Origin of the sequence: Bradyrhizobium sp. SZCCHNS1050, from assembly GCF_032484785.1 — a bacterium.
Lineage (GTDB): Bacteria > Pseudomonadota > Alphaproteobacteria > Rhizobiales > Xanthobacteraceae > Bradyrhizobium.
Window position 1 is genome coordinate 678,430 of the sequence record NZ_JAUETR010000001.1, and the last position, 228,560, is coordinate 906,989.

Genomic DNA, 228,560 nt, shown 5'->3' on the forward strand with positions numbered 1-228,560 from the left:
AGGCCGGCTCGTTCTTCTTGGCCGAGATGAAGCGGATGGTGTCTTCCGACAGCCCCTTCGGAGCCTTCTCGGATTCGATGACGGTCTCGAACCCGTAGCGATATTGATCGACGTCGATGCCCTTGACCCGATCAATGGTCTCCTGAACCGCTGCCATCTCTCACTCCGCTTGCAATGTTTCCGCCGCGGCCCGCGTCAAGCGGGGACGCAGGTGTCCGGCACCGGACAGACGGCGGCGCATTGCGGCGCATCGAAGTGGCCCTCGCACTCCGTGCACTTCTTCGGATCGATGATGTACATGTCGTTCTTGAGCCGAATGGCCGCATTCGGGCACTCGAACTCGCAGGCCCCGCAGACCGTGCATTGTGAGGCGATGATCTTGTAGGCCATGTGCAGCTCCCCGCGATCCGTGCGACATCGAGCGATGTCATTCGCGCGATATCTTTCAAGCGCCGTGCCAGAGAGCATTTGGTTGATTTCTAAGGAGGATTCTAAACGTCGCAGGTCGCGGCGAGCTGTCGCTCTCCCGACAGCATGTCGCAAGTGCGACAGGGCGGGAGCAGCGTGTCGTCGGAGTCGAGGTCTCACTGCGCAATTGTCCGATGTCACCTCGCGCGCGAACGCCGGTCGTGACCCAGGTCGCTCCTCCGTCATTCCGGGGCGTGCGCAGCACGAGCCCGGAATCCACCGTGCGGCAGATCGCGCGGCGAAATGGATTCCGGCTCGTCGCGCTTCGCGCGTGCGTCGCCCCGGAATGACGGAGGAGATTGGGGCAACGCCGGAGCGTCAAAGTCCAAACGAAGAAGGGCGCGCTACTGCGCGCCCTTCGATCCCATCAAGCCGCGCCGCTCAGAACCGCTTGACCTCGATGTTGTGCTTCTTCAGCGCGTAGCCGATCTGACGCGGCGTGAGGCCGAGCAGGCGGGCGGCCTTGGCCTGGACCCAGCCGGACCGCTCCATCGCCTGCACGATTCGGTCGCGCTCCGGCACGGCGCCGCCCTCCGAACTATCGGAATACTCGCCGTCATCGGCATCGATCGCCGGCAACTCGACGGGAGCCTCGACCGGCGCCGAGGTCCGCGGCAGGATCGGCAGCGGCACGATCGGCTGGCCGCGCGGCGGCGGCGGGGTCACCGTGTTGCCCTTCCACAGGATCGCCGACATGCACTCGTTGCGGCTGCAGGCGAAGTCGTCCATACCGATCGCCGAGCCCGTCGCCATGGTCGCGGTCCGTTGCACGCAGTTCTCCAGCTCGCGCACGTTGCCGGGGAAGCCGCAATGCATCAGCACCTCGATCGCGCTGACGTCGAACGTCAGATCGCGCTCGTTCTCGCAATTGAAGCGGCGCAGGAACTCGCGCGCCAGCTGCGGAATGTCGCTGCGACGCTCGCGCAGCGGCGGCAGTTTGATGGGCACCACGCTGATCCGGTAGTAGAGGTCGGCGCGGAACTCGTTGCGCGACACCGCCTCCTCGAGGTTGCGGTTGGTGGCGGTGACGATGCGGACATCGACCTTGATGGTCTGGTTGCCGCCGACGCGCTCGAACTCCTGCTCCTGCAACACCCGCAAGAGCTTGGCCTGGAACGCCGGCGAGATCTCGCCGATCTCGTCGAGGAACAAGGTGCCCTTGTCGGCCAGCTCGAAGCGGCCTTTGCGCGCGTTGATCGCACCGGTGAAGGCGCCCTTCTCGTGGCCGAACAGCTCCGACTCCAGCACCGTCTCCGGCAATGCGGCGCAGTTGATCTTGATGAACGGCCGCTTCGCGCGATTGGACAGTTCATGGATCGCCTTCGCCACCAGCTCCTTGCCGGTGCCGGATTCGCCCCGCAACAGCACCGGCGCATTCGACTTGGCGACGACGTTGATCTTTTCCAACAACGCGCGCAGCGCCGGGCTGTCGCCGACGATGCCGTCGACCAGCACCTTCTTGCGATCCTTCGGCGCCGGCTTCAGCTCCGACAGCTCCTTCTGCAGCCGGTGGCTTTCCGCCATCAGCCGCTCGCGGTCCCGCGCGACGACCCGATGAAGCTTGATGGTCTGGCCGATCAGGTTGGCGACCATGGTCAGGAAGCGGACGTCGGAATCGAGCCGGAACACGGCGCGGCCGTCCCAGACACGGTCGATCGTCAGCGTGCCGACGACGCGCTGGTCGATGCGGATGGGAACGCCGAGGAAGGAGACGCGGGTGTCGGCGCAGGCGCCGAGCGTGACCGCGTCGGCGGCGCTGAAGGCGGGATGATCGGCGACGTTCTCCGCGATCAGCGGCACGGCGGTGGCGACGATCTGGTCGATCGCCTTCTGCGGCAGACGTTCGCGATAGCGCTGATCGCTGCCTTCGCTCCACCCGGCCCCGACTGCGAGATCGGGAATGCCGTCATCGGCGAGCAGCGACACCACGCCGTGGCGCATCTGCATGAAGGACTGCAGCAGGTTGACGACGTTGGCGAGGGTGATCTCCAGCCGCGTCGGCGCGGCGAGGATTTTCGAGATTTCGAAAATTCCGGTCAGCGCGATCTCGCTGAGCGGGATCGGCGCGGCGTTGGACCTGACGTCCTGAGCTTCGACCTGACGTGCTTCCGTTTGGACCATGGTCGCTTCTCTGATCGTCACGAACGCCTTGGTGAAGCCGCCCGTGATTGTAGGTGTTCTAACATCCTCCCTTAACTGCAGATGATTGTCGTGCCTAACTTTGCTGCATTGCCGCAGAAGTAGTGTGCAACGGACAGGCTAGAAAAGCTGCAGGCTTTCATGATGTTAACAAATTAGTTTACACCCGTCGCGATGCGTGCATTGCACGTCCGCACGGGCGGCAAAACGGTGCGCCTGACGATTTCGCGTTGTCTACTCGACACCTGATAGCTGCGCATCCGCCGGCCTGTTTGCGACCGGATCGCAACGGACGACACCTGAACACCAACTTTCCACTTGCGGCCCGCCGCTCGTCTCCTTGCGGCCAGCCACGGCATGACGCGTTCACATCCGCGTGTCGGCCGCGCGCGGCGGTGATCAACCTAGAGGTGCTGCCCCCCATTGATCTGAATCTCCTCGCCGGTCACGTAGCTCGCCGCATCCGAGCACAGGAAGAACAGCACCTTGGCGACCTCTTCCGGCGCGCCGATCCGGCGCATCGGAATCAGCGGCGAGAACCGCGCCTCGGTCTCCGGCGACACCATCTCGGTCTTGATCTCGCCTGGGGCGATGGCGTTGACGCGGATGCCATGCGGCGCGAAATCGTGCGCCATCTCGCGGGTCAGGCAGGCGAGCGCCGCCTTCGAGGTCGCATAGGCAGTGCCCGCAAACGGATGGACGCGGGTGCCGACGATCGACGTCACGTTGACGACCGCGCCCTGCCCGCGCTTCAGCTCCTCGAACAGCCCGCGCGCGAGCAGGATCGGTCCGAGAAAGTTGACGTGAAAGACGGTCATCCAGGTCTCGACCGAGGTCGCGAGCGAATCCAGCCGGCCACCGTCCTCGGCCTTCGGCGAGATCGCCGCATTGTTGATCAAGGCATGCAGCGGCGCGCCGTCGAGCCGCTGCTTGATGTCGACAATCGCACGCGGGATCGCCTTGCGATCGCTGAGATCGACCTGGACGTGGTTGTCGGGACCGGCGTCCCACGGACAGCGGCCGCCGTCGAACGGCTGGCGCGAGCAGGTGATGATGCGCCAGCCGGCGTCGGAGAAAAGCTTTGCGGTCGCATGACCGATGCCGCGCGAGCCGCCGGTCAGCACGAGCGTTTTCTGCTCGGCGCGCGCGGGCCGCTCGGCGGCCGCCACGTCTCGATGGAACGGGCACGCCGCGATGGTCTGAGCCGCCTCCATGACGGGTTCGCGGACGTCCTGGTCGAGATCGAGGCTCACCTCATCCGTCCTGATCCTGCGCCGCAACGCCACCAGGACGCCGGCTGCCAAGCTTCGGCTGCTGCCTTTACCTCAGACGTGATCTGGGCGCAGGCTCCGTAACGATCGGAAATACCAGGGGTATCGCCATGCGCCGGTTGTGCAGATTCCGGGCCAGCGAAAACGGCGGGCAAAGCAGCTTTTCCTGTCGGGTTCGCGACAGATTGGCGGGTTCTGGACACATCCAGCGTCGGCTTTTGTGCCGCGTCCTTTGCAGGACCTTCACAGAGCGATCGTTTTCAGAACGATGCCTGATGGTCCAACTCTTGCTCGACGGATCTGATCATTCGAACTGGAAGACCGCTTGTCAGTCGCACGACCGACAGCCACGAGACGCCAACACCGTATGGACCAGGACATGGGGACGAATGCAGTGCGCTTCGCCGTGGTCCTCGGGACCAACGATGTCGCGTCGGCGATCGGCGTGCATCTGCATCGTGCGGGCTTCTGCGTGGTGCTGTCGCATGATCCCAATCCGCCGGTCATGCGCCGTAAGATGGCGTTTCACGACGCCCTGTTCGGCGACACGGTCCGCATCGAGAACGTGACGGGCGAGCGCATCGAGAGCACGATGGAGGTGTTCAAGGCGCTCGGCAATCCCCGGCACGTCCTTGTCACTCCACTCGGGTTGCTCGATCTCCTGCCGGTCCGTACCATCGACGTCCTGATCGACGCGCGGATGCAGCGGCGCGCGGTGACCCCGAATTTGCGCGGCATGACGCGGCTCTCGATCGGCATCGGTCCGGGCTTCTCGCCATCAGCCAATTGCGATATCGCAATCGAGACTCGGCCGGGCCGGCTCGGCCAGATCGTGCGCGAGGGCTGGACGCTGGCAACGGATGACGTCGGCGCGCTCGTCGGTGTCGAGCGCCTGGTGCATTCGCCGCATGAGGGCCGATGGCATACCCCGATCGAGATCGGCACGCGCATCTACAAGGGCTTCGTGATCGGCCATCTCTCCGGCGCACCGGTCACGGCCCCCTATGACGGCATCCTGCGCGGCATCGTCCGCGACGGCAGCGACGTGCCGGCCGGCGTCGCGCTCGCCGAGATCGATTCCCGCGGCCGTCATGCGCAGTGGACCGGGATCGATGCGCAGGGACAGGCGCTCGCCCAGGCGACGTTGGCCGCAATACGGCTGCGCGCCGCGAACCGCATCGGGACGACCGCAAGCGTGCCCGCGCATCAGGTCGCTTCGAACGATTCTGACTAGCCCGCGCCGTGCGCGCCGACCTTGGCATCCCGGTTGCTTATCGTTTGCAGGAGCGAGCAACAGCCATGATCATCTGTTCCTGCAACGTCATCAGCGACACGGCCATTCGCGACATCGTCACGGCGGCCGACATCGTCTTCGGCTCGCCGGCGCAAGTGTATGATTGTCTCGGCTGCACGGTCCAATGCGGCCTCTGCTCGCGCTCGGTGAAGCGGATTCTCGACGAGCGGCAGGGTGATACGGCCGCTGCGGCGGTGTGGGGTGCAGGCCGAGCCCGCGCCGTGCGCGATGATGTCCGCCGCGTAGCACCGGCATGCGTATGACGTGCCGACGCACGGACTTGTCGGATATCGGACAAATGCGACAGCAGACGATGTGCACTGGTCCTCAGATGAACGGCTTGCCGCCGGTGACGGCGACCGTCGTCCGCCGGGGCGGCGTTCCTGCCGCCGCGGCGCGCGGATCGCGCGGAACGTGAGCACACCGCGCGCATTGCCCTGATGCGAACAGCGAGAGGATCAGGCGATGGCAAAAGACCTCCCCATCAACGGACGCGAGCCCGACCGCTCGGAGGACGACATCCAGCGCGATCAGCTCGGCCCGCGCGGCGTGCCGGGCGCGAAGGATCCGGCGAAGATGACACCGCAGCGCGACAAGAAGACGCCGGATGATGTCGATCCGGGTCACACCGCGTGACGGCACGGGTCCCCGTCAACGGAGAGACGCCTTCATCTCCTCCTTGTTCATCTCATCCTTGCTGAGGCAATACGGGCCATGGTCCCGGCTGCGGCCGCCCCTCCCTCCTTCCCTTGAAGGGGGGGAGAGGGAGCGCTGCGGCCCGCAACGACGGCCGGGTTGAACGAGGCCTTCCTCAACCCTGCCGGAGTTCATCGATCGCGCGAGAGCGGCCCACCTCCGCCCACCTCAATGCGTTTTGCTCTCGCCCCACTTCTCGAGGTCCTTCGCCGCTTCCGAGCGCTGCTCCTTCTCGGGCTTCTCGGCCCAGGGCTTGTCGGTCTGCTTCATCGAGCCCCAGTCGCTTTCCTGGCGCGGATCGTCCTTCGGCGTTTCCTTGCTCATCAGTTCGTCCTTTTTTCTGCTCGCACTCACCCCGGCAGGATTGTCGGCGGCGGCGCCGTCGCCTCGTCGTGAAGCTCGCTCATCTCGCCGATCTCACGCTCGGCCTGATACCAGAACTCATCCTCGCGGCCGTCGGGCCGGCCGGCCTGCTCCCAGAGCTGGTGAGCGCGCCTGCGAATCCTCTCCTGAAGTTCAGTGTCGCTGGTCCGGTCCATGGTTCTCCCTCGCATGAGGCTGCCTCGGTGGCATGACCTTGCGTGGCAATCATCCGAACGAGACGAAGTTCCAAGGCACGGCGCGCACGGGCGATCCGCCGCAGCGGCGCGCGAGAGAAAGCGGCGCACCGCCTCTTCAGCTCAGATTGCCCGGCATGAAGCAGCGGATGGAAGTGCCGAGCGATCCCTTGATCGGCCACACCATGGTGCGCCCGGCACGGTTGGGCTCCGTGATGACGGCATCGTCCGGCACGACGATCCATTGACCGTCGAGCCGCACCCGGTAATGCGTGCCTTCGAGGTCCCAATCTGGATCGGACACCGCGAAGCCGTCGGCGTCCGAACAGCACGGGCCGCGACCGCTTCTGAGGCTGTCGAACCAGCCCTTGAGCGGCGAGTTGGCGTAGCGGCCGTCGTCACGCGCGACGGCATTGTGGAACGACAGCGCGGCCAGCAAGGCTGCGCCGCTCAGCACAGGCAAGGTTCTGGACATCTGATCACCGCGAGCTGCCGGCGCGTGCTCCGGATTGCGGCTCACGCCCATCGCAAGTAGCTCGTTGAATGCGCCGTCCGATCGTTGGTTCCTAGCCCACGGCTCACGCTGCGTCCGCCGGCACCATGGCCTCGATCGTGACGCCCGTGCCGGTAGAAGCCACCGTCAGCGTGCCGCCGAGCGCCAGCAGCCGCTCGCGCATGCCGGTGAGGCCGAATCCGAGCTTGTGCTCCGGGCTGAACCCGCGGCCGTCGTCGCGGACGCGCACCCGCGTGTAGCTGCGGCGATGACCGGCCGTGGTCTGCTGCAGCGGCTCGATGGTGACGTCGACCGTGGTGGCCTCGGCGTGGCGGAACACGTTGGTCAGCGCTTCCTGCACCACCCGGTAGATCGTCAGCTCCGCCGTCTCATTGCTGCGCGCGACCGTTTCGGTGAACTTGGTCTCGATCGCGACCTCGGGCCGCGACTCCCGCCACAGCCGCACCAATGCGCCGAGCGCTTCGCGCAGGCCCAGCTCGGCGAGACCGACGGGCCGCAGCCGCTCGAGGATGCGGCGGTTGAACTGCTGCACGGCGTTGACCTGGTCGAGGATCGCCTGGCCGTGCCGGCGCATCGCCGCGACGTCGAGCGTCGCAGCGTCCGGCAAGCGCATCAGCGCGCTGGCATGGGCGCGCAGCGCGAACAGATGCGGCCCGAACTCGTCGTGCAGCTCGCGCGCGATCTCCTTGCGCTCGTGGTCCTGCAGCGACACCGTGCGCTCGGCCAGGCGGCGCTTCTCCTCCACCGCCTCACCGAGCGCGCCGGCGAGATGGTTGAGCTTGGCGCAGAGCGCCGCGAGCTCGGGCGCGCCGCCCGGCTTGACGCGGGTATCGTAGGCGCCGGCCTCGATCTGGCTCATCGCGTCCGACAGATCCGAAAGCGGCGCCAGCGCGCGACCCACCACGAGCATGGTGATCGCAAACAACGCCAGCCCGACCAGCGAGCCGACGACGAGCTGGGTGACGATGCCGTCCCAGATCTCCGCGATCTCGTCGTCGGGGTGCGACGTGATCACCAGCGTTTCGCTCCGCCCCGCGACGATGACCGGCATGCTGACCGAGGTCTTGTCGGGATGCACCAGTGCGATGAACCATGCCGGCGCCGCGCGGCCGACGCCCGGAGAGGGCGGGGTCTGCGCCGGCATGCCCTGCCGTCTCACGCTGACGTGACGAAGCTGTCGGAGATCGCCGACGATCCGATCGAGGCGCGCGCTCGGATCCGGCGCGTCGTTGACCTCGTCCATGATGGTCTCGACGAAGGCCCGCGTCAGGCGGATGACGCTCTGGTCCTCCGCCAGCACGCGCGGCGCCGCCTCCAGCACGAGACGGCCGATGTTGATGGCGAGGCCCAGCGTCAGCAGCAGCGCCAGCAGCACGTTGATGCGGGTCCGCAACGACCAATTCTGCCACATTCTCTCCGCCCCACGGCCACCGTGTTTCATACGCACTCACATTGACAGACAAATCCGCCGGCGATCTAATTGCAACATCATGCAATATCGCGCAGCATGCATCCATGATGCATCGCAACAATGACGCGAGTTGGAAGTCCGGGACCCCAAGGCCATGCGCGTACTGATCGTCGATGACCATCCCATTGTGGCATCAGGCTGCCGGGCCCTGCTCTCGACCGATCCGGACCTCGAGCTGCTCGAAGCCGCCGATGCCGAGAGCGGCGAAGCCAGTTTCATCGCGCGCCGGCCGGACGTCTGCGTCGTCGACATCAACCTGCCGACCGTCTCCGGCTTCGAGCTCGCGCGGCGCATCCTCGCCCACGATGCCAATGCCCGGCTGATCATGTTCAGCATGAACGACGATCCGGTGTTCGCCGCGCGCGCCATCGACATCGGCGCCAAGGGCTACGTCTCGAAGAGCGGCGATCCGAACGATCTCGCCGAGGCGATCCGCGAGGTCGCCCGCGGCGGCAGCTATCTGCCGCCTGCGATCGCGCGCAGCATCGCCTTCGCGGGCGCCGCGGTCGCGCAGAGCCCGCTGGCGAAACTGACCTCGCGGGAGCTCGAGATCCTTCGCCTGCTCAGCGCCGGCAAGAGCCTGTCGGAGATTGCCTGGCTGATCCACTCATCCTACAAGACCGTCGCCAACACCTCCTCGATCATCCGCCAGAAGCTCGGCGTGCGAACATCCGGCGAGTTGGTGCGTTTGGCGATCGAGAACGGCGTCGCTTGACTCGTCCCGATTGAACGACGCAGCCTGACACGCGTTGGCGGCACGCGCGCCAGCGGCCCGACATCATTGCCGAACAGGTGATCCCATGACCCTCACGACCGTCTCCCAGAACAAGTCCCATGGCGGCGTCCAGGGCGTCTACCGCCACGCCAGCCAGGAGACCAAGACCGAGATGACGTTCTCGGTGTTCGTGCCGCCGCATGCCGACGGCGCGAAGCTGCCGGTCGTCTGGTATCTCTCCGGCCTGACCTGCACCCACGCCAACGTCACCGAGAAGGGCGAGTTTCGTGCCGCCTGCGCCGAGCTCGGCCTGGTCTTCGTGGCGCCCGACACCTCGCCGCGCGGCGACGGCGTGCCGGGCGATCCCAACAATGCCTATGATTTCGGCCTCGGCGCCGGCTTCTATGTCGACGCGACCGAGGCGCCGTTCGCGAAGAACTACCGGATGTGGAGCTACGTCACCGAGGAGCTGCCGAGCGTGGTCGCGGCGAACTTCCCGGTCGATCCGCGCCGCCAGTCGGTGATGGGCCACTCGATGGGCGGCCATGGCGCGCTCACGGTGGCGCTGCGCAACCCGGACCGCTACCGCGCGGCCAGCGCGTTCTCGCCGATCGTCGCGCCCTCGCAGGTGCCGTGGGGCGAGAAGGCCTTGGGCGGCTATCTCGGCGCCGACAAGGCGGCGTGGCGCAAGCACGACGCGGTGGCGCTGATCGAGGACGGCGCGCGCGTCTCCGACCTGCTGGTCGATGTCGGCACCGCCGATCAGTTCCTGACGCAGCAGTTGCGCCCGGAGCTGCTCAAGGCGGCCTGCGACAAGGCCCACATCCCGCTGCTGCTGCGCAAGCAGGAGGGCTACGACCACAGCTACTACTTCATCTCGACCTATATGGCCGATCATCTGCGCTGGCACGCGGCGCGGCTCGCACGCTGATATCAGCCGCGGACGTGATTTGCCCGACGGGTGCGATGACGCGCCCGTCGAGGCGATCTTGTCGTGCCCGGTGCCCGGATTCCACGTGCGCGACGACGGGGATTTCGCTCGGCGCCACAAGGCGATCCCAGTGTCCAGCCCGGCGGCAACAAAAATTTCACTTTCGTTTTTCCGGAAATAGTGATTGTCTAGCGCCATCCCGCCTCGTCGAGAGGGCGTATCGCGGTCGTCACGAACGTGGAGGTGGGATGCGGTGGACGCCGGCGGCGCGCAGCATGCTCAGGGCATCACATGCCCCGTGAGAGCGTGCGGACGAACGCGTCACGGCGTACGGCCAAGTCGCGTGGTCCTGGCATCCCGATGCCGATGCCTCCGCGGCGGCGCGCTCACAGCGCGTCGTCGCGCACGGTGACCAGAAAGCCCGGCGCACCGGGGAGAACGCGAAGCAACCGTTAAGACCATCCGCGCAGGGAGGGCCGGGATGTCCCAGCCGAACCTGTGGTACCTGCCGCCTGCATTTCTTGTCGCAGGCGGGCCATGGGGGCGGCAGGCTCCCGGCCTTCCCTGCGCCTCTTGTTTTCCAAGGGGCGACCGGCACGCAAAGCTCGGGCGTCATTCGCCGCGAGAATGCACCGTCATATCTCGTCAGCTACTGCGCCTGCGGCGCGCCGTAGTTCGGCGCCAGCAGGCGGTTGCGGACCAGCCAAGCCATGGTGCGCGTCCAGGATTCGTCGGTGTTGCCGCGCATATCCGCAGTCATCGCCGCGACCGGCTTGCCGGTGTGAACGTCGCGCAGATAGATGTTCATGTTGAGGATGAGATTGGAGACCTTCTGCACCGTCCCGGTGATGGCGAGATCGGCGCCGATGTCGCCCGCGAGCTTGACGTCGCAGCCGCCGCAAGCCTGCAGATTGCTGTGGTGCGCCGCATCGTTGACGGGAGCGATGTCGAGCACGCGAAAACGTCCGGAGTCCTGCAGCGCCGCGCGCAGTTGCTCGGCCGCATGCGCCAGCCTGTTCTGCTCGTCCTGGCGCGGGCCCTGCACCTCGCCCTGCAGGCTGGTGTCGATCAGCTCGAAGTCGAACACCGCCACCTTGGTCGGCTCGGCATGCACTGATGTCGCAGACATCAGGATCAGGAACGCGGGGAGAACGGCAGGTTTCAAGGTCGTGATCCGAAATGACGCGACAGCGGCCAAAAGTGGGGTTGAAAGCTAGGCCAATTCGTTCATCTTGCAAGACGAAACCTCGCCGGACAAGGACGAGGGAACAATGGGAGGACGTGTGGTCCTGGGAGTTCTGGCCCGATCTCTGATGGGCGCGATCGGCCTCATCGCCGCCGCAACCGCCGCCAGCGCGGCGGATCCGGTCGACATCGCGATCGGCTATCTCGGCCGCGCGAGCGTGCCGCAGACCTTGTCGCCGCTCGACCAGCCTGCGGCCGATGATGGCGTGGCCGGCGCGAGGCTCGCGATCGAGGACAACAACACCACCGGCAAGTTCCTCAACCAGCGCTTCACTTTGATCGACCGCCGCGTCAAGGATGACGAGGACGCCGCGCAGGCCGCCAATGAGCTCGCCGGCAAGACGGGATTCGTCCTCGTGGACCTGCCGGCGGATGCGGTGCTGAAGGTCGCAGATGCGTTGCGGGGCCGCGGCGTCACCCTGCTCAATGTCGGCGCCACCGACGACCGCCTGCGTGAGCAGGACTGCCGCGCCAACGTCATCCATGTCGCACCGACGCGCTCGATGCTCGCCGACGGCCTGGCGCAATATCTGGTCTGGAAGCAGTGGAAGCGCTGGCTGCTCGTCACCGGCTCGCACGACAACGACAGACTGTTCGCCGACGCGCTGCGCCGCGCCGCCACCCGCTTCGGCGCCAAGATCGTCGAGGAGCGGACCTTCGAGGACACCGGCGGCGCGCGCCGCACCGACAGCGGCGTGACCTTGATCCAGCGCCAGATGCCGGTGTTCACGCAGAAGGCGCCGGCCTATGACGTGCTGGTCACCGCCGACGAGAGCGAGGTGTTCGCCAACTATCTGCCCTACCGCACCTGGGATCCGCGCCCGGTCGCGGGCTCCGCCGGCCTGCGGCCGACGAGCTGGGATCCGGCGCAGGACCAGTGGGGGGCGACGCAGTTGCAGAACCGCTTCATGAAGCTCGCCTCGCGCCGCATGCACGCCTTGGACATGCAGGCCTGGATGGCCGTGCGCATGGTCGGCGAGGCCGCCTCGCGCACCAACTCCGGCGACGCCAAGACGATGGCCGACTACCTCAAGGGCCCGAACTTCACCATCGCCGCCTTCAAGGGCACCCGCCTCTCCCTGCGCGACTGGAACCTGCAATTGCGCCAGCCGATCCTTCTGGCCGACGGCCGCATGATCGTCTCGGTCTCGCCGCAGGAGGGCTTTCTGCACCAGGTCTCCGAACTCGACACGCTCGGCGTCGACCGCCCCGAAACCAAGTGCAAGCTGCAATGATGTCGGATCGAACCATGCTGATGAGAATGCCTAGTCCGACATGCCGGGCCGACATGCGTGCTGGTGTGGAGCCTTCCGCACACGCGCGTCCCGAAGGGCGATCGCAGCTTTGCAAGCGCTCCGGCACAGCAGTCAGCCTGCTCATCGCCGCACTCGTCATGGCCCATGCAGCCCCCGCCTCCGCCTACGTCGCCTTCGTCTCCAACGAGAAGGGCAACACCGTCTCCGTCATCGACACCGACACCTGGACGGTCACCAAGACCATCAAGGTCGGCCAGCGGCCGCGCGGGATCGCGTTCACGCGCGACGGCAAGTTCGTGATGGTGGCGGTCGGTGACGACGACACCATCCAGGTGATCGATGCCAAGAAGATGGAGGTGGTGGATACCCTGCCCTCCGGCCCCGATCCCGAATTGTTCGCGCAGGACGCCGCCGGCAAGACGCTCTATGTCGCCAACGAGAACGACAACACGGTCACGGTGCTCGACCTCGAGAAGCGCGTCCGCATCGGCGACGTCCAGGTCGGCGTCGAGCCGGAGGGCATGATGCTCAGTCCGGACGGCAAGATCCTGATCTGCACCTCCGAAACCACCAACATGGCGCATTTCATCGACACGGCGACCCGCAAGATCGTCGCCAACGTGCTGGTCGATGCGCGGCCGCGCTATGCCGAGTTCAAGAGCGACGGCTCGGAGCTGTGGGTGTCCGCCGAAATCGGCGGCACCGTCTCGATCATCGATCCGGCCAAGCGTGAGGTCACCGGCAAGATCAAGTTCGCCGTGCCCGGCCTGCGCAGCGAGGCGATCCAGCCGGTCGGCATCGGGCTCACCAAGGACGGCAAGACCGGCTTCGTTGCGCTCGGCCCGGCCAACCGTGTCGCCGTGGTCGACGGCGCCACCCACGAGGTGAAGAAATATCTCCTGGTCGGCCAGCGCGTCTGGCACATGGAGTTCACACCGGACGAGAAATATCTGCTCGTCACCAACGGCGTCTCCAACGACGTCTCGGTGATCGACGTCGCCGCGCAGAAGGTGATCAAGACCATCCAGGTCGGCGAGCTGCCCTGGGGCATCACGATTGCACAGCCATGACGACGCAAAACGCACCCGCTCTCGACTCGACAGGCTCTGCATCGCAGCCGGCGCCCGAGCAGGTCCCCGCGCTGTCGGTCGCCGGCGTCAGCCATTCCTACGGCGCACGCAAGGCGCTCAACGACGTCAGCTTCGCCGTCCAGCCTGCGAGCTTCACCGCCCTGCTCGGCCTCAACGGCGCCGGCAAGAGCACGCTGTTCTCGCTCATCACGCGGCTGTTCGCGGTGCAGACCGGCCAGATCGGCATTTTCGGCCATGACATCGGCCGGACGCCGGGCGAGGCGCTGCGGCTACTCGGCGTCGTGTTCCAGCCGCGCACGCTCGATCTCGATCTGTCGCTGACCCAGAACCTGCTCTACCACGCAGCGCTGCACGGCATCGCCCGCCGCGAGGCCCGCGCGCGCAGCGAGGAGCTGCTGGCGCGGATCGGCCTCGCCGACCGCGCCGGCAACAAGGTGCGCGACCTCTCCGGCGGCCAGATGCGCCGGCTGGAGATTGCTCGCGCCCTGCTGCACCGGCCGCGCCTCTTGCTGCTCGACGAGGCCACCGTCGGCCTTGACGTCAAGGCCCGCGCCGACATCGTCGGTCACGTCCGTCAGCTCGTTGCCGAGCAGGGCATCGGCGTGCTCTGGGCGACGCATCTGTTCGATGAGATCGCCGCGACCGACGATCTCGTCGTGCTGCATCAAGGCCGCGTGCTGGCGCGCGGGCCCGTCCCGCAGGTCATCGCCGAGGCCGGTGCGACCGACGTCAACGCGGCGTTCGCGCGGTTGACGACCCAGGCCAGTCCGGCGCGGAGCTCCGAGCCATGACCGTCACCTCCGTGCACGCCCCCCCACCCACACGCAGCGGCTTCTCGGCCGGCGAATACATCACTTGCCTCACCGGCATCGTCTGGCGCGAGGGCCTGCGCTTTCTGCATCAGCGCGAGCGCTTCGTCTCGGCGCTGGTACGGCCGCTGGTCTGGCTGTTCATCTTCGCCGCCGGCTTCCGCCAGGTGCTGGGCATCTCGATCATCCCGCCCTACGAGACCTACATCCTCTACGAGGTCTATATCGCGCCCGGCCTGATGGCGATGATTCAGTTGTTCAACGGCATGCAGTCGTCGCTGTCGATGGTCTATGACCGCGAGATGGGCAACATGCGCACCTTGCTGGTGAGCCCGCTGCCGCGCGGCTATCTCCTGTTCTGCAAGCTGCTCGCCGGCACCGCCGTCTCGGTGCTGCAGGTCTATGCGTTTCTCGCCATCGCCTGGTTCTGGGACATCACCCCGCCGCCGATGGGCTATCTGACGGTGCTGCCGGCGCTGATCCTATCCGGCCTGATGCTCGGCGCGCTGGGCATGCTGATTTCCTCCGGCATCAAGCAGCTCGAGAATTTCGCCGGTGTCATGAACTTCGTGATCTTCCCGATGTTCTTCGCCTCATCGGCGCTCTACCCGCTCTGGCGCGTCGAGGAAGGCAGTCCCTGGCTGGCTTATCTCTGCGAAGCCAACCCCTTCACCCACGCGGTCGAGCTCATCCGCTTTGCGCTGTACGGCAAGCTGAACTGGGTTTCGCTCGCGGTGGTCGGCGGCTGCACCGCCGTATTCATGATCGGCGCGATCCTGGCCTACGATCCGTCGCGGGGGTTTGTCAGGCGCGGTCCCGGAGGCGAGGCATGAGGTTCAGAACGACACTGGCGGCCGTCGCCATCGCTGCGTCGGCCAGTGCTGCGCAAGCCGCCGATCCGCGCTATCCGGATTGGCCCTGCCCGCAGGCCAAGGTGCCGGAAATCTCCATCGCGGCGGTGTGGTCCGGCCCGCCGATCGACGATGTCGGCGCGAGCTGGAAGGACGATGTGAAGGTGGCCGAGCTCGTCGTCAAGCTTGCCGCGCGCCGTATCCCGCTGGAGCAGGCCCAGAAGGACGTCGCCGATTTCCTGACCGGAACGTCCGAGGAGAAGACACGCAAGGGCAAGCTGCTGTTCGTCGGGCTGTTCGACACGCTGAACGCGCAGCGGACATCGGTCATGAACGGCCTCGAGCGCGTCATGCGCAAGCAGCGCGAGGCCGTCGACAAAGTGCGCGGCGACACGATCAAGCTGCAGGAGATGCAGAGCAGCGCCGCGCCGGATCAGGCCAAGGTCGAGGAAATGACCAACCAGTTGAACTGGGAGACGCGCATCTTCGAGGATCGGCGTCGCGTGATGAAGTTCGTCTGCGAGGTGCCGACCGCAATCGACCAGCGCCTGTTCGCGCTGGCCCGGGAGATCCAGCAGGACATGGAGTAGCTGTTTTGATGCGCTCTCGCCGCCCTCCCCGCTCACTCCTCAGGCCGCGGCTCAGGCTGCGTCTGCTGCAGCGGCAGGTCGGCGCGGCTCCAGCCGTCGGTCCCGTCGGGATACCAGGCGACGTTGCGATAGCCAAAGGTCAGCGCGCGCTTGGCGGCATTCCACGACATCCAGCAGTCTTCGAGGCAGTAGAACACGAGCAGACGACCGAGGTCGCCGCCCGACGCGTGCGCCAGCCCGCGCTTAAGATAGTCCTCAGTCTGGGGCGCCAGCACACCATAACCGGTGTCGGGCAGCCACATGCTGCCGGGAATGTCCAGGCGCGGCTGCTCGCGCCACACCGTCCCTGCCGGCAGATTCTTCGGCTTGGGCGGGCGCGGCAGCACGTCGACGAAGGCGGCCGATTTTGCGCGCCAGATCGCCTCGGTCTCCCGCGTCGACAGCACGCGCGCACCGGCCAGGGTCGTCGGCACCGGCGCGCGGTAGTTCTCGGTCCGGTAGCTGTCCGGCTCCGGCACGAGATCATCGGCTCGCACCGCCGCGGCGATCAGCAGCACGCCTGCCAACGCCGCCGCGGCGAGCCGAACGATCATGGCGATGTCTTCGCCGCAGCCTCGGCGGTGATCAGATGATTGCTCTCGTCCAGCAGCGGCACCCCGAAGTCCAGCAGGATCTTGTTGATCTCACCCTGGTTCTCCTGGATCAGCTTGTTGAGCTGACGGCGCCAGTTCTGGTCCGCGCCACGGACGCCCATGGCAATGCGATAGATCAGCTTCGGCCCGCTGGTCTCTTTCACCAGCGGCGTCACGTGCAGCTGCGGGCTCGCCTGCTTGGCGTAGTACCCGGCCATCGGGCCCCACAGCACGCCGGCATCGATATCGCCGGACTTCAGATCGTTGATCATCGCCTCTGCCGAGGAATCGACGCGGGTGTCGATCATCAGCGGATAGGGCTTTGCGGTCGGCATCAGCCCGGCCAGCGCCATGTTGGTCGCCGGCGGCGTGCCCGCCACGATGCCGATGTGCTTGCCCTTGAGCTTGGCATCCTCCAGCGTCGTCACATCGGCGAGATCGGAGCCCGGCTTGGTCACGATCGCGTAGGCCGTCCGGTAGTAGGGACTGGTGCTCTGCACCAGGTCGTCCCCTTGGGGAAAGCCCATGATCACGTCGCAACGGTGCGAGCCGAGCGTCATGCGCACGAATCCGGTGGCCTGCGGAAAGAATGTATAGTCGACCTTCTTCTGCAGCTTGGCGGCAAAGAGCTCGGCCAGCTTGTTCTCGAAGCCGTCGCCCTTCTCGTTCGAGAACGGCAGGTTGCGCGGATCGGCGCAGACCCTGAGCACCTTGGGGTCGACCAGTTCGATCGACAGGTCGAGGCCGTCATTGCTCTGTGCGAAAGCGGCGGCCGGTCCGAGCAAAGTAAGCCCCGCGGCAACCGCCAGCGAGCAGGCAAGTTCGTGACGCTTCGTCATCCGTATTTCCATCCCTATCGAACACATCGAGGTATTTTTGAAAATGCTAGGCCGCCGGCCGCGCCGGTGCAACAGCCGCCGTCATCGCGAAGAATTGACCCATTGCTGCACCGCAACGTCCATCGCCTGACGCACACCTCTCACGCGAGCAAGGCAAGCCGATGGTGAGACAACTGATCATCGCGATCACCGCCTGGGGGGCGCTGGCGCTCGGCAGCACCGCTCTTGCCATGCCGCTGGAACTCGAGGTCAGCGAGATCGCGCCCGGCGTGTTCGTTCACATCGGCCAGACCGCGCTGATGAACGCGGCGAACGAGGGCGCCATCGCCAATGTCGGTTTCATCGTCGGCAACGACGCGGTCGCCGTGATCGACACCGGCGGCAGCGTCCGCGAAGGCCGCGCGCTGCTGGCTGCGATCCGCGCCCGTACCGCCAAGCCCGTGCGCTACGTCATCAACACCCACGCCCATCCGGATCACGCATTCGGCAACGCGGCATTCGAGGGCGACGGCACGCGCTTCGTCGGCGCCAAGAACCTGCCGCGCGCGCTTGCATTGCGCGGACCGCACTACATCGAGGCGTTCCGGCGCCTGATGGGCGCCGAGCTGATCGACGAGGTCCGTCTCGTCGCCCCGTCGATCCTCGTGGACGACGAGATGATGCTCGACCTCGGCGGCCGTACCCTCACGCTCAAGGCCTGGAGCACCGCGCATAGCGACTGCGACCTGTCCGTCTATGATGACCGGAGCAGGATCTTGTTCGCCGGCGATCTCGTATTCCTGCGTCACATCCCGGTGATGGATGGCAGCCTGCGCGGCTGGATTTCCGACATGGCCGCGCTCGCGACCATCCCGGCCGAGCGCGTCGTCCCGGGCCATGGCCCTGTCAGCCCGTGGCCACTGGCGCTCAGTGACGAGCGTCGCTACCTCGATACATTGGCCCACGACGTTCGCGGGCTGATCAAGGCAGGCAGGCCGATCGCGGACGCCGCTGGGGCCGCGGGATCGGAGCGCGGCAAATGGGAGCTGTTCGACGACTACAATGCCCGCAACGCAACGGCGGCATTCTCGGAAATGGAATGGGAATGAGGGCGGCAACGCGCTATGATTGTTAATTCACCCGACTGCCCGAGGAGGATTGCGCCATGATCCGGCTCCACCTGCCGTCCACCCTGCTTCTCGGGGCCTGCCTCGCGTTTGCGTTCGCACCTGCGAAGGCCGCTGATGGTTACGATCCCTGGCCGGGACTGGTCCAGGACATCTTCAACAACAAGGCGATGCAGGACGGCAGCAATGTGCTGTCGATCGAGATGCCGATGCGCGCCGAGGATGCCTCGGTCGTTCCGGTCACCCTGCGCAGCAAGCTGTCGCCCGCCGACGAGCGCCGTATCAAGACCATCACGCTGGTGATCGACCAGAATCCCGCGCCGATGGCGGCCAAGTTCACGCTTGGCGCGGACGCCAATGTGACCGCGATCTCGACGCGGGTCCGCGTCAACAACTACACGGATGTGCATGCCGTGGCCGAGCTGACGGATGGTCAGCTCTATGTGGTCAAGACCTTCGTCAAGGCGTCCGGAGGCTGCTCGGCGCCGGCGGCGAAGAATCCGGACGAGGCCAAGGCGCGCATCGGCCAGATGCGCTACCGGCAGTTCACGCAAAGCAGCGACGGCGCCACGAGCGGCATCCGCGAAGCGCAGGTCATGGTCGGGCATCCCAACAATTCCGGGCTCCAGATGGATCAGGTGACGCAGCTCTACATTCCGGCCTTCTTCATCGACCGGCTGACACTGTCGCAGGACGGCAGTCTGGTGCTGTCGGTCGAAGGCGGCATCTCGATCTCTGAGGATCCCAACATCCGCTTCACCTACGTGTCGAACGGTGCCAAGCAATTCCATGCGGAGGCGAAGGATACGCAGGGCCACGTGTTCGAGCACGATTGGCCGGCCGACGGTTCAGGAACTTGATGCGGCAGAGCGGCAGCGCTTCAGAAGCATCTCACTTCGGCTTCGGCCTGCGCCCGGCGGAGATCGTTCAGCGCGTTGGCGGCCTGCTCGGACGTGCGGAACTGGGTGCCGAGATTGCTGTGCACCTGGGACATGCTGAGGACGGTCTCGGCCGTGACGTAGCGCTCATAGGGAATGATCGAAGCGATCACGTCGATCGAGCAGGAGCACTGCGCGATCGCCTCCCTGGTCTCGCCATTTGCCTTCATGCAGCCGAACACATATTCGGCCCGCGCCGAGGTCGGATAGTCGTTGAGCTCCTCGGCACGAGCCGGCCCGCACAGCGCAATCGTGGCAATGAGAGTGGCGACAATCGGTCCTACCGGAACAGCACTACGCATCACAGTCCTCCGCGGCATCGCAGCCGAAGCTATGCTAAGGGAATGAGGCTGAAAAGAACACCTCTCGAGGAAACGCAGACAGGCTCATGACGCAGATCGGTCGTTTGTTGATGGCGATTGTCGCCTGCGCCCTGCTGCCGGTCACGGCATGCTGCGCCGCCGAGACCGTCAAGGTTGCGGTGCAAAAGACCGGCACCTTCGCCTGGGAGCTGGCCGTGATCCGCGCCCGCCAGCTCGACAAGCAGGCGGATATCGCGATCGATGCGGTCGAGCTCGCGAGCCCGGAGGCCGGCAAGATCGCGCTGCGGGCCGGCAACGCCGACATCATGGTGTCGGACTGGCTGTGGGTGTCGCGCGAGCGTGCGCTCGGCGCCAAGCTCACCTTCTATCCCTATTCGAGCGCGCTCGGCGCCGTGATGGTGCCGGCGACCTCACCGATCAAGACGCTTGCCGATCTGAAGGGACGCAAGCTCGCGGTGGCCGGCGGCCCGCTCGACAAGAGCTGGCTGCTGCTGCAGGCCACGCTCAAGCGCGACGGCGTCGATCTGAAATCGCAGGCAACCATCACCTATGGGGCACCGCCGCTGCTGGCCGCCAAGCTGGCCGACGGCGAGATGGATGCGGGCTTGAACTTCTGGAATTTCTGCGCGGCCCTGGAGGCCAAGGGCTTCCGCCGGCTTGCCGGCATCGAGGACCTGCTGCCGCCATTCGGCGCCAAGGGCCGCACCGCGATGATCGGCTATGTCTTCGACGAGGACTGGGCCGCCAAGCACCGCGATCTCGTCGCCCGCTTCCTAACCGTCACGGCCAAGGCCAAGGAGATCCTGGCGACTTCCGACGCCGACTGGCAAACGATCGCCCCGCTGACCGGCGCACAGGACGACGCCACCTTGCGCGCCTATCGCGACCGCTATCGCGAAGGTATTCCACGCCGGCCGGTGGCCGAGGAAGAGGCCGACGCCCGCGTTCTCTACGGCGTTCTCGCCTCGATCGGCGGTCGCGATCTGGTCGGCCCCGCGGCTGAGCTCAGTCCCGGCACCTACTACAGGGCGGATGCGAGGGATTAGTGCTGCGGCTGTTGTCCTTTGCGCTTCTGCTCGCCACCTGGTGGATTGCCGCGGCTGTCGCCGGCAGCGCCAAGCTGCCATTGCCATCGGCCGTGCTTGCGGTTGCGGTGGCGGAGGCGCGGTCCGGCGCGCTATTTCTACATCTCGGCGCAACGCTCGCCCGCGTCGCCCTCGCCTTCACTCTGTCGATGACACTCGGCTCGGCAATCGGCTTTTTGATGGGGCGCAGCCAGCTCGCCAACCGCCTCGGCGATCCCTGGCTGATCCTGCTGCTCAATCTGCCGGCGCTGGTGGTGATCGTGCTCGCCTATATCTGGGCCGGTCTCACCGAGGTCGCTGCGATCGCGGCGATCGCGATCAACAAGCTGCCGACCGCCGTCGTCACCCTGCGCGAAGGCGCCCGCGCGCTCGATCCATCGCTCGACGAGATGGCCAAGGTGTTTGCCTTTTCGCGCGGACGCATCCTCCGCCATGTCCTGCTGCCGCAGCTTGCGCCCTATATTGCGGCGGCCGCGCGCTCCGGCCTGTCATTGGTGTGGAAGATCGTGCTGGTCGCCGAGTTGCTCGGGAGGCCCAACGGCATCGGCTTCGAGATCGGCGTCGCCTTCCAGCTGTTCGACATTCCGTTGCTGCTCGCCTACTCGCTCAGCTTTGCTGCCGTGGTGCTGGTGATCGAGGCCGTTATCGTCCAGCCGTTCGAGCAGCGTGCATCGAGGTGGCGGCTCCGTGCGGCTTGAGGTCGATATCAGGTCCAAGAGCTACACCAGCGCCGCCAATGGCAAGCGCCAGGAGGTGATTGCTGGCATTGCCTTTTCGCTGGAGCGGGGCGAGGTCGGCGTCGTCGTCGGCCCCTCCGGCTGCGGCAAGAGCACGATGCTGCGGATCCTCGCCGGTCTGGACAACGACTATCAGGGCCATGTATCGCGGCCCGAGGGAGCCCGGCTGGCAATGGTGTTCCAGGAGCCGCGGCTGCTGCCGTGGCGATCCGTCGAGGCCAACGTCCGGCTGGCAGCGCCCGGTGTCGCGGAGGACAGGCTGGCCGCCATCTTCGGCGTGCTCGAGCTCGAGGGACATCGCAGCCATTTTCCAGGCGAGTTGTCGCTCGGCCTCGCCCGCCGTGTCGCGCTGGCGCGCGCCTTTGCGGTCGAGCCGGATTTCCTGATTCTCGACGAGCCGCTGGCTTCGCTCGACGACGCGCTCGCCGCGCGGCTGCGCGAGGAGATCGCGACGCTCGTGGCCTCGCGCCCCATGATCACGCTGCTGGTCACCCACAGCATGGACGACGCGGCACGGCTCGGCGACCGGATCTTCCTGCTGTCCTCACGCCCTGCCCGTCTGCTTCATTCAGTCCCGATCGACCTGCCGCGCGCGCAGCGCAACAACGACGTGGTCGCGGTAATCAAGGCCGATGTGGCGCGACTGGATTTTTCCGTGTCATAGTCATGGCAAAGGACATCGGACCCCAGGGAAAACGCCATGAGACGCGCATTCGCCGTGACGGCGATCATTCTGTTCGGCATCCCGCTCGCGGCCGCCGCGCAAAGCAAGGGCATCCGGCTCTGGAATCTGACCACCGCCACGATGACCGGCTTTCAGCTCTCGCCGGCCGGCCAAAACAATTGGGGACCGAATCAGACGCTGAACGACAAGGACAAGGAGCTCGATCACGACGAACGGCTGAAGCTCACCGGAGTCGAGCCTGGGCGCTACGACGCCAAGGTGAGCTATGCCGGAGAGCGGCAGTGCATTGTTCGCGGCCTCGAGATCAAGGCCGACGCCGTGGTTTCGGTCGCCGACAAGGACCTCAAGGAGTGCACGAAGTAAGCAGCCAGCGTGCCGACGGCCAAGCCGGCCTCAGGCCTTGTCGTTGCTGTGGGGATATTCGCAGCGCCATCGCACTGCAGTCCATTTCGGGTGCTCGCCGATCCACTGGGCGATGTAGGGCGGCGCCTTCATCGCGCATTGCTGCAGCGAGGCACCGCCATCCGCGAAAACGAGATGCTGCTCCTCGCAGGTGGCCGGAGACAGGACTGCGCAGACGGTGATGACGAGATCGATGGAGCTCATGGCTCGTTGTCCTTCGATAAGCCTGAAACAGCTTAACTGAAACTACGACATCCGGCTGCATCAGTTTCTCCTCGCGCAACAAATTATGCAGCGGAACCAAGGCTGGAACGACTATCCCTGGGCGAATCCGCCCCTGACGCTTGATCCGAACCGGCAGATCGGCTGCAATGGAAGCGGTCGATCGACCTCAAAAGAGCGAATGCGGAGGAAGCAGATGCCCAAGGTTCTCGTACTCTACAAGACCCCCAAGAGCGCCGAGGCGTTCGACAAACACTATATGAACGTCCATGTGCCGCTGGCGAAGAAGATTCCCGGTCTGAAGAGCTACGATATCAGCCGGGGCCCGGTGAATGGGCCGGCGGGAGCCACCAACATCCACCTCGTTGCCACCCTGATATTCGATTCGATGCAGGCGCTGCAGGCGGGAATGGGCTCTGCCGAAGGCAAGGCGGCGGCGGGCGATCTGCCCAACTTCGCCGATGGCGGCGTCGACCTGTATATCTTCGACACGCAGGACGTTTGATCGTCACCAACGTTCGGCGGTGTGCCCGTCATACCCGATCGGCCGAGAGGCCGGTCGCCGGGACGATCTCGCGGACCGTCCATCGAATGGATCCGCCAAGCCAGTCAGAAGCGAATTGCGCTCCTCGTGGCTTGGCAGATCGCTACGCGTTACTTGCGCGCAGCACAGGCGTACATGTTGATTTCCATGCCAACCGGCACTTCGACGATCTTCGGTGTCTTCCAGGCCATTTCAAGCTCCCAAGTTCGACTATCATTGACTGACGCATTTCTCGCGCCAACATCGAAGCTAGGACCGCATCGGGGGGAACGCAAGGCTCCACAACCGTGGAGCATTTCCCCAGCGGTTGTCGATCGATTGAATGAAACAAAATCCAGCCGCCTGGCTGGACGCCGTTCCGCCTCAATCCTCGTAGGACGTTGCCCCTGAGCGGGACGGCATCTTCCCTCACGCACCGCCCGGCTGCACGTAGCAGAACACATACCGATTGCGGCTCAGGAAGATGATGCCGTGCCCCGTCGGATTTCCCCTGTCCCACTTCAGCTTGTGATCGGGGACCTCGATCTCGGTACCGACATCGATATGCGGGCGGCCACGCGGCTCATCGGGACGGTCATCGGTAATGATGACATAGGTCTTGCCGTCGCGGACATGGATCTCATCGGCAAAGTAGGCGTCGGCCTCACCGCAGCACGATGCCGTCGGCACGTCGGGCTGCATCAGCGCCTCGTACCATTGACGCAATGCAGGATCGACCGCTCCCCACTGACCGAGATCACGCGCACTCGCACTCACCCAAAGGCAACAAAGCATGCCGAGCCAAAGGATGGTTCGTCTCATCCGCCCACTCCTCTGTTATCCCGGCATGATGCGGCGAAGCAATGTTTGTGCCGCAACGCAACATCGGAGCGGTGCGATCATGCCGACCCAGATCCGCGAGCAGAGACAACGGGGATCGGCTGCTCTGTCCCGATCGAACGAGGACGGCTTCCCGATGCGCAGAGGGCGGTTGCCACCTTTTCGTATTGACGGTTCCCGATTTCGAGCGGAGTGTTGTGCCCGCAGCGTCAGGATAGGCGCGCATAAAAATCTCGGAGGAAATGAATGAAGCGGATCGCGCTGGCCGCAGGCCTCGCTATTTTTGCATCACATGGTGCAAGCGCGCAGAGCGCCGATCAGTTGGTCAAGGGTGCAACTGATACGGCGAACGTTCTCAACTACGGCATGGGCTACAATCTGCAGCGGTTCAGCCCGCTCACCCAGATCAACAAGGACAACGCCAAGAACCTGGTGCCGGTCTGGAACTACAGTTTCGCCGATGACCGCAGTGAGGAGTCGCAGCCGCTGGTGTACCAGGGCGTGCTCTACGTCACGACCCACAATGCGACGATGGCCGTCGACGCCAAGACCGGCAAGCAGATCTGGAAAAGCAAGATCGACTATCCCGCCGAGACGCCGCGCGTGGTCTGTTGCGGCATCATCAATCGCGGCGCCGCGCTGTACGACGGCAAGGTGTTCCGGACCACGCTCGATGCCAACGTGATTGCGCTCGATGCCAAGACCGGCAAGGAACTGTGGCGTCAGAAGGCCGCTGACATCAAGGAAGGCTACTCGATGACCGTCGCGCCGCTGGTCGCCGACGGCGTCGTGTTGACTGGCATCTCCGGCGCCGAGTTCGGCACCCGCGGCTTCATCGATGGTTGGGATCCGGCGACGGGCAAGCATTTGTGGCGCACACACACGGTCCCAAGCCCGGATGAACCCGGCGGCGACACCTGGAAGGGCGACACCTGGAAGCTGGGCGGCGGCTCGACCTGGATCACCGGCTCCTACGATCCCGAGCAGAACACCGTGTTCTGGGGCGTCGGTAATCCCGGACCGTTCAACGCGGCGGTGCGCCCGGGCGACAACCTCTACACCTGCTCGGTGCTCGCGCTCGATCCGAAGACCGGCAAGATGAAGTGGCACTTCCAGTTCTCGCCGAACAATCCATTCGACTACGACGCGGTCGCGGAGATGGTGCTCGCCGACATGAACGTCGAGGGTAAGCAGACCAAGGTGCTGATGAACGCCAACCGCAATGGCTTCTTCTATGTGCTCGATCGCACCAATGGGAAGCTGCTCGCGGCCAACCCCTATGTGAAGGTGAACTGGGCCTCCAGCATCGACCTGAAGACGGGCAAGCCCGTCGAGACCGATGTGACGCGCGATGCCCGCGAGGGCAAGAAGGTCACGGTCTATCCGTCGATTCTCGGCGGCAAGAACTGGGAGCCGATGTCGTTCAATCCGCAAACCGGGTTGGCCTACGCCAACACGCTCGTGTTCGGCGGCCACTACAAGACCGAGCCTGCGACCTACAAGGCCGGCGAGTGGTACCTGGGCATGGACCTGACGGATCTGTGGGATTGGCCGGAAGGGCCACGCGGTCAGCTCAAGGCCATCGATCCGATGACCGGCAAGACCAAGTGGGAGCAGCCGAGCGACATCCCGCGCTTCTCCGGCGTGCTGTCCACGGCAGGCGGCGTGGTATTCTCGGGCAAGCTGACCGGCGAGTTCGAGGCTTTCGACGCCGACAGCGGCAAGAAGCTGTGGCAGTTCCAGACCGGCTCCGGCATCGAAGGCCAGCCCGTCACCTGGCAGCAGGATGGCGTGCAGTATGTCGCCGTCACCTCAGGCTACGGCGGCGTCTACTCACTGTTCTCCGGTGACGAGCGCCTCGCCAACGTTCCGGCAGGCGGCTCGCTGTGGGTCTTCGCGGTCAAGAACTGAGTGCGGATTGCCCGTGAGACAGAACATGTTCATGAAAGCGGCGGCGGCCTTCGCCGCCGTCGTGGCGATGTCGGCCGTCCTGTCGACGACTGCCCTCGCCCAACAACAAGATGGCAGCGCCGCACATAGCCAGGTGGACATCGGCAAGACGACGTTCGCTCAGAAGTGCTCGCACTGCCACGGCCCCAACATGGTGAACTCCGGCACGGTGACGCCCGACCTGCGTCGGTTTCCCGATGACCAGCCTCGTTTCGTCACCACGGTGAAGCAGGGCAAGAACGGTCGCATGCCGCCCTGGGGCGACATTCTCAGCGATGACGAGATCACCGCGCTGTGGGCCTATGTCTCGAGCCGGAGAGCGCAGTGATGCGCCATCTCTGCCGTTGGCTGACTGCCTTGATGATCTCGACAGTGTCGTCAGCCGCCTTAGCCGCTGACGACGTGCTGCGCATCTGCCTTGACGAAAATCTTCCGCCGCTCTCGGTCCATCATCGTGGCAAGCCCGGCAACGGTTTCGACGTCCTGCTCGGTCAGGCAATCGCCGACCGCCTTGGCAGAAAGCTCGAGATCCAGTGGTACGAAAGCAAATTGGACGAAGATTCCAGTCCAGCGCTGGAGGCGAACGCACTGCTCTCGGACGGACGCTGCTCGCTGCTCGGCAGCTATGCGTTCACCCAGGACGGATTGGTCGCGCCCGGCGTCAAGACAGCCAAGCTGCCGGACTTCGATGGCGCCACCCGCGACGACCGCCGCCGCCGCGTTCCGCTCGGCACGCTGATGCCGAGCAAGCCATACATGTTCTCAACACTGACCGTCGTTCTCGGACCTTCCGCGAAACAGCGCCCGATTACCGACATCGGCGACCTGGCAGGGCTGCGGCTGGCAATCGAGAGCGGCACGTTGGCGGATGCAATCCTGATGACGTTCGACAAGGGACGGCTGATCGACGACATCACGCATTTGATTCCCGCGCGGGATGATCTGCTCGGGGCGCTCGAACAGGGCAAGTTCGATGCGACCCTGCTCGATGGCAGACGTTTCGATGCGTATCGGGCGGCTCATCCCGACACCAGGCTCGGCGGGTCGGGCTACAGCTATCCGATCGGCGTGAACCGCGGTTATGTCGGGCTGACCAGTTCGGCCGAACTCATCGCATCGGTCGACAAGGCCTTGACGGAACTCGACGCTTCCGGGGCCCTGGCGAATCTCGGTCGGTCCGCCGGACTGACCTACCTTCCACCGCGCGAGCCGGTGATTCTCGGTGATGCATTCCAGAGGATCATCCGGAGCGGCGCACGCTAGCGCGGCTACCTCACGACCGCTCAGCGGGCCGCAGTCTTATGAACCGACGACGGCACGACGCCGAAATATTTGCGGAAGACACGGCTGAAGTGCGACGAACTCGAAAAACCCCACGAGAACGCGACATCAGTGATGGTCTTGCCGCTCTGCGTCTCCAGTTCCTGCCGGCAATGCTGAAGCCGGGCCCGCCAGATGTAGTCGCTGACCGTCATGCCACGGTCGCTGAACACCATGTGAAGGTAGCGCTTGGTGCACCCCAGAGCCGCCGAAATCTGATCGATGCACAGATCGGGATCGCGCAGATGCTCGCGGATGAAGGCTTGAGCGCGGATATAGACCGCCTCAGGTCCCGCCCGATCCAGCATTCGATCGGCTTCACGCAGCGGCAAGAGCAACAGATCGATGAGCGATTCGGCGACGCTGACGGCCGAGTTGGGCGAAAGCCGGGTCGCCTCATCGAACGCGGCATGGGTGACATCATGCGCAATCCGACCGGTCCCGCTCCGCGCAGACAGCTTGTATGCAGGCATCTTTTCCGACCGGAAGCCGCGCTCCTGCAATAGCTCCTTCGGCACGATCACGACGTCATGGCGGGTCAGCGCGGGGCTGATGATGGTGTGCGGTAACGAGACGTCATAGGCGAGACAATCGCCCGGGCCGATCTCGATCTGGCGGCCATCCTGCTCGAAATAGGACGTTCCATAGGTCTGGAACAAGATCTTGATGTAGGGATGTGCGGCCTTTTGCGCACGCGCATAGGTATGCGCAATACGGTGCTGGCTGGCCTCGATCTGGCAGAGCTTCAGGCGCGACACCGTCGTGAAATTGATGCGCCCCTCGAACGAGGCCCCCTCCAGCGGATCGACATCGAAACGTCCGCACAGGTCGGTCAGTGCATCTGACCAACGCTGGATCTGGCTCTTCGGTGAGAATCCCGAAGTATTAAGCGAGCGGATCGTGTCGGACATGTTTCATCCACCGATTCATGATCGAAACGCAACGGGTCCGCCGCCGGACGGCGAACGAGACTGTAGCAAGATTGCTCCCATTTTAAGGCCGCGACTTTCGCGGCGCACTTCGTTCCATAACTTCCCTCGCATGATCCTCCGCCTTCGTCTCTGTAAGGTCAAGGGAAACGTCAACCTTCGGTGGAACCGCGGTGCTGTAAATTGATGCTCCGCAGCAAGAATGGCGCTCATGTTGCGGACCAGCAAAGCAAAATCTCCTTCAAAAACTTCTATTCGCTTCACTCTTGAGCAAGCTCTTTTCTCTTTTGGGCAAGTTTCCCGGTCAGGAAGTGGATAATCAATGATGCCGAAAACGAATACTGGGCCGCGTGCTGCGGAACCTCAGTTGAACCCGGGAGGAAAGACGATGCGAAGAGTGCTACTCGCAACATGTCTGACGTCAGTCGCGGCGCTTGCCGCGGGTGGCGCGTGGGCCAGTGAAGAGCTGGTCAAGATGTCGGCCAACCCGAAGGACTGGGTGATGCCGGCGGGAGACTACGCCAATACGCGTTACTCCAAGCTCAATCAGATCAACGCTCAGAACGTCGGCAAGCTGCAGGTCGCGTGGACCTTCTCCACCGGCGTGCTGCGCGGCCACGAAGGCGGACCGCTCATCATCGGCAACTTGATGTATGTGCATACGCCGTTCCCGAACAAGGTGTATGCGCTCGATCTCGCGCAGGACAACAAGATCGTCTGGAAGTACGAGCCCAAGCAGGATCCGAACGTCATTCCGGTGATGTGCTGCGACACCGTCAACCGCGGCGTCGCCTATGGGGACGGCAAGATCTTCCTGCATCAGGCCGACGACAAGCTGGTGGCGATCGACGCCAAGACCGGCCAGCACGTCTGGACCGCCGTCAATGGCGATCCGAGCAAGGGACAGACCGGAACCTCGGCTCCGCTCGTGGTGAAGGACAAGGTGTTGGTCGGCACGTCCGGCGGCGAGTTCGGCGTCCAGTGCAGCATGACCGCTTACGATATCAAGAGCGGCAAGCAGGTCTGGAAGGCGTACTCCGAAGGTCCGGATGACCAGATCCTGTTCGACGCCAACACCACGGCGCTCGGCAAGCCGGTCGGCAAGGACTCGAGCCTGAAGACCTGGCAAGGCGATCAGTGGAAGACCGGCGGCGGCTGCACCTGGGGCTGGATCTCCTACGATCCGCAGCTCGACATGGTCTATTACGGGTCGGGCAATCCCTCGACTTGGAATCCGAAGCAGCGTCCCGGCGACAACAAGTGGTCGATGACGATCTTCGCCCGCCATGCCGACACCGGCGTCGCGAAGTGGGTCTATCAGATGACGCCCCACGACGAGTGGGACTATGACGGCGTCAACGAGATGATCCTGTCCGACCAGTCCATCAACGGCCAGCCGCGCAAGCTGCTCACGCACTTCGATCGTAACGGCCTCGGCTATACGCTCGACCGTGCCACGGGCGAGCTGCTCGTTGCCGAGAAGTTCGACCCGAAGGTGAACTGGACCACCGGCGTCGACATGGACAAGAACTCTGCAACCTACGGCCGTCCCAAGGTCGTCGATCAGTACTCGACCGACAAGCAGGGTGAGGACGTCAACACCAAGGGCATCTGCCCGGCGGCGCTGGGCACCAAGGACGAGCAGCCGGCGGCCTACTCGCCGGATACGCAACTGTTCTACGTGCCCACCAACCATGTCTGCATGGACTACGAGCCCTTCAAGGTGAGCTACACCGCAGGTCAGCCCTATGTCGGCGCAACCCTGTCGATGTATCCGCCGGCGGGTGAGACCCATATGGGCAACTTCATCGCCTGGGACGGCAAGACCGGCAAGATCGCCTGGTCGAACAAGGAGCCGTTCTCGGTGTGGTCTGGTGCGCTCGCGACGGCTGGCGGCGTGGTGTTCTACGGAACGCTCGAAGGCTACCTCAAGGCGGTCGATGCCAAGACGGGCAAGGAGCTCTACAAGTTCAAGACCCCGTCCGGCATCATCGGCAACGTCACGACCTACGAGGCAGGCGGCAAGCAGTATGTCGCCGTGCTCTCGGGTGTCGGTGGCTGGGCCGGCATCGGTCTCGCGGCGGGCCTGACGGATCCGACCGCCGGTCTCGGTGCGGTCGGCGGCTACGCAGCGCTGAGCAACTACACCGCCCTGGGCGGCGCGCTCACCGTGTTCTCGCTCCCGCAGCAGTGAGCTAGGCACCTGCTTCCGGCGCATGGATCTCGTCCATGCGCCGGTTCGCCTGCCCCAGAAAATTAAGGGAAGACGCCCTTGCGTAGAATCTGTTTTGCGGTCGCCACGGCTCTGTTCCTGGCAACCGGCGGGATGACTGTCGCCGAAAATGCCTGGGCGGAAAGTCCGGGAGATCCTGCGGCCGTCAAGTCCGAGGACGGGAAGTACTTCGATAAGGATGGCAATCCGACCTACAAGGTGGGCGCCGACGGATCGGTCGACTGGTACACCTACTCGGGATACCGCCGCTATCATTCCGAATGCCACGTCTGCCACGGGCCCGACGGCATGGGATCGACTTATGCGCCTGCGCTGAAGGACTCGGTCAAGACCATGAGCTACGGCGATTTCATCGGTGTCATCGCCAGCGGCCGCAAGAATGTCAGCACGTCCCAGGAGAACGTCATGCCGGCCTTCGGCGACAATCCGAACGTGGCCTGCTACATGGACGACCTCTACATCTACCTGCGCGCCCGCGGCAATGACGCGGTAGGACGCGTTCGCCCCGCCAAGCATGAGGACAAGCCGCCAGCCTATACGGAAGCGGAGAACTCCTGCATGGGCAAGAAATGACTGACGACGAGGACCGCGCCTGGCCAGTTTTCCTGGACAGGGTCGCGGGCCTGACAGACTGAAACAGGAGTTTGAGACATGAAGACGCGCGCCGCGGTCGCTTTCGAAGCCAAGAAGCCGCTGGAGATCGTCGAGGTTGACCTCGAAGGGCCGAAGGCCGGCGAGGTGCTGGTCGAGATCAAGGCTACCGGCATCTGCCACACCGATGCCTACACGCTCGACGGTTTCGACAGCGAGGGCATCTTCCCCTCGATCCTCGGCCATGAGGGCGCCGGCATCGTGCGCGAAGTCGGCCCGGGCGTGACCTCGGTCAAGCCCGGCGACCACGTCATTCCGCTCTACACACCGGAATGCCGCCAGTGCAAGAGCTGCCTCAGCCGCAAGACCAATCTCTGCACCGCGATCCGCGCCACGCAGGGCAAGGGCCTGATGCCGGACGGTACGTCGCGCTTCAGCTACAAGGGCCAGGCCATCTACCACTACATGGGCTGCTCGACCTTCTCCAACTTCACCGTGTTGCCGGAGATCGCAGTCGCGAAGATTCGCGAGGACGCGCCCTTTGACAAGAGCTGCTATATCGGCTGCGGCGTCACCACCGGCGTCGGCGCGGTCGTCAACACGGCGAAGGTCACGCCCGGCGCGAACGTCGTGGTGTTCGGCCTCGGCGGCATCGGGCTCAATGTCATTCAGGGCGCCAGGATGGCGGGGGCCGACAAGATCATCGGCGTTGACCTCAATGACAGCAAGGAGGAATGGGGCCGCCGCTTCGGCATGACCCATTTCGTCAACCCGAAGAAGGTGACCGGCGACATCGTCCAGCACCTGGTCGCGCTGACCGACGGCGGTGCCGACTACACCTTCGACTGCACCGGCAATACCACGGTGATGCGCCAGGCGCTGGAAGCCTGCCATCGCGGCTGGGGCGAATCGATCATCATCGGTGTCGCCGAGGCCGGCAAGGAGATCGCGACCCGCCCATTCCAGCTCGTCACCGGACGCGTCTGGAAGGGCACGGCGTTCGGCGGCGCGCGCGGGCGCACCGACGTTCCCAAGATCGTCGACTGGTACATGAACGGGAAGATCGAAATCGACCCGATGATCACCCACACGCTCAAGCTCGAAGACATCAACAAGGGCTTCGACCTGATGCATGAGGGCAAATCGATCCGTTCCGTCGTCGTGTTCTGACCCCAAGCACGCAAAACTGAGGAGGATTGCGCCATGACTGTCCACATCCATCCGTCCGTCGATAACGGCGTCAAACAGGGAAGCGGCCATTTCGCCGGCGGCACGCTGGTCTGCAAATGCCACGACCGGCCGGTCAAGGTCGGCATCAAGGGCGATGTCGCGCATAACCACGCGTGCGGCTGCACCAAATGCTGGAAGCCCTCCGGCGCGACCTTCTCGGTCGTTGCCGTGGTGCCGCGGCAGAACGTCACGGTGCTGGAGAACGGCGACAAGCTCAAGATCGTCGATCCCTCCGCCGTCATCCAGCGCTATGCCTGCACCGGCTGCGGCACGCATATGTATGGCCGCATCGAGAACACGGGCCACCCGTTCTACGGCCTCGACTTCATTCACCCCGAGCTGTTCCAGGAGCAGGGTTCGGCCGCGCCGGGCTTTGCGGCCTTCGTCTCCTCGGTGATCGAGTCGGGCGTGAAGCCGGAACAGATGGGCGAGATTCGGGCGCGATTGAAGGAGCTGGGGCTCGAGCCCTATGACTGCCTGTCGCCGGCCCTGATGGATGCGATTGCCACCCACGTGGCGAAAGCAAAGGCGGCCTGACGGCCGCCACGGACCAAGCGTACAACTGAAGCGTTCCTTCCTGAAGACTTGGTGCCTCGCCTGCCCCACGCCGGCGAGGCATTCTTTTTTTGTCGCGGCTTTGGTCAGGCGGCCGCCATTGTCGTCGGCGCATCGCCCATTGTTCCGTATTTGCATTGCAGCGGGCTGCACGCGCAGCGCTCGTCTGCTCTGACACCACACGCGCCTGTGTAGACCGATGCCTGTCCCGGTCTGCTATCATCAGTAGTCTTCCGACAACTCTCAATTGATCCGGCGCGTGCACGTAAGGACATGTGGTCCCGCGCGCGTCCACCAACGATCAGAACCAGCGACCATTGGTCCGACAGAGCGAGGGCGAACATGATCAAGGTGAAAATCAACGGACAGGAGCAGAGCTGGGATGGCGATCCGAGCCTGCCGCTGCTGTGGTATCTGCGCGACGAGCTGGGTTTGACCGGAACGAAATACGGGTGCGGCGCAGCGCTGTGCGGCGCCTGCACCGTGATGGTCGACAAGGAAGCGGCGCGCGCCTGCATCACCGCAGTATCGGATGTCGCGGGACGGGAGGTCACCACCATCGAAGGTCTGCATCCGACCGGAGATCATCCGGTGCAGAAGGCATGGCGGCAGGTCAACGTGCCGCAATGCGGCTTCTGCCAGGCCGGGCAGATCATGCAAGCGGCCGCACTCTTGAACGAGAATCCCAAACCGTCGCATGACCAGATCAGGGATGCGATGGCCGGCAACATCTGCCGCTGCGGCTGCTATCAGCGCATCGAGAATGCGATCCATCTGGCCTCGACGGGGGTGTGATCATGAACATCATCGCAAATCCCGACATCGCAAAGTCCGCTTCTCGCCGCGGCTTCGAGCGGCATCTCAAGGTCGAGAACGTCTCGCGCCGTACCATCCTGCAGACGCTGGGCCTCGCCGGCGGGTTCGTGCTCGCGGCTCCCTTGCTGTCGCGCCCGGCGTTTGCCGCCTATGAAACCGGCGCCGGCAAGATGCCGCACGGCACCGTGGTCGATCCCAAGGTTTTCGTTTCGATCGCCCCCGACGGCATCGTGTCGATCCTCGCCCACCGCTCCGAGATGGGCACGGGCGTGCGTACCAGCCTGCCGCTGATCGTGGCGGAGGAGATGGAAGCCGACTGGTCGCGCGTGCGCGTCGTGCAGGCCCCCGGCGACGAGGTGAAGTTCGGCAACCAGGATACCGACGGTTCGCGCAGCACGCGGCACTATCTGCTGCCGATGCGACAGATCGGCGCCATGGCGCGGGCGATGCTCGAAGCCGCGGCGGCCAAGCGCCTCGGCGTGCCGCCGAGCGAGGTGAAAGCCGTCAATCATGAGGTCGTGCACAGCGCCAGCGGCCGCCGCCTCGGCTTCGGCGAGCTCGCGGCCGATGCCGCCAGTCTGCCGGTGCCTGCGGTTGACACCGTGCAACTGAAATCGCCGAAGGACTTCCGCTATCTCGGCAAGGGTCAGGTCAGCATCGTCGATCTGCACGACATCACCGTCGGCAAGGCGCGCTACGGCGCCGATGTCCGCCTGCCCGGCATGAAATACGCGGTCATCGCCCGGCCGCCGGTGACCGGCGGCAAGGTCAAGTCGTTCGATCCGGCCGAGGCACTGAAGGTGCCCGGCGTCGAGCAGGTGATCGAGGTCAAGGGCTGGCCCTGGCCATCGAAGTTCCAGCCGCTTGGCGGCGTCGCGGTGATCGCGCGCAACACCGGCGCCGCGATCAAGGGCCGCGACGTGCTCAAGGTCGAGTGGGACGACGGCGCCAATGCGAGCTACGACTCTGTCGCCTATCGGGCCGAGCTCGAGGCCGCCGCGCGCCAGCCGGGCCTCGTCGTACGCGAGGAAGGCGACGTCGAGGCCGCGCTGAAGTCGGCCGACAAGGTGATCACCGGCGAGTACTACCTGCCGCATTTCGCCCATGCCAGCATGGAGCCGCCGGTCGCGGTCGCCGACGTCAAGGGCGACAAGGCCGAGATCTGGGCGCCTGTGCAGAGCCCCGGCGGCACGCACGAGGATGTCGCCAAGACGCTGCAGATCCCGCCGGAGAACGTCACCGTCAACGTCACCCTGCTCGGCGGCGGGTTCGGGCGGAAGTCAAAATGCGACTTCGCGCTCGAGGCTGCCCTGCTGTCGAAGACGCTGGGCGCACCGGTCAAGGTGCAGTGGACACGCGATGACGACCTCCATCACGATTTCCTGCACACCGTGTCGGTGGAGCGCATCGAAGCCGGGCTCGACAAGAGCGGCAAGGTGGTGGCCTGGCGCCACCGCAGCGTCGCGCCGACCATCCTGTCGACCTTCGCGGCGGGCGCCGATCATGCCGCGCCGTTCGAGCTCGGCATGGGCCTCGTCGACATGCCGTTCGAGATCGCCAACATCCAATGTGAGAATCCCGCCGCCAAGGCGATGACCCGCATCGGCTGGTTCCGCTCGGTCTCCAACATCCCGCGCGCCTTCGCCGTGCAATCGATGGTCGGCGAGATTGCCCATGCCACCGGCCGCGACCAGAAGGACACGCTGCTCGATCTGATCGGCACTCCGCGCGTCCTGAAGCTCGCCTCGGTGAAGGATCTCTGGAACTACGGCGAGCCCTACGAGAGCTATCCGATCGACACCGGCCGGCTGCGCCGCGTCGTCGAGTTCGTGGCCGAGAAGGGCAATTGGGGCCGCTCGGTGCCCAAGGGCCACGGCCTCGGCATCGCCGCGCATCGCAGCTTCGTCAGCTACATCGCCACCATCGTGGAGGTGTCGGTCGACGACAAGGGCAAGCTCGTGGTGCATCAGGTCGACACCGCGATCGACTGCGGCACCTTCGTCAACCCCGAGCGCATCGCCTCGCAGCTCGAAGGCGCCGCGATCATGGGGCTGAGCCTCGCCAAATATGGCGAGATCAGCTTCAAGAATGGCCGGGTGCAGCAGCGCAACTTCGACGACCATCCGGTGGTCCGAATCGACGAGGCGCCGCTGGTCACCAACGTGCACATCGTGCCCGTTGATGCCGACACGCCGCCGAGCGGCGTCGGAGAGCCGGGCGTGCCGCCATTCGCGCCGGCGCTCGCCAACGCGATCTTTGCCGCAACGGGCAAGCGCCTGCGCGCATTGCCGATCGGCAATCAGCTCGCGACCTGAGCTTGCAGCAATCAGCAGATCATCGGCCGGAGCGATCCGGCCGATGATCACGCCAGAAGAAGCAGGATCAGTCAGCGCCCGTAGCGCACCGAGGCATAGCGGCCGATCACGGCGGACGGCGAGGTTTGCATCACCGCGCTCGAGACCGGCGTCACCGGCACCTTCCGCCTCACCGTGCGCAAGGACATGGACATCACCTGGCCGTTCGCCGAGAACGCCACCCACCTGATGTCGATCGGCCTCGGCGAGGATCTCGATGACGCCGCCAAGCAGGCGGTGCGCGAGATGGTCAAGCACGTCTGCGCCCGCACCAACCTGTCGCGCAACCAGGCCTACATGCTGTGCTCGCTGGCCGGCAATCTGCGCGTCACCCAGCTGGTCGACGGCAACAAGGGCATCCACATGCTGCTGCCGAAATCCTATCTGTAGGCCCTCCTCTACCGGTTCACGAAGCGGTCGCGCGCGGTCAGCACGACCTGGCCGTTGGCATCGACCGCCTGGAAGGTGACATCGGCATCCACAGACTCGGGCATGGTCAGCGTCACCCGCAGCGCCTCCGAGCCGTCCGGCTCGACCTCGATCGCATCCGCCGCCGCATGGCCGACGATGGCGAGCGCCGCATCGATGCCGCTGATGCCGAGCCTGAAGCTCTGCACGGCGGACGACTTGTTGAGCAGCTTCACCGTGTAGCCGTTGCGCACCGAGCCATCCGACAGCCGCACCGACATCGGATCGCGATCATGCTGCACCGACAGCACGGCGGTCGTCTTCGTGACGAACGACACAGCGATCACGCCGGCCACAGCGACGCAGGCGAGCGCGAGCCCGATCGTCTTCGGCCGCACCAGCCGTGAGACACGTGGCTCGCCGACACGCCCACGCTCGATGTTGCGCCAGCTCTCGTAGTCGATCAGGCCGCGCGGACGGTCGAGCTTGGCCATCACGCCGTCGCAGGCATCGACGCAGAGGCCGCAATTGATGCAGGCGAAGCTCGGCCCCTGGCGGATGTCGATGCCGATCGGGCAGACGGCGACGCAGGCGCCGCAATCGACGCAATCGCCGGCCGGCAGCCCCTGCGACCGCGCCTCGGCGGCCTTCTTCGCCGACATCCGGGTCTCGCCGCGATAATCGCGATAGTTCACCGTGAAGGCTTCCGGATCCCAGATCGCGCCTTGAAGACGCGGCCACGGGCACATGAAGGTGCAGACCTGCTCGCGCGCGAAACCGGCGAGGCCATAGGTCGTGCCGGCGAACACCAAGGTCCAGGTCAGCGCTGTCGCCGACATCTCGCCATGCAGGACATCGCGCACCAGCTCCGGCGCATCGGTGAAGTAGAAGATCAAGGTGCCGCCGGTGCCGAGCGCGATCGCCATCCACAGCGCGTGCTTGGTGGCGATCTGTGCGATCCGCCGCGCCGTCAGCGGCGCGCCGACGTTCTTCAGCCGCTGCCGGCGGTCGCCCTCGACGAGGCGCTCGACCAGCAGGAAAAGGTCGGTCCACACCGTCTGCGGACAGGCGAAGCCGCACCACAGGCGGCCGGCCAGCGCGTTGACCAGGACGAGGATGAACGTCGCCAGCAGCATCGCCGCGGTGATGAGATAGAGATCCTGCGGCCAGATCTCGGCGGGGCCAAGATAGAGCTTTCCGTGGGCGAAATCGAGCAGCACGGCCTGGCCTGGCGCATTCGGCCCGCGGTTCCAGCGCACGAACGGCGTGATGTAGTAGACGGCGAGCGTCAGAACGAGAATCAGCCATTTCAGCCGCCGGATTGGCCCCTTGACGCCCTGCGGAACCACCGGGCCGCCAGCGCTGCGCAACGACCGTGCCGGGCCGCGGGCCTGACCCTGGCCCCTGCTTGGGCCCTGGCCCTGCGCCATGCGCCGCGTCTTGGCGTGATCGATCTCGATGGTGATGGCCACGGCTGCCCTCGTTCGCTCGGCTGATGCAGGGCAACGATAGGCGGCGGTGCCCGGCGGCTCTTTGTCGGGCCACAAACTTGCGAACGGCTGGCAGCGCCTGTTTGCGCGGGAACAACGATAGTTCCCGTCCGACAGGCGATGAGAGGCGCGGCGCCGCGAGCGCCACGGCGTCAGTCGCAGCATCCGGAGGGATGGCTGCGGCTGCCGCGCTTGTTGGATAGCGCGCGTAGCGACGCTCGCTGCTCGTCTCTCCCCGCGCGCGGGGAGAAGGCGCGTACCGGCATTGCGGCGGCGACGTCCGTTCCGATCGGCAGCGTCAACGTGCTGCACACGACGTGTGGTCCAGCCCCTCTCTCAAACGATCTTGATCGACATGTCCGGCAGGCCCTCGAGCTTGCACAAGAGCACGTCGCCCTTGACGACCGGGCCGACATTCTCCGGCGTGCCGGAATAGATGATGTCGCCGGCCTTCAGCTCGAACGCCTCGGACAGTTTCGCGATCTGCTCGGCGACGCTCCAGATCATCTTGGTGAGGTCGGAGTTCTGCCGGACCGTGCCGTTGACCGCGAGCGAGATCGCGCCCTTGGTGAAGTGGCCGACCTTCGCCACCGGATGGATCGGGCCGAGCACGGCGGCATGATCGAAACTCTTGCCGATCTCCCATGGCTTCTTCTCGGCGGCCATGCCGTTCTGCAGGTCACGGCGGGTCATGTCGAGGCCGAGCGCGTAGCCATAGACATGATCGAGCGCGGACTCGGCGGGAATGTTGGTGCCGCCGGATTTCAGCGCCGCGACCAGTTCGACCTCGTGATGATAGTTCTTGGTCAGCGACGGATAAGGATGATCGGCGACCTCGCCGATCGCGACGTTCTGGATCGCGTCGGTCGGCTTCTGGAAGAAGAACGGCGGCTCGCGGTTCGGATCGGAGCCGCGCTCGATGGCATGCGCCGCGTAGTTGCGCCCGATGCAGTAGATGCGGCGGACGGGGAACACGCCCTGCTCGCCGGCGATCGGAATGGTGGTCGCCGGCACGGCGAAGATCGGCTTCGGCCCGGCCTGTGCAGCGGCAGGGTAGGTGTCCGTCATGATCGCAGCCGCTGCCGCGGCGCTGCCGGCGACGAGGAGATCGCGGCGTGAGGTGTCTGCCATGGGGTTCCTCCTGGATCAGCCGTTGCGGCCGGCTGATTTGTTGGTGGTGGCGCGCCAGCATCGGCGCCCCGCTCAACTGATAAGCATATCCAGTATGCCAGCGCCACCATGCGCGCACGCGCCGTCGCCCTCGCAGCGCAACACGCGCCCGAAGCGATGCTCGAGACCCTCGCCGGAAACGCGAGGGCGCAGGGAAGGCCGGACCTCGACTGAGGCCCGTGGCCCGCCTGCGGAAAAATGCAGGCGGCAGGAACCACAGGTTCAGCCGGACAGACCCGGCCTTCCCTGCGCGATGGGTGAACGTCTGCTCCGAGCTCTCCCCGGGGACCGGCTTGTTTGCCCCCGTCACCTGCGCAACCCGTCAGGTCGGCATCAGGCTTGGCGCCAGCATCGGGGCGCCAGGACCACACGGCTTGAACGTCCGCGAGCTGACAGTCGTCTTGCGCAAAAGCGCCTGACAGACCCGCGGCCACCGCTCCCCGCCTCAACGTATCGTGACGACGCGTACGCCCCTCTGCATGAGGCGGGATGGAGGGAGGAGAGCACATCTTCCGATAAAACGAAAGTTGGAAATTTTTACGCCGAGATCTGGACAGAGGCGATCGCGCTGAGCGCGCTGCGGAATTTTCGTTTTCGGCGCAGGCACGATCTGGATCATGAGAGGGGTTGCGGGGCGGCGCATCTTGTCGCGCCCGAGCCCGAGTCGCCCGACGGGCATGCACCGCCATCGGCACGCGCGTAGCCCGGATGAGCGCAGCGACATCCGCGGGTCCCCTACGCCTCGTGCGATCCCGGATATCGCTGCGCTCATCCGGGCGACGCTACAGTCGGGCGTCGAAGGACGACCGCAGGCGGGCAGCCGGCACGTGATCTGCCGGACCTTCGCTCGCGTTTCCTCGTTATTCAAACCTGACGGCGCAACCGCGATGACCGAGCCGACACCACCGAGGAGACGCCGCATGCTGATCTGGCTCGCAGGCGCCACCGTGCTTGTCCTCGCCGGCGCCGCCATTGCCGCAGGGCCGCTCATGAGCCGGGTCGAACATCCCAGATACGACGTCGTTTCGCGCGATGGCGACTTCGAAATCCGCGCCTATGCACCGATGATCATCGCGCAGGCCGAGGTGCAGGGCGCGCGCAAGCCGGCGATCGAGGAAGGCTTTCGCATCATCGCCGGCTACATTTTCGGCGCCAACCGTGCGAAAGCCAAGATCGCGATGACGGCACCGGTGCAGCAGCAGGCCAGCGCCACCATCGCGCCCGCCGATGGCGTCGCCAGCGACCGCTGGAGCATCAGCTTCGTGATGCCCTCGAACTGGTCGCTCGACACTCTGCCGCCGCCGGCCGATGCCCGGATCAAGCTGACGGCCCAGTCTGCGCAGCGCATGGTCGCGATCACCTTTTCGGGCTCCACCTCCGACGGCATCATCGCTGACAAGACTCGCCAACTGCGCGACTACGCGCAGCGCAAGGGGCTGACCGTCACCGGATCGCCGCTGCTCGCGTTCTACAATCCGCCCTGGACCCTGCCGATGCTGCGGCGGAACGAGGTCATGCTGGCGTGTAGTTGCTAAAGCGAGATGAGAGAGAGCGGCCTGATTTTGTAGTTAAGGTCGGCTCGCAACTGTCACCACGACGCGCAACGAGCTCCCTCTCTGGCTTTGCCGAGCCCTCTCCTCGGTCATTCCGGGGCGCGCGCAGCGCGAACCCGGAATCCATCCTTCAGCACGTCGCGCGGCTCGATGGATTCCGGGCTCGTCGCGCTGGCGCGCGCCGCCCCGGAATGACGCGAAGATCAAACGCGCCAGAACCCATGTCGTGACTTCAATCGGAGATTAGCCGCCTCACCCCTCGATGATCGCCACCGCCCGCGTCCATCCGGCCGAGGCGCGCTCGATCTTGACCGGGAAACACGACACCATGAACCCCGTCGACGGCAGTTGCTCCAGATTGTGCAGCTTCTCAAGATGGCAATAGCCGATGTGGCGTCCGGCCTTGTGGCCTTCCCAGATCAGCGCGGCATCGTGGGTCTCGGCGTATCTCTGCGCGGTGAACACGAACGGCGCGTCCCAGCTCCAGCCGTCGGTGCCGGTCAGGCGCACGCCGCGCTCGAGCAGATACATCGTCGCCTCATAGCCCATGCCGCAGCCCGAATTGACGTAGTTGGCCTGGCCGAAGCGCGCGCCGGCCGAGGTATTGACCACGACGATCTCGAGCGGCGACAGCGTGTGGCCGATGCGCTTGAGCTCATCCTCGACATCCCTCGCGGTCACCACATAGCCGTCCGGGAAACGACGGAAGTCGAGCTTCACGCCCGGCTGCAAACACCACTCCAGCGGCACCTCGTCGATGGTCCAGGCGCGCTCGCCGCGATTCATCGTCGGATGAAAATGCCAGGGCGCATCGAGATGCGTGCCGTTGTGGGTCGAAAGATTCACCTGCTCGACCGCCCAGCCCTGCCCGTCCGGCAGATCCTCGGCTTTCAGCCCGTCGAAGAACTGCAGCATGCGCGGCAGGCCCTGCTGATGGTCGATATAGGTGATGGTCGGATGATTGCCGGGCGGATCGGCGGGCACGTCGTTCTGCAAGGGCACGGAGATGTCGATCAGTCTGCGGGCCATGGGCGGTCCTCTCGCTTTGTCGTTATTGGTTGTTGTCGTCGGCAGCAGGATCAGACGTCCTGCCGCTCGACCTTGTTCTTCAGGATGCCGATCTTCTCGACCTCGAGCTCGATCACGTCGCCATGTTCGAGATACCAGCCGAGCTCGAGACCGCAGCCGTTGCCGACGGTGCCCGAGCCGATGAACTCGCCGGGCATCAGGGTCTCGTCCTTGCTGATATAGGCGATCAGCTCCTCGAACGAAAATAGCATGCCCTCGCTGACGCCACGCGAGCGGACCTCGCCGTTGACCCGCGCCTCCATCTTCAGGCGATAGGGATCGCCGATCTCGTCGGGGGTCACGATCCACGGCCCCATCACGTTGCCGCCGTCAAAGCTCTTGCCTTTGGAGGGGCCGAGCCGGCCGTCCATCTCGATGCGCTGCGTGTCGCGCGCGGAGAAGTCGTTGAAGATCGTGAAGCCGAAGATGTGATCGCGCGCCTTCGCGGCCGGAATATCCTTGCCTTTGCCCCTGGTGATGATGCCGAACTCCAGCTCATAGTCCATCACCTTGCTGTAGCGCGGCCATTTCACCGTCGTGTTCGGGCCACGCACGCTGAAGCGGTTGGTGATGTAGAAGATCGGGACCTTGCGATAGACCTCGGGCAATTCGCCGAGCGGCTCGGCATCGATGCGCGCGAGCTCCTGCGCGTCGCCGCGCTGCCGCGCCGCGAGCTTTCGCTGGCCGCGCGGCGCCTGCAGGATGTGCAGCGGAAACGACATGCCGTCGCGCATCTGCCGCGGCTCCGGCACCGGGGCCAGCAGCTCGGTGCCGCCGACGTCGCGCGAGAGGCTTTCGTCGCTGCCATGGCGCTCGACCAGCGCGCGTGCTGCGTCGAGCGCGGCTTCGCCGGCATCGATCAACGACAGCATCGAGCCGAACGCCGGATTGCTCTTGCCAGCACGATCGGCGGCCGCGGTGAGGTCGAAAAGCTTGGAATCGCCGCCATGGACGACGCCGATCCGCTCCCCGCCTTCCGCCCGAAATGTCGCAAGTTTCACGCTGGCCTCCCCTTGTGTTCTGTCTAAAAATATACAAACATATAAAATATCGATAAACAAGAGGCGTCCGAGAGACGGGCGCCCGGGGAGGAGTCAAGGATGCGTCATCGGATCATCAGTGCTGCGCTCGGATCGGTGCTGGCCACGCTTGTGCTCACATCTGCGACACGCGCGGAGAAGATCCAGATCGGCTGCACCGCCACCTCGGACTGCGCCTCGGCGATGGTCGCGGTCGATGAGGGTCTCTTCAAGAAGCACGGGCTCGACGCAGAGATGGTGCTGATCGGGATCAACTCGAACATCCCCGCCGCCATCCTCTCCAACTCGATCCAGATCGGCGGGCCGACATCGACCGTGTTCCTCCAGGCCGCCGACGGTGGGCTCGACCTCGTCGCGGTCTCCGGCGCCTCGATCATGAACAAGACCTCGAACGATGCGGTCGCCGCCTTCGTGCGCAACGGCATCACCATCACTGGGCCGCAGGACTTCAAGGGCAAGAAGGTCGGCGCCCCCGGCATCGGCGCCTTCCTGCACGTGCTGTTCGTGAAATGGCTGGTCGAGAAGGGCGTCGATCCACGAAGCGTCAACTTCGTCGAGGTGACGTTTCCGACTATGGCCGACACCATCAAGTCGGGCGGCGTCGATGCGGTGCTGACGGCCGAACCGTTCGTGACGCGCATGACCAATGCCAGCCTCGGCACGGTCGGCGCGCGCTACGCCGCCGAACTCGCCCGCACCGAGCCGATCATCTTCTATGCGGCCTCGCGCGAATGGGCCGAGAAGAACCCGGAGACGGTGAAGAAATTCCGCGCCGCCATCGCGGAGGCCGCCCCAATCGTGAACAATGATCGTGAGAAGGCCTCGGCCGCCATCGCCAAATTCACCAAGCAGCCGCTGGAGTTGGTCAAGCTGACGGCGCCGAACTACGCCGAGCCGGTGCTGAAGCCCGAGCAGCTGGCGTGGTGGATCGACGTGATGTCGGCGCAGAAGATGTTGCAGAGCAAGCTCGATCTCAAGACATTGATCCTCAACTGATGACGGCAACGAACCCGATCCTGCAGACTGAGCCGACGAGCGGCGACACGCTCAGCGAGCGCGCCGCCGCCCTGATCGAGCGCGACATCGTCGCCGGCATTCTGGCCCCCGGCTCGCGTCTGGGGATCGTCGAGCTTGCCAAGCGCTACGAGATCGGGCCGACGCCGCTGCGCGAGGGGCTGTCGCGGCTGGTGTCGCGCGGCCTGATCGTCGGCATCGGCCAGCGCGGTTTTCGCGTCGCCGAGGTCAGCCGCGACGATCTCGTCGACATCACGCGCATGCGCACTGTCGTAGAGAAAGAGGCGCTGCGGCTGGCGATGCAGAGCGGCGACGACCAATGGGAGGCCGGCATCATCGCCGCGCTCCATCAGATGCGCCGCTACATCCAGCGCATGCAGAGCGAGTTCCGCGAAGGCGCGCCGGAGTTCGATCGCTTGCACAAGGCGTTTCACACCGCGCTGCTGGCGGCCTGCGGATCACGGCGCCTGCTTGCCGCTCATTCGGATCTCTACGACCAGGCCTATCGCTACCGCCGCGTGATGATGCGCAGCTTCGAGGATGGCAGCGGATTCATCAAGGAGCACGAGACGCTCGCCGACCTCGTGCTCGCGCGCAATGCCGCCGCGGCCCAAGCGCGGCTTGAGGCACATCTGTGCTCGACCGTCGATATCGTCTATCCGCATCCGAAGGGAGCCTGAGATGGCAGAGCCTGCCCTCGCATTGGTGCAATCATCTCCCTCGCCTGCGCGCGCGCAGATCGCCTTCGACGATGTCGCGCTGGTGCTCGGCGGCAAGACGATCATCGACACGATCAGCCTGGAGGTCGCATCTGGCGAGATCCTGTGCGTGGTCGGCGCCTCCGGCTGCGGCAAGACCACGGCGCTGCGGCTGGCGGCCGGGCTGTACCAGCCGACCGGCGGCAGCGTGCGCTTCGAGGGCGAGGCGATGCGCGCGCCGCGGCGCGAGATCGCCGTCGTGTTCCAGGACTATGGCAAGGCGCTGCTGCCGTGGCGCACCGCCGCCGGCAACATCTCGCTGGCCTTGGAGACGATCGGAATGCCCTCCGCACAGCGCGAGGCGCGCATCGCCGAGTTGCTCGCCAAGGTCGGGCTCGCCGGCCATGCGGCCAAATATCCGACCGAGATGTCGGGCGGCATGCAGCAGCGGCTGCAGATCGCGCGCTGCCTCGCGCAGGATCCGAAGGTGCTGCTGATGGATGAGCCGTTCGGCGCGCTGGACGCGATGACGCGCCAGGGACTGCAGGACGAGATGCTGGCGCTGGTGGCGGCGACCGGCGCCACCGTCGTGTTCGTCACGCATGATCTCGAGGAGGCGATCTATCTCGGCGACCGCGTGGTCGGCCTGCTGCCGCATCCCGGCCGCGTCGGCCTGGAATTGAAGATCGGCCTGCCGCGGCCGCGCGACCAGTTGGCGACGCGCGAGCATCCGGAGTTCCTGCGGCTGCGGCGCGAGTTGTTCGACTTCATCAAGGCGAGCGAATGACGATGCCGGATCGCATCAAGCCCGCGCTGCTGCCGTTCGCGGCACTGCTCGTGTTCGAAGCCTGGATGCGGCTCGCCGGCGTGCAGAGCGACTCGCTGGCGCCGCCGAGCGCGATCGCGCTCGCCTTGCTGGGCGCGCTGACCGACGGCTCGCTGCTGGCGGCGACGCGCGACACGCTCGCCTCGGTGTTCGCCGGCCTCGCGCTCGGCGGCACCATCGGCCTCGTGCTGGGCATCGCGCTCGGCCTGTCGCCTATCTTCAACCGGCTGATGGAGGTCACGATCGAGGCGATCAGGCCCATTCCTTCAGTGGCGCTGCTGCCGATCGCGCTGATCGCGCTCGGCTTCGGCTATCGCATGGAGATCGCGATCGTCGCCTTTGCCTGCGTCTGGCCGGTGCTGATCGTGACGCGTGCCGCGGTGGGCGGCATCGAGCCGCGGCTGATCGAGGTGGCGCGCGTGCTGCGGCTGACGCAGCGCGATCGCATCAGGAAGATCGTCATCCCCGCCGCCCTGCCCCGCATCTTTCTGGCGTTCCGGCTCGCCGCCGGCATCGCGCTGATCGTCGCGGTCACGGTGGAGATCGCGATCAACCCGCTCGGCCTCGGCGCCGCCATCATGACCGCGCAGCAGGCGTTGCGGCCCGATCTGATGCTGGCCTATCTGGTATGGATCGGCGTGACCGGGTTTGCGCTCAATACCGCGCTGATGGCTGCACAACAAAGCTTGTTCGAGCGCGCGGCCGCGATGGGAGACCCCGCATGAAGTGGTCGGTCGCCGCCTGGCGCCTCGCCAGCTTCGCCGTCGCCGCCGGCATCATCGTGCTGTGGCAGTGCGCCGCCGATCAGCGGCTGATATCACCGGTGTTTCTTCCCAGCCCCGACCGCGCCTGGGCGGCGCTGCTGCGCGGCTTCACGAGCGGCGATCTCCTGACCAAGCTCACGGGCACCCTCACGCATATGGCCTATGGCTGGCTGCTCGCCTCCGCCGCCGGCATCGCGCTCGGCGCCATGATCGGCTCCTCGAAGGCGATGCGCATCTACGTCGCACCGACCCTGGAGCTGCTGCGGCCGCTGCCGGTCTCAGCGATCATTCCTGTCGCCATCGCCGTTCTTGGACTGAGCCAGGGCATGGCGCTGTTCGTGATCGCGTTCGGCTCGCTGTGGCCGCTGCTGCTCGGGACGATCCACGGCTTCGCCGCGGTCGAACCACGACTCTACGAAGTCGCGCGGGTGCTGCACATGTCGCGGCTCGCCGTGATCTTCAAGATCGCGCTGCCATCGGCGGCACCCGACATCCTCGCCGGCATGCGGCTGAGCCTCACGGTCGCGCTGATCCTCGCCGTCGTCTGCGAGATGCTCGCCGGTCTCGACGGCCTCGGCCAATGGGTGCTGCTGTCGGCGCGCTCGTTCCGCTCGGCGGATCTGTTTGCCGGCGTGATGCTGCTCGGAATCATCGGCTACACGACCGCGCTCGCGATGGGCGCGGCCGAGAGCCGGCTGCTGCGCTGGCAGCACGCGCGGCGCTGAGGCTCCGGTCGCACGCGCCCGGTCGGCGACGCGGCGTGGGGCGATCTCGATCTCACACTGTCGCGGAGATATCACCGGCTTGGAGGAGCGCGACTGGACCGAACGCCCATGGGGCCGATTGCGGGGGCCAGAGCACCACCCCACCCCCCTGAAAGAAAGAGGCCGCCGACACACGAAGTGCAGGCGGCCCAAGTCCAGGGAGGAAACGCCCCAAGAAGGGCTAGTTTTTACTTACTAGATCAGGAGAGTCGTGGGTATCCGGATGATACCGGAGGTTGTCATCGCGCTGACGGGTTCCATATCCCGACCGAGATACCGCCAGGTTACGCCGCCTGACGCTCCTCATACCCAACAAATTCCGTGACCTTCTCGGCATTGGAGTCGACCCACCCTGCCATCGGTCCTCCTCCTGCAACGACTGCTCGCGGGGCGCGCGAACCCTCCTCGACACCGGCGGCACGGCACAATGCGAGCCGCGACTTGTAGGTGGCGATCTCAAAAGTCTCGAATGTTGTTGGCGAAGGTGTTCTTCAGGAACTCGTCGCCGAACATCGCATGTTCGATCGCCGCCAAGAGCGGGACCTTCTCAGCGCCACATGGTTGGTGTGACAAGATGCGCGTCATCGGTTCGTTTCCGACCGAGAGCGCCAGGGCTTTGTGCAGCCTCATCGACATTGGGCGCAGGCTCGATTGCTGGCGCGTGGTCGAGCTGGATCACAGGAACCGCGGCGGGGTGTTCCGGAGCGCTGCGCTGATCGCGCGCGCAAGGGAAAGCGGAACTTGCCGAATCACTCGGCTGGTCAACGGGGTCGTGCATGTGGCAGCTCCGAGCCCTGAAGCGGCGATTACTAATCCCTTCCGAGACTAGGCGATATCAACTGCGTTAATCCATGCGCGATCTCGCCGCGTGCGGCCGATTCACCCGCAAGGCGGCGGACGACCGTGTGCTTGCCATCCGTTCGTGGCTGCTCGATGACGCCTCCCGCACTGCACGCGGAATCGTGATGGCCGTTCCGCCGGCATCAGCGCACGCGCGCGCCGACGCGGTCGAGCAGTGCCGCACCGGTGCGGATGCCATTGTAGAAGCAGTCGATCGTCATGTTCTCGTTGGGCGCGTGATTGGCCTCGTCGGCATTCGCATAGGGAACGACGAAGGCGGGAATGCCGAGGAGCTTGGTGAAGACGTAGTCCGGCAGACTGCCGCCGGTGCACGGGAATTCGAGCGGCGTGAGGCCCTGCGCGAGCGCGATGGCATCGCGCACGATCGCGCCAAAGGGCGAATCGAGCGGCACGCGCGACGGCAGCATGCCGCCGCGCCGGATGAACTCCACCTCCGGCGCATGGCGCTTCACATGCGCCTCCACCTTCGCCAACACGTCGTCCGGCGTCATCGCCTCGACCAGGCGGATGTCGCATTTGGCGAAGGCCTCGCAGGGCAGCACGGTCTTGCTGCCCGGTCCGCCATAACCGCCGTGCAAGCCGTTGATGGTCAGCGTCGGATGGAACATCAGACGTTCGTAGTAGCCGCGATCGGGCGGCGCATCGAGATGGCTGAGACCGAGGCTCGCCTTGGCGGCATCGAGGTCCAGCGGCAGGCGCTTCACGGCAGCAATGTCCAGCTCGCTCGGCGGCACGACTGCGTCATGCAGACCGTCGATAGTGATCTCGCCCGCGGCATTCTTCATCGTCCCGAGCAGGTGGACCAACGTCCAGATCGGATTCGGCACGATGCCGCCGAGGTTGCCAGAATGCACGTCGCGGCTGGCGTGCTTCGCGCGCAGCTCGAACGAGCACATGCCGCGCACGCCATAGGTCATGGTCGGCCGCCCCGAGGGGTGCATCGGCCCGTCCGCGGTGACGACGAAATCGGCCTTCAGCCCGTCGCGATGCTCAGCGACGAAATCGGCGATGCGCGGGCTGCCGATCTCCTCCTCGCCTTCGAGCAGAAAGATCACATTGCAGGGCAGCTCGCCATGCACTCGGAGATGGGATTCGATCGCCATGAGCTGCGCGAAATGCTGCCCCTTGTTGTCGCCAATGCCGCGGGCATAGATGCGCCCATCGCGGATGGTCGGCTCGAACGGCGGGCTCAGCCACAGCTCCAACGGATCCGGCGGCTGCACGTCGTAGTGCCCGTAGAGCAGCACGGTAGGTGCGCCCGGCTTCTTCTGCCAGCGTCCGAGCACCATCGGATGCCCGGCGGTCGCGATCGTCTCGGCGTCGAGGCCGATCTCCCGCAGCATGGCGACCAGCAGTGCGGCGACCTCGGTGATGCCGATGTTGTGAGCGCTGATCGAGGGATGCCGGACATAGTCCATCACGCGGGCCAGGAAATCCTGCTTTTGATTCTCGATGTGAGCGAACACTGCCTTCAGGCCAGCAGATGGACGCGGCAGGCTACGCTCTTCATTCATGATGTCGGCTTTCGGCGCGTGCGGTGGACGGACAGGCTCATGTTCGATCGAATTGGACCGAAAAGCAAATCACGCGCGGAGCGAGCCCCGCGCGTGATCGATTGACCGCTCGATGCGGCGCGATGCTCAACCCTTGACGGCCGTGACCACGATCTCGATCAGCGCGCCGCCGCCGAGATCGGAGACGCCGACCGTGGCGCGAACCGGCAGGTCGTCGCCGAAGAACGCAGTCCAAGCCGCATCCATCTCCTTCTTCTTCGACAGGTCGGTGACGAAGATCTGGCCGGAGACGACGCGCGACCTGTCGGTGCCAGCTTGCTTCAGGAAGCCGTCGATCTTGCCGAGGATGTTGCGGGTCTGCTCGCCCATCGACACCGAGGTATCGTCGGCGATGGTGCCGCCGATGAAGACGAAGCCGTTGGCCTCGACGATGCGGTGGTGGATGGCGGAGCGGATCTTGCGGGTGATGGTCATCATGTCCTCATGTGGATGGTGAAGGGATGGAGTTCTGAAAGCGCGCGATGCTGAGATCGCCGATGCGCGTCTGGGTGCCGCCGTGCGCGATGAGCTCGGCCATCACCGCGCCGGCGCCGGGGCCGAGCTGGAAGCCGTGCGCCGAGAAGCCGAACTGGTGATACAGCCCGTCGTGAACGGCGCTCGGCCCGAACACCGGAATGTCGTCGCGCATGCGCGCCTCGATGCCGGCCCAGGCGCGCACGATGGTCGCGCGGCGCATCACCGCGAACAGCTCCGCGACGGTGCGCGCGCTCTCCGACAGCTTGCGCCAGTCGAGCACGGTCTCGTTGCGGTCCTGGTCGGGCGTTGCAAGATGGCCCCCGCCGATCAGCACCGTGCCGTTGGGGAACTGCTTGAACGACAGCTTGCGGCCGCGCAGGATGACGACGGGATCGATGAAGTGCGCGACGGGCGACGTGATCATCAGCATCGGCGCGATGGTCTCGACCGGCACCGGCTCGCCGCACTGTTCCGCAATGCGGCCGGCCCAGGCGCCGGCGGCATTGACCAGCACCGGAGCGGCAAAGCTCTCGGAGCCGACGTCGACATGCCAAAGCTTGCCGTCCTTGCGGATGTTCGTCGCCGCCACGCCCTCGCGAATGAGCGCGCCGAGCTGCTCCGCCTTGCGGCGGAACGCCGTCGTGGTGCGCGCGGGCTGCGCCGCGCCGTCGCGCCGCGACACCACGCCGCCCGGACAGCTCTCCGCTACCGCCGGCACGAGGCGACGCAATTCCGTGCCGTCGATCAGCTCCTCGTGGCTGAAGCCGCGCGCGTTGAGATCGGCGACGCGGGCGCGACAGGCGTCGAGCTCCGCGTCGTTCTCGGCGACCAGCACCTGGCCGAAGCTTTCGAAGCCGCAATCATCATCGACCAGGTCGCTGATGTTCTCCCAGATGCCCATCGAGCGGATCGACAGCGGAATCTCCGCGACGTCGCGCATGAGTTGGCGCACGCCGCCGGCATTGACACCGGAGGCGTGACGGCCGGCATAGTCCTTCTCGATCAGCACCGGCTTCAACCCGGCCAGGCATAGATGCAGCGCGGTCGAGCAGCCGTGGATGCCGCCACCCACGATGATGGCATCCGTCTTCACCGTCATCCGCGCACCACGGCCTTGGTGGCCTCTTCAGTCTTCGGCAGGCCTGCGAGCTCCGACAGCATGATCGGCTTCACCGGCGCGCGCAGCCGGTAGTAGCCGATCTCCTGCGGGGTCTTGCCGCGCGCCTCGGCCATCAGCTCGGTGACGGTGAGGCCACACAGCCGCCCCTGGCACGGCCCCATGCCGGTGCGGCGATAGGCCTTGAGCTGGTTCGGCCCGGTGGCGCCGATCGCGACGGAGTCGAGCACGTCCTTGGCGGTGATCTCCTCGCAGCGGCATACGATGGTGTCGCCTTGCGGGATACGGAACTGCTTTGCCGGCTGGAACAGAACGTCGAGGAAGGTCCTGCCGCGCTCGGCGCGGGCCAGCTCCGCAGACCTATCGATGACCTTTGCGTGCGGGCGAAGCGCCTTGATCGCATCCCCGGCCGCCCGCCGGCCGCGCACCACGGCCGCCTGCGCGCCGCCAATGCCGGCGCCATCGCCGGCAATGGCGATGCCGGGAATGGAGCTGTTACCAAGGGCATCCAGCACCGGAGTCCAGCACAGCTGCAGCTCGTTCCAGCGATGCTCGACGCCGGCGGCCATCGCGAGATTCACATTGGGGACCACGCCCTGATGCAGCAGCAGCAACTCGGCCGCCAGCGTCTCGCGCTTGCCGCCCGCGGTGGCGTAGCTGACCGCCGAGAGCTTGCCCTCGCCCTCTGCCACGAGTTCGGTCACGCCGCTGGTGACGCGCACCTTCGCGCGCACCTCGCGCATCATCGCGAGCCCCTTGCCGAAATAGGGCGAGGTCAGGAACGCGAGGGCATGAGGCAGCGCCGCGATGTAGTTGGCGCGCGGGGTGGTGTCGAGAATGCGATCGATGCGGCCGCCGAGGCGCAGGATCTGCGCCGCGAGCAGCCACAGCAGCGGCCCCTGCCCGGCCAAAATCGTCGGGCAGTCAGGCACGAGGCCGGAGGATTTCAACATCGTCTGCGCCGCGCCCGCGGTCATCACGCCGGGCAGGGTCCAGCCAGGAATCGGGAACGGACGCTCCTGCGCTCCGGTCGCGATGATAACCCGCTTGGCCTTGATGAAGGCCGAGCCGCCGGCCACCGAGACGCCGATCTCGAGATTGCGGTCGAGGCTCCACACCGTGGCGCGATGAATGATCTCCGCACCGCTGTCGCGCGCGGCTTTCACGAGCTGCTTGCCGGACCAATAGTCCGCGCCGAGCAGCGCTTCGCTCTTCAGAGGCGTCGCATCGATCGCACGCCAGACCTGGCCGCCGGGGCCGGCGTTCTCGTCGAGCAGCAGCGTCGACAGAGCGGCGCCAGCCGTCATCTCTGCAGCAGCGAGGCCCGCAGGACCGGCGCCGATCACCACGACGTCATATTCATCATGCTTCGGCGCGGCGCTCATTTGCCGATCTCCCGCTTGCCCTTCTGGACTTCGATCTGCATGCCCTCGGCGACAGGCACGAGACAGCCTTGCCGGTTACCGACTCCATCGATGGTGACGAGGCAGTCGAAGCACACGCCCATCATGCAATAAGGCAGGCGCCTTGCGCCGCTGACCGCGGTGGCGCGCCGGACGTCGAGGCCGGAGGCGAGCAGCGCCGCCGACACGGAGTCACCCTCGCGCGCGGCAACCGGCTGCCCCCCGACATGGATCGTCACCGATCCCCTCGCATCACCCTCAGTTCGTTTGAACATCATCGTCTCCATGGCGCCTTGCGCCGTCATCCCTCAGTAGTAGCCACTGCCGCCCGCCCTCGCTTCGCTGTCGAAGCGGCTGGCTGTGAATGCACCGACCAGCTCCGGCTCGAGCGCGCCGTCCTTGACCATGCGCGCGATGTCGAAAGCGTGGTTCGCCGCGAGCGTCACGCCGGAATGGCAGCAGGCGACGAAGGCGCCCGGGTGGCTCTCCGACTGCTCGTAGATCGGAAAGCCGTCCTTCGGCATCACGCGGATGCCGGTCCAGCTTCTGACGACGTTGAGCCGCGCCAGATGCGGGAAGGTGCGCTGGGCGCGATCGGCCATGACCGCGTTGACGGAAAAGTTCTGCACGCGGTCGTCGAGCTCGTCCTCCTTGCTGTCGCCGATCATCACCGTACCCTCGTCTGTCTGGCGGATCGTGGTCAACGGATGCGGCAGGAACGGCATCGTGCGCTCGGTCACGACGATCTGGCCGCGCGTCGGCCCCATCGGCGCGGACAGCCCGACCATCGGCGCCAGGGTCTGGTTGGCATTTCCCGCCGCGAGCACGACCTTGGCCGCACGGATCTCGCCTTGCCCCGTCGTCAGCCTGAACTCATTGCCGTCCAGCGCGATCGCACCGACCGCGCGCTCCGGCAGATAGTCGACGCCGAACTGCTTCATGCCGGCGTGCAGGGCGCGGAAGGTGCGCAGCGAATTCACGTGACCATCATAGGGGCAGAAGCTGCCGCCCGAGACCTCCGGGCCGATCAGCGGCAGCATCTTCTTCACCTCGGACGCCGGCAGCATCTCCATCTGATAGTCGGCGGCGCCGACCTGGTTGTGCATGCGCGCGACGAGCTGGGTGCGCTGCTCGTACTCGGCCTCGCCGAGGGTGAGATGAAAGCCGCCGTTCTGCTGCAGCACCACGTCGAGACCGGTCTGCGCCTTCAGCTCCTCGGCGAGCTTCGGCCACGCCTTGGAGCCGCGCACCGTCCAGCCGGTGTAGGCCGGCATGCCCAGGCCCTTGCTCTGCACCCACACCAGCGCGAAGTTGGCGCGCGAGGCACGCTTGGCGATGTCGCCCTCGTCGAGCACGGCGACGCGCTGGCCGAGCCGGCCGAGCCCCCAGGCAATCGCAGAGCCGAGCAGGCCGCCGCCGACGACGGCGACGTCATAGTCTCTCATCGTAGTATCTCCTATCGTCCTGCGTCGCCGCCTTTGGCAGTGAGCACGCGGTCGAGGCCATAGACGCGATCGAGCACGATCAGGACGGTCATGGTGATGGCGATGACGCTGGCCGACACCGACGTCACCAGCGGATCGATGTTGTCCTGGATGTAGAGGAACATGCGCACCGGCAAGGTCTCGGTGCCGGGCGTCGCCAGGAACACGGTCATGGTCAGATCGTCGAACGACTGGATGAAGGCGAGCATCCAGCCGCTCACGATGCCAGGCAGGATCGCGGGCAAGGTGACGCGGCGAAACATGGTCCAGCCGTCGGCACCGAGCGAGACCGCGGCCATCTCGATCGACCGGTCCATGCCGGTCGCGGCCGCAAGCGTCAGCCGCAGCGCGAACGGAAACACCACGACGACATGGGCGATCACCAGCGCCGCGAACGTGCCGCCGATGCCGACCGACGTGAAGAAGCGCAGGAAGGCGATGCCGAGCACGACGTGCGGGATCATCAAGGGCGACAGGAACAGCGCCGACAGCGCGTCACGGCCGCGGAAGCGATAGCGGCTGATCGCCAGCGCCGCCGGCACCGCGAACAAGAGCGCCACGCACGAGGACAGCGCGCCGAGCCACAGGCTCACGCCGAAGGCGTGGACGAATTCCGGATAGGCGGCGAGCGCCCTGAACCAGCGCAGCGAGAAGCTGGTGATCGGGATCGACAGAAAGCCTTCGGGCGTGAACGCGACCCAGCACACAACGACGATCGGCGCCACCATGAAGACGACGAACACGGCATGGAAAATCAGCGCCAGAGGGCCGTTCCTGCTCATCGGAACACCTCCTGATAGCGGCGCTCGATCAGCGCGTTGGAGCCGACGACGATCAGGACGAGCGCGATCAGCAGCAGCACGGCGACCGCGGCGCCGAGCGGCCAGTTCAACGTATTGAGGAATTCGTCATAGGCGAGCGTCGCCGCGACCTTGAGCCTGCGGCCGCCGATGATCGCCGGCGTCGCGAACGCGCTGGCGGACAGCGAGAATACGATGATGGCGCCCGACAGCACGCCCGGCATGATCTGCGGCAGCACGATGCGGCGGACCACCGTCAGCGAGCTTGCCCCCAGCGACAGCGCCGCATTCTCGACCTGCGGATCGAGCCGCTGCAGCGCGGTCCACACCGCGAGCACCATGAACGGCATCATCGCATGCGCCAGCGCGATCACCATGCCGGTCTCGGTGAACATGAACCTGATTGGTGACTCGATCAGGCCTGATGTCATCAGGAGCTTGTTGGCGAGCCCGTTGTTACCGCCGAACAGGAGCGCCCAGCCGAGGGTGCGCGCAACGACCGAGATCAGCAGTGGGCCGATGATCACCAGCAGGAAGAGACCCTTCCACGGCCCCTGCATGCGGTTGAGGATATAGGCCTCCGGTACGCCGAACACCGCCGTGATCAAGGTCGCCAGCACCGCGACGCGGAAGGTGCGCCAGAACATCTCCGCGTAGTAGGGATCGTCCACGATCTCGCGCCAGTTCTTCAGGATGAAGACCGGCTCGATGCCCTTGTACTGGCCCCAATCGTGGAACGACAGCATCACGGTCATCGCCAACGGGATCACGACGACGCCCAGGAACAGCATCAAGGCCGGCAGCGCCAGCGAAAGGCCGGCGCGCGTCTCCGACGAGTTGGACGCGATGGTCGCGCTCATGCTGCAGCCTTCGCAGCGCGCAGGCTCATGTCCGAGACCTGCCAGACGAGATGCACCGCTGCGCCCTGCTCCGGCTGCGGCTGGCCGTCATTCTGCCGGATTACGATGGCGGGCCCGCATTCGGTGTCGCATTGGAACAGCCAGTGATTGCCCTGGAAGATGCGGCTCGTGATGCGCCCTGCAAGCCCGGCGTCGCCGAAGTTGATGCGCTCGGGCCGGACGCTGACGGCGACGGAGCCGGCCACGCCGGCCGGTGCCGGTGCACTCCACGATCCCGCGACCAGTCTGGCCTGCCCGGAGGCGCAATCGACCGTCGCGGCAAACTCGTTGGTCTTGCCGAGAAACTGCGCGACGAAGGCGGAAGCCGGCTGCTCGTAGACCTGCTGCGGCGTGCCGATCTGCTCGATCCTGCCCTTGCTCATCACGACGATGCGGTCGGACAGCGACATCGCCTCGATCTGGTCATGGGTGACGAGGATGGTCGTGGTGCCGAGATCGCGCTGGATCTGGCGCAGCTCGATCTGCATGTCCTCGCGCAGGCGCGCATCGAGGTTGGACAGGGGCTCATCGAGCAGCAGCAGGCTCGGCCGGATCACCAGCGCGCGCGCGAGCGCCACGCGCTGCTGCTGGCCGCCGGACATGCGGCGGGGATGACGGTCCTCATAGCCGGCAAGGCCGACCAGCGCGAGCGCCGATCGCACGCGCTCCTCGCGTTCCTTGCGCGCGACTTTGCGCATCTCCAGGCCGAACGCGACGTTCTCGGCGGCGGTCATGTGAGGAAACAGCGCGTAGCTCTGGAACACGATGCCGAGGCCGCGCTTCGCCGGTGGCACTGCGACGAGATCCCTGCCCTCGAGGCGGATCGCGCCGTGTGAGGGATCGAGGAAGCCCGCGATCATCTGCAACGTGGTGGTCTTGCCGCAGCCCGAGGGGCCGAGGAACGAGATGAACTCGCCCTTGGCGACGCCGAGGCTGAACTCTTCGACGGCCGCGTTGGGGCCGAAGGATTTGCCGACGCGATCGATCTCGAGGAAGGACATGCTTTGGATCCAGATGGGCGAGGAATACTGGCGCCCCGCGCACGGTGCACTTCCCTTCCCCCTTGCGGGGAAGGGAGAACACCGTCGTCAACGAGAGGCTCGCAACAAACAACCAGTCAGCGTTCGACTTCGCGATTCCAGCGCTTGGTCCATTCCTCGCGCTTTTCGTTGACCACGGTCCAATCGGGCGCATAGACCTTGGCGGTGCGTTCGCCGATCGGCGCCATCGCGCCCACGCCCTCGGGGACCACGACGGACTTCACGACCGGGCCGTAGCCATATTCCTTCAGCATCGTGAGCTGGATCTTCGGATCGAGCAGCAGCTTGATGAAGCTCGAGGCCAGCGGCGAGACCGACGGCTTGGCGATCGGACACGCCGTCGTCAGCAGGCTCACGGCCCCTTCTTTCGGATAGACGAAATCGACCGGGAAGCCGGTGTTGGCAAAGCTCTGCACGCGACCGCTGCCCCACACCGCGATGACCGCCTGCCCCGATTGGAACAGCTCGGTCATCTTGCCGGGCGACGGCTCGTAGGCCAGCACGTTGGGATTGATGTCATTCTTGAAGATCTTGAAACCGGCATCGACATTGCTCTCGCTGCCGCCGTTCATCTTCGCCAGCATCAGGAGCACGTTGAGGCCGTAGGTGTTGTTGATCGGCGGAATGACGAGCAGCTGCTTGTATTTCGGATCCTTGAGATCGTTCCACGAGGTCGGCGCGGCCCAGCCTTTCTCGGCAAACACCTTCTTGTTGTACATCAGTCCGGTGGCGACGAGGCCGATGGCGACCGCCTTGTCGTCCTTGAAGCGCGCGACATCGAGGAGATCGCCAGGCAGTCCGGTGACCTTGTCGCAGAAGCCGAGCTGGATCGCCTGGTACATCGGACCGTCATCGACGATCGCGACGTCGATCTGCTGATTGCCCTTCTGCGCCTGCAGCTTGGCGAGGGTGTCGGTGGAGTTGCCAGCGACGTATTCGACCTTGACGCCGTTGGCCTGCTCGAACGGCGGGATCACCTCCTCGCGGATCGTCTTCTCGAACGAGCCGCCATAGCCGGCGACATAGAGCGTCTTCTGCTGAGCCCAGACCTGCGAGGCAGAGGCCAGGACGGCGACACTGATCGCCATCAGGAGTTTAGGGTGCTTCATCGGACCGATCTCCATCATCTTGGATGCGAGACGGTATTAAATAACCGTCCCAGGGAGATCGGCTTGCCCGATGGCATCGGCACTCCAGAAACCCGGAGCTGAAGAGCCTAAAAAACGAGCCTTCCCTCACCCTGCCAAAAAAGATCGCAGCACGGGCTTTGATCGTCCAATGAATAATGGCACCCTATTCATACGAAAATGTTATGGATGTGAGGACGTATGGCGCGGATCAACTCGCGGCAGGTCGAAGCCTTCCGGGCGATGATGCTGAGCGGCAGTGTGACGGAAGCCGCCAAGCTGATGGCGGTGACCCAGCCGGCGGTCAGCCGGCTGCTGCGCGACCTGCAGGCGCTGCTCAAGATGGAGCTGTTCGAGCGCCGCGGCACCGGCCTGGTGCCGACCGCGGCAGCGACGGCGCTCTACATGGAGGTCGAGCGCTCCTTCGTCGGGCTCGATCGCATCACCGCGGCCGCTGAGGAGATCCGTGGCCGGCGCACCGGGACGCTGCGCATTGCCGCGCTCCCCGCGCTCGCCAATGGCTATCTGCCGCGGCTCGCAGGCCACTTCCTGCAGGAACGGCCGAACCTCAACCTCGCCTTCTTCGGCGTGATCTCGCCGATCGTGATCGACTGGGTGCTGAACGCGCAATGCGACGTCGGCTTTGCCGAGGTGCCGATCGCCCATGCCGGGCTGCCGAGCATCAAGCTGCCGGCGCTGCCGCGCGTCGCCGTTCTCCCGGCAGGCCATCGGCATTGCGCGAAGACGATCTTGGTGCCGCGCGACTTCGAGGGGGAGACCTTCATCTCGCTCTCGTCAGGCTCCACCAGCCGGCATCTGATCGATCAGATCTTCCATCGCGAGGATGTCAGGCGCGTGCTGCGGGTCGAGACGACGCTGTCGGAAATCATGTGCGGGATGGTGTCGTCGGGATTGGGCGTCTCGATTTGCGATCCGTTCACCGCGCGCGAATTCGACGGCCGGGGCGTGGTGATGCGGCCATTCACGCCGCGCATCGATTTCGAATTCGCCGCGGTGTTCCCGCCGCAGCGCAGCCCCTCGCCGGTAGCGCTGGACCTCGTCGAGTCGGTGCGACAGGCCCTGGAAGAGCTCGGCCGAGCATCGATCCCTGGAGAAACCGATGAAGGTTAGCTGGGCGAACCTAGAACCCGCTGATTGAGCGGCGTGTGATCTGGTCCTTGCTGAGAGCCACCAAGGCCGACGCCATCGCCACGGACCAGAACGCGGGAATGCTTGTGATTGAGAGTCTGCCGGTTACGGGCTCATTTCCTGCCGCGCGCCCCGAGGCTCATAGAACAAGGGACCGACAGGAATCTCCAAGAACGTCTCGTTCTGCCGCTGGATGAGCAGTGCATCCAGTCCTTGCTTCTGCGCCAGCGCCTTGCCTTGCTCCGGACCGAGAACCATGAGCGCAGTGGCCCAGGCATCGGCGTCCATGCAGCTAGCGGCAACGACTGAAACTGACGCAATTCCATTTTCTACCGGACCGCCGCGCGATCGATCCATCGTGTGAGAGAGGCGCCTTCGCCCGACATCGACCCAGCGCCGATAGTCGCCCGACGTCGCGACCGCCGCATCACGCAATTCGATCACGCCGAGCGGACCGCGCCGTTCATAGTCAGGCGCTTCCACCGCTACGCGCCACGGGGCTCCGTCTGCCTTGGCGCCTCGCGCTTTCAACTCTCCATCGAGCCCGACCAGCGCATTGGAGACGCCGAAGATCTCAACCACGCGCATCATCTCGTCCACGGCAAAACCCTTGGCGATGCCCGAAAGATCGAGGGCGAAGTGGCTGTGTTTGCGCGCCCTTCGTCCCGGCACATCCAGTTCGAGAACAGTGTGGGTTGGTGGCAACCGCTCGCGAAGAGCCGCGCGAAGCGCTTGCGCGTCTGGCGCCGAACAGGGAGGTCCGAAACCCCAGGCATTGACGAGACTTCCGAGCCCGACGTCAAAGGCGCCGCCCGAGGCGCGTCCGATTGCAACTCCCCGCTCCAAAACCCGCATGAGTTCAATCGGCAAGGATTCCCAGGTGCCCGGCGACGCTGCATTGAGACGCATCAGGTCGCTGTCCGGCTTCCATGTGGACATCTGATGGTCGACGCAATCGACGGCGTGAGCCAATGCGGCTTCCAGCGCGGCAAGATCGGTCGACGGCGGTGCATAGAGCAGCGCCGACCAGCGCGTTCCCATGGTGGCGCCGCTCAATACATGACGGAGCAGGTCAGTAGACATCTTCAACATACCTCCCTTGGGCTTTGAGTGCGACAGGATCCAGACCGAGGGGCGCCAATACGTCCGCCACCGCCTGCATGACGTCCGCTGCCATGTCGCGCCCGCCACAGACCATGACCTGCGCTCCGTTGGCGACGAGTGCGCGCAGGCGATCGGCGTCATCGCGCAGGCGATCCTGCACATAGCCGCCGCCTTTCACGCGCGAGAAGGCAGTGGTGAGGCTCGTCAGTCGTTTCTCACCCAGCCAGCCATCGATTTCGTGCTCATAAAGAAAGTCCGAGGCTGGATCGCGCCCGCCGAAATAGAGATGCATCGGCCGGCGCCCGCCGTTGGCACGAACTAATCCTGCCAGCGGACCTATGCCGGTGCCGGCGCCGATCAGGATCACCGGTTTTCGTCCATGTGAAGGACGGAAAGCGGGGTTTGCCTTCAAGAAGGCCTCGACCCTGTCGCCCGGCTGAAGGCCGTGAAGCAGACCGGAGCAAAGTCCGCCCGGACGCTTGCGGACGCAGATTTCGACGAAGCCATCACGGGTCGAACTTGCCAACGAATAGTAGCGCGGCAAGTTGCAGTCCGGCGGCAGAACCGCGATCAAGTCGCCTGCGGCGAAGCGCGGCCAGGCATGCCCTGTGAGGCGCGCGAACATGCCGCTTCTTGGCAGCGCGAAGCGCAGCACGCAGGTTGGCGCCTGCACCTCCGCGCCGTAATCGACGCGTTCGATGAGCGTCAGCGTATGAGTACGCGGCCGCTCCGGCACATGTATCAGCACAATGTCTTCACCCATGACGTCCGACAGGGCCTCGCCCCACCGCGCAAACTCTTGCCCGGACTGGCGGTCGATCGTGTCCAGCGGCATCAACGATCTCGAACCTTTACGCGCCAGGGCCGCTTCGACGTCGCGGGCGAATTGACAGAATTGCGGGAATTGCCGATCACCGAAGCCGAGGACCGCGACCGGAAAAGGCAGTGGCGCGGTGATCGCGTCGAGACGTTTGAGGAACGCGCCGGCTGTCGCCGGCGCTGCGCCGTCGCCATAGGTTGCCGTCAGCAGGAACATGCGCTGCGTCAACGGATAGGATCGTAACAAGCTGTCCATCGGAGCGACGTGAACCCTGTGCCCGTTGGCCGTCAGCGCGGCATGCAGCGTGCGGGCGAAGCCCCATGTGCTGCCGCCCTCGCTGCCGACCAGGATCACGGTGTCGGCATCTTGGGCGGGAACGTTGTCGGTGATGGGAGCGTGAGCGTGCTTCCTGCTCGACCACACCACGGCTCCGCTTAACCCGAGCAGCGGCACGCCGAGGGCGCTGACGCCGAGCAGCAATCCAAGCCACCAGAGCCCTTGCCCGGTGTGCAGCATGTAGATGAATTCGTAGATCTGCCGGGTGACCGAATTGTCCTGCCAACCCAGCAGCTCTCCACTGACCGGGTCGACGTAGCCCTCGCCTGCAGCGGTGGCTAGCTGGAAGTGATCGTTCGGATTCGCGGGGTTGGGAAACGTCAATTCACGCAGTTGGGAAAGATCGATGCCACGCAAAGCCTGGATTTGCTCGACCGGAAGAGCAGGGCCGCGGCTTGTCACGCTCGGAAATGTGGACACCTGTGCCGTGCCGTCCGGGATCAGTCCGAACGTCGTGAGCGACAGATACAGCGCCGTCATCGCCGACAGCACGAGCCCGAAGGCCACCAGTCGACCGAGATCGGTATGCAGGCGTTGCATGCCGCCGCCACGGGAGCAGCCGAGAATGTGCCGCCACCCTCCCATGCGCCGGGCCGTCATCTGCAGACCGGACAGCGTCAGGACGAGCATCGCGAATGCGCTCGCGCCTGTGGCCACGCGTCCGCCATCGCTCAGAAGGAACGAGCGGTGCAGGTTTGTCATCCAGCGCTCGAACGGGGAGCGCACGTAGTCCGAAACGGGCTTGCCGCTGGAAGGGTCCACCACGCTCGCGGCCGGGCCCGCTGCTCTGGAGTAGAAGGCGATGACCTTGCCGGAGGTCAGTCGCTTGATCTGCTCGACGCCAGGATATCTGTTTGCGATCCGGCCGGCGAGGTCGGCGACGCTAATGCTGTCTGGCGATATCGCCCCAGCTCTTTCCCAAGCCGGGATCACCGACAGCACCGCTCCGCTCAGGACAAGCACCATCAGCGGCAGGACGACGGCAAAGGCCAGGCCCCTATGAATCCAGCGCAGCATCACACCCATCCTAAGGCTACATGTCGTAAGCGAACGAGCGGATGTAGGTGCGCCCTGCCAGCGGCCGGCCCGCGCCCGCGGATGTCAGCGGAACGACCACCTCGGACGGGCTGTCGCGCATGTCCTCGGCGGCGGCGTCGATATGCAGCTTGTAGCCCGCATCGAAGAGCGCATCCGCAAGATCGAGCGTGATTTTCAGCGTACGGCCGGCTCCGACGCTTGCGCCGGTGATGCCGTTGATATCGGCAAGGTTTCCACGAGAACTGCGCTCCCAGCCGCTGAGATGGCTGTAATATTTGGACTTGGAGCCCGCCATCCACAGCGTGCCTTTGTAAGCTCCGGTCGCGTCGGTCACGTAGAGCGCCAAATACGCGCCGTTCCCGCCGTAGTTGTTGAGCGTCGTGGTCAACGTGACGGGCCGCGCCATGGCCAGCCCGGGGGCGGTCAGCGCGGTGGTCAGGGCAAGGGCGGCAATCATCGATCTCATTTCTGTCTCCGACAGTGGCGTTTCTATCGCGCCATAACTGAATGGCGCGGCTGACGTGCTCCTGAAGGCCGATCCGATTCTGCTTCAGGTCGCCGTCAGGTTGGCGCTCTCTGCAAAAGCAAACGCCCCGCACGACGCGGGGCGCGCTAGAACGCGATGTCGCGTTCGCTCGATTCAGGCGATGTCCGTCGGTCGGGCCAGCCTTTTGCGTCCCACGATGCTCGTCGCTTCCGGACCGCTATTGAACTTGGACCTTGGGGGCCGCGCCGCCCTGAATAAGTCCGTTGGGGGGCGGCGCCGTAGGCGCGGCTGCTCGTCCTGGTCCCGACTGATCGCCTCGCCGGTCTCGGTCACCTTCATCATGATCCTTGTCGTGCTCTCCGCGTTTTTGCTTCACGCGGATCACAGCCAGAGATGCAGGATCAACCTTTGCCTCTATGGCGCGACCGCCTTCGTCCTGTCCCCTGATCTCATAGCATCCATCGTCGATCTTGATTCTGCGCACGGTCCAGCCGCGCGCTTTCGCCATTTGTTCGACCGCTTCGCGCGGCTGCCATTGCGCCATGGGCGCGCTGCAATCGTCATCATCGGCCAGCGCCATGCCGGGGGTCAGCGCCCCCAGCAGAATGGCGGCAATCAACACTGTCCTGCTCACGTTCTCTTGCTCCCGCTTCAAGGCTCCTACCTGCCTTGTGGTCTTGAGCCGGTTTCCTGACGTTGACCTGAAGACGCCGCGACTTTTGCTTCAGGTCAACGTCAGAATCTCCCCTATGATTATCTCTAACCTTACAGGTCGACGGGGTGGGCGGAATGACCCGATGCGGATATTGCTGATCGAAGACGACACGATTCTGGGGGCGGCAGTACGCGACCAGATTGTGTCGGATGGCCATTCCGTGGACTGGGTGACCCGCTTGGATGCGGCACGGGAATATCTTGGCACCGCGGCCTATGACCTCTTGCTCCTGGATCTCATGCTGCCGGACGGCCGCGGTATCGGACTGCTGCGCGATCGACGCGCCAAGGGAGACGTGACGCCGGTCATCATCCTAACGGCGCTTGATCAATTGTCCGACCGGATCGAAGGGCTCAACGCCGGCGCAGACGATTACATGATCAAGCCATTCGATCTCTCGGAGCTTACGGCGCGGCTGAATGCCGTCGCTCGCCGCTATGCCGGCAATCCGAACCCGCTCATCCGAATTGGCGATCTTCAGATCGACCTGGCCGCTCGGTCGATGACGCGTGCAGGAAAGAGCATCGCCCTGACAGCGCGGGAATGGGTGCTGCTCGAGGCTTTCTTGCAGCGTCCACGGCAGGTCTTGTCCAAATCGCTGCTCGAGGAACGGCTCTATTCCTTCGGCGAAGAGATCGAGAGCAACACCATCGAAGTCCATGTCAGCCGGCTTCGCAAGAAGCTCGGACACGCCGTCATTGAGACCGTGCGAGGTCTCGGCTATCGGCTGGGAACCGCCTCATGAAGGGCCCGCGTAGTCTGCAGTGGCAGATCTCGCTGTGGCTCGGGCTCGGCGTCGCACTCCTCTGGATTGTTGCAGCCGTCGTGACCGGCCAAAGGCTGCGTCACGAAATGAACGAAGTATTCGATAGCGCGCTCGAGGAAACGGCTCAGCGGATTCTTCCACTTGCGGTGCTTGAGATCCTTGGCCGTGAGGCAGACGGCACGTCTCAGCGTATCGCTACGCTGAGGCAGCACGACGAGTACTTCACTTATGTGGTCCGTGACGAGCGCGGCACCGTCCTGCTGCGCTCGCACGGCGCCGACGACGCGATCTTTCCTCCTTTCTCCAGAATGGGGTTTGTCGACACCCCAACCCATCGAATCTACTTCGACACTGCAGTGCGAGGCACGATGACGATCGCGGTGGCGGAGCTGCTGACACATCGCCGCGAGGTCGCGAACCAGGCGCTCCTCGGGCTTGCCTGGCCGTTGGGATTGCTCATTCCCCTCAGTCTTCTCGCCGTATGGGGCGTCGTGCGCGTTTCGATGACCCCGGTCAGGCGCCTACGAAGCGACATTGAAGCGCGCGGCACCGGCGATCTGTCCTCGGTTCCAGCCGCGGGACTGCCCTCCGAGATCGGACCGATCGCCGACGCCGTGAACGGCCTCCTGGAGAAGCTTCGACGCGCCCTGGAAGCTGAGCGAAGTTTCACGGCCAATTCCGCGCACGAACTCCGGACACCGGTGGCTGCCGCGCTCGCGCAGACGCAACGGCTCATCGCCGAGACCAGGGACACCGCGGCCCGAACCCGGGCCCAGCAGATTGAGGTGGCGCTGCGGCGGCTTTCGCAATTGTCTGAAAAGTTGATGCAACTCGCGAAGGCGGAAGGCGGACGGCTTCAGGGCAAGGAGACGACTGACATCGCATCGGTTCTGAAACTGGTCGTCGGGGAGATGATGCGCGATCCGGCTGCGGCCGGTCGGCTCGCCGTCAACATTCCTGCTACGCCGGTTCTTTTCGATATCGATACAGATGCCTTTGCCATTCTAGCGCGCAATCTCATTGAGAACGGCCTCAAGCACGGAGCGCCCCACGCGCCAGTCGTTGTAGCTCTTTCCAACACTGGCGTGCTGACCGTTACAAATGAGGGAACAGCCGTTCCGCCGGAGTTGCTGGAACGCTTGTCTCGCCCGTTCGAGCGTGGCAGCACCGATGCTGACGGCTCGGGGCTGGGCCTCGCCATTGCAAAAGCCATCGCCTCCGGAGTTGGGGCCGAGCTTGTCCTGACATCCCCTTTGCCTGGAGCGGAGGGCGGCTTCCAAGCGAGGTTTTCCGCGCCGTGAGTTCGTGGGCGGCTCGTCCATGATTTTTCGAGGAATTGGGAGCAGATTGGGATGTGGCAATTGGGGCCAATCAGCAGGCCGGCGGCGAATCACGCGCGCGTGGCGGCCAGCTCTTCGAGAAGCGCTACGGTAGCTGTCAGGCTTCGGCTCGGCGGCGTCATCTGATTGGCCACCTCGCGCGCGAGTGGCGCATTCTGGCTCCACGACGGTCCACAGGTCATGGCGAAGGGTCGCTTGTGTCGTTGCGGAAGAACGACGCGAGGTGCCGACACCCAGGCGTCTGATCCGTGTCGCCCATACCGGCTGGTCGGCGCCGATCCAGAGGACAAGAGTTGGGACGCCGGAGCGAACGCTCGCTGCCGTGGTGCCGGAGGTGCACCCCGACAGCACCAATCAACGTTCAAAGACATTGGGGCTGGACGCCACCGAAGATCGCGGCTGGCTAGCCGTACGTCCCCTGGTTCGCCTTTCAAACTATTGAGAGCAGACTGTCGAAAAACACCGTCTGAAAAACCGTTAGTTTTTCAACCTCAGACGGTGTTTCTGCATAAGTCTTTGAAAGGCTTGGTGGGCGCACTAGGGCTCGAACCTAGGACCCGCTGATTAAGAGTCAGCTGCTCTACCAACTGAGCTATGCGCCCGGATCTTGCATCCGGAGAAAGCCTTCCGCGAGAGCCGGTCGTTTAGCAAAGCGATTCCAGGATGTCCAGCGATCCCTGAGCATTTTTCGGCACTTTCGATGCAGAAAAACCGCCGGCGGGCGGCGGTTTTCCCCAAATGAAATCAGAAGGATCGTCAAACGGCTGTCAAAGCCGCCCGGACTCGCGTTCCTCCTCGGACCAGCCCATGTGGCCCATCGGTCCCGGGCCGAAGCGATGCTCGCCGAAGCGCGGACCGTCCTCCATGCCGCCCTCGCCGCGCTCCATCCAGCGGTGATGGCGCAGACCGTCCGGTCCCATCATGCGCCCCATCGGCCGGGTCAGCATCGACAGCCGGCGCTTCTGGCCATCGTCGAGCGTCTTGTAGAGCGGGTCGGCGGCGTCGGCGACCTTCTTCATCGCATCCGCCGTGACCGCCATGGTGTCGGCACGCTCGCGCAGCCGCGCCACCGGATCGACATCCTTGTCCTGCGCCTCGTCGGCTGCCTTCATCCGCGCGTTGGCACGATCGAACCGCAGCTTGACGAGATCGCGCACCGCGCTCTCGACCGGCGGCCACAATTTCTCCTGCTCCGCCGTCAGCTTCAGGCCGGCATGGACGGAAGCGATGCGCGCATCGAGCATGGCGGCGCGATCTTCCGGATTCATGCGCGCATGATGCATGTGATCATGAAACCAGCCGCGCTGGGCGTAGACCGCGGTCGAGCCGGCGATGGCGAGCACGGCGACTGCGGCGATGGTGAACCTTCTCATGCCAACCTCCTTGGAAACTCGGATCAGCATGAGCCTGCCGTTCCGCGCCTTCAACTTACAGTTTGGACAGAGTGTACGACCTTACGAAGATGTAATTGCTTCAAATACCTTTCTGTTTTTGCAAATCAGTTTCAGTTTGTTGCCGCGCCTCAAAGCATCCCCAGCATGCGCGGCAACCACAGCGAGATTTCCGGCACGTAGGTGACGAGCGCGAGGAAACCGAGCATCGTCAGCAGCCAGGGCATGACGGCGATGGTCAGTTCGGTGATGCCCATCTTGGCGATGCCGGAGGCCACGTAGAGGTTGAGCCCGACGGGCGGGTGGCACATGCCGACCTCCATGTTGACCACCATCAGGATGCCCAGATGCACCGGATGGATGCCGAGCTTGACCGCGACCGGGAACAGGATCGGCGCCATGATCAAGACGATCGAGGTCGCCTCCATCACGTTGCCGGCGAGCAGCAGGAGGATGTTGACGACCAAGAGGAACACGATCCAGTTGACGCCAGCCGCCGCCATCCAGTTGGCGATCTGCTGCGGGATGTTCTCATTGGCCATCAGGAACGAGAACAGCACGGCATTGGTGATGATGTAGAGGATCATCGCGCTCATGTTGGCCGAGCCGAGCAGCACCTTCGGCACGTCCTTCAGCGACATGTCGCGATAGACGAACACCGCGATGACGAAGGCATAGACGGCGCTGACGGCCGCGGCCTCGGTCGGCGTGAACTTGCCGGTGTAGATGCCGCCGAGCACGATCACGATCAGCAGCAGGCCCCAGACGCATTTGCGGAAGGCCGTGAAGCGCTCGGCCCAGCTCGCCCGCGGCATCCGTGGATAGTCGTTCTTCCAGGCCCGGTAGAACGTCGTGAAGCCGAGCAGGCTCGCCAGCATCAGCCCGGGGATAACCCCGGCGATGAACAGCTGACCGACGGAGGCCGAGGAGACGCGATGACCGGCCGGATCGAGCGCGATGCTGCCGCCGGTCGCGACCGCATAGACCACCATCACGATCGAGGGCGGGATCAGGATGCCGAGCGCGCCTGACGTCGTGATGACGCCGGCGCCAAAGCGCTTGGGAAAGCCCTGTTTCACCATTGCAGGCAGCATGATCGAGCCGATCGCGATCACCGTGGCCGGCGACGAGCCGGAGACGGCCGCGAACAGCGCGCAGGCCATGACGCCGGCGAGGCCCAGGCCGCCATACCAGTGTCCGACCATCGAGGTCGCGAAGTTGATCATCCTTCGGGCGACGCCGCCATGCGTCAGGAAGTTGCCGGCCAGGATGAAGAACGGGATCGCCATGATCTCGAAATTGTCGATGCCCGTGAACAATTTCAGCGCGACCGATTCGGTCGGCACGTTCGTCATGAAGAACACGAACGACAGCACGGTGAGGCCGAGCGCGATCGAGATCGGCATGCCCGTCAGCATCAGGAAGATGAGCAGGCTGAAGATGAGGAGGCTGCTCATCGCGCGGCCTCCACGCCCGTCGTCTCGATGCCCTCGACGGCCGCATGATCATGGTGCGGCAGCTCGTCGTGGCGGAGATAGTGCCAGGCGACCTGCAGGAAGCGGAAGCACATCAGATAGGAGCCGAGCGGGATGCAGAGATAGACCAGCCAGCTCGGCAGCTCCATGTCGGGCGTCACCTGGTCGGTCTGCGACAGGCCGTAGACGAACTTGGCGCCCATCGTGCCGATGATGGAGGTGAACAGCGCTCCGCACAGCAGGCCGAACAGGATGGTCACCTTGCGCAGCGATGGCCGCATCATGTTGACGACGACGTCGACGCCGACATGGATGCCCGTGCGCACGCCGTAGGCGGCGCCGAACTTGGCCATCCACACGAACATGTAGATGCAGAGCTCCTGTGCCCAGGACAGGTCGATCGGAAACAGGATGGGATAGAGGAAGGGCACGCCGACCAGATAGCGGTGCAGCACGGCCACGAAGATGATCGAGGTCGCCGCCGCGATCAGGAATGCGATCAGGATCTCCTCGAGCCGATCGAGGATGCGCAACAGAAAGCCCAAGTCCCCTCCCCCACAATCAAAACGTCCGCGGCGCTTGGCTGCGCCGTCTGCCTTCTTGCGCGCCGAGTGCTTCGCCCCCTCGGTGCGCGGGCCATTGTCCGCGCACCGCTCGTCTCACGCCATCAGTTGGTCGAGCCGCGCGTCTCCTTCAGGAACTCGTCGATCAGCGGCTGGCCGACGCGCCCCGCGACGTCCTTGTACACCGGCATCATCGCCTTGCGCATCGCCTCGTCCTGGGCCGGCGTCAGCTTGACCAGCTCGGTCTTGCCGGACTTGCGGATCTCCTCGAGCGCGTCGTCGTTCTCCTTCGCCGACTGGTTGTTGCCGTAGGCGGTCGCTTCCTTCATCGCCTTCTCGCAGGCGGCGCGGATATCCGGCGGCAGGCCGTCCCAGAACTTCTTGTTCACGACCACGACGTAGCCGATGTAGCCGTGATTGGTCAGCGTGATGTACTTCTGCACCTCGTGCATCTTCTGGGTATAGATGTTCGAGGGCGTGTTCTCCTGGCCGTCGACGACGCCGGTCTGCAGCGCCTGGTAGACTTCGGAGAAGGCCATCACCTGCGGGATGGCGCCGAGGGTGCGGAATTGCGCGTCCAGCACCTTCGAGGACTGGATGCGGAACTTCAGACCCTTGTAGTCGGCGGGATCGACGAGCTTCTTGTTGGCGCTCATCTGCTTGAAGCCGTTGTCCCAGTAGGCGAGCCCGATCATTCCCTTGGGCTCGAGCAGCTTCAGCAGCCTGGTGCCGAGCGGGCCGTCGGTCACCTTCCGCAGGGTGGCGAGGTCGGGCAGGATGTAGGGCAGATCGAACACCTCGAATTCCTTGATGCCGATCGGGCCGAACTTGGAGTTCGAAGGCGCCAGCATCTGCACCGCGCCGAGCTGCAGCGCCTCGAGCTCTTCCTTGTCCTTGTAGAGCTGCGAGTTCGGATAGACTTCGACCTTGACCTTGCCGTCGGTGTATTTCTCGGCCAGCTCCTTGAACTTGTCGGCGGCGAGGCCCTTCGGGGTGTTCGAGGCCACCACGTGGCTGAACTTGATCACGATCGGATTGTCGGCGGCGAGGGCCGGACCGGCCAGAGCGAGCACCGCGAGCGAGGCGGCGGTGGCGATCACATGGCGAAACTTGAAGTGCAAGGTGTCCTCCCGACGTTTCGGGGGACATTGCAATGACGCCCCCGCTTTGTATGCCAAGGACATTGTTAGCGGGTCGACGGCCGGAATGCCATTGACCGTTAGCCGCAGAGGCGGGGATTCCCATGCCGCAGCGCAAAAATGGTGGTGACTGTCATTCCGGGGCAGCCGCGCAAGCGGCTGAGCCCGAAATCCGAAGGTTATTGGCGCGGGCGCAAGCCAAGCTCGGGATTCCGGGTTCGACGCTGCGCGTCGCCCCGGAATGACGAAGCAAGGTTCGGCCCCAACCGACGATCGTGAACTCAGCTCGCAGCCGCAGCCGAGGCGCCCGCGCCCTGCGCCACGTCGCGCTGGCGCTTCATGACCAGCTTGTTGAGCGCCCCCAGATAGGCCTTGGCCGAGGCCACCAGCGTATCCGGATCCGCCGCGCGCGCGGTCATCGAGCGGCCGTCCTGCGACAGCCGCACCGAGACCTCGGCCTGCGCATCGGTGCCCTCGGTCACGGCATGGACCTGGTACAATTCCAGCTTGGCCTCGTGCGGCACCAGCGACTTGATGCAGTTGAAGACGGCATCGACCGGCCCGTTGCCCTCGCTCTCCTCGATCTTGGTCACGCCGTCGACGTCGAGCTTCATGGTGGCGCGCTGCGGGCCGCGGGTGCCGGCAATCACCGACAGCGACAGCAGCTTGATGCGGTCATGGGCGCTCACCATGCCCTCGTCGATCAGCGCCTCGATGTCCTCGTCATAGATGTGCTTCTTGCGGTCGGCCAAAGCCTTGAAGCGGACGAAGGCGTCCTCGACCTGGTTGCCCGCCAGCTTGTGGCCCATCTCCTCCAGCTTGTGGATGAAGGCATGGCGGCCGGAATGCTTGCCCATCACCAGCGAGGTCTGCTTCACGCCGACCGTCTCCGGCAGCATGATCTCGTAGGTCTGCGCGTTCTTCAGCATGCCGTCCTGATGGATGCCGCTCTCATGCGCGAACGCATTGCGGCCGACGATGGCCTTGTTGTACTGCACCGGGAACGAGGTCGCGGCCGAGACCACCTTGGAGGCGTGGGTGAGCTGCGTGGTGTCGATCTTGTTCCAGTACGGCAGCTTGTCGTTGCGCACGCGCATCGCCATCACGACCTCTTCCAGGGCCGCATTGCCGGCGCGCTCGCCGATGCCGTTGATGGTGCATTCGATCTGGCGGGCGCCGGCGCGCACGCCGGCCATCGAGTTGGCGACCGCCATGCCCAGGTCGTTGTGGCAATGGACCGAGAATACCGCCTTGTCGGAGTTCGGCACGCTCTCGCGCACGCGCTTGAACAGGTCGTAATACTCCTCCGGCACGGCATAGCCGACGGTATCCGGAATGTTGATGGTGGTCGCGCCGGCCCTGATCGCGGCCTCGACGCAGCGGCACAGGAAGTCGAACTCGGTACGGGTGCCGTCCTCGGACGACCATTCGACGTCGTCGGTGTGGTTGCGCGCGCGGGTCACCGAGGAGATCACCAGTTCGTAGACCTGCTGCGGGTCCATCTGCAGCTTGTACTTCATGTGCACCGGCGAGGTGGACAGGAAGGTGTGGATGCGGCCGCGCCTGGCCGGGCGGATCGCCTCGGCGCAACGGTCGATGTCCTTGGCGCCGGCGCGCGACAGGCCGCAGACCACGGCGTTCTGGGTGCGCTTGGCGATCTCGTTGACGGCCTCGAAGTCACCGTCGGAGGCGATCGGGAAGCCGGCCTCGATGATGTCGACGCCCATGCCGTCCAGCATGGCGGCGATGTTGAGCTTCTCCTCGAACGTCATGGTGGCGCCGGGGCACTGCTCGCCATCGCGCAAAGTGGTGTCGAAAATGACGACGCGGTCCTTGTCGGACTGAACGGGATTGGACATCTGCTTTCCTCGAACTTTTCGGGTGGTGCGCGTGGCTTCCAGAGGCGCTGAAGGGTGTTTCGGTGTCGAAGCAGCCCCCTGAGTGCCCAGGCGCATCCCGCCCAGCCGGCCCTCAGGGGCAGCTAAGAAGCAGAAGCTCGATCGCGCCGATCAGGTCGGCGGGCTGCAGCGCGGCGAGCGCGATCGTCCGGGCGTCTGCCCCGGCGATGGCCTCGATCTCTGCGCTGCGAATCAGCATTGCCAAACCCTTTGCGAGAACACGAAAACTGTGCGGCAAAACCGTTGACGGTTTGTTGCCGAGGTGCCCTCGACAGCGCTTTTACTGGGAATGGGAGGGTCTCGCAACGCCGAATAATGGTCAGGAGGGGTGACGTATTCGGGCAGTCCCGCGCCGCTCTCCCTATAAATCTCTCCCTATGAACAGTGTCATCCCGGGCAAGGCCGCCAACGCGCCAGCGTTGGTGAACGCCGACCCGGGATCCGTACGCCGCGGCGGATTTGGCTGGGCGAGCTGGAGCGGCCATCCTGCCTCGCAGATCTCCCTGGGGTTATGGATCCCGGATCGGCGCACGCGTGACCGCGCGCTTGTCCGGGATGACGGTGAGGGTGTGGTTGTCGGCATCTGCACCAGCACGCATTTCACGCTCCCGCGACACATCCGTGCCCGAGTTGTTCACCCGCATCGTACCCTCTTCCATCAGAGGGTGCAGGGAAGACCGGGCGTCTGCCGACACCCGCGGCCCCCGTGCGATAGAAAATGCACGGGGCAGGAACCACAGGATCGGCCAGGACATCCCGGCCTTCCCTGCGCAACGGCTTTACGGCTTACTTCGCGCTCTCCCTGGGGACCGGGCTTTCTTGCCCCCATCATCCGCACCGCTGCTTCGCGCAACGGCACGAACTTGACCTCAGCATCGGGAGGCCAGGACCACACGACTTCGCCGTCCGCAAAACGCCGGTCGTCCACCGGCGCCTCACGGCCATCGCTCCCCGCACTCCACGTATCGTGACGACGCGTACGCCCCTCTTCGATGAGGCGGGATGACGTAGAGAAGCACGTTTTCTGAAAAAAGGAAAGAGGAAATTTCGTCGAATACGAAGATCGAGCGTGTGGTACCATGACCTCATGACAAACCGCATCTTCGTCCACGGCGTGCCGGACACGCCCGCAATCTGGGGCCCGCTGATCGCGGCGCTCGGCGAGACCGTGGCAGTGCCTGCCCTGCCCGGCTTCGACGGCGATGCACCTCCGGGCTTCGCCTGCACCAAGGACGCCTACGCCGACTGGCTGGTCGCGCTGCTGGAAGCGCAGCATGCGGCGGTCGGGCCGCTCGACCTGGTCGGGCATGATTGGGGCGCGCTGCTGGTGCTGCGCGCGGCATCGCTGCGGCCGGGGCTGGTGCGCTCCTGGGCGGTCGCTGGCGGCGCACTCGATCCGGACTATCGGGGACATCGCATCGCGCGGATCTGGAATACGCCCGTGCTCGGCGAGATCTTCATGGCGGTGTCGTCGCAAGCTGCCATGGCACGGATGTTCCGGCAGAGCGGATTGCCATCGGAGCTGGCGGCGCGCGAAGCCACGGCATGGCAGGCTCCGATGCGCCGGGCGATCCTCGCGCTGTATCGCTCCGCCGACGGGCTGTGCTTCAAGGGCGACTGGATCGCGCGGCTCGAACAGCTGCCGCGGCGTGGACTGGTGATCTCGGGCACACAGGATCCGTTCGTGCCGCTCGACACGCTCAGCCGGTTCGCGCAAGCGCACGGCGCGCGGCTTCATGTCGAGCCGGACGCCGGCCACTGGAGCATCGTCGAGCGGCCGCAGAGCATCGCGGCCGCGCTGCGGGCGTATTGGGCGGAATGAGCACCAGTCCTATTGCGACAGGGCTGAGACCAGCGCATCGCCGATTACATTGGCAATCTCCTGCTCGTGGCCGGGGTATGCGCGAAACACGTATTGTTGCCCGAGGAGTTGAGTTTGCTTCTCGACGTCCCAAATCCGAAGCGAGACTTTGTGACGGCCATCGCTGAGGAGCGCGGCATTGCCGACCAGCACGAGATCAAAGTGCAGATCTCGCGATTTCTCGAATTGCGGCAGCAGAATATCCGGATGACCTGGGCTTGCCATCGGGACAGGCTCTTCGACGACCCGGAGCGACGGCATTGCGTGGAATCGCGCGCGTAGCGCGCTCGTCAGAAGGGCGGCATCATCTCCCGCCTCAGGCGTCATCGCATGCAGCTCGGGCACCGCGATCACGCGTTCGCCTTCGGCCGAAGCAGGTCGCGCCAGGACCGTGAGCAGAGCCGCGACGGCAAATGCAACACCAAGAAAAACGTCATGAAAACGTCGAAGTATGCCGGCCTGCATGGTCACTTCAATCCTCATCTCAATCTACGCCCGAGCAATGGGCCGGCTCTTCGACGTGCGCGCCGGCTATCACACAATCTTTGATGGATTGCGGTCCTCTGATACCATAACCTGAAAGTCGCTCATCGGAGACATTCGACATGGCGCGTCTCAAGACCGGACTTTGGTTGTTCTCAGCGCTGCTGGTGGCCCGGCTCTTCTCCAGCGCAGCCTTCGCCGAGGACTTGAGCCTCGCCCGCTTTCCTCAATCCGACTGGGCGACCGCCACGCCTGAGGACGAAGGGATGGATTCGGCGGCCCTCGCAAAACTCGTCGCTTCCGGTAAGGCGATGAGGTTCGACAGCCTGCTGATCGCGCGCCACGGCCGGGTCGTGCTCGATGCGTCCTATGCACCGTACAACGCCGACGAGCCGCACATCATCAATTCCGCGACCAAAGCCGTGGTCTCGACGCTGATTGCGATGCTGCTCAAGGACGGCGTGCTCGACAGTCTCGATCATCCGGTGCTCGACTTCTTCAAGGATCGCAAGATCGACAATGTCGACGCGCGCAAGCAGGCGCTCACGGTGCAGCACCTGCTCAACATGACCTCCGGGTTCGACTGGGACGAGGGTTATAGCGGCGGCGCCGAGACATCCCTCTACGAGATGGGCCGGAGCCCGGATTGGGTGCAGTACATCCTTGACCGGCCGATGGCGCAAGCGCCCGGCGAGACGTTCTACTACAACAGCGGCAACTCCCATCTGCTCTCCGCGATCGTCACGAAGCTCACCGGCAAGAGCGCGGAGGATTTCGCCCAGGAGAGGCTGTTTGGGCCGCTCGGCATCACCGAGCACCCCTGGTTCAAGGATTCCATGGGAATTTCCGCCGGCGGTTTCGGGCTGGCGCTGAAGCCGCGCGACATGGCGAAGATCGGCTACCTCTATCTGCGGCGCGGCCGCTGGGGCGAGCAGCAATTGCTGCCGCCGGACTGGATCGAAGCCGTCAACCACGCCACCGTCAGCATGAATGCGAAGTTCGATCCGGGGCTCTCCTACGCCGATCAGTTCTGGGCCCTGCCGGACAAACACGTATTCATGGCGGTCGGCTACCACTGCCAGGTCATCATGGTACTGCCCGACCGCGACATCGTGGCGGTGATGACCGCGCGCGAGTTCTGTCCATTCCGCAAGCTCGCCAACACCATTTCGGCGACTGTGACATCTGACAGCCCCCTGCCTGCGGCGCCGGAAGCGGCAGCCGCGCTCGCCGCTGATGTCCGCGAGGTCGCGACGGAAACCCGAGGCCCGGTCGGAGCCGTGCCGGAGATGGCGGCTTCCATCTCGGGCAAGACCTACAGCTTCCCGCCCGGCCCGCTCGGCATCAACACGATCAAGCTGGACCTCACGGGACCGGAACCGCAGGTCACCTGGGACATCCCCTCGCGGGACCGCGCCGGAGGCACGGTGCATCTGCAGAGCCCGATCGGCCTCGATGGCCTCTATCGCAAGACCGCGCCGCCCCATCCCTGGCAGCCCTTCACCTACCGGGCCATGAAGGGCAGCTGGATCGACGCCACGACCTTCGTGATCGACGCCCAGTTCATTGGCCAGGGCGAGGAGCGCAATTGGCGGCTCAGCTTCGACGGCGACAAGGTGACGTTCCGAACGAAGGGCCGCTACGGCAAGGACGTCGTGGTCGAGGGTCATGCGGCGCCATGAGTCCTCGGCGGCTCTGCGCAGCCTGACGAAAGTCGAGCGCAAATGCTGCAGCACTGATCGGCTCCGTTCGGCTGGGCGGAGACATGCCGCACGGCGAGAATTGGAACAGTTCTCATAGCGCTCTGCGTGCCGCGGGCGGCGGATGCGATCTCCCGTCGTTTTCTCAAACAGATCATCTCGTGTATGTCTGCCCTCCCGCCGAGGCTCTCACTCCGCGGCGGGGGATCGTTTTTCGATTGCGGTGGCATAATGTTGGGATTGCTGGAGCGTCTGGGTCTCCGTTTCGAGGATACCGTCGAGGAGCGGCGTTTCGTCGACCATTACGTCCGCGGCAGCACCGGCTGGACGCAGATCGCGATGCTGCTCGGCGCCCTCACCTTTGCCGGCTACACGCTGTGGGACTGGGTGCTCTATCCCGAGATCGTGCCGACCACGTTCGCGATCCGCGGCGGGACCGCCGCGCTGGTGCTGCTGCCGCTGACGGCTTTGCTGTCGACGCCGGCGCGCCGATGGGCCGAGCCGATTCACCTGGTCTATTGCGTGATCCCCGGTTGCGTGCTGCCGACGATCTACTGGGTGCTGCCGTCGGGCTTCACTTACTCCGCGGCCGGCATGATCATCGTCATCCTGTTCGTCTCCACCATGCTGCCGTTGCGCACCGGCTCCTACGCGATCTTCTGTGCAACGAGCTGGAGCGCGCTGGCGGTGGCCGAGAGTCTTGCGACCGAGCCGCTGCCGCCCGGCCTGCGCTTCATCGATCATTCGCTGGTCGGCAATGCCTGCCTGCTCTCGCTCTATGCCGTCGGCGCGCGCGAGTACCAGGCGCGCAAGCAGTTCCGCACCGCGGAGGCGCTGCAGCGGGAGAAGGAGCGCTCCGAGGCCTCGCTGCGCGATCTGCATGCCACGCAGGCCCATCTGGTGCAGGCGGAGAAGCTGGCCTCGCTCGGCCAGCTCGTCGCCGGTGTCGGCCACGAGGTCAGCACGCCGCTCGGGCTGGCGCTGACCACGTCGACGGCGATGGAAGACGACGTCGAGGCGATCGCGCGCATGCTTGGCGGCGGCCCGGTGCGGCGCTCGGATCTGGCGAGGGGCGTCGCTCGGCTGCAGCAGGGCCTGCATTTGACGACGCAGAGCCTGCACCGCGCCTCCGAGATGGTACACAGCTTCAAGCAGGTCGCCGTCGACCAGGCCAACGAGGCGCTGCAGACCTTCGAGCTGCAGAGCTGGATGACCGATCACGTCACCAAGCTCCGCCCGCTGTTGATGCGCCAGGGCCTGACGGTCGTGCTCTCTTGCCCGGAGGGCATCGTGCTCACCAGCTATCCCGGTGCACTCGGACAGGTCATCAGCATCCTCGCCTTCAATGCGGCGACGCATGCCTATCCCGGCGACATCAGCGGCGTCTTCACCGTGGAGGTCGCACAGCCCGGCGACGATTCGGTGCGCATCGTCTGCGCCGATCAGGGCGTCGGCATGCGCGACCAGGTTCGCGGGCGGGTGTTCGACCCGTTCTTCACCACGCGCCGCGAGAAGGGCAATGCCGGCCTCGGCCTGCACATCGCCTTCAACCTCGTGGCATCCACACTCGGCGGCCGCATCGAGCTCGACAGCCAGCCGCAGCAGGGCACGCGCATCACGCTGGACATTCCGCTGATCGGACCAGGCAAGCCGGCCGAGCTGGAACTCGCCGCCGCACAATAAGCTCGGGGGCGCGCCCGCATCAACGACCGGTCCCAAGCGTTGAGAGTCCTCGGCACGCAGTCCCGGAAAACGAGACCAGCAGCGCTCCGTCCGCAGCTTGGGTGCAGCGCTTATCGCGCATCATATCGTGCACGATCATGGATCACTCCGCGTCGATCGTGATCATCAAATGCGCAATGCCGCAAAGACGCCGCGACCTGCGCATCTCCGAACCAATTAGAACAATTCAACACCGCATGGCTTAGAGCAATTCAATCCGGCGTGTTGTGTCTTTCGCTGCACTGCGTTGCTAGACGTCGCATCGAGCTGACCGTTCCCTCGAACGGTGCGACGTGGAAGTGCAGTAGACGATGACGAAGTGTGAAGGCCGGTGCGATGCGCGCGCTCGTACCGGCATGCGTGGCGCGATTGCGCTCGTGAGTGCCCTGACCGCAGACCTCCTCTGGTCCCCCTCTCCCGTGTTTGCGCAGGCGACGCTGCCGCCGGTGACGGTCGACGTGCCGGCGCCGAAGCGCAAGCCTGCGAGCGCCGCCAGCGCGCCGCAGCGCCAGGCGCGCGCGCTACCGTCACGACGCGCGATGCCGCCGCCGCCGATGCCGACACGCGCGGAACGCGCCGCGGCAGAGACCGTAGTCCTCAACGCCGCCAAGCTCAACTACCGCGCCATGCCGAGCGCGACCACGCTGCGCAGCGGCGCCTCGCCGCTCGACACCGCGCAATCCGTCAACGTCGTGCCCGAACAGGTGATCAGGGACCAGTTGCCGCGCAACATCGACGACGCGCTCGCCAATATCAGCGGCGTCACCCAGGCCAACACGCTCGCCGGCACGCAGGACGCGGTGATGCGTCGCGGCTTCGGCGACAACCGCGACGGCTCGATCATGCGCAACGGCCTGCCGCTGGTGCAAAGCCGCAGCCTCAATGCGGCCGTGGAGAGCGTCGAGGTGCTGAAGGGCCCGGCCTCGCTGCTCTACGGCATCATGGATCCCGGCGGCATCGTCAACACCATCAGCAAGCGCCCCGAGCTTTATCAGCACGGCTCGGTGACGCTGCTCGGCTCGGCCTATGCCAACAACAGAACCGGCGCCGACGGCACGATCGACGTCACCGGCCCGATCGGCGACGGCGGCCTCGCCTATCGCTTCATCGGCTACGGCGTCAGCGAGGATTACTGGCGCAATTTCGGCCGCCATCGCGAGATGCTGGTGGCGCCGTCGCTCGCCTGGTACGGCGACACGACCACGGTCCAGCTCAACTACGAGCATCGCGAGTTCATCGCCCCGTTCGATCGCGGCACCGCCTTCATAAATGGCGCACCGCTCGCGATCCCCGCGACGCGGCGGCTCGACGAGCCCTTCAACAACACATGGGGGCAGTCCGACCTGGTCCAGGCCTCGGTCGAGCAGAAGCTCAACGACGATTGGAAGCTCACCGCGGCCTACAGCTACAACACCGAGAGCTCCAGCGCCAACCAGCTGCGCATCACCACGATCGATGCGAAGGGCAAGGAGACCCGCAGCAACGACGGCACCTGGGGCTCGCTCAGCCGGGTCAGCTACGGCACGTCCTACATCCAGGGCGCCTTCTGGCTCGGCGGCCTGCGCAACGAGGTGCTGTTCGGCGGCGACGCGCAATATCGCACGATCTATCGCCAGGACCTGATCCGCGACAAGGTCACGAGCGTGTTCAATGTCTACAACCCGGTCTACGGGCTGATCCAACCCGGCACGCTGGTCTCGGCCAGCGACAGCGACCAGACCGACAAGCTCGGCCAGTATTCGCTGTTCGTGCAGGACACGCTGCATCTCACCGACAAGCTCTCCTTCGTCGGCGGCGTGCGCTACATGGACTACGAGCAGATCGCCGGCCGCGGCCGGCCGTTCAAGGCCAATACCAACGTCGCCGCCGACACCGTGCTGCCGCTCGGCGGCGCCATCCTCAAGCTCAACGAGCAGGTGTCGCTCTACGCCAGCTACACCAAGAGCCTGAAACCGAACTCGACCATCGCCCCGCTCACGGGCGGCGTGGTGCTCGGCTCCAACATCGCACCCGAGCAAGGCACGGCGTGGGAGACCGGTTTCAAGTTCGATCTCGACAAGAGGCTGTCCGGCACCGTCGCGGTCTACGACATCGACAAGCAGAACGTGCTGGTGTCGCAGACCAATGCCAGCAACGTCGTCGAATACACCACCGCCGGCAAGGTGCGCTCGCGCGGCGCCGAGGTCGACGTCACCGGCAAGATCGCCGAGCACTGGACCATGATCGGAAGCTACGGCTACACCGATGCCAGGGTCACGGACGACCCGGTCTATCGCGGCAACCGCCTGCAGAACGTCGCGCTCAACACCGCCTCGCTCTACCTCGTCTACGATTTCGGCACGGCGCTGCCCGGCCAGCTCAGGCTCGGCGGCGGCGCGCGCTATGTCGGCGACCGGGCCGGCGATGCCGCCAACAGCTTCGTGCTGCCGCCCTACGTCGTCGCCGACGTGTTCGCGAGCTACGAGACCAAGCACCATAACCTGCCGGTGATCTACCAGCTCAACGTCAAGAACCTGTTCGACAACGTCTACTACCCCTCGGCCAACAGCGCGCTGACCGTCGCGGTCGGCGATGCGAGGCGGGTGTCGCTGTCGGCGACGGTGAAGTTCTGAGCCAAGGAGAAGCGTGCGTGACGTCCTTCCGCATCAAACCGGCGCTGCTGCAGATCCACTCTGTCCTGGGTCTTGCGGCCGCGCTGATCCTCTCCCTCTTAGGCATCACCGGCGCGATCATGGGTTTCGAGGACGAGATCCAGGCCGGTCTCAACGCCAAAATGTCCCACGTCGCGCCGCGTACGGAAGCGCCGCTTTCGCCCGCCGAGCTGGTGGCGCGGCTGCAGGCTGATCCGGCACTCGGCAAGGTCTCGGCGATCACGCTGTCGCGCGATCCCCTGGCGGCCGTGCGCGTCCGCTTCGCGCGCAATGAGGATGGCGGCCGGCCCCTCTCGCTGCTGGTCGATCCCTATGACGGCCGCGTGCTCGGTGAGCCCCGCGGCGAGGCGTTCTTCGCCACCGTGCGGAGGCTGCATCGCTGGCTGCTGCTGCCGGGCGACGGCAACGGCGCCGGCCGCCAGATCACCGGCGCCGCAGTGCTCGGACTCGTCGTGCTGCTGATCACGGGCGTCGTGCTGCGCTGGCCGCGCCGGGCGAGCAGCGCAGCACTCTGGCTGAAGCCGCAGCTCGGACTGAGCGGACGCGGCCTGCATCGCTCGCTGCACAGCGTGATCGGCACATGGGTGCTGTCGGTGTATCTGGTGATCGCGCTGACCGGGCTGTCCTATTCCTACGCCTGGTACAAGGACGGCCTGACCTGGCTGCTCGCGCCGGCGACATCAGGAGCGCCGATGCCGGGCAAGACTCCGCGCGAGGGTCGCTCCGGGTCTGCGGAAGCAAAGCCTGTCGCGCTCGATCTGGTCTGGGCCACGTTGCGTGAGCAGATCGGGGATCGCTTCGCGGTGATGCAGCTCACCTTGCCGGCGGGCGCCGGCGCGGCGGTGCGCGTGCGCGCCTGGCCGAGCGAGGCGCATGACGGCCGGCGCGACGAATTCCGTATCGACGGCGCGACGGGCCGGCTGCTCGCGGCCGAGCGTTACGCGGACAAGACCGCCGGCGAGCGCGTGCTCGCCCGCATCCTGGATATCCACCGCGGCAGCATTCTCGGCTGGCCCGGCCAGCTCGCCTTCATGCTCGCCGCCGCGTTGATGCCGCTGTTCGCCGTCACGGGCACGCTGCTCTATCTGTCGCGGCGGCGCTTGCGGCGGCCGCCGCAGCCGGCACGCGCTGTCCAGCTCGTTCCCGGCGAATGAGGCCGCGCGCTCAGGCCGCGGCGCGGACGTGCGACGCGCGCCGGATGGCGTTGGCCGCGATGATGACGTGCAGCAGCAGCGACAGGCCGAAGCCGAGGGCATGCTGGGCAGCCGTCGCCGGGATGGTGAGGACCGTCACGAGGCCGAGCGGAATGAACAGCACGATGCCGGTGACGAGGCCGGGATTGTAGCCACGGAAGCGCAGCGCCGGACCGATATGGCCGAGCGAGTTGACGAGCATCAGATAGGGCGCGACCAGCGCCCAGGCCGGGCCGGCGATCCAGGCGACGTAGAGCGCAATCAGGTCGATGCCCCAGACCGCGCCGCAATTGACCCAGAGCACGTCGATCGTGGTCAGCGCCTCGCGGCCGCCGAACATCACGTTGTTGACGAAGCTGCGGAAGCGGTCGCCGGTGTGCTCCTCGACCTGGTGGATCATGTAGCCCGGCGAATGCAGGAAGATCAGCAGCAGCGCGAGCGGCCAGTCGGCCGCCAGCAGCGGTACCAGCGCCAGCAGCGCTGCGGCCATGAACACGGCACCGGCCACCCAGTGACGGGAGAGAAGGTCCAGCATCAGCGAGTGATGCGCGAGTCGGCTGAACTTGCCAAGCCGGGTTGCTCCGGACACCGCCGCGCCGGGAGGCTGCGGCGTGATGTCCTGTCGCAGCCTCCAAACCTTTCGGGGCGCGGCGCGACCTACTTGAGCAGCACCAGGCATTCGCCGGCCGGCGTGGCGTTGGCGCGGGCGGTGTCGCGATCGAACTTGCCGGCCATCACCAGCGGCCTGACACGCTCCACGATCACATCCTTGACGACGCTGTCCGGGCCGATGGCAGGAGCTGCGACGTCGTAGATCTGCTTCGCCACGGGCGACAGCTTGGCGGCACAGCTGTCGGCGGCGGCGCGGTTGCCGGCCAGCGCGGCCTGCGACAGAAGACATTGGGAGACGGCGATGAATGTGACAAACGGGAATGCGACGCGCAGCATGGCAATCAGTCCTTCGTTCAAATGAGGTTCAGCCCGGCGCAAGCAGGCTCGGTCCGGAGCACATCCACTCAGTGTCCGGCCGCCCGCATGCGGGCTCTGATCTAACCCGAGCCGGCAGCAACGCCTACTCGATTTCGCCCGTCCGCCAGCCGAGGTCCAGACCGTGCAGCAAGCTCCTGAAATGCTTCGAAAAACCCCGGTGCAGAAGCGCACGCGGCAGACCCTCGACGTGATCTTCGAGGCAACCGCTCAACTTCTGCAGAGCGGCGGCGGCAAGGGCCTGAGCACGAACGCCATCGCCGAGCGCGCGGGCTTCTCGATCGGCACGCTCTATAGCTATTTCAGGGACAAGACCTCACTGTTGCGTGCGCTGGTGCTGCGCGAGTTCGCTCGACAGGAGGCCGAGTTCGGGGAGGCGCTGGAGGCGCATCGCGGGCTTGGACGCGAGGCGATCGTGCGCGCGGCGGTGCGCCAGGGCTTCGCCCCGTTCGCCGGCCGTCACCGTGTGCGGCGCTATCTTATCGGTCTGTTGGGCAACGACGCGGAGCTGCAGAAGGCGCTGCACGAGATGGTGGACCGCATGACCGAACGGCTGATCGCGACGGTGGGATTGCGGAGCGAAGCGATGCCGGCCGCGCGCCGCTTCATCCTGGTCCGCGCTGCGCTGGGCCCGATCCGGGCTGCCGTCATGCGCGAACATCGCCTCGTCGGCACACGCGAGCTCGAGGACGAACTGGTGCGGCTGATGCTGTTCCTGCTGGAGCCGGATCCCGCCAAATCGTCATGAGGGCCGTCACGAGGGGCCGTCGGGCTTGGCGGCCTCCAGCCGCTCAGCGAGCTTCTTCAAGGCCTCCTCCGACGCCGGCCGGCTCTGGAACTCGCGGATGGCGCGCGACAGCTCCTGATCCGACATCGGATGAGCCGGCTGCTTGATGCGGCCGTCGGCAAGGGCGGCTGCGATGGTCTCGATATGCGGCCCCGCGCCACCGAACAATCGGCGGAGCCGGTTGAGGAACGCGATGTGGGGCACAGCTGTTCTCCCGATGCGGCGACCGGCAACCTTCGACCGCATCTGCTGACGGCGACCTTAGTCGGTAACGCCGGCTCCGTCGTCTCATTTGATACGCAACACCGCCCGGACGGTAGGATTTTCATGGATGCGGACCGGATCGTCACCAACAAGCTCAGGGAGCATTCGAAACTGTCCGGCGAGGACATCGCCGAGATCCGGAATTTCAGCTCCGCTTTGCGCGAGCTCGCCGATCAGGAGGACCTCATCCGCCAGGGCGACGAGCCGGACCGTTCCGTCGTCGTGATCTCCGGATGGGTGGCGCGCTATCACCTGCTGTCCGGCGGGCAGCGGCAGTATCTCTCCTTTCACATGCCCGGTGACTGGCCCGACGCCCAGTCGATCTTCCTCGACTGCATGGATCACGCCGTCTGCGCGATCGGGCCGGCGGTGGTGGCGAGCGTTGCGCACAAGGAGCTGACCCGCGCGATCAGCCGGCGGCCGACGCTCGGCTTTGCGATCTGGCGCGAGACGCTGATCGATGCGTCGATCTTCCGCGAGGCCATCACCAACAACAGCGCGCGGAGCAAGCCGGCGCGCATGGCGCACATGTTCTGCGAGCTGTTCTATCGCGCCCGCGCGCTCGGCCATGTCCGGCACGATCAGTTGCGGTTGCCGGTCAGCCTGGTGCAGCTCGGCGAGGCACTGGGCATCGCGATCGCGACGGTCAACCGCACGCTGGTCGAGCTCCGCGCCAGCCGCGCTGTCGATTTCCGCAGCGGCCTGCTGACGGTGCACGACTGGACGCGGCTATGCGCGATCGGCGAGTTCGATCCCAGCTATCTGCACCTGAAGAAGCAGCCGCGCTGAGGCACAGGTCTCAGCGCGGCCACTCACGTGGGCTCGCGACTCCCACCTTTAACGGTTGTGCGCGTCAGCTCAGGCGACCTTGGTGATGAGCTTGACCACGTAGGCGTAGGGCCCGTTCGGGCTCTTCTCGGCGATCCAGGCGCAGTGCCAGTCGGAGCCGTAGCGCAAGCCCGTGTCCCATCCCGAGCCGCCGCCGTGCTCGTTGTCCCACGACCAGGCCTTGCGGTCCTTCTGAGGATCGGAGGGGAAGCTGCTGCCGCTGTAGACGGAGATCTGCCCCTGCTGCGCGCGGAACGGCGAGTTCGTGCTCCACTTGAGCCACAGATTGCCCTGCTCCTCGTAGGACGTGAGCGACCATTGGTAGGACGCCGAGACGGTCTGCGGATTGGTGCTGGTGGCCGAGGTCTGCTCAATGACTGCCATGATTGTCTCCTTACAAAATGAGATGAAAAATCTTCACAATAGTGGCTGCCCAAAAAGACAACCATTGATTGTATATCTGATAAAGCTCACCCCGACAACGTGCGCTGTTCGCACAACGCCGTGATCGCGCGGCAGGCGTGGCGTCCAGCCGAGGCCCACCGATCCCTGCACTCAGATGCAGAGACCGATCACCTTGATGCTGAGGTGGCAGTCCTTGGAGGCGGACGCCGGCGGCTTGGCGCCCCAGCGCGTCGCCGGCTTGGCGTCGCCTTTCGCGGATCGGGTCGCGGCCTGCGCGACGACGGCCTTGGCCTTGCTCTTCGGAGCGCCCTTCGGCCTGTCGGTCTCGTAGTCGCCCGCGATCACCATCGCCCAATAGGTGCGCTTGCCGCTGGCGTTCTTTGCGCTGGCGATGCCGACCTTGGTCGCCTTGGGAAGCAGCAGGTTCTTGCGGTGCCCCGCCGAGTTGATCCACTGCCCCAGCGTCTTGTCGAAATTGTCGTAGCCATAGGCGATGTTCTCGGCCGCGCGGCCGGCCTTCGACGGAGCCACACGGCGGGTGAAGGGACCGAGCACCTCGTGGCTGAGATCGTCCTTGTCGGCCATCGCGCGCGCTTGCTCCATCGCGATGCGGTCGAGCGTCGCGTCGCGCGTCACGCGGCCTTCGCCATGCGCGAGCCGAAACGCCGAGATCTGATCGGCCGGTGCGGAGTCGCCGGCAAATGCCGCATGGGCCGACAGCGCCAGCAGCGCTGCAACCAAAACCGCGCGAAAGCCGCGCAACGTGAAACGAAGCTCCCGCATGCTAGGACACGTGCTCATCAATCCGGAGTAGGTAACGGTCGCTCGATCCCGCTTTGATCCGAAGCGACGGACGTGCTGGACCGCCGCGGAACCACCCGATATGACAATGCCGGAATTCAGTCCAATGCGGGCGGTCGATACTTCTCTATTCTATTTCGACACTTTGTGCCAAGTCGGCGCAATCGTGCTGGCGGGCGCGGCCTCCGAGATCGAGAACGTCAGCCACGTGTTCCAGCCCGACGGCCGGTTGGCGGCGTCGAACTCGCCATATCCCTTCAGCCCCAGGAACGCCTGATTGCTGCCGATCTGGAAAATATATCCGATCTGCGGGCCAACGCCGAGGACGCGCGAGCGGAAGCCGCCGAGAGCGGCGGGCTGACCGACGTCGTCGGTAATCTGCTGATAGGCGTAGCCAACGAAACCGACGAAGACCTGCTTCGACAGGAACTGCGACACGCCCCAGTCGAGATGGAAATCGATGCCGCTCTGGTACCGGGTATCGGGATTCTTGAAATTGTAGGTCAAGCCCCCGACGGCCGAAAATTCCGTGCCGGTCACCGGGTTCAAATAAGTGTAGCCGCCGCCAAAGTCGATGGCGCCGTGACCGATGCCGATGTTGGCCAGCCGGTTCCGACTGTAGTCGCCGACGGGAATATCGCCGGCGCCGTAGACCATGGTGTTGTGGACGCCGTTATTCCACTTCAGCTTCACGGTCGGATAGAGATCTCCGTAAGAGACGAGTGCGTCTTCGAGGAATCCGGTGCGCGTGCTGACGATCGGACCGGCAACCGTCGTCAACGTACCAGCGATGCTCGCGGAATTTCTGCCGTAGACGCTGGCCAGCGTCGCCGACAACTGGCCGCCGAGTACCGGCGTCGCAAACGTGTAGGTCGGCGCGATGAACATCAGATCGGCCTGGCCGCGCAAAGCCAGATTGAGATCGATGTTGACGGTTGGAGAAAATCGTCCGACCTGGAACTCGCGCGACGCCGCGGCCGCGCCTGAGGCACCCACGCTCGTATGGTAGTAGATGGCAGCCACCGACCAGCCCGGCGTGGCAGGCGTTGCGGCGAGGCTGCCGTACAATCCCGGCAGCCAGAACGAGATGCCGCTCTCATCGGCATGGGCGACCAGAGGCGAAAAAGAAGCCACCGCGGCGGACGCGAAAACGCCGCTCAGCCACAATCGCAGGAAGCCGGACCTGCGTCCCGATCTATCGCGCTGCAATCGTAGTCCCCCCACGCTCCCATTTCAGGCGGCATGCCTGAGTTGTCGTCGACGACTACGGCTTGTAGTCGCTCATCCCCCGTCCGGTCTTGTCGTAGACGTTGAAAAACTCGTCCGACATGATCGTAGCGATGCCACTTCTGGGTACCCTCGGTCAGATCTTTCTCAAGCGTCTTGATCCGGAACTTCCACCCGAGAACCTCGGCTCCACGGTGCTTGCATTTTGCCCGACGCCCCCCTCAGCTTGAAGCCAGAAGGATCGTCGCCAGATTGGCTACTTGCACTGCACGCTCCTTCTCAAGGGACCGACCACTGACCTGGCGAGCACGAAGAGCGCATCAATCGGACAGTCCTTTCTTCAAAGCCGCTGCCTTGCGGGCCTGGACGGCTTCTTCATTGTCGGCCTTCTTCATACCCACTAGATCGATCGTCACCTTGCCGATCTTCCCTGTGAACTTGAACGGCACCTTGTAGGCCTCGGTAACAGGTGTGCCTTCATCGGCACCGACGTCTGCGCCTTCGTCCGCGGAGTAGAAGCAGCATTGGGTTCGTTCGATCCGGCCGGTCGCGACGGTCTTTCCGTTCACGAGGATCGTACCCACGCCACCCTTGCCCAGGCCGCCACCGTCATAAGCGAACTCAAAGCGCAGTGCGGCTTTGCCTGCCGGAAGAGCCTGCTTGGCGGTTACGGTGTATCGCTGCAGACCGAGAAAATTATACGTGTAGGTCGGCTTTCCGTCCTTCAGGTAGAAGGTCCAGCCACCGAACCGTCCGGCCTGAGCGATGATGACGCCATTGCCTCCGCCCTTCGGGATGTCCAGATCGGCGGTAATGGCGTGCGATTGGTTCTTCAGGTTGATGAAGACATTCTCCGTCATCCCGATCATGCCTTCGTAGACCGTCAGGCTGGTGCGGCCCGCCATCAGGTCGGGACGTCCGACCAGCGCCGCGTTGGTGCGCTCCAGGGTGCGGTCGTCGAGCGGCAGCACGTTGTATTTCACTGCTTCCTTCAGGAACAGCTCCTGCATCTCCTTCAGCTTGTCCGGATTTTTGGCAGCCAGATCGTTGCTCAGGCTGAAGTCCGATCGCGCATCGTAAAGCTCCCAGATATCCTGCTGGAGCGGCCGCCGCGGCTTGGTTTCCCAGGCCGCCCGGTGCACCGTGCCGGCAAGCCAGCCGTCGCTGTAGATCGCGCGGTTGCCGAAGATTTCGAAATACTGCGTCACATGCCTGCTCGGCGCCTTGGCGTCGGCAAAGCTGTAGGCCATGCTTACCCCTTCAATGGGAGTCTGGACCGTTCCATTTACGCTCTTGGGCTCAGGCAGTTTCGCTGCTTCGAGAATGGTCGGCACGATGTCGATGACGTGATGCCACTGCGGACGAAGCTCACCTTTCGCCGCGATCCCCTTCGGCCAATGGACGACCATGCCGTTGCGGGTGCCGCCATAGCTCGAGGCCACTTGCTTGGTCCAGGTAAACGGAGTGTCGCCAGCGACCGCCCAGCCGGCCGCGTAATGGCCGTAGGTGTTGGGACCGCCGAGTTCGTCATAGTGCTTCAAGACGTCCTGGACGGTTTCCTGCACTCCATTGAAATAGGTCATCTCGTTGTACAGGCCGTTCGCGCCGCCTTCGGCACTCGCGCCGTTGTCGCCGACGATGTAGAAGATCAACGTATTGTCGAGTTGGCCCGTTGTCTTGATGGCGTCGATCAGGCGGCCGATCTCGGTGTCGGTGTATTCGCCAAATCCGGCGAATACTTCCATCTGGCGCACGAACAACTTCTTCTCGTCAGCGCTCAGCTTGTCCCAGTCCTGGATGGCGTCCGGCTTCGGGGCGAGCTTGGTATCGGGTGGCACCACGCCGAGCTTGATCTGCCGCGCCAACGTCTCCTCGCGCAGCTTGTCCCAGCCCTGATCGAACTTGCCCTTGTACTTGGCGATCCATTCTTTGGGCACCTGATGCGGGGCATGGGTGGCGCCGGGTGCAAAATACATGAAGAACGGCTTGTCCGGCGTCAGCGATTTCTCCGACCGCATCCAGTCGATCGCCTTGTCGGTCATGTCGGTCATGAAATGATAGTTCGGGTCCTTCGACGGCTCAACCTGGGTCATGCCATCGTAGATCAGCGGCGCCCATTGATTGGTTTCGCCGCCCATGAAGCCATAGAACTTGTCGAAGCCCTGGCGCGTAGGCCAGCGGTCGGTCGGGCCAGAGGGACTGACCTCCCATGCCGCGGTCTCGTGATTTTTGCCGAAATGCGCCGTGCTGTAGCCGTTCAACCGCAGCATCTCCGCGACGGACGCGACATTGTTGGGACGCTGACCGGTCTGTCCCGGGAAGGACGTCGCGGTTTCCGCGATCGAACCGAAATTGTTCATGTGATGGTTGCGGCCGCTGAGCAGCGCCGCGCGGGTCGGCGAACAAAGCGCCGTGGTGTGAAACTCGTTGTAGCGGAGACCCTCGTTGGCGAGGCGGTCGACCGTCGGCATCCTGATCGGGCCGCCAAATGCGCTCGACTGGCCGAAGCCCATGTCGTCAATGAGCACGATCAGTACATTGGGTGCACCGGCCGGCGCCTTGACTTCAAACCGCGGCGGCGGCGGCGCATCGCGCGCATCGAATACGGTGCTGTGTGGAGGGTTCGGTTCAGGAATCGGCAGAACCGATCGCTCGGTCGGCAACACAGCACTCGGCGGCGCCGACTGTTGGGCCAATGCTGGAAGCACGAGTAGCGTCGTCAACGACAGCACCGACGCAGCCAACTTCATTCGCTTCATGATCACTGCCTTTGGATGAGACAATTGACAAATGACACAATTGACACGGCTTCTCGCTGCCGGAACGATCCTGCCCGCAAACCGCGATCATCGGCGCGGGCAATGACGTTCGGCCGGCCCAACCGGCTCGCGGAGAGCGATAATTCTATAATTCTAGCGTCTGCCGACGCGATTAACCGGCCCGCCTCGATTCATCGGCGTTCCCCGCACGCGCACGCCTGGGGCCACCACGGCGCGCGCCACCGGGCGGGGCCGCAGCACGACGCCGGGCCTGACGACGCAGCCGACGGGATACTCGACATACTGACAATACACCACGGCACTTGCCCTTTCGGTGCTCGCGGCTACGAACCCCGTCACCAGCAACAGCCCTGTCAGGGCAACTGATAATTTCATCTTGGCATCCTCCCATCGGAAAGCTCATTATCGGCCCCTCCGGGAGGCACACCTTGATGCAGGTCAAGCAACCTTGGCAGACATTCCTGCATGTGCGGAAATGACCGACGGAGCAGCTCGATCGCAAGCTGACCAATTTGGGGCGTGAGGTACAAGCGTTGACACGCAGGCCGCCAAAAGCCGGCACGAAGGGACCGCGGAAGGGATCCGCCGCGGCCCCATCACCGGCTGCGCCGGCGGATCGGCTTGCTTCCGGCGAAACGGCCTTCTCCAGGCGCGCGATCTGGATAGCAGTAGCGGTCACGATCGCGCTCGTGCTGGTGGTCGGCATGGTTCTTCATCTCCTCAAGGCCGACGAACCGGCCTCCACGGCGCAGGCCTCATTCGTCGCCACCTATGTGGGCAGCGAAAGCTGCGCCGGCTGTCATCAGGCAGAAGCCAAATTATGGGATATTTCGCAGCACAAGGCCGCGATGGCGCACGCGACCGACAAGACGGTGCTCGGCGATTTCAACAAGAGCTTCGACTACTTCGGTGTGCATTCCCGCCTCTTCCGCGATGGCGGAAAATTCATGGTCGAAACCGACGGGCCCGACGGCAAGCTTGCCGTGTTTGAGGTGAAGTACACGTTCGGTGTCGATCCGCTGCAACAATATCTCGTCGAGTTTCCAGATGGGCGCATCCAGGCGCTGCCGATCGCATGGGACGGCCGGCCCAAGGACAAAGGCGGCCAGCGCTGGTTCCATCTCCATCCCGAAGAAGAGATCAAGCACGACGACGTCCTGCACTGGACCAAGCTGAACCAGAACTGGAACTTCATGTGCGCGGAATGCCACTCGACCGGCGTGCGCAAGCATTACGACACCGCGACGGATCGCTTCGCGACGACATGGGCGGAAATCAGCGTCGGTTGCGAGACCTGTCACGGTCAGGGCTCCGCCCACGCCGCTTGGGCGCGTGACAAGCAACGCTGGTGGCCATTCGGCAAGCACGAGGATCCGAGCAGGGGATTGCTTGTCCGTTTCGACGAACGGCGCGGCGTCACCTGGCCGATCGATCCGCGGAGCGGAAATGCGACGCGTTCAGCCGCGCCGGCCGCGTTGCGAAAGGAGATCGAGACCTGCGGGCTATGCCACGCGCGCCGTGCCGGCTTCAGCGAGGACTGGACACCCGGTCAATCGCTGTCCCAGACCCATATTGTCGAGGCGCTGGCGCGGACCACTTATCATGCCGATGGCCAGATCCGCGATGTGGAGGAGCCCTATAACTATGCGCCGTTCAAGCAGAGCAAGATGTTTGCCGCCGGCGTGACCTGCAGCGATTGTCACGAGCCGCACGGCGCAAAGCTCCGAGTCTCCGGCGAAGGCGTTTGCCTGCAATGCCATGCGTCCGAAAAATACGCCGATGCGAAGCATCGCCATCACGCGGACGCCGATCCGGCGCCGACCTGCATGTCGTGCCACATGCCGGCGCGCACTTATATGCAGATCGACCTGCGTCACGATCACACCTTCCGCGTTCCGCGACCCGATCTTTCGGTCACGTTGGGAACCCCGAACGCCTGCAACGACTGCCACAGCGACAAGCCGGCGCAATGGGCCGCCGCCGCGATCGAGCAATGGTTCGGGTCCGACCGAAAGGGCTTCCAGACCTATGGGCCCGCGTTCCGCGCAGCACGCAGCGACCAGGCCGACGCCGCCGCGCTGCTTGGCCTTCTGGCCGCGGACAGGAACGCGCCGGCCGTGGCGCGTGCGAGCGCGCTCGGCGAACTCGCCTCGCGCATCGCTCCGGCGAACATTGCGACCGCACGGGCAGGCCTGGCCGATCCCGATCCCATGGTGCGGATCGGCGCGCTGGACATGCTGGAAAACGTGCCCGCCGGCCAGATCTGGCCGCTGGTTTCGCCGCTGCTCACCGATCCCGTGCGTGGCGTGCGGATCAGGGTCGCCTCCCTGCTCGCTTCCGTTCCGACCGCAAGCCAGCCGCTGCCCGATCGCGCACGCTTCGATCAGGCGGCACACGAATTCATCACGGCGCAGCGCGCCAATGCCGAACGGCCCGAGGCCCGCACTGCACTGGCAAACTTCCTGGCCTTGCGCGGACAGACCGGGGACGCAGAGACCGAGTACAAGGCAGCCCTCAGGCTCAGCCCGCACTATGCGGCGGCGGCCATCAATCTGGCCGACCTCTATCGCCAAATTGGCCGCGACGGCGACGGAGAAACCGTTCTGCGCGGAGCAATTGCGGCATCACCTACCGACGCGGCCGCGCATCACGCACTCGGCCTGACCTTGACCCGGCTGAAGCGGCACGACGAGGCGCTCGCCGAGTTGCGCAGAGCAACCGAACTCGAACCGGGTCGCGCACGCTATATCTATGTCTACGCGGTGGCGCTGCATTCCGGCGGGCGAGCCGACGAGGCAATGACGGTCCTAAAGGAAGCTCTGGAAAGCCATCCCAATGATAGGGACGTGCTGTCCGCTCTGGTTTCGCTCAGCCGCGGGGCAGGCGATGCAAGGGCGGCGCTGGGCTACGCCGAAAGGCTCGCAATCATGACGCCGGACGACCGGAATCTGGCGGCGTTCATCGGCGAGATCAGGCGGCAGATTGACAAGCCAAACTAAGATAGCTGGCTCTCCTGCTTGAGCTCACAAAGGGCGCCCGAGAACCTCAAATGGAGCGAGTGCGAAATCGACGCTGAAATGACCAGGGACGCAACAAAGTCGAACGGCTCCTCAATGAGATCAAGCACTGTCGGCGGATCGCAACGCAACCACCTCGATCGGGTAGACATCGATCGCCGGCTCCTCATAGGGATGCGCAGCGCGGATCGCCTGTAGCACGGCTTTCAGCCGGTCCTCGGCGCAGACGGTCTCGATGCGCTCCTCCTCGATCGTCTCGAACTGGCCGACCGCGCCGACGGCCGGGTTGGCGCCTGCCAGCGGACGAAACCGGCCCACGCCCTTCGCGGTAAACGAACAGTGGTCGTAATTGCCGATGCGGCCGGCGCCGGCCTCGCCCATCGCGCGGCGCACGGCGTCGCCCGCCGCTTCAGGGACATAGACGACGATCTTGTAGGTCTTCATGCTGGCCTGGATCCGGACGTCGATCACACGGCCGTTACCATCGCGTCGCCGCTGGCGCAATTTTCAGCGGGTCACAACCGGTCACAATCGCGAAAGCGCCGGCGCCGGTGACCAGCCATTCCGAAACACGCCTTGTGCGGCGCAGCAAACCCGATACTTATCGGTGATCTCTCCCGCATTCTCAACACCATGGAAGGCCCGCGCCTTGGCTGATACCAGTGCCGACACCATCGAGATCGTCCGTCACCGGCCGATGGGCTTCACCGAATTCGTCATCGTGGTCGCGGCGATCATGGCGCTCAATCCGCTGGCGATGGACATGATGCTGCCGGCGCTGCCGAACATCGGCGCCTCGTTCCATATCGACGTCGCCAACCGGCTGCAGACGGTGCTGACGGCGTTCGTCATCGGCTTCGGTCTCGGCCAGTTCGTGATCGGCCCGCTGTCCGACAGCTTCGGCCGGCGCCCGGTGCTGATCGGCGGCATGGTGCTGTATGCGGTCGCCAGCCTGTTCGCGATCGCCGCGCCGTCCTTCGAGATGCTGCTGCTGGCGCGCGCGCTGGAAGGTCTCGGCACCGCGGCGACGCGGGTGATCGCGACCTCGATCGTGCGCGACTGCTATGCCGGCCGCCGCATGGCGAGCGTCGTCTCGCTGGCGATGATGGTGTTCATCGCCATTCCCGTGATCGCGCCGTCGTTCGGCCAGGCGGTGATGCTGCTGACGCAGTGGCGCGGCATCTTCGTCGTGCTGACCTTGTACGGCATCGTCACGCTGCTGTGGACCGCCGCACGGCTGCCCGAGACGCTGCCGGAGAGCGAGCGCAAGCCGTTCTCGGTCAAAGAGATCGTCGGGGCCTTCCGCAACACCCTCACCAATCGCCAGACGCTGGGCTATGCGCTCGCGGCGAGCGGCATCTTCGGCGCCGTGCTCGGCTATGTCCTGTCCTCGCAGCAACTGTTCACCGGCGTCTATCATCTCGGCCACTACTTCCCGCTCGCCTTCGCGGCGATCGCGGTGACCATCGCGGTGGCCGGCTTCCTCAACGCCCGCCTCGTCGGCCGGCTCGGCATGCGCATGATCTCGCACGGCGCGCTGGTCGGCAGCGTCGTCATCGCGCTGGCCTGCTTCAGCGCGGCGATCCTCGGCACGCTGCCGCTGTGGCTGTTCATGCTGCTGTCGGCCGGCATGATGTTCTCGTTCGGCCTGATGTTCGCGAACTTCACCGCGCTGGCGATGGAGCCGCAGCGCGCCAATGCCGGCACCGCATCTTCGCTCTACGGCTCGATCACGACCCTGCTCGGCATGGCCGCCGGCGCCGTCGTCGGCCAGGCGTTCGACGGCACGGCATTGCCGTTCGCCGCGGGCTTCCTGGCCTGCACGTCGAGCGCGCTCGTCATCGTGCTGATCACCGAGAAGGGCCGGCTGTTCCACGGCCAAGGCAAGCCGGTCTGACCGCCGCCGAGGGCCTCAGATGCACGGCCCCTGCCCGCGCTGCGGGCACAGCTTCAGCACGCTCGACAGCGTCAGCAGCAGCCGCGCGCTGCGCGTCGTGTTGCCCGGCGCGCGGTAGCTGAGCGGCGCGGCGACGCCGAGATCGGCGCGCCAGTCGTTCGGGAAGGTGAAGCGAACCCCGGCTCCCGCCGAGGTCAGCGCCACGCCGTCGGACGGCCGGAAGCCGTCGTTCCAGGCGAGCCCGGCATCGAAGAAGCTGTAGAGTTGATAGCTTGTGAGATACTGCCAGTTCGGTTTCTGCTCGAAGCGGACCTCGAACGTGCCGGCGACGCCATTGTCGCCGCTGATCTCGGCGCTGCCATAGCCGCGGCCATAGGCGAGGCCGCCGAGATAGAACTGCTGCGAATTGTACAGCGGACCCGAGGCGAGCTGGCCGGCGGCGGCGAGCTTCAGCGACCACGCCTCGGACAAGGTCTGATAGCGCGCGAACCAGCCGTTGAAGACCGAGAAGCTCGGCGAGGCGCCCGCGCGCGAGGCGAGGGGATCGTCGAGCGGCGTCGCCCCGAACGCGTTCAGGCCCTGCCGGTAGGCCAGCGTCAGGTAGCTGTCGCCGCCGACATCATCCTTCAAGCGGTAGTCGGCGGTGAAGGTCAGCGTCCGGATGCGATCGCGATACCAGATGCCGAACAGGTCGCGCTCGGTCACGTCGCTGAAGGCGGCCGCGAGATTCAGTTTCAGCGAGGCGCGCTGCGACTGGATCGGCGCGATACCGCCGCGCAGCTCGAGCGTCTCGGTCACCGTGTTGTCGTTGAACAGCCGTCTCCGGTCGCCCGGCCGGACCTCGCTGTAAAGCGCGGAGGCGCCGACATAGGCGCCGTCGGTGCCGACCGGCACCTCATAGGACAGCCGGCCGAACGCGAGCTGGCGCGGATCTCCCGGCGTCGTCGACAGGTTGGCGGTGAGCGTGTCGCCCGGCAGCAGATAGGAATTGAAGGCGGCCGTGGCGTAGTTCTGCCAGGGACCGACGGTCGACGAGCCGAGATTGTCGACGCCAGCGAAGCCGTAGACGTGCCAGGTCTGCAGCTCGATCACCAGGCGGAACCGACCGGTGGTGCCGCCGATCTCCTCCAGCGCGGAATCGACCAGACGGACGCCGCCGCGGCCGTTGATCAGCAGCAACTGCCGCTCCAGTGTCGCGAGCCGGGACGGCTGCTCGGCCAGCACCGGGCCGAGCATCGGCCTGATGCCGAACTCTTCCGCGCCGGCGCCCTTCAAGGTCACCTCGGTGATGCTGCCTTCGATGATCTGGATGCGCACCCGGCCATCATGGATGTCCTGCGGCGGTATGATCGCACGGCTGAGATGGTAGCCGGCGGCGCGGTACTGATCGCTGATCGCGGTCGTGATCGCCGCGAGGTCGGCCTGCGACACCGGCTTGCCGAGATAGGGCTGATAGCTCGCGGCGAGCTGCTCGGCGGGCAGCGCGGACGCCCCCGTCAGCGTGACGCCGCGCATGGTGAACAAGGGCTTGCGATCGCCGCCGCCCTGGGGCGCGAATTGCGGCGCACGCGGCCGCGGCGGCGGCTGCGTCGACCGCGACTGCTGCTCGTCGAAATATCGCTCGGTCTGCCGCGGATCGAAGCTCGGCTGGCCGACCTGCTGCGCATGGGCCGTTGCTGCAAACAGCAACGCCGACAGGGAAATGCCGGCGGCGATCGCGGTTCCGTGCAGCCGTCGCGAGCCGTGCGGTACGGCCGCGAAGTCGCGCCAACCCGCAGTCCTCCCAGTTCCGTCGACACAACCAGCGCGCATGCCTCGTTTTTAGTTTGTTAAGGTCAACGAAGCGTAAATGCGTGAGGAAAACACGGCTGCAACTCCTAAGGGTCTCTTGAAACATTTCGATTAGTTTCAAAAGCCGCCAACGATGCGAGTTCGTGCCATGTCATCCAAGAGCTTCCTGATACCGGGACTGATCGCCGCGTGCCTTTTCGGTGCAATGCCGGCCGCATTCGCGGCCGACGGTGAGCCGTGGCTGGTGAGCAAATCGTCCGGTGAGGTCTGGGTCACCACCCAGGGCGCAGCGCAGGTCTCGCTCGGTCGCGAGGACCCGCTCAAGCCAGGCGATACGATCCGCACCGGGCCGACCGGCCGCGTCCGCCTGACCCGCGGCGCGGAGACGATCGTGATCGCGCCGAACTCCGAGGTCGGCCTGCCCGCCGCGCCCACGGACGGCATGGCGACGACCATCCTGCAGCGCGCCGGCTCGATCCTGCTCGACGTCGAGAAACGCAACGTCCAGCATTTCGAGGTCGAGACGCCCTATCTCGCCGCCGTGGTCAAGGGCACGCAGTTCAGCGTCACGATCTCAGGCCGCAGCACCAAGGTCGAGGTCAGCCGCGGCCAGGTGCAGGTGTCGGATTTCAAGACCGGCCAGATCGCCCAGGTGATGCCCGGTCAGGCCGCCACCGCCTTTGCGACCGGCCGCGCCGGCCTGAGCCTGTCCGGCGCCGGCACCTTCAGCCCGATCGAGCAGGGCCGCCCGCGCGCCTCCACGATCGATCGTGTTCCGGTGCCGCGCGACGGCCTGCAGGCGCCGCGCGAGGCCAAGGGCAGCGTGATCCACGCGCTGAACGCCGACGGCTCGGCCGCGCGCCCCGGTACAACGGTCGCCGCTCAGCAGCATTCTGCGGCCGCCTTCGGCAGCGCGAAGCCCGGCGTGGTGCGGATCTCGTCATCGATCGGCGAGGTCAACCTGAACATCCAGAAGGCGACACGCGGCCTCGCCCACGGCGCCCACACGCCGGCCGCCGGTGGAGGGCGAAGCACCGCCTGGAATGATGCGCGCGGCAACAGCGGCAATGCGACGGGCAACTCGGCCACCGCAAGCGGCACGTCGGGAGATTCCTCGATAGCAGCCGCCGTCACCGCGGCGGTCGGTTCGCCAAGCGGATCCGCCAGCGCCAATGCCGCCGGAAATGGCGACGCCGGCAACGGCAACGCCAACGGTGGCAGCCGCGGCAGCAACAATGGCGGCAATGGCAACGGCAACAACGGCCAGGGCAACAGCGGCAACGGTAACAGCGGTAACGGAAATAGCGGCAACGGTAACGGCAACAGCGGCGACCATGACAATGGCAATCATGGCAACGGCAACGCCCACGCTTACGGCCACAGCAAGAATTAGGGAGTCCCGATCGAGCGTAACGCCTGCGTCATGCGTCGTCATGGGGGAGCGCGGGCTTGCAGGGTTCCATGGCTCTGCGGTCGGAGCGGGATGAAGTTGGGATCACGAACGCGGGCGTCGACGTGGCACGCAGACATTCGGGAGAGGGCATGCTCAGGCGGTTCATGCCGCATATTCTGGTGGTCGTTGCGCTGCTGACGGTCGGCCTGTCGGGCGGCCACGAGTTGTTGAGCAACGCCCTCGTCGACCTGCGCTTACGCCTCGACAATCGCCCCGCCAGCGGCGAGATCGCGGTGGTCGCGATCGACCCGCGCTCGATCGAAGCCATCGGCGTCTGGCCGTGGCCGCGGACCCAGCATGCGCGCCTGCTGGAGCAGTTGCAGCGGGCCGGCGTCCGCGACGTCGCCTTCGACGTGGATTTCAGCACGCCGTCCGACGCGGCCGGCGATCAGGCCTTCCTGACCGCGCTCCAGAATGCCAAGAGCTCGGTCGTGCTGCCGACCTTCAGGCAGCTCGATGCGGCGGGGAAGGACACCGCCATTCACCTCAACCGGCCGCTGCCGCAGTTCGAGCAGCTCGCATGGTCGGCCTTCGTGAACATCGAAGTGGCGCGCGATGGCCGCGTCAGAAGCTACGCTTTCGGCGAATATAGCGAGACCGCCGGCGCGAAAACCTTCCTGCAATCCATGGGTGCGTTCCTCGCCGGCAGCGATGCTGTCAAGGACAGCTCTTTCCTGGTCGACTACGGCATCGATCTGTCGTCGCTGCCGCGGGTGTCGTATGTCGATGTCGTCCGCGGCGACGCGGCGGCGCTGTCCAGGCTCAAGGACAAGCGGGTGATCGTCGGCGCGACCGCCATCGAGCTCGGTGACTACTACAGCGTGCCGAACGGCCGCGTTCTGCCCGGCGTCATGCTGCAGGCGCTGGCGGCCGAGTCCATCATTCAGCACCGCACCCTGCTGTCGACGTCGACGACGGCCGCCGTAGGCGGCCTGCTGCTGATCGTCATCATCATGCTGGCGAGCTGGCGGCACCTCTCGGCGGCGCGGCGCGCACTGCTGATCGCCATGATCAGCGTCCTGATCGAGGCCGTGGCGCTGCTCCTGCACGACCGCTACGCCCTGGTGCTCGACACCTCGCTGCTGCAGATCGCGCTGGTCGCCTATCTCGCGGCCACGGCCCTCGACGAGATCGACTTCCGCGGCCTGCTGCGGCACGTCGCCGAGAGCCGTTTCGAGCGAATCGCGATGTCGATCGGCGACGGGCTGGTCTGTACCGACCGCGACCGGCGCATCACGGTGTGGAATCCGGGCGCGGTCGCGATCTTCGGCTATGGCGCCGACGAGATCATCGGCCAGCCCTTCGCGCGCCTGCGCGCCGACGGCAGCGATACGCATGACCTGTTTCCGCAGCAGGAGGCGGCGCTGCCGGCGACGTTGCTGCCCGGCGGAGCCACGATCGAGTTCGACGGCCGCCGCAAGGACGGCGAGGTGTTTCCGGTCGAGGCGAGCTTCTCCGCCTGGCAGGGCGCCGACGGCCTGCAATATGGCGTGATCCTGCGCGACGTCTCGGTGCGCAAGCGCAAGGCGGAGCGCATTCGTTACCTCGCCGAGCACGACACGCTGACCGGCCTGGTCAACCGCAACACGCTGCAGAGCGAGCTCGCCGCCATGATCGAGACCGCGGATGCCGCGGCCGACCAGGTCGCGCTGCTGGTGATCGGGCTCGATGCCTTCCAGCGCATCAACGACACGCTTGGCCACGCCTACGGCGACAGTGTCTTGCGCGCGGCGGCCGACCGGCTCCGCACCGAGATCGGCGGCATGGGCCGTGTCGCCCGGCTCAGCGGCGACGAGTTCGCCGTCGCCATTCCCTGCTCGGCCGTCGGCGGCACCGTGGCCGAGCTCGCCGATCATCTGTCGCATTTGTTCGAGGCGCCGCTGGACGCGGGCACGCGCCAGCAGCGCGTCAAGGTCACCCTCGGCATCGCGGTGCATCCCGAGGGCGGGCACTCGGCAGACGAGCTGCTCAGCAATGCCCACCTTGCCCTCTGTCGCGCCAAGATGGACCGGCGGGGCAGCCACGTGCTGTTCGAGAGCGCCATCCGCCACGAGCTCGAGCAGAGATTGACGCTGGAGGCCGAGCTTGCGCTCGCCGTCGAGCGGAACGAATTCGAGCTGTTCTACCAGCCGCAAGTGGAGCTGTTGAGCGGCCGCGTGATCGGCGCCGAGGCGCTGATCCGCTGGCGCCACCCGACGCGCGGCCTCGTGCCTCCCGGTGATTTCATTCCGGTCGTCAACACCTCGCATCTGTCCGAGGCGGTCGCGACCTGGGTCATGGCGACCGCCTGCCGGCAGGCGCGGGAGTGGCAGCTCGCCGGCCACGACATCCGCGTCGGCGTCAACCTCTCGCCGTCCCAGTTCCAGTCCGGCGACCTCGCGGCCTTCGTCAGCAAGCTGCTCACGTCGACCGGCCTGTCGCCGCGCCTGCTCGAGCTCGAAGTCACCGAGGACATCCTGCTGCACGACGAACCCGGCGTGCTGCAGACGTTCAACCGGCTGCAGGCGCTCGGCGTCAGCCTGGTGTTCGACGATTTCGGCACCGGCTATGCGAGCCTGAGCTACCTGAAGAAATTCCCGCTCGACGGCCTGAAGATCGACCGCTCCTTCGTGCGCGACGTGCTGACCCAGGCCGACGACGCGGCCATCGTCGGCTCGACGGTCAGCCTGAGCAAGCAGCTCGGGCTGTCCGTGATCGCCGAGGGCATCGAGAACGCGGCGACGGCCGAGTTTCTGCTCCGGCTCGGCTGCGAGCAGGGCCAAGGCTATCACTTCGGCAAGCCGATGCCGGCGGCGGATTTCACGCAGCGGTTCCTGCAGGTGGACGACGAGATGCGCCAAGCCGGCGCGGCGTGAGGCTCAGGTTTCACGCTCGAAGCCAACGCAGGTCAACCGCTCTCTCCGCCGTCATTCCGGGGCGCGCGTAGCGCGAGCCCGGAATCCATCGCCACAGGCGGTCGTTGGTGACAACGGCGCGCTGTTGCACGGACCTTGCTCCCTCGCAGGCGATCGGGGTTATGGATTCCGGGCTCGCGCTGCGCGCGCCCCGGAATGACGAGAGAGTGCAGGTGCACCTCGGCTTCTCGCCTCAGCCCGCGCCTTACGCCCTCACCCTTTCTTCCCGCCCTTGGCTTCGCTCTCGAGCGCCTTGCGCACCGCCTTGAACTCCTCGCGCGAGCCGGCATCGACGCGCGGGAAGTGCAGATCCAGGCTTTCCAGCGCGGCGACGATGGTCGAGCCGATGACGACACGGGCGAACCATTTGTGGTCGGCCGGAACGACGTGCCACGGCGCGTAGGGCGTCGAGGTGTGACGCACGATGTCCTGATAGACCGCCTGGTAGCGATGCCACTTCGCGCGCTCGGTGATGTCGCCCATCGAGAACTTCCAGTTCTTCGCCGGCTCCTCCAGCCGGTCGAGGAAGCGCGCGCGCTGCTCCTCCTTGGAGATGTTGAGGAAGAACTTCAGGATCACGGTGCCGTTGCGCGACAAGTAACGCTCGAAGGCGCAGATGTCCTCGAAGCGCTCGCGCCAGATGTTCTTGGTGACCAGCCTCGGCGGCAGCTTCTCGGCCTTGAGGATCTCCGGATGCACCCGCGTGACCAGGCATTCCTCGTAGTAGGAACGGTTGAAGATGCCGATGCGGCCACGCTCGGGGAGCGCGATGGCGCTGCGCCACATGAAGTCGTGGTCCAGCTCCTTGGAGGTCGGCTGCTTGAACGAGGTGACCTCGCAGCCCTGCGGATTGACGCCCTCGAAGATGCTCTTGATCGCGCTGTCCTTGCCGGAGGCGTCCATGCCCTGCAGCAGCACCAGCACCGACCAGCGGTCCTGTGCATAGAGCCTTTCCTGAAAATCGGCGAGCCGCGTCCGATTCTGCTCGATGATCGCCTCGCCCTCCTCCTTGGCGAGGCCGCCCTTGACCTTTGTCTTGTGCGATTTGAGGTGAAACTTGTGCCCGCCATCGATCCGGAACGGCGAGATGAAACCATCGAGCTCATCGGCCAGCGTGCGCGGTTTCTTGCTCATGAGGACGGCTCTCCTGGGCTGAATTGCGTTTCGAGGAAGGCGGTCACGAAGCGCGGCATCGCCGCAGTCAGATCATTCCGGCTTCGAACCAGCCGTATCGAGCAGAGTTCCGGCTCGTCCTGAGCCGCGAGGTTGGCCTCGATGCGGCGCTGCAGAGCCTCGCCCATGTCAGAGGCGTCGAGCACGCGCATCAGCGCGATCGACGCGCCGGTCACGACACAGTCCCAATGCGCCGCGGCCTGATAGTCCGATGGCGCGAGTCCCGTCTCCTCCTCGACCTCGCGCGCGACGTTGGCGGCGAGATCGAGCACGCCGTCGCTGACGTCGGCGAGATCCGGCGTGCCGGCGGGAAAATACAGCCGGCCGGCATTGGCGGTATGCGCGCCCATCTCGCCGAGCACGAAGGCGCCGTCGGCGGCACGCAGCGCGCCCATGCCGAAGCCGTTGAAGGCGGTGCGATCCGGAAAGCCCCAGTCGCGCCACGCCAGCAGGCTGGCGAAATCGGTCTCGAAATAGCTCGCGGTGAACCGGCTATCCGCGAAGCGCGGGTTGCGCCCGAGCAGCACGCGGCCGTTCCACAGCCCCGGCCTGGCGCGCTGGCATTCGGCGAAATGCGCCGCGATGTCGTCGCGGCGCTGTTTCGCGAACGGCCAGTCCCACGGCTCGACCTTGAGGTCGAGCGTGGTGACGCGGTGGATGACGACGTCCGTCATCCGCTATTTCGCCCCCTTCGCCTGCTCAACGAACTTGTTGGTGAAGGTCTTGCTGACGTCGACATTGGCCTTGGCGACATCGGGCGAGCCGGTGCTGAACACGGCGAGCACAGCGTCGGCGCCCTTCGGATCCATCTTGCCGGTCTGCGAGTACATCGGGATGGTGTTCTTGAGCGCCGCGAGATACAGCGCCTTGTCCTTGCCGACGAGTTCCTCCGGCATCTTCGCCATGATTTCCTCCGGCGTGTGCGAATGGATCCAGCCCAGCGTCGCCACGATGGCGTTGGTCAGCGCCTGCGTCTCCTTGTCATGGCCGGCGATCCAGGCCGCGGTCGAATACAGCGCGCCGCCGGGATACTCGCCGCCGAACACCTCCAGCGTGTCGTGCTGGGTGCGGGTATCGCTGAGGATCTTGAGGTCCGGATGCTTGCCCTGCAGCACGGTGACCGAGGGATCGAGCATGACGGCCGCATCGATCTGGCCCTGCTCCATCGCGGCCACCGCGGTGGCGCCGAGACCGACGCCGATCACCGCGGTGCCCGACGGATCGAGACCGTTCTTCTTCAGCATGTACTTCAGGAAGAAGTCGGTCGAGGAGCCCGGCGCGCTGACGCCGACCTTCTTGCCGGCGAGATCCTTGACCGAGCTGATCTCCTTGTTGTGCGACGGCGCCACCACCAGCACGAGACCGGGATAGCGGTCGTAGACGACGAAGGACTGCATCTCCTGCTTCTTGGCCGCGAGATTGACGCAGTGATCGAAATAGCCGGAGACGACGTCGGCGCTGCCGCCGAGCACGGCCTTCAGCGCATCCGAGCCGCCCTTGAGGTCGACCAGCTCGACCTCGAGCCCGGCCTTCTCGTATTCGCCGAGCTGCTTGGCCAGCACGGTCGGCAGATAGCACAGGCAGGCGCCGCCCCCGATTGCGATCGTGACCTTGGTGGCAGCGCTGGCGAGACCAGTGCTCAACGTCAGCGCCAGCAGCGCGCCGGTGACCCGGCTCAACATCTTGTTCATGTGTTTCCTCCGTTCATGTTGTCAGTCAGGTTGGGCATGTCGGCGTAGATTGAGAAGGCCGCCCAAAACTCCGCTGTCGTCCCTGCGAAAGCAGGGACCCATACCGCGTGATGTTCCGGTTGGAAAAGACTGGTCGTCCCGCGTGCCACAAACGCCGCCCTGTGGTTATGGGTCCCCGCTTTCGCGGGGACGACAGCGGCGGGTGGCGCAGCAGCCCGGCCATCATCGGCCCTCGGCGGCGTCAGGCCGCCACACCAGCAGCCGCCGCTCCACAAGCGTGACGCAGATGTCGATCAGGATGACGAATGCCGACAGCACGAACATGCCGGCGAACACGCCGGCGACGTCGAAGATGCCTTCGGCCTGCTGGATCAGATAGCCGAGGCCGGCCGCGGAGCCGAGATATTCGCCGACGACAGCGCCGACGACGGCGAAGCCGACCGACGTGTGCAGCGACGAGAACATCCACGACAGCGCCGACGGCCAATAGACGTGGCGCATCAGTTGCCGCTCGCTCATGCCGAGCATGCGGGCGTTGTCGCGCACCACGGTCGAGACCTCCTTCACGCCCTGATAGACGTTGAAGAACACGATGAAGAACACCAAGGTCACGCCGAGCGCGACCTTGGACCAGATGCCGAGCCCCAGCCACAGCGTGAAGATCGGCGCCAGCACCACGCGCGGCAGCGCATTGGCCATCTTGACGTAGGGATCGAACACGGCGGCGACCAGCGGCTTGCGCGCGAACCAGAAGCCGACCAGCACGCCGCCGAGCGAGCCGATCGCGAACGCCAGGATCGACTCCCACAAGGTGATCGCGAGGTGCTTCCAGATGGCCCCGGTGGCGAACCATTTGATCACCTGCGCGAACACGTCGACCGGATTGGAGAAGAAGAACGGCGGAAGCCAGATGCGCCCGAACACGGGCACGGTGGCGAGCAGTTGCCACAGCGCAATCGCGACGACCGCGACCAGCAATTGCAGCGCGAGCAGACCGAGACGCGACATTACGCTACTCCGCGCCCGTGGTGACAGAGACAAAGCGCGAGCCGCGCACGCCGCTCCGCTCCCTCCCCCCTTGTGGGGGAGGGCTGGGGAGGGGGGTACTCCAACCAACAGTGTTTCCGGGGTACCCCCCTCCCCGCCCCTCCCCCACAAGGGGGGAGGGAGTGCACTGTCCAAGTGGAAACAGCGAGGCTCCCATGATCGAACGAGTCACGGCTCCCATCACACCGCCTCCGCCTGCTTGTAGGTCTTCTCGACCTCCGCCTTCAGCGTCTGCCAGATCTCGCGATGCAGCTCGTGAAATTCGTGCTTCATGCGCACCTCGAAGATGTCGCGCGGACGCGGCAGGGTCACGCGCCAGTCGCCGATGATGCGCGAGGCCGGGCCGGCCGACATGATGACGACGCGGTCGGCGAGCGCGATCGCCTCCTCGAGATCGTGGGTCACGAACAGCACCGCCTTGCGGTCGGCATTCCAGAGATCGAGCAGCAGATTGCCCATGATCTGCCGCGTCTGCGCGTCCAGTGGCCCGAACGGCTCGTCCATCAGGATGATGCGCGGATTGCGGATCAGCACCTGGGCGAGGCCCACGCGCTTGCGCTGGCCGCCCGACAGCATGTGCGGATAGCGGTTGCCGAATGCGCCGAGGCCGACCGAGGTCAGCCATTGCTGCGCCTTGGCGGCCGCGTCCTTCGACGGCGTGCCCGCGACCTCAAGCCCGATCGCGACGTTCTCCAGCGCGGTCTTCCATGGGAACAGCGCGTCGGCCTGGAACAGGTAGCCGGCGTCGCGATTGAGGCCGGCCAGAGGCTGGCCGAAGATGCGCACGTGGCCGGCGGCCGGCTTCAGCAGTCCAGCCGCCACGTTGAGAAGGGTGGATTTGCCGCAGCCGGTCGGCCCGACGATGGCGACGAACTCGCCATCGGCGACGCTGAGATCCGCCGTCTCGACGGCGGTGTAGGTGCGTCCGCCGGCGAGACGGAATGCCACCGTCGTTCGCTCCAGCGCGACCGCGGCGGCGGTGGGCATCGTCACGTCCAAGTTCCTCCCCCGAGAATGGCCGGGACGGCTTAGCCGCTTGCGCGGCGAAGTTCAACGCGGCGGCCGGACGTGCTAGGTCGTCTGACTGAGCCCAAGGCCAACCTTAAGGCCAACCTTAAGGCCAACATTCCGCAAGGCCGCATGCCGCGCACGCCGTTCATCGTCTACACCAACGTCCGCAAGAGTTTCCCCGGCCCGGCAGGCGCCGTGACCGCGGTCGACGGCGTCTCGCTGGAGATCGCCGAGGGTGAGTTCCTGGCGATCGTGGGCGGCTCCGGCTCGGGCAAGACCACGCTGCTGCGGCTGACCAACCGCCTGATCGAGCTGGACGGCGGCGCGATCCGGATTGCCGGCGAGGATATCGCCGGCCTCGATCCTGTCAGCCTGCGTCGCCGGGTTGGCACCGTGTTCCAGAACGGGGCGCTGTTTCCGCACATGACGGTTGCCGCCAATATCGGCATCACCCCCAGGCTGCTGGGTACGCCCGCGAACGAGATCGCCGACCGTGTCGACGAGCTGCTCGACCTCGTGCGGCTCGACCGCAAGGCGCATCGCGACCGGCTGCCGCACGAGCTGTCGGGCGGCCAGCGCCAGCGCGTCGGCGTCGCCCGCGCGCTCGCGGCGCGGCCGAAGATCGTGCTGATGGACGAGCCGTTCGGCGCGCTCGATCCGCTGACGCGTGATGCGCTCGGCAGCGACTACCGCGCCCTGCATGAGCAGTTCGCGCTAACCACGATCATGATCACGCACGACATCACCGAGGCGCTGCTGCTCGCCGACCGCATCGCGGTGATGCGCGGCGGACGCCTGATCGAGATCGGCACGCCGGCCGAGCTCGCGGCCAGCCGTGAACCCTACGTGACGGAGCTGATGACGACGCCGCGCCGGCAGGCGGCGCGGCTGGCCGCGCTGCTGCCCGAAAGCGGCACAGCATGAGCGCACTGTCCGATCCACGCTTCACCGAGGCGCTGTCGCATCTCACGGATTATCTCGGCAGCCATCTGCGCGTGAGCCTCGCCGCGCTGGCGCTCGGCCTTGCCGTGAGCTTTCCGCTGGCGCTGCTCGCGCGCAATCGCCCTGCCCTGCGCAATCTGCTGCTCGGCGTCGCCAGCGTGGTGCAGACGGTGCCGGGACTGGCGCTGCTGGCGCTGTTCTATCCGCTGCTCCTGGCGCTGACGGCACTCACCTTGCGCTGGTTCGGGCTCTCGTTCTCGGCCTTCGGCTTCCTGCCGGCCATGCTGGCGCTGGCGCTGTATTCGATGCTGCCGGTGCTGCGCAATACCATCACCGGGCTGAACGGCGTCGACGCAAGCCTGATCGAGGCCGCCAAAGGCGTCGGGATGACCGAGCGCCAGGCGCTGACGATGGTGGAGCTGCCGCTGGCGCTGCCGGTGATCATGGCCGGCATCCGCACCGCTGCGGTGTGGGTGATCGGCACCGCGACCTTGTCGACGCCGATCGGCCAGACCTCGCTCGGCAACTACATCTTTGCAGGTTTGCAGACCCAGAACTGGGTGCTGGTCGTGTTCGGCTGCATTGCCGCCGCCGTGCTGGCGCTTGCCATCGATCAGTTGCTGGCACTGATCGAGGATGGCCTGCGCAGGCGCAGCCGTGCCCGTGTCGGGCTTGGCACCGCAACCATCGCGCTCATGGTCGGCGCGAGTCTCCTGCCCTCGCTGGCCGGCGGCTCGGCACGCTACGTGATCGGCGCCAAGACGTTTACCGAGCAATATGTGCTGTCGGCCTTGATCAGCGAGCGGCTGCAGGCAGCCGGTCTCTCGGCGACGACACGCGCCGGGCTTGGCTCCAGCGTGATCTATGAGGCACTGAAGAACGGCGACATCGACGCCTACGTCGATTACTCCGGCACGCTGTGGACCAACCAGTTTCACCACAAGGAGCAGTTGCCGCGCGCTGCGCTGCTCGATGCACTGAAGCAGGATCTCGCCAAGGACAAGGTCACCCTGCTCGGCGAGCTCGGCTTCGAGAATGCCTACGCGCTGGTGATGCCGCGCAAGACGGCCGAGGCGCTCGGCATCCGCTCGATCGCCGACCTCGCGCGCCACGCCAGCGACATGTCGATCGCCGGCGACTACGAGTTCTTCTCGCGCCCGGAATGGGCGGCCCTGCGCGACGCCTATGGCCTCGCCTTCCGCGCCCAGCGCCAGATGCAGCCCGACTTCATGTATGCCGCGGCCGCCTCCGGCGAGGTCGACGTCATCGCCGGCTACACCAGCGACGGCCTGATCGCGAAATACGATCTCGTCGTGCTCGACGATCCCAAGCAGGCGATCCCGCCTTACGACGCGATCCTGCTGCTGTCGCCGAAGCGAGCCGAGGACCGCGCGTTGCAGGATGCGTTACGACCGCTGCTCGGCCGCATCGACATCGCGACCATGCAGCAGGCCAATCTGCGCGCCTCCGGCAGTGACGCGGAGTCCTCGCCGCAAGCGGTGGCGCGCTGGCTGTGGAGTAAGACGTCGAAGTAGGCCCCACAGTCTCGCCGCGTCATTGTGAGCGCAGCGAAGCAATCCAGGGCGTCACGAGGACTCTGGATTGCTTCGGCTCGCTCGCAATGACGGTGGTGGTTGGCGCAACCTCCACACGCACTAGGGTCAGGACTCATTGATCGAGCCAGAAGATAACAGTTGCCGCGATACAGATGGCGCTGAAGAATGTGTGAGCGCAGCGGTCGTAACGCATGGAGAGACGTCGCCAGTCCTTAAGTCCGGCGAACATATTCTCGACCTTGTGACGCTGCCGATACAGGGATTTGCAATATGTTAGGGGCGATCTGCGCCCAGCCCGCGGCGGAATGCAAGGCTCTATTCCTCGCTTAGCGAGAGCCGCTCGGAAGGCATCGCTGTCATAGCCCCTTGTCGGCGATCAGAGTCTCAGCCTCTGGCAAGAGAGGAGAGACCAGAGCCGCACCTTACGATATTGCGTCGAACGGATTGCCGACATCGCGAGAACCGCACCTCATCGGTTAGATTCCATCGCAGCCCTCATAAACTCAAGGATCACCGGGTGAGGCTGGGTGATGCTCGAAGTCAGCTGAGGTACATAGAGAGTAGCAATGAAGAAGCGATGCGCGGGGATAGTCAGAATCCTCGCTTCGCCGGATGCGTCCGTGCCAATGATTCTCAATCCTGCGTCATGTAGCTTCTGCTGATGCTCCGGGTTCAGTCCGAAATTGCAGTAGTACTGCTCGCGTGGATTCTTCCCCCCGTAGATCGCATCTGCGAGGCTGCCCGGCTCGATTTTGACTTCCATCGTCTGCCCCACGAGCGAGCACGATAATGGTGTGATGAAGAGGTTGGAGGCGTAGGGATCATATTCGGCGTGCGCGGCGTCTTCGAAGCCCATGACATTGCGACTGTATTCGATCACAACGTGCTGGCAGCCCCCGCAAGTCCCCAAGAGGGGAACGCCGCTCTCGCGCGCGTAACGAATTGCATTGATGGCTCCGAGAAGGCTCTTGTATGGGCTCCCGGGAACAATCCAGATCGCATTAAAACGCCGAAGCTGTTCGGCTGCCCCGGCCTCCAGCTGGACGGTTGAGATCCATTCCGCCGTAATTCGTCCCTCCAGCGTCAGCCGAGCATGCTCAATCGCATCGTTGGTTGCGGTGTGAGGCAGGAAGGAAGGGGTGAATTCGCCAACAAGCGCAATCGCTATGGCGTCGGACATGATCGCTCTCCGGCTGTAGTTCCGCCTTGTAAGAGCATGCCGGTCATGTATATGTAAAATTACTTCGACAGCAGCTGCATATGACAATTACTAATATATCTCTCGCTCACCTTCGGGTGCTCAGCAGCGTCGTGGATTGCGGCACCTTCTCGGCTGCAGCCACAGAGATCGGCCTCACCCAGTCAGGGGTTAGCCAAAGCATCAAGCATTTGGAGGCGGTATTGGGCGGGCAGCTGCTTATAAGGCATCGTGACGGAATCAGAATCACCGAACTTGGTCGGGCAGTGCTCGCCGACGCCCGGGCTGCACTTCAAGCCGTCGAACGCATTCGACAAACCTGCAGCGCGGTCAATGGATTGCTCGCGGGGCATATACGCATCGGCAGTGTATCGAGCGTTGCAGCGCGGCTTCTGCCGGCCCGACTCGCGGAGTTCAAAAGGATGTACCCACGCATCACGGTCAGTCTGATCGAGGGGACCGATGCGGAAGTTTGCGAATGGGTTGAGAAAGACATCATTGATCTCGGCCTGACGGGAGAGACGACGCCGGCGGTGCAGCCCATCGTCATCATGGAGGATGAATTTGTTCTCGTCGTCGCATCAGACCATCGTCTTGCCAGCCGGCGGCAAATTAGCCTGACAGATGCGGCCGACGAGCCATTTTTGATGTCCGCGTCCGGCTGCGAGCCCGCCATTCGTCAAATATTCGATCAAGCTAAGATCAATCCGCCGATTGTGCTGCGGGTGCGAGATGCCGAAGCGCTCGTAAACATGGTCAGCCAAGATATCGGCATAACCATCATGCCACAGCTCGCCATTCCCGCCGATAGCAGGGCCATTGCACAGATTTCCATTAAACCGCGTCGTAGGCGTCAAGTCTTTGCGATCACGAGAAGTGGCGCTCCCAAAGTGCCGGCGGCAGAGAGATTGAAGGCCATGCTTTCGAATACGAAAGGTTGAAGCCGGCCATCTCCCTGTGGGATTGAGCCGCTCGCCCGAGCGTTCTGTCGGTTAAATGGGTCCTGACCCTAGTGAGCAGTTTACGCTTACATCCCCGGTTCGATCGGCTTCTCCACCGCGCCGCCATTGTCGGCCCAGTCCTTGAAGCCGCCCACGTTGAACACCTTGTCGTAGCCGAGGTCTTTCAGCGCCTTGCCCGCCAGCGCGGCACGGCCGCCGGAGGCGCAGTACAGAATGACGCTCTTGTCTTTGCTAAAATTCTTGTCGTGATAGGGCGAGTCCGGATCGGCGCGAAATTCGAGCATGCCGCGCGAGACGTGGTGCGCGCCTTCGATCTTGCCGCTCTTCTCGACCTCCGGCGCATCGCGCACGTCGAGGACGAGCGTGTTGCCCTTGCCGATCATCGCCTGCGCCTCGGCCGGCGTGATCTTGGGGACCACCGCGTTGGCGGCGGCCATCAGTTCCTTGACGGATGTGGACATGTCGAACCTCTCGCTTACACGGAGCGCACGGGGTAGCCCAACGCGGCCGTCCCGACAATCCTCCCATGGAATGACGGATCGATCGCAATCCCGTGAAGCCACCGACCCGTCGCGGGCGGTGAGAGTCTAGAGCCCCCGGATCAGCTCGGCGTCGATCAGCATGCGGTTGAACCGGCGCGCCTCGGCGCCGTCGCCGCAGGCGTAGAACACGCCCTTGCAGCGGAGCATGATGTCCTTCTGCTCGGCGAAGGACGGATCGAGCGGAATGCCGGCCGCCTCCAAGGTGACCAGCGGCAGATAGGCGGCGTCGATCCGGTCCATCACGACCGCGCTCTGGCGCGGCTCGAAATTGACGGCATCGACGGCGTAATAGGTCTGATAATAGCGCGGATCATAGCTTTCGAGCTTCTCGCCGATGCCGGCCTCGTCGAGCTTGGGATCGAGAATGTGCGGCGAGAACTCCGGCTGGTGATCGCCGTAGCGCACGATCAGGAACGGCTGGTCGCCGAAGCGCTTCTTCAGGCTGGCGAGGAAGCGCTGATAGTCCGTCGCGCTCATCGCCTGGCGGCGCAGATACTCATCGATCGAAGGCACGTTGCCGGGCGCGCGCCAGGATGGCGTCAGGTCGGGCCGGAACGTCGTCTCCCACGGGAAATGGTTGGCGGCGAGATAGACGAACATGAACAGCGGCTTTCCGCGCGGCCGGTGCTGCATCAGATCGAGCGCGGCATCGTAGAAGAAGCCGTCGGGCTCGACGCCCTTGGCGCCGAGATCGCGCGCGTCGAGGAAGCGGTCGACGCCGACCGTGGTCTGGAAGCTGCGCGCGCTCATGAAGGCGCCCTGCGCGGGATACAGCGACACCGTGTCGTAGCCGCAATTGCGCAGCGCCAGCGGCAGGCCGCGCTCGACCCGGCCGGACGCGATCCGCGTCACGAAATAGGCGAAGCGGCCGAACGAGCGCGACGACAGGCCGGCGAGCACGTTGTACTCGGTGAACCAGCTCGGTCCGCCATTGCTCTCGGCCATGAACTGCCGCGCCTTGCCGTCGAACGACTTGAAATGGCTGCCATAGCCCGCTGGTACCTTGATGCCCGGCGCGGAGCGGATGTCGAAGCTGGATTCGTCGTGGATCAGCACGATGTTCGGCCGGCGCGCGGCCGGATGACAGGAATCCGGGACAAAGGCAGCCAGACTTCGATCAGCGGTGGCGTCGGATTCCATGAAGCCGTTGGCGAGGAAGTCCGACACCGCCGTGACGCCGGAGCGGGCGAATTTCGACAGATAGCCGTCGTCATAATAGCCGCGCCAGGTCTCGTCGCGCCAGTTGAGCGAATACAGCGTGAGCGCAGCAAGGCAGGCGAGCTTGCCGGCCAGCGCCGGCAGCCGCGCGATCCGGAACGGGTCGGCCCACCACAGCAGCCCCATCAGCGGCAGCACGACGGCGGCCGCCACCAGCACCGACAGCTTCAGGTTCGGGAAGATCGTGAACAGGAACGCCGCGCTGTCGTGGTCGATCAGCATCACGTCGACGAAGTTCGCCGTCATCTGGACCACGGCGTGCTTGAGCTGCGACAGCAGCACCAGCACCACGACCATGGTCAGCGCCAGCGCGCCGGACACCGCAGGCCGCCGCAGCAGCACCAGCCAGAAGCAGTTCAGGATGCCCCAGGCCAGCACGAAGCCGAGCCGCGAGCCGAAATCGGTCTCGGTGTGCAGCATCAGGGCCAGCGCCGCGACATGCGGCGCGGCGACGGCGGACAGCCGGACCGCCGCGGAGCGCGTTGCGCTCGCCGCGGCGAGCGTGGTGATCGGTTGGTCGTTCGGGGTCAGTGACATCAGGCGATCGAAAGCAGGCGCCCTTCGCCGGCGTATGCCGACAGATCAAGGAAGGCTATCCTGTCATCCGACCGTAATGAAATCGTCACAAATCACAACAGCCCGGATTTGCACGGAGGGCGGCGTGTCGTCTCACGCCGCGACGAGAGGTGGCATCACTGCCGTCCTCGCGTACCGATCCTCGCCCTTTTTCAATTCTGGGTGCCGGTCTCGAGCAGCCGCTCGCGCACCAGGCGCACCGCGCCGCGGCTCCAGGAATAATTGGCGCCGAGGCGCAATCCGCTATCGCCGGCGACGACGAGCGCGCCACTGTCGGCCTGGCGGACACGAAAGCCGATGATGTATTCGGTGCGGCCGATCCGCCTCACGATGCCGAGCAGCGATTGCTGGGCGCCGAGCGCGCGGGCCACCCGCGCCTCGCAATCGTCGCACTCGCGCACCGGCTGCCCCGGCTTGATCTCGCCGGCCGCGTCCACCAGGCGATAGCGCCCGGACTGTGCCAGCAGCTGCCACACCGCGTCGGTCGTCTCCTGCAGCCCCTTCTGGTCGGATTCGGTCTCGCCGAGCGCGGCGCCCGCGCTGGTGTCGTCGAGCTCGAACGGCAGCAGCGCCAGCCGGATCGGCTCCGGCGGCGCCAGTGCATCACGGACCTGGCGCGAGACGAACATCTCGGCGCGCTGCCAAGCCTCGTCACTGTCGCCGCGGAAGGTGAAGATCTTGTCGAACAGGACCCGATGGGAGGCGACGTCGATGGCCGATGCGCGCGCCCACTGCACCAGAGTGGAGAGCTTCTGGACTCCGCCAGTGATCACGACGGTGGCGCCGGCCGCGGCCGCCATCTGCAGCCGGGCCTCCGGGGACGCATCGGTCGGACAGGACGGTGCGCAGGACGGGCTGACCGGCCGCAGCCGCGCGTCGGCGGCGACATCGCGGCGGAGCGCGGCGATGAACGCATCCAGCCGCCGCTGATGCGCGGCGGTCTGATCGACCGGCTCGCCGGACGTGTCGAGATAGCTGAAATCGTCGACCAGCACGGCCGGGACATCGCCGGAGGCGGCGCGGACCGGGCCGGCCGCGAAAGCAAGCGCGAGAACGAGACAACGGACGACGCGACGGTTCGACATGGGATCCCCCTGCAACGATGTCTGGCGGTCGGAAGCTAGACGCCGCCGTGCCATCGCCGCAGCGGCCACGGTCCCGGCGCGGCACGGGAAAAATTCACGACCGCACCGTCCACCGGGCCGCGGCGCTTTTGGCCCGGACGGTTCTGCCGTTAAATGCCGGCCGGCTGGGCTGTCATGGACACACCGAAGATGTGGACCCGCTACGACCTCAAATACCGCCTGACCCTGCGGATCTCGGTGGTCTCGGCGCTCTGCTTCACGGCGATCTGCGCCTATGTGCTGTTCGACATCGACCGCTCGGTGCATGTGCGCAATGAGCGGATCGCCGAGATCACGGCCCGGACTCTGCAATTGCAGCAAAGCAAGATGCATTGGGTCGCCAGTCCGCCGGCCGGCTTTCCCGACCTCGATGCGGTCGCGGCGGCGGCGATGCGACCGGGCCTGTGCATCGCCTATCGCGGCGTCGACGGCGCGATCGTGCAGCGCATCTGCGGCGGCGCCGAGGCGCAGACGGACGATCCGCCCCGCGCCTTCGCGATGCTGTATCGGCGACTGTTCGATCCGGGCCGCGAAGCGGCACGGCCGGTCAGGTTTCGCGACGAAACGACGGGCGATGCCGTCGTCTGGATCGACGCCGGCGTCATGACCGCGGACGCCTGGCGCGAGCTCAGCCGGCTGCTGCCGGTGCTCGGGACGGCGCTGGTGCTGCTGTGCGCGCTGGCCTACGCCGCGCTGGCCCGCGCGCTGCGCCCCACCCGGCTGATCTGCGCCGGGCTGGAGCGGATCGCCGCCAACGATCTGTCGGCGCGGCTGCCGCCGTTCGACCTCGCCGAGCTCTCGGCGATCCGCGCTGCCTTCAACCAGCTCGCCGAGGGGCTGCAGACGGCGCTGGCCCAGCGCGGCGAATTGACCCGGCGCCTGATCGCCTTGGAGGACGACGAGCGCCGCCACCTGGCGCGCGAGCTGCATGACGAATTCGGCCAGTCGCTGGCGGCGATCCGGGCGCTCGCGGCGTCGATCCGTCACAGCGCGGCGCAGGATTGCCCCGCTCTGGTCGGCGAATGCGACGGCATCGCGCGCACCGCGAGCGACATGATGGAGCAGTTGCGCGGCGCGCTGATGCGGCTGCGCCCGCCTGACGTCGACGAGCTCGGCCTCGCCGGCAGCCTGGAGGGCCTCGTCGCCGGCTGGAACAGGCGCCAGCACGGCCGCACCGTTTTCGAGATCAGCCTGTCGGGCGACGTCGACCGACTGCCGGGCATCATCGCCACCAATATCTACCGCATCGCACAGGAGGCGCTCACCAATGCCGTCAAGCACGCCGACGCGACGCGGGTGCGGTTGCAATTGACGCTTCAGGACGGGCCGGTCAGCGCGACCCTGCTCACCGTCGAAGACGACGGTCTTCTCGGCGAAGCTCCCGACAAGCCTGGCATGGGCCTGCTCGGCATGGGCGAGCGCGTCGCCTCCATGGGAGGCCAGATGAGCTTCGCCGCCACCTCCGGCGGCGCGCGCCTCCACGTCGAGATTCCGGTCCCGGCCCTGCCCGGCCTCTCGCCTGCGCCGACCCAGCCGGAAACGGCATGTGCGGCATGACGACGCCCGCCGGCACCATCCTGCTGGTCGACGACCATGCCGTGGTCCGCGAGGGCTACAGGTCGATGCTGCAGAAGCAGCCGGGGCTGCGCGTGGTCGCCGAAGCCGCCGATGGCGCCGAAGCCTACCGGCTGTTCAAGGAGGTCAGGCCCGATCTCGTCATCATGGACCTGACCATGCCGGGCGTCGGCGGCATCGAGGGCATCCGCCGCATCCGGCAATGGGATCGCAGCGCGCGCATCCTCGTCTTCACCATGCATGAGAATGCCGGCTTCGCGGTGCAGGCGATCCGCGCCGGCGCCCGCGGCTACGTCACCAAGAGCAGCCCGCCGGAGACGCTCGTGCGCGCCGTCATGGACGTGCTCGCGGGCCGCATCGCGATCAGCGCCGACATCGATCACGAGCTCGCGCTCAGCCGCCTCGCCGGCGAGCGCGCGGCCGCCGACGTCCTGTCCGCGCGCGAGTTCGAGGTGATGCAGATGCTGCTCGCCGAACGCACCACCGACGAGATCGCGTCAGCGCTGCATCTCAGCCCGAAGACGGTTGCCAACCTGCACTCGCTGATCAAGGACAAGCTCGGCGTGGCCAGCGACATCGAGCTGGTGCGGCTGGCGCTGCGCCAGGGCCTGCTGACCTGAGCCCGCAGGCTCACATCTCAGCAAGGATTTTCAGGGTCGCCCTGCGGCGTCGCTGTCGCTTCCGGCGCCGTGACCGGATCGTCGATCAGGTGAAATGCGCGCCCGAGCCGGCGCTGCACGCTCATCACGGCGCGGTCGACGTCGCTGATCAGGCTGTCGCCGAGAACGACGTGCGGGATCTCCCAGTTGCGGCCGCTGCGCACGTCGAGCGCATGAACGGCCGGCACACGTGCCGTCTCGCAGCCCGGCTGCGCGCGAAGTTCCTCCTCGACCAGGCGGGTCAGCTGCGCCTGGGTCTTGCCGATGGTCGTCATCGCCGGCATCAGGGCCTGGTCGCGGGCATCAGGCCGAGCCGCTTGGCGATGATGCGATCGACGGTCCGTTTCGGAAGCACCCGCACGATCCATTGCCTCATGGCATCGGGCGCGATCTCGTAGCGCACCTTGGGCGCCGGCAAGGTCAAGGCGTCGGCCACCCGTGCGGCGATGGTCTCGGCCGGCAGCCCGGACTGGCCGAGATGCAGCATGAAGGCGCGGATCTTCTGCAGCGCCGGGAAGAACGGCGAGGCCTGATACGGCGACAGGTCGACTTCGTCGGCCTTGGCCCAGATCGGCGTCTTCACCGCGCCCGGCGCGATGACGATGACGTCGATCCCGAACAGCATCAGCTCACGGCGCAAGCTCTCGGACAGCCCTTCGATCGCATGCTTGGAGGTCGAATAGGGCGCCATCAGCGGGTTGCCGTTGCGGCCCGCGACTGAGCTGATCATCACGATCCGGCCGCGCTCTCCCGTCATGGCTGGATCGGCCCCGAGCAGCGGCGCGAACGCCTGGGTCGCGATGACCGGGCCGATGACGTTGACCTCCATCTGATGGCGGAACTGCGCGATCGGCAGCTCCGTCACGGGACCGGCGACGGCGATGCCGGCATTGTTGACGAGACCGGCGAGCGTCTCGCCCTTGAGCGCCGCTCGCACCTCGCCGGCGGCCGCCTTCACCGCCGCCTCGTCGGTCACGTCGAACAGCAGCGGCATGAAGTTGGCGCCGAGCTCGCCGCGCAGACGGTCTGCGTCGGCCTGCTTGCGAACGCTGCCGAACACGCGAAAGCCGCGCGCGAGCAGGAGCTTCGAACAGGCGAACCCGATGCCGGTGGATGCGCCGGTGATGACGACGGATTTCATGGTGACCTCAACGATTTGCGCGGCGATTATCGCACGAGATGCGGCAGGATGCTGGCGCTGATTTTTCGCGCGAGGTCATCGCCCCGCCGAACCTGCCCCGGAACATCGGGTGACGCCACGCATCGCACGGCGCGTCGGCAAAATGGCCGCGGCAAGAATGGGATTTAAGTTTCAAGGCTTGGGAGGATGACAGCTGACGTGAGATCGAGGGCAGCGAGCAAGTTGGATGAAGGAAGGTTTGTGACCTTATGAGATCATTAACCTTTCCGCTTCGCTGGCCTGTCGTCGCCGCGTCTGCGGGGAGGTGTTCGCACCTCATTCCATCGCCTGTCCGGCGAATCTCCGGAAGACCGGGCTCCAGCCCGTCATCCCACCTATATGTATCGTCTTAATTTTCCGTATCCGTGTTTCTCCGGAGTACTACGCCTTCGGCCCCTAACGCATTGTTATCGCCCGTGCCGAAAACTGCTCCGGCCGAAAGCCTTGCAGCGGATTACAATCGCGTTGCTGTCGCTCCGGCAATCCGGACAAACGAGCGCGATCGTGTCACAGCCAGAACAGCTTCCGCCTTCAGAAGACTCCATCATCACCGAACTCGAAGAGGCCGTCCGCAGCGGCACCTCGGCGAAGCGCGTCAACACGCTGCGCCAAGTCACCAACCTGTTCCTGCATGACGGCGAACGCCTCAGCGAGGACCAGATCAAGGTATTCGACAACGTGCTGTGCATGCTGGTCTCGCGGGTCGAGACCCGCGCGCGAGCCGAGCTCAGCAAGCATCTCGCGCCGGTCGACTACGCGCCCGTCGAATTGATCCAGCAGCTCGCCCGCGACGACGAGATCTCGGTGGCCGAGAACGTGCTGATGCACTCGAGCCGGCTCACCGAGCATACGCTGGTGGAGGTCGCGGCGACCAAGGGCCAGGATCACCTGATGGCGATCTCCAGCCGTCCGCATCTGACCGAGGCGGTGACCGACATCATCGTCGACCGCGGCGAGCGCCGGGTGATCCGCAAGCTCGCCAACAACCAGACCGCGCGCTTCTCCGAGTCCGGCTATTCCGGGATGATGGCGCATGCCGAGGACGACGACGAATTGTCCGAGATCATCGGGCTGCGCGTCGACCTGCCCACCAAGCACCTGCGCGACCTCCTGCGCCGCGCGACCGAAGCCGTGCGCGCCAGGCTGATGGCCTCGGCGCCGCCGGCGTTGCAACAGGAGATCAAGAAGATCCTCAAGGCGATCGCCGACGTTGCGCGCAGCGACGGCGGCCTGGTCGGGCGCGACTTCACGCTGGCCGAAGAGGCCGTCAAGCGCATGAAGGGGCTGAACGAGCTCAACGATGCCGCCATCGCCTTCTTCGCCGAAACCCGCCGCTTCGGCGAGGTTTCCGCCGCACTCGGCCTGCTCAACAACGTCCCGACCGAGATGATGGCCAAGGTGCTCGAAGGCCCGCGCACCGATATCGTGCTGATCCCTTGCCGTGCCGCCGGGCTGGCCTGGTCGGTGGTGGCGAAAATCCTGACCCACCGGCCGATCAAGCACGCCATCGACAGCGACACGCTCAAGCTCGCGGAACGCGACTACGGCCGCCTGTCGCTCGACACCGCCCAGCGCACGCTGCGATTCTGGATGGTGCACAACAAGGTCGAGAAGTGAGCGGGTGCTCACAAGGCGCAATCCTCATCAGCAACGACTCGCACTCCGCTGTCGTCCCTGCGAACGCAGGGACCCATACCGCGTGATGTGAATTGGCGGAAAATGTCTTGATCGTCGTCCTTCGCCACACGACCGCCGGTGGCTATGGGTCCCTGCGTTCGCACGGACGACAGCTATGGTTGTCGCAGGCGGCCGGGCATCACCGAGCCGACCGGCCAGCGTTATCGCCAGGAGATCGCCGGGCGCCGGATTGACTTTGGTGCGTCCGCACTCCTACGGTGATCGCGACGGTGCCCCTCGACCGGGGCTCAAAAGGGAATGCGGTGCCGGATGCGTCTCGCAAGGGACGTGACCGAAGGCCGCAGCTGCCCCCGCAACTGTAAGCGGCGAATCTCGCGTCAAAGGCCACTGGGAAATCTCGGTCCCGGGAAGGCGACGTGGAGGTGACGACCCGCGAGCCAGGAGACCTGCCGTCAGCCGTGGTCACACGCGAGGATGCCGGTCGGGGCGTTATTGGCATCGTTTTCAGGCAGGCCTGCAAAGGGCTGCATGAGACCTCGTTCGCGGTGACGTGCCACTGACGTCATGCCGAGGTTCCTCGTGTCCCCCGTTCCCTATGCCAGGCGCAGTCGCGCCCTTCTGTCGTCGTTCTGCGTCCTCTCGTCATTCGCCCTGCTCGGCCCCTCGCCCACAGCAGCGCAGCAATCCGCCTCCCCCGACCTTCTGCCCCCGGTTGAGGTCGACCCGCCGCGCGAGCCGATCGCTCAAAAACCAGCCATCCCCCGCAGAACCGGCAACGCCCCGCATCAGCAGGTGCCGGCGGCAAAGCCGGCCGCGCCAGCCGGAACCCCCGTCGCCGTCAGCCCGACCGGCGTCGTCACGCCAGTGGCCCACGTCGCGAATGCGATCACCGTGGTGACCGACAAGGACATCGCCGCGCAGCAGGCCCGCACCGTGCCGGACATCCTGAGCACGATCCCCGGATTGAACGTGGTGCAGGCCGGCGGCCCGGGCGGCCAGACCAACGTCTTCATGCGCGGCACCAACGCCAATCACACCAAGCTCTTCATCGACGGCATCGACGTCGGCGATGTCACCAACGGCAATGGCGCGTTCGATTTCGCGCATCTGCTCGCCGCCGACATCCAGCAGTTCGAGGTGCTGCGCGGGCCGCAGAGCGGGCTCTACGGCTCGGATGCGATCGGCGGGGTGATCTCGGTGATCACGCGCAAGGGCGAGGGCCCGGCGCGCGCGACCGCCTCGGTCGAGAGCGGCTCGTTCAAGACCTTCAACCAGTCAGCCGGCGTCAGCGGCTCACAAAACAATGTCAACTACGCGATCAATGTCGCGCATCTGCACGCCGGCGACGTTCCGGTGACCCCGTGGCAGCTGCTGCCTGCGGGGCAGAAGGCCATCGGCAATGCCTACGACAACGTCACCGCCTCGGCCAAGCTGGGCGTCGACCTCAACGAGGCCTGGACGCTGAACTCGGTGGTTCGATACACCGACGCGACGCTGCTGTTCACCGGCGACAGCGGCTTTCCGAGCTTTCCCGACGCGGCCCAGAGCAACCACGCCGTCCACCAGCTTGCGACACGCCAGGAAGCCGTGTGGTCGCTGCTCGGCGGCCGCATCCGGAACTACTTCGGCGTCAACTATGTGAACGACCGGTCGTCCGACCTGACGGCTGGCAATCCGGTGGCAGCGGTCGCGACCGGCGAGCGCATCAAGTATGACTGGCACGCGGTGACCGAGCTCGCGCCGCATAACAATCTCGTCGTCGGCGCGGAGCAGCAGACCGAGCGGCTGAAGACCGCCGACCTCTCGGCCGAGAATGGCAACAAGGCCGGCTTCGTCGAGCTGCAGACCGAGTTCGTGAAGCGCTGGTTCGTGGTGGCGAGCCTGCGCAACGACGTCAACGACCAGTTCGGCGGCCATGGCACCTACCGGATCGCGCCGGCGGTGATCCTGCCGGTGACCGAGACCAAGCTGAAGGCGAGCTACGGCACCGGCTTCAAGGCACCGACCCTGAGCCAGTTGCACCAGGATTTTCCGGCGTTCAACTTCTTCGCCAATCCCAACCTCCGGCCGGAGCAGAGCACCGGCTACGACGCCGGCTTCGAGCAGCCGCTGTTCGACGATCGTCTCCGCTTCGGCGCGACCTACTTCCACAACAGCATCACCGACTTGATCAATTTCAACGCGACCTTCACCTCCTACGCCAATGTCGGCCTCGCCACCACCGAAGGCACCGAGAGCTTCGTGACCGCTGATCTCACCGACCGGATCTCGCTGCGTGCGGACTACACGTTCACCCGCGCGGTCGATGCGGCCACCGGCCTGCAGCTGTTGCGGCGGCCGAAGGAGAAATGGAGCGCCACCGCGACATGGGCGCCGATCGATGCGCTGACGCTGTCAGCGACGCTGCTGCACATCGGCGACTGGCTCGACGTCAGCCGCGACGGCATGATCACCGGCCTCGTCGCGCCCGGCTATACGGTCGTCAACCTGCGCAGCGACTACGCGCTGTCCGACCAGGTCAAGCTGTTCGGCCGGATCGACAACCTCTTCAACCATCACTACCAGAACCCGACCGGATTCCTCGCGCCGGGCTTCGGCGTGTTCGGCGGCATCCGGGTGGCGAGCTTCGGCGTGCAGTGACGCTGCCGACCAACCTCCCGGCGGCTGACAGAAGCTGCCGAAATGGACTACAATCGCAACAGAAGGAGATGTTCCATGACTCTCGACGTCCTCGCCCGGTCTGGTACCGAGGCTCGCCTCGCGCCCGTTCCGCAACGGCATGCCGCTGCGTTCTGCTTCGCGCTGCTGACAGGGGCCTGCGCGCTGGCGAGCTTCGTGTTCGCCTGCGCGACGCCGTTTGCGGCCTTCGCCGTGATCGCCGCCGCCATGCTGCCGCTGCGCGCGGCGCTGCCGGTGATGCTCGGCGCCTGGCTGGTCAACCAGGGCATCGGCTTCGGCGCGCTGCACTATCCGGTCGATGCCAACACGCTGGCCTGGGGCGCCATGATCGGCGTGGCGGCGCTCAGCGCCACCGTTGTGGCCCGCATGGCCCTGGCGACCTTGCGCACAGCACCAGCGACGGTCGCGCTTGCCGTCGCGCTCCCCAGTGCCTACGCCGCCTATGAGCTGGTGCTGCTGGCCGCCACGCCCGCACTCGGCGGCGCCGCGAGCTTCGCGCTCCCGATCGTCGCCCGCCTCGGCCTGACCAGCGCCGCCTGGCTGGTCGGCCTCGTCGCCATCAGCGAGATCGTCCGCCTGCTGACGCCGGTGGCGTCGCGCCGCGCGGCGTCCTGAACGCGCCGGCGGACCTTCAACGACCCCAAACAAAAACGGCGGGCCTCTGCCCGCCGTTTTCATTTCTCGGTTTCGCCGCAAGACCTCAGTTCTTCGACTTGTCGACCAGCGCGCCCTTCTTGATCCAGGGCATCATGTCGCGCAGGCGGGCGCCGACTTCCTCGATCGGGTGCTGGGCAAGCTTGGCGCGGGTCGCCTTGAACGAGGTCTGGTTGACCTTGTTCTCCAGCATCCAGTCGCGCGCGAAGCGGCCTGACTGGATGTCGTCGAGCACGCGCTTCATCTCGGCCTTGGTTTCCGGCGTGATGATGCGCGGCCCGGTGACGTACTCGCCGTATTCGGCGGTGTTGGAGATCGAGTAGTTCATGTTGGCGATGCCGCCTTCATAGATCAGGTCGACGATCAGCTTGACCTCGTGCAGGCACTCGAAATAGGCCATCTCCGGCGCGTAGCCGGCCTCGGTCAGCGTCTCGTAGCCGGCCTTGATCAGCTCGACCAGGCCGCCGCACAGCACCGCCTGTTCGCCGAACAGGTCGGTCTCGCACTCTTCCTTGAACGTGGTCTCGATGATGCCGGCGCGGCCGCCGCCGATCGCCGAGGCGTAGGACAGGCCGAGGTCATGGGCATTGCCCGAGGAGTCCTTGGCGATCGCGATCAGGCAGGGCACGCCGCCGCCGCGCTGGTACTCCGAGCGGACGGTATGGCCGGGGCCCTTCGGCGCGATCATCAGCACGTCGAGATCGGCGCGCGGATCGAGCAGGTTGAAGTGGACGTTGAGGCCGTGCGCGAACACCAGCGCGGCGCCCTGCTTCATGTTGTCGTGCAGGTGCTCGCGGTAGATGTCGCCCTGCAGCTCGTCCGGGGTCAGCATCATCACGAGGTCGGCCCACTTCGCGGCCTCGGCGACTTCCATCACCTTGAAGCCGGCGCCTTCGGCCTTCTTGGCGGAGGCCGAGCCCTTGCGCAGCGCGATCGCGACGTCCTTGACGCCGGAATCCTTCAGGTTGAGCGCGTGGGCGTGGCCCTGGCTGCCATAGCCGACGATGACGACCTTCTTGCCCTTGATCAGGTTCAGATCGGCGTCGCGATCGTAGTAGACACGCATTGTCGTTTCCTCTTTGAGATGGCCGGAATTGGCTGGAAAGTCAGACGCTTGGGTGAGGCACGGGCGGCTGCGCCCGGACGAAATCCGGCCCGTGTCTAGAGCATTTTGGCCCTGCTTGGAAACCCCGATCTCGCATGGCGGCAGTCTCCCTCATGCGTCCATGAACACGGGATAGAGCGAGGCCAGGAGCAGCACCGCCATCAGGATGTTGAAGGCGCGGACCGCGCGCTCGGAGCTGAGCAGCGGCCGCAGCGCGGTGCCGAATAAGGTCCAGGTGATGGTCGAGGCGACCGCCATCACGAAGCTGATCGCGACCTGCAGCGCCACGTTGGCCGGAAAGCTGGCGATCGCGGCATAGGCGGTGATGGTGCTGATCACCATCACCCAGCCCTTGGCGTTGACCCATTGGAACAGCGCCGCGCCCCAGAACGACATCGGGCCGCGCGGCTTGGCGTCGTCAGGCTCGGCCGATCCTGACAAGGCGATGGCGACCGCGAGGTAGATCAGATAGGCCGCGCCGAGGTATTTCAGCACGTCCTGCAGCAGGGGATAGCGGATGAAAACCGTCGCGAGGCCGAAGCCGACCGCGCCGACCATGAAGGCGAAGCCGAAGCTGACGCCCATCATGTGCGGCACCGTGCGGCGGAAGCCATGGGTCACGCCCGACGACAGCAGCATGATGTTGTTCGGCCCGGGCGTGAACGCCATCACGAAGGCGAAGGTGACAAAGGCGATGAGGAGCTGCTGGGACATCTAATGAGCTCCTGCCACACGACGACTTTTCAACCTCCCCTGGAGGGGGAGGGTCGCCTCACATCGTGCGAAGCAACGATGTGAGGCGGGGTGGGGTGATCTCTCCACGCGCGAGCTTTTGCGGCGGCCCACCCCACCCCGATCGCGCATTGCATGCGCGATCGACCCTCCCCCTCCAGGGGAGGGTGGCAGCGTGGCCACCTCACCGTCGTACAAGAACATCAGCGCCTAGCCCTGCCCCGCCGGCTTCTGCAGCACATACGTCGCGTGCATCGGCGCATGGTAGTCGGCGGAGACCGTGACGAAGCCGACCTCGGCCAGCATGCGCTCCATCACCCAGGCGAAGGTCGAGTTCTCGTCGCGCATGTGGGTGATGACGCTGTCGCGGGCGAGGTCGTGGTTCTTGATGTTGAAATCCGCCCACTGCTCGACCGAGCGCTCGACACCGTCGGGCATGCTGACATAGACGATGTCGCGCAGGAAGAACTGTGCGCCCGGCTTCAGCGCCGCGAAGATGCGCGCCAGCGCCACCGCCTTCCAGAAGTCCGGCAGATGATGCAGCGTGAACTCGCTGACGATCAGGTCATACGAGTTCGGCTCATAGGCGAACGACAGCAGCCCCGCCGAATGCATCCGCACCGCGGTACGGCGGTCGCGGGTGTAGATCCGGGTCAGCGCCAGCATCGCCGGCGAGATGTCGATGGCGTCGACGACGGCCCCCAGCAGCGCCGCCTCGGTCGCCAGCACGCCGTTGCCGCAGCCGATGTCCGCCACCCGCCAGCCCGGCTTGACGCCGAGCATCTTCAGAGCAGCGCGCGCTCGCTCGTCGGCATCATCGCCCGAGCCGTAGATCGAGGCGACGGCATGATCGAGCCCGATCCGGTTGCGTTCGTTGTAGTACCAGTCGCGCGCCAGCATGGCTCACATCCCTTCCGATCCCCGCCCGATCGCCGCGATGCCGGTCCTGGCGACTTCCACCAGGCCGAGCGGACGCATCAGATCGATGAATTGCGTGATCTTGTCGGTATTGCCTGTGATCTCGAACACGAAGCTTTCCGTCGTGGCGTCGATCACCCGGGCGCGGAACGCATCCGCCAGCCGCAGCGCCTCGACCCGCGGCTCGCCGGTGCCGCGCACCTTGACCATCGCGAGTTCGCGCTCGATCGCGCGCTTGGTCAGCGTCATGTCGACGACGCGGTAGACCGGGATCATGCGGTCGAGCTGGTGCTTGATCTGCTGGATCACCATCGGCGTGCCGGTGGTGACGATGGTGATGCGCGAGAGGTGCTTCTGGCTCTCGGTCTCGGAGACGGTGAGGCTCTCGATGTTGTAGCCGCGGCCCGAGAACAGGCCGATGACGCGCGCGAGCACGCCCGGCTCGTTCTGCACCAGCACCGCCAGCGTGTGCGTCTCGTTCGGATCGTGACGGTCTTCGAGGAAATAGGCTGACGCTGGCTGGTTCATTGGTGTCCCCGTGATAATTCAACCGTCATGGCCGGGCATAGCAGTCTGCCTTGCGCAGACTGCGTAAACTTGTCTGCGCTCCCGGCCCTCCACGTCGAGCGTCGAGCGCGCGGTTCGTGGATGCCCGGGCCTTCGCCGCGCCGAAGCGGCTTCGGCCGCGCAGGCGGGTCAAGCCCGGGCATGACGGCGGTGTTTGTGGCGAGTTGCGAGCTCCTCATGCGGCCCCCGCTTCGGCATGCGTGGCCGCCGGCAGCACCCAGCGCCTGAACAGGTCGAGATCGATGTTGCCGCCAGTCAGCACCAGGCCAACGCGCTTGCCGGCGAGCCTGCCCTTTTCCTGCAAGGCCGCCGCAAGCGGTGCCGCGCCGGCGCCTTCGGCGAGATTGTGGGTGTCGGTCCAGAGAATGCGCACGGCCTCGGCGATCTCGGCGTCGCCGACCTGCACGATGCGCGAGGCGCCTTTCAGGATGATGGCGAGCGCATCCGCATCCGGGCTGCGCGTCGCGAGACCATCGGCGTGGGTGTCGGCGCTGTTGGTCGTCACCACCGTCCGCGCAGCGAACGACAGCGCGTAGGACGGCGCCTCGGTCGACTGCACGCCGACGATCTCGGTCTTCAAACCCAAGAGATCGCGCGCCAGGATGCAGCCGCAGATGCCGGAGCCCTGCCCGATCGAGACGTAGAGCACATCGAGGTCGGGCGCCGTGCGGAACAGCTCCAGCGCGTAGGTCGCGACGCCGCGCACGAGATCGCGATGGAACGACGGCACCATGTGCAGGCCGTCGCGCGCCGCATGGCGGCCGGCCTCCTCGCGCGCCTCCTGGAAGTCGCTGCCGTGCTCGATCAGCTCGGCGCCGAACGCCGCCATCGCGCGGTTCTTCTCGACCGAGTTGCCACGCGGCACGTAGATCGTCACCGGCAGGCCGTTGCGACGGCCGGCAAACGCGACGCTCTGGCCATGATTGCCGCGCGTCGCGGTGATCAGGCCGCGGACATCCGGCCGCGTGCGCTTGAGGTTGTCGACATAGACCAGTCCGCCGCGCACCTTGAAGGCGCCGGCCGGCGTGTGGTTCTCGTGCTTCACGACGACCCCGGTCCCCAGCCGCTGCGCCAGCAACGGCCACGCATGCGCCGGCGTCGCCGGCACCACGGCGCCGACGATGGCGTGGGCGGCTTCGAGCTCAGCGAGGGTGAACATGAGAACTCCCTGACGCATGGGCACAATGCGGCCGCGCAAGCAGATGAACTCCCTCGCCCCGCTTGCGGGGAGAGGGTCGGGGTGAGGGGGATTCTCCGCGAGTCCGACTGCGTGAAGAGTCCCCCTCACCCGACGCTGCGCGTCGACCTCTCCCCGCAAGCGGGGAGAGGTTAAGAGAGAGACTGCCGGACGCGCGTGCCATCACCGCACCATCAAACCTATCAGACTCACACCAGCGCCTTGCCGCCGGCGAACGCCGCGGCCGGATCGCTCGCCTCCGCCGGCAGGATCATCTCGTTATGCGCCTTGCCCGACGGAATCATCGGGAAGCAGTTTTCGAGCGCCGCGACGCGGCAGTCGAACAGCACCGGCTTCTTGACCGAGATCATCTCCTTGATCGCGCCGTCGAGATCGCCGGGCTTGGAGACCTGGAGCCCGACGCCGCCATAGGCCTCGGCCAGCTTGACGAAATCCGGCAGCGCCTCCGAGTAGGAATGCGACAGGCGGTTGCCGTGCAGGAGCTGCTGCCACTGCCGCACCATGCCCATGTACTGGTTGTTGAGGATGAAGATCTTGACCGGCAGCTCGTACTGCACGGCCGTCGACATCTCCTGCATCGTCATCTGCACCGAGGCGTCGCCGCCGATGTCGATGACGAGGCTGTCGGGATGGGCGACCTGGACGCCGATCGCCGCCGGCAGGCCGTAGCCCATGGTGCCGAGACCGCCCGAGGTCATCCAGCGGTGCGGTTCCTCGAAGCCGTAGAACTGCGCCGCCCACATCTGGTGCTGGCCGACCTCGGTCGTGATGTAGGTGTCGCGGCCGCGCGTCAGCTCGAACAGCCGCTGGATCGCATATTGCGGCATGATGACGTCGCGGTTCGGCCTGTAGGCCAGCGAGTTGCGCGCGCGCCAGACGGCGATCTCCTGCCACCACGACTTGATGTCGGGTTTCTTCGCCTCGGCCCTGAACACCTGCAGGATGTCGGCGAGCACGTCGCCGCAATCGCCGATGATCGGCACGTCGACGCGGATGTTCTTGTTGATCGAGGACGGATCGATGTCGATGTGGATCTTCTTCGAGCCGGGCGAGAACGCATCGGTGCGCCCGGTGATGCGGTCATCGAAGCGCGCGCCGACGCACAGCATGACGTCGCAATCATGCATCGCCATGTTGGCCTCGTAGGTGCCGTGCATGCCGAGCATGCCGAGCCAATTGGTGCCCGACGCCGGATAGGCGCCCAATCCCATCAGCGTCGAGGTGATCGGGAAGCCCGTAACCTCGACCAGCTCGCGCAGCAGCCGCGAGGCCTCCGGCCCCGAATTGATGACGCCGCCGCCGGAATAGATCACCGGCCGCTTGGCGCCCGCCAGCAGCGCCACGGCTTTGCGGATCTGCATCGCGTCGCCCTTCACGCGCGGCGAATAGGAGACATGGACGTCGGACTTGCGCGGCGGATGATAGGTGCCGGTCGCGAACTGCACGTCCTTCGGCACGTCGACGACGACCGGCCCCGGACGGCCCGTGGTGGCGACATAGAACGCCTCGTGCAGCACCTTGGCGAGATCGTTGACGTTGCGGACCAGCCAGTTGTGCTTGGTGCAGGGCCGGGTGATGCCGACGGTGTCGCACTCCTGGAACGCGTCGTTGCCGATCAGATGCGTCGGCACCTGGCCGGTGATGCAGACCAGCGGGATCGAATCCATCAGCGCGTCCGCCAGCGGCGTCACCATGTTGGTGGCGCCGGGGCCGGAGGTCACCAGCACGACGCCCGGCCTGCCGGTCGAGCGCGCATAGCCTTCGGCGGCGTGGCCGGCGCCCTGCTCGTGGCGGACCAGGATGTGCTCGACCTCGCTCTGCTGGAAGATCTCGTCATAGATCGGAAGCACCGCGCCGCCAGGATAGCCGAAGAGGTGCTGCACGCCGTGGTCGATGAGCGCGCGCACGATCATCGCGGCGCCGGTCATCTGGTTCGGATCGTGGCTCTTGTCGGTCATGGTGGGCTCCGGATCGCTTCTGTCAGCGGCTGGTCGGTCTTGGTCAGTCGGTTTTGGTCAGTCGGTTTTGGTCACTTGGGTCAGGGTCGTTTCGGTCGGATCGCTGGCTTCCAGGCAATAAAAAAGGGCCCTGGAAGGCCCTGCGCACCGCTCGGAATTTGGATGGCCGCTAGCCATCCCCGGCGGTGCGCCTGGGTACGACGGCGATAAGGAGGATGGAAATAAAGTTGCGCATGATGCCGAGCGAGCTTCCCAAAGGTTGCGCGAAACATAGCCGGCGATGCCCCAATGTCAAGGCAAAGCCGGCTCGTCAGCGCGATTTTACGATGTTAACGCGGAATTTTCCGTTCGGCGAGCGGTAATTTGGCCGTTGGCCTCCGAAACGAGGCAATAGGCTGGATGAGAGTACGGGCTCCATCTCCAAACGAGGTCGTCATTCCGGGGCGCCCGGAGGGCGAGCCCGGAATCCATACTCACGATCGTGGTTATGGATTCCGGGCCCATCGCTTCGCGATGTCCCGGAATGACGATGCGGCTAGAGTTTGACGACCCATCCCTTTGCCGCCTCCGGGCTCATCCACTCGAACTCCGGCAGTTGGTGTCGAAACCAGGTGAACTGCCGCTTGGCATAATGGCGGGTGTCGGCCTTGCCGATGGCGGCCGCCTCCTCCCGCGTGATCTCCCCTCTGATATAGCGGATCAGCGCCGGCACGCCGTGGGCCTTCATTGCCGGCAGCAGCGGATCGAGGCCGCGCGCGGCCAGCCGCTCGACCTCCTGCACCGCACCGCGCTCCAGCATCAGATCGAACCTTGCATCGATCCGCGCGTAGAGCGCCTCGCGCTCCGGAGCGATGAACAGCGCCCGATAGCTGCCCTCCGGCAGCAGCGGCGGAGTGGCCTCGGCATGCCAGTCGGCCAATGGCCGACCCGTCGCCTCGATCACCTCCAGCGCCCGGGCCACGCGGGCGCGGTCGCGGACGTTCAGCCGCGCGGCCGCCGCCGGATCGCGTCGCGCCAGCTCGGCATGCAAGGCCTCGACGCCGTCGCGATCGAGCCTGAGACGCACCGCGTCGCGCACCTCATCCGGCACGGGCGGCACCGCGGACAGCCCTGATGTCAGCGCCTTGAAATACAGGCCGGTGCCGCCGATGAAGATCGGCAGCCGCCCGGCCCGTTGCACCTCGCCCAGGATCTCCGCGGCATCCCGGACATAATGGCCGGCCGAGTAGTTCACGCTGGCATCGACATGGCCGTAGAGCCGGTGCGGCACGGTGGCCTCTTCGTCGCAGGTCGGCCTTGCCGTCAGCACCCTCAGATCGCGGTAGACCTGCATGGAATCGGTGTTGATGACGACCCCGCCCGCTTTTTGCGCAAGTTCCATCGCCAGCGCCGACTTGCCGCTGGCGGTCGGCCCTGCGATAAGCACCGCTTTGTTGATCCCTGGCAAAGTCACCTGATGTCTCTCGTCGCCACCTTCATCTGCAATCCCGCCGATCCCGCGCTTGATACCACGATCGTGGAGGCCTTCCTGGCCGTTCTGCCCTCGCCGGGCACGCCGCGCTGGCTGTTCGACGAGGTCGCGATCGACATCCCCTTCGCCCACGACGGCGAGGTCCACAAGCTCGAGGCGCGCCTGCGCGACCTGCGCGGCGACATGCCGATCGACATCGTCGTGCAGGCGGAAGCCGTCAGGCGCAAGAAGCTTTTCCTCGCCGACATGGACAGCACCATGATCGGGCAGGAATGCATCGACGAACTCGCCGATTTCGCCGGGCTCAAGCCGCGCGTCGCCGCCATCACCGAGCGCGCCATGCGCGGCGAGATCGCGTTCGAGCCGGCGTTGCGCGAACGCGTCGCATTGCTGAAGGACCTGCCGGTGAGCGTCGTGGACGAAGTCCTGACCAAGCGCATCAAGCTGACGCCGGGCGGCCGTCATCTGGTGATGACCATGCGCGCCAACGGCGCCTATACCTGCCTGATCTCCGGCGGCTTCACGCTGTTCACCAGCGCCATCGCGGCCAAGATCGGCTTCCAGGAGAACCGCGCCAACGAGCTCGTCATCGATGGCGGCAAGCTCACGGGCGAGGTGCGCGAGCCGATCATCGGCCGCGACGCCAAGCTCGCCACCCTGATCGAGCTGCGCGAGGCGTTCGATCTCGACGAGATCGACACCCTGGCGGTCGGCGACGGCGCCAACGACCTCGGCATGATCGAGGCGGCCGGTCTCGGCGTCGCCTATCACGCCAAGCCTGCGGTCTCGGCCGCAGCCTCGGCCCGCATCGACCACGGCGACCTCACCGCCCTGCTCTATGCCCAGGGCTACACGCGCGATCAGTTCGTCGACTGACGAGACTGCGGCCGCGCGGCAGGCCAATAGCCGCGCGAGCCTTTGCGCAATACAGCGCCCTCCCCTGGTTGTGAGAGAGGACGCGTTCATGGGCAGCCGCCATGCCGTCATTGCGAGGGCAGCGAAGCAATCCAGAGTTCGGCGCAAGGCTATGGATTGCGTCGTCGCTTCGGTCCTCGCAACGACCGTGACAGGTTCATCGGTCCACGTCCGTGTCACAAAGCGAAGGTGACAATGCGGTGATGACCCGCACAGCCTGCTGTGGTGACATTTAGTCAATGTTTTGCGAACGCTCGACGATCGCAATCGCATTGCCGTGTGCGAATCGTCGCCGCAAGCAAAGCCGTTACCAAAGCCCTGCCTTCATCGGCTCTCGATCGGCGCATCATCAGGATTTTGTTTCAATCCAGCGCACTCGCACGCAACTCCATTCCAATCTCATTTCAGATCGCAAATCAGATCATTCGCCTTACGTATCAAGGCGGGACGCGAACTGCCATTTTAACCGCATCACCAATCCATGAATTGTCAAATCATGCTGCAGCGCATATAAGACTGACAACGCTAGGGAGTGTCCAAGGAAGCGAAAGCGATTGCAGGCCATGCAATCGATCATCGTCACAGAAGGACCTCCCGATGACCATCAAGCACATCATTCCCGGCTCTCTTCTTGCCCTCGCGCTGCTGAGCGGCGCGGCCGTTGCCGGCGAGCTGCCGAGCTACGAAGTCGGCGCGCTGCCGGCCACCCCGCACCAGCTCTCCGTCGTCGGTGCATCCGCCGCGCAGCAGACCATTGCGGTGAATGCCGACAGCGCCGCCTCGCCGCACCAGCTCGCCGTGCTCACCCAGCACCACCACAGCGCTGCGCTCGTCGCTCCGATCACCGTGGGCAGCGTCCGCAACTAGGCAACGCGGGCAACCCATCGTCGGATAGGTAGCGCGCGTCTCGCCGAGCGAGGCCGCGCTCCCTGTTCGAGATAACGCGTGGCGTCGCGCGTGGTAAAGATCCCGGACATCCGCGCCGGGCAGCCCAGACGCCCAGCCCCGCTGCACCTATTGGGTCTTCGACGCCAACGCTCTCCGCCTCCGTACCCGGCGCGGCGGCCGCGTCGTCGAGCCCAGCCGCACAGTCACATTCCGGCCGCCGGCGGCAAGACCATCCTGCGCGTGAATTGACCCGACGCCAGCCGGCTCGCCCGATTTCCCAACCGGGATCTCGCAGGGCGTCGCCGCGCGGGCCACGCATCACCAGCCATTATCAGCCTGACGCCACGCGCCGCGCCGATTGCCGGTCAAATCGCGCATCCGTAATCATTATATGCGCTATTGCGCAAATACGAAAATACGAATATATTTCCGCCATGTCCGATCCCGTCCCGCTGCTCGCCGCTCTGGCCGAGCCGACCCGTCTCGCCGCCCTGCGCATCCTTTGGGACGGCGGCGAGCATTGCGTCTGCGAGCTCATGCGGCAGCTCCGAGCCAGCGCATCGCGCATGAGCCGGCACATGTCCGCCCTCAAGGCCGCCGGTCTCGTCATCGACCGGCGTGACGCCCAGTGGGTCCGGTATCGGCTGAGCCCTGACCTGCCGCCCGATCGCCGCGCCATCCTCGACGCCGTCATGGCGGCCATGCCTGAGCCGAACAGGAGTGCAGCATGAAAACCGAAGCTTCGACCTATCCTGACGAGTCGGCATCGGCTGTGATCTGGATCATCGCGACGGCAGCTGCGATCGCGTTGTGGTTCGCGGTCTACTGGCAGCTGGAAGCGTTCTCGGCATGGCTGGTATCGTCGCTGCCGGTGTCCCGCGACAGCCATCTGGAAGAAGCCGCGCGGTTCTTCGTGTTCGACGCGCCCAAGGTCCTGATGCTGATGACGCTGGTCGTGTTCGGCATGGGCGTCGTGCGCAGCTTTTTTTCAGCCGAGCGAACCCGCGAATTGCTCGCCGGCAAGCGCGAGGGCCTCGGCAATGCCGCGGCTGCGATCCTCGGCGTATTCACTCCCTTCTGCTCGTGCTCGGCGGTGCCGCTCTTCGTCGGCTTCGTCTCGGCCGGCGTCCCACTCGGCGTGACCTTCTCGTTCCTGATTGCGGCGCCAATGGTGAACGAGGTCGCGCTCGGCCTGCTGTTCGCGCTGGTCGGCTGGAGGATCGCCGCAATCTATCTGGCCTTCGGCCTGGCGGTCGCGATCGTGGCGGGATGGATCATCGGACGCCTGCATCTCGAAGGCTGGCTCGAGGCATGGGTTCGCAACGTGCGTGCGGGACAGGCGGATATGCAGCCGGATGCGCCGACCGTCGCCGATCGGATCCGGGCCGGGATCGACGCGGTACGCGACATCGTCGGCCGCGTCTGGGCATGGATCATCATTGGCATCGCGGCGGGCGCATTCATTCACGGCTATGTCCCGAACGACCTGCTCGCCTCGATCATGGGCAAGGACCAATGGTGGTCCGTGCCGGCCGTGGTGCTGATCGGCGTGCCGATGTACGCCAACGCTGCGGGCATCATTCCGGTCGTCGAGGCACTACTCGGCAAGGGTGCGGCGCTGGGAACGGTGCTCGCCTTCATGATGAGCGTCATCGCGCTTTCGTTTCCCGAGATGCTCATCCTGCGCAAGGTGCTGACGCTCCGGCTGATCGCTGTCTTCGCGGGCGTCGTCGCCGCCGGCATCGTCGCCGTCGGCTATCTCTTCAACGCCCTGTTCTGATGAAAGGACAAGCCCCATGAAGAACGTCAAAATTCTCGGCTCCGGCTGCAAGCGCTGTGTTCAGACTGCAGCAATGGCCTCCTCGGAAGCAAGCAAGCTCGGCATCGAGATCGAGCTGGAAAAGATCACGGACTTCGCCGACATCGCCCGGTTCGGCATCGCCTCGACGCCGGGCGTGGTGATCGACGGCAAGGTCGTCCATGCGGGCGGCCTGCCGAAGCCAGAAGACATGGCGAAATGGCTGTCGGCGTGATGGTGTTGCGTCCGCTGCTCGCAGTGGTCCTCCTGCTCGGCCCGGCTTTCGTGGCGCGCGCCGACGAACCCACGTGGACGCGCCGGATCATCGCGCCGGACACGGCGCTCAAGGCGGCACAGGCGGCGCTCGCGGAGTGCCGCAAACGCGGCTGGCAGGCTACCGTGACCGTGAGCGATCCGTCGGGGCTTGCGCTGGTCACCCTGCGCGATCGTTTCGCCGGCTGGCATACGCTAGAGGCCGCGACGGGCAAGGCGCGGACGGCCGCGAGCTGGCGCGAGGCGACGAGCACGCTCGCAGCCCGCCTGGCACGACCGGATGCTCCGGAACGGGCCATCGTCAACGTTCCCAGCGTTGTCATGGTCGGCGGCGGCATGCCAATAGAGGCCGCTGGCCGGCAGGTCGGAGCGATCGGCGTATCCGGCGCGCCCGGAGGCGACAACGACGACATCTGCGCGACGGCCGGCATCGAAGCCATCGCTGCGGACATCGCGTTCTGAGCGCTTGTACCGGCGGATCTCGAACGAGGACGGCCAACGCCGATCATTTTGCCGGAGGATACCGCGTTGTCTGACACGATGCCTCAATTGGACGAAACCTCATTCCGTGCCATCGACCGCGCGAAGCTGCTGGAGCCTGCGCGCTCCTCCCACCCTCCGCGAATCCTGCTGCTCTACGGATCGCTCCGGCAACGCTCGTTCAGCCGGCTGCTGACCGAGGAAGCGGCGCGCCTTCTCGTGCGCTTCGGCGCGGAGACACGGACTTTCGATCCGCGCGGCTTGCCGCTGGTCGACGACGCCGAGCCGGATCATCCGAAGGTCCGCGAGCTGCGCGATCTCGTGACCTGGAGCGAAGGCATGGTGTGGTGCTCTCCGGAGCGGCACGGCGCGATGACCGGCGTGATGAAGACCCAGATCGACTGGATCCCACTGTCGCTCGGGGCCGTCCGGCCGACACAGGGGAAGACGCTGGCGGTGATGCAGGTTTCTGGCGGCTCGCAGTCGTTCAACGCGGTCAATCAGCTGCGCGTGCTCGGCCGCTGGATGCGGCTCATCACTATCCCGAACCAGTCCTCGGTGCCCAAGGCGTTCGCGGAGTTCGACGACGCGGACCGCATGAAGCCGTCCCCCTATTACGATCGCCTCGTCGACGTGATGGAAGAGCTGGTCAAGTTCACACTGCTGACGCGCGACCGCGCCGACTATCTGGTCGACCGCTACTCCGAGCGCAAGGAAAGCGCCGAGGCGCTGTCGCAGCGGGTCAATCAGCGGTCGCTCTGAGCCGGCGCTCCCGGGAGTTCGCGGATGGCGGCCACCGCCTTCTGATAAAAATAATTATCTTGCGTATTTCCGGAATTCATGATTGTATCCGCGCATCCCGCCTCACTGCGGAGGGGCGTTGCGCGCGATCGTCACGACACGCGAGGCGGGGAGCGATGGCCGCGAGAGATCGCAGCGTCTTCTCACGAGGGCGCCGACGAACGATCGCTTGCGGACGTGAAGTCGCAGCGTCCTGACACCCCGATGCTGGTGTCACGTTCGCGACGGCGCTAAAGCGCCGCGCGGACAATGGTGGCCAACAAGCCCGGCGCACCAGGGAGACTGCGTATAAGCGTGAAGACCGTCGCGCAGGGAATGCCGGTTGAATCGGCTTTGCCTGTGGTACCTGCCGCCTGCATTTTTTTTCGCAGGCGGGCCATGGGTGAGGCCTTCACCCGGCATTCCCTGCGCCCTCTGCATTCTCGCGAGGGACGAACTGATCGCAGACCTCGGGCGCGATGCGCCGCGAGACTGCAAAGCTATGTCGATCGCTGTTTGAGCCGTGAATTCGCCTTGCGAACCGTCGTCGTCCCGGACAAGCCACGGCGCGCGCCAGCGCGTCGGGGCGCCGATCCGGGATCCATACGCCGCGGCCGTCGTGACGAGCAAACAGCCAATGATCAGGCCGCCCCAAACTGCTCCCTGGGGGCTATGGTCCCGGCTCGAGGCCGGGACGACAGCGGAGTGTGGAGCTGCCGCAGGGTGGGCAAAGCAGCGCCCGCAGGCGCAGCGTGCCCACCACCGTGCCGCGAGCTCGGAGCCGGATGGTGGGCGCGGCGCGGGAGAGAGCGCCTTGGCAGGCGCACCTCACGGCGCGCCTTTGCCCACCCTACTGCATCGTGCCCTACTGCAGGCTCAACGCGACGAAGCGCAGCTCGCCGTCGGCGTTGGAGACGAGCAGCAGCACCGACTTCTTGCCGTCCTTCTTGAGCTGGTCGACGCGCTTCTTGATATCGGCGCCCGAGGTCACCGCCTCCTGGGCGACCTCGACGATGACGTCGCCGGCCGACAGCCGCTTCTCGGCGGCGTCGGAGGCCTGGTCAACACCGGTGACGACGACGCCCTTGACGCTGTCCTTGATCTTGTAGCGGGCGCGCAGGTCCTTCGACAACGCGGCGAGATCGAGCCCGAGCGCCTTCTGGGTCACCGGCTTCTCGGCCGGCTCGTCCTTCTTGATCGCCGCCTGCTGCACCTTCTCGGTGTCCTCGAGCCGGCCGAGCTTGACCTTGAGCGTCTGCTCCTGGCCCTTGCGGATGACGATGACGTCGACCTCCTTGCCGACGGCGGTGTCGGCGACGATGCGCGACAGGTCCTTCGGCTCCTTGATGTCATGGCCGTCGAACTTGACGACGACGTCGCCCGGCTCGATGCCGGCCGGCTTGGCCGGTCCCTTGTCGTCGACGCCGGCGACCAGCGCGCCCCGCGCCGGCTTGATGTTGAGGCTCTCCGCGATCTCGTCGGTGACGCCCTGGATGCGCACGCCGAGCCAGCCGCGGCGCAGCTCGCCGAACTGGCGCAACTGGTCGACGACGCCGGCCACGGTCTTCGAGGGCACCGCGAAGCCGATGCCGATCGAGCCGCCCGACGGCGAGATGATCAGCGTGTTGACGCCGATGACCTCGCCCTCGAGGTTGAACAGCGGGCCGCCGGAATTGCCGCGATTGATCGCGGCGTCGGTCTGGATGTAGCTGTCATAGGGCCCCGACGAGATGTCGCGGTTCTTGGCCGAGACGATGCCGGCGGTGACGGTCCCGCCGAGACTGAACGGGTTGCCGATCGCGACCACCCAGTCGCCCAGCCGCAGCTTGTCGGAGTCGCCGAACTTGACCACCGTCAGCGGCCGCGGCGGCTTGAACTTGAGCACCGCAAGGTCGGTCTTCTTGTCGACGCCGACCAGCTCGGCCTTGATCTTGGTGCCGTCGTTGAGGATCACGTTGATCTCATCGGCATCGGCAATGACGTGGTTGTTGGTGACGACAACGCCCGAGTCGTCGACGATGAAGCCCGAGCCCAGCGAGTTGGTGCGGCGCGGCGAGTTGTCGGCACCGCCCCGGCCGCCCGGACCGCCGCGGCGGTTCTTGAAGAAATCGTCGAAGAACTCCTCGAACGGCGAGCCCGGCGGCACCTGCGGATTGGCGTTCCGCCCCTCGGACGAGCCGCCCTTGGGCTCGACAGTTTGCGAGGTCGAGATATTGACGACGGCGTCGATCACCTTTTCGGCGACATCGGCGATCCCCTCCGGCCCCCGCGCCGAGGCCGGGGCCGGCGCGAGCGCCCAGCCCGCGGCAAGGACCGCCGCGGTCAGGATCGGGCGCAGTCGACGGCTGAAAGCAAGGGTTGCGGTCATCGGGCGGATCTCCAGAAAAGTCGGCAAATTCAACTGTTACAGTGCGCCGGAACCGGCGGGGGACGCAAGCACGCCGGATCGGACCGCAGATTCATCATTGAGGGCGACCTAATACGGCAAAATGGCGCAGCCATCGCCTCACAATGGCGTTGGCCGGGCAGCAGATCGTCATTGCAGCGGTCGGGCCTCGTTCCCGTGCGACGGGCACGCAAACGCACGACAATCCGCCGCTCAGATCGGCCGCCGGATCACCCAGATCAGGACCAGGCCGGCCACCGCCGAGCCGATGCCGACTGCGCGCAGCACGTTGTCGGGCGTGGTCATCGCGGTCTTCATGGCCCGCCGCATCCACTCCGGACTTGCCGCGAACAACAGGCCTTCGAGCACGAACAGGATACCTAATCCGATGAGGAAATCGGAAAACGCAATGGACCTCATCGGACCCGGACCTCCCGTTCGATCTTCTTGATATGTAACGGGGCGAAGCAACGGCTTCGCCCCCTCCATGTCAACTCTTATTCGCCCCGATCAACGGGCCCGGCATCGAGGCAGGCGCCATCAGGGCTTGGGTGCCGGCACCGCGACGGCCGCGGTCGAGCTGGCGGTGGACGGCGTCTCCCCCGTCGGCTTCCCCGAGGGGTTGGCGAAGTAGCGGAAGAACTCCGAATCGGGCCGCAGCAGGAAGCGGGTGTCGCCGGATTTCAGGCCGTTCTCATACGCCGCCATCGAGCGGTAGAAGGCGAAAAAGTCGCGGTCCTTGTTGTAGGCCTCGGCGAACAGCCGGTTGCGTTCGGCATCGCCGGCGCCGCGGGTCTGCTCCGCCTGCGAGTTGGCCTCGGCGACGATCACGGTGGCCTCGCGATCGGCCTTGGACCTGATCTCCTGGGCCTTCTGGCCGCCGAGCGCCCGGAACTCCTCGGCCTCGCGCTGCCGCTCGGTCTTCATCCGGTTGTACACCGCCTGGCTGTTGGCCTCCGGCAGGTCGGCGCGGCGGATGCGGACGTCGACCACCTGGATGCCATAGGCGTCGGCCTCCTTGTCGAGCTGATCGCGGATCTTGCGCATCAGCGCCTCGCGCTCGTCGCGCACGACTTGCGTGAAGGTGACCTCGCCGAGCACGCGGCGCAGCGCGGCGTTCAGCAGCGTGCCGAGCTGGACGTTGGCGGTCTGGATCGAACCGACGCTCTGGTAGAACTGCAGCGCGTTCTTGATCTTGTAGCGCGCGAAGGCGTCGACCACGAGCCGCTTCTGGTCGAACGCGATCACCTCCTGCGAGGGGTTCTCGAGGTCGAGGATGCGCTTGTCGATCGAGATCACGTTGTCGATGAACGGTGCCTTGAAGTTCAGACCGGGCTCCGTGACGACGTCGACCGGCTTGCCGAACCGCACCACCAGCGCCTGCTCGGTCTGATTCACGGTGAACAGCGAGCTGTAGCCGATGACGACGAGCACGAGCACGGCGACGAGCGCGACGATGCCTGCAACGGGGGACCTCATCGGACGCCTCCCTGCTGAGCAGCCGGCGCCGGACGGCGCGGCAAGAGATCGCCGAGCGGCAGCAGCGGCACGGGGCCGCCGGTGGCGCCGCTGTCGAGCACGAGCTTCTCGGAGCCACCGAGCACGCGCTCCATGGTCTCGAGATAGATCCGTTCGCGGGTCACGTCGGGCGCCTTCTTGTACTCGTCATAGACCTTGAGGAAGCGCGCGCTCTGGCCCTTGGCCTCGGCGATCGCCTGCTCCTTGTAGCCCTCGGCGACCTGCAGGATCTGCGCGGCACGACCGCGCGCATCCGGCACCACCTTGTTGGCATAGGTCTGGGCTTCGTTCTGGAGACGCTCGAGGTCGGCACGCGCCGCCTGGACGTCGCGGAATGCCTCGATCACCTGGGCCGGCGGATCGACCTTCTGCATCTGCACCTGGGTGATCTGGATGCCGGAGCCGTAATTGTCGAGCGTCTTCTGCATCAGTTCCTGCACGTTCTGCTCGATCACGGTGCGGGCACCGGTGAGGATCGGCTGGATGTTGGAGCGGCCGATCACCTCGCGCATCGCGCTCTCGGCCACCGCCTTCACGGTGCCCTCGGGGTTCTGGATGTTGAACAGGAAGTCGGCCGCGCCCTTCGGCTTGATGCGCCAGAGCACGGTGACGTCGACGTCGACGATGTTCTCGTCGCCGGTCAGCATCAGGCTTTCCTCGGGGACATCGCGACCGCCGCGGCCGCGCCGGCCGGGATCGTCATTGGCGGTGATGCCGATCGAGATCGAGTTGACGCGCAGCGCCTTGGGCAGCAGCACGGTCTCGATCGGGTAAGGCAGGTGATAGCGCAGGCCCGGCTGCTCATCACGGACATATTTGCCGAAGCGCAGCACGACGCCGAGCTCCTCGGACTGCACGCGGTAGATGCCGGAGGCGAGCCAGATGATGATGGCGCCGAGCACGATCAGGAGCACGCCCGCGGTGCCGAAACCGCCGCCCGGCACGAACTGCTGCAGCCGGTCCTGGCCGCGCCGCAGAAGATCTTCCAGGTCGGGCGGCCTTGGACCGACCGGTTGCGGTCCCGAGCCCCAGGGCCCCTTCGGACCCTGACCCCACGGGCCTCCGCCCTGATTCTTCCACGCCATCGATCGATCTCCTCCGAGAGGCTGAGTGTACACCAACGCCGGCCCCGACGGTCGCCGGGTTATAAGGGACGGCCCCGCCCCTTACAACGTAGCGCTCCAGCTAAGCCCGAACCGGGTTTTGTCAATGTAAACAGGGCCGGAAGCGCCCGTTTGCCGCGGCCTCAGCTCCGCCACGCGGCCAAACTGCGCGACTTCATCATTAACGGATGGTCTTGAGGGGGCCGTCGCGTCGATCCGACCGGCGAAACGCTCACCGCCGCCGGCGATAGGTGACGTAGGAGAATTCGGCCTGATCGTCGGGCCCCGAGGCATGGCGCTCCCGCGCCACCTCTTCCCATTGGGCCGGGTCGATCGCCGGAAACACGGTATCGCCAGGCGGGCTCGCATGCACCTCGGTGATCTCCAGCCGGTCGGCGACCGGCATCGTCGCAGCAAAGAGCTCTGTGCCTCCGATGACCGCGATCTCCGCGGCTGAACGCCGCAGCGCATCACCACGCGCGATGCCGAGCGCTTCATCGACGGTATGGGTCACGATCGCGCCCGGCGCGCGAAACTCGGCATCGCGGGTGACGACGATGTTGGTGCGGCCCGGCAGCGGCCGGCGCGGAAACGAGACGAAGGTCTTGCGGCCCATCACGATCGGGCGGCCCATGGTCATCGCCTTGAAGCGCTGCATGTCGCTCTTCTGCCGCCACGGGATCGCACCGGCGGCGCCGATGATGCCGTTGTCGGCGACCGCGACGATCAGCACGATCTCGATCACGGCGCCCTCTCCGCCAGTTGAGCCAGAGCTTCGCCGGTCACCTTGCATAGCGTCCACTCGTCCATGAGCTCGGCGCCGAGCGATTTGTAGAAAGTGATGGAAGGAGCATTCCAGTCGAGCACCGACCATTGCAGCCGCGCCCAGCCCTTTTCGACGCAGGTGCGCGCGAGGTGACCGAGCAAGGCCTGGCCGATGCCATTGCGGCGAAACACCGGCCGCACGAACAGGTCTTCAATATAGATCCCTGGCTTGCCGGCGAACGTGGAGAAGTTGACGAACCAGACCGCGAAGCCCGCCACCGCGCCGTTCCATTCGGCGAGATCGCAGAACAGCGTCGGGTGCTCACAGAACAGCGCGCCGGCGATGTCGGCCTCGCTCGCGCCGACCTCGTGCGATAGCTTCTCGTAGTCGGCGAGCTCCCGGATCAGCGCGAATACGCTTCCGATGTCGTCTGGCCGGGCGCTACGGATCAAAACCGGCATGCGTCAGACCGCGACCTCGGCCTTGATATGCGGATGCGGATCGTAGCCGGCGAGCGCGAAGTCCTCGTAGCGGAAGCCGAAGATGTCCTTGACGTTCGGATTGAGCGTCATGGTCGGCAGCGGACGGGGAGCGCGCGTGAGCTGCAGCCGCGCCTGCTCGATATGGTTGGAATAGAGATGCACGTCGCCGAAGGAGTGCACGAATTCGCCGGGCTTCAATCCCGTCACCTGCGCCGCCATCATCGTCAGCAGCGCATAGGATGCGATGTTGAAGGGCACGCCGAGGAAGACGTCGGCCGAGCGCTGGTAGAGCTGGCACGACAATCTGCCGTTCACGACATAGAACTGGAACAGGCAGTGGCACGGCGGCAGCGCCATCTTCTCGACGTCGGCCGGGTTCCAGGCCGTCACGATCAGCCGGCGCGAATCCGGATTGCGCCTGATCATGTCGATCACGTTCGTGATCTGGTCGATATGACCGCCGTCCGGCGTCGGCCACGAGCGCCACTGATAGCCGTAGACGGGGCCGAGATCGCCATTGGCGTCGGCCCACTCGTCCCAGATGGTGACGCCGTTGTCGTGCAGATATTTGATGTTGGTGTCGCCCTTCAGGAACCACAGCAGCTCGTGCACGATCGCCTTGAGCGGCAGCCGCTTGGTGGTCACCAGCGGAAAGCCGGCCGCAAGGTTGAAGCGCATCTGGTGGCCGAACACCGACAGCGTGCCGGTGCCGGTGCGGTCGTGCTTCTCGGCGCCGTCGGACAGGATGCGTTCGAGCAGGTCGTGATACTGGTGCATGGTGCGCGCTGGCGGCCTTTCGCAGAAGGCGGCGAACTTAACGACAGGGATCGCCCGGCCCTAGCCTCGACTCGGCCCGGCCGCCAATTATACCCCGAAAAATGTCGGCCACCGCTGCAAACGACAAGGGCGGAACCGCACGTTCCGCCCCCCCCTCCCGATCCATGGCCGTTCCGTACCCAGCTCGCCGGCTTGAGGACCGCGGACCATTTGACGATCTCGCCCTTCACCAGCGTCCCGAGCGACTCCGGCGTCCGGTCCGCCGACGCAGGTCAGCCTTCGCTCTCCACGAAGACCTCGTCGCGCTTGCGGCGCAACGTCGGCAGCACCGCCAGCACCAACAGCCCCGCCGCGATCGCGAGCAGCACGGCCGACAGCGGCCGCGTCAGGAACACCGACCAGTCGCCGCGCGAGATCAGCAGCGCCCGGCGCAGGTTCTCCTCCATCAACGGGCCCAGCACCATGCCGAGCAACAGCGGCGCCGGCTCGAAATCATGCTTGATCAGCCAGTAGCCGACGAGGCCGAACGCGCCCGCCAGGACGACGTCGACCGGCGCGTTGTTAACCGAATAGATGCCGATCGCGCAGAAGATCACGATCGACGGGAACATCAGCCGGTATGGCACGCGCAAGAGCCGCACCCAGATGCCGACCAGCGGCAGGTTGATGATGATCAGCATGAGATTACCGATCCACATCGAGGCGATCATGCCCCAGACCAGATCGGGCTGCTTCTGCATCACCTGCGGGCCCGGCACGATGCCGTGGATGGTCATCGCGCCGACCATCAGCGCCATGACCGCATTCGGCGGAATGCCGAGCGTCAGCAGCGGAATGAAGGAGGTCTGCGCCGCCGCATTATTGGCGCTCTCCGGCGCCGCGACGCCCTCGATCGCACCGCGACCGAACCGCGACGGATCTCGCGCGATCTTCTTCTCCAGCGTATAGGCCGCGAACGAGGCGATCACCGCACCTCCGCCCGGCAGGATGCCCAGGATCGAACCGAGCACCGTGCCGCGCAGGATCGCCGGCGCGGAGTCCTTCAGATCCTTCCTGGTTGGCATCAGGCCGGTGATCTTCTTCTGCACGAGGTCGCGGTCCATCTCCGCGCCGGCATCGAGATTGCGAATGATCTCGGCAAAGCCGAACACGCCCATCGCGACGGTGGCAAAGCCCAGGCCGTCGGCGAGCTCGGGAATATTGAAGGCCATGCGCGAGACGCCGGTCTCGATGTCCGAGCCGACCATCGACAGCAGCAGGCCGAGCACGATCATTGCGATCGCCTTCAGCACCGAGCCCTTCGCCAGCACGACTGCGAAGATCAGGCCCAGCACCATCAGCGAGAAATACTCGGCCGGGCCGAACGCCAGCGCGAGCTTGGTCAACGGCGCGCCGAGGATCGCAATCAGCACGGTGGCAACGCAGCCGGCGAAGAATGAGCCGATCGCGGCAATCGCCAGCGCCGGACCGGCACGGCCCTGCTTCGCCATCTGGAAGCCGTCGAGCGCGGTCACCACCGACGTCGCCTCGCCGGGAATGTTGACCAGGATGGACGTCGTCGAGCCGCCATACTGGGCGCCGTAGTAGATGCCGGCCAGCATGATCAGCGCGCCGACCGGCGGCAGGCCGAAGGTGATCGGCAGCAACATCGCGACGGTGGCGATGGTCCCGATGCCCGGGAGAACGCCGACCAGCGTGCCGACCAGCGCGCCGATCAGGCACATCAGCAGATTGATTGGCGACAACGCGACGGCGAAACCGTGGGCGAGATTTGCAAACAGATCCATCACGCCCTCACTGCAAAAGGAAACGCGGCAACAGCGGCATCGGCAACCCCAGCACGTAGGGGAACAGCAGCGCGCAGCCGCCGGTCAGGCAGATGCCGACGATCAGGGCCTCGCGCCAGCGCGTCTCGGGGCTGCCGATCGCCGCGATCAGGAAGCTTGCAAGCCCCGTGACCAATAGTCCGAGCGGGCGAATGGAGACGGCGAAGGTCAGGATCGCGAGCGAGACGAACAGCGGTCCGCGCCAGTGATAGGTCGCAAGCTGCGCGCCTTCACTCACGACGCCGATCACGGCCACGGCAGCTCCGAGCCCTAGCAGCAGCAGACCGAACATCCGCGGCGCAGTTCCGGCACCGAACGAGAAGCCGCGCATGCCCTGCAGGTCGCTGGAGGCCCACAACGCGAACAGCGCGATCGCCATCAGCACGACGCCGCCGAAATAGTCCTGCGGCGCGCGTGGACGTACCATGAATGTGAACACCGCGACCGCGATCAGCGGATAGGTGTAGATGAGCGCCAGCAGAACATCGGAAGACAGCGAGGTCTTGCCGCTTGCGGCATATTGCTGCGCCAGGCTCGGGATCGCCATTGACAAGGCCGACGCATGGGCTCCAATGACCTGCAGCGGACCGCGTCCGGAGAGTGGACCTACAAGACCGGCCAAGGCGATCAGCAGTTCGATGATCTGTGGCGCGAAGGCAAGGACCAGAATGATCGATGCGCCGGTCACGCTGCGGGCGGCCGACATGCCCGCCGTTTCGCCCGACAATTGGCCCGTGGTCTCGGCCATGCCTCGCCCTCCCCGATCGGCCTTGATGGCCGGCACTGTTTTCGTTCGGCGGCCCGGAGCAAACCGGTCGCGCTTCTATTTTGCCTAGCGACTTTCCCTAGAGAAGGCCAGCAAAACCAAGACAGCCGCCCGCGGCGAGCAGCCAGAGCGGATTGAGTCGCGTCATAGATGCAACGACTGCGGCAAGGACCGTCAGCGCGAACGCCCGCCACGTCTGGTCGGAAGCCTGACCGAGAATCCATGCGCTCGCCGCCATCAAGCCGATCGACAACGGCACCAGCGTCGCCTGCAGCATGGCGGGCCAGCGCGCATCCCGCGCATTCGAGAGCCAGCGGCTGACAAAATAGGAGAGCACGGCGGTGGGACCGCACATCGCGATCGTCGCGACCGCCGCACCTGCCACGCCTGCGACCGAATAGCCGATCAGGGTGACGATCAGAACGTTGGGCCCGGGCGACAATTGCGAGAGTGCGAACAGATCGGCGAACTGTTTGTCCGTCATCCAGTGCCGGGCCTCGACTGCAACACGTTGCAGTTCGGGAATCGCCGCCACTGCGCCGCCAACCGCAAACAGCGAGATCAACGCAAAGGTCCAGAACAGCTGGAACAACGGATTGTCGTCCCCGCTCATCGTGCCGACCGCGTCTTGGCATAGGTGACGGCTAGGCTGAGCGGCACGGCCACCAGCAGAACCTCCTGAAGCGGCAGGCGCGCCAGCCCGATCGCCACGAACACGCCAGCCACGACGGCAACGCCCGCCACGTCGCTCTTCTTCAGGAGCGGCGAGATCATGCGAAACACCACCGACGCCAGCAGACCCACGGCCACGCAGGACACGCCTGCAAGCGCCCGTCGCCACGTGTCGGCTTGTCCAAAATGACCGTAGATGGCACCGAGAGAGGTGATCAGCAGCATCGGTGGTCCGAGCAGGCCTGCAAAGGCAGCGATTCCACCCGCGACACCGCGCAATCGCGCGCCGAACACCACGGAGAAATTCACGATGTTCGGTCCGGGCAGGAAATGACAGAGCGCGAAGGTCGCGTTGAACTCCTCCGCCGTCATCCAGTGATGCTCATCGACGATCGCACGCCGCGCGAACACCAGCACGCCGCCGAAGCCCGACAGCGACATTTTCGCGAATGCGAAGAAGAGCGTGCGGAGGCTGGGCGGGTGTCTGGCGATGTCGGCAGCGGGAGAGGCAACCTGCGCAGCTTCGGGAGGCATGCCGCACTGTAGGAGGACGAAAACCAGGCTGCCAAGGTCGAACCAGAGGTTCCCAGCAGCCGCCCACATTTTTGTCGCGCGCCGCGGCGTTTCGGCCCTGTGCATCCGCCGGCCGGCGGCCTATATAGGGGGTGCCGGCTTGCCGGCTATGGAAATAAATCGCCGTCGAAATAAACCATTCGGACCCGGGGGCGGTACCCGGCGCCTCCACCAAAGCCCACCGACAGATGGGTTTTGGCGGGGGCGAAATAGGATCGACGAGGGCGTAAAGGGCGAGCTTTTTCCCGGTATTGTTCCGCCGTTATCGGGCTACTGCAATAGTTGCCAACGACAACTTTGCTCCGGTTGCTCAGGCTGCGTAACGCAGTTTGAAAGACCACCTTAAAGTCCTAACGGGTTAAGCTCCGTTAGGCGGGGTTCGGAGGCACCTGGCAACAGAAGCCTCCACTTTCACTTGCCCCGCTTTGGCCGGTCTCCCCGTCGCGGGCCGTGCTGTCCCCAGTTTTTTGGCGCGTCATCCGTTCATTCCTCCGTTGACCGGACTTCCGCCAGCTTCTACCCGTTCCCATATCTGGCGATCGACCGGCATGGCTGCTGACCTCGGCACCGATGCCGGGTACGATGTGACTGACGCGAGTCGGGAATGCTGCTGCCTGCCGGGCGCGGCCGCTCGACACGTCGGGCGCAGCCCTCACGATACAGGACCGATCATGGCGACGGATCATATTCGATACGATGTGCTGGCGCGCGACGCGTTGCGCGGGGTGCTGCGCCGGGTGCTGACCGACGCTGCTGCCCATGGTCTCCCGGGCGAGCATCATTTCTTCATCACCTTCGTGTCCAAGGCCGAGGGCGTGAAGCTGTCGCCGCGGCTGCTCGCGCAATATCCGGAGGAGATGACGATCATCCTGCAACACCAGTTCTGGGATCTGGTGGTTTCGGAGGATCGGTTCGAGGTCGGCCTGTCGTTCGGCGGCATCCCTGAGCGCCTCGTGGTGCCGTTCCACGCGATCAAGAGCTTCTTCGATCCGTCCGTGCAATTCGGACTGCAGTTCGAGCCGTCGGAGGCGATTGCCGAGACGCCGCCAGCTCCGAAGCTGCCGGCCGCACCGGCGCCATCGGCCATCGCCGGTCCGCTGCCTGCGACACCGGCCGAGACCAGCGACGACAAGCCGCTCCCGCCGGCCTCGCCGGGAGAAGGCGCCGAGGTCGTGCGCCTGGACCGTTTCCGCAAGAAGTAGGCGCATTCGCCGCGCGCGGAACGCCGGTTGGACCACTAGATTGAAGCATGCTTGAACCGGTCGACGCCGGTTCACCACCAATCATGGGCATGCTTCATGGCACATTCAGCAAATCCATCATCGCACGGAGCGACGCGCACGGAGACCGACAGCTTCGGCCCGATCGAGGTCGCCGCCGATCGCTATTGGGGCGCGCAGACCGAGCGCAGCCGTCAGAATTTCCGCATCGGCCACGACCGCATGCCGATCGCCATCGTGCACGCGCTTGCGCTGGTGAAGATGGCCGCGGCCCAGACCAACCGCGAGCTCGGCCTGCTCGAGCCGCGCATGGCGGACGCCATCGTCCAAGCGGCGCAGGAGGTCATCGACGGCAAGCTCGACGACCACTTTCCGCTGGTCGTCTGGCAGACCGGCTCGGGCACCCAGAGCAACATGAACCTCAACGAGGTGATCGCCAATCGCGCCAGCGAGCTGCTGGGGGGCGAGCGCGGCACCAAGAAGCCCGTTCATCCGAACGACCACGTCAACATGAGCCAGTCGTCCAACGACTCGTTCCCGACCGCGATGCACATCGCCGCAGCGCGCGCGATCTCGGGCCATCTGGTGCCGGCGCTGTCGGAGCTGCTGGCGGCATTGCGCGCCAAGCAGGAGGCGTTCGCGGACATCGTCAAGATCGGCCGCACCCACACCCAGGACGCCACGCCGCTCACGCTGGGGCAGGAGTTCTCCGGCTACGCCGCGCAGGTCGAGAGCGCGATCGCAAGAATCGAGATTGCGGCGCGGGATCTCCTGCCGCTGGCGCAGGGCGGCACCGCCGTGGGCACCGGCCTGAACGCGGATCCGAAGTTCGCAAAGCTGTTCGCCAAGCATGTTGCCGACATCACCGGCCTGCCCTTCACCAGCGCGGCCAACAAATTCGAGGCGCTCGCGTCCAACGACGCCTATGTGTACACCCATGGTGCGCTGAATGCGGCGGCCGCCGGCCTGTTCAAGATCGCTAACGACATCCGCTTCCTCGGCTCAGGCCCGCGCTCCGGATTGGGAGAATTGATCCTGCCGGAGAACGAGCCGGGCTCCTCGATCATGCCGGGCAAGGTGAACCCGACGCAGTGCGAAGCGCTCACGATGGTGTGTTGCCAGGTGTTCGGCAATCACACGGCGATCACCATGGGCGGCAGTCAGGGTCATTTCGAACTGAACGTCTACAAACCATTGCTTTCACATTGCATGATGCAGTCCATACAATTACTAGGTGATTCAGCACGTTCATTCAGCGAACATTGCGTAACCGGTATTCAGGCCGACGCTGCTCGCATTCGCGAGCTGATGGAGCGCTCGCTGATGCTGGTGACAGCGCTTGCGCCGAAGATCGGCTACGACAACGCTGCCAAGGTCGCGAAATCAGCGCATCAGCGCGGCACCACGCTGAAACAAGAGGCCTTGCGGCTCGGTCTCGTCTCCGAGGACGAATTCGACCGCCTCGTTCAACCCGAGAGGATGACAAGGCCGGGGCGAGCGTAGCGGTAGCCCCGTAGTACTACGGGGGGTGATGCAATTCTCGCTGTTAACCCCTAAAGGATACTCTCGACTACAAGTTCTGCTGCGTTTGTTGAGTAAACAAATCCCGCTCGCAACGACGCGAATGGCCATCGAACTATCAGGGAGCGATGACATGATTGTCTGGAGAACGCCTGGGCTCATCCGCGCAATGCGCATGCTCTCGTCGCGACGTTCGATGGCTTAGATGATTGGAGCAAGCATGGGTGATGTCATCAACTTGAAGCGTTTCAGAAAGCGCGTGGAGCGCGATCAGGAAGCGAAGGTCGCCGAAAGCAACCGCGCTCGCTTCGGCAGGACGAAGTCCGAACGCGCAACTGACGCCCAACGCGACAAGCGCGCGAACGAATTACTCGATCAACATCGTATCAATGGCGAGGACGCGTGATGAAGTCGCCCGTCGTAAAACGTTCAATCGTGGTCGCAGGCCACAAGACCAGCGTCAGCCTCGAAGAGGCCTTCTGGAACGGCATGAAGGAGATTTCGGGTCTCCGTAACATGACCCTGTCCGAGCTGGTCGGAGAGATCGACAACAATCGCCAGCAGGGCAACCTGTCCTCGGCGATCCGGCTGTTCGTGCTCGACCACTTCAAGAGCCGCGCCGCAGCGTCTTCAGGCCTCGAGCCGAAGGCGGCGGTGGACACCCGGCACACGGCAGCCGCCGCGGCTCCTTGAGGCAGATCAGACGGCGATCCGCCCGGCCTGTTTAAAATCGCTCTAAGATGCCGCGGCATTTAACATGCCGCGCTTGACCTCTTGGCACGCGATTGAAAATACAGGCTATGAGCGAAATCTGCGATACAAGGCCGCCTCAGCCGCTCGGTCTCGCCCGGCGAGGCTATACCGGAACAATCCAGCATCTGGCTGCGGGCGGCGCAAGCTCGTCCCTGCCGGACGTCGAATTGGAGAGCCGGCTGATCGAACTGGGCTTCGTCGAGGGCGCCCGGGTCGAAATCCTGCATGAGGGGATCGTCGGGCGCGACCCGATCGCCGTGCGTGTCGACAACATCACCGTCGCGGTCCGCCGGCGCGAGGCCATGGCCGTCATCGTGGCATAGGCCGCGCGGAAAGCGTCGTCATGGAAAGCCCTCTGCTGCATCTGGCCCTGGTGGGTACGCCCAACAGCGGCAAGACCTCGCTGTTCAACGCGCTGACGGGAAGCCGCCAGAAGGTCGCGAACTATCCCGGGGTCACGGTCGAGCGCAAAGAGGGCGCCTTCGTCACCCCGCAGGGCCGCCAGGTCTCGCTGGTCGACCTGCCCGGCACCTATTCCTTGCGCGGTCGCAGCCCTGACGAGGAAATCACCAGGGATTTCGTGCTGGGACGTGCCACCGGCGAGGTCCTGCCCGACCTGGTGTTGTGCGTTGCCGACTCCACCAACCTCAGGTTGACCATCCGGCTGCTGCTCGAGCTCAAGAGCACCGGCCGGCCGCTGGCGCTCGTGCTCAACATGTTCGACATCGCCAAGCGGCGCGGCGTAACGGTCGACGTCTCCGCGCTGTCGCAGGCGCTGGGCGTGCCGGTCGTGACGTCGATCGCCGTGCGCAAGGGCGGCACCGACGACCTGCTGCGGCTGACCGACGAACTCCTGGCCCAGGCGGCCGCGGCCACCGGAGAGCGCGCCAACACCTGGCGTCCCCTCACGGTCCCGGAGCTGCGCGCCACCCAGCGCGAGGCCGACCGTATCATCGCGGAGACGGTCAGCCTGCCCGAGCGGCCCGATACCTGGACCGCCCGGATCGATGCCATCGCGCTGCATCCGGTCGGCGGCCTGCTGATCCTGCTGGCGATCCTGTTCGTGATGTTTCAGGGGGTGTTCGCCTGGGCCCAGCCGCTGATGCAGGTGCTATCGGCGGCTTTTGATGCGCTCGGCCAGCTCGTTCACGACGAGCTTCCCGAAGGCCTGCTGCAGAGCTTCCTGCAGAACGGGGTGATCTCCGGCGTCGGCAGCGTCATCGTCTTCCTGCCGCAGATCATCATCATCTTCCTGTTCATCCTGCTCCTGGAAGATTTCGGCTACATGGCGCGCGCGGCGTTCCTGATGGACCGCATCATGGGCGGCGCCGGGCTGCATGGCCGCGCCTTCATCCCGCTGCTCTCGAGCTTTGCCTGCGCCATTCCCGGCATCATGGCGACACGCGTGATCGACAACCGGCGCGACCGGCTCACCACGATTCTGATCGCGCCGCTGATGACCTGCTCGGCGCGGATCCCGGTCTATACGCTGATCATTTCGGCCTTCATCCCGCCGACGAAGATCTGGGGCCTGGTCAACCTGCAGGGCCTGGTGATGTTCGGGCTCTACGCCGCCGGGATCATCAGCGCGCTGCTGGTGTCGTTCCTGGTCAAGTTCTTCCTGATGCGCGACTACCAGCCGGCGCCGTTCATGCTGGAGCTGCCGGACTACAAGATGCCGCGGTTGCGCAGCATCGCGATCGGCGTATACACCCGCGCCAAGATGTTCCTGCAACGCGCCGGCACCACGATCTTCGCGATGATGGTGCTGATCTGGTTCCTGGCGTCGTTCCCGCAGCCGCCGGAGGGCGCGACCGAGCCCGCGATCAATTACAGCCTCGCGGCGATGATCGGCCAGGCGATCGCCCCCCTGCTCTCGCCGGTCGGCTTCAACTGGCAGATCGCGGTGGCGCTGGTACCCGGCATGGCCGCCCGCGAAGTCGCAGTCGCCGCGCTCGGCACCGTCTATGCGATCGAAGGCGGCAAGGAGGCCGCCGAGCAGATCGGACAGGTGCTGGCCAGCAAATGGAGCCTCGCCACGGCGCTGGCGCTGCTCGCCTGGTACATTTTCGCCCCGCAATGCGCCTCGACGCTCGCCGTCATCCGCCGAGAAACCGGCAGCTGGCGCTGGATGGCTGTCACCTTCTTCTACATGTTCGCGCTGGCCTATGCGGCGGCGTTCGCGACCTACCACATCGCGGTCGCGATGGGCGCGGGCTGAGCCCGCGCCCTCCGCGTCAGCGCGCGGCGTCGACATGCAGCGCGAAGCCGCGCGCGTCCGGCGCGCCGAGCTCAGGACGAAGCTGCATCGACGGGATCAGATAGTCGCCGTGGTTCTGCCGCCGGTACGGAATCGGCTGATCCGTGAACAGCGTCCGCATCCGCGCGCGCAGTCGGTCAGCGATCTCAACAAATCCGGCCTCGTCGATCCGGCTCGCCTTGTGCGCCACGAAGGCCGGCAGCACGTCGAAGCCGGGATAGAACAGGATGCCATGGTTGATCGGAAACAGCAGATCGTCGATCGGCCCGTTGATGCCGCGCGCCGAATAGTGCTCCTCCCAGCCGCCGGTGGTCACGACCAGCATCGCGCGCTTGCCGGCAAACACACCCTCGCCATAGCGGTTGCCCCAGCGCTTGTCGCTGTGCTCGCCGACGCCATAGGTGAAGCCGTAGGAATACACCCGGTCGACCCAGCCCTTGAGAATCGCGGGCATCGTGAACCACCACAGCGGGAACTGCAGGATGACCGCGTCGGCCCACAAGAGCTTCTCTTGCTCGGCCCTAACGTCGTCAGTGAGCGTGTGCGTCTTGAAGGCCTCGCCCGACGCGGTGGCAACGTTGAGGCGCGCATCCGGCGGCAGTTGCGGAAAGTCGGCGCGATCCGCAGCCGCCTTCCAGCCGATCGCATAGAGATCCGAGACCCTGACCTGATGGCCTTGAGATTCGAGCTCGGCGGCCGCGACGTCGCGTAGGGCGCCGTTGAGCGAGCGGGGTTCTGGGTGGGCGGAGACGAGCAGCACATTCATGGCCTTGATCCCTTTGCTGGAACAGCCGGAACATAGACGCGCGCCACCTATCCACTATATGGCATATATCGATAACATTATGCTGATTTATGGATAAGTCAGGCATCAGCCTCATCAACATGCGCAGCTTCGTCCGGGTTGCCGAGCGCGGCAGCCTGTCGGCCGTGGCGCGCGAGCTCGGGCTGGGCCAATCCACCATCTCGCGTCACCTTCAGGAATTGGAGGATGCGATCGGCGTGCCGCTGCTCAGCCGCACCACCCGGCGCGTCACCCTGACCGACGAAGGCAGCCGCTATTACGCGAACTGCGTCCAGATCCTCCGCCTGATCGACCAGGCCGGCGACGAGGCACGCGGTGCGCGTGGCGCCGCCGCCGGCACGATCCGGATCTCCTGTACGGCGGCCTTCGGGATCCTGCACATCACGCGGCTGGTCTTCGCGTTCCAGGATCGCTATCCGGACATCGCGATCGATCTCAATTTGACCGACGAGCGCATCGACCTCGTGCGGGAGGGTGTCGACATCGCACTGCGTCTCGCTCCGCTCACCGACAGTTCTCTGAAGCTGCGGCCGCTCGGCTACTCGCACCGGCTTCTTGTCGCCTCGCCGGACTATCTGGAGAAACGCGGCACGCCGCGCACGCCGCAGGAGCTGATCGGGCATGACGGCGTCCGCATGACCAACGTCGCGGGCAGCGAGTCGCTCGTCGTCATGGGACCCGACGGAGAACGCCATGAGGTGCCGTTCAGAGGCTGCTTCCGCACCAATCACGGACTCGCGGTTCGAGAGGCCGTGCTGTCCGGGCGCGGAATCGGCGGGAGCCATGCGTGGCTGGTCGACGACCTCATCGCGGCTGGCAGGCTGACGGTCATCCTGCCCGACCACCGTCTGCCATCGACTCCCCTCAACATGCTGATCGTCCCGGAGCGCGCCGGCATCGCGCGCGTGCGGCTGCTGATCGACTATCTCGCCGAGGAGATCGTCCGGCTGCCCGGCATCCGGCCCGAGCCCTGAGCTAAAGCCGCGGCATCGCGTCCGGCCGCACCTCGCGGGCCTGCGCTGCCAGCCGGATCGCGGCATTGGCCGCACCGAAGCCCTGATAGTTGCGGCGCTGCACGATCTCGAAGAAGAAGCGCTCCTCGAAGATATGGGTGTAGACTTGGAAGAACTCGGCGTCGCCGTCGCGGTCGTACAGGATCTCGTTGGCACGGAGCGCGGCGACCGTGTCGGGCGCAAGATCATACTTGGCTTCGAGATCGTCGTAGTAGTTGTCGGGAATGTCGAGGAAGCCGGCGCCGCGGGCGCGCATCTCGGCCACGGCCGCGAAGATGTCGTCGCAGGAGAACGCGATGTGCTGGACGCCGGAGCCGAAGAACTCGGAGATGAAGCGCGACGACAAGGTGCGCGTCGCCGAGGAGCCGTTGAGGATGAAGCGCAGGCTGCGATCGCCGTTGACGATCGCCTGGCTCTGCACGAGGCCTCTGGGATCGGCGATCTCCATCTGCGGCAGGCGGGAGAAGTCGATCAGCCCGGCATAGAACAGCAGCCAGGACAGCATCTCCTCATGCGGCATCGACTGGGCGATGTGATCGACCGCGACGAGACGGTCGGTGCTCTTGTCGCTGGCGACGGCTTCGAAATCGACGTCCCAGTGACGCCCGTGGGTATCCAGGAAGTACAGCAGGCTGCCGCCGACACCATGGATCGCCGGGATCTCCAGCTCGCCCGGCCCGACCGGCTGGGTGAAGGTGCGCGTCTTCAAGGACTGCGCCCGCGCCATGGCACGAGCGGCACTGTCGACGTCCAGCGCCAACGCGCAGACACCAGCCCCATGCGTGACGTAGTGTGAATGCGCAAAACTGGCCGGCTCGCAGTTGATCACCAACTCGATTGCGCCCTGGGACCAGCGCTGCACCGCCTTGCTGCGATGACGCCCCGTCTTGCGGAAGCCAAGCTGTCCGAACAGTCCCGCCAGAGACTCCGCTTTGTCCTCGCTGACCGCGAACTCGACGAAGCCGATGCCGTGGCTCTTGACCCGAGGCTCGAAGCGCGCGGCCGATGACGCCGGCGTCTTTCCAGCGAGGTCGTCCTGCAACAGCAGCAGCGAGCGCATGCCATCGAGCGCGGTGCGCGGCGCCGAGCCGGCGCGGAACTGATCGTTGAAGATCTCCAGCGACAGCGGCCCGGAATAGCCGGTCGCGGCGACCGCCTCCATGAACGCGCCTACCGGCAGATCGCCCTGCCCCGGAAAACTGCGAAAATGCCGGCTCCAGGACAGCACATCCAGTTCGAGCTTCGGCGCATCGGCAAGCTGCACCAGGAAAATCTTGTCGGCCGGAATCGCGCGGATCGCGTTGGTCGGCAGCGCCGGCGCCAGCGCATGAAAGCTGTCGAGGATGACGCCGATCGCCTTGTGATCGGCGCGGCGGACGATCTCCCAGGCATCGCGATAGTCATGGACGTGGCGGCCCCAGGCCAGCGCCTCGTAGCCGACGCGCAAGCCGCGCTTCGCGGCGCGCTCGCCGAGCTCGTGGAAATCGGCGGCGGCCCGGTCGATGCCGCCGAGCGAGGCCGGCGACACGCTGCTGCAGATCAGCAGCAGATCGGTGCCGAGTTCCTGCATCAGGTCGAACTTGCGCTCGGCGCGGATGAAGTTGCGCGCGCGCTGCGGCTCCGGCATGCCCTCGAAATCGCGGAACGGCTGATAGGCGCAGATCGCAAGTCCGAGGTCGCGGCACATCTGCCCGATCTCGCGCGGCCGCATCCCGAACGCGACGAGATCGTTCTCGAAGATCTCGACCGTATCGAAGCCGGCGGCGGCGATCGCCTTGAGCTTCTCGTCGAGCGCGCCTGAGATGGAGACCGTTGCGATCGAGCGCTGGTTCATGCCGCCGTCTCCTCCATCGCGCCGCCCAGGAACAGCTGGCCGATGCGCGGATCGGCCAGCACGCGGTCGGCCTTGTCGATGATGCGGGTGCGGCCGAGCTCGAGCACGATGCCGTAGTCGGAGATCTCCAGCGCCGAGCGCGCATTCTGCTCGATCAGGAGCACCGAGACGCCGCGGTCGCGCAATTGTTTTAGCATGTCGAAGGTCTGCTGCACCATCAAGGGCGACAGGCCGATGGAGGGCTCGTCGATCAGCACGAGCTGCGGCTCGAGCAGAAGCCCGCGCGCGATTTCGAGCTGCTTCTGCTCGCCGCCTGACAGGGTCGAGGCCTGCCGGTCCGCCTTCCTGCGCAGCACGGGAAAGACGTCGAGCGCCGCCTCGACACGGGCGGCCAGATCGAACTCGCGCGGTGCGGCCACGCCGCCGAGCTCGATATTGTGACGGACCGACAGCTCGCCGAAAATGTTGCGGCCCTGCGGGATGTAGCAGATGCCGGCGCCGAGCAGCGCGCGCTGGCTCAAGCCGGTGACGTCGCGGCCCTTGAAGACCACCTTGCCTTCGCGCAGCTTGAGCAGGCCGAAGATCGCCTTGAACACGGTCGACTTGCCGGCGCCGTTCGGACCGATGACGGTGGTGATCGAGCCCGCCGGCACCGAGAAGGTCGTGCCGTTGAGGATCGTCATCTTGCCGTAGCCGCCGACGAGGTTCTGGACGTCGAGAATGGGATCGCTCATCGCCGTCTCCTCAATGTCCGAGATAGGCTTCGATCACGGCCGGGTTGGCCCTGATCTCGTCGGGCTTGCCGATCGCCAGCACCTTGCCCTCCGCCATCACCATGACGCGCGAGCACAGCGACATCACGAACTCCATGTTGTGCTCGATCACCACGAAGGTGGCGCGGCGTTCGCGGTTGATCGCGATCAGCCGCTCCTTGAGGTCGCCCAGCATGGTCGGGTTGACGCCGCCTGCAGGCTCGTCGAGCAGCACCAGCCGCGGGCCGCCCATGAAGGCCATGGCGGCATCGAGCAGCTTCTGCTGACCATAGGACAAGCCACCGGCCGGCTCGTTGGCGAGATGCTCAAGCTTGAAGAAGCCGATCATCTGATCGGCCGCCTCCGTGAGCCCCGCATCCGACGGGCCGAACAGGCGCGACAGCATGCCGCCGCGATGCTCCTGGCCCGCGAGGATCAGATTGTCGCGCACCGACAGTTTCGGGAACACCTGCAGCAGCTGAAATGTGCGGCTGACGCCGAGGCGGTTCAGCTCGGACGGGCGCTGGCCGGTGACGAGCTTGCCGTCGACCCTGACCTCGCCCGCGCTCGGCACCAGCTGGCCGAGGATGCAGTTGAACAAGGTCGACTTGCCGCAGCCGTTGGGGCCGATGAGACCGAGGATTTCGCCCTCGTGCACGTCGAAGCTGACGCCGTTGACGGCGGTGATTCCGCCGAAGCTCTTCTTGACGTCGCGTACGTCGAGAACTGCGGTCATCGCACGGCCTCCAGCTTGGACTGAGCCGCGGCCCGCAACGCGGACGCCGCCTGGGTTCGCCGTGAGCTGAGATAGCGGTCGAGGATGCCGAGAATGCCGCTCGGCGAATAGATCAGCAGCACGATCACGGCGGCCGCATAGAGCATCAGATAATAGCCTTCCGCGAAGCGCAGCCACTCCGGCAGCAGCACCGCGATCATGGCGCCGAGGAACGGTCCCAGCATGAAGCCGGCCCCGCCGACGATGACCATCATCAGGAGGTCGAGCGAGAGCTGCAGGTTAAACGGTACGGGATCGACATATTGCGTCAGCGGCGCATAGAGCACGCCGGAGATGCCGCCGAGCACCGAGCCGATCGCGAACGCCATCAGCGTATAGCGGCGCGTGTCGATGCCGAGCGATTGCGCCCGGATCGGATTTTCGCGCAGCGCCATGAAGGCGCGGCCCCAGGGCGAGCGGATCAGCCACCACATCGCGAGCGTCACGAGGCCGAGGGAGCCGAGACAGAGATAGTAGAACGGCAGCGGCTTGCGGGTCGGGAAGCCGAAGATGTCGGGACGTGGAATGTTGCTGATGCCGTAGATGCCGTTGGTGAGCCAGCTCTCGTTGCGGAACACCAGGAACGCCAGCGTCGAAAACGCGAGCGTGACGAAGGCGAGATAGTGATGCTGAACGCGCAGCGCCGGATAGCCGAGGAGCCAGCCGACGATGAAGCAGATCACGATGACGAGGCCGAGCGCGGCAATCAGCGGCCAGCCATGCGTGGTCAGGATCGCCGCCCCATAGGCGCCAATGCCGACGAAGGCGCCCTGCGCCAGCGACACCTGCCCGGCGTAGCCAAGCGTAAGGTTCAATCCCATCGCGGCGATGGTCATCACGGCCCACTGGCTCAGGATGTACAGGCCGTAGCGGTTGAAGTTCATCGGGATGATGATCAGACCCGCAATGACCACGACGGCCAGCGCGACGAGAAGCAGTCTGCTGTGCTTGCTCATACCGTACGCTCCTCGGCGCGTCCGAGCAGGCCCTGCGGCCGGAACAGGATGACAAGGATCAGCAGCACCAACGGAACGGCGGCGCGATACTGGGTGGAGACGTAGGCCGCGGCGAGGTTGTCGACGACGCCGATCAGGAGACCGCCGGCGATGGCACCGCGCACCTGGTTGAAGCCGCCAACGATCGCGGCGATGAACGCCGCCTGCCCGAGCACCTCGCCGCTGGAGAACTTCGCGAGATAGATCGGCGTGATCAGCAGCGACGCCAGCGCGACCAGCACGGCATTGATCAGGAAGGTCAGGAGGATCATACGCTCGACGGGCACGCCGATGATGCGCGCCACCGTGGGATTCTGCGCGGCCGCCTGCATCTGATGGCCGAGCGAGGTGCGGTTCAACAGCGTGGTCAATCCGACGACCGCGAGGATCGCGACGGCGAGCACGCCGAGGCTCTGCAGCGAAATCGCCCGGCCCAGGACGGTGACGTCACCGACCGGCACGATCGAAGGGAAAGGCGAGGCCTCGGCGCTGAAGAACTGCTTCACCGCCTCCTTGATCCCGACCGCCAGCGCCATGGTGGCGATCGCCAGCGGCAGCACGCCATGCCGCAGCATCGGATCGACCAGCAGCATCTTGAAGGCGAGACCGAGCAGAAGTGCCGACAACAGGATGCCGACGAGAACCGCGAGCCAGAACGGCGCGCCGAGATGCATCACCGCGAGCATCAGGAAGGCCGGCAGCATCACGAACTCGCCCTGGGCGAAGTTGATGGTCTGCGAGGTCTGCCACAGCAAGGTGAAGCCGACGGCAACGAGCGCGTAGATGGCGCCGGTGGCGAGACCCGCCACGATCAGGTCGAGCAGATTGGACATCGTTTCCCCCTAAGCCTTTGGGTGACGGCGGCACTGGCATCCCCTCCGGCGCCGCCGGTCGACCGTTGTTCTCAGTTGAGCTTCGGCAGCACCTGCTTGACGACCTGCTTGCCTTCGACCACCTCGACCAGGAAGCCCTGGCGATCGATGTCGCCATTCTGGTCGAAGGTGACGTCCATCAGGATGTTCGGCTCGGCCGATGTCTTGATGGTCAGGCCGTGCAGCGTATCGGCAAACGCCTTGGAGTCGACCTTGCCCATCTTCTCGGTCGTGGCCTTGACCATGTAGATGGCGAGATAGCCCTTCAGGCCGTTATGGTCGGGCACGTAGTTGTACTTCTTCACGAAGCGGTCGCGGAACGCCTTGATGGCCTCGACCGGCGCATCGGTGGTGAGGCCGACATGGCCGCGAGCCCCGTTGGCCGCATCACCGGCGAGCTCGATGACCTTCTGGCCGACCAGCGTGGTCTCGCCGATCAGCGGCGCCGTCACGCCCTGGCGCTTGATCTCCTTGAGGATGCGCGCGCTCTCTTCCTCGTTGACATAGATGAAGACGGCATCCGGCGCGGCCGCCTTGATCTTGCTGACGTCGGCGGCGAAGTCGGCCTGGCCGGCTTCGGTCGACAGGTCGGCCGCGACCTTGATGCCGAGGCGGTTGAACTCCTTGGTGATGACGTCGCGTCCGCCGCGGCCGAAGTCGTTGTTGACCCAGACCACCGCCACCGACTTCGCCTTGATCTCGTCGTTGATGTACTTGGCGACCTTCGGCATCGACGATTGCTGGCCGAACGAGGTGCGGAACAGGAACTTGTTGCCGGCCTGCGTCAGCTCGGCCGCCTCGCCGCCCATGATCTGCGTGATGCCGGCTTCGGCCGCCAGCGGCGCCGTCACCTTCACCGATCCGGAATAGCCGGGCCCGAGCAGCACATAGGGCTCGGCGTCGAGCGCCTTCTGCACCTGGGCACGGGCGACGCCGGGGTTCGACTGCGAGTCGGCGTGGCTCACCTCGATCTTGCGGCCGAGAATGCCGCCCTTGGCGTTGATCTCCTCGACCGCGAGGTCGATGCCGTTCTTCCAGTTGGTGCCGACGGTCGCGCCACCGCCGGACAGCTCGGCGACGTTGGCGATCTTGATAGGGGCACCGGACTGCGCGTAGGCGGCTCCGGACAGCAGCACGGCCGAGCACAGTCCGGCCAGGATGATCGATCTCACGTTGTTTCCTCCTCTGCTCTAAACGCTTGTTTGCGTTTCTTGCTTGAACGACTTGTTCCGCCGCGTATTGGCGGTCGGCTCAGGCGGCGTCAACCGCCGGATATCTCTCCGCCATGTGATTGTCGAAGGCCGCCCCCATCGCCTCGGTCGAAGGCACAAGGTCGGTGAACAATTCGAAGGCGTCCGCGGCCTGGTAAATCGCGAGCTCGCGGCCGAGCAGGACCTGAGCGCCCTTGGCCCTGGCGGCTTTCAGCAGCGGAGTCCAGAGCGGAGAATAGACCGCGTCGGCGACCCAGAGGTCGGCACGCAGCAAGTGATCCGGCACCGGCGTACCGCGGTTCGGCAGCATCCCGATCGGTGTGCCGTTGACGACAGCCACCGCTCCCTGAAGCGCGTCTTCGACGCTGTCGACGACAGTCACCGTGGTGCCGGCAGGCAGCAGGCTCGCGAGCTTCGCGGCGCGCGCCCGCTCGGTGTCATAGATCCGCAGCCCAGCGACTGTGAGGTTCGCAAGTGCGAAGGCAATCGCCTTGCCGACTCCGCCGGCCCCGATCAGCGCCACGACGCCGCGATGGCTCTGGCTGACCAGCGGCGCCACCGCGCGCTCGAAGCCGGTGGTATCGGTGTTGTGGCCGATCAGCCGGCCGTCGCGGACGACGACGGTATTCACGGCGCCCATCGCCGCCGCCTTCGGCGCCAGCTCGTCGAGCAGCTCGACCACGGCTTCCTTGTAGGGATAGGTCACGTTGACGCCGGCAAAGCCGAGCCGGCGCACGCCCTCCAGCAGCATCGCCAGTCCGGCACGATCCGCGCCGGCGACCTCGATCAGCTGATAATGGCAGCGCACGCCGAGCGCCGCCGCGGCGTGCTCGTGCATGGCGGGAGAGGCCGAATGCGCGATCGGGGCACCGATCAAGCCGGTCAGGAATTTTCGGGCTTTGAGCGCGGAAAGATCAGGCACGTTCGCTTTTGTCTCTTGCTGCTGTGACGTGCGAGCGCCGCACGCGCGGATTTCGTTGCAGACGATAGCGCGTCCGCTCGCTAACACAATTACTCAAATATCGGCTGAACCTAACATCATGTTATTTTTTGCCGCCACCGGATTTCGCCGGTTTGGCCACCTGACGTCGGCCGGGCTCCAGCGCGCGCATCTCCGCGCGCAAGCAGTCGATGAAGTGTTCGGCATAGAGCGACAGCGGCGTACCGCGCTTGACCGCGATGTAGGTGTCGAACCGCGTCGGCTCGGCGATCTTGATCAACTCAATGCCGGGATAGCCGCCATGCGCGACCGTGAACTGGTCGATCACAGCGATGCCGAGCCCGGCCTTCACCAGCGCGCAGACTGTGGTGCCAAAGCGCGCCTTGATCGAGATATTGTAGCTGAGTTTGTTGCGCGCGAAGATCTCGGCCATGATCCGGCCGTAGGGGTCGTTGGGATCGATGCCGATCAGCGGATAGCGCGTCATCTCGGCAGCCGAGACCTGTTTGCGGCCGGCGAGCTCGTGTCCCGGCGGCACGATGCAGAACAATTCGCCTGAGGCCAGCGGCAGGAATTCGAGCCCGGAATGATCGAGCCGGTAGCTCATCGCCACGCACTCGCCCTTTCCCAGCATCAGATAGTCGATCGCCTCCTCGATCTTGAGGATGTTGATGTCGATGCCCAAATCAGGATAGCGGCGGCGGACGCGCTCGATCGCGCGCGGCACCATCACCTGGGAGATGCTGGGCACCGAGCCGACGCGCAGTTCCGACAGCGCGCCACGGCCGATGTTGGAGATGATGTAGCTGAGATCGTCGACCTTCTCGTAGACGCTGTTGATCTGCTCGAAGATGTTCTGCGCCTCGGGCGTCGGGAAGTAGCGGCCGTTCTGGCGCTGGAAAAAGCGGATGCCGAGCGAGCGCTCGGTGTATTTCACCAGACGGCTGACGCCCGGTGCCGACACCTTCAGCAGGCGCGCGGCGCCGTTGATGGTGCCCGTCACCATGACCGCGCGAATGACCTCGACCTGTCGCAAGGTCATCATCGGCGCGGTCCCCGCACGCCGTCAGCCGGCATCATGGACTGCCCGGCGGCGTCAGCACGACCGGCGGACGCGGCACCGGCCGTGGGCGCGGCGGCAGCGCACCCGGCGCGGGCTTGATCTCGACCGGCGGCGGCAAGGGCGCGACCTGCGGCTGGCTCGATGCCATCGGTGCCGCCGGCTGAGGCGCAGGGGCGGGAGCCGAGAGCGGCGGGGTCAGCGGCGGCACGACGGCGCGCGGACCACCGAGCTTGGTGCGCGGCTCGCGCCGCGGATCACGACCGGGCAGCGGCACGTCGGCCGCGCTCGGTGCCGCCGGGCCAGCCTCGGGTGCACCGGGCAGCGACGCCGTCGACGACGGATAGGCCGGCGGCACCTCGCCGCGCGCGATCGCATCCAGCCGCCGCGTCTCGCGATCGATGGCACGCACCGCCAGCCACGACGACAGCGAGGTGACGTCGACCGCGCGCGTCAGCGCCTCGGACGTCCCGACCACGAACAGCTGGATCTCGGGACGGCTATTGGCATTGCCGACCGTGCTCGTGCTCAGGCTGACGCGAATGTCGGCCTGATCGGCCGGAATGTCGAAGCCACCGGAGACGATGGCACGGGCGCCCTGCGCTTCGAGCGTGGTGGCGCCGACACGCAGCCGGCCATCGCGGATGATGAAGGGGATCTGCGCAGCCGTGACCGGCAACGTCCCCGATGCCAGCACCGGCTCGATCACCTGCCGCAACTTGCCGTCGTCGCTCACCTGGCCTGCGTCGGCCGCGCGCAACGCCGCATCGAACGCCCGCGGGTCGAGATTGGGGAGCGCCGCATTGTCAAGCGTCACCGTGCCATTGCCCGAGAGCGCATTGATCATTGCCTGCACGCTGCGTCCTTCGGCGGCGAGCGTCATCTGCGCCGAAACCTTGCCGGCCGGCATCTTCAGGCTGTGATAGCGTAGCGCGTTGCCGTCAATACCGGCCAACTCGACGCGGCCGTTCAGGACGAGACCATTCGCGTTGGAGCGCGCATCCACGGTCGCGTTGACGTCGCCGCCGCCGAGCTTGCCCTTGAGATTCTCGATGGTCAGCGACTGGCCGTCGCTCTTGATGGCGCCGCCCAGCGGACGCAGATCAGTGCCGTTCAGAATGGCGCCGCTGAGGGCCTGAAACGAGACGCGTCCGCGCCATCCCTTCAAGAGACCGGCGCCCAAAGGCTCGGCCGGCTCACGCCCGGCCCCGCCGATCAGCACCGAGAACACTTGCGGCACGTCGAGCGCGTCCAGCCCGAGTTCGCCGTCGATCTGCTTGTCGTCGTCGAGCACCAGCGCGAGCCGGCCACGCAGCCGCGATCCCCCGACCGTGCTGTCGATGTCGTCGAGCGTCACGCGATTGTTGGAAAGACCAAGACGGCCGAACAGGCGGATGTTCTGCGCCGCCGGATCCTGCGGCTTCAATCCGAACAACGGCGACAGATTGGCGCTGCGCAGGCGCAGATTGACGTTGGCCTTGGCGGTGTCGCCCCAGGGATCGACGGAGCCTTGCGCATCGCCATCGAGACCGGCGCCGGACAGCTTCGCATTCACCCGCAGCGGCGTCCGCCAGCTGCCGGTCACGCTGGCGTCGAACTGGGCCGGACCATTGCCCGCCGCCGCGACGCGATCGAGTCCGAGCAGCGCCAGCACGGCACTGCCCTGCTCCGACGACACCCGGCTCTCGATTCCAAGCTCGGTTCGATCGATCGCATCGAGCTCGAAGCTGCGCAGCGCCGCCGCCGACGGTTTTGCCGTCAGCGTCGCCGAGCCCTTCAGTTGCGGCGCGTCGAGATCGAGCACCGCCTTGGCCTGGCTGCGATCGGCATTGGCCGGATCCTTGGCGAGATCGAGCGTAAGCTTCAGCCGGGCGGCACCGGCAGGCGTGCCGAGCGCATCGAAGCGGGCGGCGATCTGCGGCGCGAGCGGCTGCACCAGCGCAGTGATCTCCTTGAGCGAGCCGGCCATCGAGGTCACCACCAGCCGCCCGGTTGCATCGGCGCGATCGAACCGGCCGGAGCCCTCGCTCGTCACGCCGCTGCTTTGGCCGAACTTGATCTGGTCGATGGCGATGGTCTTGGGATCGTAGGAAAAGCGCGCGGTGAGCGGACGCAGCTCCTGGCCGCTGAGCTTGGCGCGGCCGACGTCCAGCGCCACGCTGGCCTCCGCCGGCCACTCGCCGGTAACGCCGACCAGCGAACGGGTCACGGCCATCGCCGCGTCGAGATCGAGCCGATCGCCCTTCAGCACCGCCTCGAAACGCGAGCCCGGCCCCGCTGGCCGGTTGACGAGGGCGACGCGTCCATCGACGGAGCCGCCGTCGATGTCGGCCTTGAGGCTGTCGATCGCGACCCGCTCCGGCGCCACGTTGAGGTCGCCACGTAGCCGCAGCGGACGCTGGGTGCGATAGCTGCTATCGCCGCGGCCCTGCAGCCAGGCCACCAGCGTGTCGGGCTCCAACGATTCGAGATCAAGCGCGCCGGTGAAGCCCGATGTGACCGAGGTCGAGATGCCGATGGTCCGGAAGGTCAGCCGTGTCGAGCCGGGCGCGCGCAGATCGACCTTTTCGAGGCTCCATGCCGAAGGCTCGTTGTGGAGGTCGGCGGTAAAGTTCTGCACCGGGCGGCCGGAAAGCATGATCTGCTCGGTCGCGAACTGCACGTTGGCCGGCATCGGCAGGGTCGGCAGTTGTGCGATCCAATTGCGCAGCGCCGGCAGCACCAGCGCGGGCGCGATCGCCCGCCGATCCTTGATGTCGTCACCGCCGGCCAGGAGCTTGTCGGCATCGAGCTGGCGTGCGGACAGTGAGGCTTTCAGCACGGGGGCGGCGCCGAAACGGACGTCGCCGCTGCCCGCGAATTTGAGCGAGCGATCCTCCTGGCCGAAGCTGACCTCGATCTGGTCGAGCTTGGCCGACGCCTGGTCGCCGACGATCTTGGTGGCGATGCGCCAAGGCGTCGCGCCGGCCTGGTTCAGCGGACCCGCCTTGGCCTGTTGAGCCTGCTTTGCGGATGACTCCTTCACGGGCTGGGCGGGCTTGTCGTTGTCGGCGCCCTGCTCCTTCGGGGGCGACGACAGCGTCAGCGCGCCCTCGAACTTCGGCGAGCGGTTGGGAAAGCTGATGAGGCCTTCGATGTCGGCCATCACGGGACGCTCGCCCGGGTCGATGTTGAGGTGGACGCGCAGGCCGTTGGAGTCCTTGTCCTGGCTCGACGACACCCGGAACGGGTAGCGGCCGCCGCGGATCGACACCGCGCCGTCGCCGCGCAGCGAACCGGCCAGCGAACGCACGTCGCCGGAGAAGACGATGTCGGTCAGTTCCAGCGTCGAGCGGCTGGCCGCGTCGTGCAGCGCGACACGGCCGGTGAGGTTGAGCCGGTCGATGGCGAGCGCGGCCAGATCGAAGCGGCCGGAGGCTGCCGGCAGGTCGACCTGCCCCTTGGCATCGAGGCCGAGATCGGCCGCCATGCCGCCGATGGTGAGCTCGTTCGCCCGCCACTGCCCACGCATGAGGTCGCCGAGGCTGAATTCGACGTCGAGCTTGTCGGCGCGCAGCTTGCCGAGGTGGTTGGCGCCGCCGAAGGTGACCTGGCGCAGCCGCAGCGTCGGCGTCGGCAACAGCCGTGCGTCCAGCGCACCGGCGACCCGCACGGGCACGCCAATGATCTTGCCCGCCTCGGCCTCGAACTGCGGCCGGAACTGGTTCCAGTCGACGAAGTACGGGCCGATCAGCGCAGCAAGGAGCGCAAGGATGAAGGCAATCGCCAAGCCGAGCAGGGTCGTCTGCACGGGGTCTCCCTCAAAGGACAACGCTCCGGCGTCCCAACCTTAAAACCAATGCGGCCGCGGCCCACTGGCATCGATACCGGAGCGCTGCATCATATAGGATTAAGTATGGCGAAGTCACAGCGCTGTCGGTCTTTCCGGGGCGTTGGACAACTCCGTTGACGAAGATGGTTACCAGTGGGCCGGCAGCCGTTTGAGGCCGCGCAGCACGAAGGTCGGCCGCCAGTCCGGGTTGTCCGGATCGTCCAGCTTCAGCTCCGGCAGCCGCCGCAGCAGGGTTCCGATGGCGATCTCGGCCTCGATCCGGGCAAGCTGCGCGCCCAGGCAATGATGGATGCCGCCGCCGAACGACAGCGGCTTCACGTTTGGCCTGGTGATATCGAGCTGCTCCGGATTGTCCGGATACACCGCGGGATCGCGGTTGGCCGAGCCGAGCAGACACAGCACGCTCTCGCCCGCAGGAATCCGCCGGCCGCCGAGATCCTCGATATCCTCGAGCGCGACCCGCCCGGTGAGCTGCACCGAGGAATCGTAGCGCAGGAATTCCTCGATCGCGTTCGTGATCAGCTCCGGCCGCGCCTTCAAGAGCGCCAGCTGCTCCGGGTTGCGGTGCAGCGCCAGCAGGCCGTTGCCGATCAGGTTGACCGTGGTCTCGTGTCCCGCGCCGAACAGCAGGATGATGTTGGCGGTGAGTTCCTCATGGCTGAGCTTGGCACCATCCTCCTCGGCCTGCAGCAGCTGCGTCGTCAGGTCGTCGCCCGGATGTTTCCGGCGCAGCTCGAACAGGTGCTGGAAATACGCCTTGGACACGGCATTGCCGGCATTGCCCTCGGCGATCTCGGCCTTGGACAGCGGCACCGGCTCGAGCAGGCGGCCGCCCTCGCGCGAGCTCTTGTAGAACGCCTCGCGATGCTCCTCGGGAATCCCAAGCATGTCGCAGATCACGGTGACGGGCAGCTTGAAGGCGAAATCCTCGATCAGATCCATCCGGCCCTGCGGGATCACCTGATCGAGCGTGCGGTCGACGATCTCCTGGATGCGCGGCCGCATGTCCTCGACCCGCCGCGCCGTGAACGCCTTCACGACGAGGCCGCGCAGCCGGGTGTGGTCCGGCGGGTCCTGCTGCAGCATCCAATGCCGCATGCTCTGGAACACCGGCTCCTTCATGATGTCGGGGCCGTAGCGCCGGATCGAACGCGCGACGAAGTCCTTGCCGAAGCGCTTGTCGCGCAGCACCAGGCTCGATTCCGCGTGCCGGCTGGCGAGGAACGCGCCGAACGGCGTCACATGCATCGGATCGTTGTCGCGCAGTTGCGCATAGAAGGGATAGGGGTCGCGGATGAACTCCGGCGACAGCGGATTGAACAGCGGCGCGGCCTTGGCGGCCTGGACATGCTCGTTCATGGGGTTCCTCTCCCTGGATTGGCCGATTAGCTCACGGCCGCGGCGCGATGGCAAGTCGGCCCCGATCACACATCATGCCGCCGCCCCCGCCGTCTTTAACCTGTGCAACTGGCCGGCGACGAGGCGGACCCGGCGGGGGGCCGCGATCCAGATCGCCGCCGCCGAGACGAAGGCGCCGAGGAAGGCGATCACGAAGCCCGGCGTGTAGCTCAGGGTGTAGTCATACAGCACGCCGGTCACCCACGGCCCCGCTGCGCCGCCGCACAGCCCGATCAACATCAGCGTTCCGAAGATGCTGCCGAAATGCGCCCCCTGGAATATTTCCAGCGCGACCGCGCCCATCACCGAGGTCAGGCCGTAGCCCAGCGCGCCCTGCGTCGCCACCATGACGTAGATCAGCACCAGCGACGGCGCGGCCTTGAGCGCGATCAGCGCGGCGAAGCAGATCGCGAAGCCGAGACAGCCCAATCCCCACACCGCCTCGCGCCCCAGGCGGTCCGACAGATGGCCGAGCGCGATCTGGCCGGGAATCCCGAGCAGGCTGACGGCCCCGAGCGCCCACACCGCGACGCTCGAGCTGAAGCCGATCTCGAGCAGGTATTTCGTCTGGTGCACCTGCACCGCGTACCAGACATAGAGCCCGAAGAAATAGCCCAGCGCGAGCCACCAGAACCGGCCCGTGCGCAACGCGCGCGACAACGTCCAGTCGGTGCCGGCCCAGGCGGCGTCGACGACGTTGGAGACCGGCTTGGCCGCGTGGGCGAGCGGCGCGGCGTCGCCGTCGGGGCGCAGGCCGATCTCCTCCGGCTTCTTGCGCAGCAAGAAATTGATCGGCGCCAGCACAACCAGCACGACGATGCCCATCGCGGTGCAGGCCGTGCGCCAGTTGGTCTGCGCGATCATGTGCTGCACCCACGGCAACAGCGTCATCGAGCCGACGCCGACGCCGGCGAAGGCGATGCCGATCGCCAGCCCGCGGCGGCGAATGAACCAGTTCGGCAGGAACAAGGACTGGCCGGAATAGCCAAGGCAGACGCTGCCGGCGCCGACCATCACGCCGATGGTGAGGTACAGATGCCAGGGCTGCGTGGTCAGCGGCGCGAGCAGGAGACCGCCGGCCATCAGCACGACGCCGAGCTCCATTACGGCCCGCGGGCCGGTGCGATCCATCAGCCGTCCGATCAGCGGACTGACGATTCCGGAGGCAACGAAGCCGAACGAGAACGCGCCGGCGGTGACGCCGCGGTCCCAGCCGAATTCGGCGAGAACAGGCGGATAGAACAGCGAGAACGCGGTGCGCGCATTGACGCCGACGGCCATCGTCACGAAAGTCACGGCGACGATGACCCAGCCATAATAGAACGGCAGGCGCATTGTTGTTTCACTCCCTGGTGCATCCTTCGCATCATCTGCATGCGGAGGGGTCAAGGATTTTCTACGCCGCGCCATCCCGTGTCAGTTACCTCCGAGGTCATGTGTGCGGCGCACCTTTGGGAACACTGGCCTCTCCTCCGTCATGGCGAGCGCAGCGAAGCAATCCAGGGCTGTGGACGGGACTCTCGATTGCTTCGCTGTGCTCGCAATGACGACGCTGAGATATCTCGCGCTCATCGAACAGACCGACGCGCGTCTGCAATTCCGCGGCATGACATGCCCGGGCTGTGCAACGTCCGTTCACCCTCATCGAACAGGAGGGCGCAGGGAAGGCCGGGCGCTGGCCGCGCCCGTGGCCCGCCTGCTCAAAAAAATGCAGGCGGCAGGTACCACAGGTTCAGCCGAGATCGCCCGGCCCTCCCTGCGCGATGGGCTTCACGCTTATATGCAGGCTTCCTGGCGCTCGGCTTGTTGGCCGCCATGCGCGACAACGCGTTTCACGCGTTGCGCGGTGATACCAGCGTCGAGGTATCAGAACCCTGCAACTTCACGTCCGCAAGAGCTTCGTTCGTCCGCACATCGAAAGGACATGCTGCGAGTTCTCGCGGCCACCGCTCCCCGCCTCGCGTGTCGTGACGATCGCGCGCAACGCCCCTGCGCAAGTGAGGCGGGATGCGCGAGAGGATCGCGGTGATTTGCCCGACGAGGCTGGGCAAGAACTCAGTGTTCACGGTAAGATTTGGAGGCATGACGAATCGGCCGTTCAAGAGCGGCGAGAGCCGCGATCAAGAGAGCCTGCTTCCGCCTCGGATTGAGGATTATGTCGGGCCGGACAATCCGGTTCGTGCGATTGACAGCTACGTCAACGCCCTCGATCTTGCCAAGCTTGGCTTCCGCCACGCCAAGCGGAGGGGATTGGGTGTCGGGCAGCCGCCGTACGATCCGGCGGACCTGCTGAAGCTTTATCTCTATGGTTATCTGAACCAGATCAGATCGTCGCGCCGGCTCGAGCGTGAAGCCGGCCGCAATCTGGAGCTGATCTGGCTGTTGAGGAACCTGAAGCCCGGCTATCGGACGATTGCGAACTTCCGCAAGGAGAACTGGGCTGCCTTGAAGGCGGCGAACCGTAGCTTCGTCCTGTTGCTGCAGGAGATCGGGCTGATCGGCGGGACCCTGGTCGCGGTCGATGGCGCGCTGTTCCACGGCAATGCCAGCAAGGACAGCATCTTCACGCGCGGGAAGCTCGCCAAACAGATCGCCAAGCTCGATGAGGAGATCGAGGCGTACGGCAAGTCTCTCGACACCAACGACGCGACGGAAGCCAAGCGGCCCGGCGACGGCAAGGATGACAACAAGGATGGAGGCGATGTCGGGGACAAGATCAAGGAGCTGATGGCCAAGCGTGAACGCGCACAGTCCGATCTGGAGAACCTGGACAAAGGCGACAAGGGACAGGTGTCGAAGACCGATCCCGATGCGCGGCTGCTGAGCAAGGGCGACCAGACGATCGCAGGCTACAATGTCCAGAGCGTCGTCGACGACAAGCATAAGCTGATCATCGCCAGCGAGGTCGTCAATCGCAGCGATACAGGACACCTTCATATGATGGCGAAGGCGGCCAAGGAGGGCCTCCAGGTCGAGGCGCTGCAGATACTGGCGGATGTCGGCTATTACAACAGCGGGGATCTCAAGGCTTGCGAGGATGACGGCATCACCGCCTATGTCCCGCTGCATCACGGCAATGGCAAGAAGCACGGTCGCTTCACGCGAGGTGACTTCACCTACAATTCCGCAACCGACACCTATCAGTGTCCCGCAGGCCAAGCGCTGCATCCAACGAAGAAGCTCTGGAAGAATACGAGCGGCAGGATGGAACGCCGCTACCTGGCCTCCGTAGCGACTTGCGGCATCTGCCTCCTCAAGGCGTCTTGTCTCTCTGCGAAGGCAAAAAGCCGCAGCGTCTCTCGATGGGAGCACGAAGAGGTGCTGGATCGTCACCGCCAGAGGATGGCGAGCGAACAGGCCGGCCGATTGATGCGCCGCCGCTCAGCCATCGTCGAGCACCCGTTCGGCACGCTCAAGTGCCGCGCCGGCTATCAGCACTTCCTTGTCCGCGGCTTCGACAAGGTTCGCGGGGAATGGAGCCTGATGGCGCTCTCCTACAACCTCACCCGCGTCCTCAACATTCTCGGTTTCGACGACTTCCTCGCCCGCATCGCCGAATGGGCTCTTGCAGCTCTACATGCCACTTCTGGCAAGGCAAGGGGCGCATGGGAGGCGATTTCGTTTGCCCTCATCCGGTTCTGGACCATGATGCAGTCATGGCTCGAAATTGCACCGCGCCGAGCCCTCTCAGCCCCCTAATTCGGATTCTTGCCCAGCCTCGACGACGCAAGCGAAATGACTGCGACAAAGTAACCCGTCGGGCAAAATGGGCCCGACGGGCAGATGCAGATCGAACTAACAAGTCAGCGGCTCACGCCGCAGCCTTCGCCTCGTCTGCGCCATGGAACGCATACACGTCCATGCGCAGCACGCCGTAATTGGCGCTGTTGTGCAGGCGCTCCACGCGGGCGCCCTCGCCAGCGGCGCCGAGCGCGGCGAACAGCGGCAGGAAGTGCTCGTCGGTCGGATGGTTGTCGCGCGCGTGCGGGGCGAGACGGCGGTAGTCGACGAGATCGTCGACGCGACCCTCGATCGCGGCCTGGTGCACCCAGTCGGCGAAGTCGACCACCCAGGACGGCGCGGGATCGTCGATGTCGAGCCGGCGCTTGCGGAACTCGCCGAGATTGTGGGTGAAGCTGCCGCTGCCGATGATCAGCACGCCCTCCTCGCGCAGCGGCGCCAGCGCACGGCCGAGCGCGAGATGATGCGCAGGGCCCTGCTCGGTCTGGATCGAGAGCTGCAGCACCGGAATGTCGGCCTGCGGGTACATCAGGAGCAGCGGCACCCAGGCGCCGTGATCGAGGCCGCGCTCGCGGTCGATGCCGACCGGCAGGCCGGCCGCCTGCAACCGCGCCGCGACGGCCTGCGCGAGATCGGGCGCCCCCGGCGCGGGATAGCGCAACTGATAGAGCTCACGGGGAAAGCCGTAGAAGTCGTAGATGGTCTCGTTGGTGGCCACCGCATTGACGGCGGGGATGTCGGTCTCCCAATGCGCCGAGATCACCAGGATCGCCTTCGGCCGCGGCAGGCTGCCGCCGAGGCCGACGAGGAAGTCACGGGCGGCCGAATCCGTGAGCGGCAGCATCGGCGAGCCGTGCGACAGGAAGATGCTGGGCAGGGTCATGTCATGGCTCCTCGTGCAATGGATATCTCAGGTGGCGCCCCAAACCACAACTGTCGTCCCTGCGAACGCAGGGACCCATACCGCGTGATCGACGGTCGAGGCAGGCTGAGCGTCGCCCCTCGTGCTCGACTCAGATTTGCCTGTGGTCATGGGTCTCCGCGTTCGCGGGGACGACGGGGTTTCGGCGACCGCTGTCGGCCCCCTACGCCAGCGTCAATGCGCGCTGCGCAACTGCCCGCCGGCAAGGCCGCTGCGAAGGCTGCCCAGCGCATAGGCGCCGTCGCCGAGCAGGGCCTGGATCACCAGGGTGACGGCCCAGAACGCCGGATACTCCCAGCCGCCCTTCGGATTGTTGAAGAAGAACCCGGCAGAGCCATGCACGGTGAAGATGGCGCCGAGCAGGATCGGCACGGCGGCGAGCGCGACCCAGCGGGTGGCGATGCCGAGGATCAGGGCAATGCCGGCCAGGATCTCGGCGGCGATCACGAGATAGGCCAGCTCGGGCGGCAGGCCGATGCTGCCGAAGAACTTTGCGGTGCCGGCCGGGCTGAAGACGAACAGCTTGAGGCTGGCATGGGCCAGGAACAGCCCGCCAAGAGTGAGGCGGAGCAGGAGCGCGGCATAAGGCGCAGTACGGGAATCGATCATCGGGACCTCCGTGGGGACTTCCCGCCATATGGATCATTTCCCCTCAGACGATAATCCGCTACAATGGAAAATCAGTTCACACTCCAAGAGTGAGATGATCCAGTGTTGGACCGGCTGACCGGACTGGAGGTGCTCTCGAAGGTGGCCGGCTGCGGAAGCCTGTCGGGCGCGGCCCGCCTGCTCGGCATGTCGCCGACCATGGTGACAAAACACCTCGCGGCGCTGGAGACGCGACTCGGCACCAAGCTGTTTCACCGCACCACGCGCCGGCTGACCATCACCGAGGCCGGACGCCGCTATCTCGACCTTGCCGAGCGCGTGCTCGGCGACTTCGAGGCGGCCGAGAGCGCGATCGCGGCCGACCGCGTCGAGCCGCGCGGGCTGTTGCGCCTCAATGTCCCGCTCGCCTTCGGCACGCGCCAGATCGCGCCGCTGCTCGCCGGCTTCGCCGCGCTCTATCCCGGCGTCAGCGTCGAGCTCGGCCTCAACGACCGGCTGGTCGACCTGATCGAGGAAGGCTGGGATCTCGCGATCCGCATCGGCACGCTCAAGGACTCCAGCCTGGTGGCGCGGCGGCTGGCGCCGTGCCGGATGATGGTGTGCGCCGCGCCGTCCTATCTCGCCGTGCATGGGACACCGCGCACCACGGCCGATCTCGCCGGTCACAACTGCCTCGGCTATACGCTGGCGGCGGCCGGCCCGTCGCGCTGGCGCATGGGCGGCAAAGCCGCGGTCGATGTCACGGTGAGCGGCAATCTGCGCGCCAACAATGGCGATGCGCTGCTCGCGGCGGCGTTGGCCGGACAGGGCGTGATCTACCAGCCGACCTTCATCGTCGGCGACGACATCCGCGCGGGCCGGCTGGTGCCGCTGACGCTCGACGCGCCGCCGTCGGACCTGCTGGCGGTGCACGCCGTCTATCTGCCGGACCGCACGCCATCGGCCAAGGTGCGCGCCTTCATCGACCACCTCGCCGCGGCGTTCGCGCCGGAGCCGCCCTGGGATCGCGATCTTGCGTGAGCGGACGAACACATCGACCGTGATGCGCTTGGAGACATCGACATGATCGAGCAACCACGCCACGACGGCAACCATCATTGGCCGATGCTCCGCTCGCTGCGAGGCTGGCGGATCAGCGCCCTGCCCGCCGATCTCGCCGCCGGATTGACGCTGGCGGCGATCGCGATCCCCGAGCAGATGGCGACCGCCAAGCTCGGCGGCTTCACGCCCGAGACCGGCTTCTTCGCCTTCATGGCGGGATCGCTGGGGTTCGCGCTGTTCGGCGCCAACCGCTTCCTGTCCTGCGGCGCCGATTCCACGATCACGCCGATCTTCGCCGGCGGCCTGGCGCTGCTCGCGGCCAGCGGCACGCTTGAATACGGCAGCCTCGCTGCGGCGCTGGCGCTGCTGGTCGGAGTCATGCTGGTGCTGGCCGGCGGCTTCAGGCTCGGCGGCATCGCCAACCTGCTGTCGGTGCCGGTCACCGTGGGCTTCCTGGCCGGCATCGCCGTTCACATCATCGTCTCGCAATTGCCGGGCGTGCTCGGCCTGCCGTCACCGAGCGGGCCAACGCTGGCGCGGATCGCCACCCTCGCGGGCGAACTCGGCAAGGCCAACGGGTACACGATGCTCATCGGCTTCGGCGTGCTCGCGACCATCACGGTCTGCGAGCGGATCAGCGCCCGCATTCCCGGCGCGCTGATCGCGCTTACGGCCTCGACCTTGTTCGTGCTCTCGGCCGGGCTGCGGGGACGCGGCGTGCCCGTCATCGGCGAGATCGCCGGCACGGTGCCGATGCCGTCCGTGCCGCTGATCGGGCCGGAACAATGGGCGAAGCTGGTTCCGCTCGCCTTCCTGATCGCGGTCGTGGTGATGGTGCAGACGTCGGCGACGACGCGCTCGTTCCCTTCCGATCCCGACCGCGCGGCCGACGTCGACCGCGACTTCCTCGGCGCCGGTGCCGGCAGCCTGCTGGCCGGATTGTTCGGCGCGTTTCCGGTCAATGCGAGTCCACCGCGCACCGGCATCGTGGTCGAGACCGGCGGCCGGTCGCAGGTCGCGGGCCTGCTCGCCGCTGGGATCGTGCTGCTGCTCGTGCTGTTCGGAGCCCGGCTGCTTGCGAACGTCCCGGAGGCAGCGCTCGGCGGCGTGCTGCTGTTCGTCGCGCTGCGCATCATCCGCGTCGCGCAGATCACAAGCGTCTATCGTGCGTCGAAGGGCGAGTTCCTGCTCATCCTGGCCACCGCGGTGGCCATCGTCGCACTGCCGATCGAGCAGGGCGTCGCGCTCGGCATCGCGCTGTCGCTGCTGCACGGCATCTGGAGCACGACGCGCGCCCACCTCATCGCCTTCCAGCGCGTGCCGGACACGACGATCTGGTGGCCGGCACATCCGCAGATCAAGGGCGAGGAACTGTCCGACATCGCCGTGGTCGGCTTCCAGGCCCCGCTCAGCTTCCTCAATGCAGCGACGTTCCGCGCCGACATGCAGCGCCTGCTGCGCAGCCGCAAGCCGCGGCTGGTGGTGTTCGAGGCCAGCGCCATCGTCGAGATCGATTTCACCGCCGCGCAGACCCTGCGCGACGTGATCCATATCTGCAACGAGGCCGGTATCGTGTTCGCGGTGGCGCGGCTGGAGTCGCTGCGGGCCCAGGCGGCCTTCGAACGGTTCGGCCTGTACGATGTGCTGCCCCGGGAGCGCGTGTTCCACAGCGTCGATCACGCGCTGCGGAAGCTGCGCAGCAGTGCCTCGGATGTGCACGCTTGAGGGAATGGCGGCACGAGCGCCGCCGTGGTCGACGACGACCCCGGCGGCAGGCGGACGCTTGCGCTCTGCGCAGTGACCTCGTGATACAAACCGTTACACGTTGCGGCGACGGTCGACATATGCCCGCTAAATTCATCGGCGAGACAACCGCCTCACGAGGCCCGGCGCGTCGGCCGCGGCGAGAGAGGAATCATCGATCATGCACAAGCTGCTTCCGCTGCTGTTGATAGTCATCTCCAGCACGACCGCCCAGGCTCAGGACAGGAGCGCCATGCGCCAGGCCTGCGGCGACGATGTGCGTACGCTCTGTACTGGAATCATGCCGGGCGGCGGCCGCATCAAGCAATGCATGATCGAGAAGTTCGACAAGCTCTCCGACGGTTGCAGGACGGCGTTGAAGGACGCAAAGGCGCAGCAAGGCGGAAAATGATGCCGCCTGCGACGAAAGCCAGTGGGACGCGTCGCTGATCGTTCATGTTCCTTGCAGCGAATGTCTGCTAGAAGACCGCACGATGGCGTCGACACTGCAGCGATGCGCCACATGATCGGCAGAGCTGCATCGGGCGACCGGCGTCGTCGAGAGCTCTATGGTACTGGGAAGAGGTTTCGAGACCTCGAAAATATTGCGAAACCAAAATTTGCCCGACGACGTCTAAGGACTGCACTGCTTCGAAACCAACGAGAGGACCGCACTGCAATGCGCAATCTGTTCACCTCCGCCCTGCTCGCCGCGACCGTCATGTTGGGCGCGTCGGCCGCGCAGGCCTTCACGCTGCCGGCCCAGCCGGCTGCTCCAGACAGCAATGTCGAGCGCGTCGCCGGCGGCTGTGGTCCCGGTTGGTTCCCCGACCGCTGGGGCCGCTGCCGGCCCGCCCCGCGCGTCTATCGCCCCTACGGCTACGGCGTCTACGGCCCGCGCACCTGCTGGGTGCGGCCGACGCCGTGGGGACCGCGCCGCGTCTGCCGTTGATCTGCACGGAAACAAAGCGCCGCCGCGTGTCGAACGCGGCGGCGTTTTCTATTTGGCGAATCGTGATGCATTCCGACATCTCCCGCGAGCTGGGAGATGTGAGCAGCGGCCCTATGTGATCAGCGGGCCTGCACGCCGAACCCGAATCCGAAACCCAGCTCGGCTTGGATTGCCGATCAGCGCGCCGGGATGATCTTGCCTGGATTGAAGATGTTCTGCGGATCGAGCGCCTGCTTCACCGCGCGCATCGCATCGAGCGCTTCCGGGCCGAGCTCGGACTCGAGATATTTCTGCTTGCCCTGGCCGATGCCGTGCTCGCCGGTGCAGGTGCCGCCCATGGCCTGCGCGCGCTCGACGAGGCGATGCATGAACTCGTCGCCGCGGGCCATCTCGTCGGCGTCGTCGACGTCGCACATCAAGGAGCAGTGGAAATTGCCGTCGCCGACATGGCCGACGATCGGCGAGGTCAGCCTGAGACGCGCGAGGTCCTCCTCGGTCTCGGTGACGCAGTCCGCGAGCCTGGAGATCGGCACGCAGACATCGGTCGCGACCACGCCGACACCGGGCCGGATCGCCTTCACGGACCAATAGGCATCGTGACGCGCCTGCCACAGCTTGGTGCGGTCCTCCGGCTTGGTGGTCCAGGCGAAGTCGCCGCCGCCGCACTCCCTGGCGATCTCGGCAAAGTTCTTCGACTGCTCGGCGACCTCGGCCTCGCTGCCGTGAAACTCCAAGAGCAGCAGCGGCGTCTCCGGCAGCGTCAGCTTGGAATAGGCGTTGCAGGCCTTGACCTGCGCCGCATTGAGCAGCTCGATGCGCGCCACCGGAATGCCGGTCTGGATCGCGAGGATCGTCGCCTGGCAGGCGCCGCGCACGGTCTCGAACGAGCACGACGCCGCGGCGATGGTCTCGGGAATGCCGCGCAGCCGGATCGTCATCTCGCAGATGATGCCGAGCGTGCCCTCGGCGCCGATGAACAGGTGCGTCAAATCGTAGCCGGCCGCGGACTTCTTGGCGCGGGTGCCGGTCTTGATGATCTCGCCGTCGCCGCGCACGACCTTCAGCGCCAGCACGTTCTCGCGGATGGTGCCGTAGCGCACCGCATTGGTGCCGGAGGCCCGCGTCGACGCCATGCCGCCGAGGGACGCGTCGGCGCCGGGATCGATCGGAAAGAACAGGCCCTGGTCGCGCAGATATTCGTTCAAGGTCTTGCGGGTGATGCCGGGCTGGATCACGCAGTCGAGGTCCTCGGCATGCACCTCCAGCACCTTGTTCATGTCGCGCATGTCGATGCAGATGCCGCCGGCCGGCGCATTGACCTGGCCCTCCAGCGAGGTGCCGGTGCCGAACGGAATGATCGGCACGCCCTTTGGTGCACAGATGCGGACGACGTCCTGGATGTCGGCGGTCTCCTGCGCCAGCACCACGCCATCCGGCGGCTGCGTCGGCAGCCAGGTCGTGGTATGGCCATGTTGCTCGCGCACGGCCTGCGAGGTGATGAGCCGGTTGCCGAAGCGAGCCGCGAGTGCGTCGAGCGCGCTCTTGAGCGCCTCCGGCGCGGGCCGCTTCAAATCGTGATGGGGGATCGTCGTCGCCACTGCTTCCTCCGAAAGTTGGGCGGACCGTGGCAAAGGACGCAACAGGGGTCAAGGGAGCAAACGGAAGAGCCGATGAGCGATAATGCAGTGCCCATACAAGCCGGCGCGGGGCCGTTCCTGTCGTCCATCATGCAGATCGAGCCGCAATGGATCGACTACAACGGCCATCTCAACATGGCCTATTACAACGTCATGTTCGACCGCGCGATCGACCAGCTATGGGCCGAGCTCGGCATCGGACCGGCCTACATGAAGGAACGGCAGGGCTCGACCTTCATCACGGAGTGCCACGTGCGCTATTTGCGCGAGATCCATCTGGGTGATCCGGTGCAGGTCGCGGTCTGGCTGATCGGTGCCGACGAGAAGCGGCTGCACACGTTCGAGGAGCTCCGCCACGCCGACGAGGGCTGGATCTCGGCGAGTTCGGAGGGCATGTCGGTGCATATCGACATGACCAAGCGCAAGGTCGCGCCGTTTCCGCCGGACATCCAGGCCAACATCGCCCGCGTGCTGCAGGCGCATGCCGCGCTGCCGCAGCCCGACGGGCTCGGCCGCGCCATCGGCATGCCGAAGAGGTGACGGTGACCGGCCGCCGCTACGCCGGCAGGCCGGCGTCGGACAATCCCTCGAATACCCGGGCCGAATAGGCGTCCGGTAGCGGCGGCATGCCGCGCTGGACCTCGGCCAGGGTCAGGTCCGGATAGCCGGCACGCAGCGCCTGCAGACTGCGCAGGGCCGCGGATCGCTCGCCCGCCAGCACGTGGGACGGGCACATGGTCCGGTGCACCCAGAGCGACGACGGGTGCTCGCGCAGGCCGCGCTGCTGCCAGCGCGCCGCCTCCGCGTAGGTCCCGGCGGCGAAATGCGCGCAGCCGATTCCAATGATGGCGTTGAAGGCGAGCGGGTCCTGCGGCGCGAGATCCAGCGCAATCCGAAAGCGCTCGATCGCCGACGCGGCATCGCCGCGATAGACATCGAGCCAGCCGCTGCGGCTCCAGGCCCAGGCGGCACCGCCATCCAGCGCGAGCGCCCGGCCCACCACCTGCTCGGCCTCGGCGAGCTCATCCAGCAAGGTGAGCGCGTTGCCGAGCACGCACAGCACGGTCGCATCCGCGAGCTCGGTCGGCACGCGCTGCGCCAGCGCGCGACCAAGCTGCCGGTCCTGCCCGGGCGCGGTGCCGAAATGATAGACCGCGCGCTGGCCGTAGGCCCAGGCCGCGAGCGCCGTGGCCAGGGCATGACGGGGATCGCGGGCGATGGCCTGATGCAGCAGCTCGAGCGCACTGCGGTTGCCGTCGGCGTCGAGCGACAGCACGCCGGGCATGGCGCGCAGCGCGAGATCCTGCGCGGTCAGATCCTCATCCGGTTTGCGCAGCGCCCGATCGATCTCGGCGCGGCGCAGGCTTTGCAGCAGCGATGCCGCCACGCGGGCGGCCAACCGTTCGTGACCGTCGGCCTCCCACCGCAGCATGACCTCGCCGCGATGCGCCCATATCAGCCCGCCGCTGTCCTGGTCGATCAGCTGCAGCAGCAGCCGTGACGCGCCATCCCGACCCTGGAGCGACGCGTTCATGCGGTAGCGCGCCGCGCGCGGCTGGGTCGTCACGGCAAATCCCGCGCGGGTCAGCGCCAGCGTGAGCTCGGCCGCGAGGTCGTCCGCCAGCTCGCGCACGCTCGGATCGGTGGCGATCATGGCGAAGGCAATGGTCGGCCGATCGCGCACCGGCGCAATGGTGGTGCGCGACGCGGCGAGCTGCGCCATCAAGACCGCCTGCCGCTTCAGGGTTTCCGACGGCGTCTCGCCGTGGCAGCGACGATAGCCGGCGGCGAAGCGGCCGTAATGCGGGAAGCCGCAGCGCAGCGCGACGTCCATCACCTTCCCGCCGGCGCGCCCCTGCAGAAACTCGACACGGGCGCGCGCGTAGCCGATCTCCTGCCGGACCATTTGCGGCGACCGGCCGATCGACCTGACGAACTGGCGCTGCAAGGTCCGTCCGGAAACGCCGGCAATCTTCGCCAGATCGGCCAGCGTCCAGCGCCGCCCGAGGTCGTCATGCATCGCTTCGAGCGCGCGGCGCACGCTGCGTGGCAAAGGCTGCCGCGCCGCCAGGGGAACCTGATCTCCGTCCATCATGCGACGACGTCCAATTGCCTATGGGTCATCGGCGGCGCTCGAAAAGTTCACGATCCGGATGGCCGTGTCGCGATCTGGATAGCGCCGCCCGAAGCCTGCCGCGTACGTCTCCACACACCAGCGCGCGCAACAGCGCTGCATTCTCCGGAGGAGACCATCATGACCGCATCAGCTGCAATTCAGGCCGGCGCGACCGCAGAGCCGGATTTCACCGCGCTCAAGGCACGCCAGCACAGCGCGTGGTCGTCCGGCGACTACGCCATCGTCGGCAACACGCTGCAGATCGTCGGCGAGGAACTCTGCGAGGCGCTTGACATCCGCGCCGGCCAGAAGGTGCTCGACGTGGCCGCCGGCAACGGCAACGTCACATTGGCTGCGGCGCGGCGCTGGTGCAACGTCGTCTCGACCGACTACGTGCCTGCCCTGCTCGACCGCGGGCGCCAGCGTGCCGCCGCCGACGGCCTGTCCGTGCAGTTCCAGGAGGCCGATGCCGAGGCGCTTCCGTTCGGCGATGGCACATTCGACGTGGTGGTCTCGACATTCGGCGTGATGTTCACGCCCCAGCAGGAGCGCGCCGCCGCCGAGCTCACCCGGGTGTGCCGCAGCGGCGGCAAGATCGGCCTGGCCAATTGGACCCCCGACGGCTTCATCGGCCAGTTGTTCAAGACGCTCGGCAAATATCTGCCACCGCCCGCCGGCGCCAGATCGCCGGCGCTGTGGGGCACCGAGGCACGCATCCGAGAGATGTTCGCCGATGCCACCGACATTCGCTGCCATCGGCGTCATTTCGCGATGCGCTACCGCTCGCCTGAGCATTTCGTCGACGTGTTCAAGACCTACTATGGCCCGGTGCTCAAGGCCTTCGCTGCGCTTGATGGCGACCGCCAGGCCGATCTCAAGCGCGACATGCTGGCCCTGATCGGGACGCTCAATCGCGCCGAGGACGGCACGATGGTGGTGCCGTCGGAGTATCTCGAAGTGGTCATCATCAAACGCTGAGATCGTCAGCTCTGCATCACCCAGTCCGGCAGGCGCGCGAACCAGGGCTGCGCCTGCTCGAGCTGGCGGGCGAGCCGCAGCAGCCTCGTCTCGTCGCCGAGCCGGCCCATGCGGGCGCGCCTGCGTCCCGCGCTCAGCTCCCGCCGGCCGCCCTCTTCTTCGCAGCACCGGACTTGGCGACGCGCGCCTTCGCGGCGCGCGGCTTGGGACTGGTGGCCCTGACCGCCAAGCGGGCCTGCGGCCGAATGCGGTAGCGTCCCGACCCCACCGGATCGCGGTTGCTGACCTGGTTCTGCGGCACGCCCTGCAGCACCTGGACGATGTCGTCGCGGACCACCGGGAAGATCCGGTAATACTGGTGCTGCTGCGGGTCCTGCTCGAACGTCGTCACATCCGAACAATCGATCGCGGTGACCTTGTCGCTGACGCTGCCCATGTTGTCGGGACCGTCGCTGCCGAGCCGCGGACCGTTGAATTTCGTGCCCGCGCTCAGCGTATTGAGCACCCAATCCTTGGTCGAGTGATAGACCGTGACGCTGCTCGCGGTGCGCGGCAGATATTTCAGCTTCGCCGGGTCGTCGAACGCGTCCGCGTCCTCGTCGGCCGCCGCGAGCACGACCTTGTCGAAGGTCCTGCGCAATCCGGTCAGGGACGGCTGCGTCCCGCCCATCCGCACCATCGCCGGAACGCCGCCGGCCATGGCCGCGCCGGCGACCGGGTCGGGCATCTGCATCAAGGCCTGCAACGCGTTGCGCAGGACATAGACGCCCATGCTGTGACAGATGAGATGAATGCTCTGGTTGCAGCGTTCGCTCTCGGGCAGCCCGTCGACGAAATCATAGAGCCGCCGCAGCGTGCGTGCCACGGCCGGGCCGGATGCCGCCGCCGTCTTGCGATCGTGCTGGTAGTCCACAAAGGGCAGCGGCACGCCGACCAGCGAGGCGACCGACGGCCAACTGAACACGAACATGTTGGCGTCGATCCCGTAGAACGCCGAGATCCACCCGGCGCGTTCGATCGAGTCGACGAAGCTGTTGCTGAAGCCGTGAATGAACGCCAGCGTCGGCCGCGCCTTCGCCAGCATGTCGGCACGCAGGGCGCCGAAGATCGTATTGCTGCCGAGGACCGCACGGGAGCCTTGCGGAAAGATCAGTTGCTCGTCCTCGACATGAAGCGATCCAGGCACCAGGGCATAGCTCGATGCCTGCAGATCGACCGCGATCTCGGCCCGGCCATACCTGATGTTCAAGCCGTTGACGGGACCGAGCTCGGAGCTGAACCCGGTAATCTGATTCGTGCCTTCAGCCGTGATCGGTTGCCTGTTGGTCGCGAAATAGACTGTGACGTTCATGATCCCGCCCTCTGAAAGTATCGCCAACGTGCATGGCACGGCACCGGACCAGCGGACCGTCGGAAGCGACGCGGAGTAGTTTCCGCACGACGGCAGCGACGTGCGATGTGCCGGGTCCGAAGAACGTGGCCGTCCGAAGAACGTCGCCGAGCCGGCGCGGCTTAGGCGACCGCGCTCCACCTAAGATAGAACACCACAAACAGCGCGCACGCAATCGCGATGGACGTGCACGGCGTCGTGCGACGCACGACCGCGCCGCTCGAACCGGCCCGCCGGGTGTGGTCAGCTCTGCATCACCCAGTCCGGCAGGCGCGCGAACCAGGGCTGCGCCTGCTCGAGCTGGCGGGCGAGCTGCAGCAGCCTCGTCTCGTCGCCGAGCCGGCCCACGAACTGCACGCCGAGCGGCAGGCCGTCGGCGGTCCAGTGCAGCGGCACGCTCATCGCCGGCGTGCCCGTGAGATTGGCGAGCTGCGTGAACGGGACATATTGCAGGCTGTCGCGGGCGATCTTGTCGATCATGCCGTCGAGCAGGCCCCAGCGCGTCATCAGCCCGAGCAGGCCGATGCGGTCGAGCATGTCGAGCAGGGTCTGCTCGGCGGTGCTCGGATCGCCCTCGCCGTGCCGGATCGGAGGGTGCGCGAGCGTCGGCGTCAGCAGCAGGTCGTAGCGGGCATGGAAGCGCGCCAGCGCCCGCGCGAACTCGTTCCATTTCAAGAGCTGCGTCGTCAGCGCGCCGGCCGAGATCGCGCCGCCGAGCGTCGACAGCACCCGCGTCAGCAGCTCGAACTCCTCGCGCCTGGCGCCCTTGCCGCGCGCGTCGGCGACCAGCGCCGCGACCTGGCCAAAATAGATGTGCAGGAACGCTGTCGCGAGCGCGGCGCCATCGATGTCGGGCGAGGCCTCCTCGACCTCGTGACCAAGGCCCTGCAGCAGCTTCACGGCGTTGTCGACCGCAAGCTTCGCCTCGGCATGCACCTCGGTCCCGATCGGCGACGCCACCGTGTAGCCGATGCGCAGGCGGCCGGGATCGCGGGCCACCGCGTTGGCGTAGACCACGCCGGGCTCGGCGGTGAGAAAGGGATCACCGGGCTCGCCGCCCGCGATGACGTCGAGCGCGAGCGCGGTGTCGCGGACGCTGCGCGACACCACGCCCTCGCTGGATGCGCCGAACCAGTACTCGCCGAAGCCGGGCCCTGACGAGATCAGCCCGCGCGATGGCTTCAGGCCGAACAGGCCGCAGCAGGCGGCGGGAATGCGGATCGAGCCGCCGCCGTCATTGCCGGCGGCCATCGGCACGACGCCCGAAGCGACCGCCGCCGCAGCGCCGCCGCTGGAGCCGCCGGGCGTATGTGCGGGATTCCAGGGGTTGCTGACGCGGCCGAAGGCGCGGGAGTCGCTGACGCCCTTCAGCGCGAGCTCCGGCAGGTTGGTCTTGCCGAAGATCACCAGGCCGGCCTCGAGATACCGCCTGACGACCGAGGCATGCTCGCCGGCGACGAATCCGGATAGCGCCTTGCTGCCATAGGCCGTCGGCAGGCCCGCATAGTCCTGGGCGCAGTCCTTGATCAGGAACGGTACGCCGGTGAGCGGGCCGTTGGCGGGCTTGGCGAGCTGCGCGCGGGCCTCGCGCTCCATCAGCCTGCAGACCGCGTTGGTCCTCGGCTGGGCCCGCTCGTTCTGCGCCAGCGCGAGCTGAAGCAGCTCGGCCGCATTGGTCTCGCCGCCCTTCACCGCGGCGGCAAGCGCCGTCGCATCGCGCTGCACATAGTCCCGGACGTTCACATTGCCCTCCCCGCGCCGCCATTCGTCGCCGTGATCGTAGCTGATTCTGGCTGCGACCGAGGCGCAGTTGCGCCGAACGCGGCGGCAATACGGCGCATTGGCGGCAATCGTGGCCCCACCATGATCTACTGCGGTCGATTTGAGGGCGGGATTACGCAGTCTGGTCCTGATTTTAGTAGATTTGATTCAGATCATTCGTCCTGTCCCTTGCACCGACCTAACCTTATGCATCGTTAGTTGCGTAGAGTGACGAGAGAGCGATGGGACGCCTCGCAAGCCTGCTGAGCCGAGCGCACGGTCCGCATGAGGATGCGGCAGCCCTGCCCGTGACCACCGCCGACTACTTCATCCTGCTGTCGCGCGCGATGGAGAGCCTGCCGGATTCCACCCCCGAACGCCGCGCCGAAGTCTACCAGTCGGCCCGCCAGGCGCTGGTGACCCAGTTGCAGGCGATGGATCCGCCGGTCTCGCGATCACGCATCAAGGCCGAGCAGCGCGCGCTCGACGATGCGGTTGATACGATCGAGACGCGCGCGCTGACGGCGCCGGACGGCAGTCCGGAACAGACGACGACGCTGGTCCCGGATGACCCGCTGTATCCCTCCTTCGTTACTACACAAATCGACATTCCGACCGCTTCCGTTTCAACAGCCCAAGATGATGACCAGGACCCCGCCATGGCTCAAACCCAGTTTCATTCCAAGTTTGCCCCGCGCGCCGTCGAGGAGAAGCCGATGTCACGACTCGATGAAATCAACCGGGTGCTGCGCAAGCTGCAGAGCGACTCGTTCGGGGTCGAGGCCTGCGCGCTGATCTCGGAGGACGGGCTGATGATCGCGAGCGTGCTCGCGGCCGACATGGAGGAGACGCGGGTTGCCGGCATGACCGCGACCTTGCTGTCGCTCGGCGGCCGCGCCGCCATGGAGCTCGGCCGCAGCCATCTGCAGGAGGTCATCATCCGCGGCGAGTCCGGCTATGCCGTGCTGGTCAGCGCCGGCCGTGGCGCGCTGCTGCTCGCGCTCACCAACGAGAACAGCAAGCTCGGGCTGACCTTCTTCGACATGCGCGAAGCCGTCAGATCGCTGCAGAAGGTACTGTAGCGCACCGTCGTCCAATGAGCCGGCGCGCTGCGATGGCGCGGCGCCGGCGGGAGTAGTTTCATGGCCAATACCGTCCTCTACGACGACGGCGTTCACAAGAACATTCTGCTGGAGGATTTCGGCGCCGGCGACCACGCGGTGCAGGCGAACCAGCATCTGATCATCCACGACCGCGTCGGCATGCTGCTCGATCCGGGCGGCCACAAGGTCTATTCCAGGGTGCTCAGCGAGACCTTCAGCGAGCTCTCGGGCGGGCGGCTGAAATATCTGTTCCTGTCGCACCAGGATCCCGACATCGTCGCGGCGATCAACGGCTGGCTGATGACGACCGACGCCGACGCCTACATCTCCGAGCTGTGGACCCGCTTCGTGCCGCATTTCGGCTTCGACCACATCGTTGCCCACCGGCTGAAGCCGATCCCCGACGAGGGCATGGTGTTCGATCTCGCGGGCAGCAGGCTGTACGCGCTGCCGGCGCACTTCCTGCACAGTGAGGGCAATTTCCAGCTCTACGATCCGATCTCGAAGATCCTCTATAGCGGCGACCTCGGCGCCTCGATCGGCGTCGACTACACCGTCGTGCGCGACTTCAAGGCGCATACGCGCTTCATGGAGGGCTTTCACCGGCGCTACATGGTCTCCAACCGCGTCATGAAGGCGTGGGCGCAGATGGTCAGCACGCTCGACATCGAGATCATCGCCCCGCAGCACGGCGCGCTGTTTCCGGATGCTACGATGTCGCGCCAGTTCATCGCGTGGTGCGCGGGGCTCGAATGCGGCATCGACCTGATCACGCCGAAATTCAAGGTGCCCGTGGGCTGACATGCTGGCGCCCTCCCCGAACTCCGCTCTGCCTTCTCCCGCCATGCGCATCGATGCGTGCACCGTGGCCGGCGAAGAGGCGCCGGTCTGGCTCGCCGCGGCCTTCGCCGTCGCCGGCACCCTGATCGCCGTCATGTCGGCAGCGCTCTGGCAGCAAGGCACCGCCACGCCGCCGGTCGCGACGGCCGCAATGCCGGTGACGGCCGTGCCGCAGCGCGACGCCCCCGTTGCCGACGCGGCACCCAAGCGACGGGAGGCGCGGATCGTCGACCCGGCACCGGTCGCGGCGCCGCCGATGCCGCCCGCGATCGCTCCCGTCGTGGTCGCGCCACCGACACCGCCGGTCGCCCCGGCAGCGCCCCCGGAGCCCCAGAGCCCCGCGAAGCCCTCCGCCGAGTGCTTCGCGCCGCTGGCGGTCGGCTTCGAGCGCGGCAGCGCACGACCGAACCCTGCCGACATGAAGCGGTCGCTGGCGATCCTGCAACGCGCGCTCGCGCGCCATGGTGAGGCGACCATCATCATCGAGGGGCATACCGATGCCAGCGGCACCGAGGATCTGAACGTGCTGCTCAGCTATTCGCGCGCCAAGGAGATCGCGGCCCAGTTGAAGCGCGAGGGCCTCCCCGCGCAGCGGATGTCGGTGCGCGCGGCCGGCGCCGGCGAGGCGCGCGGCGATGCCCAGGCGGTCGCGGGCGACCGCAAGGCCGTGCTGCGCATTGCGGGCGTCGATGATTGCAGTCAACTCACAGCGACGAAGCGACCATGACGATCTATGCCATCGTGAGCGGCCTCGGCGCCGCCATTCTGCTGTTGACCTCGGGCTATCTGTTCGGCGCCCGCCAGGGCGCGCTGTCCCGCGAGCTGTTGCGCCGGCAGGTGCAGATGCAGGCGGCCAGCCTCGACCAGTTGCAGGAGCAGAGCAGCCACGACGCCATCGAGCGGGAGACCAGCCTGCGCAGCGCGATCGAAGATGTGCTGGCGCCGCTGGTCGAGCGTGAGCGCATCTCGCTGGATCTGGCGCAGCTCGCGAGCCGGCCGGGCCGGCGCCGCGAGCTGGTGCCGCTGCTCGACCGCATCGCCGAAGTCGGCCGCTTCCAGACCGTGCTGCTCACCAACGAGGAAGGCTTGCCGCTCGCGGCCAATACGACCGCACACCGCACCGAGCAGCTTGCGGCGGCGGCGACGCGGCTTGCGCTCGTGGCGGAGAAGATCGCCGACGAGACCCACATCGCGCCGTTGTCGGTGATGCTGCGCGACGCCTCGGAGGCGACGACGCTGTGCCGGATCTTCCGCGTGCAGGACCAGACGCTCACTCTGACCGCGCTCTCCAACGATACGCGCCTCGCCTCCGTGGCGCTCGATCCCGCCCTCGCCAAGGTGCAGGTCGCGCTGACGGCCCCGGCCTGACACCTCCTCAAAACGCAAAGGGCGCCGCACCTCTTGCGAGGCACTGCGCCCTTCGCCGACCTCATTGTCAGGGATGAGGCCGACTACACGCGGCTGCGGCCGCGGGCGAGGCCCACGACGGCCGAAACCAGAAACAGCACGATGGCGATGAAGAAGATGATCTTGGCGATCTCGATGGAGGCACCGGCGACGCCGCCGAAGCCGAGAATGCCGGCGATCAATGCGATAACCAGGAAGGTGACAACCCAGCCTAACATGACACGACCTCTGTCTCTCGATTGCGGTTCAAAGCGACGCGGAGCTTGCGCCGTTGCCAGAACAATCGTGGCTCGGAACAAAGGTTCCGGCCGCGCGGGCCGCTAAAATTTCGCGATTTGCCGGAACAAATGCCCAGCGAGGCTGGAGCAGCGTCCGCCTGGCCCGATTTAGGGCTGTAAAACGCCGGCCCCGGCCCCATATAGCCGTCAATCCCTGCTATGAGGGCTCCTTCCTGCAGACCTCGTGATGCCGTCATATGATGCCATCCGAGGGACGAGACTGATTCGCTGATGACCGAGCCCAACCGCGTGAGCCCTTTTCCTGCGCCTGACCACCAGCCGGTTGCCGGCGGCATCGCCGCGCGCGCTCGCGCCGCCGCGACCGGTGGCGCGCGCTATCTGGCCGGCCTCAATCCGGAGCAGCGGGAGGCGGTCGAAACGCTCGATGGCCCGGTGCTCGTGCTCGCCGGCGCAGGCACTGGCAAGACCCGTGTGCTGACCACGCGCATCGCGCATATCCTGAGCCAGGGCCGCGCCCGGCCGAGTGAGATCCTGTCGGTGACCTTCACCAACAAGGCCGCGCGCGAGATGAAGACGCGGCTTGCCGAGATGCTCGGACAGGCGGTCGAGGGCATGCCGTGGCTCGGCACCTTCCACTCGATCTCCGGCCGCATCCTGCGCAGCCATGCCGAGCTGGTGCAGCTCAAGTCCAATTTCACCGTGCTCGACGTCGATGACCAGATCCGCCTGCTCAAGCAGTTGCTGCAGGCCGAGAATATCGACGACAAGCGCTGGCCGGCGCGCATGCTGGCCGGCCTGATCGACGGCTGGAAGAACCGCGGCCTGGCGCCGTCCCAGGTGCCTTCGGGCGAGGCCGCCGTGTTCGCCAACGGCAAGGGCGGCAAGCTCTATGCGAGCTATCAGGAACGGCTGAAGATCCTCAACGCCGCCGATTTCGGCGACCTGCTGCTGGAGAGCATCCGGCTGTTCCGCGAGAACCCTGACGTGCTGCGGCAATATCAGAGCCGCTTCAAGTTCATCCTGGTCGACGAGTATCAGGACACCAACGTCGCGCAATATCTGTGGCTGCGGCTGCTGTCGCAGGCGCCGAGTTCGTCGCGTGCCGTCGCCCCATCCTCCGTCACTCCGGGGCGGCTCCAAGAGCCGAACCCGGAATCCCGCGCTGAGGATAGCCAACTGCGAGATTCCGGGTTCGCACCTGGCGGTGCGCCCCGGAATGACGACGACGCCGCGCAGGGCGCCACGCCGCCGCTCAAGAACATCTGCTGCGTCGGCGACGACGATCAGTCGATCTATGGCTGGCGCGGCGCCGAGGTCGACAACATCCTGCGCTTCGAGCACGACTTCCCCGGCGCCAAGGTCATTCGCCTCGAGCGCAACTACCGCTCCACGGGTCACATCCTCGCCGCCGCCTCGCACCTGATCACCCACAATGAAGGCCGGCTCGGCAAGACCCTGCATACCGAGGACGTCGAGGGCGAGAAGGTCACCGTTACCGGCGCCTGGGATTCCGAGGAGGAAGCGCGCGGCATCGGCGAGGAGATCGAGGAGCTGCAGCGCAAGGGCGAGCATCTCAACGACATCGCGATCCTGGTACGCGCGTCCTACCAGATGCGCGAGTTCGAAGACCGCTTCGTCACGCTCGGCCTGCCCTATCGCGTGATCGGCGGCCCGCGCTTCTACGAGCGCGCCGAGATCCGCGACGCGCTGGCTTACTTGCGCGTCATCAACTCGCCGGCCGACGACCTCGCCTTCGAGCGTATCGTCAACGTACCCAAGCGCGGGCTCGGCGATGCCACGGTGCAGATGCTGCACGACCATGCCCGCAAGCGCCGCATCCCGCTGTTCGAGGCGGCGCGCGCGGTGGTCGAGACCGACGAGCTGAAGCCGAAGGCGCGCGGCTCGCTGCGCGGGCTGATCCTGCAGTTCGAGCGCTGGCGCGCCCAGCGCGAGGTGACGCCGCATACCGAGCTCGCCGAGATCGTGCTCGACGAGAGCGGCTACACCGAGATGTGGCAGAAGGACCGCTCGGCCGATGCGGCCGGGCGACTGGACAACCTCAAGGAGCTCGTCCGCTCGATGGAGGAGTTCGAGAACCTGCACGGCTTCCTCGAGCACATCTCGCTGGTGATGGACCGCGAGGGCGCGGCCGACGAGGAAGCGGTGTCGCTGATGACCCTGCACTCCGCCAAGGGGCTGGAGTTCGACAACGTGTTCCTGCCGGGCTGGGAGGAAGGGCTATTCCCGAGCCAGCGCACGCTCGACGAGCAGGGCCGCGCCGGCCTGGAAGAGGAGCGCCGCCTCGCCCATGTCGGCCTGACCCGCGCGCGGCGTCGGGCAAAAATCTATTTCGCCACCAACCGCCGCATCCACGGCACCTGGACCACCACGATCCCGTCGCGCTTTCTCGACGAGCTGCCCGCGGCGAGCGTCGAGATCACCGAGTCGAAGGGCGGCTCGGGCTGGGGCGGCGCCGGGGGCTACGGCCCGTCACGCTTCGATAATGTCGAGTCGTTCGGATCGAGCTATTCCACGCCGGGCTGGCAGCGCGCGCAGGCACGTCGGCCGGGCGCAGCGCGCGGTTCGTCGGAGGGCGGCTTCAAGGAAGAGCCGTCGCCGTTCTCGGGCCGTGATCCGTTCGGCAGCGGCTTCGGCGGTCATTTCGGCCGTGGCAAGCGCGGACCGATGACCATCGAGGGCGAGCTGGTGGCGAAATCCACCGGCACGACATCGGAATTCGCCCTCGACGACCGCGTCTTCCATCAGAAGTTCGGCTATGGCCGCGTCGTCAAGATCGACGGCAACAAGCTGACCATCGCCTTCGACAAGGCCGGCGAAAAGCACGTCGTCGACAGCTTCGTGCAGCGGGCGTGACCCCGCGCGAGCGGCGGTGCTTGCTGAAGTTCGGGCCTAAAGCTATGATTGTAAAATTTCATGGCATAGCTCCATGGCTGCACCTTTCACGCCGAATGACATTATTGCGTTGGCCGTCGATGCCGAGCGAGGGACGGCTCCGGAGCTGATCATCGGCAGCTTCAAGCGACTGGTTCAGGAGTATGCCTTCCAGAGCGCCCATTGTGATCCGGACGAACGGCTGAGTGTTGCTGCCGAGCATGCCGGATACCTCACGACCCGGAGCGGGTCCTGGACGGTCTACGTACCTTGGCCGCTTGCGTTTGCATTCCCCAGCGCGATCACCCTCGACGGGCTCGTCAGCGTGGCGGAACGAAGCATGTTGGAGGGACGCGGGAACGTCGTCTTGTCCGGCTCCACGACGTTCGCTGGACGGGTGGCCGCGCTGGGGGATGTCGACCTTGCCCAATACATCTTCGACGATGGCAGCGAGATCGCCAATCGTGTCGAACGTCTCATGCGTCGTGATGGTCCGACCATTCTGGTTCGGGTCAAATTCGATCGAGAGTATCAGGCTCCGTGGGAAGACCTCATCACCGCGTTGGGTCGGCTGCGTTCGCTGGCGACCGAAAGCGAGCGGATCAAGCTCGACTTCGTCGACGGCGTCACGCCATTTGGCGTGATGCCGGTATCGAACGTCGTGCTGCCTTCCGATCCGTCCGATCGGAGCAAGGGTGCGGCCAGCCGCAGCTTCGTCTTCCAGGAGGCCGTGCTCACAGCCGACGGCAACCCGCCCTGGCCGCTGGTCGTCCCCGAGGAGCTTCTGCGCTATCTCAAGTTTCTGCTCCGCGACATGTTGGCTCACCGACAGGCGGGCAAGCTCGTCAAAGCGCTCAAGCGCGCGCTCTCCTTGACCCGAATTCTGGGTTTGGCGGAGCTAGGAGACCGCGCCGAGGCCGTGCTAGCCTCACGTTCTGCGGCCGGACTGGCGCAGGAGAGCTGCATGGCGGAACTCGAAGCGCTCTGGCCCTACCTGAATGCCGATCAGCAGGCACGTCTCGATGCCAGCTTGAAGGAAAAGAAAGGACTAGCAGCTAGCATTGTGGAAAGTAAGGGACTACCTACTCAGTGCTCGTCTCTGATCGATGAGCTGATGGAGAAAGTGAAGCAGTTTCTCGCCCATGAGGGCGTCTCTTTCGCGTCCTGGGCAGATGGTGGGTCATGACCGCAGGTGCCAAGATCGAGCAGCTCCTCGAACTGACCGGCACGCCTCCCGAACGGCGCGCGGGGGCGCGGAAGAACTACAACAGCCTCGTTGAACGCGAGGGCGAACAGGCCATCGACCAGCGCATCGCGGAGTTCGAGGCGATGCATTCTCAGGTGACGGCGTGGCGGGAAAGCCGGCGTCCAGCGGCAGCCGCAGCGACCGCGTCCGCCGACGTTCGCCAGCCGACCAGGACGAGACATGACGTCGGCTCACATGTTGCAGCTCCGGCATTCCTGAACATGCTCGCCCGCGAGAAACTGCTGGCCAGGCGGCTGGAAGGCTATATCGACGCGCTGATGGTTCACGTCGATCATCTTTGGGCCTCGCAGCGGCTCGCCGATATCGACCAGATCGCCACGCTGGGACGAGAGGCGGGATTCCTCACGATCGAACCGGCCAATCCATTCGGAACCAACCGGCTGTTTTCGGCACGAACGTCGGCCAATCTCGTCCGGTTGATCGAAGCGCTGGCAGACAAGGGGCCGTCGAACGCCGAACACTCTCTGTTCGAGAAGATCGAAGATCTCGTTCGATCGATCGAGAGCGCAAGCCCCGTGCTGGCGATCCGGCGCATCGATACTGACCAGACACTTTCCGGTCTGGGCAGGATTGCCGCTTTCGCGAACGATCTGGTCCCCGATGCGATCTTCACGCTGAATCGCGGCGGCGCCTCCGTGGGGCGGTTCGTCAAGGAGTATCTGCGGCTGGACATTCCCGTCATCCCCCTCGAGGGTGACAGCACCGGCGTGAGATTGGCGTCCAGCTTCATCGGCCCTCCCGTCCTGTTCAAGCCGCTGGTGATCGATGATGTCGCACGCAGCGGTCGCACGGTGGCTCAGGCGTTCGATTGGATCGGTCAGAACTACCCGTCGGCAGCTCCCAGGGCCACGACCATCGCCGCATCCTTGGACGCTATCGAGCTCGTGGGCCAGGCCTGTCTGCTGACGTCGAACCCGATGGAGCACGGAGCGATCGAGCTGCCATATGATCCGCATGCCGGCTTCGCGATCGAAACGCTCGGGCGATACACGGTCTATGTCTTTGGCGCCAACGCCACGTCCCCCGAAAACCGCCTGGTGGTTTCGACGGACATCGTCGACAAGCTCGTTGCCGAGCAGGGACGGCTCTTCGCCGAGATGGATCGCGTCCTGAAATCCACTTTTTGACCGACGATCGCTCCAGAGGCCGGTCATTTGCAGCCGAACGCGCCTGCTGAACGTCTCCGAGACTGGCAGATTTGGCCGCTTCATCAACGTCCCACAGCTTCGCCGCTGTTAGGCCTTGACCGTGGCAGCTCGCGTCGTATGAGATGACTGCATGGTCCGGGGATATATTCTGTTGAGTGTTGCGGTCGCGCTGTGTGTGCCCTCGCTGGCGGCGGCGCAGACGATGAGCTTTGGCGATTCCGCGGGGCTGATCGCGTCGAGCTGCGGCGCCGACATCACCGCCAATTGCCGCGGCGTCAATCTCGATTCCAACCGCCTCAAGGAATGCCTCTCGCGCAACCAGGACGTGGTCTCCGCGCAGTGCAAGGCGACCTATTTCAAGGCGTTCGAGGCGATCCAGAAGCGCATCGCGGCACGGGTCACGGTCGCCAACGCCTGCCAGCGCGAGATCGTCAAGCTGTGTGGCGGCTCCACGAAGGAGACGAGCAAATCGATCCCGTGCCTGATGACGGCCAACGGCGTGAGCGCGCGGTGTCAGCAGGCGATGGGCGAAGCGGGGTATCGCTGATGCGGCGGACCGCGAGATCATTGCTGTCAGGGCCGATCGTGGCTTCGCTGATGGCCGCGAGCGCGCCCGCCTGGTCGCAGGAGCCGGGTCGCGAGGACATCGTGCGCCAGCTCGGCCGCTTCGAAACCGCACCCACGCTGGATCTGCCGGCGCTGAAGCAGCAGACGCAGGAGCGTTCCAGGTCGCGCGGGCGCAACGAGCCACCGCCGCAGAAGCGTCCGCCGATCGCGCCGGAGCTGATGAATCTGCCGGCCTTCAACGTCGACATCCAGTTCGACGTGGACACGCCGATCGTGCGCCCGGAATCGTACCAGACCGTCGGGCGGATCGCCGATGCGATGGTGTATTCCGATCTGCTGCCCTACACCTTCCTGATCGTCGGCCATGTCGAGGCCAACGGCAAGCGCGAGGCCAACGTCATCCTGAGCCAGCGCCGCGCCGACGCGATCCGCGACATCCTGGCGAACACCTTCAAGATCTCGGTCAAGCGGCTGCAATCGATCGGACTTGGCGAGGAGCAGTTGCTCGACCCGTCCAAGCCGACCGCCGCCGTCAATCAGCAGATCCAGATCATCCCGATCGCAAAGACCGTCGAAGAGGCCGCGCCGCCGCCTTCGGCCCCTGCCCCGGCAGCGCCCCACAAGCAGGCCCCGCGCAAGCATCGCAGTTGATGCAATTGAGACCTGCGCTGAGGCCATGAACCCAGCGCGCTGCAGGTGCGACTGTTGTCTCAGCAGGTTGCCGATACGCTATTCCCGACAGGCGCCAATGGAACCTGTTTTCAAGTCGGGTCGCGCGGCAATGCTGCTGGGTCGTGATTGCCGGGTTTGTCGATGCAGCCGCTTGATGGTATAGCCCCCTCTTTGCGGCCGTCGATTGAGCGACGGTCGATCTCATTGACGAGCGAGCCAGCCATGAACGCCATGTTCCGACGCCAGATGGTCGACTACGTCGAATACCATCGCGATCCGCGCAACGGCCTGATGCATGTGTTCGGGATCATCCTGTTGTTCCTGGGCGCCGTGCTGCCCCTGAGCTTGTGGCATTTCGACGCGTTCGGCATCCGGATCGGCCTCGGCGCCGTGCTGGCGCTGCCCGTCCTGCTCTACTGGCTGCTGCTCGATGCCGCACTCGGGGCCGGCATCCTGGCCTTCGCCGTGCTGTTCCTTGCTGCGGCCATGATGATCGCCGATCACGTCCATGGCGTCGCCTTCTGGGCGCTGTTTGCCGCGCTCATCATCTTCGGCTTTGTCTCGCAGGCCGTGGGCCACAAGGTGTTCGAGCGCAACAATCCATCTCTGCTGGATCATCCGGCGCATCTCTTTCTCGGTCCGATGTTCGTGATGGCGAAATTGTACATGGCGTTGGGTCTGCGGCCTTCGGTGTCCGACCTCATCGCGCCGGACTGGTCGCCGGATCGGCTCGCATCGGACCGGCTTCAAGGCGATCAGCACTCGCGCCCCTAATGAAAGTCCTCGTCACCGGCGGCAGCGGTTTCATCGGCCATCACCTCGTCTCTGCGCTCGCGACGCGGGGCGCGGAGGTGCGTGTGCTCGATATTCGCTGCCCCAGCCACATGATCGCTGACGTCGAGTACATCGAAGGCTCGGTGCTCGATGCGGGCCTGGTGAAGCAGGCGGTCGCCGGCGTCGATCAGGTCTATCATCTGGCTGGACTGCCCGGCATGTGGATGCCGGACCGCGAGGACTTCTACCGCGTCAATTGCGTGGGCACGGAGACGGTGCTGGCGGCGGCGCGCGCCGGCCGGGTGCGCCGGTTCCTGCACTGCTCGACCGAATCCATCCTGTTCGACTATCCCGGCTCGACCGGCGCCGCATCGGCACCGACCGCACCGCCGGCCGAGGCGATGCCCGGCGCCTATACGCGCTCCAAGGCGCTGGCGGAGGCCCGCGCCATGGCCGCCGCGGCGGACGGCTTCCCCGTCGTGGTGGGCACGCCGACAATGCCGATCGGGCCGCACGACAGCAACCTGACACCGCCCTCGCAGATGCTGCGGCACTTCCTGGACAGCCGGCTCCAGCTCTATCTCGACTTCGTCGTCAACCTGGTCGACGTCCGCGACGTCGCGGACGGCCTGATCCTGGCGATGGAGCGCGGCAAGGTCGGCGGCCGCTACGTGTTCGGCGGCGAGAGCCTGCGTCTCAGCCGGATCCTCGATCTCATGGCGGCGATCAGCGGCCGCAAACATGTCGCGGTCGCCGTGCCCGGCCGGCTGGCCGAGCTGTCGGCGGGCATGCTCGAGCTCGTCTCCGATCACCTCACCAAGCGCTGCCCGTCCGGCACCGCCGAGGGGGTGCGGATCGCCCGCGCGGCCTCGGATCTGTCGATCGACAGGGCCAAACGCGAGCTCGGCTACGTCCCGCGCCCGATCGAGCCGACCTTGCGCGAGACGATCGGCTTTCTGCTCGGTTCCGAGCCGGGAAAGCGGCTCGACGGTAAACAACACCCTTTTCGCACCGCGGCCGAATAGCTAAGAGCAGCCGGTCCCAGGTCTCATAACGGTTCCAACACATGTCCGGCGATGCCAGCCCCATCTCGTCGTTTGCGTTCAGCGGATGGACCACCACCTGGCCCACCTCGCTGCTGGCCATCATCTGGCTGATCTGGCTCGCGAGCTGGGTCGGCGCCTCGTTCTGGTCGGGGCAGACCCGCAAGCATGTGACGGTGATCAAGACCAGCCGCTATCACGCGCTGATCGTGCTCGGCGGCATCCTGTTCACGCCGTGGACCTCGCGCCTGCTCGGCGAGAAGCCGTTCTGGACTCCCGGTGAGACCGGCGTCTACCTGCTGACCGTCGTCACCCTGGCCGGCATCGCCTTCACCTGGTGGGCGCGCATCCATCTCGGTCGCTTCTGGTCCAACGCGATCACCCACAAGGAAGGCCACAAGGTCATCGACACCGGCCCCTACGGCATGGTCCGTCACCCCATCTATACCGGGCTGATCCTCGGCATGATCGCCACCGGCATCGCGGTGGGCACGGTGACCGCCGTGCTGGGCGCCGTCCTGATCTCGCTCGGGATGGCCTGGAAGGCAAAGATGGAAGAGGTCTTCCTCGCGCAGGAGCTCGGGCCGGATTACGTCACCTACCGGCAGCGCGTGCCGATGATCATTCCGTTCCTGCCGCCGGGCTAGAGCGCTCAGCGTCTGGCCTGGGCTTCCGAAGGCGGCTGCGGCGACTGGTTTGCCGCCTGCGGCAGCAGGTGGCGCGGCAGGATGATGCGCTGGCCGGGGACCAACGGCTGGGTGGCGAGGCCGCGGTTGGATTGCTGGAGCGCCCAGAGCGGAACGTGATAATTGGTGGCGATCTGGTCCAGGGTCTCGCCCGGCCGTACCGCCAGAGCAGTGCCGCTGTCCCACAGCTCCACGGAGGCTTTCGGCGGCACCAAGTAGCGCAGCGGCACCGGGTCCGCGTCGGCGGTCGCCGAGGTCTGCGACAATTGGCTGATCATGGTGACCAATTGGGCGTGCACGTCCTCCATCTTGTCGATGTTGATGTGCGTGACCTCATCATGATCCTTCATGTCGAAACTGGCGTAGTGACCGCGAAAGCCGGGCTCCGGCTTGACGTCGCCGCCGCCGAGAATGTTGTCGGACAGGAACAGGTTGATGAAGCGCTGCACGTTGGGCGGCACGCTCTTGGTCGCATGCGCCGGATCGACGGTGACGACGAGGGCAACCGGGATGTTCTGCTCCTGCAGCGTGATCGCGATGCGGACGCTGCACAGCCCGCCCATCGAATGGCCGATCAGCACGATCGGGCCCGGCTCCTGGCGGTAGTTCTTGGCCACCTGGAGCGCGATCAGGTCGCACAGCGTGAATTCATAGACACTGGCCCGGTAGCCGGCCTGCTCGATCTTTTCGGCCAGACGATCCATCCCGGTCGAGAACAGCGGCCCGAGCGCGCCGCGGAACAGGTACACCCGCGGCGGCGGCAGCGGCTGGCTGATCTCGGGCGGCGCAGTCGGTACGGCGCGGATCGCCGCGGGGGTTGCTGCCGGGGATGCCTTGGCGGATCTGGTCGGCGCGGGGGCGGACGCAGCGCCGGGCTGGGCGGCCCGCGAGATGCTTGGGGCGGCAAGTCCCGCGAGCAAAGGTGCGGTGACGAGGATCGCGAGCAGTCTCCTGCCGGCAGCCACCTTGGCTGGACCGAGCCACCGCTTCGCGATTCGCGCCACGCTGGTCATTCGCGCTCCCGGGAAAGCTCTCGGCTGAGATCAAGCAGGGTCATATCCCCCCTGCCATACCGTTTGTCGCCGCCGAATGGGAGCATTTTGGGGCGCGCGCCCCGTGGCGCGGCCGCGGACTACCGGTAGCCGGTCACGTTGGCCGCGCGCTGCGGCGCGGCCATGCGCGTCGGCGGCACCGCCGCCGGGCGGCCGCGGCCGCCGAACACCACGCCATCGATGGCACCGATCACCTTCTGCTGCATGATCTGGTTCTTCTCGATCGTGACGTGGCCGACACCGGGAACCGACTGGACGTCGACATTCTCAAGCTTGCCGCGGAAGCCGTCGTCGCGGCGGACCGGCTCGCCGGCACCGCTGGCGATGTAGAAATTGATGTAGCGCTCGGCGTTGCCGCCGACGAGCTTGGTCTTGAACACCGAATCGAGCCCGATCGCGAGCTTCACCGGCACGCCGAGCTGGCCGAGCTTGTTGATCATGTCCGGCAGCGCGGTCGCGCCCGAGGAATGGCCCACCAGGATGATGGTCTTGATCCGGCCGGCGCGATAGGCGGCCGCCGCTTCGTCGGCGAGCGACGACCACGACACGAAATTGGCGACCGTGTTCGGAATGCCCTGCGAATCCAGCTTGGCGGCGATGTCGTCGAGCCCGAGCGAGAAGATGTTGAGCACACCGCGCAGCAGATAGACATGCGTGGTGCTGGCGGCGGTTGCGGCCGCCGGGCTCGGTGCCGCCCGGACCGATCCGGTGCCGAGCGGCAGAGCCAGCGCAACGGCCAGCGCCACCATGCCAAAGCAGCGCGCCGAGAGGCTGCGCTTGAAGGTGGGTCGAACGGTGCTGGCGCGTGCCGTCATCGGTCCTTCTCCGCGGCGGAAATGTCGAGACGGCGCGACCGTACCCAAGATGCTCGCGGACGCAACATCGTCGGACATCGCAAGGCGGCGTTCCTCCTCAGACGTGGCTGAGCGGCAACACTCAGCCATGTCGGCCACGGAAAAGCCCAACAAGCGACATGATCGAGGGCGGCGCGCACGATTGCGCGAACGCATCGCCGTCCCTATCTGAGCGCTTCGCCTGCGCCTGCGCCCCCTCCTCCGCGCAGCTCCCCCGCTCTTTTCGAATCCCTCGCATCGAATCCCCGTGATGGCTCCCGTCATTTCCGTTACCGGCCTGTCGAAGACCTATTCCTCGGGCTTCACCTCGCTCAACAATGTCGATCTCGCGATCGAGCGGGGCGAGATCTTCGCGCTGCTCGGGCCCAACGGCGCGGGCAAGACGACGCTGATCAGCATCATCTGCGGCATCGTCAATGCGTCCGCGGGCAAGGTCGCGGTCGGCGGCCACGACATCAACCGCGACTACCGTGCCGCACGGGCGCTGATCGGGCTGGTGCCGCAGGAGCTGCACACCGATTCGTTCGAGACCGTATGGGCCACGGTCAGCTTCAGCCGGGGGCTGTTCGGCAAGCCGAAGAACCCCGCCCTGATCGAGAAGATCCTCAAGGACCTGTCGCTCTGGGACAAGAAGGACGCCAAGATCATCACGCTCTCCGGCGGCATGAAGCGCCGCGTGATGATCGCGAAGGCGCTCTCGCACGAGCCGCAGGTGCTGTTCCTGGACGAGCCGACCGCGGGCGTCGACGTCGAGCTGCGCAAGGGCATGTGGGACGTCGTGCGCGAGCTGAAGGCCGCCGGCGTCACCATCATTCTCACCACGCACTACATCGAGGAAGCCGAGGAGATGGCCGATCGCGTCGGCGTCATCAACAAGGGCGAGATCGTGCTGGTCGAGGACAAGGCCAAGCTGATGGCGAAGCTCGGCCGGAAGCGGCTGAGCCTGCATCTGCAGCACCGGATCGAGACCATCCCCGAGACGCTCGCGCCCTATCATCTGGCGCTGTCGGACGACGGCTGGCGGCTCGCCTATGACTACGATACCAAGGGCGAGCGCACCGGCATCACCAGCCTGCTCGGCGATCTCAGGACCGCCGGCATCCGCTTCGTCGATCTCGAGACCAAGCAATCATCCCTTGAAGACATCTTCGTGAGCCTGGTGCGGCAATGAATTTTCGCGCGGTCGCCGCAATCTACAAGTTCGAAATGGCGCGCACCTGGCGCACGCTGCTGCAGAGCATCGTGTCGCCCGTCGTGTCGACCTCGCTCTACTTCGTCGTGTTCGGCGCCGCGATCGGCTCGCGCATCAGCCACGTCGAGGGCGTCAGCTACGGCACCTTCATCGTGCCCGGCCTCGTGATGCTGTCGGTGCTGACCCAGAGCATCTCCAACGCCTCGTTCGGGATCTACTTCCCGAAATTCATCGGCACGATCTACGAGATCCTCTCGGCGCCGATCTCGCATTTCGAGATCGTGCTCGGCTATGTCGGTGCGGCCGCGACGAAATCCATCATTCTCGGGCTGATCATCCTCGCGACCGCCGGGCTGTTCGTGCCGCTGCACATCCAGCACCCGGTGTGGATGCTGTCGTTCCTGGTGCTGACGGCCGTGACCTTCAGCCTGTTCGGCTTCATCATCGGCATCTGGGCCGACGGCTTCGAGAAGCTGCAGATGGTCCCGATGCTGGTGGTGACGCCGCTCACGTTCCTCGGCGGCAGCTTCTACTCGGTCAACATGCTGCCGCCAACCTGGCATTCGATCGCGCTGCTCAACCCGGTGGTCTACCTGATCTCGGGCTTTCGCTGGAGCTTCTACGAGATCGCCGACGTCAGGGTGGAAATCAGCGTCGGCGTGACGCTGCTGTTCCTGGCGATCTGCATGACGATCATCTGGTGGATCTTCAAGACGGGCTACCGGCTCAAGCATTGAGCCGGCGCCTCAACTCAGCGGTAGCAGTGGAAGCGGCCGTAGCCGTCGCGGTATCCCCGGCAGTGATAGTGCCGGTGGTAATAGGAGCGGTGCGGAATGCCGAGCACGCCTTCGACGGCGCCCACGGCTCCGCCGACGCCGGCACCGACCGCGCCGCCGACGACGCCGCCCACCGGACCGCCGATGCGGTTGCCTTCGTGGGCCCCTTCATGGGCGCCACGGATGATGCCCTGGGCATGGGCGAATTGCGGCAGCGCCAGCCAGGCCAGCGCCAGGACGACCAGCGCGAGCGCAGCCAGCAGGTAGGTCAGCTTCTGCGGCGCGCGATCATCGAGCACCGCCGTCTTGGCCTTCATCGTCAACATTTTGAGTCCTGGGAACCGCATGGGAGAATCCTTGAAACGCGGATGCGGCCAAAAAGTTGCGCGGTCGTGACGAATTGCACCGATTAGAGAGGTCCCAAAACGCCGGAATGAAAGACCATCCGCGGTCGCGAAAATGTCAGCGTCGATGAACGCGGGGAGCCTTTGTCCTGGTCCTGCCCGACATTAAGGTTGAGGCTGCCCTCGGCTGGAACAAAGCCGGCAATTCCGACATAGTGCAGGCCGAGGCGATGACCTGGGCGTTAAAGTCCCGTTTTGAGGTCTCTCCACAGTCGAGGGCCCTGGAGGCCAGAGGTTAGATGCGTACCATCCTTTTTGCAGTTGCCGGCTTCGCCTTTCTGTCGGCCACGCCGGCTCTGGCCAAGATCGACATCACGGTCGACAAGAACAGCCAGATCATGACGGTCGCCGTCGATGGCGTCGAGCGCTATCGATGGCCAGTCTCGACCGGCATTCCCTCACGGGAAACGCCGAATGGCTCGTTCCGCGCCTTCCGCATGGAGGCCGATCATTTTTCCAAGGAATTCGACGACGCACCGATGCCGCATTCGATCTTCTTCACGAAGGTCGGTCACGCGATTCACGGCACGGATTCGGAAAGCCGCCTCGGGACCCCGGCGTCCCACGGCTGCGTCCGGCTGTCCAAGGCCAACGCCACGACGCTCTACGACCTGGTGCAAAAGGACGGCGTGCTCAACACCACGGTGACCCTGACCGGCTCGGCCGAGGTGGCGCTGGCGCGCAATCCACGCCGCGGCACCGCTGTTGCCCGCCGCGACGTGCCGCAGCAGTATGACGACAGCGGCGAGCCGGTCGTGCTGACGCCGCAGCCACAGATGCTGCCCGGACGCCAGGTCGTTCCGCAGCAGCGGCTCGATGACGGCTACATCTATCCCGCCGACGGCAGCGACAACGGCGTGCGTTATCCGGCGCCGCGCGGCACGGCCCGGCGCGTCTATGACGCCCAGGCCTATCCGCAGCAGCAGCAGTACGATTACCAAAACGGCAATCCGAGCTACGCGCAGCCGCGCTATTACCAGCCGCGCTCTTATTATCAGCCGCGCGGCTACTACACCTATCAGGACTGATCGCGCATTGATCCTCGCGGCCGGGCGCTGTTACGCAGCGCATCGGCGCCTCCTCACTCGGCGTTGACCCGCTCGAGCGAGGCGGACGCACGATCGGCGCTGGCCTGCCCGCGGGCCGTCGGCATGCGCGCGCGCCGCTGCACGAAATACTGATCGGCCAGCACGCCGATCAGGATCACCGTGCCCATCACGGCGAAATTGAGCGAGCTCGGGATGCCCAGCAGATTGACCAGGTTCTGCAGCATCTGCAGCAGGATCGTGCCGAGCACGACGCCGATGACCGAGCCCTCGCCGCCGCGCAGCGAACAGCCCCCGAGCACCGCTGCGGCGATCGCATAGAGCTCGTAGAACGAGCCGTGTACCGCCGGCGAGATCGAGCGGGTGTACATCGCCAGCAGGACCGCGGCGAGCGCCGTCAGGGCGCCGCAGATCACATAGGCCGCGATCGTCACCCGATCGGACCGGATGCCGGAGTAGCGCGCCGCCTCCTCGTTCTTGCCGACCGCGTAGAAATAGCGGCCGTACACCGAGCGGTGCAGCACCAGCCAGGCGATGCCGGCCACGATGGCGAGCGCCACGACGCTATGCGGCAGCGGAAAGCCGAGGACATCGGTGCGGCCGGCGGCCAGCCATTCCAGCGCCGGGAAGCTCGCGCCGTAGCCGAAGCCGGCCGTGGCATCCTCGGTGTAATAACGGGCCGCGCCGCGATAGATCAAAAGTCCGCACAGGGTCACCACGAAGGGCTGGATGCGCATCTTGGTCACCAGCGTGCCGTGGACCAGGCCGATGGCGACGCCGCCGGCGAGGATGAGGAACAAGGCGGCGACCCAGTCGACGTCCCGGTTGACGATGAGGTCGATGAACAGCACGCCGAGCAACGCGATCACCGAGCCCACGGCGAGCTCGATGCCGCCAACGATGATGACGAAGGCCTCGGCGATCGAGAAGATTCCGAACATGCCGACCTGGTTGGCGGTATTGGAGAGGTTGCCGACCAGCAGGAAGCGCGGGTTGATGAAGGCGACGACGGCGCCGACCACCAGGATCAGGATCAGCAGGCTGAGATCTTTTTTCTGCACGGGCGCCCTCGCTCAGACGGTATGGCCGACGGCGAGCTGAAGCACGTTGTGCTCGCTGAACTCGTTGCGGGCCAGGAAGCCCGAAATCATGCCTTCATGCATCACGGCGATCCGGTCGCTCACCCCGATCACCTCCTCCATGTCGCTCGAGATCATCAGGATCGCGACGCCGGAATCCGCCAGCCGCCGCAGCATGTCGTAGATCTCCTGCTTGGCGCCGACATCGATGCCCCGGGTCGGCTCGTCGAAGATCAAGACCTTTGGCCGCATCGACAGCCATTTGGCGAGCACGACCTTCTGCTGGTTGCCGCCGGACAAGGTGCCGACCGAGACCTTGACGTCGGACGCCCGGATCTTGAGCCGTTCGCGCTGCCGGTCGGCATTCTCGGTCTCACGCCTGATGTCGACAAGTCCAAAGCTGAGATAGGAGGCGAGATCCGGCAGCGAGATGTTCTCGGCGATCGACAGGTCGAGCAGCAGGCCGCAGGCCTTGCGGTCTTCCGGAATGAGATAGATGCCGCGATCGATCGCCGCGCGCGGTGTCGAGATGCGGATCGGCTCGCCCTCCAGGCTGATGCCCCCGGCCAGCAGCGGCTCGACGCCGAAGATGCCGCGCGCGAGCTCGGTGCGGCCGGAGCCGACGAGACCTGCAAGCCCGAGGATCTCGCCGCGCCGGAGCTGCAGGCTGACGGCCTGGTTGGGATAGGTCGCGGTCACGGCCTCCACCACGTCGAGCACGGCCTCGCCGGGCGGCGCGGCCGGCGGCACGTAGAGCGACCGCAGGTCCCGGCCGATCATCAGCCGGATCATCGCGGCAGGACTGAGCTCGTCCCGCGTGAGCGCGCCAACCATGCGGCCGTCGCGCAGCACGATCGCGCGATCGGCGCATTGCATGACTTCGTTCAAGCGATGCGTGATGAAGATGACGCTGACCCCGCCCGCCTTCAGGCCGGCGATGACCTGCATCAGCCGCTCGGTTTCCGACAGCGTCAGGCTGGAGGTCGGCTCGTCCATGATCACGCAGCGCGCATCGAGCGACAAAGCCTTCATGATCTCGACCAGCTGGCGCTGCGCCAAAGACAACTCGGCAAGCGGCGTCTCCGGCTCGAAATCGGCCCCGAGGCGCGCGATCAGCGGGCGCACCCTGGCTCGCAGCGTCGCCCGGTCGATCAGCCGCAGCGGACCGCCATAGACCGGCTCGCGGCCGATGAAGACGTTGCCTGCGACATCGAGATTGTCGAACAGGTTCAGCTCCTGGTGGACGAAGGCGATGCCGGACGCGATCGCGTCCGCCACCGTGTAGCTGGTCCGCGCCGCGCCATCGATCCGGATCGTGCCGCTGCTCGGCTCGACGACGCCGCCGAGCACGCGCATCAAGGTCGACTTGCCGGCGCCGTTCTCGCCGACCAGGGCGATCACCTCGCCGGGCGCGACCGACAGGCTGGCGTGGTCGAGCGCGACCACGCCAGGATAGGTCTTGCCGATGTCGATCAGCTCGAGGAAGGGCTCGCGCACGCCGGCCGTCGCGCTACTTCTTCAGCATCTGCTTCATCTGCGCCATGAAGTCGTCGACGTTCGACTTCTCGATCACCTTGCCGGGCACGATGATGATGCCGTTCGCCGGCACGCCCGACTTGTCGCCCTCAACGACCTTCGCCATCAGCTTCATGCCCTGATAGCCCCACTCGAACGGCTGCTGCACGACGGTGCCCTCGATCGCGCCGTCCTTGACGCCGCCGAGCGTGATCGGATCCTCGTCGAAGCCGATGATCTTGATCTTGCCGAGCTTGCCGGCCTCCTTCAGCACCTCATAGATGCGCGGGGTGTTGTAGGAATAGAAGCCGACCAGGCAGCTCACGTCCGGCATCGCTGCCAGGATGTCCTCGACATTGCGCTTGGCCCGGGTCTGGTCGATCTCGTCGCCGCGCACGTCGACCAGTTCGACCTTCGATCCCTTGATGGTCTCCTTCACGCCTTCGATGCGCTCGCGAGCGTTGTCAGCCCCGAGCAGGCCGACGAAGCCGACACATTTGCCGCCGTTCGGGAGCGCCTTCAGCATCAGCTTGCCGGCATCCTTGCCGAGCTCGGTATTGGAGGAGCCGATATAGGCGATGCGTTTGGATTGCGGGGCGTCGCTGTCGGTGGTGAAGAGCACCGTCTGTGCCGCAATCTTGTTGAGGTGCTCAGTCTGGTTCTTCGGATCGACGGCGCTCACCATGATTCCGGCGGCCCCGGCCGCGACGAGGTCATCCAGCATCCGCTGCTGCACGGCGGCTGCCGCCTGCTCGGGATATTTGAGCTGCAGGTTGTAATTGGGCAACTCGCCCTGCGCCTTCTTCACGCCGGCCTCGGCGATCTTCCAAAAGTCGGAGGCACCGTTGACGACGAAGGCGAGGACCTTCTTGTCCGCGGCTCCCGCGGAGCCGAGACCGAGCGCCATCGACAACAAGGCAGACGCACCGGCAATCCAAAGACGCTTCATTGAACCCCTCCCATGTGAAGCCGGCCTGCTTTGATGCGGCCGGCATTTGGTAGTCGAACGATATCTAGTCGCGAACAGTCGTCTCTCGTCCGAACCGCTGGCTCCGCCCGGACGAACAGCACCTCGATCTGGACAGCGTCCGCGCGATCGTTCGCTCAGGGCAAGACGACCAGACCGGTCCCTCACCGCTCAGTTTGCGATCCAGCTCGACTGCGCGTGCGTGCCCCAACCCACCCATTCGAAGACGCGCAAAGTACCGACCTCAAATGAGGGGCGCACCTCAAGGTAGCATGGTCATGACGGGCACGCAACAGAGGCCCGCGCAGAAAGCGCGAAACCACTGCGTTTTGCGATGCGGTACAGCAAAGTCGGCGATCAGACGCTCGAGAAATCGATGCGGCAATGCAACCGAGGCCCGCCGCTGACGAGGCGCGCACCTCTTTGGGCGCAGACGCCATCATCACGGCGATCCAGGCCCGGCGACGTCGAACGGCGGCAGTGCCCTGTTACTCGCCGTCGCGAAGCCGCCGATACACCGCGCCGAGAATGTTCGAATAATCGTCGGTCCAGACCCGTTCGCCGTCGGTCGGCTCAGTTTCGGTCCACTTGTCCGAGGAGGCCAGCTTGCCGACGTCGGCGTCCTCGCGCGCGCTGATGACGACGTCGGTGGAGAAGATGTACTCGTCGTCGCGGCCGGAGTCCTCGTTGTAGACCCAGCTCTTCAGGTCGTTGGCGTCGGCGATGCCGACGACGACGCTCTCCAGCTCCAGATGGCGATTGGAGACGTGCATCACGACGGCGCCCTGCGGCGCCAGCTTCGCCTTGTAGATCGCCATCGCCTCCTCCGTCGCCAGATGGATCGGAATCGCATCCGAGGAATAGGCGTCGACGATGATCAGATCGTAGGCGCCGTCCGGCTCCTTGGCAAAGGTCAGCCGGGCATCGCCGATGACGGGCTTGATGTCCGGCGCGCAGTTCCTGATGTAGCTGAAATATTTCGTGTCGCTGGCGGTGTCGACCATGGTCTGATCGATCTCGAAGAATTTCCAGCTCTCGCCAGGCTCGGCTGCGCATGTGAGCGTGCCGGCGCCGACGCCGATGACGGCGACCTTGAGCGGCGCGCCCTTGCGCTCCCGGATCGCGGTGATGGCGCGGCCGATGCCGCCGTCCTTGTGATAGTAGGTGATCGGCTCGGGCCGCCCCGTCACCTTGGAGCCATCGGCGTTGAGATATTTCTGCGCGCCGTGAATGGTCGTGCCGTGCATCAGCACGTGGTAGTGCCCGTCCGATGTCACCACGATCTTGTGCACACCGAAGAAGCTGCGCACCGTCTCGACGCGGCCGTCATCGGCCGGATAGGCGCGGATCAGGACGAGCGCGAGCGCGGCCGTCGCGAACACCTTCCAGCGGCCACCGTTCAGCAGCAGAGCGAGCAGCGCTGCGAGCACGCCTACGGCGCCCGCGACATAGACGCGGTGGTCCTCGAGATAGGTCGTGACCTTGCCGGTCATGCCGGCGGGCACCAGCAGCGCGACGGCGATGACCGCGAGCGGGAGCCAGTACCAGCGCGTGATCCCGGGCAAGCGCTCGTTGGCCGCGGGCCGGCACAGCGCCGCCAGCGCCAGCAGGATCGGATATTCGGCAACCCATGAGAAGGTGAAGGGGGCGATCAAGCCGGCGAACAGGCCGCCGACCATGCCACCGAACGACAGCGCGACATAGAAGCCGGTGAGATATTTGGCCGGCGGGCGCGTGCGCGCGAGCTCGCCATGGCAGGCCATGGCGATGATGAAGAAGCAGAGCTGGTGACCGCCGAGCGTGAGCGCGAGATTCTGCTCGCCGCCGAAGGCGAGCAGCACGACGACGCCGGCGATCGCCAGCGGCTGCAGCGCCAGCATCCATTTGTGCGGCAGCAGCGGCCGCGACTGGAACACCAGCACCCAGGTCAGCAAATAGAGCGACAGCGGCAGCACCCATAGCAAGGGGGCGGCCGCGACGTCGGTGGAGATGTGCGCGGTCACCGCGATCAGCAGGCCGGAAGGCACTGCGGCCAGGAAGATCCAGCGCAGGCGCAGCAGCCAGCGTGGCGCCGGCGCATGGCTCTCCTCGGTCTGCAGCAGGCTCGTCACGATCACGGGCGACCGCAACAGCAGGACGCCGCAGCCGGCGATCAGCGCGATCAGGAGGCCATAGCCACCGGTCCAGATCAGGTTCTGCATGCGCAGGCTGAAGATCGGCTCGATCAGCAGAGGATAGGACAGCAGCGCCAGAAAGCTGCCGATGTTCGACGACGCATAGAGGAAATACGGGTCGGGCGCGGCCGGATGACCCGTGCGCACGAACCACGCCTGCAGCAGCGGATTGTTGGCGGCGAGCGCGAAAAACGGCAGGCCGATCGACACGGTGAACAGGCCGAGCAGCCACAGCCCGTAGCCCGAGGTCGGCGGATCGCCCCAGCTACTCGCGATCGACAGCGGCAAGCCCAGGATTGCGAAACCGAGCAGCAGCAGATGAATCGCGATCGGCAGCACCCGGCTGCGCAGCTGGGTGAGAAAATGCGCATAGGCGTAGCCCGCCAGCAACAGGGTCTGGAAGAACACCATCGCCACCGACCACACCGCCGGCGAGCCGCCGAGCCGCGGCAGCACCATCTTGGTGAACAGCGGCTGCACCGAGAACAACAGCAGCGCGCTGACGAAAATGGCGGCGGTATAGACGACGAGCACCAGCCGGTTGCGTGCGGCGGAGGGCTGAGCGACGGCGGCGGGCGAGGCGATTGAGGTCATGACAACTCCGGCAGCAGCGCGGCCGGCATCAGATGCCGAGGCCGGACCGCGATGAGCAGACGAGACATAGCGGATCGCAGGGCGGTATGGCGAGCAGCTGAGGCAAAATGGAGTTTTCCTTGACGTCGCAGCCTTCCGGCGCGACAGCACCAGCCGAGGTTCCCGGTGCGGGCCATTAAACAGGGCTTCTTGAAGCTGACATGAATGAAACCGACGTCATCATCATCGGCGCGGGCCACAACGGCCTGACCTGTGCGGCCTATCTCGCCATGGCGGGCCTGCGGGTGCATGTGGTCGAGCGTCGCAAGGTGGTCGGCGGCGCTGCGGTGACCGAGGAGTTTCATCCGGGCTTCCGCAACTCCGTCGCGTCCTACACGGTGAGCCTGCTCAATCCGCGCGTCATCTCCGACCTGAAGCTGCTCGAGCACGGGCTCGAGATCGTCGAGCGCCGGGCGCAGAACTTCCTGCCCTCGCCGGACGGTCGCTATCTGCTGACGGGCGAGGGTCGCACGCTGGCTTCGGTTGCGCGGCTGAGCCAGCGCGACGCCGACGCGATCGGCCCGTTCTCGGCCCGGCTCGAGGCGATCGCGGATGTGCTTCGCAGCCTCGTGCTGCGGGCGCCACCGAATCTGGTCGCCCAGTTCGGGCTGTCGGCGATCCGCGAGGCGTTCAACGCGCTCGGCACCGCCAACACCCTGCGCGCACTGTCGCTGGAGCAGCAGCGCGACCTGCTCGACCTTTTCACGCGCTCGGCCGGCGAGATGCTCGACGAGATCTTCGAGACCGACCTGGTGAAGGCGCTGTTCGGCTTCGATGCCATCGTCGGCAACTATGCCAGCCCCTACGCTGCCGGCTCGGCCTATGTGATGCTGCATCACGCCTTCGGCGAGGTGAACGGCAAGAAGGGCGTCTGGGGCCATGCGATCGGCGGGATGGGCGCGATCACGCAGGCGATGGCCGGGTGCCTGAAAGAGCTGGGAACGCTGGTCGAGGTCGAGGCCGGCGTGCGCGAGGTGATCGTCGAGCGCGACCGCGCGGTCGGCATCGTGCTCGAGGATGGCCGCACCATCCGCGCCCGCCACGTCGTCGCCAACGTGAACCCGAAGCTGCTGTATACGCGCCTGGTGCCGGCCGGTGCCGTGCCCGAGCCGTTCCTGAGCCGCATCCGGAACTGGCGCTGCGGTTCGGGCACGTTCCGCATGAACGTGGCGCTCGACCGGCTGCCCTCGTTCAGCGCGCTGCCGGGCGAAGGCGACCATCTGTCCGCGGGAATCATCCTTGGCCCGAGCCTCGGCTACATGGACCAGGCCTATCTCGACGCGCGGGCGCATGGCTGGAGCCGCGATCCCGTGGTCGAACTGCTGATCCCCTCCACGCTCGACCCGACGCTGGCGCCCGCGGGCCGGCACGTCGCCAGCCTGTTCTGCCAGCATGTCGCGCCCGAGCTGCCGGACGGCCGCTCCTGGGACAATCATCGCGACGAGGTCGCCGACCTGATGATCGCGACCGTCGACCGCTATGCGCCGGGCTTTGCGGCCAGCGTGCTCGGCCGGCAGGTGCTGTCACCGCTCGACCTCGAACGCCAGTTCGGGCTGATCGGTGGCGACATCTTCCACGGCGCGCTGACCTTGAACCAGTTGTTCTCGGCCCGCCCCATGCTCGGTCACGCCGACTATCGCTCGCCGCTGAAGGGGCTCTACCATTGCGGCTCGGGCAGCCACCCCGGTGGCGGCGTCACCGGCGCCCCCGGCCACAATGCGGCCCAGGCGATCCTGGCGGACCATCGCGCGTTGTTCGGCTGAGGATAAGGGGTGGAAAGGCGCGGCACACCCCTGTGGACAAGCGGTGGATCAACCGCCAAAGAAGCAGTGCACGGCCGTGTGGATATGCTGTGGACCCGGCGTTCGATACGCCCTCTCAAGAGCAGAAAAACCGGGCGCTGAGGCCCGGTTCTTCGAGGACGCCGCGGCGGTCGGATTACTTCAGCGACGTGTTGATCGATTCGAACTTGCTGCTGAGCGAGCTGCCCAGGCCGTTGACGGCGGCAATGATCGCCAGCGAGATGCCCGCTGCAATCAGGCCGTATTCGATGGCGGTGGCGCCGGATTCATCACGCAAGAACTTCGACAGAATGGACTTCATCTGAACCTCGTTTCCCAACCCAGGAACCGAGGATCATCCGGTTCCCATGACGGGAAAATTAGGGGCCAGGACCCTAAAGTCGGGATAATGCCCCCAGTTCAAGTTGCAGAGATTCTTCGCTGCAATTGAACCTCAACTTTTATTCGGATCAGGAAAGGCATTATACAACCGCCGGATGTGCAGATCCGGCCGCATTGCGGCCCTATCGCTTGCGTTGGCAGGCAATTCCCTTAACCACGCCGTCAAATCTCGCCAGGATCCACCTTGATGACCTCAACGACCACGCCCGCCACCCACAAGGCCAGCTTCACGGTTGCCGATGAAGCGACCGCCCGCCCGGCGGTCGACGTCCTGACCGAGGTGTTCTTCGAGGGCGACGCGGCGGTGGCGGCGTTCGAGCGTCCGGACGGGCGCTGGGACGTCACGGTTCATTTTGCCGACCCGCCCGACCAGGCGCTGGTGCGCGAGTTGGTCGGCGGGGCGGCAGGCTCCGACGTGGCCCAGACCCTGGCGTTCGAGGTCGTCGAGGCCAAGGACTGGGTCAAGGCCAGCCTGGACGACCTTGTTCCGGTGCCGGCCGGCCGTTTCATGGTCCATGGCAGCCATGACCGGCAGCGGGTGCCCGGCAACAAGCTCGGGATCGAGATCGAGGCGGCGCTCGCCTTCGGCACCGGCCACCACGGCACCACCCGCGGCTGCCTGCTGCTGCTCGATCACGTGCTCAAGACGCGCGCGCCGCGACGGGTGCTCGACCTCGGCACCGGAACCGGCGTGCTCGCCATCGCCGCCGCCAAGGCGACGCACCGGTCCGTGCTGGCGAGCGACATCGATGCGCCCTCGGTCATGGTGGCGCGGGAGAACGCCCAGCTCAACGGCGCAGGCCCCCTGGTCCGGGTCATCCGCGCCACCGGCTTCGCCGCCCCGGACTTTGCCCGGTGCGGCCCGTTCGACCTGGTGCTGGCGAATATCCTGGCCAACCCGCTGCGCCAGCTGGCCGCGCCGATGCTGCGCCACCTCGCGCCTGGAGCCTTCGTGATCCTGTCGGGCCTGTTGACCCCGCAGGCACGCGCCGTCCGCGCCGCCTATCGTGCTCGCGGCCTGGTTCCGATCCGGCATTTGAGAATCGAGGGGTGGAGCAGCCTCTTGCTGCAGAAGCAGCAGTAAGGCGGATCAGCTCGCGGCGTGGATCGAACCTGCACGCTAACCTTCACGCTGGTGCGGCAAGCTCGCGACTACGTCTTCGGCTGGCTCTGCTGGGAGGTGGAGTCGGACTGATTACGCGAGGCACGTCGACCGCGCGGCGCAACGAGACGATTGACGAGATCGGCCAGCGCGCTGCGCGGCTTCTCGGCCGGTGCGGACGCCGGTCCGCTTGGCGCGGGCGCCGATAGTTTTTCGAAGGTAAAAGCAGGCATCGTGCATCCCCTCGCCGTTGAGTTGAGGCACTCCCCGGATCATGCGACCGACCGCGGATGATCTTTACGATCGCGGTCGTCACGTCCATACGTTTCCTCGCCGCACCTCTTTCGGATGACTGGCATGCGACAGCAAATCTTTTTGCACAGGCGAATGCAAGGAGATTCTTCGTGCACTGCACTGTCGGCTGAAGGAGTATTCGTCGCCGACGCGGCAAGATCCACTTCTGCGGCAGGATCCACTTCTAAAGTATGAGACCGATGTTCGAAGCTCTGTTCCAGACGTTCGAAGAACCCGAAACCGGCGTGGCGCTGACCGCGCGGCTGGCCGCGCTCCGCGAAGAGCTGGCCAGCCGCAAGCTCACCGGATTCATCGTGCCTCGCGCCGACCAGCAGCAGAACGAATATGTGCCGCCATCGGAGGAAAGGCTGGCATGGCTGACCGGCTTCACCGGCTCGGCCGGCCTCGCGATCGTGCTGCCGCAGGCAGCCGCGATATTCGTCGACGGCCGCTATACGCTGCAGGCCGGCAAGCAGGTCGACGGCAAGGCCTGGATGGTGGAATCGCTGATCGAGCCGCCGCCCGAGAGTTGGCTGACGCGACACCTGCAGAGCGGTGACCGCGTCGGCTTCGATCCGTGGCTGCATACGACGGCCGCGGCCGAACGTCTGGCCGCCGCTTGCGCCAAGGCGGGCGCGGAGCTGGTGCCGGTCGAGCGCAACCCGGTCGACAGCATCTGGACCGAACGGCCGCTGCCGCCGCTCGGCGCCGTCTCCATCCACGGCGCGGAATTGTCCGGCGAGAGCGAGGCGGACAAGCTCGGCCGGATCCGCCAGGAGATCGAGCGCCTCGGGGTCGAGGCGCTGGTGCTGTCCGATTCCCACAACGTCGCCTGGACCTTCAACATCCGCGGCGCCGACGTCTCGCACACGCCGCTGCCGCTGTCCTATGCGCTGGTGCCCAAGGCCGGACGTCCGACGATCTTCATCGATTCCCGCAAGCTCTCGAACCTGACGCGCGATCATCTCGAGCAGAGCGCTGATGTGGCGGAGCCGGACACGCTGACACTGCGCCTGAGCGAGCTCGCACAATCCGGCGCTGCCGTCGCGCTCGACAGCGCCACGGCCGCCGATGCCCTGACGCGGCTGATCCAGGGCGCCGGCGGCAAGGCGGTGCGCGGCGCCGATCCGGTCAGCCTGCTCAAGGCCGCCAAGAACGCGGTGGAGATCGACGGCACGCGGCGCGCCCATCAGCGCGATGCGGTGGCGCTGGCGCGCTTTCTCGCCTTCATCGATCGCGAGGCGCCGAAGGGCACGTTGACCGAGATCGATGCGGTCGAGGCGCTGGAGAGCTTTCGCCGCGACACCGGCGCGCTCAAGGACGTGTCGTTCCCGACCATCTCGGGCACCGGCCCGAACGGCGCGATCGTGCATTATCGGGTCACCCGCAAGAGCAACCGCCGCATCATGCCGGGCGATCTGCTGCTGATCGATTCCGGCGCGCAATATCAGGACGGCACCACTGACGTCACCCGCACGATCGCCGTGGGCGCGCCGACCGCGGAGATGCGCGACCGCTTCACCCGCGTGCTGCGCGGCCACCTCGCGATCGCACGCGCGATCTTCCCCGACGGCACCACCGGTGCGCAGCTCGACACCTTGGCGCGGCAGTTCCTGTGGCAGGCGGGCATCGATTTCGAGCACGGGACCGGCCACGGCGTCGGCAGCTATCTGTCCGTGCACGAGGGACCCGCGCGCATCTCGAAGCTCGGCACGACACCGCTGAAGCGCGGCATGATCCTGTCCAACGAGCCCGGCTACTACAAGACCGACGCCTTCGGCATCCGCATCGAGAACCTTGAGCTCGTTGTGGCGAAGGACGTCGCGGGCGCGGAGAAGCCGATGAACGGCTTCGAGGCGCTGACCCTGGCGCCGATCGACCGCCGCCTGATCGATGTCGTCATGCTGACCGCCGAGGAACGGGCATGGCTCGACGCCTATCATGCCCGGGTCAGGGAAACCGTCCGTGCAGCGCTCGACGACAGCGACCAGCGCTGGCTCGATCAGGCGACTGCGCCACTGTAGTCATCCGGACTGTCCAGCTACGAACTGTCCCGCTGCCCGCATGGGCGCATGCCGAAACAGGCATTTCCGCGAAGCGGAAGGCCGCTACAGTCAGGGCGTTCACCCGATTTGAGCGGCACCATGCATGGAATGATCAGCAGACCGCCCGGGGCGGCGCCACCGCGCGCCGTCCCCTCGCGCACCGTGCTGGTCCTCCTGGTCGTCATGACCGGGCTGGCGCCTATCTCGCTTTACCTGCTGGTGCCGGCCCTGCCGCTGCTCGCGACCACGTTCGGGCGCGACGCCTCCGTCGTGCAGATGACGGTGTCGTTCTACATGGCCGGCATCGCGATCTCGCAGCTGCTGCTCGGGCCGCTGTCGGACCGCTTCGGCCGCCGCCCCGTGATGCTCGCAGGGCTCGCGCTCTCGATCGTCGCGAGCGTCAGCTGCATCTTCGCCGACACCCTGCCCCAGCTGATCGCGGCGCGCTTCTTCCAGGCGCTCGGCGGCGCCAGCGGCATGGTGATCAGCCGCGCCATCATCCGCGATCTCTATCCGCGCGAGCGCATCGGCGCGATGATCAGCCTCGTCGTCGCGGTGATGATGATCGCGCAGATGCTGTCGCCGCTGACCGGCGGCCTGATCGAGATCGCGTTCGGCTGGCACGCCATCTTCTATGTCGTCGCCGCGCTGTCGATCGTGATCGCGATCGCCGTGACCATGGCGCTGCCGGAGACCCGCCCTGCCCGCATCGAAGGCGCGAGCTTCCGCCGCGACGTCGCCATGCTGGTGAAGAGCCGCGCCTTCCTCGGCTACATGCTGTGCCAGGTGCTGGCCTCGCAGATCATCTTCGCCTTCGCCGGCGGCGGGCCGTATATCGTCGAGGTGCAGATGGGCCGCTCCTCGGCGGAGTATGGCGCGTGGTTTGCGACCACCGGCTTCGCCTATTTCGTCGGCAACCTGTTCTGCGTGCGCTACGCGCCGCGCCATTCGCTCGATCGGCTGATCTGGTTCGGACTGGGGCTGCAGCTCACCAGCGCCGCGCTGAACTTCACATGGAGCCTGTTCGGCGTCAACCAGGTGCCTTCGGTGCTGTTCGGCACGCAGATGCTGCTGATGTTCGCCAATGCCGCCGTGATGGCGAACTCTGCCGCCGGCGCCATCAGCGTCCGGCCGGGCGCGGCGGGCACCGCCTCCGGCGCGATGGGCTTCCTGCAGATGGGCGTGGGCGCGCTGACGTCGCAGCTCGGCGCCTGGCTCGGCGGCCATTTCAGCAGCACGCTGCCGCTGACGTCAGCGATGCTCACCCTGTCCCTCGCCTGCGCCTGCAGCATGATCTTCCTGGTTCCGCGCACGCAGATGAAGGTGACGAAGGAGCTGATCGAGACGGCGGAAGAGGACGAAGCCGGGGTAATGTGAAGGAGGTGCGTGAGCGACTGCACGACCGCGCGTCATTCTCGGCGTCATACCCGCGCAGGCGGGTATCCAGCAGGCCGAAGCGTCTCGGCTCTATGACAAATGCCTCTGGAATACTGGATCATCCGCTTTCGCGGATGATGACAATTGTTGGGGTCTCATCCAGCGTCTGTCGCAACCGACACTGCGGAGCTGCTACTCCCCGATCAGCTGCAGCCACTCGTCCTCGGTGAGCACCTGCACGCCGTGCTTCTGCGCGTCCTTCAGCTTTGATCCCGCGCCGGGACCGGCGACGACGTAGTCCGTCTTCTTCGACACCGAGCCCGAGACTTTCGCGCCGAGCCGCTCGGCGGTCGCCTTGGCCTCATCGCGCGTCATCTTTTCCAGCGTGCCGGTGAATACCACGGTCTTGGTCGCGATCGGCGAATTGCGCTTCGGCTTCTCCGCGTCGAGGATCTTCACCTCTTTCGTCAGCCGCTCGACGATGCCGCGATTATGGTCCTCGCCGAAATAGGCGGCGACGCTCTTGATCACGGTGTCGCCGATCTGGTCGAGCGCATCCATCTCCGCGATCGCCTCCTCGTCGCCGTTGGCGACCTTGAGACAGGCTTCGTGGAACGCATCCCAGGAGCCGTAGCCGCGCGCCAACGCCAGCGCCGTGGTCTCGCCGACATGGCGCATGCCGAGCGCAAAGATGAAGCGCTCCAGCGCGATCTCGCGCCGGGCGTCGATGGCATTGAAGAGATTGCGCACCGAGGTCTCGCCATAGCCCTCGATCTGCTCGAGCTTCAGCTTGCTGTTGCGTGCGGCCAGCGTGAAGATGTCGGCGGGCTCCTTGACCCAGCCCTGGTCGAAGAAGAATTCGATCTGCTTCTCGCCCAGGCCGTCGATGTCGAAAGCGCGGCGCGAGGCGAACAGCTTGAGGTGCTCGATCTTCTGGAACGGACAGGCGAACTCGCCGGTGCAGCGGGCGCGCGAGCCCTCCTCGCCGGTCGCAATCTCCTCCCGCACGACGTCGGTATGCAGCGGGCACGGGCACGTCTTGGGGAAATGGAATTCCTTAGCGTTCTTCGGCCGCTTGTCGATGAGGACGTCGACCACCTGTGGGATGACGTCGCCAGCGCGCTGGATCACGACGGTGTCGCCGATCCGGATGTCGCGGCCCTCGCGCAGAACCTCGCCCTTGTTGCCGATCCCCTTGATGTAGTCCTCATTGTGCAGCGTCACGTTCTGCACGATGACGCCGCCGACTCCGACCGGCTCAAGCTTGCCGACCGGCGTGAACGAGCCGGTGCGGCCGACCTGGATCTCGATGTCCTTGAGCACGGTCATGGCGCGCTCGGCCGGAAACTTGTGCGCGATGCCCCAACGCGGCGTGCGTGACACGAAGCCGAGCCGCTCCTGCCAGTCGATGCGGTCGACCTTGTAGACGACGCCGTCGATGTCGTAGTCGAGCTCGGCACGCTGTTCCTCGATGTGGCGATGGAACGCGATCAGTTCCTCCACCGAGTGGCAGAGCCTGGTGAGCGGATTGGTCGTGAAGCCGCAGCGTTCGAACCATTTGATCATGCCGCTCTGCGTCTCCGCCGGCATCGCGCTCATTTCGCCCCAGGCATAGGCGAAGAAGCCGAGGGGACGCGAGGCGGTGATGGCCGGATCCTTCTGCCGCAGCGAGCCTGCGGCGGAGTTGCGCGGGTTGGCGAAGATGGTGTCGCCCGCTTCCTTCTGGCGCTCGTTGAGCGCGAGGAAGGCCTGCTTGGTCATGTAGACCTCGCCGCGCACTTCGCAGATGTCGGGCAGGTTGCGGCCGTGCAGCTTGTGCGGCACGTCCTTCAGGGTGCGGATGTTGGCGGTGACGTCCTCCCCCTCGGCGCCGTCACCACGCGTCGCGGCGGTGACCAGCTCGCCGCCCTCGTAGCGCAGCGACATCGACAGCCCGTCGATCTTCGGCTCGGCCGAAAAATCGATGCGATCGTCGGCAAGCTTGAGGAAGCGCGCAATGCGGCCGACGAAGTCGCGCACGTCCTCCTCGGCGAAGGCGTTGTCGAGCGACAGCATCGGCACCGCGTGCCGCACTTTCTTGAACCGGCCGGAGGGCGCGGCGCCGACCTTCTGCGACGGAGACTCGCTGCTGACGAGCTCGGGGAAACGCTTCTCGATCGCATTGAAGCGGCGACGCAGCTCGTCATAGGCGGCGTCCGAGATCTTCGGCGCGTCATCCTGATAATAGAGCCTGTCGTGGGTCTCGAGCTCCAGCGCCAGCCGTTTCCATTCCACCTTGGCCTGGGCCTTGGTGAGATCGGCAACGTCGACGGGCTGCTTCGGTTTTGCTGTCTTGGGCATGCGTATGATCTGCTCGTCGTTGCGGGACGGCCCGGAGGCCGTTCCGAAACGACGGTGTACACAATGCGCACGCCGGAGCCAAAGCGTTCGGCCCGCTCCGTTTCCAGCTACGCCGCCGCAGCCTCCAGCAGCCGGTCGGCGGCGGCGCGGGCTTCGGCGGTGACCTCGGCGCCGGCCAGCATGCGGGCGATCTCCTCGCGGCGGTGCAGGGTGGCGAGCGTGTTGACCCGGGTGACGACACGCTTGCCGCGATCCAGCGCATCCTTGGAAATCAGGAGATGCTGGTCCGCCCTGGCCGCGACCTGCGGCGCATGGGTCACGGCCATCACCTGAACCCCGTGCGCGAGCCGCGCCAGCCGGGCGCCGATGGCATCCGCGACCGCGCCGCCAACGCCCGTGTCGATCTCGTCGAACACCAAGGTCGGCGCCGAGCCGCGGTCGGACAGCACGACCTTGAGCGCCAGCAGGAACCGCGACAGCTCGCCGCCCGAGGCGACCTTCATCATCGGGCCCGGCCGCGTGCCCGGATTGGTCTGGACCCAGAACTCGACACGGTCGATGCCCTCCGGCCCCGGCGCCTCGGCGTCGCTGTCGACCTGGGTCATGAACTTGGCGCGCTCCAGCTTGAGCGGGGCGAGTTCGGCATGGACGGCCCGGTTCAGCTTCTCCGCTGACTTGGTCCGCGCCGCCGACAGCTTGGCCGCCGCCGCGGCATAGCGCGCATCGGCTGTTGCCGCCGCCGCCTCCAGCTTCTTCAACTGCTCGGCGCCGGCATCGATCAGGACGACATCCGCGGCATATTTGGCAGCCAAGGCCGCCAGCCCATCCACCGGCGTCGAATATTTGCGCGCAGCCGCGCGCAGCGCGAACAGCCGCTCCTCGATGCGCTCCAGCTCCAGCGGATCGAAATCGGTGGCCGCGAGCGCCACCGTCAGATGCTGATCGGCCTCCTCCAGGGCGTTGATCGCCGAATCGATCGCCTTCACCGCCGGATCGACCAGCGCGGGCGAGCTGACCGCGCGTCGCTCCAGCCGGCGAACGGCCGCGGCCAGCGCGGCGATCGGCGACTGGTTGCCGCTGACCGCATCCTGCGCGTCGCGCAGATCGCCCGCGATCTTCTCGCCCTGCATCATGGCCGTGCGGCGGGCGGCGAGCTGCGTCTCCTCGCCCTCCTTCGGCGCCAGCTTCTTCAGCTCGTCCGAGGCATGCCGCAGATAGTCGGCCTCGCGGGCCGCGCGCTCCATGCCAGCCCGGTGCTCGTCGAGCGCCGTGACCGCGGTCCGGCGGGCCGCCCAGAGGGCCTCGACCGCGGCGACGTCCTTCTCCAGACCCGCAAAGGCATCCAGCAGCCGGCGGTGGGTGGCGGCATCGACCAGCGCACGCTCATCATGCTGGCCATGGATCTCGACCAGGGTGGCGCCGATCGCTTTCAGCGTCTGCACGCTGACCGACTGGTCGTTGATGAAGGCGCGGGTGCGGCCGTCGCCGAACTGGACGCGGCGCAGGATCATCTCGCCATTGGCATCCAGGCCGTTGGCGGCGAGGATCCTGGCCGCGGGATGATCCTTGCCGATCTCGAACACGGCCGTGACCTGCCCCTGGTCGGCCCCGTGGCGCACCAGGCTGGCGTCGCCGCGACCGCCGAGCGCGAGAGCGAAGGCGTCCAGCAGGATCGACTTGCCGGCACCGGTCTCGCCGGTCAGCACCGCAAGTCCATGGGAGAATTCGAGATCGAGTCGTTCGATCAGGACGATGTCACGGATCGACAGTCGCGCCAGCATGGAACCGAAGTCCTTCGTAACGGGGCGGAACGCCCCTGAGCGAACGACTCGATGCTAGCAGCAAATAGAGAACAAAACAAGAATACAGAACAAAGCCAGATCAAACGAGCGATCCGGCCGATTGCTCAGCCCAGGCCGAGCTTCTTGAAGGCGCGCGAGATGTAGGAGCCCTTGTTCTCCTCGGGCTCGACGCCGCCCGACTTCACGAGATTGTAGGCGTCCTTGTACCACTTGCTGTCGGGGAAATTGTGCCCGAGCACGGCCGCCGCGGTCTGGGCCTCGCCGACGATGCCGATCGTCATGTAGGCCTCGGTCAGGCGATACAGCGCTTCCTCGACGTGCCGCGTGGTCTGATACTGCGTCACCACCGCCTTGAAGCGGTTGATGGCGGCCGTGTAGTCGCGCTTCTGCATGTAATAGCGGCCGACATCCATTTCCTTGCCGGCGAGCTGGTCGCGGGCGCCCTCCATCTTGGCCTTGGCATTGGTGGCGTATTCGGAGGTCGGATATTTACGCACCACCTCTTCGAGGGAGGCGATGGCCTTCTCGGTCCGGCCCTGGTCGCGGCTGATGTCCGGGATCTGGTCGTAATGCGAGGCAGCGATCAGGTATTGCGCATAGGCCGCGTCGGGGCTGCCCGGGTGCAGGGTCACGTAGCGGGTGGCGGCGCCGATGCAGCCGTCGTAGTCGCCGGCCTGATAGGAGGCGTAGGCCGACATCAGCAGCGATTTGCGGGCCCAGTCGGAATAAGGATGCTGGCGGTCGACCTCCTCGAACTTCTTGGTCGCGCCTTTGACGTCCTTCTTCTCGTTCATCAGGTACAAGCCCTCATTGTAGAGCTTGTCCGCGGGCTCATCGACGAAGGTGTCGTCCTTGGCGAGGAACTTGTCCCAGAGTCCGCCGGTGCCGCAGCCGCTCAACGGCAGCGCCAGCAGGATCAGCGACGCGGCGAGCCGGAGCCGGCCGATGCTTGCTGCGGGATGACGGAGGTCGCGCGTGAGACGCTGTATCGACATGCTTCTTTGGAACCCGATGCCTGTGATCTGATCTACGCCGTGCACCATGAAGGTCGCTTCATGACCGCGAAGGAAGAGCCCCGCCAGTGGCACGCATCACGCGGCCCCGGCCTCTCTAGCCGAAAACACTTCATCAACCAACCGCATAGGAAGCCAATCCGCCCGGATTAAGGCAACACCGAGGCTGCCGCCACGCATCATGGTTACCGCTGAAGAAGCCGCTGGAAAACATCGAAATGCCGATGATCCAGCCACGGAGAAGACGTGGCCAGTAACAAACATTGACAAAAAAGCAGCCGGAAAAAACCGAACGAAGTCGAAAGCAAAGCTCCCGGCAATGTCGCGCGTCGCGCAACCCCGTCGACGGATCAGCCGAGCGGCAGGACGGCGCTCAGGACACGTCCGGGCCGTAGGCCGGCGCGACCATGCCACCGACCATACCGCCAACGACCTCCGCGGCCACGCGGGGACGCCGCACGGTCTCGCCTTCGACGATCCGCCAAGCCGTGCGATCCGCCATCAGAGCAGTCAGCACCGCATGGTTGAGCTTGTGACCGCCACGGACCGAACGATAGGTTCCGAGCATCGGCAAGCCGGCCAGCGCCAGATCGCCGATCGCATCCAGCACCTTGTGGCGGGCGCATTCGTCGGCGTAGCGCAGACCTTCGGGATTGAGCAGGCGGTCCTCGTCGAACACAAGCGTGTTGTCGAAGGACGAACCGAGCGCGAAGCCGGCGCTCCACAGTCGCGACACGTCGCTCATGCAGCCGAAGGTGCGGGCGCGGGCGATCTCGCGGCGGAAGCGCTCGGGGCTGAGCTCGAAATGATAGGCTTGGCGGCCGATCACGGGGTTGGTGAAATCGATTTCGGCTTCGACCCAGAAGCCGGAGCTGTTGGGACGCAGCTCGCCCGTGGAGGCGCCGATGGTCACCTGGACCGGCTTGAGCACCTGAATGTAGCGCCGCGGAGCCGACTGATTGACGATCCCGGCCTGGTCGATGGCAGCGACGAACGGTGCCGCACTGCCATCCATGATCGGAACCTCGGGGCCATCGACCTCGATCAGCGCATTGTCGACACCCATGCCGCGCAGCGCGGCGAGAACATGCTCGGCGGTGGACACCAGCGGACCGTTGCGGTCACCGAGCACCGTCGCCAACTCGGTGGCGATCACCGAGCCGAAGGACGCCTGGACCTCGCGGTCGGCGCCATCGAGGCCGGTGCGGAGGAACACGATCCCCGCATCGATCGGCGCAGGCCCGATCGTCAGGCTGACAGGCGCGCCAGAGTGGACGCCTACACCGGTGACGGTGGCTTGCGAACGAAGCGTTGTTTGCCGGCTGAATTTCATCGACGATCGCCCAAGACCCCGCCTGATCCCTCGTCAGCCCGCCCCTCGCGAACCGACTCACTTTCAGGCATCCCCAAGTCACGGCAGAACTTAACGAGAGCCCCAAAGAGCGCCAACTCACGCTTCTTTACGGATTGTTACCCCATCTCTGCCGTATTCGCGCCAACCCTTAACCAAACTGGAACGAGGCCTTAACCCTCCCGGTTCCCGATCTAAACACCGAAAGAATAATTAATCATTTAAAATCAGTTAGTTGAGCGGAAATCACGGAGCCCCGGCGGCCCATGGAAAAGGCCCGGCTCTCGCGAGCCGGGCCTGTTCAGCACCATCAGGGCTGTAACAATTCTCAGGTTGCCTGCCGGCGGAGGAAGGCCGGGATATCCAAATGGTCGTCTCCCTGTGGCGCCGGGGACACAGGCGCAGGACGGCCATGGACGTCCAGACCCTGCGGCGCGGGACGGCGGGCATATTCCGAGACAGGCGATTCGTGGCTCGCAACCTGCTGAGCAACGTTCCGCTGCGGCTTACGTTCCGGCAGGGGCGGCATCTGCGGCATGGCAGGACCCGCGGTCCGCACCGGCAGCGGCGGCTCGGCGTCCTCGTCCCGGCGGCCGAGACCGACATTGGCGAGACGCTGCAGCAGCGACATTCGGGTCTTCTGCGGATGCTCGTCGCCCTCGTCGCCCCTCGCCTGACGGATCTCGGCCTGGGCCGGCATCGGCAGGTCCTCGAACTTGGGCATGCGCGGCGCGCGGACGGGAACCCGCTCAGCGGCCTGGGGAATGAAGGTCTCGGGCGGGGCCGCCGGCTCGATCGGAGCCGCGCGCTGCGCCTCGGGCTCCGGGAACAGCGACGGCTTCTGCGCAATCGGGCGGACCGTCACGTCGCCATAAGAGGCTGCCGGCGCCGGAGCAGCCGAGGGCGCCGGCTCGCTTGCCATTGCGGCCGCAACGGCGGCCAGCGTGTCGCGCTCGAGATTCGGCGCCGGACGCGGCGCAGGCGCCATCGGCGCGGGCGCCGCGGCGGCGACGGCCGGAGCCTGCGACGCCTGCTGCTCGAGCTTGGCGGCGCGTTCAGCCAGGCGCTGATTGTCGGCGCGCAGGCGCGCAGTCAGATCGGCGAGGCGGCTTTCAGGGAGACCCGCGGCAGCGGTCGGGGCGGCGGCAATCGGAGCGACAGCCGCCGCCGGCTGTGAGGTCGTGACGTTCCGGTTGAACTGCGCCTGCTCGATGCCGGTCGCGACCACCGAGACCCGAATCAGCCCGTCGAGCGATTCGTCGAAGGTGGCGCCGACGATGATGTTGGCGTCCTGGTCGACCTCCTCGCGGATACGGGTCGCAGCTTCGTCGACCTCGAACAGCGTGAGATCCTTGCCGCCGGTGATCGAGATCAGGAGGCCGCGCGCGCCCTTCATCGACGAATCGTCGATCAGCGGGTTGGCGATGGCGGCTTCGGCGGCGGTGAGCGCGCGCTTGTCGCCGGAGGCTTCGCCGGTGCCCATCATCGCCTTGCCCATCTCACGCATGACAGCGCGGACGTCGGCGAAGTCGAGGTTGATCAAGCCTTCCTTGACCATCAGGTCGGTGATGCAGGCGACGCCGGAATAGAGCACCTGGTCGGCCATCGCGAAGGCGTCGGCGAAGGTGGTCTTCTCGTTGGCGACCCGGAACAGGTTCTGGTTCGGAATGATCAGCAGCGTGTCGACGACCTTGTGCAGCTCGGAGATGCCCGACTCCGCGGTGCGCATGCGGCGCGCGCCCTCGAAGTGGAACGGCTTGGTGACGACGCCCACGGTGAGAATGTTCATCTCGCGCGCGGTCTTGGCAATGACCGGAGCTGCACCGGTGCCCGTTCCGCCACCCATGCCGGCGGTCACGAACACCATGTTGGCGCCCGAGAGATGATCGCGGATCTCGTCGATCACCTCCTGCGCGGCGGCGGCGCCGACGTCCGGCTGCGAGCCGGCGCCGAGGCCTTGGGTCACCTGCGTGCCCATCTGGATGATGCGCTGAGCCTTGGACATGGTCAGCGCCTGCGCGTCGGTATTGGCGACCACGAAGTCCACCCCCTGCAGGCCGGCCGTGATCATGTTGTTGACGGCGTTGCCGCCCGCGCCGCCGACACCGAACACGGTGATCCGGGGCTTCAGCTCGTGGATATCAGGAGGGGTAATAGTGAGTGCCATGATTGCCTCTCGATCACGCGCGGGTGGGTTCGCCCCGGCCGCCGGCCGCGGTTGGTGTTGTTGAAAATCGCATGGGGTGGAAACCGGTCATCAGAAGCCCTCGCGTAGCCATCGTCCGACCTTTCCGAAGTAGCCGTCGGTTCCTGTCCCGACCTGCCGCGTATGCCGCGGTTCGACGTGTTCCAGGTGCGCGTATTGCGGATAGACCAGAAGCCCGGTGGGCACCGCGAAGGCGGCGTTCTTGGCCTCGTTGGGGAGACGGCCGAAACCGAGCGGACGGCCGACGCGCACCGGGCGGTCGAGGATCCGGGTCGCAAGCTCGACCAGCCCCGTCAGCTGGGAGGCGCCTCCGCTAAGGACGACGCGCGCCTTGGGTTCTGCCGCAAAGGGCGAATCCTTCAGCCGGTCGCGGACCATTTCAAAAATCTCCTCTGCGCGGTGCCTGACGATGTTCGCGATGGTGGCGCGGGACACGATCTGCGGAACATCCCGCTCGTTGTCACCGGCCGTCGGAACAGACATCAACTCACGCGCGTCGGACCCGCCAGTCAGCACCGTGCCATATAACGTCTTGATTCGCTCGGCATCTGCAATGCACGCTGATAGTCCGCGCGCAAGATCCATGGTCACGTGATGCCCGCCGAGCGCAAAACCGGAGGCATGGACGAAGCGGCCGCCGGAATAGATCGCGATCGTCGTGGTGCCGGCCCCCATTTCGACCACCGCCGCGCCGAGATCGGCCTCGTCGTCGGTCAGCACCGACAACCCGGCAACATACGGGCTTGCCGCCATGGCCTCGACGTTGAGGTGGCAGCGCTCGACCACGAGCATCAGGTTCTTGGCCACGGTGGCGTCGGTCGTGACGACGTTCATGTCGACGCCGAACTGCCGCGCCAGCATGCCGCGCGGGTCGCGGATGCCCTTCACGCCATCGAGCGTGTAGCCGACGGGCAAGGCATGCAGCACCGCGCGCCCGTCGCCGGTGGCGTGGTGCATGCCGGTTGAGGTCACGCGGCTGACATCGGCCTGGGTCACGGCGCCGCCGCGAATGTCCGAGGTGGCCTCGATCAGATGGCCCATGACGCGGCCGCCGGCGACCGGCAGCAGCACGGACTCGACCCGCACCTTGGCCATGCGCTCGGCAAGCGCGACCGCCTGCCGCACGGCCTGCTCGCATTCGACGGGATCGACGACGGCGCCGGCCTTGACGCCGCGCGACTGGATCTGGCTGTAGCCGATCAGCTCGACCGTGTGGGTGCGGCCGCGCAGCGCGTCGCTGGGCGGCGCCGGCTTCAGCCGCGCGATCATGCAGGCGATCTTGCTGGTGCCGACATCGAGAGAGGCCACAAGCGCGGTGCGCTTCTGGCCCATCGGGCGCGTCTTCGGAGTCTGGCGATCGAAGCCGGTCATGCGTCACCGGCCTTCTTCTTGGACTTCTTGTCCTTGAACAGCTCGTCGTGCGCCTTCGCTGCGTCCTCGGACAGTTGCACCGTCAGCCGGTCCGACAGCCGCAAGTCGATGGCGACGATGTCGCGCGAGAACAGCTTGTCGTCCTGGTCGAGCTGGGTCAGGGTCGCGAGCGCATTACCGACATCGTGCTCGGGCAGGCGAATATCGAGGCCGTCCTTGGTCCGCAGGTTCCAGCGACGCTCGCCGACGAACACGGCGGCCTTGGTGACCGCGCGCACCTGCGGGTAGCGGGCGAGCAGCGCCAGGAAATCACGCGCCCGGCTTTCGGCTCCCTTGCCGACCACGAGCGGCAGGGTCAGGAAACGGCGCGAGACATATTGCTCGAGCACGGCGCCGTCATCGGCGATGACCGAGAGGCGGCCCTCCTGCTGCCAGAGCGCGAACGCCTTGCGCTCGACAACGTCGATCTGGAGTTGATTCGGAAAGAACTTCTGCACCGTGGCTTCGGCGATCCAGGGGTTGGCCTTGAGCCTGTCGCGCACCGCGGCGGCATCGAGGAACAGCAACGAGGAGCGGCCGGTGACGCCGCCGACGGCGAGGATCTCGTCCTGGGTGAGCTGCTTGCGGCCATTGATCGCCACGGCCGTGATGCGGAAGCCGGCCGCATTGGCCAGGGCATTGCGGGTGTCGGACAGGGCCGCGCTGACGTCCTGGGCGTGGCCGCCCTTGACGATGCCGAGCCAGACGCTGCCGAACAAGAGTACCACCGTCGCCACGGTGCCGAGCCGCCGCGGCAGATAGCGCTCGACGAGTTCGACCACGCGCGGCGGCGCCTCGCGCTCGACCATCGGCGCGCGCGCGGCCTGCATCGACGCCAGATCTCTTCGGCTCGACCGCCTGCCTTGCTTCGTGCCGCCGTGCGCGAAGCGGATACGCGGAAGGCGGGCCGAGACATACTCGCGCAGCAGGATTGCCGCGCCAAGGGCAGCGGCTTTCAGGTTCGCTTGAGGCCTCTGCGATCGAGCGAGGCGTCCTGCACCATCCATTGCACGAGCTCATCAAACTGTTGCGCCCGCAGATACTCGCGGACCCACGCCTGCGCTCCCGGCCGGCCGGAGGCTGGTGACGTCGCGATGCGTGACGTCACGACCCGGCAGCCGAGCACCACTGAGGCGCCAGCGTTAACCTTCGGACGTCCTGGTAAACAAAAAGTAAAATCGGTCCGGAGAGACGAATTTTTTCTCCGATTTATGAGGACCTTGCCCGGAATTCTTAAGCATTTTACGGGTTACAGGAACCACCGGGAGACGCCGGGCCGGGTTCCTGCGGGGCGTCTACCGAACGCCGGATCGACGGCTGCGCCCCTCCGCCAAGGCGATCTGCTGATTGAGGAAATCGACAAAAGCGATCCCCTGCGCCGCGAGCGCCTTGGGATACAGCGAGGCCGCGGTCAGCCCGGGCAGCGTATTGGTCTCGAGATAAACGGGACCATTGGCCGAGACGATGAAGTCGGTCCGCGAATAGCCGCCGCAGGACAGCGCGCGATGCGCCTTGATCGCCTCCGTCTGCAGCGCGGCCGTCACCTCCGGACTGAAGCGGCCGGGACAGATCTCCTTCGTCGCCGCGGCGAGGTACTTCGCGAAATAGTTGAAGGCGCCGTCGGCGGGGAGGATCTCGATCGGCGGCAGCGCGATCAGCGAGCCGTCTACCTGTTCGAGCACGCCGCAGGTCGCTTCCGTTCCGGTGACGAACGGCTCGATCAGATACTCCTCGGTCGCGGCCGCCGCTTTGACGGCAACGAGGTCCTGGCTGGTGTTGACGAAGATCAGCCCAAAACTCGATCCGTCCTTCACCGGCTTGGCGATCAGCCGGCCGTAGCGCGCCAGCGCCGCTTCGGCGTCATCGAACGCGACGCCCTCGGCCGCTGTGACCCCGCCGAGCACGGCGAAGCGCTTGGCGGCAACCTTGTCGAAGGCGAGGTGCGAGGCGGCCGAGCTCGAGCCGGTGAACGGCACGCCGCGAAGCTCGCACATCAGTTGAAGCTCGCCATTCTCCGCCCGGCCGCCGTGGAGACCGAGCACCAGAACCCGATCCTCGACCCTGGCGCGATCGAGCGCCTCGGCGAGCGTCCCGATACTCTCACCATCGGCGGTGAACGGCTCCTCGAACGGCTTGGCGTGAGCCATGAGCGCCGGGCCGCTCGCCTGATGCACCGTGTCGTCGGCCTCCCAGAACCAGAGGTCAGCCTCGGGCAGCGCGGCATGCAGCGCTTTGGCGCTGGCGACCGAGACGAGGCGCTCCTTGTTGGAGCCGCCGAACAAAATCGTGGTGCGCATCAATGTCTTCTCGGTTGATCTCACAACCGCAGTCGCGATTGCGCTGACGTCACTTGAGCAGGCGGGGCGATCAGCTCGCCTTGACTCCGATCCGCTTGATCTCCCACTGCAACTCGATGCCCGATTTCGCCTTGACCCGCTCGCGCACGGTCTCGCCGAGAGTTTCGATGTCGTCAGCGGTGGCGTTGCCGGTGTTGATCAGGAAGTTGCAGTGCATTTCTGAAACCTGGGCGCCGCCGACCTTGAGACCGCGGCAGCCTGCGGCATCGACCAGCTTCCAGGCGGAATGTCCCGGCGGATTCTTGAAGGTCGAGCCGCCGGTCTTCTCGCGGATCGGCTGCGCCGTCTCACGATGCGCCTGCACCTCGGCCATGCGCGCCCGGATCGCCTCCGGCGCCGACGGCGTGCCGCGGAAGCGCGCTGCCGTGAAGATTAGCGACGGATCGACGCCGCTCGCGCGATAGGTGAACTTCATCTCGGCATTGTTGAAGCGGTGCGTCTTGCCATGGCGGTCAATCGCGATCGCCTCGACCAGGATGTCCTTTGTCTCGCCGCCATTGGCGCCGGCATTCATCC

General features: G+C 65.8%; 214 protein-coding genes, 1 tRNA gene, 1 other RNA gene, 2 pseudogenes and 1 riboswitch (2 of these 219 only partly in view). Of the genes and pseudogenes, 97 read left to right on the forward strand and 121 right to left on the reverse strand.

Features of this window, described 5'->3' with window-relative positions:
* From sufB to QX094_RS03225, 4 genes are all read right to left on the reverse strand, one after another.
* Positions 1-157 carry the 5' portion of a Fe-S cluster assembly protein SufB gene (gene sufB, locus QX094_RS03210; protein WP_315768880.1) on the reverse strand. The gene continues 1,364 nt to the left of window position 1, outside the view, so only the first 157 of its 1,521 coding nucleotides appear in the window; it begins with the start codon at positions 155-157; its stop codon lies beyond the left edge, outside the window.
* A gap of 38 nt (positions 158-195) precedes the next feature.
* Positions 196-390 carry a 4Fe-4S dicluster domain-containing protein gene (locus QX094_RS03215; RefSeq protein WP_008961670.1) on the reverse strand — a complete coding sequence of 65 codons (195 nt, stop codon included), beginning with the start codon at positions 388-390 and terminating at the stop codon, positions 196-198.
* A gap of 459 nt (positions 391-849) precedes the next feature.
* Complete coding sequence (gene nifA, locus QX094_RS03220) at positions 850-2,589, reverse strand: nif-specific transcriptional activator NifA (RefSeq protein WP_316169753.1); 1,740 nt, start codon at positions 2,587-2,589, stop codon at positions 850-852.
* A gap of 422 nt (positions 2,590-3,011) precedes the next feature.
* Positions 3,012-3,860 (reverse strand): SDR family oxidoreductase, encoded by an 849-nt coding sequence (locus QX094_RS03225; protein WP_316184299.1) that lies wholly within the window; start codon positions 3,858-3,860, stop codon positions 3,012-3,014.
* Positions 3,861-4,257: 397 nt separating this feature from the next.
* Here QX094_RS03225 and QX094_RS03230 point away from each other — a divergent pair, with 397 nt between their 5' ends.
* From QX094_RS03230 to QX094_RS03240, 3 genes are all read left to right on the forward strand, one after another.
* Positions 4,258-5,112, forward strand: a complete 855-nt coding sequence (locus tag QX094_RS03230; protein WP_316183910.1) for a xanthine dehydrogenase — start codon at positions 4,258-4,260, stop codon at positions 5,110-5,112.
* A 65-nt stretch (positions 5,113-5,177) separates the two neighbouring features.
* Positions 5,178-5,435, forward strand: coding sequence for a bacterioferritin-associated ferredoxin (locus QX094_RS03235; RefSeq protein WP_316183911.1), 258 nt, complete (start codon positions 5,178-5,180; stop codon positions 5,433-5,435).
* Between the two features lie 202 nt (positions 5,436-5,637).
* Positions 5,638-5,808: a hypothetical protein gene (locus QX094_RS03240; RefSeq protein WP_315713176.1), complete on the forward strand. Its 171-nt coding sequence runs from the start codon at positions 5,638-5,640 to the stop codon at positions 5,806-5,808.
* A 228-nt stretch (positions 5,809-6,036) separates the two neighbouring features.
* Here QX094_RS03240 and QX094_RS03245 read toward each other — a convergent pair whose 3' ends face one another.
* The 4 genes from QX094_RS03245 to QX094_RS03260 all read right to left on the reverse strand — a co-directional run bounded on the left by QX094_RS03245 (position 6,037) and on the right by QX094_RS03260 (position 8,350).
* Positions 6,037-6,192 carry a hypothetical protein gene (locus QX094_RS03245; RefSeq protein WP_008961662.1) on the reverse strand — a complete coding sequence of 52 codons (156 nt, stop codon included), beginning with the start codon at positions 6,190-6,192 and terminating at the stop codon, positions 6,037-6,039.
* Between the two features lie 26 nt (positions 6,193-6,218).
* Positions 6,219-6,407, reverse strand: a complete 189-nt coding sequence (locus QX094_RS03250) for a DUF2934 domain-containing protein (protein ID WP_315713177.1) — start codon at positions 6,405-6,407, stop codon at positions 6,219-6,221.
* A gap of 136 nt (positions 6,408-6,543) precedes the next feature.
* Positions 6,544-6,900, reverse strand: coding sequence for a hypothetical protein (locus QX094_RS03255; RefSeq protein ID WP_315713178.1), 357 nt, complete (start codon positions 6,898-6,900; stop codon positions 6,544-6,546).
* A 103-nt stretch (positions 6,901-7,003) separates the two neighbouring features.
* Positions 7,004-8,350, reverse strand: coding sequence for an ATP-binding protein (locus QX094_RS03260; RefSeq protein ID WP_315768888.1), 1,347 nt, complete (start codon positions 8,348-8,350; stop codon positions 7,004-7,006).
* A gap of 154 nt (positions 8,351-8,504) precedes the next feature.
* Between QX094_RS03260 and QX094_RS03265 the strand changes: the two genes are divergently transcribed.
* Positions 8,505-9,125 (forward strand): response regulator transcription factor, encoded by a 621-nt coding sequence (locus QX094_RS03265; protein ID WP_315713180.1) that lies wholly within the window; start codon positions 8,505-8,507, stop codon positions 9,123-9,125.
* Between the two features lie 85 nt (positions 9,126-9,210).
* Entirely contained in the window at positions 9,211-10,056 is an 846-nt protein-coding gene (gene fghA, locus QX094_RS03270; RefSeq protein ID WP_315752820.1) for an S-formylglutathione hydrolase, read from the forward strand.
* A 649-nt stretch (positions 10,057-10,705) separates the two neighbouring features.
* On the opposite strand, the gene QX094_RS03275 is transcribed toward fghA, so the two are convergent.
* Positions 10,706-11,185 carry a DUF3280 domain-containing protein gene (locus QX094_RS03275; protein WP_315752900.1) on the reverse strand — a complete coding sequence of 160 codons (480 nt, stop codon included), beginning with the start codon at positions 11,183-11,185 and terminating at the stop codon, positions 10,706-10,708.
* 142 nt (positions 11,186-11,327) lie between these two features.
* Here QX094_RS03275 and QX094_RS03280 point away from each other — a divergent pair, with 142 nt between their 5' ends.
* The 5 genes from QX094_RS03280 (at position 11,328) to QX094_RS03300 (ending at position 15,898) form a co-directional block, all read left to right on the forward strand.
* The gene (locus QX094_RS03280) at positions 11,328-12,536 is read left to right on the forward strand and encodes an ABC transporter substrate-binding protein (protein WP_315768890.1); all 1,209 of its coding nucleotides are present in this window, start codon (positions 11,328-11,330) and stop codon (positions 12,534-12,536) included.
* Between the two features lie 158 nt (positions 12,537-12,694).
* Complete coding sequence (locus QX094_RS03285) at positions 12,695-13,627, forward strand: YVTN family beta-propeller repeat protein (RefSeq protein WP_315768892.1); 933 nt, start codon at positions 12,695-12,697, stop codon at positions 13,625-13,627.
* Positions 13,624-14,439 (forward strand): ABC transporter ATP-binding protein, encoded by an 816-nt coding sequence (locus tag QX094_RS03290; RefSeq protein WP_315713184.1) that lies wholly within the window; start codon positions 13,624-13,626, stop codon positions 14,437-14,439. Before QX094_RS03285 ends, QX094_RS03290 begins: the two co-directional genes overlap by 4 nt.
* Positions 14,436-15,290, forward strand: coding sequence for an ABC transporter permease (locus QX094_RS03295; protein ID WP_315713186.1), 855 nt, complete (start codon positions 14,436-14,438; stop codon positions 15,288-15,290). The genes QX094_RS03290 and QX094_RS03295 overlap by 4 nt, the downstream gene beginning before the upstream one ends.
* Positions 15,287-15,898 carry a hypothetical protein gene (locus QX094_RS03300; RefSeq protein WP_315768895.1) on the forward strand — a complete coding sequence of 204 codons (612 nt, stop codon included), beginning with the start codon at positions 15,287-15,289 and terminating at the stop codon, positions 15,896-15,898. Before QX094_RS03295 ends, QX094_RS03300 begins: the two co-directional genes overlap by 4 nt.
* A gap of 32 nt (positions 15,899-15,930) precedes the next feature.
* Here QX094_RS03300 and QX094_RS03305 read toward each other — a convergent pair whose 3' ends face one another.
* The gene (locus tag QX094_RS03305) at positions 15,931-16,491 is read right to left on the reverse strand and encodes a PQQ-dependent catabolism-associated CXXCW motif protein (RefSeq protein ID WP_315741279.1); all 561 of its coding nucleotides are present in this window, start codon (positions 16,489-16,491) and stop codon (positions 15,931-15,933) included.
* Complete coding sequence (locus QX094_RS03310; RefSeq protein WP_315768897.1) at positions 16,488-17,369, reverse strand: substrate-binding domain-containing protein; 882 nt, start codon at positions 17,367-17,369, stop codon at positions 16,488-16,490. Before QX094_RS03310 ends, QX094_RS03305 begins: the two co-directional genes overlap by 4 nt.
* A gap of 161 nt (positions 17,370-17,530) precedes the next feature.
* On the opposite strand from QX094_RS03310, the gene QX094_RS03315 reads away from it, so the two are divergent.
* Positions 17,531-18,457 carry a quinoprotein relay system zinc metallohydrolase 2 gene (locus QX094_RS03315; protein ID WP_315768899.1) on the forward strand — a complete coding sequence of 309 codons (927 nt, stop codon included), beginning with the start codon at positions 17,531-17,533 and terminating at the stop codon, positions 18,455-18,457.
* 56 nt (positions 18,458-18,513) lie between these two features.
* On the forward strand, positions 18,514-19,335 hold the full coding sequence (locus QX094_RS03320) for a quinoprotein dehydrogenase-associated SoxYZ-like carrier (RefSeq protein ID WP_315713195.1): 822 nt from the start codon (positions 18,514-18,516) through the stop codon (positions 19,333-19,335).
* A 20-nt stretch (positions 19,336-19,355) separates the two neighbouring features.
* Here the strand turns inward: QX094_RS03320 and QX094_RS03325 are convergent, their stop codons facing one another.
* On the reverse strand, positions 19,356-19,715 hold the full coding sequence (locus QX094_RS03325) for a hypothetical protein (protein WP_315713197.1): 360 nt from the start codon (positions 19,713-19,715) through the stop codon (positions 19,356-19,358).
* 86 nt (positions 19,716-19,801) lie between these two features.
* Here QX094_RS03325 and QX094_RS03330 point away from each other — a divergent pair, with 86 nt between their 5' ends.
* From QX094_RS03330 to QX094_RS03345, 4 genes are read left to right on the forward strand one after another with little or no spacing between them, the layout of a single operon-like run.
* Positions 19,802-20,782 carry an ABC transporter substrate-binding protein gene (locus QX094_RS03330; RefSeq protein ID WP_315713199.1) on the forward strand — a complete coding sequence of 327 codons (981 nt, stop codon included), beginning with the start codon at positions 19,802-19,804 and terminating at the stop codon, positions 20,780-20,782.
* A complete protein-coding gene (locus tag QX094_RS03335) occupies positions 20,782-21,519 on the forward strand; it encodes an ABC transporter permease (protein ID WP_315713201.1) in 738 nt (245 codons plus the stop codon). The genes QX094_RS03330 and QX094_RS03335 overlap by 1 nt, the downstream gene beginning before the upstream one ends.
* Positions 21,509-22,222 (forward strand): ABC transporter ATP-binding protein, encoded by a 714-nt coding sequence (locus QX094_RS03340; protein ID WP_315713203.1) that lies wholly within the window; start codon positions 21,509-21,511, stop codon positions 22,220-22,222. The genes QX094_RS03335 and QX094_RS03340 overlap by 11 nt, the downstream gene beginning before the upstream one ends.
* A gap of 36 nt (positions 22,223-22,258) precedes the next feature.
* Complete coding sequence (locus QX094_RS03345; protein WP_315713205.1) at positions 22,259-22,606, forward strand: hypothetical protein; 348 nt, start codon at positions 22,259-22,261, stop codon at positions 22,604-22,606.
* 30 nt (positions 22,607-22,636) lie between these two features.
* Here the strand turns inward: QX094_RS03345 and QX094_RS03350 are convergent, their stop codons facing one another.
* The gene (locus QX094_RS03350) at positions 22,637-22,849 is read right to left on the reverse strand and encodes a hypothetical protein (protein WP_315713207.1); all 213 of its coding nucleotides are present in this window, start codon (positions 22,847-22,849) and stop codon (positions 22,637-22,639) included.
* 214 nt (positions 22,850-23,063) lie between these two features.
* Here QX094_RS03350 and QX094_RS03355 point away from each other — a divergent pair, with 214 nt between their 5' ends.
* Positions 23,064-23,372: an EthD family reductase gene (locus QX094_RS03355; RefSeq protein WP_315713209.1), complete on the forward strand. Its 309-nt coding sequence runs from the start codon at positions 23,064-23,066 to the stop codon at positions 23,370-23,372.
* Between the two features lie 149 nt (positions 23,373-23,521).
* Here the strand turns inward: QX094_RS03355 and pqqA are convergent, their stop codons facing one another.
* Both pqqA and QX094_RS03365 read right to left on the reverse strand, forming a co-directional pair.
* The gene (gene pqqA, locus QX094_RS03360; RefSeq protein WP_009031067.1) at positions 23,522-23,602 is read right to left on the reverse strand and encodes a pyrroloquinoline quinone precursor peptide PqqA; all 81 of its coding nucleotides are present in this window, start codon (positions 23,600-23,602) and stop codon (positions 23,522-23,524) included.
* A 217-nt stretch (positions 23,603-23,819) separates the two neighbouring features.
* Positions 23,820-24,212 (reverse strand): hypothetical protein, encoded by a 393-nt coding sequence (locus QX094_RS03365; protein ID WP_315713211.1) that lies wholly within the window; start codon positions 24,210-24,212, stop codon positions 23,820-23,822.
* A gap of 264 nt (positions 24,213-24,476) precedes the next feature.
* On the opposite strand from QX094_RS03365, the gene QX094_RS03370 reads away from it, so the two are divergent.
* The 3 genes from QX094_RS03370 to QX094_RS03380 are packed head-to-tail and all read left to right on the forward strand — an operon-like array spanning position 24,477 to position 27,443.
* A complete protein-coding gene (locus QX094_RS03370; RefSeq protein ID WP_315752807.1) occupies positions 24,477-26,141 on the forward strand; it encodes a methanol/ethanol family PQQ-dependent dehydrogenase in 1,665 nt (554 codons plus the stop codon).
* A gap of 25 nt (positions 26,142-26,166) precedes the next feature.
* On the forward strand, positions 26,167-26,508 hold the full coding sequence (locus QX094_RS03375; RefSeq protein ID WP_315825195.1) for a cytochrome c: 342 nt from the start codon (positions 26,167-26,169) through the stop codon (positions 26,506-26,508).
* Positions 26,508-27,443: a transporter substrate-binding domain-containing protein gene (locus tag QX094_RS03380; RefSeq protein WP_315713644.1), complete on the forward strand. Its 936-nt coding sequence runs from the start codon at positions 26,508-26,510 to the stop codon at positions 27,441-27,443. The genes QX094_RS03375 and QX094_RS03380 overlap by 1 nt, the downstream gene beginning before the upstream one ends.
* A gap of 20 nt (positions 27,444-27,463) precedes the next feature.
* Here QX094_RS03380 and QX094_RS03385 read toward each other — a convergent pair whose 3' ends face one another.
* A complete protein-coding gene (locus tag QX094_RS03385) occupies positions 27,464-28,411 on the reverse strand; it encodes a helix-turn-helix domain-containing protein (RefSeq protein WP_315713217.1) in 948 nt (315 codons plus the stop codon).
* 406 nt (positions 28,412-28,817) lie between these two features.
* Between QX094_RS03385 and xoxF5 the strand changes: the two genes are divergently transcribed.
* The 7 genes and pseudogenes from xoxF5 to QX094_RS03420 form a co-directional block, all read left to right on the forward strand.
* Positions 28,818-30,623, forward strand: coding sequence for a lanthanide-dependent methanol dehydrogenase XoxF5 (xoxF5, locus tag QX094_RS03390; protein ID WP_315713218.1), 1,806 nt, complete (start codon positions 28,818-28,820; stop codon positions 30,621-30,623).
* Between the two features lie 132 nt (positions 30,624-30,755).
* The gene (locus QX094_RS03395; protein WP_315713645.1) at positions 30,756-31,235 is read left to right on the forward strand and encodes a c-type cytochrome, methanol metabolism-related; all 480 of its coding nucleotides are present in this window, start codon (positions 30,756-30,758) and stop codon (positions 31,233-31,235) included.
* A gap of 78 nt (positions 31,236-31,313) precedes the next feature.
* Entirely contained in the window at positions 31,314-32,423 is a 1,110-nt protein-coding gene (locus QX094_RS03400; RefSeq protein ID WP_315713220.1) for an S-(hydroxymethyl)glutathione dehydrogenase/class III alcohol dehydrogenase, read from the forward strand.
* Between the two features lie 33 nt (positions 32,424-32,456).
* The gene (gene gfa / locus QX094_RS03405; protein ID WP_315713222.1) at positions 32,457-33,020 is read left to right on the forward strand and encodes an S-(hydroxymethyl)glutathione synthase; all 564 of its coding nucleotides are present in this window, start codon (positions 32,457-32,459) and stop codon (positions 33,018-33,020) included.
* Between the two features lie 360 nt (positions 33,021-33,380).
* Positions 33,381-33,833, forward strand: a complete 453-nt coding sequence (locus QX094_RS03410) for a (2Fe-2S)-binding protein (protein ID WP_315713224.1) — start codon at positions 33,381-33,383, stop codon at positions 33,831-33,833.
* Positions 33,834-33,835: 2 nt separating this feature from the next.
* Positions 33,836-36,169 (forward strand): xanthine dehydrogenase family protein molybdopterin-binding subunit, encoded by a 2,334-nt coding sequence (locus QX094_RS03415; protein WP_316183912.1) that lies wholly within the window; start codon positions 33,836-33,838, stop codon positions 36,167-36,169.
* A gap of 105 nt (positions 36,170-36,274) precedes the next feature.
* Positions 36,275-36,598: pseudogene (locus QX094_RS03420) on the forward strand (amidase); the annotation flags it as partial.
* A gap of 8 nt (positions 36,599-36,606) precedes the next feature.
* On the opposite strand, the gene ccoG reads toward QX094_RS03420, so the two are convergent.
* Positions 36,607-38,088, reverse strand: coding sequence for a cytochrome c oxidase accessory protein CcoG (gene ccoG, locus QX094_RS03425; RefSeq protein ID WP_316174183.1), 1,482 nt, complete (start codon positions 38,086-38,088; stop codon positions 36,607-36,609).
* A gap of 354 nt (positions 38,089-38,442) precedes the next feature.
* A complete protein-coding gene (locus QX094_RS03430; RefSeq protein ID WP_315752802.1) occupies positions 38,443-39,237 on the reverse strand; it encodes a fumarylacetoacetate hydrolase family protein in 795 nt (264 codons plus the stop codon).
* A 959-nt stretch (positions 39,238-40,196) separates the two neighbouring features.
* Between QX094_RS03430 and QX094_RS03435 the strand changes: the two genes are divergently transcribed.
* Complete coding sequence (locus QX094_RS03435) at positions 40,197-40,811, forward strand: heme-binding protein (protein WP_315752801.1); 615 nt, start codon at positions 40,197-40,199, stop codon at positions 40,809-40,811.
* Between the two features lie 270 nt (positions 40,812-41,081).
* Here QX094_RS03435 and QX094_RS03440 read toward each other — a convergent pair whose 3' ends face one another.
* A complete protein-coding gene (locus tag QX094_RS03440) occupies positions 41,082-41,858 on the reverse strand; it encodes a cyclase family protein (protein ID WP_315713232.1) in 777 nt (258 codons plus the stop codon).
* 50 nt (positions 41,859-41,908) lie between these two features.
* Positions 41,909-42,898: a fumarylacetoacetate hydrolase family protein gene (locus QX094_RS03445; protein WP_315752800.1), complete on the reverse strand. Its 990-nt coding sequence runs from the start codon at positions 42,896-42,898 to the stop codon at positions 41,909-41,911.
* A 99-nt stretch (positions 42,899-42,997) separates the two neighbouring features.
* Here QX094_RS03445 and QX094_RS03450 point away from each other — a divergent pair, with 99 nt between their 5' ends.
* From QX094_RS03450 to QX094_RS03470, 5 genes are read left to right on the forward strand one after another with little or no spacing between them, the layout of a single operon-like run.
* Positions 42,998-43,933: an ABC transporter substrate-binding protein gene (locus QX094_RS03450; protein ID WP_315752799.1), complete on the forward strand. Its 936-nt coding sequence runs from the start codon at positions 42,998-43,000 to the stop codon at positions 43,931-43,933.
* Positions 43,933-44,631 carry a GntR family transcriptional regulator gene (locus tag QX094_RS03455; RefSeq protein ID WP_315752798.1) on the forward strand — a complete coding sequence of 233 codons (699 nt, stop codon included), beginning with the start codon at positions 43,933-43,935 and terminating at the stop codon, positions 44,629-44,631. The genes QX094_RS03450 and QX094_RS03455 overlap by 1 nt, the downstream gene beginning before the upstream one ends.
* A 1-nt stretch (position 44,632) precedes the next feature.
* Positions 44,633-45,436, forward strand: coding sequence for an ABC transporter ATP-binding protein (locus QX094_RS03460; protein WP_315752797.1), 804 nt, complete (start codon positions 44,633-44,635; stop codon positions 45,434-45,436).
* Positions 45,433-46,200, forward strand: a complete 768-nt coding sequence (locus QX094_RS03465) for an ABC transporter permease (protein WP_315752796.1) — start codon at positions 45,433-45,435, stop codon at positions 46,198-46,200. The genes QX094_RS03460 and QX094_RS03465 overlap by 4 nt, the downstream gene beginning before the upstream one ends.
* Complete coding sequence (locus QX094_RS03470) at positions 46,197-46,964, forward strand: ABC transporter permease (RefSeq protein WP_315752795.1); 768 nt, start codon at positions 46,197-46,199, stop codon at positions 46,962-46,964. The genes QX094_RS03465 and QX094_RS03470 overlap by 4 nt, the downstream gene beginning before the upstream one ends.
* A gap of 495 nt (positions 46,965-47,459) precedes the next feature.
* Here QX094_RS03470 and QX094_RS03475 read toward each other — a convergent pair whose 3' ends face one another.
* The 11 genes from QX094_RS03475 to QX094_RS03525 all read right to left on the reverse strand — a co-directional run bounded on the left by QX094_RS03475 (position 47,460) and on the right by QX094_RS03525 (position 57,746).
* On the reverse strand, positions 47,460-47,639 hold the full coding sequence (locus QX094_RS03475) for a hypothetical protein (RefSeq protein WP_316174186.1): 180 nt from the start codon (positions 47,637-47,639) through the stop codon (positions 47,460-47,462).
* 347 nt (positions 47,640-47,986) lie between these two features.
* A complete protein-coding gene (locus QX094_RS03480; protein ID WP_316174187.1) occupies positions 47,987-49,378 on the reverse strand; it encodes a M20/M25/M40 family metallo-hydrolase in 1,392 nt (463 codons plus the stop codon).
* 126 nt (positions 49,379-49,504) lie between these two features.
* Positions 49,505-49,852 carry a RidA family protein gene (locus QX094_RS03485; protein ID WP_316174189.1) on the reverse strand — a complete coding sequence of 116 codons (348 nt, stop codon included), beginning with the start codon at positions 49,850-49,852 and terminating at the stop codon, positions 49,505-49,507.
* Between the two features lie 7 nt (positions 49,853-49,859).
* Positions 49,860-50,993 (reverse strand): FAD-dependent oxidoreductase, encoded by a 1,134-nt coding sequence (locus tag QX094_RS03490; RefSeq protein WP_316174191.1) that lies wholly within the window; start codon positions 50,991-50,993, stop codon positions 49,860-49,862.
* The gene (locus QX094_RS03495; RefSeq protein WP_316183913.1) at positions 50,990-52,396 is read right to left on the reverse strand and encodes an FAD-dependent oxidoreductase; all 1,407 of its coding nucleotides are present in this window, start codon (positions 52,394-52,396) and stop codon (positions 50,990-50,992) included. Before QX094_RS03495 ends, QX094_RS03490 begins: the two co-directional genes overlap by 4 nt.
* Positions 52,393-52,689: a (2Fe-2S)-binding protein gene (locus QX094_RS03500; RefSeq protein WP_315713257.1), complete on the reverse strand. Its 297-nt coding sequence runs from the start codon at positions 52,687-52,689 to the stop codon at positions 52,393-52,395. Before QX094_RS03500 ends, QX094_RS03495 begins: the two co-directional genes overlap by 4 nt.
* Positions 52,690-52,722: 33 nt before the next feature.
* Entirely contained in the window at positions 52,723-53,859 is a 1,137-nt protein-coding gene (locus QX094_RS03505; RefSeq protein WP_316183914.1) for an FAD-dependent oxidoreductase, read from the reverse strand.
* Positions 53,860-53,870: 11 nt separating this feature from the next.
* A complete protein-coding gene (locus QX094_RS03510; RefSeq protein ID WP_316183916.1) occupies positions 53,871-54,680 on the reverse strand; it encodes an ABC transporter permease in 810 nt (269 codons plus the stop codon).
* Positions 54,677-55,558 (reverse strand): ABC transporter permease, encoded by an 882-nt coding sequence (locus QX094_RS03515; protein WP_315713263.1) that lies wholly within the window; start codon positions 55,556-55,558, stop codon positions 54,677-54,679. The genes QX094_RS03510 and QX094_RS03515 overlap by 4 nt, the downstream gene beginning before the upstream one ends.
* Positions 55,555-56,598 carry an ABC transporter ATP-binding protein gene (locus tag QX094_RS03520; RefSeq protein WP_316183919.1) on the reverse strand — a complete coding sequence of 348 codons (1,044 nt, stop codon included), beginning with the start codon at positions 56,596-56,598 and terminating at the stop codon, positions 55,555-55,557. Before QX094_RS03520 ends, QX094_RS03515 begins: the two co-directional genes overlap by 4 nt.
* A gap of 116 nt (positions 56,599-56,714) precedes the next feature.
* The gene (locus QX094_RS03525) at positions 56,715-57,746 is read right to left on the reverse strand and encodes an ABC transporter substrate-binding protein (RefSeq protein WP_316183920.1); all 1,032 of its coding nucleotides are present in this window, start codon (positions 57,744-57,746) and stop codon (positions 56,715-56,717) included.
* Positions 57,747-57,965: 219 nt separating this feature from the next.
* Between QX094_RS03525 and QX094_RS03530 the strand changes: the two genes are divergently transcribed.
* Entirely contained in the window at positions 57,966-58,895 is a 930-nt protein-coding gene (locus tag QX094_RS03530) for a LysR substrate-binding domain-containing protein (RefSeq protein WP_316183922.1), read from the forward strand.
* 123 nt (positions 58,896-59,018) lie between these two features.
* On the opposite strand, the gene QX094_RS03535 is transcribed toward QX094_RS03530, so the two are convergent.
* The 4 genes from QX094_RS03535 to QX094_RS03550 form a co-directional block, all read right to left on the reverse strand.
* Entirely contained in the window at positions 59,019-60,005 is a 987-nt protein-coding gene (locus tag QX094_RS03535) for an FAD:protein FMN transferase (protein ID WP_316183924.1), read from the reverse strand.
* Positions 59,986-62,190: a PepSY domain-containing protein gene (locus tag QX094_RS03540; RefSeq protein ID WP_316183925.1), complete on the reverse strand. Its 2,205-nt coding sequence runs from the start codon at positions 62,188-62,190 to the stop codon at positions 59,986-59,988. Before QX094_RS03540 ends, QX094_RS03535 begins: the two co-directional genes overlap by 20 nt.
* 16 nt (positions 62,191-62,206) lie before the next feature.
* Complete coding sequence (locus QX094_RS03545; protein ID WP_315752777.1) at positions 62,207-62,677, reverse strand: DUF2271 domain-containing protein; 471 nt, start codon at positions 62,675-62,677, stop codon at positions 62,207-62,209.
* Positions 62,678-62,915: 238 nt separating this feature from the next.
* Entirely contained in the window at positions 62,916-63,353 is a 438-nt protein-coding gene (locus QX094_RS03550) for a PepSY domain-containing protein (RefSeq protein WP_315729320.1), read from the reverse strand.
* 142 nt (positions 63,354-63,495) lie between these two features.
* On the opposite strand from QX094_RS03550, the gene QX094_RS03555 reads away from it, so the two are divergent.
* The gene (locus QX094_RS03555) at positions 63,496-64,158 is read left to right on the forward strand and encodes a response regulator transcription factor (RefSeq protein WP_315713274.1); all 663 of its coding nucleotides are present in this window, start codon (positions 63,496-63,498) and stop codon (positions 64,156-64,158) included.
* Positions 64,155-65,480, forward strand: a complete 1,326-nt coding sequence (locus QX094_RS03560; RefSeq protein ID WP_316183927.1) for an ATP-binding protein — start codon at positions 64,155-64,157, stop codon at positions 65,478-65,480. Before QX094_RS03555 ends, QX094_RS03560 begins: the two co-directional genes overlap by 4 nt.
* A 565-nt stretch (positions 65,481-66,045) precedes the next feature.
* Here QX094_RS03560 and QX094_RS03565 read toward each other — a convergent pair.
* From QX094_RS03565 to QX094_RS03600, 8 genes are all read right to left on the reverse strand, one after another.
* Positions 66,046-66,121 (reverse strand) — tRNA-Lys (locus QX094_RS03565).
* Between the two features lie 165 nt (positions 66,122-66,286).
* On the reverse strand, positions 66,287-66,892 hold the full coding sequence (locus tag QX094_RS03570; protein ID WP_315769039.1) for a Spy/CpxP family protein refolding chaperone: 606 nt from the start codon (positions 66,890-66,892) through the stop codon (positions 66,287-66,289).
* 149 nt (positions 66,893-67,041) lie between these two features.
* Positions 67,042-68,367 carry a TRAP transporter large permease subunit gene (locus QX094_RS03575; protein ID WP_315825214.1) on the reverse strand — a complete coding sequence of 442 codons (1,326 nt, stop codon included), beginning with the start codon at positions 68,365-68,367 and terminating at the stop codon, positions 67,042-67,044.
* Positions 68,364-68,930, reverse strand: coding sequence for a TRAP transporter small permease (locus tag QX094_RS03580; protein WP_315713280.1), 567 nt, complete (start codon positions 68,928-68,930; stop codon positions 68,364-68,366). The genes QX094_RS03575 and QX094_RS03580 overlap by 4 nt, the downstream gene beginning before the upstream one ends.
* 122 nt (positions 68,931-69,052) lie before the next feature.
* Positions 69,053-70,069, reverse strand: a complete 1,017-nt coding sequence (locus QX094_RS03585; RefSeq protein ID WP_315713282.1) for a TRAP transporter substrate-binding protein — start codon at positions 70,067-70,069, stop codon at positions 69,053-69,055.
* Positions 70,070-70,368: 299 nt separating this feature from the next.
* Entirely contained in the window at positions 70,369-71,946 is a 1,578-nt protein-coding gene (locus QX094_RS03590; RefSeq protein WP_315769043.1) for a 2-isopropylmalate synthase, read from the reverse strand.
* Between the two features lie 112 nt (positions 71,947-72,058).
* On the reverse strand, positions 72,059-72,184 hold the full coding sequence (locus QX094_RS03595; protein WP_284423887.1) for a hypothetical protein: 126 nt from the start codon (positions 72,182-72,184) through the stop codon (positions 72,059-72,061).
* Positions 72,185-72,494: 310 nt separating this feature from the next.
* Positions 72,495-72,740 carry a hypothetical protein gene (locus QX094_RS03600; protein ID WP_315752770.1) on the reverse strand — a complete coding sequence of 82 codons (246 nt, stop codon included), beginning with the start codon at positions 72,738-72,740 and terminating at the stop codon, positions 72,495-72,497.
* A 332-nt stretch (positions 72,741-73,072) separates the two neighbouring features.
* Here QX094_RS03600 and QX094_RS03605 point away from each other — a divergent pair, with 332 nt between their 5' ends.
* Positions 73,073-73,807, forward strand: coding sequence for an alpha/beta hydrolase (locus tag QX094_RS03605; protein WP_316183929.1), 735 nt, complete (start codon positions 73,073-73,075; stop codon positions 73,805-73,807).
* 9 nt (positions 73,808-73,816) lie between these two features.
* Here the strand turns inward: QX094_RS03605 and QX094_RS03610 are convergent, their stop codons facing one another.
* The gene (locus QX094_RS03610; RefSeq protein ID WP_409999194.1) at positions 73,817-74,317 is read right to left on the reverse strand and encodes a hypothetical protein; all 501 of its coding nucleotides are present in this window, start codon (positions 74,315-74,317) and stop codon (positions 73,817-73,819) included.
* Between the two features lie 134 nt (positions 74,318-74,451).
* Here QX094_RS03610 and QX094_RS03615 point away from each other — a divergent pair, with 134 nt between their 5' ends.
* The 4 genes from QX094_RS03615 to QX094_RS03630 all read left to right on the forward strand — a co-directional run bounded on the left by QX094_RS03615 (position 74,452) and on the right by QX094_RS03630 (position 81,556).
* A complete protein-coding gene (locus QX094_RS03615) occupies positions 74,452-76,011 on the forward strand; it encodes a serine hydrolase (RefSeq protein ID WP_316183931.1) in 1,560 nt (519 codons plus the stop codon).
* Positions 76,012-76,260: 249 nt separating this feature from the next.
* The gene (locus QX094_RS03620) at positions 76,261-77,712 is read left to right on the forward strand and encodes a HAMP domain-containing sensor histidine kinase (RefSeq protein ID WP_315769047.1); all 1,452 of its coding nucleotides are present in this window, start codon (positions 76,261-76,263) and stop codon (positions 77,710-77,712) included.
* A 350-nt stretch (positions 77,713-78,062) separates the two neighbouring features.
* Positions 78,063-80,363: a TonB-dependent siderophore receptor gene (locus QX094_RS03625; RefSeq protein WP_316187640.1), complete on the forward strand. Its 2,301-nt coding sequence runs from the start codon at positions 78,063-78,065 to the stop codon at positions 80,361-80,363.
* Between the two features lie 17 nt (positions 80,364-80,380).
* Positions 80,381-81,556 carry a PepSY-associated TM helix domain-containing protein gene (locus QX094_RS03630; RefSeq protein ID WP_316183935.1) on the forward strand — a complete coding sequence of 392 codons (1,176 nt, stop codon included), beginning with the start codon at positions 80,381-80,383 and terminating at the stop codon, positions 81,554-81,556.
* A 10-nt stretch (positions 81,557-81,566) separates the two neighbouring features.
* Here QX094_RS03630 and QX094_RS03635 read toward each other — a convergent pair whose 3' ends face one another.
* A complete protein-coding gene (locus tag QX094_RS03635; protein ID WP_315713647.1) occupies positions 81,567-82,130 on the reverse strand; it encodes an HXXEE domain-containing protein in 564 nt (187 codons plus the stop codon).
* A gap of 122 nt (positions 82,131-82,252) precedes the next feature.
* Entirely contained in the window at positions 82,253-82,543 is a 291-nt protein-coding gene (locus QX094_RS03640; RefSeq protein ID WP_316169776.1) for a hypothetical protein, read from the reverse strand.
* 181 nt (positions 82,544-82,724) lie between these two features.
* Here QX094_RS03640 and QX094_RS03645 point away from each other — a divergent pair, with 181 nt between their 5' ends.
* Complete coding sequence (locus tag QX094_RS03645) at positions 82,725-83,330, forward strand: TetR/AcrR family transcriptional regulator (RefSeq protein WP_316183938.1); 606 nt, start codon at positions 82,725-82,727, stop codon at positions 83,328-83,330.
* A 6-nt stretch (positions 83,331-83,336) separates the two neighbouring features.
* On the opposite strand, the gene QX094_RS03650 is transcribed toward QX094_RS03645, so the two are convergent.
* A complete protein-coding gene (locus QX094_RS03650) occupies positions 83,337-83,573 on the reverse strand; it encodes a hypothetical protein (protein WP_315825220.1) in 237 nt (78 codons plus the stop codon).
* Between the two features lie 123 nt (positions 83,574-83,696).
* Here QX094_RS03650 and QX094_RS03655 point away from each other — a divergent pair, with 123 nt between their 5' ends.
* Entirely contained in the window at positions 83,697-84,422 is a 726-nt protein-coding gene (locus QX094_RS03655; protein ID WP_315825221.1) for a Crp/Fnr family transcriptional regulator, read from the forward strand.
* Positions 84,423-84,491: 69 nt separating this feature from the next.
* Here QX094_RS03655 and QX094_RS03660 read toward each other — a convergent pair whose 3' ends face one another.
* The 4 genes from QX094_RS03660 to QX094_RS03675 form a co-directional block, all read right to left on the reverse strand.
* Positions 84,492-84,845 carry a hypothetical protein gene (locus QX094_RS03660; RefSeq protein WP_315713304.1) on the reverse strand — a complete coding sequence of 118 codons (354 nt, stop codon included), beginning with the start codon at positions 84,843-84,845 and terminating at the stop codon, positions 84,492-84,494.
* A gap of 171 nt (positions 84,846-85,016) precedes the next feature.
* Positions 85,017-85,649: a CAP domain-containing protein gene (locus QX094_RS03665; protein ID WP_315825222.1), complete on the reverse strand. Its 633-nt coding sequence runs from the start codon at positions 85,647-85,649 to the stop codon at positions 85,017-85,019.
* Positions 85,650-85,799: 150 nt separating this feature from the next.
* Positions 85,800-86,801, reverse strand: coding sequence for a transporter (locus QX094_RS03670; protein ID WP_316187641.1), 1,002 nt, complete (start codon positions 86,799-86,801; stop codon positions 85,800-85,802).
* Between the two features lie 413 nt (positions 86,802-87,214).
* Positions 87,215-89,422: an arylsulfatase gene (locus QX094_RS03675; RefSeq protein WP_316187642.1), complete on the reverse strand. Its 2,208-nt coding sequence runs from the start codon at positions 89,420-89,422 to the stop codon at positions 87,215-87,217.
* On the opposite strand from QX094_RS03675, the gene QX094_RS03680 reads away from it, so the two are divergent.
* Complete coding sequence (locus QX094_RS03680) at positions 89,415-89,672, forward strand: hypothetical protein (protein ID WP_315752759.1); 258 nt, start codon at positions 89,415-89,417, stop codon at positions 89,670-89,672. The two genes, QX094_RS03675 and QX094_RS03680, sit on opposite strands and share 8 nt — an antisense overlap.
* Before the next feature lie 134 nt (positions 89,673-89,806).
* Here the strand turns inward: QX094_RS03680 and QX094_RS03685 are convergent, their stop codons facing one another.
* A complete protein-coding gene (locus QX094_RS03685) occupies positions 89,807-90,049 on the reverse strand; it encodes a hypothetical protein (RefSeq protein WP_315713314.1) in 243 nt (80 codons plus the stop codon).
* Between the two features lie 314 nt (positions 90,050-90,363).
* Here QX094_RS03685 and QX094_RS03690 point away from each other — a divergent pair, with 314 nt between their 5' ends.
* Positions 90,364-92,673, forward strand: a complete 2,310-nt coding sequence (locus QX094_RS03690; RefSeq protein WP_410052912.1) for a tetratricopeptide repeat protein — start codon at positions 90,364-90,366, stop codon at positions 92,671-92,673.
* Between the two features lie 120 nt (positions 92,674-92,793).
* Here the strand turns inward: QX094_RS03690 and QX094_RS03695 are convergent, their stop codons facing one another.
* Complete coding sequence (locus QX094_RS03695; protein ID WP_316187035.1) at positions 92,794-93,135, reverse strand: hypothetical protein; 342 nt, start codon at positions 93,133-93,135, stop codon at positions 92,794-92,796.
* Between the two features lie 205 nt (positions 93,136-93,340).
* Between QX094_RS03695 and QX094_RS03700 the strand changes: the two genes are divergently transcribed.
* Positions 93,341-94,588 carry a multidrug effflux MFS transporter gene (locus tag QX094_RS03700; protein WP_316174216.1) on the forward strand — a complete coding sequence of 416 codons (1,248 nt, stop codon included), beginning with the start codon at positions 93,341-93,343 and terminating at the stop codon, positions 94,586-94,588.
* A 15-nt stretch (positions 94,589-94,603) separates the two neighbouring features.
* Here QX094_RS03700 and QX094_RS03705 read toward each other — a convergent pair whose 3' ends face one another.
* Positions 94,604-96,400 carry a ShlB/FhaC/HecB family hemolysin secretion/activation protein gene (locus QX094_RS03705; RefSeq protein ID WP_316187643.1) on the reverse strand — a complete coding sequence of 599 codons (1,797 nt, stop codon included), beginning with the start codon at positions 96,398-96,400 and terminating at the stop codon, positions 94,604-94,606.
* A 127-nt stretch (positions 96,401-96,527) separates the two neighbouring features.
* Here QX094_RS03705 and QX094_RS03710 point away from each other — a divergent pair, with 127 nt between their 5' ends.
* Positions 96,528-97,772: a FecR family protein gene (locus tag QX094_RS03710; protein ID WP_316187644.1), complete on the forward strand. Its 1,245-nt coding sequence runs from the start codon at positions 96,528-96,530 to the stop codon at positions 97,770-97,772.
* 149 nt (positions 97,773-97,921) lie between these two features.
* Positions 97,922-100,687, forward strand: coding sequence for an EAL domain-containing protein (locus QX094_RS03715; protein ID WP_316165998.1), 2,766 nt, complete (start codon positions 97,922-97,924; stop codon positions 100,685-100,687).
* Positions 100,688-100,939: 252 nt separating this feature from the next.
* Here QX094_RS03715 and QX094_RS03720 read toward each other — a convergent pair whose 3' ends face one another.
* From QX094_RS03720 to QX094_RS03740, 5 genes are all read right to left on the reverse strand, one after another.
* Positions 100,940-101,860, reverse strand: coding sequence for a polyphosphate kinase 2 family protein (locus QX094_RS03720; RefSeq protein ID WP_315713323.1), 921 nt, complete (start codon positions 101,858-101,860; stop codon positions 100,940-100,942).
* Positions 101,857-102,573 carry an NUDIX hydrolase gene (locus tag QX094_RS03725; RefSeq protein WP_315713325.1) on the reverse strand — a complete coding sequence of 239 codons (717 nt, stop codon included), beginning with the start codon at positions 102,571-102,573 and terminating at the stop codon, positions 101,857-101,859. The genes QX094_RS03720 and QX094_RS03725 overlap by 4 nt, the downstream gene beginning before the upstream one ends.
* A gap of 3 nt (positions 102,574-102,576) precedes the next feature.
* On the reverse strand, positions 102,577-103,590 hold the full coding sequence (locus QX094_RS03730) for an ABC transporter substrate-binding protein (RefSeq protein WP_315713327.1): 1,014 nt from the start codon (positions 103,588-103,590) through the stop codon (positions 102,577-102,579).
* Positions 103,591-103,812: 222 nt separating this feature from the next.
* Positions 103,813-104,598 carry an ABC transporter permease gene (locus QX094_RS03735; RefSeq protein WP_315769078.1) on the reverse strand — a complete coding sequence of 262 codons (786 nt, stop codon included), beginning with the start codon at positions 104,596-104,598 and terminating at the stop codon, positions 103,813-103,815.
* Positions 104,599-104,817: 219 nt separating this feature from the next.
* Complete coding sequence (locus QX094_RS03740; RefSeq protein ID WP_409997663.1) at positions 104,818-105,624, reverse strand: ABC transporter ATP-binding protein; 807 nt, start codon at positions 105,622-105,624, stop codon at positions 104,818-104,820.
* A gap of 153 nt (positions 105,625-105,777) precedes the next feature.
* Here QX094_RS03740 and QX094_RS03745 point away from each other — a divergent pair, with 153 nt between their 5' ends.
* Both QX094_RS03745 and QX094_RS03750 read left to right on the forward strand, forming a co-directional pair.
* The gene (locus tag QX094_RS03745) at positions 105,778-106,572 is read left to right on the forward strand and encodes an ATP-binding cassette domain-containing protein (protein ID WP_316184304.1); all 795 of its coding nucleotides are present in this window, start codon (positions 105,778-105,780) and stop codon (positions 106,570-106,572) included.
* Positions 106,569-108,125 (forward strand): glycine betaine ABC transporter substrate-binding protein, encoded by a 1,557-nt coding sequence (locus QX094_RS03750; RefSeq protein ID WP_316183947.1) that lies wholly within the window; start codon positions 106,569-106,571, stop codon positions 108,123-108,125. Before QX094_RS03745 ends, QX094_RS03750 begins: the two co-directional genes overlap by 4 nt.
* 133 nt (positions 108,126-108,258) lie before the next feature.
* Here the strand turns inward: QX094_RS03750 and QX094_RS34505 are convergent.
* Together QX094_RS34505 and QX094_RS03755 are read right to left on the reverse strand one after the other, a co-directional pair.
* A pseudogene (locus tag QX094_RS34505) lies at positions 108,259-108,501 on the reverse strand (transposase); the annotation flags it as partial.
* A 114-nt stretch (positions 108,502-108,615) separates the two neighbouring features.
* Entirely contained in the window at positions 108,616-109,326 is a 711-nt protein-coding gene (locus QX094_RS03755; RefSeq protein WP_316183949.1) for a glutamine amidotransferase-related protein, read from the reverse strand.
* A gap of 80 nt (positions 109,327-109,406) precedes the next feature.
* Here QX094_RS03755 and QX094_RS03760 point away from each other — a divergent pair, with 80 nt between their 5' ends.
* Positions 109,407-110,285 (forward strand): LysR family transcriptional regulator, encoded by an 879-nt coding sequence (locus QX094_RS03760; protein ID WP_316183951.1) that lies wholly within the window; start codon positions 109,407-109,409, stop codon positions 110,283-110,285.
* 86 nt (positions 110,286-110,371) lie between these two features.
* On the opposite strand, the gene QX094_RS03765 is transcribed toward QX094_RS03760, so the two are convergent.
* The 3 genes from QX094_RS03765 to QX094_RS03775 form a co-directional block, all read right to left on the reverse strand.
* Complete coding sequence (locus QX094_RS03765; RefSeq protein ID WP_315713332.1) at positions 110,372-110,767, reverse strand: rhodanese-like domain-containing protein; 396 nt, start codon at positions 110,765-110,767, stop codon at positions 110,372-110,374.
* Positions 110,768-110,893: 126 nt separating this feature from the next.
* Positions 110,894-112,603 (reverse strand): sulfatase-like hydrolase/transferase, encoded by a 1,710-nt coding sequence (locus QX094_RS03770; protein ID WP_316174227.1) that lies wholly within the window; start codon positions 112,601-112,603, stop codon positions 110,894-110,896.
* Positions 112,604-112,794: 191 nt separating this feature from the next.
* Positions 112,795-113,727, reverse strand: a complete 933-nt coding sequence (locus QX094_RS03775) for a DUF2380 domain-containing protein (RefSeq protein ID WP_316183952.1) — start codon at positions 113,725-113,727, stop codon at positions 112,795-112,797.
* A 189-nt stretch (positions 113,728-113,916) separates the two neighbouring features.
* On the opposite strand from QX094_RS03775, the gene QX094_RS03780 reads away from it, so the two are divergent.
* Both QX094_RS03780 and QX094_RS03785 read left to right on the forward strand, forming a co-directional pair.
* A complete protein-coding gene (locus tag QX094_RS03780; RefSeq protein ID WP_316184306.1) occupies positions 113,917-115,323 on the forward strand; it encodes a sensor histidine kinase in 1,407 nt (468 codons plus the stop codon).
* Complete coding sequence (locus QX094_RS03785) at positions 115,320-115,961, forward strand: response regulator transcription factor (protein WP_316183954.1); 642 nt, start codon at positions 115,320-115,322, stop codon at positions 115,959-115,961. The genes QX094_RS03780 and QX094_RS03785 overlap by 4 nt, the downstream gene beginning before the upstream one ends.
* Positions 115,962-115,978: 17 nt before the next feature.
* Here the strand turns inward: QX094_RS03785 and QX094_RS03790 are convergent, their stop codons facing one another.
* Both QX094_RS03790 and QX094_RS03795 read right to left on the reverse strand, forming a co-directional pair.
* Positions 115,979-116,284, reverse strand: a complete 306-nt coding sequence (locus QX094_RS03790) for a hypothetical protein (RefSeq protein WP_316183956.1) — start codon at positions 116,282-116,284, stop codon at positions 115,979-115,981.
* Positions 116,284-117,141, reverse strand: coding sequence for an SDR family oxidoreductase (locus QX094_RS03795; protein ID WP_316187645.1), 858 nt, complete (start codon positions 117,139-117,141; stop codon positions 116,284-116,286). The genes QX094_RS03790 and QX094_RS03795 overlap by 1 nt, the downstream gene beginning before the upstream one ends.
* A gap of 543 nt (positions 117,142-117,684) precedes the next feature.
* On the opposite strand from QX094_RS03795, the gene QX094_RS03800 reads away from it, so the two are divergent.
* From QX094_RS03800 to QX094_RS03810, 3 genes are all read left to right on the forward strand, one after another.
* Complete coding sequence (locus tag QX094_RS03800) at positions 117,685-118,797, forward strand: DUF2336 domain-containing protein (protein WP_315752746.1); 1,113 nt, start codon at positions 117,685-117,687, stop codon at positions 118,795-118,797.
* A gap of 271 nt (positions 118,798-119,068) precedes the next feature.
* Positions 119,069-119,287, forward strand: a riboswitch (cobalamin riboswitch).
* Positions 119,288-119,382: 95 nt separating this feature from the next.
* On the forward strand, positions 119,383-121,458 hold the full coding sequence (locus QX094_RS03805) for a TonB-dependent receptor plug domain-containing protein (RefSeq protein ID WP_315769093.1): 2,076 nt from the start codon (positions 119,383-119,385) through the stop codon (positions 121,456-121,458).
* Positions 121,459-121,533: 75 nt separating this feature from the next.
* Positions 121,534-122,112, forward strand: a complete 579-nt coding sequence (locus QX094_RS03810; protein ID WP_315769095.1) for a hypothetical protein — start codon at positions 121,534-121,536, stop codon at positions 122,110-122,112.
* Between the two features lie 85 nt (positions 122,113-122,197).
* Here the strand turns inward: QX094_RS03810 and ilvC are convergent, their stop codons facing one another.
* The 7 genes from ilvC to miaA all read right to left on the reverse strand — a co-directional run bounded on the left by ilvC (position 122,198) and on the right by miaA (position 130,082).
* Positions 122,198-123,217 (reverse strand): ketol-acid reductoisomerase, encoded by a 1,020-nt coding sequence (ilvC, locus tag QX094_RS03815; protein WP_315713342.1) that lies wholly within the window; start codon positions 123,215-123,217, stop codon positions 122,198-122,200.
* Between the two features lie 150 nt (positions 123,218-123,367).
* Positions 123,368-123,970 carry a LysE family translocator gene (locus QX094_RS03820; RefSeq protein WP_315713343.1) on the reverse strand — a complete coding sequence of 201 codons (603 nt, stop codon included), beginning with the start codon at positions 123,968-123,970 and terminating at the stop codon, positions 123,368-123,370.
* 228 nt (positions 123,971-124,198) lie between these two features.
* A complete protein-coding gene (locus QX094_RS03825) occupies positions 124,199-124,888 on the reverse strand; it encodes a class I SAM-dependent methyltransferase (RefSeq protein WP_316183959.1) in 690 nt (229 codons plus the stop codon).
* Between the two features lie 3 nt (positions 124,889-124,891).
* On the reverse strand, positions 124,892-125,434 hold the full coding sequence (ilvN, locus tag QX094_RS03830; protein WP_315713345.1) for an acetolactate synthase small subunit: 543 nt from the start codon (positions 125,432-125,434) through the stop codon (positions 124,892-124,894).
* Positions 125,435-125,648: 214 nt separating this feature from the next.
* Positions 125,649-126,632, reverse strand: coding sequence for a threonine dehydratase (locus QX094_RS03835; protein ID WP_316183961.1), 984 nt, complete (start codon positions 126,630-126,632; stop codon positions 125,649-125,651).
* A 227-nt stretch (positions 126,633-126,859) separates the two neighbouring features.
* Positions 126,860-128,629: an acetolactate synthase 3 large subunit gene (locus tag QX094_RS03840; protein WP_316183963.1), complete on the reverse strand. Its 1,770-nt coding sequence runs from the start codon at positions 128,627-128,629 to the stop codon at positions 126,860-126,862.
* 535 nt (positions 128,630-129,164) lie between these two features.
* A complete protein-coding gene (gene miaA, locus QX094_RS03845) occupies positions 129,165-130,082 on the reverse strand; it encodes a tRNA (adenosine(37)-N6)-dimethylallyltransferase MiaA (protein ID WP_316165984.1) in 918 nt (305 codons plus the stop codon).
* Between the two features lie 3 nt (positions 130,083-130,085).
* On the opposite strand from miaA, the gene serB reads away from it, so the two are divergent.
* From serB to arsH, 7 genes are all read left to right on the forward strand, one after another.
* Positions 130,086-130,976, forward strand: a complete 891-nt coding sequence (serB, locus tag QX094_RS03850; protein WP_315713351.1) for a phosphoserine phosphatase SerB — start codon at positions 130,086-130,088, stop codon at positions 130,974-130,976.
* 636 nt (positions 130,977-131,612) lie between these two features.
* Positions 131,613-131,882 carry a hypothetical protein gene (locus QX094_RS03855; protein ID WP_316183966.1) on the forward strand — a complete coding sequence of 90 codons (270 nt, stop codon included), beginning with the start codon at positions 131,613-131,615 and terminating at the stop codon, positions 131,880-131,882.
* 455 nt (positions 131,883-132,337) lie between these two features.
* Positions 132,338-132,634: a metalloregulator ArsR/SmtB family transcription factor gene (locus tag QX094_RS03860; protein ID WP_316183968.1), complete on the forward strand. Its 297-nt coding sequence runs from the start codon at positions 132,338-132,340 to the stop codon at positions 132,632-132,634.
* Entirely contained in the window at positions 132,631-133,683 is a 1,053-nt protein-coding gene (locus tag QX094_RS03865; protein WP_316183970.1) for a permease, read from the forward strand. The genes QX094_RS03860 and QX094_RS03865 overlap by 4 nt, the downstream gene beginning before the upstream one ends.
* A gap of 16 nt (positions 133,684-133,699) precedes the next feature.
* A complete protein-coding gene (locus QX094_RS03870; RefSeq protein ID WP_315756369.1) occupies positions 133,700-133,936 on the forward strand; it encodes a thioredoxin family protein in 237 nt (78 codons plus the stop codon).
* Positions 133,921-134,436 carry a heme-binding protein gene (locus QX094_RS03875; RefSeq protein ID WP_316187646.1) on the forward strand — a complete coding sequence of 172 codons (516 nt, stop codon included), beginning with the start codon at positions 133,921-133,923 and terminating at the stop codon, positions 134,434-134,436. The genes QX094_RS03870 and QX094_RS03875 overlap by 16 nt, the downstream gene beginning before the upstream one ends.
* 78 nt (positions 134,437-134,514) lie before the next feature.
* Positions 134,515-135,216 carry an arsenical resistance protein ArsH gene (gene arsH, locus QX094_RS03880; RefSeq protein WP_316184307.1) on the forward strand — a complete coding sequence of 234 codons (702 nt, stop codon included), beginning with the start codon at positions 134,515-134,517 and terminating at the stop codon, positions 135,214-135,216.
* 883 nt (positions 135,217-136,099) lie between these two features.
* On the opposite strand, the gene QX094_RS03885 is transcribed toward arsH, so the two are convergent.
* The 11 genes from QX094_RS03885 to QX094_RS03935 form a co-directional block, all read right to left on the reverse strand.
* On the reverse strand, positions 136,100-137,602 hold the full coding sequence (locus tag QX094_RS03885) for a Do family serine endopeptidase (protein WP_315752480.1): 1,503 nt from the start codon (positions 137,600-137,602) through the stop codon (positions 136,100-136,102).
* 231 nt (positions 137,603-137,833) lie between these two features.
* Entirely contained in the window at positions 137,834-138,040 is a 207-nt protein-coding gene (locus QX094_RS03890; RefSeq protein WP_315713359.1) for a DUF2065 domain-containing protein, read from the reverse strand.
* A 120-nt stretch (positions 138,041-138,160) separates the two neighbouring features.
* On the reverse strand, positions 138,161-139,099 hold the full coding sequence (locus QX094_RS03895) for a protease modulator HflC (protein WP_316165983.1): 939 nt from the start codon (positions 139,097-139,099) through the stop codon (positions 138,161-138,163).
* Positions 139,096-140,223 (reverse strand): FtsH protease activity modulator HflK, encoded by a 1,128-nt coding sequence (hflK, locus tag QX094_RS03900; RefSeq protein WP_315713361.1) that lies wholly within the window; start codon positions 140,221-140,223, stop codon positions 139,096-139,098. Before hflK ends, QX094_RS03895 begins: the two co-directional genes overlap by 4 nt.
* A 250-nt stretch (positions 140,224-140,473) precedes the next feature.
* A complete protein-coding gene (locus QX094_RS03905) occupies positions 140,474-140,986 on the reverse strand; it encodes a dihydrofolate reductase (protein WP_315752478.1) in 513 nt (170 codons plus the stop codon).
* On the reverse strand, positions 140,983-141,468 hold the full coding sequence (locus QX094_RS03910; RefSeq protein ID WP_316187647.1) for a GNAT family N-acetyltransferase: 486 nt from the start codon (positions 141,466-141,468) through the stop codon (positions 140,983-140,985). Before QX094_RS03910 ends, QX094_RS03905 begins: the two co-directional genes overlap by 4 nt.
* Positions 141,469-141,471: 3 nt before the next feature.
* Positions 141,472-142,266: a thymidylate synthase gene (locus tag QX094_RS03915; RefSeq protein ID WP_316187648.1), complete on the reverse strand. Its 795-nt coding sequence runs from the start codon at positions 142,264-142,266 to the stop codon at positions 141,472-141,474.
* A gap of 272 nt (positions 142,267-142,538) precedes the next feature.
* Positions 142,539-144,053, reverse strand: a complete 1,515-nt coding sequence (locus QX094_RS03920) for a tripartite tricarboxylate transporter permease (RefSeq protein WP_315752476.1) — start codon at positions 144,051-144,053, stop codon at positions 142,539-142,541.
* Between the two features lie 7 nt (positions 144,054-144,060).
* The gene (locus QX094_RS03925) at positions 144,061-144,840 is read right to left on the reverse strand and encodes a tripartite tricarboxylate transporter TctB family protein (RefSeq protein WP_315713366.1); all 780 of its coding nucleotides are present in this window, start codon (positions 144,838-144,840) and stop codon (positions 144,061-144,063) included.
* A 97-nt stretch (positions 144,841-144,937) separates the two neighbouring features.
* Complete coding sequence (locus QX094_RS03930) at positions 144,938-145,471, reverse strand: chromate transporter (RefSeq protein WP_315713367.1); 534 nt, start codon at positions 145,469-145,471, stop codon at positions 144,938-144,940.
* Positions 145,468-146,064, reverse strand: coding sequence for a chromate transporter (locus tag QX094_RS03935; protein WP_315713652.1), 597 nt, complete (start codon positions 146,062-146,064; stop codon positions 145,468-145,470). Before QX094_RS03935 ends, QX094_RS03930 begins: the two co-directional genes overlap by 4 nt.
* 94 nt (positions 146,065-146,158) lie before the next feature.
* On the opposite strand from QX094_RS03935, the gene ssrA reads away from it, so the two are divergent.
* The 7 genes from ssrA to QX094_RS03970 all read left to right on the forward strand — a co-directional run bounded on the left by ssrA (position 146,159) and on the right by QX094_RS03970 (position 151,818).
* Positions 146,159-146,513, forward strand: a transfer-messenger RNA (tmRNA) gene (gene ssrA / locus QX094_RS03940).
* 261 nt (positions 146,514-146,774) lie between these two features.
* Complete coding sequence (locus QX094_RS03945; RefSeq protein ID WP_316183973.1) at positions 146,775-147,305, forward strand: SspB family protein; 531 nt, start codon at positions 146,775-146,777, stop codon at positions 147,303-147,305.
* Between the two features lie 96 nt (positions 147,306-147,401).
* A complete protein-coding gene (fumC, locus tag QX094_RS03950) occupies positions 147,402-148,826 on the forward strand; it encodes a class II fumarate hydratase (protein WP_316183974.1) in 1,425 nt (474 codons plus the stop codon).
* Between the two features lie 238 nt (positions 148,827-149,064).
* Positions 149,065-149,250 (forward strand): DUF4169 family protein, encoded by a 186-nt coding sequence (locus QX094_RS03955; protein ID WP_315713370.1) that lies wholly within the window; start codon positions 149,065-149,067, stop codon positions 149,248-149,250.
* Positions 149,250-149,537, forward strand: a complete 288-nt coding sequence (locus QX094_RS03960; protein ID WP_315713371.1) for a ribbon-helix-helix domain-containing protein — start codon at positions 149,250-149,252, stop codon at positions 149,535-149,537. Before QX094_RS03955 ends, QX094_RS03960 begins: the two co-directional genes overlap by 1 nt.
* Positions 149,538-149,644: 107 nt before the next feature.
* Positions 149,645-149,920, forward strand: a complete 276-nt coding sequence (locus tag QX094_RS03965) for a ferrous iron transport protein A (RefSeq protein ID WP_315713372.1) — start codon at positions 149,645-149,647, stop codon at positions 149,918-149,920.
* Between the two features lie 20 nt (positions 149,921-149,940).
* Entirely contained in the window at positions 149,941-151,818 is a 1,878-nt protein-coding gene (locus QX094_RS03970) for a ferrous iron transporter B (protein WP_315713373.1), read from the forward strand.
* Between the two features lie 16 nt (positions 151,819-151,834).
* Here the strand turns inward: QX094_RS03970 and QX094_RS03975 are convergent, their stop codons facing one another.
* Entirely contained in the window at positions 151,835-152,623 is a 789-nt protein-coding gene (locus tag QX094_RS03975) for an NAD(P)H-dependent oxidoreductase (protein ID WP_316183976.1), read from the reverse strand.
* An 89-nt stretch (positions 152,624-152,712) separates the two neighbouring features.
* On the opposite strand from QX094_RS03975, the gene QX094_RS03980 reads away from it, so the two are divergent.
* Positions 152,713-153,636, forward strand: coding sequence for a LysR family transcriptional regulator (locus QX094_RS03980; protein ID WP_316183978.1), 924 nt, complete (start codon positions 152,713-152,715; stop codon positions 153,634-153,636).
* 1 nt (position 153,637) lies between these two features.
* Here the strand turns inward: QX094_RS03980 and QX094_RS03985 are convergent, their stop codons facing one another.
* The 11 genes from QX094_RS03985 to QX094_RS04035 all read right to left on the reverse strand — a co-directional run bounded on the left by QX094_RS03985 (position 153,638) and on the right by QX094_RS04035 (position 168,679).
* Positions 153,638-155,509, reverse strand: coding sequence for a bifunctional sugar phosphate isomerase/epimerase/4-hydroxyphenylpyruvate dioxygenase family protein (locus tag QX094_RS03985; RefSeq protein ID WP_316183980.1), 1,872 nt, complete (start codon positions 155,507-155,509; stop codon positions 153,638-153,640).
* Positions 155,506-156,243, reverse strand: coding sequence for an ABC transporter ATP-binding protein (locus QX094_RS03990; protein WP_315713377.1), 738 nt, complete (start codon positions 156,241-156,243; stop codon positions 155,506-155,508). The genes QX094_RS03985 and QX094_RS03990 overlap by 4 nt, the downstream gene beginning before the upstream one ends.
* 10 nt (positions 156,244-156,253) lie before the next feature.
* A complete protein-coding gene (locus QX094_RS03995; protein ID WP_316169793.1) occupies positions 156,254-156,997 on the reverse strand; it encodes an ABC transporter ATP-binding protein in 744 nt (247 codons plus the stop codon).
* Complete coding sequence (locus tag QX094_RS04000; protein ID WP_316169794.1) at positions 156,994-157,992, reverse strand: branched-chain amino acid ABC transporter permease; 999 nt, start codon at positions 157,990-157,992, stop codon at positions 156,994-156,996. Before QX094_RS04000 ends, QX094_RS03995 begins: the two co-directional genes overlap by 4 nt.
* Positions 157,989-158,864, reverse strand: coding sequence for a branched-chain amino acid ABC transporter permease (locus QX094_RS04005; RefSeq protein WP_315752465.1), 876 nt, complete (start codon positions 158,862-158,864; stop codon positions 157,989-157,991). Before QX094_RS04005 ends, QX094_RS04000 begins: the two co-directional genes overlap by 4 nt.
* A 71-nt stretch (positions 158,865-158,935) precedes the next feature.
* On the reverse strand, positions 158,936-160,075 hold the full coding sequence (locus tag QX094_RS04010; RefSeq protein ID WP_315713381.1) for an ABC transporter substrate-binding protein: 1,140 nt from the start codon (positions 160,073-160,075) through the stop codon (positions 158,936-158,938).
* 79 nt (positions 160,076-160,154) lie between these two features.
* A complete protein-coding gene (locus QX094_RS04015; RefSeq protein ID WP_316183983.1) occupies positions 160,155-161,036 on the reverse strand; it encodes a shikimate dehydrogenase in 882 nt (293 codons plus the stop codon).
* Between the two features lie 121 nt (positions 161,037-161,157).
* Entirely contained in the window at positions 161,158-162,099 is a 942-nt protein-coding gene (locus tag QX094_RS04020; RefSeq protein ID WP_315713383.1) for a LysR family transcriptional regulator, read from the reverse strand.
* A gap of 31 nt (positions 162,100-162,130) precedes the next feature.
* Positions 162,131-165,904, reverse strand: a complete 3,774-nt coding sequence (locus QX094_RS04025) for an AsmA-like C-terminal region-containing protein (RefSeq protein WP_316187649.1) — start codon at positions 165,902-165,904, stop codon at positions 162,131-162,133.
* A 168-nt stretch (positions 165,905-166,072) separates the two neighbouring features.
* Positions 166,073-167,305 (reverse strand): cytochrome P450, encoded by a 1,233-nt coding sequence (locus QX094_RS04030; RefSeq protein ID WP_316183986.1) that lies wholly within the window; start codon positions 167,303-167,305, stop codon positions 166,073-166,075.
* Positions 167,306-167,377: 72 nt separating this feature from the next.
* Positions 167,378-168,679, reverse strand: coding sequence for an MFS transporter (locus QX094_RS04035; protein ID WP_316183987.1), 1,302 nt, complete (start codon positions 168,677-168,679; stop codon positions 167,378-167,380).
* A gap of 672 nt (positions 168,680-169,351) precedes the next feature.
* On the opposite strand from QX094_RS04035, the gene QX094_RS04040 reads away from it, so the two are divergent.
* A complete protein-coding gene (locus QX094_RS04040) occupies positions 169,352-171,043 on the forward strand; it encodes an IS1182 family transposase (protein WP_316187650.1) in 1,692 nt (563 codons plus the stop codon).
* Between the two features lie 112 nt (positions 171,044-171,155).
* Here the strand turns inward: QX094_RS04040 and QX094_RS04045 are convergent, their stop codons facing one another.
* Together QX094_RS04045 and QX094_RS04050 are read right to left on the reverse strand one after the other, a co-directional pair.
* A complete protein-coding gene (locus QX094_RS04045; RefSeq protein ID WP_315825250.1) occupies positions 171,156-171,968 on the reverse strand; it encodes a class III extradiol ring-cleavage dioxygenase in 813 nt (270 codons plus the stop codon).
* A 213-nt stretch (positions 171,969-172,181) separates the two neighbouring features.
* Positions 172,182-172,616, reverse strand: a complete 435-nt coding sequence (locus QX094_RS04050) for a DoxX family protein (RefSeq protein ID WP_315713388.1) — start codon at positions 172,614-172,616, stop codon at positions 172,182-172,184.
* A gap of 102 nt (positions 172,617-172,718) precedes the next feature.
* On the opposite strand from QX094_RS04050, the gene QX094_RS04055 reads away from it, so the two are divergent.
* The 4 genes from QX094_RS04055 (at position 172,719) to QX094_RS04070 (ending at position 176,352) form a co-directional block, all read left to right on the forward strand.
* The gene (locus tag QX094_RS04055) at positions 172,719-173,636 is read left to right on the forward strand and encodes a LysR family transcriptional regulator (RefSeq protein ID WP_315713389.1); all 918 of its coding nucleotides are present in this window, start codon (positions 172,719-172,721) and stop codon (positions 173,634-173,636) included.
* 42 nt (positions 173,637-173,678) lie between these two features.
* On the forward strand, positions 173,679-175,382 hold the full coding sequence (locus tag QX094_RS04060) for a SulP family inorganic anion transporter (protein WP_316169799.1): 1,704 nt from the start codon (positions 173,679-173,681) through the stop codon (positions 175,380-175,382).
* A 199-nt stretch (positions 175,383-175,581) separates the two neighbouring features.
* On the forward strand, positions 175,582-175,812 hold the full coding sequence (locus QX094_RS04065) for a hypothetical protein (protein WP_315713391.1): 231 nt from the start codon (positions 175,582-175,584) through the stop codon (positions 175,810-175,812).
* Positions 175,813-176,079: 267 nt separating this feature from the next.
* Positions 176,080-176,352: a GCG_CRPN prefix-to-repeats domain-containing protein gene (locus QX094_RS04070; protein ID WP_315713392.1), complete on the forward strand. Its 273-nt coding sequence runs from the start codon at positions 176,080-176,082 to the stop codon at positions 176,350-176,352.
* A 176-nt stretch (positions 176,353-176,528) separates the two neighbouring features.
* On the opposite strand, the gene QX094_RS04075 is transcribed toward QX094_RS04070, so the two are convergent.
* A complete protein-coding gene (locus tag QX094_RS04075) occupies positions 176,529-177,950 on the reverse strand; it encodes an FAD-binding oxidoreductase (protein WP_316183990.1) in 1,422 nt (473 codons plus the stop codon).
* A 72-nt stretch (positions 177,951-178,022) separates the two neighbouring features.
* Between QX094_RS04075 and QX094_RS04080 the strand changes: the two genes are divergently transcribed.
* A complete protein-coding gene (locus tag QX094_RS04080; protein WP_315752458.1) occupies positions 178,023-178,529 on the forward strand; it encodes a thioesterase family protein in 507 nt (168 codons plus the stop codon).
* A 16-nt stretch (positions 178,530-178,545) separates the two neighbouring features.
* Here QX094_RS04080 and QX094_RS04085 read toward each other — a convergent pair whose 3' ends face one another.
* A complete protein-coding gene (locus QX094_RS04085; protein WP_315713395.1) occupies positions 178,546-180,084 on the reverse strand; it encodes a helix-turn-helix domain-containing protein in 1,539 nt (512 codons plus the stop codon).
* A 159-nt stretch (positions 180,085-180,243) separates the two neighbouring features.
* On the opposite strand from QX094_RS04085, the gene QX094_RS04090 reads away from it, so the two are divergent.
* Positions 180,244-181,083, forward strand: a complete 840-nt coding sequence (locus tag QX094_RS04090; RefSeq protein WP_316165975.1) for a class I SAM-dependent methyltransferase — start codon at positions 180,244-180,246, stop codon at positions 181,081-181,083.
* 133 nt (positions 181,084-181,216) lie between these two features.
* On the opposite strand, the gene QX094_RS04095 is transcribed toward QX094_RS04090, so the two are convergent.
* Both QX094_RS04095 and QX094_RS04100 read right to left on the reverse strand, forming a co-directional pair.
* Positions 181,217-182,434: an alpha/beta hydrolase gene (locus QX094_RS04095; protein WP_316183992.1), complete on the reverse strand. Its 1,218-nt coding sequence runs from the start codon at positions 182,432-182,434 to the stop codon at positions 181,217-181,219.
* A 282-nt stretch (positions 182,435-182,716) separates the two neighbouring features.
* Positions 182,717-184,216 carry an amidase gene (locus QX094_RS04100; RefSeq protein ID WP_316169872.1) on the reverse strand — a complete coding sequence of 500 codons (1,500 nt, stop codon included), beginning with the start codon at positions 184,214-184,216 and terminating at the stop codon, positions 182,717-182,719.
* A gap of 260 nt (positions 184,217-184,476) precedes the next feature.
* Here QX094_RS04100 and QX094_RS04105 point away from each other — a divergent pair, with 260 nt between their 5' ends.
* Genes QX094_RS04105 through QX094_RS04120 form a run of 4 tightly spaced genes read left to right on the forward strand, consistent with a single transcriptional unit; the run spans position 184,477 to position 187,545 of the window.
* Complete coding sequence (locus tag QX094_RS04105; RefSeq protein WP_315713399.1) at positions 184,477-185,316, forward strand: roadblock/LC7 domain-containing protein; 840 nt, start codon at positions 184,477-184,479, stop codon at positions 185,314-185,316.
* Between the two features lie 60 nt (positions 185,317-185,376).
* On the forward strand, positions 185,377-186,138 hold the full coding sequence (locus QX094_RS04110) for an MBL fold metallo-hydrolase (RefSeq protein ID WP_315713400.1): 762 nt from the start codon (positions 185,377-185,379) through the stop codon (positions 186,136-186,138).
* Position 186,139: 1 nt separating this feature from the next.
* Positions 186,140-186,904: an OmpA family protein gene (locus tag QX094_RS04115; protein ID WP_316169801.1), complete on the forward strand. Its 765-nt coding sequence runs from the start codon at positions 186,140-186,142 to the stop codon at positions 186,902-186,904.
* Positions 186,901-187,545: a hypothetical protein gene (locus QX094_RS04120; RefSeq protein WP_315713402.1), complete on the forward strand. Its 645-nt coding sequence runs from the start codon at positions 186,901-186,903 to the stop codon at positions 187,543-187,545. The genes QX094_RS04115 and QX094_RS04120 overlap by 4 nt, the downstream gene beginning before the upstream one ends.
* Positions 187,546-187,628: 83 nt before the next feature.
* On the opposite strand, the gene QX094_RS04125 is transcribed toward QX094_RS04120, so the two are convergent.
* The gene (locus QX094_RS04125; RefSeq protein ID WP_009030497.1) at positions 187,629-187,802 is read right to left on the reverse strand and encodes a DUF1328 domain-containing protein; all 174 of its coding nucleotides are present in this window, start codon (positions 187,800-187,802) and stop codon (positions 187,629-187,631) included.
* A 291-nt stretch (positions 187,803-188,093) separates the two neighbouring features.
* Between QX094_RS04125 and QX094_RS04130 the strand changes: the two genes are divergently transcribed.
* The 8 genes from QX094_RS04130 (at position 188,094) to QX094_RS04165 (ending at position 196,833) form a co-directional block, all read left to right on the forward strand.
* Complete coding sequence (locus tag QX094_RS04130; RefSeq protein WP_316183994.1) at positions 188,094-190,697, forward strand: ATP-dependent helicase; 2,604 nt, start codon at positions 188,094-188,096, stop codon at positions 190,695-190,697.
* A 73-nt stretch (positions 190,698-190,770) separates the two neighbouring features.
* Positions 190,771-191,901, forward strand: coding sequence for a hypothetical protein (locus tag QX094_RS04135; RefSeq protein ID WP_315825262.1), 1,131 nt, complete (start codon positions 190,771-190,773; stop codon positions 191,899-191,901).
* A 281-nt stretch (positions 191,902-192,182) separates the two neighbouring features.
* On the forward strand, positions 192,183-193,109 hold the full coding sequence (locus tag QX094_RS04140) for a hypothetical protein (RefSeq protein ID WP_315825263.1): 927 nt from the start codon (positions 192,183-192,185) through the stop codon (positions 193,107-193,109).
* 151 nt (positions 193,110-193,260) lie between these two features.
* Positions 193,261-193,677 carry a hypothetical protein gene (locus QX094_RS04145; RefSeq protein WP_315713404.1) on the forward strand — a complete coding sequence of 139 codons (417 nt, stop codon included), beginning with the start codon at positions 193,261-193,263 and terminating at the stop codon, positions 193,675-193,677.
* On the forward strand, positions 193,677-194,348 hold the full coding sequence (locus QX094_RS04150) for an OmpA family protein (protein WP_315713405.1): 672 nt from the start codon (positions 193,677-193,679) through the stop codon (positions 194,346-194,348). The genes QX094_RS04145 and QX094_RS04150 overlap by 1 nt, the downstream gene beginning before the upstream one ends.
* A gap of 243 nt (positions 194,349-194,591) precedes the next feature.
* Positions 194,592-195,143, forward strand: a complete 552-nt coding sequence (locus QX094_RS04155; RefSeq protein ID WP_315825264.1) for an Mpo1-like protein — start codon at positions 194,592-194,594, stop codon at positions 195,141-195,143.
* A complete protein-coding gene (locus tag QX094_RS04160) occupies positions 195,143-196,168 on the forward strand; it encodes an NAD-dependent epimerase/dehydratase family protein (protein ID WP_315713407.1) in 1,026 nt (341 codons plus the stop codon). Before QX094_RS04155 ends, QX094_RS04160 begins: the two co-directional genes overlap by 1 nt.
* Positions 196,169-196,209: 41 nt before the next feature.
* Positions 196,210-196,833, forward strand: a complete 624-nt coding sequence (locus tag QX094_RS04165) for an isoprenylcysteine carboxylmethyltransferase family protein (RefSeq protein WP_315752449.1) — start codon at positions 196,210-196,212, stop codon at positions 196,831-196,833.
* 5 nt (positions 196,834-196,838) lie between these two features.
* On the opposite strand, the gene QX094_RS04170 is transcribed toward QX094_RS04165, so the two are convergent.
* Positions 196,839-197,885, reverse strand: a complete 1,047-nt coding sequence (locus QX094_RS04170) for an alpha/beta fold hydrolase (protein WP_315752448.1) — start codon at positions 197,883-197,885, stop codon at positions 196,839-196,841.
* Between the two features lie 119 nt (positions 197,886-198,004).
* Complete coding sequence (locus tag QX094_RS04175) at positions 198,005-198,739, reverse strand: hypothetical protein (RefSeq protein WP_410052197.1); 735 nt, start codon at positions 198,737-198,739, stop codon at positions 198,005-198,007.
* Positions 198,740-199,028: 289 nt separating this feature from the next.
* Between QX094_RS04175 and QX094_RS04180 the strand changes: the two genes are divergently transcribed.
* Together QX094_RS04180 and QX094_RS04185 are read left to right on the forward strand one after the other, a co-directional pair.
* Positions 199,029-199,949 carry an ABC transporter ATP-binding protein gene (locus QX094_RS04180; protein WP_315752447.1) on the forward strand — a complete coding sequence of 307 codons (921 nt, stop codon included), beginning with the start codon at positions 199,029-199,031 and terminating at the stop codon, positions 199,947-199,949.
* The gene (locus tag QX094_RS04185) at positions 199,946-200,707 is read left to right on the forward strand and encodes an ABC transporter permease (protein ID WP_315713411.1); all 762 of its coding nucleotides are present in this window, start codon (positions 199,946-199,948) and stop codon (positions 200,705-200,707) included. Before QX094_RS04180 ends, QX094_RS04185 begins: the two co-directional genes overlap by 4 nt.
* A gap of 14 nt (positions 200,708-200,721) precedes the next feature.
* Here QX094_RS04185 and QX094_RS04190 read toward each other — a convergent pair whose 3' ends face one another.
* Positions 200,722-201,072, reverse strand: coding sequence for a hypothetical protein (locus QX094_RS04190; protein ID WP_315825267.1), 351 nt, complete (start codon positions 201,070-201,072; stop codon positions 200,722-200,724).
* Positions 201,073-201,389: 317 nt separating this feature from the next.
* Between QX094_RS04190 and QX094_RS04195 the strand changes: the two genes are divergently transcribed.
* Positions 201,390-202,178, forward strand: a complete 789-nt coding sequence (locus QX094_RS04195; protein ID WP_316183997.1) for a L,D-transpeptidase — start codon at positions 201,390-201,392, stop codon at positions 202,176-202,178.
* 53 nt (positions 202,179-202,231) lie between these two features.
* On the opposite strand, the gene QX094_RS04200 is transcribed toward QX094_RS04195, so the two are convergent.
* From QX094_RS04200 to QX094_RS04215, 4 genes are all read right to left on the reverse strand, one after another.
* Entirely contained in the window at positions 202,232-203,257 is a 1,026-nt protein-coding gene (locus tag QX094_RS04200) for an ABC transporter permease (RefSeq protein ID WP_315713414.1), read from the reverse strand.
* 12 nt (positions 203,258-203,269) lie between these two features.
* The gene (locus QX094_RS04205) at positions 203,270-204,772 is read right to left on the reverse strand and encodes a sugar ABC transporter ATP-binding protein (RefSeq protein ID WP_315752443.1); all 1,503 of its coding nucleotides are present in this window, start codon (positions 204,770-204,772) and stop codon (positions 203,270-203,272) included.
* 13 nt (positions 204,773-204,785) lie between these two features.
* Entirely contained in the window at positions 204,786-205,739 is a 954-nt protein-coding gene (locus QX094_RS04210) for a sugar-binding protein (protein WP_315713416.1), read from the reverse strand.
* 506 nt (positions 205,740-206,245) lie between these two features.
* Positions 206,246-208,525, reverse strand: a complete 2,280-nt coding sequence (locus QX094_RS04215) for a fused MFS/spermidine synthase (RefSeq protein ID WP_315713417.1) — start codon at positions 208,523-208,525, stop codon at positions 206,246-206,248.
* A 200-nt stretch (positions 208,526-208,725) separates the two neighbouring features.
* Here QX094_RS04215 and QX094_RS04220 point away from each other — a divergent pair, with 200 nt between their 5' ends.
* Complete coding sequence (locus tag QX094_RS04220) at positions 208,726-210,327, forward strand: NAD(P)/FAD-dependent oxidoreductase (RefSeq protein WP_315713418.1); 1,602 nt, start codon at positions 208,726-208,728, stop codon at positions 210,325-210,327.
* 175 nt (positions 210,328-210,502) lie between these two features.
* Here QX094_RS04220 and QX094_RS04225 read toward each other — a convergent pair whose 3' ends face one another.
* Positions 210,503-210,667 carry a Flp family type IVb pilin gene (locus tag QX094_RS04225; RefSeq protein WP_315713419.1) on the reverse strand — a complete coding sequence of 55 codons (165 nt, stop codon included), beginning with the start codon at positions 210,665-210,667 and terminating at the stop codon, positions 210,503-210,505.
* A gap of 267 nt (positions 210,668-210,934) precedes the next feature.
* On the opposite strand from QX094_RS04225, the gene QX094_RS04230 reads away from it, so the two are divergent.
* On the forward strand, positions 210,935-211,831 hold the full coding sequence (locus tag QX094_RS04230) for a 50S ribosomal protein L11 methyltransferase (RefSeq protein ID WP_316184002.1): 897 nt from the start codon (positions 210,935-210,937) through the stop codon (positions 211,829-211,831).
* Between the two features lie 68 nt (positions 211,832-211,899).
* Here the strand turns inward: QX094_RS04230 and QX094_RS04235 are convergent, their stop codons facing one another.
* A complete protein-coding gene (locus QX094_RS04235) occupies positions 211,900-212,082 on the reverse strand; it encodes a hypothetical protein (protein ID WP_315713421.1) in 183 nt (60 codons plus the stop codon).
* Positions 212,083-212,343: 261 nt separating this feature from the next.
* On the opposite strand from QX094_RS04235, the gene QX094_RS04240 reads away from it, so the two are divergent.
* Positions 212,344-214,167 (forward strand): aminopeptidase P family protein, encoded by a 1,824-nt coding sequence (locus tag QX094_RS04240; RefSeq protein ID WP_316184003.1) that lies wholly within the window; start codon positions 212,344-212,346, stop codon positions 214,165-214,167.
* Between the two features lie 120 nt (positions 214,168-214,287).
* Complete coding sequence (locus QX094_RS04245; protein ID WP_316184004.1) at positions 214,288-215,565, forward strand: multidrug effflux MFS transporter; 1,278 nt, start codon at positions 214,288-214,290, stop codon at positions 215,563-215,565.
* A gap of 192 nt (positions 215,566-215,757) precedes the next feature.
* Here the strand turns inward: QX094_RS04245 and ligA are convergent, their stop codons facing one another.
* The 9 genes from ligA to murB form a co-directional block, all read right to left on the reverse strand.
* The gene (gene ligA / locus QX094_RS04250; protein ID WP_316184005.1) at positions 215,758-217,905 is read right to left on the reverse strand and encodes an NAD-dependent DNA ligase LigA; all 2,148 of its coding nucleotides are present in this window, start codon (positions 217,903-217,905) and stop codon (positions 215,758-215,760) included.
* Positions 217,906-218,012: 107 nt separating this feature from the next.
* Positions 218,013-219,686, reverse strand: coding sequence for a DNA repair protein RecN (gene recN, locus QX094_RS04255; protein WP_315713425.1), 1,674 nt, complete (start codon positions 219,684-219,686; stop codon positions 218,013-218,015).
* A gap of 125 nt (positions 219,687-219,811) precedes the next feature.
* Positions 219,812-220,702, reverse strand: a complete 891-nt coding sequence (locus tag QX094_RS04260; protein WP_315713426.1) for an outer membrane protein assembly factor BamD — start codon at positions 220,700-220,702, stop codon at positions 219,812-219,814.
* Between the two features lie 391 nt (positions 220,703-221,093).
* Positions 221,094-222,053: a UDP-3-O-acyl-N-acetylglucosamine deacetylase gene (lpxC, locus tag QX094_RS04265; protein WP_315713427.1), complete on the reverse strand. Its 960-nt coding sequence runs from the start codon at positions 222,051-222,053 to the stop codon at positions 221,094-221,096.
* A 346-nt stretch (positions 222,054-222,399) separates the two neighbouring features.
* On the reverse strand, positions 222,400-224,238 hold the full coding sequence (gene ftsZ, locus QX094_RS04270; protein ID WP_315713428.1) for a cell division protein FtsZ: 1,839 nt from the start codon (positions 224,236-224,238) through the stop codon (positions 222,400-222,402).
* A gap of 90 nt (positions 224,239-224,328) precedes the next feature.
* Positions 224,329-225,648 carry a cell division protein FtsA gene (ftsA, locus tag QX094_RS04275; protein ID WP_315713429.1) on the reverse strand — a complete coding sequence of 440 codons (1,320 nt, stop codon included), beginning with the start codon at positions 225,646-225,648 and terminating at the stop codon, positions 224,329-224,331.
* Positions 225,645-226,694 carry a cell division protein FtsQ/DivIB gene (locus QX094_RS04280; RefSeq protein ID WP_316184008.1) on the reverse strand — a complete coding sequence of 350 codons (1,050 nt, stop codon included), beginning with the start codon at positions 226,692-226,694 and terminating at the stop codon, positions 225,645-225,647. Before QX094_RS04280 ends, ftsA begins: the two co-directional genes overlap by 4 nt.
* Positions 226,695-226,982: 288 nt before the next feature.
* The gene (locus QX094_RS04285; RefSeq protein ID WP_316184010.1) at positions 226,983-227,984 is read right to left on the reverse strand and encodes a D-alanine--D-alanine ligase; all 1,002 of its coding nucleotides are present in this window, start codon (positions 227,982-227,984) and stop codon (positions 226,983-226,985) included.
* 70 nt (positions 227,985-228,054) lie between these two features.
* Positions 228,055-228,560: the 3' portion of a UDP-N-acetylmuramate dehydrogenase gene (murB, locus tag QX094_RS04290; protein WP_316184011.1), read on the reverse strand. 418 nt of this gene lie beyond the right edge of the window; the window shows 506 of its 924 coding nt (coding positions 419-924); the start codon falls outside the window, past its right edge; the stop codon is at positions 228,055-228,057.

Coding starts and splice junctions, on each gene's coding strand:
- QX094_RS04060 (WP_316169799.1), top strand. CDS start 173,679: ATGATCGAGCAACCACGCCACGACGGCAACCATCATTGGCCGATGCTC.
- QX094_RS04035 (WP_316183987.1), bottom strand. CDS start 168,679: ATGCGCCTGCCGTTCTATTATGGCTGGGTCATCGTCGCCGTGACTTTC.
- QX094_RS03810 (WP_315769095.1), top strand. CDS start 121,534: ATGACTCTCGACGTCCTCGCCCGGTCTGGTACCGAGGCTCGCCTCGCG.
- QX094_RS03590 (WP_315769043.1), bottom strand. CDS start 71,946: ATGTCCAATCCCGTTCAGTCCGACAAGGACCGCGTCGTCATTTTCGAC.
- QX094_RS03740 (WP_409997663.1), bottom strand. CDS start 105,624: ATGCCCACCGCCGCCGCGGTCGCGCTGGAGCGAACGACGGTGGCATTC.
- QX094_RS04135 (WP_315825262.1), top strand. CDS start 190,771: ATGGCTGCACCTTTCACGCCGAATGACATTATTGCGTTGGCCGTCGAT.
- QX094_RS03910 (WP_316187647.1), bottom strand. CDS start 141,468: ATGCCGGTTTTGATCCGTAGCGCCCGGCCAGACGACATCGGAAGCGTA.
- QX094_RS03250 (WP_315713177.1), bottom strand. CDS start 6,407: ATGGACCGGACCAGCGACACTGAACTTCAGGAGAGGATTCGCAGGCGC.
- QX094_RS03825 (WP_316183959.1), bottom strand. CDS start 124,888: ATGCTGGCGCGCGACTGGTACTACAACGAACGCAACCGGATCGGGCTC.
- QX094_RS03920 (WP_315752476.1), bottom strand. CDS start 144,053: ATGGATCTGTTTGCAAATCTCGCCCACGGTTTCGCCGTCGCGTTGTCG.
- QX094_RS03255 (WP_315713178.1), bottom strand. CDS start 6,900: ATGTCCAGAACCTTGCCTGTGCTGAGCGGCGCAGCCTTGCTGGCCGCG.
- QX094_RS03835 (WP_316183961.1), bottom strand. CDS start 126,632: ATGTTCACCCTCGCTGAGCTCGAAGCCGCCCACGCCATCGTCGGCGCC.
- QX094_RS03455 (WP_315752798.1), top strand. CDS start 43,933: ATGACGGCAACGAACCCGATCCTGCAGACTGAGCCGACGAGCGGCGAC.
- QX094_RS03530 (WP_316183922.1), top strand. CDS start 57,966: ATGGCGCGGATCAACTCGCGGCAGGTCGAAGCCTTCCGGGCGATGATG.
- QX094_RS03310 (WP_315768897.1), bottom strand. CDS start 17,369: ATGACGAAGCGTCACGAACTTGCCTGCTCGCTGGCGGTTGCCGCGGGG.
- QX094_RS03975 (WP_316183976.1), bottom strand. CDS start 152,623: ATGAATGTGCTGCTCGTCTCCGCCCACCCAGAACCCCGCTCGCTCAAC.
- QX094_RS03655 (WP_315825221.1), top strand. CDS start 83,697: ATGGATGCGGACCGGATCGTCACCAACAAGCTCAGGGAGCATTCGAAA.
- QX094_RS03505 (WP_316183914.1), bottom strand. CDS start 53,859: ATGAGAGACTATGACGTCGCCGTCGTCGGCGGCGGCCTGCTCGGCTCT.
- QX094_RS03520 (WP_316183919.1), bottom strand. CDS start 56,598: ATGTCCTTCCTCGAGATCGATCGCGTCGGCAAATCCTTCGGCCCCAAC.
- QX094_RS04080 (WP_315752458.1), top strand. CDS start 178,023: ATGAGCGATAATGCAGTGCCCATACAAGCCGGCGCGGGGCCGTTCCTG.
- QX094_RS03370 (WP_315752807.1), top strand. CDS start 24,477: ATGAAGCGGATCGCGCTGGCCGCAGGCCTCGCTATTTTTGCATCACAT.
- QX094_RS04235 (WP_315713421.1), bottom strand. CDS start 212,082: ATGCCTGCTTTTACCTTCGAAAAACTATCGGCGCCCGCGCCAAGCGGA.
- QX094_RS04105 (WP_315713399.1), top strand. CDS start 184,477: ATGGGACGCCTCGCAAGCCTGCTGAGCCGAGCGCACGGTCCGCATGAG.
- QX094_RS03990 (WP_315713377.1), bottom strand. CDS start 156,243: ATGAGCGATCCCATTCTCGACGTCCAGAACCTCGTCGGCGGCTACGGC.
- QX094_RS04260 (WP_315713426.1), bottom strand. CDS start 220,702: ATGTCGATACAGCGTCTCACGCGCGACCTCCGTCATCCCGCAGCAAGC.
- QX094_RS03265 (WP_315713180.1), top strand. CDS start 8,505: ATGCGCGTACTGATCGTCGATGACCATCCCATTGTGGCATCAGGCTGC.
- QX094_RS04175 (WP_410052197.1), bottom strand. CDS start 198,739: ATGACGGCACGCGCCAGCACCGTTCGACCCACCTTCAAGCGCAGCCTC.
- QX094_RS03290 (WP_315713184.1), top strand. CDS start 13,624: ATGACGACGCAAAACGCACCCGCTCTCGACTCGACAGGCTCTGCATCG.
- QX094_RS03320 (WP_315713195.1), top strand. CDS start 18,514: ATGATCCGGCTCCACCTGCCGTCCACCCTGCTTCTCGGGGCCTGCCTC.
- QX094_RS03230 (WP_316183910.1), top strand. CDS start 4,258: ATGGGGACGAATGCAGTGCGCTTCGCCGTGGTCCTCGGGACCAACGAT.
- QX094_RS04050 (WP_315713388.1), bottom strand. CDS start 172,616: ATGATCGATTCCCGTACTGCGCCTTATGCCGCGCTCCTGCTCCGCCTC.
- QX094_RS03985 (WP_316183980.1), bottom strand. CDS start 155,509: ATGAACCAGCGCTCGATCGCAACGGTCTCCATCTCAGGCGCGCTCGAC.
- lpxC (WP_315713427.1), bottom strand. CDS start 222,053: ATGAAATTCAGCCGGCAAACAACGCTTCGTTCGCAAGCCACCGTCACC.
- QX094_RS04120 (WP_315713402.1), top strand. CDS start 186,901: ATGACGATCTATGCCATCGTGAGCGGCCTCGGCGCCGCCATTCTGCTG.
- QX094_RS03440 (WP_315713232.1), bottom strand. CDS start 41,858: ATGGCCCGCAGACTGATCGACATCTCCGTGCCCTTGCAGAACGACGTG.
- QX094_RS03885 (WP_315752480.1), bottom strand. CDS start 137,602: ATGACCGCAACCCTTGCTTTCAGCCGTCGACTGCGCCCGATCCTGACC.
- QX094_RS04160 (WP_315713407.1), top strand. CDS start 195,143: ATGAAAGTCCTCGTCACCGGCGGCAGCGGTTTCATCGGCCATCACCTC.
- QX094_RS03510 (WP_316183916.1), bottom strand. CDS start 54,680: ATGAGCAGGAACGGCCCTCTGGCGCTGATTTTCCATGCCGTGTTCGTC.
- QX094_RS03595 (WP_284423887.1), bottom strand. CDS start 72,184: ATGCTGATTCGCAGCGCAGAGATCGAGGCCATCGCCGGGGCAGACGCC.
- QX094_RS03490 (WP_316174191.1), bottom strand. CDS start 50,993: ATGACGGTGAAGACGGATGCCATCATCGTGGGTGGCGGCATCCACGGC.
- QX094_RS03965 (WP_315713372.1), top strand. CDS start 149,645: ATGAGCGAAATCTGCGATACAAGGCCGCCTCAGCCGCTCGGTCTCGCC.
- ilvN (WP_315713345.1), bottom strand. CDS start 125,434: ATGAACCAGCCAGCGTCAGCCTATTTCCTCGAAGACCGTCACGATCCG.
- QX094_RS03840 (WP_316183963.1), bottom strand. CDS start 128,629: ATGACCGACAAGAGCCACGATCCGAACCAGATGACCGGCGCCGCGATG.
- serB (WP_315713351.1), top strand. CDS start 130,086: ATGTCTCTCGTCGCCACCTTCATCTGCAATCCCGCCGATCCCGCGCTT.
- QX094_RS03345 (WP_315713205.1), top strand. CDS start 22,259: ATGAGACGCGCATTCGCCGTGACGGCGATCATTCTGTTCGGCATCCCG.
- QX094_RS03915 (WP_316187648.1), bottom strand. CDS start 142,266: ATGCACCAGTATCACGACCTGCTCGAACGCATCCTGTCCGACGGCGCC.
- QX094_RS03545 (WP_315752777.1), bottom strand. CDS start 62,677: ATGAGATCGATGATTGCCGCCCTTGCCCTGACCACCGCGCTGACCGCC.
- QX094_RS03260 (WP_315768888.1), bottom strand. CDS start 8,350: ATGTGGCAGAATTGGTCGTTGCGGACCCGCATCAACGTGCTGCTGGCG.
- QX094_RS03285 (WP_315768892.1), top strand. CDS start 12,695: ATGGCCCATGCAGCCCCCGCCTCCGCCTACGTCGCCTTCGTCTCCAAC.
- QX094_RS03855 (WP_316183966.1), top strand. CDS start 131,613: ATGACCATCAAGCACATCATTCCCGGCTCTCTTCTTGCCCTCGCGCTG.
- QX094_RS03820 (WP_315713343.1), bottom strand. CDS start 123,970: ATGTCCCAGCAGCTCCTCATCGCCTTTGTCACCTTCGCCTTCGTGATG.
- QX094_RS03960 (WP_315713371.1), top strand. CDS start 149,250: ATGAAGTCGCCCGTCGTAAAACGTTCAATCGTGGTCGCAGGCCACAAG.
- QX094_RS03770 (WP_316174227.1), bottom strand. CDS start 112,603: ATGTCACTGACCCCGAACGACCAACCGATCACCACGCTCGCCGCGGCG.
- QX094_RS04065 (WP_315713391.1), top strand. CDS start 175,582: ATGCACAAGCTGCTTCCGCTGCTGTTGATAGTCATCTCCAGCACGACC.
- QX094_RS03380 (WP_315713644.1), top strand. CDS start 26,508: ATGCGCCATCTCTGCCGTTGGCTGACTGCCTTGATGATCTCGACAGTG.
- QX094_RS04240 (WP_316184003.1), top strand. CDS start 212,344: ATGTTCGAAGCTCTGTTCCAGACGTTCGAAGAACCCGAAACCGGCGTG.
- QX094_RS03355 (WP_315713209.1), top strand. CDS start 23,064: ATGCCCAAGGTTCTCGTACTCTACAAGACCCCCAAGAGCGCCGAGGCG.
- QX094_RS03485 (WP_316174189.1), bottom strand. CDS start 49,852: ATGACCATCACCCGCAAGATCCGCTCCGCCATCCACCACCGCATCGTC.
- QX094_RS03735 (WP_315769078.1), bottom strand. CDS start 104,598: ATGTCGCGTCTCGGTCTGCTCGCGCTGCAATTGCTGGTCGCGGTCGTC.
- QX094_RS03300 (WP_315768895.1), top strand. CDS start 15,287: ATGAGGTTCAGAACGACACTGGCGGCCGTCGCCATCGCTGCGTCGGCC.
- QX094_RS04150 (WP_315713405.1), top strand. CDS start 193,677: ATGCGGCGGACCGCGAGATCATTGCTGTCAGGGCCGATCGTGGCTTCG.
- QX094_RS03605 (WP_316183929.1), top strand. CDS start 73,073: ATGACAAACCGCATCTTCGTCCACGGCGTGCCGGACACGCCCGCAATC.
- QX094_RS03710 (WP_316187644.1), top strand. CDS start 96,528: ATGTCATCCAAGAGCTTCCTGATACCGGGACTGATCGCCGCGTGCCTT.
- QX094_RS03785 (WP_316183954.1), top strand. CDS start 115,320: ATGACGACGCCCGCCGGCACCATCCTGCTGGTCGACGACCATGCCGTG.
- QX094_RS04140 (WP_315825263.1), top strand. CDS start 192,183: ATGCTCGCCCGCGAGAAACTGCTGGCCAGGCGGCTGGAAGGCTATATC.
- QX094_RS03500 (WP_315713257.1), bottom strand. CDS start 52,689: ATGTTCAAACGAACTGAGGGTGATGCGAGGGGATCGGTGACGATCCAT.
- QX094_RS03325 (WP_315713197.1), bottom strand. CDS start 19,715: ATGCGTAGTGCTGTTCCGGTAGGACCGATTGTCGCCACTCTCATTGCC.
- QX094_RS03600 (WP_315752770.1), bottom strand. CDS start 72,740: ATGTCCTGGCCGATCCTGTGGTTCCTGCCCCGTGCATTTTCTATCGCA.
- QX094_RS03705 (WP_316187643.1), bottom strand. CDS start 96,400: ATGCGCGCTGGTTGTGTCGACGGAACTGGGAGGACTGCGGGTTGGCGC.
- QX094_RS03750 (WP_316183947.1), top strand. CDS start 106,569: ATGAGCGCACTGTCCGATCCACGCTTCACCGAGGCGCTGTCGCATCTC.
- QX094_RS03875 (WP_316187646.1), top strand. CDS start 133,921: ATGGCTGTCGGCGTGATGGTGTTGCGTCCGCTGCTCGCAGTGGTCCTC.
- QX094_RS03410 (WP_315713224.1), top strand. CDS start 33,381: ATGATCAAGGTGAAAATCAACGGACAGGAGCAGAGCTGGGATGGCGAT.
- QX094_RS03635 (WP_315713647.1), bottom strand. CDS start 82,130: ATGCTGGACCTTCTCTCCCGTCACTGGGTGGCCGGTGCCGTGTTCATG.
- QX094_RS03555 (WP_315713274.1), top strand. CDS start 63,496: ATGCGGATATTGCTGATCGAAGACGACACGATTCTGGGGGCGGCAGTA.
- QX094_RS03395 (WP_315713645.1), top strand. CDS start 30,756: ATGACTGTCGCCGAAAATGCCTGGGCGGAAAGTCCGGGAGATCCTGCG.
- QX094_RS03400 (WP_315713220.1), top strand. CDS start 31,314: ATGAAGACGCGCGCCGCGGTCGCTTTCGAAGCCAAGAAGCCGCTGGAG.
- QX094_RS03275 (WP_315752900.1), bottom strand. CDS start 11,185: ATGTCTGCGACATCAGTGCATGCCGAGCCGACCAAGGTGGCGGTGTTC.
- QX094_RS04095 (WP_316183992.1), bottom strand. CDS start 182,434: ATGAACGTCACAGTCTATTTCGCGACCAACAGGCAACCGATCACGGCT.
- nifA (WP_316169753.1), bottom strand. CDS start 2,589: ATGGTCCAAACGGAAGCACGTCAGGTCGAAGCTCAGGACGTCAGGTCC.
- QX094_RS03560 (WP_316183927.1), top strand. CDS start 64,155: ATGAAGGGCCCGCGTAGTCTGCAGTGGCAGATCTCGCTGTGGCTCGGG.
- QX094_RS03570 (WP_315769039.1), bottom strand. CDS start 66,892: ATGAGAAGGTTCACCATCGCCGCAGTCGCCGTGCTCGCCATCGCCGGC.
- QX094_RS04210 (WP_315713416.1), bottom strand. CDS start 205,739: ATGAAGCGTCTTTGGATTGCCGGTGCGTCTGCCTTGTTGTCGATGGCG.
- fumC (WP_316183974.1), top strand. CDS start 147,402: ATGGCACATTCAGCAAATCCATCATCGCACGGAGCGACGCGCACGGAG.
- fghA (WP_315752820.1), top strand. CDS start 9,211: ATGACCCTCACGACCGTCTCCCAGAACAAGTCCCATGGCGGCGTCCAG.
- QX094_RS03515 (WP_315713263.1), bottom strand. CDS start 55,558: ATGAGCGCGACCATCGCGTCCAACTCGTCGGAGACGCGCGCCGGCCTT.
- ftsA (WP_315713429.1), bottom strand. CDS start 225,648: ATGACCGGCTTCGATCGCCAGACTCCGAAGACGCGCCCGATGGGCCAG.
- QX094_RS03215 (WP_008961670.1), bottom strand. CDS start 390: ATGGCCTACAAGATCATCGCCTCACAATGCACGGTCTGCGGGGCCTGC.
- QX094_RS04285 (WP_316184010.1), bottom strand. CDS start 227,984: ATGCGCACCACGATTTTGTTCGGCGGCTCCAACAAGGAGCGCCTCGTC.
- QX094_RS03365 (WP_315713211.1), bottom strand. CDS start 24,212: ATGAGACGAACCATCCTTTGGCTCGGCATGCTTTGTTGCCTTTGGGTG.
- QX094_RS03680 (WP_315752759.1), top strand. CDS start 89,415: ATGAGCACGATCAGTACATTGGGTGCACCGGCCGGCGCCTTGACTTCA.
- QX094_RS03305 (WP_315741279.1), bottom strand. CDS start 16,491: ATGATCGTTCGGCTCGCCGCGGCGGCGTTGGCAGGCGTGCTGCTGATC.
- QX094_RS03620 (WP_315769047.1), top strand. CDS start 76,261: ATGTTGGGATTGCTGGAGCGTCTGGGTCTCCGTTTCGAGGATACCGTC.
- QX094_RS03245 (WP_008961662.1), bottom strand. CDS start 6,192: ATGAGCAAGGAAACGCCGAAGGACGATCCGCGCCAGGAAAGCGACTGG.
- QX094_RS03925 (WP_315713366.1), bottom strand. CDS start 144,840: ATGGCCGAGACCACGGGCCAATTGTCGGGCGAAACGGCGGGCATGTCG.
- QX094_RS03465 (WP_315752796.1), top strand. CDS start 45,433: ATGACGATGCCGGATCGCATCAAGCCCGCGCTGCTGCCGTTCGCGGCA.
- QX094_RS03480 (WP_316174187.1), bottom strand. CDS start 49,378: ATGAATGAAGAGCGTAGCCTGCCGCGTCCATCTGCTGGCCTGAAGGCA.
- QX094_RS03720 (WP_315713323.1), bottom strand. CDS start 101,860: ATGAGCAAGAAACCGCGCACGCTGGCCGATGAGCTCGATGGTTTCATC.
- QX094_RS04190 (WP_315825267.1), bottom strand. CDS start 201,072: ATGTTGACGATGAAGGCCAAGACGGCGGTGCTCGATGATCGCGCGCCG.
- QX094_RS04085 (WP_315713395.1), bottom strand. CDS start 180,084: ATGATGGACGGAGATCAGGTTCCCCTGGCGGCGCGGCAGCCTTTGCCA.
- QX094_RS03330 (WP_315713199.1), top strand. CDS start 19,802: ATGACGCAGATCGGTCGTTTGTTGATGGCGATTGTCGCCTGCGCCCTG.
- QX094_RS03945 (WP_316183973.1), top strand. CDS start 146,775: ATGGCGACGGATCATATTCGATACGATGTGCTGGCGCGCGACGCGTTG.
- QX094_RS03295 (WP_315713186.1), top strand. CDS start 14,436: ATGACCGTCACCTCCGTGCACGCCCCCCCACCCACACGCAGCGGCTTC.
- QX094_RS03870 (WP_315756369.1), top strand. CDS start 133,700: ATGAAGAACGTCAAAATTCTCGGCTCCGGCTGCAAGCGCTGTGTTCAG.
- QX094_RS03995 (WP_316169793.1), bottom strand. CDS start 156,997: ATGACCGCAGTTCTCGACGTACGCGACGTCAAGAAGAGCTTCGGCGGA.
- xoxF5 (WP_315713218.1), top strand. CDS start 28,818: ATGCGAAGAGTGCTACTCGCAACATGTCTGACGTCAGTCGCGGCGCTT.
- QX094_RS04280 (WP_316184008.1), bottom strand. CDS start 226,694: ATGGATGGTGCAGGACGCCTCGCTCGATCGCAGAGGCCTCAAGCGAAC.
- ftsZ (WP_315713428.1), bottom strand. CDS start 224,238: ATGGCACTCACTATTACCCCTCCTGATATCCACGAGCTGAAGCCCCGG.
- QX094_RS04115 (WP_316169801.1), top strand. CDS start 186,140: ATGCTGGCGCCCTCCCCGAACTCCGCTCTGCCTTCTCCCGCCATGCGC.
- QX094_RS03280 (WP_315768890.1), top strand. CDS start 11,328: ATGGGAGGACGTGTGGTCCTGGGAGTTCTGGCCCGATCTCTGATGGGC.
- QX094_RS03775 (WP_316183952.1), bottom strand. CDS start 113,727: ATGTCGAACCGTCGCGTCGTCCGTTGTCTCGTTCTCGCGCTTGCTTTC.
- QX094_RS03725 (WP_315713325.1), bottom strand. CDS start 102,573: ATGACGGACGTCGTCATCCACCGCGTCACCACGCTCGACCTCAAGGTC.
- QX094_RS04030 (WP_316183986.1), bottom strand. CDS start 167,305: ATGAACGAGCATGTCCAGGCCGCCAAGGCCGCGCCGCTGTTCAATCCG.
- QX094_RS03895 (WP_316165983.1), bottom strand. CDS start 139,099: ATGAGGTCCCCCGTTGCAGGCATCGTCGCGCTCGTCGCCGTGCTCGTG.
- QX094_RS03685 (WP_315713314.1), bottom strand. CDS start 90,049: ATGAAATTATCAGTTGCCCTGACAGGGCTGTTGCTGGTGACGGGGTTC.
- QX094_RS03790 (WP_316183956.1), bottom strand. CDS start 116,284: ATGCCGGCGATGACGACCATCGGCAAGACCCAGGCGCAGCTGACCCGC.
- QX094_RS04230 (WP_316184002.1), top strand. CDS start 210,935: ATGACCTCAACGACCACGCCCGCCACCCACAAGGCCAGCTTCACGGTT.
- QX094_RS03615 (WP_316183931.1), top strand. CDS start 74,452: ATGGCGCGTCTCAAGACCGGACTTTGGTTGTTCTCAGCGCTGCTGGTG.
- QX094_RS03625 (WP_316187640.1), top strand. CDS start 78,063: ATGACGAAGTGTGAAGGCCGGTGCGATGCGCGCGCTCGTACCGGCATG.
- QX094_RS03660 (WP_315713304.1), bottom strand. CDS start 84,845: ATGGCAGTCATTGAGCAGACCTCGGCCACCAGCACCAATCCGCAGACC.
- QX094_RS03315 (WP_315768899.1), top strand. CDS start 17,531: ATGGTGAGACAACTGATCATCGCGATCACCGCCTGGGGGGCGCTGGCG.
- QX094_RS03415 (WP_316183912.1), top strand. CDS start 33,836: ATGAACATCATCGCAAATCCCGACATCGCAAAGTCCGCTTCTCGCCGC.
- QX094_RS03240 (WP_315713176.1), top strand. CDS start 5,638: ATGGCAAAAGACCTCCCCATCAACGGACGCGAGCCCGACCGCTCGGAG.
- QX094_RS04170 (WP_315752448.1), bottom strand. CDS start 197,885: ATGACCAGCGTGGCGCGAATCGCGAAGCGGTGGCTCGGTCCAGCCAAG.
- QX094_RS03665 (WP_315825222.1), bottom strand. CDS start 85,649: ATGCGGGAGCTTCGTTTCACGTTGCGCGGCTTTCGCGCGGTTTTGGTT.
- ilvC (WP_315713342.1), bottom strand. CDS start 123,217: ATGCGTGTCTACTACGATCGCGACGCCGATCTGAACCTGATCAAGGGC.
- ligA (WP_316184005.1), bottom strand. CDS start 217,905: ATGCCCAAGACAGCAAAACCGAAGCAGCCCGTCGACGTTGCCGATCTC.
- QX094_RS04185 (WP_315713411.1), top strand. CDS start 199,946: ATGAATTTTCGCGCGGTCGCCGCAATCTACAAGTTCGAAATGGCGCGC.
- QX094_RS03695 (WP_316187035.1), bottom strand. CDS start 93,135: ATGAAGACCTACAAGATCGTCGTCTATGTCCCTGAAGCGGCGGGCGAC.
- QX094_RS04070 (WP_315713392.1), top strand. CDS start 176,080: ATGCGCAATCTGTTCACCTCCGCCCTGCTCGCCGCGACCGTCATGTTG.
- QX094_RS03525 (WP_316183920.1), bottom strand. CDS start 57,746: ATGAAGCACCCTAAACTCCTGATGGCGATCAGTGTCGCCGTCCTGGCC.
- QX094_RS03385 (WP_315713217.1), bottom strand. CDS start 28,411: ATGTCCGACACGATCCGCTCGCTTAATACTTCGGGATTCTCACCGAAG.
- QX094_RS03795 (WP_316187645.1), bottom strand. CDS start 117,141: ATGAAATCCGTCGTCATCACCGGCGCATCCACCGGCATCGGGTTCGCC.
- QX094_RS04005 (WP_315752465.1), bottom strand. CDS start 158,864: ATGTCCAATCTGCTCGACCTGATCGTGGCGGGTCTCGCCACCGGCGCC.
- QX094_RS03780 (WP_316184306.1), top strand. CDS start 113,917: ATGTGGACCCGCTACGACCTCAAATACCGCCTGACCCTGCGGATCTCG.
- QX094_RS04045 (WP_315825250.1), bottom strand. CDS start 171,968: ATGACCCTGCCCAGCATCTTCCTGTCGCACGGCTCGCCGATGCTGCCG.
- QX094_RS04000 (WP_316169794.1), bottom strand. CDS start 157,992: ATGAGCAAGCACAGCAGACTGCTTCTCGTCGCGCTGGCCGTCGTGGTC.
- QX094_RS04245 (WP_316184004.1), top strand. CDS start 214,288: ATGCATGGAATGATCAGCAGACCGCCCGGGGCGGCGCCACCGCGCGCC.
- QX094_RS04110 (WP_315713400.1), top strand. CDS start 185,377: ATGGCCAATACCGTCCTCTACGACGACGGCGTTCACAAGAACATTCTG.
- QX094_RS03865 (WP_316183970.1), top strand. CDS start 132,631: ATGAAAACCGAAGCTTCGACCTATCCTGACGAGTCGGCATCGGCTGTG.
- hflK (WP_315713361.1), bottom strand. CDS start 140,223: ATGGCGTGGAAGAATCAGGGCGGAGGCCCGTGGGGTCAGGGTCCGAAG.
- pqqA (WP_009031067.1), bottom strand. CDS start 23,602: ATGGCCTGGAAGACACCGAAGATCGTCGAAGTGCCGGTTGGCATGGAA.
- QX094_RS03935 (WP_315713652.1), bottom strand. CDS start 146,064: ATGCCTCCCGAAGCTGCGCAGGTTGCCTCTCCCGCTGCCGACATCGCC.
- QX094_RS04220 (WP_315713418.1), top strand. CDS start 208,726: ATGAATGAAACCGACGTCATCATCATCGGCGCGGGCCACAACGGCCTG.
- QX094_RS04215 (WP_315713417.1), bottom strand. CDS start 208,525: ATGACCTCAATCGCCTCGCCCGCCGCCGTCGCTCAGCCCTCCGCCGCA.
- recN (WP_315713425.1), bottom strand. CDS start 219,686: ATGCTGGCGCGACTGTCGATCCGTGACATCGTCCTGATCGAACGACTC.
- gfa (WP_315713222.1), top strand. CDS start 32,457: ATGACTGTCCACATCCATCCGTCCGTCGATAACGGCGTCAAACAGGGA.
- QX094_RS03765 (WP_315713332.1), bottom strand. CDS start 110,767: ATGTCCACATCCGTCAAGGAACTGATGGCCGCCGCCAACGCGGTGGTC.
- QX094_RS04040 (WP_316187650.1), top strand. CDS start 169,352: ATGCGCGAGAGGATCGCGGTGATTTGCCCGACGAGGCTGGGCAAGAAC.
- arsH (WP_316184307.1), top strand. CDS start 134,515: ATGCCTCAATTGGACGAAACCTCATTCCGTGCCATCGACCGCGCGAAG.
- QX094_RS03375 (WP_315825195.1), top strand. CDS start 26,167: ATGTTCATGAAAGCGGCGGCGGCCTTCGCCGCCGTCGTGGCGATGTCG.
- QX094_RS03435 (WP_315752801.1), top strand. CDS start 40,197: ATGCTGATCTGGCTCGCAGGCGCCACCGTGCTTGTCCTCGCCGGCGCC.
- QX094_RS03715 (WP_316165998.1), top strand. CDS start 97,922: ATGCTCAGGCGGTTCATGCCGCATATTCTGGTGGTCGTTGCGCTGCTG.
- QX094_RS03535 (WP_316183924.1), bottom strand. CDS start 60,005: ATGTTGAAGATGTCTACTGACCTGCTCCGTCATGTATTGAGCGGCGCC.
- QX094_RS03755 (WP_316183949.1), bottom strand. CDS start 109,326: ATGTCCGACGCCATAGCGATTGCGCTTGTTGGCGAATTCACCCCTTCC.
- QX094_RS03890 (WP_315713359.1), bottom strand. CDS start 138,040: ATGAGGTCCATTGCGTTTTCCGATTTCCTCATCGGATTAGGTATCCTG.
- QX094_RS04145 (WP_315713404.1), top strand. CDS start 193,261: ATGGTCCGGGGATATATTCTGTTGAGTGTTGCGGTCGCGCTGTGTGTG.
- QX094_RS03730 (WP_315713327.1), bottom strand. CDS start 103,590: ATGAACAAGATGTTGAGCCGGGTCACCGGCGCGCTGCTGGCGCTGACG.
- QX094_RS04155 (WP_315825264.1), top strand. CDS start 194,592: ATGAACGCCATGTTCCGACGCCAGATGGTCGACTACGTCGAATACCAT.
- QX094_RS03495 (WP_316183913.1), bottom strand. CDS start 52,396: ATGAGCGCCGCGCCGAAGCATGATGAATATGACGTCGTGGTGATCGGC.
- QX094_RS04020 (WP_315713383.1), bottom strand. CDS start 162,099: ATGATGACCTTGCGACAGGTCGAGGTCATTCGCGCGGTCATGGTGACG.
- QX094_RS04195 (WP_316183997.1), top strand. CDS start 201,390: ATGCGTACCATCCTTTTTGCAGTTGCCGGCTTCGCCTTTCTGTCGGCC.
- QX094_RS03955 (WP_315713370.1), top strand. CDS start 149,065: ATGGGTGATGTCATCAACTTGAAGCGTTTCAGAAAGCGCGTGGAGCGC.
- QX094_RS03350 (WP_315713207.1), bottom strand. CDS start 22,849: ATGAGCTCCATCGATCTCGTCATCACCGTCTGCGCAGTCCTGTCTCCG.
- QX094_RS03805 (WP_315769093.1), top strand. CDS start 119,383: ATGCCGAGGTTCCTCGTGTCCCCCGTTCCCTATGCCAGGCGCAGTCGC.
- QX094_RS04225 (WP_315713419.1), bottom strand. CDS start 210,667: ATGAAGTCCATTCTGTCGAAGTTCTTGCGTGATGAATCCGGCGCCACC.
- QX094_RS03235 (WP_316183911.1), top strand. CDS start 5,178: ATGATCATCTGTTCCTGCAACGTCATCAGCGACACGGCCATTCGCGAC.
- QX094_RS03430 (WP_315752802.1), bottom strand. CDS start 39,237: ATGGCAGACACCTCACGCCGCGATCTCCTCGTCGCCGGCAGCGCCGCG.
- QX094_RS03645 (WP_316183938.1), top strand. CDS start 82,725: ATGCTTCGAAAAACCCCGGTGCAGAAGCGCACGCGGCAGACCCTCGAC.
- QX094_RS03575 (WP_315825214.1), bottom strand. CDS start 68,367: ATGAGCAGCCTCCTCATCTTCAGCCTGCTCATCTTCCTGATGCTGACG.
- QX094_RS03970 (WP_315713373.1), top strand. CDS start 149,941: ATGGAAAGCCCTCTGCTGCATCTGGCCCTGGTGGGTACGCCCAACAGC.
- QX094_RS04125 (WP_009030497.1), bottom strand. CDS start 187,802: ATGTTAGGCTGGGTTGTCACCTTCCTGGTTATCGCATTGATCGCCGGC.
- QX094_RS03980 (WP_316183978.1), top strand. CDS start 152,713: ATGGATAAGTCAGGCATCAGCCTCATCAACATGCGCAGCTTCGTCCGG.
- QX094_RS04165 (WP_315752449.1), top strand. CDS start 196,210: ATGTCCGGCGATGCCAGCCCCATCTCGTCGTTTGCGTTCAGCGGATGG.
- QX094_RS03860 (WP_316183968.1), top strand. CDS start 132,338: ATGTCCGATCCCGTCCCGCTGCTCGCCGCTCTGGCCGAGCCGACCCGT.
- QX094_RS03745 (WP_316184304.1), top strand. CDS start 105,778: ATGCCGCGCACGCCGTTCATCGTCTACACCAACGTCCGCAAGAGTTTC.
- QX094_RS03475 (WP_316174186.1), bottom strand. CDS start 47,639: ATGTCGATGAGGCTGCACAAAGCCCTGGCGCTCTCGGTCGGAAACGAA.
- QX094_RS04180 (WP_315752447.1), top strand. CDS start 199,029: ATGGCTCCCGTCATTTCCGTTACCGGCCTGTCGAAGACCTATTCCTCG.
- QX094_RS03930 (WP_315713367.1), bottom strand. CDS start 145,471: ATGAGCGGGGACGACAATCCGTTGTTCCAGCTGTTCTGGACCTTTGCG.
- QX094_RS04130 (WP_316183994.1), top strand. CDS start 188,094: ATGACCGAGCCCAACCGCGTGAGCCCTTTTCCTGCGCCTGACCACCAG.
- QX094_RS03460 (WP_315752797.1), top strand. CDS start 44,633: ATGGCAGAGCCTGCCCTCGCATTGGTGCAATCATCTCCCTCGCCTGCG.
- QX094_RS03640 (WP_316169776.1), bottom strand. CDS start 82,543: ATGCTGCGCGTCGCATTCCCGTTTGTCACATTCATCGCCGTCTCCCAA.
- QX094_RS03540 (WP_316183925.1), bottom strand. CDS start 62,190: ATGCTGCGCTGGATTCATAGGGGCCTGGCCTTTGCCGTCGTCCTGCCG.
- QX094_RS03450 (WP_315752799.1), top strand. CDS start 42,998: ATGCGTCATCGGATCATCAGTGCTGCGCTCGGATCGGTGCTGGCCACG.
- QX094_RS04090 (WP_316165975.1), top strand. CDS start 180,244: ATGACCGCATCAGCTGCAATTCAGGCCGGCGCGACCGCAGAGCCGGAT.
- QX094_RS03470 (WP_315752795.1), top strand. CDS start 46,197: ATGAAGTGGTCGGTCGCCGCCTGGCGCCTCGCCAGCTTCGCCGTCGCC.
- QX094_RS03760 (WP_316183951.1), top strand. CDS start 109,407: ATGACAATTACTAATATATCTCTCGCTCACCTTCGGGTGCTCAGCAGC.